Raw genomic sequence first — 230,686 nt, 5'->3', positions numbered from 1 at the left:
AAGTTCATGCGAAACATTAGCTAAAAATTCCTTACGCTTTACATCTTCTGTTTCTAAGGAATTTGCCATTTTATTAAAGGCTTTTCCCAATCGTCCAATTTCATCTTCTGAAGAAATTGTAATCCGCTCTGAGAAATCTCCAGTAGCCAAATGATTTGCAACTCGTTCCATTTGCGAAAGCGGTCTCGTAATGGCGATAATAATTTTTCTACCAATCCATATTGTAATTAAAATCATTGCAAGTGCTAACGGCGCTAAAATAAGACCCATATCAAATATTAAGTCTTTTATACTTTTTAAAGGAATATAAGAGTATACAATACCAACTAATTTTTTATTATCTAAAACAGGGATGACAACACCCATAATATTACGATCAAAATGTTCTTCATACCCTATCTTTGTCACAGTTTTCCCATCTAATAGTGCCTGTCTATCCCCTTCACTTATAAGAGAATGATGGTGAACATCAAAAGGCAAACATGCGCTTAAATCACGCGGATTGTATACGAAAAGGACATCTGAACTAGATATTTGATCATATGCCCTTACTTTCTCTTCAAAAGTGGATACTCCTTCACGTTTATCATATTGCGTGGCAAGACGTTTCCCTTCCATTACTAATGAATCTTTTAAATTATCAACGTATAACTTTTCATATGAGTATAAAGATACAAAATAAAGAAAGGAAACTGTTACACATACTGCACATACTACTGTAAGCCAAAGCTTTTGTACCATCGTAAACATACGTTACACCTCAAATTTATAACCTACACCCCAAACGGTTTGAATGTAGTTTCCACTTTCTCCTAGCTTTAGACGCATCGTTTTCACATGCGTATCTACCGTTCTTGTACTTCCTGCATAATCATATCCCCACACCTTTTCAAGCAATTGTTCCCGGCTAAATACTTGTCCATTATGTTGGCAAAGAAAATATAGTAAATCGAACTCTTTTACCGTAAGAGGAATCGTCTCACCATTCGTCTCGACCCTCCTACTTTTTTCATTAATAAGAATCGGTCCAAATTGAATCTCTTCTTGCTGTTCTTGCTTTGTATATCGTCTTAAAACAGCTTCCATACGAGCAATTAGTTCCCCGGGACTAAATGGCTTTACAATATAATCATCTGCTCCCATACGTAAGCCGTTCACCCTATTCCACTCTTCACCTTTTGCTGTTAAAAATATAATAGGTACATCCGACGTTTTTCGAATCTCTTTACAAACTGAAAGCCCATCCATCTCAGGCATCATAATATCTAGTACAACGAAATCGTAATGATCCGTCTCTAATTTTCGAAGTGCCTCTTTTCCATTTTCAGCTTCTCCCCACTCGTATCCGAAGTTATCTAAGTACATTCCGACAAGTTGCCTCATATCACTTTCATCATCTACGACTAGCACGTTATATTTACTCATTGTCCTTCCCCTTCTCTCTCTATGAGTTGAAACGGTCCTTTTCCGACTTTAATTGTTTGTTTTATTTTCATATTCTTCATATCCATTACGCATACTTCATCGCTATCATAACTAGCTACATATCCTTCTGCCCCGCTTTTCAAAAATGCAAATGGATTAGATCCTACTTCTGCAAACCCTACCTCTTGATACGTACTTGCATCAAACTTTCTAAGCGTATTTGAACCGTGACTTAGCGCATATACATACTTATCATCCTTTGTTATATTCACAGGCATAAACGGAGCATGTAAAGAACGCATCATCTCTCCGCTTTGTAAAGAATACACTAATACTTTCTCATTCACTTGACTTCCATCACCATGTCCACCAATCCATATTTCTTTCCCATCAGCGCTAACCGTTGCTCCTGTTGATGCTGGTGGAATCATAAAGGACTGTATCACTTCTTTTTTCTTTGTATCAATGGTCGTTAGTTTCGTATCATAAAAGTTGAGTACTGATAACTGGTTATGATGCTCTACCATCGTTATCGGCCCTTTTCCTGTTGAAACACTCCCTGTCTCTTTTCCTTTTATCGTAAAGAACCTTACCTTTTGTTCATTTTGATCGGCAGCAAATAATTGTTTTCCATCATCTGATGCGATAACATTAGCAATTCCTTTTCCAGTCTTATATTTGTCCACTTGTCTTCCTTCTGCTAGTGAATATACATACATATATTCTAATTGCTTACCATAAACAAGTATTTCTTCGCCATTTGGAAGTAGCGTAACCCCCGCAATCGGCTCATTTAATTCCCATGTTGTTAATAGCTTCTTTGTTTTTTTATCAATAAAACTAATACTACCTTCCTTTATATTCGTTGTTATAATAACACTTTTATCTTTAGCAATCGGTGTATACGAACTTCCTTGACACCCTACTAATAGAAATAAAAAACAGAGAAGAAAAACATACTTTCTCAAAAGATTCCCTCCATCTTCAGATGATTTCGTTATAATTGTAAAATAACAAATAAATGTGTGGAAAATGTGAAATCTTCCTTTATTAATAAACTTACATATATAATGTACAACAAATAGAATTTGAGGTGTGTAAATTATGCTTTTTCCTGATTTAGCGAATAAAATTGTACGTGAAGTACGCAGATTAATTACTGAAAACATTATTATTATTAATATACAAGGCATTATTATCGCAAGTACAGATGCGGAAAGAATCGGTCAATTTCATGAAGGTGCACTCCGCTGTGCGAAACAAAAGAAAACTGTCATTATTACAAAAGATGATGAACGACGACTGCAAGGTGTAAAAGCTGGTATGAATCTTCCTTTACTATTCCATGACGAAGTAATCGGCGTGATTGGAATTACAGGAGAACCTGAAAATATTTCACAATACGGAGAAATATTACGTAAGATGACCGAATTATTAATTCATGAAAACTACTTTTTAGAACAACTAGAACTTGAGCACCGTTCTTATGAAGCATTTGTCTTTGATTGGCTTCAAAATACAGACTGGTCTCCAAGTTTTCTCGATCGTGCAAAAACGCTTGGCATTGATTTATATAAGAAGAAACAACTTATTTTATTATCAATCGCCCAAGATAATACGATGCTCCAGCGTAAAATTTGGCAACATATGCGCAACATTTTAGCAAAAGAAAATTTATTTGTTCGCTGGGGAAATGATCGGTTTATTTTGTTTACAACAATCCAATCCAAAGAGCAAACCTTTCAATTTTTAAAACGGTTAAAGCAAGACTGTGAAACTTTATTTTCTATTACTTTATATATCGGGATTGGACAAACAGTTACGCCAAGCAATATGAACTTATCGTACGAACAAGCATTACGCGCCCTTTCAGTATCACTTGAAACGAAAAAAATTGTATTTAATGAAGATTTACGTTTAGAAATGTGCTTACAAGATATTTCTACTGAAACTCGAGAACAGTTTCTAGAGCGTACCATTGAAAACTTAGTATCATCTCCTGAGCTTATGCACACTTTACGTTTATTTATCGATTATAACCAATCTTATAAGCAGACAGCTGAGCAATTACATATACACATTAACACATTGCATTACAGGCTAAAAAAGATTGAAGAGCATACAGGACTTGACCCGAAACAATTCAAAGATTTAAATGTTTTATACTTCGCACTCCTCTTATTAGATAATCATATAAAAAATAATGATAAAATAGATTAATCTTTAGATGATTGTACATAGAAAGAATCCCCCAACTTTTTTATCATTATAACGAAAGCACTGTTACAACGTTTTTTATTATGACGAAATACGTTAACAGTTTGAGGGGGATTTCCAATGTTAGAAAAGCAAATTATTGATTCATTCGTATCTATTGTTGGCGAAGATAATGTAGATACATCCAATATGGGGCGTTTAACTTATAGTTATGATGCCACTCCAAACTTCCAAGCGATGCCTGATGCAGTCATTGCTCCTCGTAATACAAATGAAGTAGCTGAAGTGTTAAAAGTATGTAACGCTCACAAAATCCCTGTGTATGTTCGTGGTTCTGGAACAAACCTTTGTGCAGGAACTTGTCCACTAGAAGGCGGTATCGTCCTTATTTTCCGCCATATGAACAATATTTTAGAAATTGATGAAGAGAATTTAACAATTACCGTACAAGCTGGTGTCATTACACTTGATATTATTAAAGCAGTAGAAGAAAAAGGTTTATTTTATCCACCAGATCCAAGCTCTATGAAAATTTCTACAATCGGCGGTAACATTAATGAAAACTCCGGCGGATTACGTGGTTTAAAATATGGCGTAACACGTGATTATGTAATGGGGCTTAAAATTGTTTTACCGAACGGCGATATCATTCGCACTGGCGGTAAATTAGCAAAAGATGTAGCTGGTTATGATTTAACTCGTTTATTTATTGGTTCTGAAGGAACACTTGGTGTTGTTACAGAAGCTATATTAAAACTTGTCCCTATGCCTGAAACGAAGAAAACGATGCTTGCGCTATATGAAGATATTAACGAAGCTGCTCGAGCTGTTTCTGCTATTATTGCAAATAAAATCATTCCTGCGACACTTGAGTTTTTAGATCAACCGACAATTGAAGTTGTAGAAGAGTTTGCACAAATCGGTTTACCAACTGATGTCAAAGCAATTTTATTAATTGAACAAGATGGCCCGCCCGAGGTTGTCAATCGAGATATTGAAAAAATGGCTAACGTTTGCCGTGCTATGAATGCGGTCGATGTTCGCATTGCAAAAGATGAAGCCGAAGCAGATGCGCTTCGTACAGCACGCCGTAGTGCACTATCAGCACTTGCAAGACTAAAACCGACAACAATATTAGAAGATGCAACTGTACCACGTTCACAAATCGCTCCAATGGTTGAAGCAATTAATGCAATTGCAAAGAAATATAATATTCCTATTTGTACTTTTGGTCATGCTGGTGATGGCAATTTGCATCCAACTTGTATGACAGATGCCCGTAATGAAGAAGAAATGCATCGTGCCGAACAAGCTTTTGCTGAAATATTTGCGAAAGCGATTGAGCTTGGTGGTACGATTACTGGTGAACATGGTGTTGGCGCAATGAAAGCTCCGTATTTAGAAATGAAATTAGGTAAAGAAGGTATCGCTGCTATGCAAGGGATTAAACAAGCCTTCGACCCAAACAACATTATGAATCCTGGAAAGATGTTCGCGAAAGACTCTCGTAAAAGAGTGGTGGTTGAGCGATGACCACATTAAATAAAGAAAACATTCAAAAGGAATTTAAAGAACGATTAAGTGAAGATGAACTACTAAACTGTATGCGATGCGGCTTTTGTTTACCAACTTGCCCTACTTACATTCAATCTGGGTATAAAGAATCACATTCCCCACGCGGACGTATCGCCTTAATGAAAGCCGTCGCTGATGGTTTAATTGAGCCGGATGAAGATGTTGAAGATACATTAAATGTTTGCCTTGGCTGCCGCGCTTGTGAACCTGTTTGTCCATCTGGTGTGAATTATGGACATTTATTAGAAGAAGCTCGTGATATTATTAATCAAAATAAAAAGTTCTCCATGCCCGTGAGAGCTGTTCGTAAAGTTGTTTTTGAAGGACTATTCCCGCATCAAAACCGAATGCGAACATTAACAGGACTAATCGGATTTTACCAGCGTTCTGGTTTACAAACGCTAACACATAAAACAGGTATTATGAAGTTATTCCCTGAAACACTTGCAACGATGGACCTCGTTTTGCCAAAAGTCCCTAAAATGAAAGCAATGAAAGATCGTCCTGAATTTTTACCTGCTGAGGTGGCAAAGAAGAAACAAGTTGCATTCTTCACAGGCTGTTTAATGGATACGATGTTTTTAGAAACAAATAACGCAACGATGAAACTTCTTCAGTTAGCTGGTTGTGATATCGTTATTCCGAAAACACAAAGTTGCTGCGGGGCATTACACGGACATGCTGGTGAAAAAAGTGGAGCAAAAGAATTAGCGAAGCGAAATATAGAAGCATTCGAAGATTTAAACATCGACTATATTATTACGAATGCAGGTGGTTGCGGAGCTTACCTCGTAGATTATGATTATTTACTAAAGGATGATCCAGAGTGGGCAGAACGCGCAAAGCAGTTTGTTTCTAAAATTAAAGATATTACTGCTATATTAGTAGAACTAGATTTCCATAAACGTAATGACTTACGACTCACGCCGCAAATCATTACGTATCAAGACTCTTGTCATTTACGCAATGTTATGCGAACATCTTCTGAACCTCGTATGTTACTAGAGGCCATCAAAGGTGCAATCTATCGTGAAATGAAAGATGCAGACCGCTGCTGTGGTTCTGCTGGTATTTATAATATTGTTCATTCAGAGTTATCAATGGAGTTTCTAGATTACAAAATGGACCGTGTGCATGAAACAGATGCAGCGACAATTGTTACTGCAAATCCTGGATGTCTATTACAAATGAAACTAGGTATTGAACGAGAAGATCTTTCTCATAAAATGAGAGGAATTCACATTGTAGATCTATTATTAGAAGCAATTGAAACCAACTCGTAATAACTCGTAACATACGTAATAATAGGAAAACGGCTATCTCCTTCGTCTATGTAAAGAGATAGCCGCTTTTTTGTCTGCTACAACATTAAAAATATGTTACTTTATTATAAAAAAGAACAACAGAAACATTACAGTTTTGTAAAAATACATCCAGTATATTCCTCGAAAAAATGCTCAAATCATTGATACAATAGGATTCTTTATTTTTAATATAGGTACATTTATCCAAAAACCCCCTCTTAAAACCAAGTATAAAAATGCTAAAAATTCCTTTTATACTCTATGTTTCTCTTATTTCATCCCTTTCCTCCTCTTAGGATAAATTAGGAAAATTTAAAGTCTATGAATTTTTTTCCATCTTTTTTCTCGCAAATTGTATGCTACGATGAATTGGTCAGTCAGACAGGCTGTCAAAAACAAATCGTGTGAAAACAAATTAAAACTTTATATAGGGGGACACACATCATGAAAAAGCGTGTTTTATTATCTGTAGCTGCTGCAACAGCTCTTACTTTAGGAGTATCTTCTTTAGATGCACAAGCTGCAACAGTACAACCATCTAACATAAAGGTTCAAAATATTCAGCATTCAAAAATGATGATGAAGCAAATGAGCCAACAAGAATTACAAGCATTCTTACAATCTATGGGAGTTGAATCATTAGCACAATGGAATCAAGGTCAATTCCAACAAGATTGCTTCATTCCTGGTCAACAGCCTACTGAAAATGTTGTTACTGAACAACCAACAGCTAAGCCAGAAGCTCAAAAGCCTGCTGAACAAAAGCCTGCTGAAGAAGTTCAAAAACCAGAAGCTCAAAAACCTGCTGAAAATAACAATACTCAAACTGAAACACAAAAACCTGCTGAGCAAAAGCCTGCTGAAGAAGCAAAATCTTTAAGCGAATTCGAACAACGTGTTGTTGAATTAACAAACGCAGAGCGTACAAAACAAGGCTTATCAGCATTACAAATCGATACTGAATTAAGCAAAGTAGCACGCATTAAGTCTGAAGATATGCAAAAAAACAACTACTTTGATCATAACAGCCCTACATACGGGTCTCCGTTTGACATGATGAAGAAATTTGGTATTTCTTATAAATCTGCAGGTGAAAACATCGCCCAAGGTCAACGTACACCAGAAGAAGTTGTACAAGCTTGGATGAACAGTGCTGGACACCGTGCAAACATCTTAAATAGTGGCTTCACTCATATCGGTGTTGGCTATGTAGAAAGCGGAAACTACTGGACACAACAATTTATTACGAAGTAAATAGAAAAAAGAGTCTTCTCCTAGAAGACTCTTTTTTTATGTTTCATAGCTTTCTAATATGTATGCGTATAAAATGTAGAACATAAACAAAATAGACCCGCAGCTTATTACACTAATTAACAAGTAAAATCCCCACTTCAGGCTCAAAAGCAACGAAAATAATATGCTGCATGCCATCACTTGAAAGATTCGCCTACTAACTAAACGGATTTTTTGTAATTTGATCGGTTCTTTCTCTCTATCCTTCACCTTTTTAAACACTTTACTAAACATAAAAAGAAACATACTAATTCCAATCGTTAGTCCTGTCTGAAAGGATATAATACTTCCCAAATTAATAAAGAGAATTAGTATATGGACAAACATCATAAATAAAGTAATACTCTTTATAAATCCATTTATAATGAAGTACTCCCCTTCATTAAACTTATATATATTATGTAAAATAACATATACTAATCCATGTAAAATAATAATAAGGACAGGGATAAATAATACGACAACTTGTTTACTCATAAACTCGTTCGCTCCACCATTCTCGTTCCAATGCACTGCCATACGAGTTGGTAAATATGGATAAATACATAGAGTAAGTAAAAGACAAGCGAAAAATATCCCTAGCATATATTTATATTTGATCAAGTAATTCTCACCTCTCTTTTCTCTTAACGGCTTCGCCTCTTTTAGAGAAATCCCTGCAAAAATCTACCTTTTTCAACTTTAAATTTACACTTTACCCATTTTCTCTTTCAAATTTTTTCATTGTATCGTTTAAATTTGTAGGGAAAGGTACGTCAACAACGATCTCTTCTTTCGTAATCGGATGCAAAAAATTAATCTTCATCGCATGTAACGCTTGCCCGGACATATATGTTGTTTGCCCACCATATAATACATCCCCAACTAATGGATTTCCATTATAGCTCATATGAACGCGAATTTGATGCGTTCTACCGGTTTCTAACTGTAACGTTACGAGCGTCGCATTTTGTTTTTTAAAATATTTCTCTACTTTATAATACGTTATAGCTTGGTCTCCCTTTGGAGAAACACGACGCCTTGTAGCATGATGTCGATCTCTTCCGATAGCTGCATCAATTGTCCCCTGCTTCTTTTTTACTTTTCCTTCAACAAGTGCCATATACGTTCTTTTGATTTTCCGTTCCATTAATAAACGATCCATAATTGCACCCGCAATTCTATGTTTTGCGAATACAACACCACCTGTCGTATCTTTATCTAATCTATGGATATGCCGAACCTTCGTCTCTAAACCTTGCATTTGAAAATGAAAAGCAACAAGATTGGCAAGTGTTCCCGTCCCATTTTTTTCAGAAGGATGTGTATCCATTTGCCCCTGCTTATTTACAATGAGTACGTGATCGTCTTCAAACACTACATTTAATTCACCATATTCCGGCTCTACGCCGTACTCCTCCTCCATAAACATATGAACTTGTAACTTATCTCCTTCTTTTAAAAGTTCATTCCATCTCCTTTGTTCTCCGTTAACCGTAACACCTTTTTCCATACGAAGTTGATGTAATAACTTTTTTGGTACTTCCCATTCCATTTTTAACAACGACTCAATACTTATACCATTCCACGTCGCTGGAACCGTAATTTCGCACCATTCGCCCTTTTTCTTTGTTTCCATACTATAATCACCTTATTTCTATTGATTCTCTCATTGTAACGGAAAACATACTTTGATGCACCGTCAAAAATAGAGGACAGTCTTATAATCGACTGTCCCCTCACGCTCTAAGCCTTTTCATCTCCTGCAACACTTCTTCAGCTTTTTGTTCATACAACAAATCTTTAAAGAAATCCGCCAATCGTTTATAGTCGTTGTACGTATCTAATAAGTCGTCTATTTTCTCTCCTTTCATAACTTGCTGCTTTTGCTTCATTTTTACTGGATAACGATACCCCGATACTTCTTGTATTTTATAATACTCATCCTCTACTTGAATAACTTTTACAATTTCCTCTTCTTCCGCATCCATCGTATACCCGTCAAATTCTCTAAGTAGTTCATAAATAATATGAGTCCATTCATCTTTTGGGTAAAACCCTTTTTCTAACCGATAACCGACAATGCGATACATATGCCCATCGTTTTCAGCAAACTGTACTGTATCATTTAGCTTAAACTTAAAATAACGAAACATTGCCTTCACCTACTTGTATGTAATCTTCTTATCACATACTATGCGCAAAATATAGGCCCTGCTATTCATAAAAAAAACTCATCTTATAGATGAGTTTTTTTATGATGATTTTTCTCTTTTCTTTCGAAATGGTAGCCACCAGTTCCAATCCCCAAACAATTTCATTAAACTTGGTACGAGCATAAGACGGATAATTGTTGCATCAAGAAATATTGCTAATGCAACCCCAAGCCCCATCTGCTTTACTGGTAAAATATCAGTAAAGGCGAACGCACCGGTAACAACAATCATAATTAAAGCAGCTGACGTAATGATTCTACTTGTCGATACAAGTCCTTCTAACGTTGCTTGATCGTTATCTCCTGTTTCTTCATAGAGCTCATGAATACGTGAAATAAGAAATACTTCATAATCCATGCTAAGCCCAAATACGAGGCCGAAAATAAAGATTGGTAATACAAATAAAACTGAACTCTCTTCTAATCCGAAATGGCCACCTTCAAATAACCAAATAACAATTCCAATTGTTGCACTTAAACTAAGTACGTTCATAATAATAGCTTTAATTGGAATGAGTATAGAGCGGAATGCGAATAATAAAATGACAAAGGTTGATCCAAATATAACAGACATACCAATTGCAACTTTATCTTTAATTTCATCTTCTAACTCTTGCTGGAACGTTGTCATACCGCCCAAATAATAAGTAACATCATTTTCTTTATAATTCTTTTTGAAATCACGAACCCATTGTTTTGCAGTTTCTGTACTTGGCTTCGTATCCAAAAAGACTTCCATTGTTGTTTTATTTCCTTTCGTATACGCTTCAAATACAGGAGCTATTTTCGCAGCTTCTGGCGACTGCAATATTCCAGCAACTTGATCTGCCTTCATTCCATTTAGCCCGTCATATACACTTTTCACCTTATATACTTGCTTATCATCTTTTAACTTTTGAACAACAGCTTCTATCTTTTGTAAACTTTCTTTTTCTGTTATGTTTTTCTTCGTCTCTACTACTAATGTAACATCAGCGTGTGTTTGGACAGTTTTATTAAAGGCTTCTTCATACTTCTCAAATGCAACTCTCGTATCACTCTTTTCAGGTAACGCTTCAACACCAGGAAACTGCAAGTTAGCTGTACGTAGCGGTAATAAACAAATAACAATAAATGTTGTAACAACAATAATCATGACGATTGGATGTTTCATTACAAACTGTGCAAATTTACGCCATACATTTGATGGGGTAGGCGCCGCCTGATTCTTTTTTAATATCCTTTTACCAATTAAAGATAATAACGCTGGAAGAAGTGTGAGCGAAAACAAAATGCTCATAATAACGACAATCATCCCGCTAATAGCAACAGACTGAATATAATCTATCTTAAAGAAAAATAAGCCTGATAAACCGACGAATACACATAACCCTGAAAATACGATAGCACGCCCTGCCGTTTGATACGTAATCGCTATCGCTTCTTTCACTGTTCTCCTCGCAACTTCCTCTCGAAAACGATTTACAAATAACAGTGCAAAATCAATTGATAATGCGAGCCCAATCATCGGCGCAACATTTAACACGAAAATAGATAGCTCTTTATCACTACCTATAAAATATAAAATCCCCATCGTACTAATTACACTAAGCGCACCATTTACAATCGGTAAAATAGAAGCAATCAGACTACCAAATGAGAATAATAGTACGAGAAAAGCAATAGGTAATCCAATCATCTCTGCTACTTTTAAATCATTTTGCGTTCTTTCATTAATCTCTTGATTAATTTTCGGATATCCTGTCGGTGTTACTTTTAATACGCTATTACTTTCCTTCTCGATTTTTCCGGCAAATTGTAATGTCTTTTCCATTCGTTCTTTATTTGTTTTCCCGGAAAATAAAATCGTCGCATAACCGATATCATCTTGTAGCATCACTTTATTTTCTATCGGATGATGGAAAGACTCATACGTTTCTTTCTCTTGAATATGTTTTATAATTCCCTCTATACCTTTTTGAAACTCCTCATGTGAAGCATTCTTGTTCTTCTCAAAAATGAGTAAAAGTGTATCCTGAGACTGCTTAAAATCTTTATCTAAAATTTCCTTCGTCTTTTGATAATCCCCTTCTGTTTGGAAACCATCACCGCCCAATACTCCTGGAAGTTTTGGAGCAAAAATACCGAGCACTATCGCAAGTAGTAGTAATGCTACAATTACTGTATAACGAAATTGATACAAAAAAGTTCCTAACTTCCCCCACTTATCAATTTTATGTACATTTGTCTTCACACATTTTCACCTACTTTATATAATTCACTTGTCATTTATACTGTATCACATCTCCCCGTAAACAAAAAACGTCTAGAAAAACTATAATACTAGTTTTTCTAGACGTTTTTCTATCTCTCGTTATTAAGTCCCAATCTCTCGGTAAGTAAACGATGACAATAAATTGCTATAATTAACAAAATACCACTTGCGCAGTAACCTGCTAAAATATCGGTTGGATAATGAACATTTAAAATGACTCTACTTAATCCAATCAATATAATTAATATGCCCATTGAAATCGTAATACCACATTTTCCAGCTACACTCTTCAAATTCGCAGCAATGATATAGGCAAGAAAACCAAATGTCATAATAGATAGCATTGCATGTCCACTCGGGAAGCTATATCCAAGTGCATCAAGTGCCTCGTTTAATGATGGACGGTCTCTTTTTACAATTTCTTTTATCCCTTTATTAACAAGATGTGTCGTTAATATAGCCATTGGATACACGATCATAGCAGCATAATAACGTTTTTTCCAAAAAACGAGCAAACTTATAATTAGTGTCGTTATAACTCCAATTGCAGATCCTAACTTTGTAAAATATGTGAAGAATGTAATTGAGCTTTCTGTTTGTAATCCTTTTACCATCTCTCGGGCATATGTATCCACTGCTGTAACTCCGCTTGCTTGTACTCTCCAAGCGATAATGCCGAATAAAGCAAGTAATAAAATCATACACATGAACTCATATCGATGTAACTTTTTCTTCAAACGATTTCCTCCTACTTATGAAAAAATGCGATTTCTACTTTAGAAACCGCATTTTCTTACTTATTTACCTTTTGTTTTCAGCTCTGTCCAGTAACGATCGTAATCTTTTAACTTATCGTCTACATCAACAAGCCATTCTGTACGATCTAATTCTTCTTTCGTTAAGAAAATCATGTGGTTTTCACGATATTCTTTACTATGAAGAGGACGAGCTTTTTCATTTGGATTACTGTAACCAATTGACTCATAGTTTTTCACACTTACTTTTTCATCTAATAAGTAATTCATAAACTTCTCTGCAAGTTCTTTATGTTTCGCACCTTTTGGAATCGCTAACGTGTCAGCCCAAATTGTGCCGCCTTCTTTTGGTACAACGTATCCTACATCTTTGTTATCTTTCGCGATAAATGCTGCGTCTCCAGACCATACAGTCCCGATCCACGCATCTTCTGTAATGAATTTTTGTTTAATATTATCTGTATCAAATGCTAATAAGTTTGGAAGTAGCTTCTGTAAATCATTAGACGCTGTCTTTAACTGTGCATCCTCTTTTGTACTATTAGAGAAACCATTTTTCTTAAGTCCCATTCCTAATACTTCACGAGAATCATTTAATAAAGTAACATGTCCTTTATATTTATCGTTCCATAAATCATTCCAGCTTGTAGGTGCTTCTTTCACATACTTTTTATTGTATGCAATGCCTGTTACACCCCAAGTATATACTAGAGAATACTTATTCTCTGGATCAAACGCAGGTGTTTTAAAGTTAGAAACAAGGTTCTCGATATTCGGGATGTTCTTCTTATCTAAAGGCGCTAATAAGTCCATCTTCGCCATCGTTTTCACCATGTAATCAGATGGCTGAATTAAATCATATGTCGCGCCACCAGCTTGTAATTTCGCAAGCATTTCTTCATTACTTGCATATTTATCATAGTTAATTTTCACGTTATATTTCTTTTCAAAATCTTTTAAAACTTGCTCATCAAAATTGTCAGCCCAGCTATAAATGTTTAATTCTTCTTTTTTCTCACCACAACCAGCAAGTACACCTGCAGCAAGACTGAAGCTAATTGCTATACCAGCTAATCTCTTCACTAATTTCATCGGTTTATTACCTCCTCGTTCTTTCTATATCATTCGTATTATAAAGGAAGGTGTCCTCCAGAGTTTTCTTCACCGTCTGCACCTTTATTACGGAAGATTTCCGATAGCACCATTAATCCTACAATTACAACAATTAATATTGTAGAAAGAGCATTAATTTCAGGTGATACTCCGCGCTTAACCATACTATAAATGTATAATGGCAATGTTGTTGATCCTGGTCCTGATACGAAGAAACTAATTACAAAATCATCAATCGATAATGTGAATGTTAATAATGCGGCTGAAATAACTCCTGGTGCAATTGCTGGAAACGTTACATAACGAAACGTTTGCCACGGCGTTGCTCCTAAATCGTTTGCAGCCTCTTCTAAATCACGTCCCATACCAGAAAGACGTGCCGCTAAAATAACAACAACAAATGAAATACTGAATGTAATGTGTGCAATAATAATTGTTGTTTTTCCAAGTTCTATACCTAATTGACTAAATAGGATAAGTAAAGATAATCCCATTAAAATATCAGGAATTAAAATTGGTAAATATACAAGACCGTTAATGGCCCCTTCAAAACGATATTTGTAACGGTGTATTGCAATAGCAAAAATCACACCAAGAACTGTCGTCACAATTGTCGTTATAAGAGCAATCGTAATACTATTTACAAACGCATCAATAACATCTTGTTTTTGAAATAAATCTGTATACCAATGGAGTGTAAAGCCCTCCCATTCCGCATTAATGCGAGAATCATTGAAGGAATATACCATTAAAACCATCATTGGAAAATACAAAAACAATAAGATTAACCAAGAATAAGAAACTAAAAACTTCTTCATTTTTGCCTATTCCCCTCCGTTTCCATCATATTTATATACTTTCGTTGCACGATAATATAAGTAAATTAACAGAACAGAGAATAGAACAACAATCATAGATAACGCGGAACCAAACGGCCAGTCACGTGAACCTAAGAATTGGTTTTGAATTACGTTTCCGATTAATGCTACTTTCGATCCACCCATAACGTCTGATACAACAAACATTCCGATAGACGAAACGAATACTAAAATAGAACCCGTAGTAATCCCTGACATCGTCATCGGTACTGTTACATTCCAAAATGCCTTTACTGGTGTTGCTCCTAAATCATAAGCTGCCTCTAGCTTACGCTTATCAAGCTGCTCAATTGCTGCATACACTGGTAAAATCATAAATGGTAATAAAGAATATACCATTCCGAGTATTACAGAAGGTGTATTGTATAACAGATTTAAAGGTTCACTAATAATACCTAGTTTCAATAGCAATGTGTTTACAAGTCCTTGCGAACGTAAAATAACAATCCATGCGTATGAACGAACAAGAAAGTTAATCCAGAACGGAATCGTTGCCAATAATAGAAGGATAGAACGATATTTACGATCAACAATTGTAATTGTATAGGCGAATGGATAACCGATTAATAAACATAGTACTGTCGTAATAACAGCTATCTTCACTGTTTCCCATAATGTCCCCATATATAATGGATCAAACACACGTGCTATGTTATCTAATGTAAATTTCATTTCCACTGTCCCGTATGCTCCGCGCTGCATGAAGGCAAATGCTAATACGAACAGAAGTGGAATTAGGAAGAAGAGTAACAGCCATACGACTGTAGGTAATGCGAGTAATTTCCCTTTCTTCAATTTAAGGTCACCTCGTCCTCTTGCTCCCAGCCTACATATACATTATCTCCAATGCTCCACTGCGTTGCTTCTTCAGCAGTTTGGTATGCCATTAGTAATTCCGCTGTTTTCTCCTCACGTACATATAGCTTTTCCATATTTCCAACAAATTCAATATCTTCAATATGTCCAAGATGGTATTCTTTTAAAATTGGCTCTTCAACCGAGCGAACTTTTACATGTTCAGGGCGAACTGCTACGTAGTTTTCCCCATTTTTCACGATATTATTTTCACCGATGAACGTCGCAACAAACAATGTTTTCGGCTTATTGTAAATTTCTTTAGGCGTGCCGACTTGTTCGATATGCCCTTTATTCATAACAACAATACGATCACTCATACTCATCGCTTCTTCTTGATCGTGCGTTACATATATGAATGTAATTCCTAAATTACGTTGTAAGTTTTTCAATTCACGTTGCAAATCTTTTCTTAACTTAAAGTCAAGCGCTCCAAGTGGCTCATCTAATAGTAATACACGTGGGTTGTTTACAATTGCTCTTGCAATTGCTACACGCTGCTGCTGTCCACCAGAAAGCTTCGAAGGTTTACGATTACGGAACTCAAGTAACTGCGTTAAACGCATTGCCTCTTCCGCACGTTCTTTCTGTTCTGCTGCTGATACTTTTTGCATTTTCATACCGAAACAAATATTTTTTTCAACATTCATATGTGGGAATAGTGCGTAATGTTGGAACACTAAATTCATATGACGCTTGTATGGCGGCAAATCGTTAATCTTTTCATCATCTAATAAAAGATTCCCTTTAGTTGGGGTTTCAAATCCTGCGATCATACGAAGTAAAGTCGTTTTCCCGCAACCACTCGGTCCTAAAATTGTTAAAAATTCTCCTTCTTTAATATCTAAAGAAAGAGGGGGGATAATCACTTGATTTCCAAAATGTTTTTCTACTGCTTCAACTTTAATAATCTTTTTCATTTTCCCGTCCTATCTACCTTAAATTTTAATTTTTATATTCATGAATAAATATTTATGTTCTATAGACTATTTTTTGTTTCGATCCAAACAAAAATGGTTGTTTAGCAGCGTTCTCTTCTATTCTTTATGTAGTATGTTTGATTCATTTTCGCATGATACATATGTCGAACAGAAAAACCCCTTCAGTTGCGAAGGGGTTTTTATCATACGGCTACGCCTACTGATAAACACCATCATCATTTTAACAACTTTCGTATGAATTTTAAAGCACTTTTTGTAGAAGAGTAACGAATTTTCATGTCGAATGCTGTAGATTGGGACAAAATGCTTTTATAATGGGAAAAAGTCCGAAAACTTTGTTCACCATGATAGCTGCCTAATCCACTACTTCCAACGCCCCCAAAAGGTAAATATGGCGTTGCAAGATGATATACGACATCATTTATACATCCTCCGCCATATGAAATATTACTCGTCACTTTCTCTTGCACTTTTCTATCTTCAGAAAATACATATAGTGCTAACGGCTTTGGATGGTGCTGAATCGTTTCAATTACCTCTTCTATTTTGTCATATTCTATAATTGGTAAAATCGGCCCAAAAATTTCATCTTCCATAACAGCACTTTGCCATGTAACATTCGTTAACACTGTCGGCTCGATGTGTAATGTTTCTTTCGTATAATTCCCGCCAATCACAGGTTTACCATCTTGCAAAAATGTACATAAGCGTTCAAAATGACGCTCACTCACAATTCGTACATAATTGTCATTTTGCAAAGCATCTTTTCCATATTGCTCTGCGATTTCATGTCTTAATGCCTCGATTAACTGCTCTTTCACTGAAGAATGAACGTACATATAATCAGGCGCTACACACGTCTGCCCAGCATTCAAAAACTTCCCCCAAACGATACGTCTTGCGGTTACATCTAGCTTTGCATCTTTATGTACAATACATGGGCTTTTCCCGCCAAGCTCTAACGTAAGAGGCGTTAATTTTTTCGCCGCTGCTTCCATCACAACTTTTCCAACACCAACACTACCTGTAAAGAAAATATAGTCAAACGGTTCCTTTAAAAGTGCAGTGCTTTCCTGAGCACCGCCTTCTACTACCGATACAAGCTCTTCTGGGAATAATTCACCTAACATTCTCGTAAGCACTTTTGATACGTTTGGCGTTAACTCTGATGGCTTTAAAACGACTGTATTGCCAGCTGCCAATGCTCCTACGAGTGGTGCAATTGCTAATTGAAACGGATAGTTCCACGGTGCGATAATAAGCGTCACACCATACGGTTCTGGCACCACTTTCCCCTTCGATCCAAAATGAGTAAGAGCTGTGCGAACACGCTTTGATTTACTCCAAGATGAAATATGCTTCATTTGAAAAGAAATCTCTTTTAGTACATATCCAATTTCTGTTGTAAATGATTCGTGAACTGATTTATTCAAATCTAATTTCAACGCTTGAAAAATCTCACCTTCAAAACGCTGAATTCCTTCATACAGCTTCTGCAAATTATTCTTTCTTGTCTCTACACTTCTCGTATGCCCTTTATAAAAATATTCCTTTTGTTTATTTACAATAGAGGAAATACTCATTCACTCACCTTCTCCCACTATTTTTATCCAATTCTTTCATTATTTATATAGACTTCATATGTAACAAATTTCTATTCTTAAAGTTACATTATATATAACTTTTCCCTTTATATAAAATTCATTGCTCACAAAAAACTACCGAAAGAAAATCTCCCGGTAGTTTTACTGTATTAACGGTATAAACGAACAGCACCTGCAGAATTATCATCAGCTTGTCCTACTACTTCAAACTTCAGACCAAGCTTCGGTAAAATACGTCCTGCATCTGGAATCTGCTCATTAATATACTTTTTAGAGTCATCGAACTTCGGTACCCCTGGTAATCCATCGTATACGAATGTTCCACGCGTTGGAGATACAACTTTCCAAGCTGGCGTTTTGTCGAATGAGAACGCCGCATCAGCAATTTGGAATCGCGTACTGCTTGTAAATGTTGGTTTGCCATTTAAAGTTCCTGCAATTGCTTCTGGATGAGAGTCAACTACACCAAGGAAACCATGTCCTGGATGTATGCCAACCCAGTTATCTGTGTAAGCTGAATCCGCATACCATACAACCATACCAGTGTTATATACTGGACCGCGAGCAAATTTCAATGCGTTATCTGAACCCGCATAGTTTCTCCACTCTACATAGTAGTTATGCTTTTTCTTATCCATTCCGTTAGATGCAACGAAACCGTCCAATTTGAATTGTGGTGTACCTTCTGCATCATCAGAGAATGCAACTTTACCATCTACTGTTAATGACGCATTATCAAGAGCAAATCCGTTTAACGCTAAACCACCATCCGTAATGTACTCAAATGTTAATTTCACTTTCTTACCTTTGAACTGACTTAAATCATATGATTTATCAACCCATTTTCCATTTGTCGTAGCTGCATTTCCACTATTTGCTTTCTCACCAATTCTTTCAATCAACGTTTTTTGTCCATCTTCTGTTACAGCGTGTACTTCAAGGAAATCGTACTCTGCTTCGATTTCATACAATGACTTATAATCGAATTTTGCAGTCGTTGCTTTCGTTAAATCGAATAGTGGCGTTTCCATCGTTGTATGAAGGTCATCACCTTTTGTGCTGTAGTAATACTGTTTACCAAATGCAGGCTGAATTCCTTTTACATCTTTATCTGGTAAGTTAACACGAATCAGACCTGGACGATCTGACTTCGTAACACTTTGGTCTAAGTATGTTGCAAGACCGATACCTTTATTTAATTTCTCGTAATCTACTTCTACGATATTCGCCCAGTTACCACCGATTGTTTTTTGGAAAAACTCTTTATTTTGTGGTGATAAACTCGTTGGCGTTGTTCCTGCGATTTTACCAGCCCAGCTTCCGCCACTCATAATAGACCAAGCTTCAACCGGTTCACCATCACCGCTATACTGTGTATCATACTCATCTGGAAGACCTAAATCATGGCCATATTCATGTGCGAATACACCAACTGCACCATCTTCTGGTTCAATTGTGTAATCATACGCAGCCATCTTTCCTTCCCAATACGGAACTTTCGACTTTGTTCCTTCAATCGGGAATGGCTTTGATCCAACTGTCCAACGATGTGACCAAATCGCATCATCACCTAATTTACCACCGCCTGCTTCTTGTCCAACGCCCGCATGAATAATCATTAAATGATCGATTAAACCATCAGGTTGATTTTTATTTCCATCTTCATTTACATCATATTGGTCAAATTGATCAAACTCTGATAAATCAAGTCCGCTATCTACAGCCGCTTTTAATGCATCTTTTACTAGATCACGTGGTCCTTTTGGTCCTTTATTATCATGACCTGTACCAGCATCTGCACCGTAATCAGCAGCTTTACCTGGAACTGTTAACCATTTTGTGACTGTTCCGTCCACTGTGTAACTACCACCTGATTGCTCTTCGTAATATTGTTTAAACGTTTCGATTTTGCTTCCATCCTCTAACGCGAATGGCTCATTACCGAATAACATTTTTTCATAATGTTCTTTGTTAAAATCGTTAGAATACATGTAGCCAGGCTCTTTATCAATATTGTTATGCTTGAAATCAGCGTACTCTACAAGTAAAACAAGTACTTTATCTTTACGAACTTCACCGTTATACTCTTTTTGCTTAGCAGGTGAAGTTGGTACTTTCCCATTTAAGCCTCCTCTAACTGGACCTGTTCCTGCTGTAGTCCCGTTTGCTGGCTGCTCTGATTTTTCTTTCGTATCTGCCTTTGCATCTTTCACTTTCTTTAAAAAGTCAGATGCATCTTTCGTAAGTTGGTCCCCACTTGCCGCTTCTTTCCCAGGATTTTCACCCTTCTTTTTCTCTACATACTTTTCGACAGCTTTCTTTGTTTCTGTCCCTGAAGCAGATGAATCAATTACCCCACGTTTTTTTAGCGCATTTGCTAATCTCTCTTCTGGGATTAAGTGATCATCAACTGGGCTTGTAGCTGTCTTGTTCTCCGGCGTTTCAGCATATACAGACTGGCTTCCAGCACCAAACGACAAGCCTAGAACAGCTGTCAAAGCAATTGATGATAACACTTTAAATGGTTTCTTTTTCATCCCTTATTGCCTCCCCTAATATAAAATATGTATTACATACTCTATATTATTAAAAATTCAATATATTTTCAATATTTAGTTATATTATGTAATTTTTTTAATATATTTGTAAAAATTTCATAGTTAGTATACGAATATATCACAATTCAACAATGTTTTCAGAAAATATTGAAAATATTTGTCAGAAACTTTATAATCGCCATAGAGGGAATTTAATGGGGATTTTATCTTTGTTTCATCTACAAAATATTTGATAATTCACTATATAAAATACAAAATCCGATTGCATTATCATATATTCTGTAGCAGCAATTATGACCACTAATTAGGGAGGAATTACATTTGTACAAAGATAAGGCTGACTCACTAGATCAAGAATGGATTGATTTAATACTTGAAGCTCTAGATGCTGGCATTGCCCTGCAAGATATTGAACACTTTTTTCAACGTATGAAGCATACGAGCCAGGCTCAATAGCCTCGTTCTTTTTAACGAAGTTTATGTTATAATAATCACATCATAAGACGACTACATATTGATAGAAAGGTGCGCAAATATGATAGGAGAACGTATAAAACGCCTTCGTTTACAAAAAGGCATTTCATTAACAGAACTCGCCGAAAAAGCTGGTGTCGCTAAATCTTACATTAGTTCTATAGAACGGAATTTACAAAAAAACCCTTCTATTCAGTTTCTTGAAAAAATTGCAGCTGTTCTACAAATTCCAGTTGATACTTTACTTCACGATGAAACAACAACGGAAAGTCATCTAGACTCCGAATGGACACAGCTCGTTAAAGATGCGATGAGCTCTGGTGTCTCAAAAGAACAGTTTCGTGAATTTCTCGAATTTACACAATGGAAGAAAAATCAACAATAATACATATGAAAGAGTGCTTAAAACGGGCACTTCTTTTTTTCTTTATAAAAAAAAGCGGGGAATCCCCCGCTTTTTTTATTTATTATTTTTCTTCGCCATCTGTTTGGTTAGCATTGAATGTCCATTCTAAGTTCAATGAATCGCCTTGGAATTTGTTTTGATCTTTACCATCATCTTCGAATACAAATTGTACCCATAGATAGTCTTCTGAATTTGGTGCTAGACCACCATTCTCTGCCCACTCTGGAGCAAAGATGTCTTTAGCTAAAACATCTGGATCCACATTTTGTAAATCTGCTAAAGTTGTTTCATATACAGGCTCACTTTGTTTATCCCAGTTCCAAAGGAATTTCACTTTAATGTGCTTACCAAAATCTTCACCAGCATTATCACCTTTTGCATCTTTAATAGTATACTTTGTCGCTAATTTAACGTCTTTAATCGCTAACGTACCGTCGTTCTTTAATAAGAACTCTTTCTTAACAGAATCCCCTGGTTTTAAATCTTTAATATCTACAAGCGTTTTAGGGTTTAATGTAAGATCTAACGTCCCAGCTGCAAATGTATTGTTCGATACTTCTTTATCGCTAAAGTAAGCGAATGTTCCTCCACCAATTAAAGATAACCCCAATGCTGCTGATGCAACTCCCATACCTAATTTCTTTTTCAGACTCACAATCAATTCCCCCTAGCTGTTTTTTGTATTTTTATCTCTTATTTCAAAATAAGAGGTGTAACTAAAACTATATTAGCTTAGCTAATATTTGTTCTTTTTTAAAAACCTTAAGTTCATTATAACGAACAAATCTATATAAGTACAATATATTTTTGATTATTTTTATTTCTCAATATTATTTTGACTTTTCAGAAATCAAAAAGAGATACTTTAATAATTTAACAATTATTCATTTTTAATACTATAAGAAAAAGAAAGTAAAACAAAGAGGTGAGGGCTGGCGTTCCCTCACACTCATATAAACATTAATATTTTTTATAACTATTTACAGCTAATGTATTCGCATTCTCTTGCACCACATTATTATTTTCCAGCCGTTTCATGATCCATTTGATCAGACTGTTTTTCTATTTATATTTTTTCTACTCTTCTAGCTTTTTTTGTTCTTCTGCTTTCTTCTGTTCTTCTACTTTCTTTTGTTCTTCTGCTTTCTTCTGTTCTTCTACTTTCTTTTGTTCTTCTGCTTTCTTCTGTTCTTCTGCTTTCTTTTGTTCTTCTACTTTCTTCTGTTCTTCTGCTTTCTTCTGTTCTTCTGCTTTCTTCTGTTCTTCTACTTTCTTCTGCTCTTCTGTTTTCTTTTGTTCTTCTAGCTTCTTCTGTTCTTCTACTTTTTTCTGCTCTTCTAGCTTCTTCTGTTCTTCTACTTTTTTCTGCTCTTCTAGCTTCTTCTGTGCTTCTGTTTCATTCTGCTTCTTTACTGTTTCATCTTTTAATAGTTGTTGTAACGCCTGAATTTGTTCATCAATGGCTTGCAAACTAGCCTCTTTATCAACATAATCACGCTTCTCTTTAATGCTATGAAAACCTTCGTTCACATACAAGGATACTTGCTGAATTGATTCACTTTTATTCACTTTCAATTCTTCTTGTATTTGATTGTAAGGCGTTTCTATTAAAGTATATACTTTTTGTAAAGACTCCTTCTCAGAAGCAATTTTCTCACGCCCTTGCTGCCATACAACAATTGCTTGTTCTATTTCTTCAATAGAAGTAACTTTCAATTTCGCTTTCATTTCTCCATACTCATGTCCAATAAGCTGTTTATGTTGCTCAGCTTGCTCTTTTAACGTATCAACTGTTTTCGGAAATATAATCGCTGTAGAAAGAGTGGTTTCTACTTTCGTTTCGTGAATAAATGAAGCTTCTGTATACGTCATCATTTGAGAGCCTAAATAAAACGTAATAGAGCACATACACGGCAATATAAGCATCCTTTTTAATTTGCGAGGTGTTTTCAGCATCTTAATCTCTCCCATCGAACAATGTGTTCTTTATACAGAACGTTACTTTCATTATAATAAAGACCTGTACAAAATGATAGCCATATCCTAGAAAATACATTCCAATCCACGCTATTTAAATGTAAAAGGGGCTATCAAGGTGATAGCCCCTTTTACATTATATTATCTTTCTGTACCATCTGTTTGTTGTGCATCAAACGTCCAAGTTAAATTTAGTTTATCGCCTTGGAATTCATTTTGGTCTTTTTTATTATCAACAAACTCGAATTTCACTGTAAATTTATCTGACTTACCTGCAGAAATACCTTTTTCATCCCAGAACCAAGCAGATAAATCATTGTCTACCGCTGTAAGTGTGTCACCCTTCAATTTATCTAGCGTTGTTTCTTTTACAATTGTTTCATGCTTATCTACATTCTTTAAGAATGTTACTTTAATATGTTTACCAAAATCATCTTTATTGTCGCCCTTCGCATCGCTTACTTTGTAATCTGTTTTTAGTAAAACTTTTTTAATGTCTAAAGAGCCTTTATTTTCTAGTTTAAAATCTCTTTTAATTGTATCGCCAGGCTTTAAATTCGATACATCAACAACTGTCGATGGGTTTGCCGCTAAATCAAGTGTACCAGCCGCAAATGTATTGTTTGACACTTCTTTGTCGCTAAAGAATGCAAATGTTCCTCCACCAACTAATGCTGCTCCTAGTACTGCTGATGCGATACCCATTCCTAATTTTTTCTTTAAAGTCATGTCCAAATCCCCCATAATATATATTTGTTAACTTCCTAATAGGAAGATATAACCAAACTAACTATACGGATTGTTCTACTTTTTTATCTTTCTTTTCTCCGTCGATGCTACGAATAGCGCCAAAAATAGAAATCGCGGAATAACCAAGTAAAAAGACTCCTGGAATAATAAGAAGTAATGCTGCTCCCGCTTTTGAACTCGCATAATTCAGTCCATAACCAAGGTATGGAACTGTAATATCTGCATATTTTCCGATTACATTCTCTGCAAGTACTGGTGCTAAATCTGGTCCGTTGTTGTTATCACCTTTTGTTTCATACATTACTTTTCCATTTGTATCTTTCACACCGATAATACGGTGAGTGATAATTTTGTTATCTTTCTCTTTAAACGTAATAACGTCACCTTTTTTATATTTAGATCCATCTTTCGTAGGCTCTATCGCAATGATGGATCCTGTTAAAAATGTTGGTTCCATCGACCCTGAAAGAACGCTCTTAAATTGATATCCCATAACAGTCGGATCCCCGCCACTCGCTTTTGACGAAATAACTACAAAAGCTAAAAAAACCATCAATGCAAATAAAACAAATGAGATAACGTTGCTAATAATCTTCCAAACGAATTTCATCATCTCTCTCCCTCTCTGTTGTTTTATATCATTTTGAAATTAATAACGCTCTAATTGTTCTTTAACAAGAACATAAACAAATAATATAACGAACAAATAAGAAATGCAAGGTGAAAATTTACAATTATTAGTTAAATCACTTTTGAAATGCATGCAAAAAAGACCGTGACAAAATCTCATCACGGTCTACTAGCAATTTATTTTTCTTCTGATTTCATCCCTTGGTTATTTCGGCGCAGCACTACATATAAAATCGCTCCAAATAATACAATCGCACCGATCCCAACACTTATCACTTTCACATTCGATACCTTTACTTCAGGTGCAACTGTATCTTTTTTAGGCATCGCAAAAGTAACATCTTCTTTTGAAAGAACATTTATCGTCGCAATTGTTTGATTATTCTTCGTAATATCAACTGCACCAACTATCTCACCACGATGGATTCCCTTATGATACAAAGAGTCTTTATCTAATGAAGCGGCTCGAAAAATAGTTTTCACATTTTTCCCTTCATCTTTCTTAAGCATAAGCTCAGCACTTTTTTCTAACTCAGAATCAACATCTTTATTTAAATATGTTGTCTTTTGATGCCAACTATGTTTATCTAGCACCGTTTGTTTCGTAAATTGCCCAAAAGAATATTCCGCCATCTGCTTTAAATCCTCATAGATTTCAGGTCTTTGAGAAGCCATTACTACATTTATAATACGATTTCCATCTTTCTCATTTAATAAAACGAGCGTATTGCGCGCTTCATTCGTAAATCCTGTCTTACCACCAATGCTATATGGATTTTCAAAATAAGTAGACTTATTAAAAATAGAAACTGTTTGCGTAGATGTCATAACCGTCGTTCTTTTCGTATTCATCGCTTGTAAAATTTCAGGATACTTTTGCACACCTCTCGTAATCATGGCCATATCATATGGCGTCGTATAATGATTTGGATCATGCAATCCATTTGGCGTTACAAAATGGCTATCTTTAGCCCCTAATTGCTTCGCCTTTTCATTCATCATATTAGCGAAATTTTCAACACTTCCTCCAATACGCTCCGCAATCTCATACGACACATCATTCGCACTTAGCACCATTAAAATCATAAGCGCAGTATTTCTATTCACCGTCTCACCAGGTTGAAACTCAATTTGATAATTACTCTTCTCCTGATCTAATGCTAATTGCGAAAATGTAAATTGATCCTCTGGCTTCGTATGCTCCATAAGTAAAATTGCCGTTAACACTTTCGTTATACTAGCCGGAAACGCACGATGATGTGCATTTTTGTCATACAACACATCCCCTGTTTTCGCATCAATCGTAGCTGCAAACTGACTAAAAACATTCGGCCCTTCCGCTGGTGGTGGTGCCACTTGCTCCGGATTCACTCCAACATTCGTCTCAGCATATAACGTCATAGGTGTCAAAAAAAATAAACAAATAACCATAATAAAAGCCGAAATTTTCTTAAAATTAACCATATGACTCTCCCTTTTCACTTTACTTTCACACTCTATAAAATGACTCTACCAATCTATATGTAATTTGTATTAAATTGGAAGAATATTCACTGTTTTTTACTATATCATATTTTTACGATAAATAACATAAATATACAATAAAAAATAAGAAGGAATTACTCTTTCTTATCCTTCTCATCAATCAACGAATCTATTAACTTTTGTCCAGCTTCCTCGGCCGTAATCTCATCCGTCATCCCCATAAATGACCACCCTTTAGAATCGACCCACTCAACGAACTCTTGCAAAAACTCATCATGCGTCACATCCACATCAAGAATCGAACCATCAATCGAAATCGTTCTATTTCTAGACACACGCATCTTGAACGTTTTTCTTACCATTACAATTATTCTCCCTCTACTCCTGAATATTTATAAATATCTTGTACTTCTTTTATACATGATTTCTTGAAAATTGTAAAAAGGATATATTGGCCAATTTGCATATTAAAAATGAAAATCTCTTATTATATAACCCTCACACTACATTCATTTAGTCATAAATTACGGAATACATCCATATAAAAAAACAAACCAACTTACATTATATCACACCAAACACACTTGACTTTAGTACAATGAAATCGAATATATTAGAAAATACCTTAAAATGAGGAGGAACTCCATGGCGCGTTGTACGTATTGTAAAACGAAGTGGAAAATAAAAGATGTATGGTCAATACTCGTGACATTTGAAAAAGATTGTCCGTATTGTTTCGGAAGACAATATCTATCAAAGAAAACATTGAACGCTATGCCAGAACTTATAAGCTTACCTTTACACTTCTTATTCCCTTTTCTTGTTGATTTAAGCGATAAAGGTCCTTTGGATTGGTATCGGAAATCATAATATAACCGGTTTATTCAAAATCCACTTTCAATTAAATGCTCTTCTTATATATTCCTTAATACACTACTAGCCTGATTCCAAATACTTTACCTTTAAAAGATTACCACAAAAATATTGTAAAATTTCAGTTAATTTTATATAATTGCTTTAGCATAATTATTAAAGATGCTATTAGATAAGCATTTTTAAAGATCCCGTAGCTCAGCAGGGAGAGCGCCACCTTGACAGGGTGGAGGTCGCTGGTTCGAGGCCAGTCGGGATCATATGAGAAACCCCTTGATAGTCAAGGGGTTTTCTTTATGTAGCAAATCAATATATTATTTTTATAATAAATTTTTTATATACTGTTCAAGATTTGATCAATAGCTCTCTTTTGGTTAACGATTAATTTTTCATATGAAAATAAACTTATGATTTTAAATCTCTTATTAGATTTGAGTCAATATTTTAGACAAAAAAATTCAATCTAAGCTAGCTTTATTTTATTTGATTTACTGCTATTTGTAATATCGTTCACCGTGATATAGCAAAGTGCGATTCTAAACTTGTAATATTATAAATATATTAAAAAATAAGTAAATATATCCTTTTCTTTCAACTTATATTCATCTCGATTGAAACATTGCGTAAGATTCTGTGAGACTTCCGGTTCATCAATCGCTAATATTATATTTCTACCATTTTCCCCTACTTCTTTTCCTCAATTCTTGAGAAAGACATAAATTATATCAATCATCACTCTGCGTTGTTCGCCAAAACTCAATTCTTCACTCTCTTCTTGGGAGCTTTTTAAAGTTTTCTTTGAAAAATAGCCTAATACAATAATTTTTATATTTATTTATATACATTTTACAACAACAAAGAACTACATAGATTAACCATGTAGTTCTTTGTTGTTGTAAAATGAATGGGCTAATCTTATTTCTTCCCTAACTTGATTGCCTTTTTTATATTACTGAATGCACCTTTACCATATAATAATACACCACCGCGGTAAACACGGCTCGTTAAACCAATCATCATACATATTGTTACTAATAGAATCGCTAATGTAAGCGCAATCTCCCATACTGGGATATTGAGGAATCCAATTCGTACGAGCATAACAATAGGAGTAAAGAAAGGTATATAGCTAGTAATGGTAACAACCGTGCTGCTTGGATTTGACATTCCATAAAGCGCGATATACAAAGCAGCAATTAACATAAACATCAGTGGCATAACAGCTTGAGAAGATTCCTCTATACGACTAATAATAGAGCCGAGTAGACAAGATAATGAGCCATATAATAAGAATCCTAATGTGAAGAATAGAATCCCATACACTACTAGAGTAGGAGCAACAGAATTTAAATCAATACTATTTAAAATATCATTTTTCGATTCATTAATTGCTGTTTTATACCCTACAGTTGCGACCAAGCCCCAAATTATTATTTGTGTAATACCTGCCAACAATGTTGAGAAGAGCTTCGCATATAAATGTTTTGTAGGCGAAATACTTGAAACAACTAACTCCATTACACGAGAAGATTTTTCTGTTGCAACATCTGTAGCTAATTGTGCAGCATACATTAATATCATTACATAATTTAGCATGATAAAGGTATTAATTAAAATTCCTACACCCTCTGTATGTTCTCCATCTTTAACCTTATCTGAAACAGTTTTGGTTTGTATTTCTACTGGCGTTGTTAACACCTTTAATTCATCTTGCGATAGATTCAATTGCTGAGCGAAATTAGAAGATTGTATTTGAGATAAAATAGTTTGAACCTTGCTAACATCTTGCTGATTTGTATCTGTCTCAGTTATATACGTAGCCTTTAGTTGTTTATTATCCAATTCCTCTACAACGATTGCATATGTATAATCACCATTTTTAACACCTGATTCTGCTTTTGGTTTATCCGTACTACGTTTAACATGCAATTTACTATCTACATTTTTAAACACTTGATGAATAGTTGTATATAATTCTTCTTTTTCTGTAACAATGACAACTTGCTCTTCCTCGTTACCTACAAAATAGTTATAAATTTTGTCAAAATTCATCAATCCTATAATTAACATAGAAATTATGATTGTAATAGCAATATATGATTTAGCTTTTACCTTAGATTTATAGTTTTGTAAAAAAATCGTCCAGAAACTATTCATGCTGTGTACCTACTTTCTCAATAAAGATGTCATTTAGTGTAGGCTCTTCTACTGCGAACTTTTTAACATACCCTAATTTCGTTATCTCTTTAAATAAAACATGCGAAACTTCTTCATATGAGATTTTAAGAGTAACTGCATTCTTACGTTTCTTCATACTTTCTACACCTTTTATTTCTTTCAAATGGTCAAAGTCATGATCGCCAACGATTACAACATTCTTTTTACCAAAGTCACTTTTAATTTTGGCAATGTCTCCTTGAACAACAGGTACTCCTTTGTGCATGATACAAATGTGTTGGCATAATTCTTCCACATGTTCCATACGATGTGAACTAAAAAGAATCGACGCCCCTTGTTTTTGCATATCAAGAACAGCTTCTTTTAACATTTCAACATTTACTGGATCTAAACCACTAAATGGTTCATCTAAAATTAAGAGTTCAGGCTTATGTATAATCGCTGTTATCAGCTGAATTTTTTGCTGATTCCCTTTTGAAAGTTCTCCTACCTTTTTGTTCAGATACTCAGTTATATTAAAACGCTCCAGCCAATAGTGAAGTTCTTTTTCTGCATCTTTACTTTTCATGTTCTTTAATTTTGCAAAAAAGTTAACCTGTTCTTTGACAGTCATTTTCGCATAAAGCCCACGTTCTTCTGGTAAATACCCAATCTTATCCGTAACATCATAATTTATAGGTTTACCATTCCATGAAATGGTTCCGCTTGATTTCGATAAAAGTCCAAGTATCATTCGAAATGTAGTCGTTTTACCTGCTCCATTCCCGCCCAAGAATCCAAATATTTCACCTTTTGGTATCTCGATATTCAAATTATTCACTGCAACATGTTCGTCAAATTTCTTTATTAAATCTTTAATTAGTAAACTCATTATCCACACCCTTAATTCCCAAGATGATTTATTTATACAATTGTATATCCATAGTCAACAACAATATTTTGACCTCTAATGGCATCGCTTTTATCAGACATTGAAAATAAGATGACGTTTGTAACATCTGAACTTCTAATAATTTCCCTATATGGTATTTTTTTCGACAACTTATTTCCTTCAAAAATCATTCATTACCAACAAATGTTATATTTTTCATTATAAGGTTAGCATAAGATTTAGAATAACCAATATGCAATTTTGCATATTTTAATATTTTTATAAGGTATTTCTTTGAAAAAATTTTCGTTATGTACTTTAAAACAGCTTATTATTGCGCCACCATTTAAGTTTTGTTCCTTAAACGTGTTTATAAGCTGCTCAACAGATGAGTCATTCGTTTTTATTTTTTTCAAAAGTTCCTGCTTTCCATCTCATAACGCTCACTACTCTCTATTAAAAATTTATTTTTTCATTATTATAGTACTTACTTTAACATCGGCCTTACTACTCTACATTCTTCACTATTAGGTTCTTTTGCGAGTATAGGCGGCCTTTCATCCTCTTCTTCTAAAATCATTTCAAATACTTCTGTTTTTTCTTGTAATATGTTGGATTCACTATCTTTAGTAGGCTGTTTGCTCGTTTCAGTTTTCTTTGTTACTTCACCAAGTCTTTGTCCGATTTCTTCTGCTTTGGCAGGTTCATTCGTAACGTAGTATTCTTGGTTCTCCCATACTAACATAGGTGGCACTTGTTCTCGTTTGTTACATATTATATAAGTAATACTAGCTACAAGTAGTAAACATGTTAATAAAAAGAAGATAGCTTTTTTATTCATATACTATTCTCCTTATCTATCATTTTATTGTATTATATAATAAAAGATATAGATAGAAAATGGATTTTATGGTAATTTTTAGTTTTATTTTCAAAAAGAAAAACCTTACAAAAGTAAGGTTCCATTTTTAAATTCTATAGTGACTGATTTATTAAAACGATCATTACGATAATCGCTATAAACATAACAACTAAACAGCCGATCATTTTATAAAATCCTCGTTTCGTTAACGTTCCGCCTTGAACGTCTTTACGAATAAATAAGAATACCGCTAAAAATAATACAAGCCCCATGCCAAAAGCGTACATCATTTGCATATGTTAATCTTCCTTTCTCTATTACATCTTAATATCTTTTCGATAAAACAACAAACGATATAAAAACTGTACTCATCGTGAGTGCCATAAGTATGTTCAATAGTTCAGTAGCAGATAGTGTAAGTATTTTTAAGTTTAAGCCGATAGAGAAAAGAAGATAATATGCGGTTAGTGCAAAAAAGGTCACGAACATCCCTTTATAACGAATAAGCTTCATTCGCTCGTCTTTTTCTTTAAATTGTGGGTGCAAGTAACTTAGGCAGAAACTCATAATCATCATCCCAAGCAATGGATAAGTTATAGCTGGCGGTGCAGAATGCGTCATTATACCTGTTAATATCATAAATCCACTCATAAATAGAAAAATAATCCCCATAATTACAAAGTACTTTTGTGAATAATTCATCCTTTCTCCTCCTCTTCTTTTCCCTCATAAATAAATACATGTTCTATCGTTGTCTGAAATGTTTTTGCAATTTCAAATGCTAACGGAAGTGACGGATCGTATTTCCCTTTTTCAATTGAGATAATGGTTTGTCTGGAAACTCCAAGTTTCTCAGCCAATTTTTCTTGAGATAGTCCAAGTTTTTTTCGATATTCGACCATTTTATTTTCCAAGGAAATTTCTCCCTCCTTCCTTATACCGAGTATATACGTAAAGGAAACTTTACGTCAAGGTTCCTTTACATTCATTTCGTTTATTTTTCATTCTATTTATATAGAAGAAACTTTTTCAAATTCAGCACGTCTATTTTGAAATGAAACATGGAACAATGTATATAGCCGTTACTATATCTCCTCCCCGTTTTTATGAAAATTTAATATCTCCATATTTGTTTTATCCTTTTAAAATGTTTCATTCTGCTCTTTATCGAGTGAAATGCGCTATTGTTTTTACGTTGTTTTTCGCCATATTTATAGAAACTAACGGTTTATGAAGCATTTTTTATGTATAGCCACTTTTTTTGTAGAAATCCTTCATTTTCCTTTCGATATTTAACACTATCGAGATGAAGTTTATGGTAAATTCATAATTTTTTATTTTTTATACTATATTCCGTTATATTGTTGTATAATATCAATGAAAGCGCTTATTATTCCAATATACATAATTCGAACTAAACTTTATCGAAACATTCTGATAGTTATACTTATATTTAAATGCAACAATTATAGGTATTAATGTAGGTATACCAAATATATCCACCCCGTTTTCCCGTGAAATTACTTTATAACATGAAAGATTAACTTGGGTGATAAGTTATTGTGAATGTTTTTTTACAAAACAGATAAGTAATAGTGTTTGGTATTATGTAAATTATTGTAATAACATAAGAGTAAAGAAAAACATTTACATTGATTATTGGTTCATCAATTATTGAAAAGAGCAAAATGCACCTTTTTGTATGGAAAAAGGATTATATGCATTGGGAGGTTTAAACAAATGACGAGGAAGAATACAACGACAAACCCTTGGGCCAAGTTCCATGGTCCGAACCTTGGTTATGTTATTGAACAGTATGATCTTTACGTAACTGGAGCAGGTTCTGTTGATCCGGAATTACAAGAGCTTTTTGAAATTTTTGGAGCTCCTTCGTTTCAAGATGATGTCGTAACAGGGGACAACACAGCAACACATTTTTCTCCTCAAAACACAGGGAACATTGAAAAGATTCTTAAAGTCGTTCAACTTGTTGAACAGATTCGTTCTTTCGGGCATACATTGGCTCACATTAATCCGATGGAAGATGCTGCAAACGGACAATCTCTTATCGAGAAAACAATGAACGAACTGAGCGATGCTGACTTGAAAGCGATTCCAGCAAAAACAGTATGGCAAGATGCACCAGAGGGTATTCACACTGCACTTGATGTAATTCATAGATTAAAAGACGTTTATACAAAATCTTTAGCTTATGAATTCTCACATATACAAGATAGTGAAGAACGCGCGTGGTTGCATCAAATGGTGGAATCAAATTCATTGCGTCAACCATTATCAAATAAAAAACGAACTGCTCTTTTAAAACGTTTAACTGCTGTTGAAGGTTTCGAGCAATTCTTGCATAAAACATTCGTTGGTCAAAAACGTTTCTCAATAGAGGGCGTTGATATGCTTGTACCTGTACTAGATGAAATTGTTTCTGAAGGTGCTAAAGACGGCGTAGAAGATGTCATGATTGGTATGGCTCACCGTGGTCGTCTAAGCGTACTCGCTCACGTATTAGAAAAGCCATATAATCACATGTTTGCAGAATTCAAACATGCAAAAATAGAAGGTGCAGTGGCAAATGCTGGCTGGACTGGCGACGTGAAATACCATTTAGGTAGAGAACAAGTCGTTGGTAATGAAGAAGTTAGCACTCGTGTTACATTAGCAAATAACCCGAGTCATCTTGAGTTCGTTAATCCTGTTGTTGAAGGTTTCGCACGTGCTGCTCAAGAGAATCGTAAAAAATCTGGTCTTCCAGAACAAGATACTACAAAATCATTCGTAATTTTAGTTCATGGTGATGCTGCATTCCCTGGTCAAGGTGTTGTGTCTGAGACACTCAACTTAAGTAGATTGAATGCGTACCAAACTGGCGGAACTATTCATGTTATCGCAAATAATGCAGTCGGCTTTACGACTGATAGCTATGATTCTCGTTCTACTAAATATTCAAGCGACCTTGCAAAAGGTTTCGATATTCCGATTGTTCACGTGAATGCTGATGATCCGGAAGCTTGTCTTGCTGCTGCAAACCTTGCGATCCAATATCGTACGCTGTTCAAAAAGGACTTCTTAATCGATTTAATCGGTTACCGCCGATATGGTCATAACGAAATGGATGATCCAGCAGTTACGCAACCACAAGTGTACAAAAAAATTAAAAATCACCCAACTGTAAGAGCAATTTATGCAGATCAATTACAATCTGCTGGCGTTCTGAATGCAGATGAGGTTGAAACAATTACTCAGTTTATACAAGAGGAATTAAAGGCTGAATACGCACAAGTGCCACCAGCTGATACGAGTGCTGCAACAATTCACGTTAAAGTTCCAGAGGTTGTTGCAAAAGGAATCCAGCCGATTGACACTGGTGTTTCAATTGAATCACTTCGTGCAATTAATGAAGGACTATTATCTTGGCCTGAAGGCTTTAACGTATATCCAAAAGTGAAGAAAATTCTTGAGCGCCGTAAAGATGCTCTTGAAGAGAACGGTAAAATTGAATGGGCACTTGCTGAATCGTTAGCATTCGCTTCAATTTTGCAAGAAGGTACGCCAATTCGTTTAACTGGTCAAGATTCACAGCGTGGTACATTCGCGCACCGTCATATCGTATTACACGATACTGATACAAACGAAACATATTCACCATTACACCGTTTACCGAACATTAACGCATCATTCTCTGTTCATAACAGTCCGTTATCAGAAGCTGCTGTTGTTGGTTACGAATATGGTTACAACGTATTTGCTCCAGAAACTCTTGTTATGTGGGAAGCTCAATACGGTGACTTCTCAAATACTGCGCAAGCATTATTTGATCAATATGTTTCAGCAGGAAGAGCAAAATGGGGTCAAAAATCTGGTTTAGTTCTTCTATTACCACACGGTTATGAAGGTCAAGGGCCAGAGCACTCTAGTGCACGTCCAGAGCGTTTCTTACAATTAGCTGCTGAGAACAACTGGACAGTTGCAAACTTAACGAGCGCGGCACAATACTTCCATATTTTACGTCGTCAAGCATCTATCTTAGGAACAGAAGCTGTTCGACCGTTAGTGCTTATGACGCCAAAGAGTTTATTACGTCATCCACTTACGCTTTCAACTGCTAGTCAGTTAAGCGAAGGACGTTTCCAATCTGCTTTAGAACAAGAAAACCTTGGTGCGAAACCAAACAAAGTAAAACGTCTTGTTTTAAGTACAGGTAAAATGGCAATTGACTTAGCAGCAGAAATCGAAAGTGGTAAGCATGAGTACAGCCTAGATGAAGTTCATATGGTTCGTATCGAGCAGTTGTACCCATTCCCTGCTGAAAAAGTTCAATCTATTATTAAACGCTTTAAAAACTTAGAAGAAATCATTTGGGTTCAAGAAGAACCTCGTAATATGGGCGCATGGCATTACATGGCTCCAATTCTGTTCGAACTAGCTGGGGATAAAGTGAAAACAGGTTACATTGGGCGCCCGGATCGTTCTAGCCCATCTGGTGGCGATCCATTCGCTCACAAAGCTGAGCAAGAATTAATCGTTGCACACGCTTTAGATGTGAAGTACAACTTCCGTCAAGATAAACAAGAAATTGAAGTTTTCAGCAACTGAAAGTAACAATGAGTTTTTCAGGCTTGGCTATGGCAGATAGTCTGCCACAGCCAGGCTAACAAATGGAGATTACCGAAGATTAAAGAAGACAAAACACACCGTTAGGCAAATAAGGGGAGGACATTTAAAATGATCGAAATTAAAGTACCTGAGCTTGCAGAATCTATTTCAGAAGGAACTATTTCACAATGGCTTATCAACGTAGGCGACAAAGTTGAGAAAGGTGGCAGCGTTGTTGAGCTTGAGACTGACAAAGTCAATGTAGAAATCATTGCAGAGGATTCAGGTATTGTATCGAAGTTACTAGGCGAACCTGGGGATACAGTTGAAGTTGGCGCTACTATCGCAATTTTAGATGCAAACGGCGCAGGAGTTGCAGTAAGTACACCAGCACCACCTGCTGAGCAACCAAAACAAGAAACTACTGAAGCACCTAAAGCAGCAGCTCCAAGTGCTGAACAAAATAAAGCGTTACAAGGTTTACCAAATACAAATCGTCCTATCGCATCACCAGCTGCTCGCAAAATGGCTCGTGAATTAGGAATCGACTTAAACGACGTACGCAGCACAGATCCACTTGGACGTGTGAGACCACATGATGTACAAGCTCACGCTGCAGCGCCAAAAGAAGCACCAGCTGCTCCAAAAAGTCCAGCTCCTGCTCCAGTTGCAAAAACTGAATTCGAAAAACCAGTTGAGCGTGTGAAAATGTCCCGCCGCCGTCAAACAATTGCTAAACGTCTTGTAGAAGTTCAACAAACATCTGCAATGTTAACTACATTTAACGAAGTTGATATGAGTGCAATCATGGAATTACGTAAAGAACGCAAAGATGCTTTCGAGAAAAAACATGATGTACGTCTTGGCTTTATGTCATTCTTCACAAAAGCAGTTGTTGCAGCATTAAAACAGTTCCCATTATTAAATGCTGAAATTCAAGGCGATGAGCTTATCATTAAAAAATTCTATGATATCGGTATTGCAGTAGCAGCTCCAGATGGATTAGTTGTTCCAGTTGTACGCGATGCTAATCAATTGAACTTCGCTGAAATTGAAAGCGAGATTCGTAATTTAGGTCTGAAAGCACGCGATAATAAACTTTCATTAAAAGAGCTACAAGGTGGTACATTTACAATTACAAACGGTGGTGTGTTCGGTTCTCTAATGTCTACACCAATCCTAAATAGTCCACAAGTAGGTATTCTAGGGATGCATAAAATCCAAGTACGTCCAGTTGCGATCGATAACGAGCGTATGGAAAACCGTCCAATGATGTACCTTGCACTATCTTACGATCACCGTATTGTTGATGGTAAAGAAGCGGTTAGCTTCCTTGTTGCTGTTAAAGATATGCTTGAAGATCCAAAATCATTATTATTAGAAGGTTGATAGATTATTAATCTATTAAAGGCTGTAGAATGAATCATTCTACAGCCTTTTTTCATTATGTTCATATGGGACAAATCACACTACATAGACTAACAATGTATGCCTAAAACGTAAGGGGGATAAACATGAATAACCTTCCAGTTCATGCAAAACTTAAAGCAAATAAGGATACTTTCTTCCTCCCCGATTCAAACGGGGGTGTTTACTTTCGAAATAACTCCAGTTCATTCCGTATGGATGGTGATGGAATTTATGACTGGATTGAGAAATTAATGCCTATGTTTAACGGTAATCATTCTTTGACAGAAATAACCGATGGTCTCCCTCTCCCCTATCAAAATCGTGTATTTGAAATTGGAGAGATTTTATATGAAAATGGTTTCATTCGTGATGTAAGCCAAGATGCTCCCCACGAATTAAACAGTGCATTACTCGACAGATATGCTTCGCAAATTGAGTTTTTAGAAGCTGATTCCCATTCAGGCGCTTTAAAATTCGAAACGTACCGCGCAGCAAATGTGCTTATAATTGGTTCTGGCGATATGCTTACTTCCCTAGTTTCTTCTTTATTAGAATCTGGTTTACCTACATTCCATTATCTTGTTACAGATCGTGCTGAAACAAACTACGATCGAATTCATGAACTAAGCGAACGTGCATATGCAAATGATGACAATGTACTTATTCAAGAAATAGATATTACAATTGATCGCCCTTTACATGAAGTATTCGAGCCTTTCGACTGGATTTTATACGTTTCCCAAAATGGAGATATTGAAAGTTTAAGAGCAATCCATACTATTTGTAGAGAGTTTAAGAAAAATTTCATACCAGCTATTTGCTTATCAAGAATTGGTTTAGCTGGACCCGTCGTAACCACAGACCGTGAGGAATGCTGGGAATCAGCTTGGCATCGTCTACACGAAAATACTTTACAAAGTGAAAATCCACCTGAACCTTTCTCACCAATTGCATCTGCAATGTTAGCAAATGTTATCGTTTTTGAGTTATTTAAACATGTCGCTGAAGATTCACATAGGCAGCATAATCCTCAATTCTTTTTATTAAACTTGGAAACACTTGAAGGAAAGTGGCACCCTTTCATAAAACATCTTCTCGCAACCGATGAAATCTTTACAATTGATACGGTGCAAAATCTTCAAGAAAACCTTGCCCAACGTTCCGGACAATATACTTCAACTGAACTTTTTCGTTTTTTTGATACGTTAACTTCTAAAGAAGCTGGCATATTCCACATGTGGGATGAACAAGATTTACACCAATTGCCTTTATCACAGTGCAATATTCAAGTTGCAAATCCATTATCAGACGGACCTACCTCTCCCCTTCCTACTATAACTTGCGGTGGATTAACTCATAATGAAGCACGCCGCGAAGCTGGTTTAACAGGAGTTGAAACATATGTAGCTGAAATGATTCATCGTCTTATCCCCGAACATACTGATATCGGTATTGGTGCTGGGGAAACGATGACAGAAGGTGTATACCGAGCACTCCAAAAACATTTAAATAATAAGCTATATGAACGCCAATCACATATGCTAGAAGAGATTACAGAGCTTTATTTAACCGAAATTCATGATAAACATTGTAGGTTTTACTACGATGCTCTCTCTACAATTCATGAAATACCTAAAGTAGGAATGAGTGAGGAGTTACTTGGTTTTCCTGTCGTTTGGATCGGTATTAATGATAGATGGTATGGTGCGGCAAATATTAATATAACACTCGCATTAAGAAATGCTCTGCAACAAGCACTCCTTCATATTCAAAATGAAGAGATTCCTTATAAAGCTAATATGTTACCGGAATCATCCATTGTTTTATATAGCACGGATTCTGTTAGAGTAGCAATACAAGAAGAGGAAGAAATTCCAGGCGTACAGTCTTTACAAGTTTCTTTGCAAAATTTAGCGGAAAACAACTTGTATCCATTCGTTTTTGATTTAGCTATTGAGTCATTTTTAAGAGACAGCTTAGACGGTGTATATGGAGTATTAATTGCAAAGGAGGATGACCAATGACTCAAAACATACTACTTATAGGAGATGGCCTACTCACAGACTATGTACATGAGCAATTGTGTAAGCAATATTCACTCATCCGCCAGCATACAATTACAGAAGCTCTCCCTGAAAACATTCATCTTGCTCTCGTTTTACATGACGGGTCTCCTTCTTCCGTACATCATGATGCTGAGCTTATCTTTCGCTCAAATAATATTCCGTGGCTTCGCGCGTTTACTTCGTTTGGTGAAGGTATTATCGGTCCTTACGTGAAGCCTCTTACAACTGGATGTTCCCACTGCGCTGATGGACGCCGGTTTATAGCTGGCTTTGATCAAAGAGAAATGTGGGAACTACAACGAAAATATGCATTAAAAGCAGAGAACGTGACGAGGCGTGATGTACGCGCCACCCAAAATGGAATGTTACAAATGTGCCAGCTCATTCATGCTGAAACAGAGAAAATATTAGCTCATGGATATTCTTCTTTAGAAAACGAACTCATTTTACTGGACTTACAAACGTTACAATGTACCCGGAATTCGTTTCTTCCAGACCCTCTCTGTCCGGTATGCAGCAATTTGCCTGACGATACAGCAGATGCAGCGCAAATTTCTTTACAACCAAGTTTGAAAACGAGTACTGAAACGTATCGCTGTCGTTCCATTCATGAGCTAAACACATTTTTAACGAGAGACTATTTAGATTACCGGACTGGTATTTTAAACGGCCAAATGCAACATTCTTTATTACCGTTTGCTGATGTCATTATAAACATGCCGTTACTGTTTGGAAATGAAGGTGTCGCGGGCCGGACTCATTCATTTGCACTTAGTGAAGCAACCGCTATTTTAGAAGGGTTAGAACGCTATTGCGGTATGTCGCCTCGTGGAAAAAAAACAAATGTACATGGCAGTTTTCGTGAGCTAGAAGATGTTGCACTGAATCCCCTCACACTTGGTGTACATACAAATGGACATTACAATCGTGATAGTTTTCCATTTAAGCCGTTTGATCCTGATTATGAGCAAAACTGGGTATGGGGATATTCTTTATTACAAAGCAGGCCCCTTCTAGTTCCAGAATCAATCGCTTATTATAGCCTTGGTCATAGAGATGCTTTCGTGTATGAAACATCAAATGGATGTGCCATTGGTGGTAGTTTAGAAGAAGCAATTTTTCACGGCATTTTAGAAATTGTAGAGCGTGACGCCTTTTTGCTCACTTGGTATGCCGAATTACCTCTTCCCCGTCTCGATCTTAGTTCAGCCAATGATACTGAATTGCAATTAATGATTGAACGCTTACGCACAATTACTGGATATGAATTATACGTTTTCAACGCGACGATGGAACATGGTATTCCGAGCATATGGGTCATTGCGAAAAATACAAGGCAAGATGGTATGAATCTCGTCTGTGCTGGCGGCGCACATATGGAGCCAATTCGAGCTGTAAAAAATGCAATTCATGAAATAGCGGGCATGTTACTTATAACAGATGAAGAGCTTGAACAAAAAAGAGAGAAATATGAAAACTGTTTACAAGATCCATATCTTGTTTCGCAAATGGAAGACCATAGTATGCTGTATGGATTGAAAGAAGCGGAAGAGCGTCTTCACTTCCTTTTACGTGATGATGCTCCGGTGCAAACGTTCCAAGAAATGAATGCATTACAATCATTTGATATGGATTTAACATCTGATCTTCATCAACTTTTAAACAGGTTACATCAATCTGGACTTGAAGTAATTGTTGTAGATCAAACGGTCCCCCTTATAGAAAAGAACGGCTTACATTGTGTAAAAGTAATTATTCCAGGCATGTTACCGATGACGTTCGGTCACCATCTCACTCGGGTTACAGGACTGGATAGAGTGTATACCGTACCGATGACACTTGGATATTGGGCTGAGCCTTTAACGAATGAAAGTTTAAATCCACATCCGCATCCGTTTCCATAATTCATAGTGAGGGGGAAATTTGATGCAACCTGATACTTTTTTACATCATCTCCATTTTTCTATTAATGAAATTATGTCGTCCGATAAAGAGATTAACTGGGAAGACGCACCACTTCCTTATAAATTATATCGAAATTTACCAGTCATCCCTCTCTCTTTAGAAATCCCATTAACTTTGCGAAATTCTTCTACTAAACCTAACTTAGAGGAAATCGGTCATTATCTTTGGTACTCATTTGGTTTAACACAATTATGTCAGCCTACTACTAACCTAGAAAATAATAAAACAACGACTCTATTCCGAAGATTCATCCCTTCTGGGGGTGCTTTATATCCAAATGAATTATATATGTATTTAAAAATTGATCATTATCCAGACGGCATTTACCATTACGACGCCGCGCACCACCGTCTTATCTTACTTCGTGAAGGAAATTTTGATTCTTATCTTGCAGAAGCACTCGGCAATCGTTGTAACATACATTCTTGTTTTGGTGCTGCATTTGTATCCACTATGTTTTGGAAAAACTTCTTTAAATACAATAACTTTTCGTATCGTCTGCAAGGATTAGATAGTGGTGTTCTAATCGGTCAATTACTTGAATGCGCAAAACAATTCGGCTATACAAATGGTGTATATTTTCAGTTTCTAGATCGGGCAATGAATCATTTACTTGGACTGTCAGAAGGTGAAGAAAGTGTGTATGCTGTTATTCCTTTAAGTACAGAACCGAATACAGATTGGTTTCACGATAATCATCACGAAAATAAAACTATTACTTCTCATGACTTGTTGCAACAAATCCCGCCGTTAGCACATGAGCATTTCGTTCGTTCAAAACATGTAGATGACTATCCGATGATAAAAAAAATAAACGCGTCATCTATGATTGAATCAACAGAACACTTCCAAACATTTACCTGTGAAGAACGACAACAATATAGTGCACACGCTATGCAGTTACCTAAAGTGGAACGTTTATCATATGATTTTTTACACCTTTGTAAAAAACGATATTCACCTGATTCTGACTTCATTTTAACGAAATGGGATGCAGCCGAGCTCGCTACTTTACTACAAGAAGCGAGCCTCTCCTTCCCTTATTACAACGACCTTGATGGCAAATATTTAAATGAAAACGCACGAGTCTCACTATATGGATGTTTTTATAACGTAAAAGACATAGAAAACGGCGCTTACGCTTATAACAGTAGGACACATTCCATACAGCCACTTCGGTACGGAAACCTTCGTTATTCTCTGCAATCTAGTATGACGATGGATAACGTAAACCTTTTTCAAGTACCACTTTGTCTACATGTAATCGGAAATAAAGATTACTATAAAAATAAATTAGGTTATAGAGGATATCGCATTCATCAAATGGAAGCTGGCATGCTCGTTCATAAACTCGTTTTAGCTGCGACCGCTATGGGGATGGGCGGGCATCCGTTACTAAGTTTTGATACAAATTCATGCGATCAATTGTACGGGATTGATGCCGGAAATGAAACTTCACTCATTCAAATTCCGGTTGGGGCGTATCGAGCGCGAAATTGGCTAAAAGGGTCCTTGCATAATTAGAAGCACGCCGATTAATGGCGTGCTTTTTTTAAAGGAGTTAAATTATTAAAAGCGAAATAAATACATATTCTTATATAAAAGGAGAGTTTGAATTGAGTATTTTACAAAGATTAATCGAGCAAGCGAAAAATCCTCGCGGGACAATTGGTTCCTCTATGCTTTGCATTATGAATGCTGCGCATACGAGACTAACAAATTGGGCTTTACAAAAAATACATATACGTGAAAATGCAGTTATTTTAGATATTGGTTGTGGGGGTGGTAAAACCATACAGACTCTTTCAAAACGAACTCCGCTTGGGAAAATATACGGGATCGACTACTCCAATCAAGCTGTTGAAAACTCAAAGAAAGCAAATATGAAGGATGTCAAAGCAGCGAAAGTAATTATTCATCAAGCAAGTGTTTCTTCTATTCCCTATCATACGAACTTCTTCGATCTCATAACCGCTTTTCAAACACACTACTTTTGGTCTGATGTAGAACAAGATATAAAAGAAATATTTCGCGTCCTACAACCGAACGGATCCTTTTTATTAGTGGCTGAAACTTTCAAAATTCAATATCATATGGAGAAATTTAAGACGACCGAAGAATTAGTAAACCTATTTTATAAAACAGGATTTACAAGCGTGAAATGTTATGAAGAAAGAGGATGCCTTTGTTTAATAGGAAATAAGTAAAAAAGCAGACCTTTCAAGGCCTGCTTTTTCACTAGATTACTTTAAAAATACTCTTAATTTGTCTAGCAAATAACCAATTTTTCGTACCGTAGTTATCATTTAAACTATCTAAATTGATAGATTGTCCGTTAGCAAACTGTAATTCTAACGTTGTATTTTTATCGTTTGTTTTTAAGTTGCTATTTGTAATATCATCATACTTTAATTTTTCAATCTTAATATACTCTTCCTTCTCTTCTCCGATAACGACGTGATCTTGGAAGAAGAAGAATACTTCTACTTTCTTACCGAAACAAAATACGTTTTTCGTATAAATTAATGTCGCGTTATCAAGTCCGACACATACTTCTTTCATCTCTTCAACAACGTTTCCTAAGTCTTCTTCGTGTCTTGCATTTGATTCAGCAATCCATTCTTCGATTGTATTCATGTTAATTGCCATACTGTGCCCCCTGGTTCGTTCATTGCTTTATTAAAAAATAAATACTATATGACAATATAAGCGATACGCACTATGTTTTCAAGGGTGAACGGTATATTCACAATAAAGTGAAACTTTATTTATTCCCCTTTCACAAAAAAAATAGCACTTTAAAAAGTGCTATTCCGCTCTCCTTGCTGCTTGTTGAATTGGATCCCAAACGCTGTTATATGGTGGTGCGTAACTTAAGTCGACATCTTCTAAATCGTGAATACTCATTTTATTGAAAAGTGCCATTGCGATAACATCAATACGTTTATCTACGCCCTCTTCTCCAATTACTTGTCCGCCTAACAATTGTTTCGTATCGGCGTGATATAGTAATTTCAAGTGAAGTGGCGAAGCACTCGGGTAATAGCCCGCCATATTTGTTGAATCTACTTTGACCGTCTTATACGGGATGTTTAGCCCTTTCGCTTCTTTTTCATTTAAGCCTGTTCTTGCGAGCGTCAGATCCATAAATTTAATAATGCCCGTACCTAACGTACCTTTAAATGCCCTTCGTTTATCAACCATATTGAGTCCGGCAAGTCGCCCTTGTTTATTCGCAGTCGTTCCAAGCGGGATATGATCATGCATTTCCTTTATAACATGGTAATGCGTTGCACAATCACCAGCAGCGTATACGTCTTTCACATTCGTTTGCATATAAGCATTTACTTCAATTGCACCTTTATGGTTTTTACGTATATTTGTCCCCTCAAGAAAATCAGTATTTGACTGTACACCGACAGATACTAAAACGAGATCAGTTTTATACGTCCCTTTATCCGTCTCCAGTTGTTCTACTCTTTCTTTTCCTTTAAACGCTTTTACATTTTCATTTGTTAAAATTTCAATATTATGTTTATCTGCTTCTTTATGTATATATTCCGCCATATCCGCATCATAAATTGTGCCAATATGATCGTTTCTCTCAATCATTCTTACTTTCTTTCCTAGTTCTACAAATGTTTCTGCCATCTCTAGACCAATTGCACCGCCGCCAATAATCGTTACGTGCTCAACACCATTTGTTTGTAGCGTGTCTACTATACGCTCAGCATCCGGAATTGTTTTTAAAAGATGAACACCTTGTAAATCTTTACCTTCCCAATCCGGCATAACAGGGCGTACACCAGTCGCAATTAATAAACGGTCATATGAAAATTCAAATACATCTTTCGTCTTCGTATGTACTGCATACACAATTTTCTTTTCCGTATCTACTTTCGTTACTTCATGACGCACTTTCGCATCAATCCCATATTTATCACGAAACGTCTTTACATCGCGTGCAATTAACTTTTCAGTAGAGGCGATAACACCACTAATCACATACGGTAATCCGCACTGAGCGTATGAATAAATTTCACCTTTTTCTAACGTTACAACATTTGCCGTTTCATCGTTTCTAACAATTTGCATCGCTGCACTCATACCAGCTGCATCTCCGCCAATAATGACATAGTTCACTTTACCACTCCTTCTTTTTTACATACTCTTTACGTTTTCCATATTTTGTAGAAATAACACCTACTTCTATTGTAAAGAAAGAGAATTTCATCTTCAAATTTGGTGCACAAACATGCTTTACTAGGTAAGTGTCGTGTCTTATAAACAACATGTTTAATATGCTATAACAGCAACTATTGAAAGTAGGTGAAATATACATGTGCGCCGGCCTTCTCGTCCAGCTTCCAGAGGAACCGATAGAACCGAGACCAGCCCTCCCGCTTGAACAAGAGTTTACCGTTAGTGTAACTTTATACAGTGCACGTGCTTGGTTATCTGATAATGACACTTTCTCACAAACTATTTGGAAATCGACTCGCTTTGCTTCTGCCTCACACGCTCGCAAATCCATCTTCCCAGTTGGTACTGTTAAAATTGTAAATTTTTCTGAGGATACAATAACAGTTACTATATCCTCAGAATCAGACGATGCTCTCAAAATAATCGTCCCTCCTCGTTCCGAAGCTGCTTTAACGTCTAGTTCTTTATCTGATGTGCAAGCAAGTACATCAGGAGGAGCAAGCAAAGTCACATTCCTCTTTCATATCTTTTTCTCAAGGGATCCTGGTCCAGCTAAATAATCATAAAATGAAACTTTAGTCAGTAGGGTTATTGCCCACACCAATCGGGCAGTTATCTCCCACCTACCTTCCTCTCATTCGGCGAATTTTGAAATGGGAGTCTTACTGCCCGCAAATAAAGGGATAAAAAAAGGTACAGTTATGCACTGTACCTTTTTCACACGCTCTATTCTCTTGATTTAATCAGTTCAACATTATAAGATTCCACACTCGTTAACGTTCCTGTAAAATACGGATTTTCTCTATACCAAGACTGTTTTGAAAAATACGCTTGCATATCTTTCGTTTGAAACATATGTCCATGTCTTGCGTATATTTCGTTTCTTGCTATTTTCAATTGTTCTTTCGATAAATATGTTAAGTCCGTACTTGTTAATTTTCGAATATCACTATCAGGGAAGATGAAACCATTATATACATAATGAGTCGTAGGCGGTGGAGTAACATTGTAAACAACTGTTTTTTCTATACCTTTCTTTTGGAATGGAAGATTATAAGCCGACAGTGCCGTTACCGTTTCTACCTTTGTCGTTTCCCTTCCGTTTTCTCCATTTCGTTCTAAATAAATCGCCGCACTTCCATCGGTCGCTACCGGTCCCCACTTAATTTCTTCTCCGGTCAACGCTGTAACTGGCTTTTGATTCACGTACAATGTTGCACCAGGCGCATTCGTTTGAACTGTAATATATTGCCCTTGCAACGTTAAATCTACCGTTACATTATTTTGATTTTGTTTTATAAGTACAGCCTTTTCCTCTCGTGATAGTTTTACATAGTCATTTTTATATTCCGCTTGAAACACTTGAGTTCCTGGAAGAAACGGTCCATATTGCTTCTCAAACTTTTTGTCATTTGTCTTATCAATTTCCTTTCCGTTCATTTTTAAAGATGTACCTTTTTCATTTGAAAGCAGCGTCGTATAATACGTCTTCGCTTTCAATTTATACCGATCAAATAAAAAGAAATACTTCCCGTCTTTCGTTAAAGAAAAATCTGCTCTTTCTATTCCATCCCCTTGTTTTTCACCTTGCCTCAAATATTCGTTCAATTCATTCACGTAAGATGGATTTTCTTTTATATATGAAAATAGAGGCGTTACACTCTCTCTTGTGACAATAACGGCTGGATCATCTGCCGTGGTGATCTCAGCTAATTTCTCCCCGTCCCTCTCTTGTAAAACAGTAATAATTCTCTCTACTTGCGATGATTGTGAGTAATATGAAGATCCATACGCATATAATCCGCCCAATACTATAATAAAAAATGTTAAAAGTGTAATTCCAATTATTGTCCCTTTGCTCATTTTCTGCTTCTTTACTACAGGATCCCGCCTCTTCGTCCCGCAGTTTTGACAAAATTGCACACTGTCTTCAAAATGAGTCCCGCACTTTGTGCATACATTCATCCGTTCAACCACCTTTTCGTTAGAAGCCTGTTAATCCCCCGATAAAGGTTTGGATTATCGTTTTAATGTAAGACCAAAACACGATAAACGTTGCAATTCCGATTAAAACATTTGCGATAATAAGTGTGTAAACAGGATCTACTCCGCCGTTGTCTAGTTTTAATATAGCTACAATTATACTAATTCCCATATACGTTGTAGCCAGCCCTAATAAGATTGGTAAAAAAAAGATCAATAGGAAACTAAATAGAAAAGAAAGAACTAGTATAGCAATAGCTGGCGTCGCTATCGTCCCCCATATACCGAATGCTTCAAGAAAAGAAAAAGATGATTTCATCATCTTACCACTTACAAAAATAATAAATCCGACAAATAAAGTTGAAATTAATAAAAAGAAAAAGACCATTACAGATTCTCCAAAGAAAGTAGGAGTAGCTATATCTGGCACTAATGTCCTCGTAACAGTCGCCGCTGCGCTCATCATTCTATAAAAAATACACGCTCCTAAAAAACAAATAAGCACAAGACTTACAATTCCATTTCGCACTTCAATATTTCCACTTTCCATAATGGCCGATGGTGATTTAAAAGCATTTTTAAAGAACTGAAAATAGCCACTTGCAAATTGTTTCGCTTGCTCTACCGTTTCATTCGGACGAGTTTCCTTTACTCGTGCCGGGCGCGATAGCTGCCCTTCTTCCTGCCCACCACTCGCTACCACTTCTTCCGTTAACGAATGTCCACAATTCCCACAAAACCTTGCTTCCGCTGCATTTTCAGTATGACATGCCGGACATTTCATTCTCTCATCCCTCCTTAAGCATATACCTTATAGGGTGTTACAAATTCAATATATGACTTTGTACATAAAACATGACTACAAGAAAAAGAATATGAAATCCTTCTTTTAAACGAAACTATGTATGCTAGTATTATAGAAAAATAATGGTATTATGAAACAGAGCAAATAAAGTGAAACTTTAAACAGATTGGATGAAGACAGTGGAATTTGTAAACTCGATTTTTCAAACACTCCTTACAAGCGTGATCCAATTATTTTCTTTAATTGGTGTCATCATTGTAATTGGATTTATATTAGGTTATTTAGAATCTCTCACACGAACGTATTGGTCGAGAGCTTTTGGTAGGAAGGGATTTCTTTTAACTGCATGGATCGGTGTTCCCGTTCATGAGCTTGGACATGCAATTATGTGTCTATTATTCCGCCATAAAATTGTAGCAACTCAGTTCTTCCCGACAGATACAAGTCAAGGAGCTTTAGGTTACGTCCAACATCAATACAATCAAAAAAGCGTATATCAACGGATCGGTAATTTCTTTATCGGCATCGGTCCTATTATTTCTGGTATTACTGCCTTAATACTTTTAATGCGCTATTTCGTACCAGAGTCATATTATTTATTTAATACGAATCTGGAAAAAACTGTTGCATCGACTTCTATTAACTTAGACATGATCCAAAACATGCTACTATCGACGTTTGTATTATTGAAAAGCTTATTTACATTTAACAATTTATTGAATCCTTCATTTTGGTTATTTTTATTTATCGCCATTTGTATTTCTGCACATATCGCTTTAAGTAAACCAGACATTAAAGGATCAATAGACGGTGTTATCGTCATGTTTATCATGTTATTTTTATTCAATATAATTGCAGGACTTTTTCAGTACGATAGTAACCAACTCATCGGAAAAATGATGAAGTATAATATGTATCTCATTGCGTTTTCTAGTGTGGCGCTTCTTTTCTCTTGTATTTCTACACTTGTGAGTTTTGTGTTTTATAAAATAAGAGGAGGGCGTTCATTGTGAACGCCCTCTTCCCATCAATTATTTCTCTTATAATCACAATGCTCAACCGGAACACGAGCATGCCCTTCTTCATCGGTACACCATGACTGTGACTGAAAGGCAAGAAAAATACCAATCCACTCTTCCTTCTTCTCAAAGTGAATCAATATCCCACCGTCTTGCCATTTGCCATCATCACCTTGCCATTTCTCTACATTCCCTTGATTCATATGAATATCGTGTATACCGTTTCCAGGTGTAAAGTGAAAATACGAATCCGGAACCTTTTCTTCCGGTCCCCACCTTTCACCAAACGCATAAATAATCGCCTTTTCTTCTATTGCTCGCTTTATATAACGCTCTATCTTTTCATTTAAATCATTATCAACTCCTGCTTTTTCAGCAGGTAAAGGAATCATTTGCTTGGAATCAAATAAATTACCTCTTACATAATCTAAAGCTACTTTCGGTTCATTATTTTTTATTTCTGTAAAACCGAACGGTAATGTCGGTAAAATATGAATCGCCTCTGATCGAATATCGTCGCTCGCAAAATATAAAACTTCCGATGGATAACTTTGCGATTTCACGTTAATTGCAATGCGATAATCTACTCCTGCTTCACCTTGTAAATGAACTTGATAATGAGGTGTTTTGCCTTTTCCAATCTTAGATTGTATAACTGTACCTTTTAATACACCGTAGTTTTTTAAGGGCATACCTTTCATCTCCTATTCATTTAGTAGAAGCTTTTCATATTTAAAACATTATCCAGTCATAAAGAAAATCCTCCTATGTTAGGAGGATTTTTAATTTCTCAATATATACCAAAAGAAAACTTCCACTACTACAAGTAACACCGCACCAAAAATCATTAACGTCGTCTTCTTTAATAGTTCATTTTCACGATACGGGATATTGCATAAATACGCGCCTAGTGTAATCCGTGATGGACAAGCGATTGTCGCTACTGATGATGCGGTGTTTTGGAGCGTCGTGACGTATTGCCACGGGAGTGCTACGTTTTGGGCTGTTTGCATTTGTAGCTTTATAAACATCGCATTTGATCCTGCGTTACTACCAGTTAAAAAACCGCCAATTCCGCCTATGAATGGAGCAACGAAAACGAAAAAGGTACCAAAGGTTTCACCAGCTGTTTTTGCGAGTAATGAATGCATACCAGATGCGCCCATTAGTTCTGAAATTGCAATAAACATCGTCGTTGTAATAGCGAAAGGAATCCATTGTTTTATCGTTTGCGAGAGTGATTGTTTAATAACATTAGATGGAATGCGGAAGAAAATAATTGTAAATAAACAAGTCATGGCGATCCAAAATCCTGGCGAATATAGTAACTCTAGTTTGTAAGAGTATGATTTTAAATCGAGAACTGCATATGACCTAAGAAAATCATGTAATGCTGGAACGAGGCGAGAAAGTAAAATACAAACTGTTAAGAATATATAAGGGCTAATAATTTTTATAATAGATACTTCTCTCTCTACAGCCGCAGCATGTTCTGTTATAAAGTCTTGCTCACTTTTGCCTTTTAATTTAATGATTAGAAAGCCAAATGTAATGGTAACGATAGAACTTAATATCCCTGCAAGTTCAACACTTACGTATGCGTTAGAAAGATAGATTCCGAGAGAAAATAATAGAAAGAATCCTACTCCTTCCTTACACTTTTCTATAACTGCCTGCCAGCCACCGACAACGTATAAAGAAAGGAAGATAAAATATGCGAAAATCGGGATGCTTAATAATGCTGTATTTGTACCAAGAGTTGTGAGCGGCATGTTAATAAGCTGAGAACCGATAATCGTACCCGTTGCCATCGCGCCCCATGAACTTGCAAGTAAACCGATAAACGATAGTAGCACAGCTTGAAACGGTTTATAACCGAGCGAAAGAAAAATAGGTGCTGCGACCATAAAACCAATTCCGAATCCACTTACTGATTCAATAAGTGGACAAATGCCAAAGCACATAAGAAGCATTTGTAGTAAGCGATCGTGCGTAACTTCTTCTAGAAAACGCGCTACTTGATCGATGTACCCCATTTTGTTCATGAGGTGAAATAAAAAAATACCGAAAAATAAAACGTATCCGACAATAAAACAAATTAACCAACCTTTAATCGTTGCGTGCACAGTTTCACTTATCCCTAATTGGAACGTTGGCGAAAGTAAAACGATTCCGACAGAAACGGCATAAGAAATTAATGAAGCCCTTAATGACGTTTGTTTAAACAAAAATAAACAAATAAAAATCATCATAATTGGGATAAGTGCCAACAATATGGCCATGCTATCATCTCTTTTCGTAAAAATTGCAATTTTTAACTATTATATAACAGATGTTATGATTTTCAATTATTTTTATAACAGATTTAAAAAAGGAGCCGCTTGGCTCCTTTTTTGAATAACTAATATTTTATCTTTTATCCTGAAAAACCGTCTGCTGTCCAATCATTTTTTCTAGTACAACAAACACAATATAAGCACATATTACTTGCAATACAATATTCCCAAGTTTTATTAATTCAAATGAATGGATCCATTGGAATAATTCACTTAATAATACAATCGAAACGATACTAAATAGTTCTATACTAACCGAAAATATACATACTTCTAAAATAGATTGCTCTTGTATTCGATTTAATTGGGAAAAGATGAATACATATCCTAAAAACAGAGCCATCAACTCTATTTTCGTCATGCTAATGAGCCAAGCGTATAATGGTACAGTTAAAAGAAGATATAATAGTTTACGTCTTAGCATGCCTTCTCACCCTCTAAGTTATAAGTATTTTCTGTATATTTTAACATTTATTACACAAAAGAAACAGAAGAGACTTAAGCCTCTTCTGTTTCTTTTACTGCATGTATTAACTCACAAATTTCTTCTCGCTTTTCATTTTCTAACAGCTCAATGACTTTACTTCCAACGACAACGCCGTCACATATTGTAATCATTTCTTCAATTTGCTCTCGTGTTGAAATACCGAATCCTGCGACTACTGGTAAGTGGACGTGTGCTTTTACTTTTTCTAAGTAACTACGAATCTCATCTTTAAAATTTTGACGTACTCCCGTTACACCCGCTACTGTAACGGCGTAGACGAATCCTTGTGATTCACTCGTAATTTTTTCGATTCGTTCAATAGGGCTCGTTACGGTAACGAGTGGAATTAAAGCGATATTCGCCACGCGAAGGAGCGGTGCAATAATGTCTTGTTCTTCATACGGTAAGTCTGGAACGATAATACCGTCCACCCCTGCTTCAAGACAGCTCTCAATGAAACGTTCCTTTCCGAATGCGAGTACTGGATTTAAATATGTCATAAGTACAAATGGAATTTGAACTTCTTGCCTCACCTCTATTAATGCTTGAAAAATACCTTTCAATGTTACACCGCTATCTAATGCTCTTTTTCCTGCCCTTTGAATAGTTGGACCGTCTGCGACTGGATCTGAAAATGGGATACCAATTTCAACGATGCTTGCTCCTGCTTCATCAAGAAAACGAATTCTTTCTTTTAACTTTTCAAGTCCACCATCTCCGCCCATTACATACGGAATAAATGCTTTCTTGCCATTTTCAAACGCTGCTATAATTTTTTCTACTCCCATTTTTTACACCTCTTCCATATAACGTTTTATACTCTCTACATCTTTATCACCGCGGCCGGATAAACAAATGACAAGTCCTTCGTCTTTCTTCATTTGCGGCGCTAGTTTTAAAGCGTATGCAACAGCATGTGAACTTTCTAATGCCGGGATAATCCCTTCTTTTTTCGTTAATAATTGAAATGCTTCTAACGCTTCTTCATCTGTAATGGAATGATAAGAAACGCGGCCAATATCTTTTAGCAAGCTATGTTCTGGCCCAACACCTGGGTAATCCAGCCCTGCCGAAATAGAGTGTGCTTCTTGAATTTGCCCTTCTTCATTTTGCAGAAGGTACATCATCGATCCGTGTAAAACACCGACACTTCCTTTCGTTAAAGTGGCTGCGTGCTTTTCTGTGTGAACACCTTTTCCAGCTGCTTCAACACCGTAAAGAGCAACTTCTTCATCGTGTACGAACGGATAAAACATTCCCATTGCATTACTACCACCGCCAATACAAGCAACGACTGCTTCTGGTAATTTCCCTTCTAACGCTTCGTATTGCTTTTTCGTTTCTTTCCCAATTACACTTTGGAAATCACGAACAATTTGCGGGAATGGATGTGGCCCGAGAACTGATCCCATAATGTAGTGCGTATCGTGTACATGTGAAACCCAGTAACGAAGCGCCTCGTTTACCGCATCTTTCAACGTGCCGCTACCTGCCGCTACGCTTTCTACTTTTGCTCCGAGTAATTCCATTCGAAACACGTTTAATTTTTGTCGTCTCACATCTTCTTCTCCCATGAAGATGACGCATTCTAAACCGAAAAGTGCACATACAGTAGCTGTTGCAACTCCGTGTTGTCCTGCTCCTGTTTCAGCGACAACTTTCTTCTTACCCATTCTTACCGCAAGAAGTGCTTGACCGATTGTATTGTTAATTTTATGAGCTCCCGTATGGTTCAAATCTTCACGTTTCAAATAAATCTTTGCTCCGCCGCAATACTTCGTCATATTTTCAGCGAAATAAAGCGGTGTTTCTCTTCCAACGTACGTTTGTAAATAATGATCTAATTCCTTTTGAAACGCTTCATCTTGCATCGCTTCTTTATATGCTTCTTCTAGTTCTAATACGGATTGCATTAACGTTTCTGGAACGTATCGTCCTCCGTATATACCGTAATGACCTTTTTCATCTGGATATGCGTAGTTCATTTTGAACACTCCTTCGCTTTTTTAATAAATTGTTTTATTTTCTTTAGATCTTTCTTTCCTTCTGTCTCTACTCCGCTGCTCACATCGATCATATATGGCTGAACGGTTCGAATTGCTTCTTCTATATTAAGGATGTTTAATCCGCCAGCTAATATCGTTTTCTCTCGCAACTCGTTTGGCATATGTGCGAGTAACTCCCATGAGAATGTCTTTCCGTTTCCTCCGTGGAACTTTTCTTTCGGGCTATCAAATAACAGATAATCTGTATCGTATTTTTTCGCACATTCAATATCTTTCTCTAAAGCTACTCCTACCGCTTTTATAGACGGAATATTCAATCTTGTAATTTGATGATTGTCTTCATCCCCATGTAGTTGCACATGCGTTAACCCGCACTCCTCTGCAATTTTCTGGATCACTTCGACTGATTCATTTACGAAAACACCTACCTTGAAAACGTGGGCTGGAATTTCCCCAATAATTTCTTTCGCTTGTCCTGGAGTGATTTTCCGTTTACTTTCTGCAAAAACAAATCCGATTGCATCTGCTCCGTATTCACACGCTCTTTTTGCTGTTTCCATATCAGTGATGCCGCAAATCTTCACTTTCATATACTCACCTTACAGTCTTCAAAAAAGGTACTAATAGAAGACGATGTCATAAGCGCTTCTCCGACTAACACGCCTTTTGCACCAGCTCGTTTGACGCGAATAATATCTTCTTTTGAATGAATACCACTTTCACTAATCCAAAGTAGGTTTTCCTCATTCAGTCGTTTTCCGAGCTTTTCAGTTTGGCTTAAATCTACTTCAAACGTTTTTAAATTACGGTTATTAATTCCGATAACGTGCGGATTTAATTCGATTGCAATTTCTAATTCCTGTTCATCATGAACTTCAACAATCGCTTCTAATCCCACTTCTAGTACGTAGTTATAAAGCTCTTTTAGCTTCTCTTTTGACAATGCTGCAACGATTAATAAAATTAAATCTGCACCAGCTTCATACGCCCTATCAATTTGAATCTTATCAATTATAAAATCTTTACATAAAAGCGGAATGTTACTTTCTGCTCTTGCCGTTTGTAAGTCGTGAAACGACCCTTTAAAAAATTGACCGTCTGTTAAAACCGAAACTGCTCCAGCACCGCATTCTTCATATGTTTTCACTTGTTTTGGCACATCAACGTGTAAATTAATATCGCCTTTTGATGGAGACGCTCGCTTTACCTCTGCTATTACAGTAAACTGCTCTAAAGCTTTTACAAGTGAGTGTGTTTTCCTTTTTTCTTTCACTGGTGAATATGTTTCATATAACTCCGCAACTTCTACTTTCTTTTGCTCTACAATTTTGTCTAAAATCGTCCCCATTTTAATTCACCCTTTCTAAATTTTCATGGCTTGCTGCAATTAATAAGTTTAGTTTGGCTAATGCTTTTCCAGAGTCAATGCTATGTGCCGCTAGTGTAATTCCTTCTTCAATCGTTTCTGCTCTTCCATTTGCGAAAAGGGCTAGACCTGCATTTAATAAAACAGTATCGCGATAGACACTCTTTTCTCCGCTTAATACTCCGAGCGTAATCTGTGCATTTTCTTTCGAATTCCCGCCCCTAATTTCTTCATTTTTCACTCTTGAAAAACCATACTTTTCTGGATCAATACTCATTTCTACTATTTCATTATCTTTTAAAACGACGACATGATTTTCTCCCTGTAATGATGCTTCATCTAAAAAGCCACTTCCGTTTACGACGAGCGCTTGTTTTCTGCCAAGTTTCTGCAATACTTCCGCTACTGGCAATAACATATCTCGCTTATAAATACCGACAAATTGTGTTTCTAAATTAACCGGATTCGTCAACGGTCCAATTAAGTTAAAAATCGTAGGAACGTTTAATTCTTTTCTTATTTTCATAATGCGTCTTAATGCTGGATGCATCGCTGGTGCGAATAAGAAGGCAATACCTACATTCTCTAATAAATAGTCAATCTCACCCGGCGTACAGCTTATGTTTACACCGAGTTCTTCTAATAAATCAGCACTTCCTGTTTTACTAGAAACAGCGCGGTTTCCATGTTTCGCAACCTTTACACCAGCTCCGGCAAGTACAAATGCCGATGTTGTACTAATATTGAATGTTTGCGCACCGTCACCACCCGTTCCGCAATTGTCCATCGCGCCTTTTATATGATTTGAAAACGGTAATGCCTTTTCGCGAAGAGCACGAACGAGACCGTATATTTCTTCTGCTGTTTCGCCTTTCGCTTTCAGCAATACTAAGAAAGCTGCAACTTCACTTTCCAATATGTTGTCACTTAATAAAAGAAGTCCCGCTTCATACATTTCTTCTTCTGTTAAATGTTGTCCCTCTACTAATTTTCGAAGATAACTGTTCATACTCTCTCCTCCTCTTTCACTTCTGCTAAAAAGGCACGTATTAACTTTCCGCCTTCTTCTGTTGCAATTGATTCTGGGTGAAACTGTAATCCGAAGAGCGGATAATAGTTGTGACGAACTGCCATGATTTCTCCGTCATCCATCGCTGTCGCAAGTATGTCAAAACACTGCGGCAAACTATTTTGCACTGCGACGAGTGAATGGTAACGCATCGCTGTTAACGGCTGCGTTACGTACGAAAAGATTGACATTCCGTTATGTTTCACACGCGATGTTTTTCCGTGTTTAATGCGCTCTGCTCTAACAATTTCTCCTCCAAATGCGGATATGATCGCTTGATGGCCAAGGCAAATCCCTAAGATGGGAACGTTCTTATAAAAATGACGAATAACATCGATACAAATTCCAGCATCTTCTGGTTTCCCAGGTCCTGGCGAGAGCACAATTCCTTTCGGCTTCATCTCCTCTAATTGTTCAATTGTTATTTGATCATTTCTTACGACAACAATTTCTTTCTCGTACTCGCCTAATAGTTGATACAAGTTATATGTGAACGAATCATAATTATCGATAAGTACAATCATTTCATAACCTCCAAAAGCGCTCTCGCTTTATTTAATGTTTCTTCATATTCAGCAACCGGGTCTGAATCGTAGACGATACCCGCTCCTGCCTGAACGTACGCTTTCTCGTCTTTTACAACCATCGTTCGAATTGCTAGCGCCATATCAAGGTTTCCTGAGAATGAAATATATCCAACCGCTCCGGCATATACATTTCTTTTTTCATGCTCTAACGTATTAATAATTTCCATCGCCCTTATTTTCGGAGCACCTGATACTGTACCAGCTGGTAAACAATACGCTAATGCATCAAATCCACTCGTTTGTTTTCGCAATGTTCCGTAAACTTCAGATACAATGTGCATAACGTGAGAGTATTTTTCTACTTTCATATATTTATCTATCGTCACAGAGCCAATTTCACTTACTCTGCCAATATCATTTCGTCCTAGGTCCACAAGCATCATATGCTCTGCTCGCTCTTTCTCATTTCCTAACAGTTCTTTTTCGATTTCCTCATCTTCCTGCTTCGTTTTCCCTCTCGGCCTCGTACCAGCAATTGGGTTTGTCATCACTTTATCCTCTCTTACTGATAACAAACTTTCCGGCGAAGAGCCAAGTACAACATAATCTTGAAAATCGATATAGAACATATATGGTGATGGATTTGCAATTCGAAGTTTCCGGTATAATGCAAATGGATCTCCAATACATTCACTTTGCAAACGCTGGGATAATACAACTTGGAAAATATCTCCGGCCCGAATGTATTCTTTCGCTGTTTCTACCATTTCACAAAATTCTTTTTCAGTTATTGAAGAAGTGAATGATAATATTGATTGTATTTCATTTACTTCCGCTTCTTCTCCCTTTAGCACTTCCTCTTTGTATACTTGCAATCTTTCGTATACTTCTTCATAAGAAGCTGAATCGTCTTCCCTGCATACATATACAAATGACAACTTTTGGCGTAAATGATCGTAAACGGTAAACTCACGATATAGTAAAAGGTGTACTTCTGGAATATTTAATGGATCGTGTAAATCTGCTCCAATGTTTTCATACTGCCGAATGACGTCATAGCCAATATATCCAACTGCTCCCCCGCAAAACGGAAATGGACTGTCTACTTGCGCTGGTGCGATTACCTCTTCTAGCATTTGCAGTACGTTACCCTGCAGCTTTTCTTTTTTCCCATACATCATTCGCTCTACTTCTATACCAACGCTTTTCACTTCTCCATAAGGATTACACCCTAAGTAAGAATAGCGCCCTTTATCTTGATGAAGCTGCGAACTTTCTAATAAAAACTTTTTCTTTCCCTTCATACGTCTATATAAAGAAATTGGCGTAATGCTATCTCCTTCTTCTTCAGCGATTACTAAAAATGTGTTTCTTTGTTCTTTTTGCTTCATAAATTCCTCTTTTGTCATCATGCCTTTCACCTCACTCTGAAAAATAAAAAAGTCCCCTACATATCGAAATATGTAGAGGACGATAAATTTACCGTGGTACCACCTCAGGTTGGACGCAAAAGCATCCCGCTTTATTCAGGTACAAAATATATACCTTATCCTTGTAACGGCGGAACCCGGGTTGCCTACTGAAAATAATTGTTCAGCATACCTCTCGTAAGCCCATTCCGTATATGGCACCGCACCGGGCTCCCACCTGTCCCCGGCTCTCTGAAACGTCTCCAATATACGTACTCTTCTTACTTAAACGATTTAACATATTTAATTTTTTGTACACAAAAAGGGAGTACTCATCCTATAGAAAGGACGGGTACTCCCGTGGTGCCACCTTAATTCGTTACGAATGTAACGCACTTTGCCGTATCAAAAAATAATACGTGTCTCTTGTATCGATGAGATCATGTCGCCAAAGCCTACTTCTTTCGTTTCGGTTTGGAAGCTCCGAAGCCCATTCCACATCAATCCCATACTGATTCGCACCAACCATCAGCTCTCTGACATGTTCATCATGTGTACTCTTCTTCATCAACGCTTGCATTTTTTTAAGTTGCACTCATTATAGACCTAACTTTTTTCACAAGTCAATACTTTTTTTAAAAAAATATTTCTCCCTTCTTTCAATATTATATTGACAAAACAACGTGTTTTTATGTAAATATAATAAATACTCTATTAAAATTAAGGTTTTTTCGTCTGAAATTTATATATTTAAAAAGTAAAACGATGTCAAAAAACGCTTACATTTCTGAAAATTCGTATTTCTGTATGGATTTTTCAGAATAATCATGATAGATTATAAATATGCATAACGCATCAAAAGACATGACAAAAGGAAGGGGAACTACATGAGTACGCAGATGTTAACTTTAACTTCTATCTCTATTTACATGCTCGGGATGTTAGTAATCGGCTATTTCGCCTACAAACGAACGTCCAACTTAACAGATTATATGCTTGGCGGGCGTACACTAGGCCCCGCAGTAACAGCATTAAGTGCTGGAGCATCTGATATGAGTGGTTGGCTTTTAATGGGATTACCCGGTGCAATGTTTAGCGTTGGATTAAGTAGTAGTTGGATTGCGATCGGCCTAACACTAGGCGCATACGCAAACTGGCTTTATGTCGCTCCTCGCTTACGTACCTACTCTGAAATTGCAAACAACTCTATTACTATTCCAGAATTTTTGGAACACCGTTTCCACGACAAATCTCACATGCTACGCTTAGTATCCGGACTTGTTATTATGATTTTCTTTACTTTCTATGTAGCTTCAGGATTAGTTTCAGGCGCTGTATTATTTGAAAATTCATTTGGTATGAACTATCATGTTGGATTACTCATTGTAGCAGGCGTTGTTGTAGCTTACACATTATTTGGTGGTTTCTTAGCAGTAAGTTGGACGGACTTCGTGCAAGGAATCATTATGGTAGTTGCCCTTATTCTTGTTCCTATCGTAACAATTATGAATACAAACGGACTTGGACCTGCATTTGATACAATTCGATCTGTAGATCCAACACGTCTAGATATTTTTAAAGGTGCCTCTACTTTAGGAATGATTTCTTTATTCGCATGGGGCCTTGGTTATGTTGGACAACCTCATATCATCGTACGCTTTATGGCAATTTCGTCTGTAAAAGAAATTAAAAGCGCGCGAAGAATTGGTATGAGCTGGATGATTTTCTCTGTTGTCGGAGCTATGTTTACTGGTCTTATCGGTATTGCTTACTATTCACAACAAGGTTTGACATTATCTAACCCAGAGACAATTTTCCTTGAACTTGGAAAAATTTTATTCCATCCACTTATTACTGGATTTTTATTAGCCGCTATTTTAGCAGCTATTATGAGCACAATCTCTTCTCAGTTGCTCGTTACTTCAAGTGCAGTAACAGAAGACTTATATCGTACATTCTTTAAGCGTTCTGCTTCTGATAAAGAACTTGTATTTGTCGGTCGTATGGCTGTTCTTGGTATCGCTTTAATTGGATGTGCATTAGCGCTTAAACAAAATGATACGATTTTAGCTCTTGTTGGATATGCTTGGGCTGGATTTGGTTCTTCATTTGGACCTGCTATTTTATTAAGCTTATATTGGAAACGTATGACGAAATGGGGCGCGCTTGCTGGTATGATTTCAGGTGCAACCACAGTAATTATTTGGACACAGTTTAAGTTTCTAAAAGATTTCTTATATGAAATGATTCCTGGTTTCGCTATTAGTTTAATAGTGATCATAATTGTTAGTTTACTAACTAAACCTTCAAAAGAAGTTGAAGAGCAATTTGAGAATTTTGAAAAACAACATATTCATAATCTATAAAAAGAAAGCTCTGCTGTTACGATAACAGCAGAGCTTTCTTTTAACCGCATTTCGACAATATTCTTCTCGAATTTAACAATTTCTTTATGTTTCGTTAAATTTACTATAACATTCTTCCTTTATATTATTAGTATCGACACCTATACAGAAAGGGGACTCCACAATGTTAGCATCTTTACAGCAACAACATATAAGAAAATTTTCACCTATCACAAACACTTCTACTTCTCGTTTAAACATACAACCTAATCCATCCAAAATTTCAATTGCTCCTTCTGTTATATCTGTAATTGGTATTCATATACAGAAAAATAAGCTTAAAATAAAAACCGGACAAAGTGCCGATTTATCAGCTTCCGTTTTGCCAATGCAGGCAAAGAATCAAGAGCTTATTTGGACAAATATGAACTCCGACGTCATCACCATCTATCCGAAAGGTGAGACAGTAACGATTACTGGAAAAAGTGCAGGAAGAGCAGTCGTAATTGTCACAACTGCCGAAGGAAAATTCCGCGACTTATGTGTCGTTCACGTGCAACCTTATATGACAAATCCAAAGTGACATAAAGAGAGTAGATATGAATCCACTCTCTTACTTTATTTCAATCCCAGGATTTTTTCTTTTTAACAACAAAATAAATTCTTCTTTATTTCTTGGAGAAATAAGTTCTGTTTCATATGATCCGTAAACAATTTCTAATCGATCGAATGATAGTGCATGAGCTGCGATTGGATTTTTTGTATTGGAAATTCGTTTTATGTCTCGTATAAATATACGTTTTTTAACGGGACCTGATGTAATTATAATTATTTCTTCCTTAACGATATATTTTGTTGAAAACCAACTCCAACTAAACAGTATAGCTAATGGAATTGTAAAAAATAAGAGAAAATATTCTCTCCCTGCAAATATTGGAGCGAAACAGGCGCCTAAAACAATGAAAAAGATTGGATATAACCATACATCTTTTTTTGATGGAAATTCCATTACGCTCTCTCCTCTCTTGATTTAAGTCAATGACTTCTCCTCCTTCCCTTATTAAAATAAAAGTAATATTGAAATAGGAGGACGACATATGAATGAACGAAAGTTTGCCTTATTTACTGGTGCTTCTCTTCTTATTATGGCATTTGCTGCATTTTTTTCTTACGGTTTTGTTCACGGAAATCTCGTTGTACAAGGAGATGCGAGCACGACACTCCATAATATTCAAACTTCAAGTTCACTTTTCAAAGCTGAAATTTTCGGATGGATTATCATTTTCATTACGGATATTATCGCCTCGTGGGCTCTTTATTTCTTTCTAAAACCTATCCATACTAGCCTCTCATTACTAGCTGCCTGTCTTCGTCTTATGTATACAGCTATACTTGGGATTGCTATATTCAATTTAATATTTGTATTACTTCTTTCAAAAAACACAGTTGCTAATTCAGAAGCATATACAATGTTATTTCTAGAAGCTTTTGAATACATTTGGTCTGTAGGATTAATCATTTTCGGCTTACATCTTCTCACCTTAGGATACGTAACCTTTCAATCTAAAAACATACCGAAAACTATTAGTATATTACTGCTCATTGCTGCAATCGGCTATATCATCATTAACGTAATGAATACGATTTTTTCACAATATGATGCGATTATTTCCATTCTTAACGTTGTCTTTCAACTACCGATGATCGCAGGTGAACTAGGATTTAGTATATGGCTATTGCTTAGAGGTGGAAAAAACTCTACTGTTTGAGTCGTTTCTTAATTCTGCTTAATGATTCTGGCGTAATACCCAGATAACTTGCCAATTGATATTGAGGAACACGATCGATTAAATGAGGTCGTTTTTGTAATAATGATTTGTAGCGCTCTTCTGGTGTCGATGTAATAAATAATGTAAGTTCTTCTTGTACTTCACCAAAATTGTATTCAATCATTTGGCGCGTCATTTCTTCTAACTGTGAATATTTCTTATACATGTCCTTTGCACTATACAGATCGCCAACTACAACTAGACAATCTTCTAGGCACGTTAACGTATGTGGGGATAATTTATCTTGTTTATGATGGTTGAAATTCGCGATTGCTTGTTCTTCTGTATAAAAATTTGATGTAACTTCTTTTCCAGATTCATCTATACAATGTTGCCTCACGCATCCTTTTAATACAAAATAACATTTAGACGGAACATCTCCTTGTCTTAAGAGCACTGTTCCTTTTTTATACTCTTCAATTTGTAATTCTTCTACGATCATGCGCTGCTGCTCTTCACTTAATGTTGTAAGATTTGTCATGTATTTCATTAAAATCTCTTTCATTTGGTCTCTCCTTCCCCCACTATATATTATCTTTTTTCATGCTACATGGTGGGAATTCCCCCTATTAATCTGTTTTATTTTCTGCATGGAACAAAAAAAAGAGAAGTTACCAATAACTTCTCTTTTCGCAAATTAGAATAAACTCGTTATAATTCCTGTGTATAAGCCGGTTCGTTCACCACATTTTTTGCTGTTCGCTTTTGTTGCTGTAGTAAGAAAACAGATACACCAAACAATACGAGCATGCTACCGATAATTTGCATTGCATTTAATTTTTCTCCAAGTAAGAAGAACGCTAGTATAGATGCCCCAACTGGTTCTCCTAAAATACTCATTGAAATTGTTGTTGCATTTACGTAGTTTAATAGCCAGTTATTAATGACATGTGACACTGTCGGCACAATCGCAAGTAAAAGAAAAATAGTCCAATCCCACTTCGTATAACCTGTAAAAGGTACTTGTAGCACGATATTATAAATCCCCATAAAAATACCTGCGAATGCAAAAACTGTAAAGCTATAAATCCAGTGTGATACTTTCTTTACTGTCGTTTGCCCGATAAATAAATAACCGACAACCGCTATTACACTTAAAAAGGATAATATATCTCCATAAATTGCTTGTTTACTTAAACCTAAATCTCCCCAACCAATACACATTACACCTAATATAGCGATACCCATCGTCGCAATGGCTGAATAGGTTGTTCTTTCTTTAAATAAGAAGAAACCTCCAACTAAAGATACGATCGGTTGAAGTGCTAAAATAATCGTTGAACTAGCAACTGTTGTATGCTTTAAAGATTCAAACCATAAAAGAAAATGAAGCGCTAAAAAGAATCCAGATCCAATTAAAAATCCCCAATCTTTTATTTGAATCTTATGGAACTCTTCCCGCTTTTTCCAAACGATTGGCAGCATAATAAGTACGATAATCCATAATCGGTACATACTTAAAATAGAAGATGGTGCTGAGGACATCTTTACAAAAACTGCTGCGAATGAAATTGCTATAATAGAAATTGCTAATGGTAGTGCGATTGATTTTTCTTGTTTCAAACCCTGTCTCCCCTCTCACCTGTAAAAATCCCACTTCATTATATCCGTTTTCTTTCATAACTTAAATACTAATTTTTTAGATTCTTCGTACCATTATGGTAAAATATAAATTGAGGCACCTATTAGTGAATATTTCTTTCCTTTTCACTACAAGCGTCGCTGTTACAATCATAGTAAATTTTTATTTAGGGGGATATACATGAATCAAACAATAGGGAGAATTGAAGAAATTTCATTTTTTAGTACATCACTTCAAGAGGAACTTACACTTCTTGTTTATTTACCAGTAAATTACACACCTCTCCATAAGCATACGGTTGTTATTGCACAAGATGGTAGAGATTATTTTCAGCTTGGTAAAGCGCACCGTGTAATTGAGCGCCTTCGCGAAACTGAAGAAATTGACCGCACAATTATTGTCGGTATTCCATATAAAAATGTACACGATCGTAAGGAAAAATATTTCCCAAATGATGTAAAGAATGCTGCTTACATTCGCTTCCTTGCTCACGAGCTTGCTCCATATATTGATGAAAATTATCCAACGTATCAAATGGGTAAAGGACGCGTTTTAATTGGAGATTCTCTTGGCGGTACAGTTTCTTTCATGACTTCACTTATGTATCCGCATACATTCGGTAAAGTCGTTATGCAATCACCATTTGTTGATGAAACAGTAATGAACTTAGCAAAAGACTTCAAAGATCCACAGGCGTTAGAACTTTATCACATCATTGGAACAGAAGAAACAGCTGTAAAGCGCACAGACGGACAAGTATCTGATTTCGTAGAACCAAATCGCGAGTTAAATAAACTTCTTACAGATAGAAATTTCATCACGCATTATGAAGAGTTTGAAGGGAATCACACTTGGAAGTATTGGCAAGCTGATTTACCGAGAGCTTTTTCTCATATTCTATCAATGAAATAATAGAGAGCGGTATTCAGAATAATTTGATATAATAGATAAAGAGATTTATTCTCAAAATCTAACTAGACTTGCAAAGGGAGGAATTGGAACATGAAATTAGGAATTGTAATTTTCCCATCAAAAATGATTCAAGATAAAGCGAACGGATTGCGTAAACGTTATGATCCGCACTACGCATTAGTTCCGCCACATGTTACATTGAAAACACCCTTTGAGACGCAAGATGATCAACTAGAATCGATTGTAAACGAGTTACATACAATCGCAAGTAAAACGAACCCTTTCACCCTTCATGTTGGAAAAGTCGGTTCATTCGCACCTGTTAATAATGTCCTTTATTTTAAAGTAGAAAAAACACCTGAACTAACTTTCTTAAATGAAGAAATGCATAATGGTTTCTTTACACAAGAGCGTGAATACTCTTTCGTACCTCATTTAACAATCGGTCAAGATTTATCAGATGCAGAGCATGCTGATGTATTAGGTCGATTACGTATGAAAGATTTCTATTATGAACAACCAATCGATCGTTTCCACCTTCTATACCAATTAGAAAATGGAACGTGGACTGTACATGAAACATTCCACCTTGGAAAGGAGAACAACTAATTTGCACGCACAAATCGTACAAACGGACGAACAACTAAGAGATGCATTCTCTGTACGTAAGCAAGTATTTGTGAATGAGCAACGTGTTTCTGCAGAAGAAGAGTATGATGAGTTTGAAGAAATTTCAACACACGTTGTTATATATGATAATGATGTTCCAGTTGGCGCTGGTCGCTTCCGCATCGTTGATGGAGTTGGAAAGATGGAACGCATTTGCGTACTAGCTTCCCATCGCAAAAAAGGCATTGGCAAAATCATTATGGATGCACTTGAAGCGTATGCGAAGGAAGAGTCTCTACCGAAATTGAAACTCCATGCTCAAACACATGCTGAATTTTTCTATAAAAAGCTAGGATACGTGACGGCTTCTGATGTGTTTATGGAAGCAAATATCCCGCACGTCGTAATGATAAAAGAATTATAAAGTGAAACTTTAATCAGTGGGGGTTTTGTTCATCCCCCACTGATTATTAGCCTTCACCAATCGGGCGTTTACGGACACCTGAATTTTGAGGTGAGAGTTTTACTGCCCGCAAATAGCGGGGTAATTTTGTAGCAGGAGGTAGCCCCTCCTGTTTTTTACATTGCTATTTTCTTTTTCTTCCGCTAAAGTTAAATGTTGATGCTATAGTTTTGAAGGTGAATATATGACACAAGAAAAATTTTCACAAAAATCGTTAACACACGCTGGTATTCCGCAAGCGACGTATCATATTCCGAAAACATCTACCCATTTAATTATGGAAGAAGATGCAGATGCGGCGTATTTCCGCGCTTTAGAACAGCAAGGTGTTTATTTAAATGAAAAACAGTTAGAAGCAGTGCAAACGACAGAAGGACCTGTCCTTACACTAGCTGGTGCTGGAAGTGGTAAAACATCTGTTTTAACAACTCGCGTTGGTTATTTAGTTAATGTAAAACATGTCCATCCGCGAAATATTTTGCTGCTGACGTTTACACAAAAAGCAGCTGAAGAAATTCGAAGCCGTGTAGCGAATTTACCTGGTATGAATCATGCCGCAAGTAGCTATGTCGTTGCTGGTACATTCCACTCTGTCTTTTTAAAATTGCTTCGTAGTCAAGGATATAATCAGCAAATTTTAGCAAATGAAAAACATAAACAAATTATGATAAAGAAAATTTTGAAAGAATTGCGCTTAAAAGACGATTATGATGCCGAAACGATACTCGCTATGATTTCACTTGAGAAAAACAAATTGAATCGTCCGAAAGATGTAAAAGCGAAAACACCGGTTGAACAAGAGTTCAAAGAAGTATACGAACGTTTCGAAGAGGTAAAACAACGACACAATTATATCGATTTTGACGACATCTTATTAGAAATGTATTATATGTTAGAAAATAACGCTCCCCTGCTTACTCAATTACAAGAGCGTTTTCATTACATTGAAGTAGATGAGTTTCAAGATACGTCGTATGCACAATATGAAATTGTAAAATTGTTAGCCACGCCGAGAAATAATTTATTTATCGCAGGTGATGACGATCAAGCGATTTACGGCTGGCGAGGGGCAAGTCACCAAATTATTTTATCTTTTCCAAAGGAATTTGATAATACAACGATTATCGCACTTAATACGAATTATCGATCTAATCCATTTATCGTCGGACTTGGAAATGAAGTTATTAAGCTAAATCAAGAACGTTTTGATAAAGAGCTATATTCTGTTCGTGAAGAAGGTGTACAACCATTTTACGCACGACCAGCTACAACTCTTGATGAAGCAAATCAAATTTTGCAACTCATTCAGGAAAAAGTAGATAGTGGTGAACGAAATTATAAAGATTTTTGTTTATTATATCGTACACATTCTGTAAGCCGTTCTTTACTTGATCAGCTTACAATTCATAAGATTCCATTTATTAAACATGGAGCGAGCCAATCGTTCTACGAACATTCTTTAATTAGGCCCGTATTAGATCACTTACGACTCGTGCTTGAACCGTTCCGCCTCGAATCACTTTCAAATATATTACCAACAATGTATATTGGCCGTGATGAGTGCATTTCATTTATTGAACGTGAACAATGGAAATATGGTGAGGGCCGTTTCCCTTCTCTTCTTCATTTTCTATTACTAAACCCGAGCTTGAAACCTTTTCAAGTTAAAAAAGTAAATGAGCGAATCGATTTTATTAAGTTTATAAAAGAACTTGAACCGAAAAAAGCATTGAAAGAAATTATTCATGGTAAAGGAAAGTATTTAGAGTACTTACAAAGTAATGATCGTTCTTCCTTTACGATGCATAAGGACATACAAGAAGAAATGTTAGAAGAATTAATGGAATCAGCAACTCGCTTTACGGATATTCCAGCTTACTTACAATTTATTAACGAGGCCATTCAAGGTCAAAAAGAAATGGAAGCATTAAAAACAATGCCGCAAAAAGATGCCGTATCGCTTATGTCAATTCATAACGCGAAAGGCCTTGAGTTTCCATGCGTCTTTTTACTCGGAGCAAGCGATGGTATATTGCCGCATACTTCTTCTTTAAAAGATGCAAATGACCGTGTAACTGAGACTTCTGAAGCATTAGAAGAAGAAAGACGATTACTCTATGTCGCCATTACACGCGCAAAAGAAGAACTTTACATTTCCTCCCCGCAATTTTTCAGAGGAAAAAAACTAGATATATCTCGTTTTTTATATACTGCGCGAAAAGATTTACCTGAAAAGACACCCATTAAATAAGGGTGTCTTTTTGCATATCACGTTATGTACATCCCCTCTATATAAATTCCCTGTTTCTATCCTGAGAATTAACGTAATATCAATCATATCCCGTTCATATTGTAATAGTGTATGTCAGAACTCACGATAAGGAGTGAACATAATGAGCTGCAATTGTAATGAAGATCATCATCACCATGATTGTAATTTCAACTGTGTATCAAATGTCGTTCGTTTTATACATGAACTACAAGAATGTGCAACCACAACCTGCGGATCTGGTTGCGAAGTTCCATTTTTAGGAGCACATAACACTGCATCAGTAGCGAATACACGTCCTTTTATTTTATACACAAAAGCTGGAACACCTTTTGAAGCATTTGCACCATCTTCAAGCCTTACTAGCTGCCAATCTCCAATTTTCCGTGTAGAGAGTATAGATGATGATGACTGTGCTGTATTGCGTGTATTAACTGTAGTTTTAGGTGATGGTACCTCTGTACCACCTGGTGACGATCCAATCTGTACATTTTTAGCTGTACCAAATGCAAGATTAGTATCAACCTCCTCTTGTATTACTGTTGATTTAAGTTGCTTCTGCGCTATTCAATGCTTACGCGATGTTTCTATATAAAACTGAATACTAATTTAAGCATGGATTGGGTGGCAGATGATTCTGCCACCCAATCCATGCTTAAAAGGTATTATTATGTATTTTTTATAAAATTGGGAACTTGTCTAGAACATAGAACCTGTCCTTTTCATTAACTAAAAGTAGAAACAGATAAAGGAGTGAAAAACATGTTCTCTTCTGATTGCGAATTTAATAACATTGATTGTGAGGCGAAACCAGCTAGTACACTACCTGCCTTCGGTTTTGCTTTCAACGCTTCTGCACCTCAGTTCGCTTCATTATTCACACCATTACTATTACCTAGCGTAAGTCCAAACCCAAATATTACTGTTCCTGTAATAAATAATACAGTAAGTGTCGGAGACGGTATTCGAATTCAAGTAGCTGGTATTTATCAAATCAGTTATACATTAACGATCAGTCTTGATAACGTTCCTACTGCACCAGAAGCTGGTCGTTTCTTCTTATCATTAGGTACACCAGCTAACATTATTCCTGGATCAGGTACAGCGGTTCGCTCTAACGTTATTGGTACTGGTGAAGTAGACGTATCCAGTGGTGTTATTCTTATTAACTTAAACCCTGGTGACTTAATTCAAATTGTACCAGTTGAACTGCTTGGAACTGTAGACATTCGTGCTGCAGCATTAACAGTTGCACAAATTAGCTAGTAAAAAGCGGTATTTCTTAATTGAAATACCGCTTTTTATTTTTACAATAAAAAACACTCACAGTAACATGAGTGTTTCATTCTTCATATTGTTTTATTTTATTTTTCTTTTTCCCACAGTTGCATCCCTTTTTTTTCACAAACCCTTGTTGCTGTAACTGTTCTTGATATGCCTGTTGGTGTGCTTGTTGCTGTTGCTGTATGTTATACCACTGCTGTAGATCATATGAATTTTGCCTTGGATTATTGCTCACAGCAAACATCTCCTCTACTGTCAATTCTGTCTATTTACTATATGAACAACTCCTTATTTCCGTTCCCGCATCCTCTTAAACTCCGCTTTTTCTAACATCATGAAGATTTATCACGATTGGTGCGGGCTAATAACAAGCGGGCAATGCCCCCACTGATTAAAGTTTCACTTTATTATTCTCCCATAAAATATCCTGTAATTGTTTCAATGATCGCTGCTGCACCTGCAATGGCTAATAATGCTAGTACAGGCTCTGCAACAATAGGAATCCATTTATATAAAACTAATAAAAAAGCACTAACCCACACACCTGTACACCAATAGCAGCTTAATAATTCTCCAATCCACTTTCTTAATCCTTTCCCTTTCACCTTTGTAAAAGTCGATACACTTCCATCAGGCTCTGTAATCTCTAACTCATCAATAAACGGTCTTCGCAAAAAAGCTGTAATTTTATCATAAACAATAAGACGAGTTAACCTAAATGCAGCTAGCGCAAAAATAAAAAATAAAAGCCAGCTTGTAAATAACATAATTCCACCTTCCCTATCCTCTTTAGCCTATTTAAAAAAAAAGGTCTTAAGATTGTGACCAAATCTCCCCCACTCCAATATCTTATTAATGTAAATACAAACAAGAAGATAAGGAGTGACATTAATGAGTTGTAACGAAAATAAACACCATAGCTCTTCTCACTGCGTAGTTGACGTCGTAAAATTCATCAATGAATTACAAGATTGCTCTAGTTCAACATGTGGTTCTGGTTGTGAAATTCCATTTTTAGGAGCACACAATACTGCAGCAGTAGCAAATACACGCCCTTTTATTTTATACACAAAAGCTGGAACGCCATTTGAAGCATTTGCACCATCTGCAAGCCTTACTAGCTGCCAATCTCCAATTTTCCGTGTAGAAAGCGTAGATGACGATAGCTGTGCTGTCCTACGTGTGTTAACTGTAGTATTAGGTGATGGGTCTCCTGTACCACCTGGCGACGATCCAATTTGTACGTTTTTAGCTGTACCAAATGCAAGATTAATCTCGACATCTACTTGCATTACTGTTGATTTAAGCTGCTTCTGTGCTATTCAGTGCTTACGCGACGTTTCTATAGTTAAGTAAACTAAAAAACTATTGGGGTGGTAGAAGCTTTCTACCACCTTTACATATTTAAAAACCGGCCATATCAATCGTTTTGATGTCTTCTATAGATAACCGAACATCTCTCATACTATTTGGTGGCATAATGGATACAATGCCATTACGATAAGATATAATCGATCCTATATATGAGACGGTAGTCGTTCTTATCCTACATCTTACTTTCGGAATGTAATGAGGACGATTTAATAAAAAATGAATTTTTTCTTCATTATTCATATCCTTAAAGGATTTATTGTAAGGGACCGTTCTCACTTGCTCTTCCTCTACTTTTTCTTCCACCTCCACTTGAGGCTCCTCTCGTGGTTCTTGTTTCTCTTGTTCTACCACTTCTTCCACAGCACTACTTACAATACTTACAATACTTTCATTTCTATTACTTTGCTCTTTTTGATCCTCATCTTCAAAATTCGTTAAAATAATTCTTTTTATTTTCGGTGCAGCGAGTTCTAAATTTACTTGTGCAATATATAACAACGGTTTTCCAACTGTTGAACTTTTATTTTTATTCTTCACACTCGTCCCTCCCACTTCCATACGTAGCTGGATAAATCGTGTACTATTATAGTTATATTCATAACGTGGCTAGAACTTTCGTTAAAAATCGTTCTTTCTGGGAACAATTAAAAAGGACAGTCTCAACGTTTAGAGACTGTCCTTTTTAAACTTTAATTCCTATTATATTTATCCTAAAATATGATATCCTGAATCAACATGAATGTTTTCACCTGTTACTCCGCGTGCTAAATCACTGAATAAGAATACTGCTGTATCTCCAACTTCTTCTGGAGTCGTCGCACGACGAAGTGGTGCGCGTTCCTCAATTTCTTTTAAGATTGAGTTAAAGTCGCCTACACCTTTCGCAGATAACGTACGAATTGGTCCTGCAGAAATAGCGTTAACGCGAATGCCATGTTGTCCTAAATCGTTCGCTAAATATTTCACGCTAGCTTCTAACGAAGCTTTCGCAACACCCATAACGTTATAGTTTTTCACAACGCGCTCGCCGCCAAGGTATGTTAAAGTTAAAATATTTCCGCCTTCTGTCATCACTTTCTTCGCTTCTCTTGCTACAGCTGTTAAAGAGAATGCACTAATATTTTGTGCAAGTAAAAATCCATCGCGAGAAGTATCTACAAATTCGCCTTTTAAATCATCACGATTTGCAAAAGCAATACAGTGTGCAACACCGTGAATTGTACCAACTTCTTGCTTAATAGTTTCAAAGCAAGCTGTAAGTTCTTCATCATTCGTTACATCACAAGGTAATACAAGTGATTCTTGTCCTTCTAATGTTTCCGCTAGTTCACGAACATTTCTTTCTAAACGCTCTCCTGCATATGTGAATATTAATTTTGCACCTGCATTATGCAAAGAGCGAGCAATTCCCCATGCAATACTTCTTTGGTTCGCAACGCCCATAACAACAAATGTTTTCCCTTGTAATAGTTCCATGATATATCCTCCCAGAAATACTTATACTTGTTATTAGTACCTGATACTATAATTATAGTACCATAAAACCTCTTAAAGGCAAACAAAAAAGTCACTAACATAAATTTGTTAATGACTTTTTGTTTCTATAAAAAACCTTTCTAATCCTTCTTCCCAAGTAGGCATTTGTAAAAAACCATTTAATTGTAGCATTTTATGCTGAAAGATCGAATATTTCGGTCTCACTGCCGCCGATCCAAATTCCTCAGTCGACACAGGTAACACATTCACTCTTATTTTTGTATGCGAAAATATTTTTTGAGCAAATTCAAACCAAGAACATGAACCGCGATTTGATACGTGATACGTACCGTATAAGGATGTATGAATGAGCTTATTAATCACAGTAATTAAATCCGCCACGTACGTAGGAGAACCAACTTGATCAGCTACAACAGATATGTTTTCTCTCTCTTTTCCTAATCGTAGCATCGTTTTCACAAAATTATTTCCATACTTACCATACAACCACGATGTACGAACTATAAAATATTTATTATGTAACTCTTTTACGAACTGCTCTCCTGCAAATTTAGAAGCTCCATATATATTTATCGGTGCTGGATTATGAAATTCATGATAGCCATCCGGTTTGTCACCTGGAAATACATAATCAGTACTGACATACACTAACTTAGCCCCTACTAATTGTGAAGCAACCGCTACATTTCGAGCTCCAATCGCATTTATTAAGTAAGCAAGATCCTGTTCTTTCTCAGCACCATCTACCTTCGTATACGCTGCACAATGAACAATTGTATGTGGCTTTATTTCTTGTACCACTTGCTTAATTCGGGATATATTTGTTACATCTAATAACTTTTTATCAAATGGATATATGTCATATTCCTCAGAATTCAACTCTTCTTGTAGTTGCTTCCCTAGCTGACCGTTCGCTCCCGTTATGATAATCCGTTCTTTCATCTACATGCCCCTTACTTTTCTTTTAGTGGTTTCCACCAGTCCACATTGTTTTTATACCATTCCACCGTTTCTTTTAATCCTTGTTCGAACGTATACTTCGGTTCCCATTCAAACTCATTCTTCATTTTTTGTGCATCAATCGCATAACGACGGTCGTGACCTAAACGGTCTGTTACAAATTCAATATCTTTTTTCGTTTTCCCTAAAATTTTTATAATTTGTTCCACAACATCTATATTTGTTTTTTCGTTATTTCCGCCGATATTATACACCTCTCCTACACATCCCTTATGCAAAACGGTGTCAATTGCACTACAATGATCCGTTACATGCAGCCAATCCCTTACATTCAATCCATCACCATATAATGGTAGTTTCTTTCCTTCAAGCGCATTCGTAACCATTAACGGAATTAATTTCTCAGGATATTGGTACGGTCCGTAGTTATTAGAACAACGCGTTATAATAACCGGTAATTGATACGTTTCATAATAAGATAAGGCTATCATGTCGCTACTCGCTTTACTTGAAGAATATGGACTATTAGGAGCTAGCGGGGTTTCCTCGGTAAACTTTCCTGTTTTCCCTAAAGAACCGTATACTTCATCTGTTGATACTTGCACGAGTTTAATATGTGAATATTTTTTCACTAACTCCAACAGCGTGACTGTACCTATTACATTCGTATCATAAAAAGGAATTGGGTTTTCAATACTACGATCCACATGTGATTCAGCTGCGAAATTTACAATTACTTGCACGTCACGTTCCTTAACAACATGTTCCAGCAGCTCTCCATTTTGGATTTTCCCTTTTACAAATGAGTAGTTAGGATTTTCTTGAATAGACTTTACATTATTTAAATTCCCGCTATATGTTAATGCATCGTAATTAATGATTTTATATGTTTCATAGTTTTTTAACATATAGTGAATGAAATTACTTCCAATAAATCCAGCTCCACCTGTAACTAATATATTCATAAACAACTCTCCTACTTAAAAACTATCTTCATATTCCTGAAGTAATGGTAATATTCGATCCTTATCGGACAAGATAGGATTTGTTACCGGCCATGGAATTGATAATTCTTTATCTTCCCAAAGCAAACCGGAATCGTGATCAGCACTATAATACTCATCTACTTTATACATAACAATTGTATGAGGTACAAGTGTACAAAAACCATGAGCAAATCCTTTCGGCACTAATAATTGCCTATGATTATCCGCACTTAAAATATAACCTCTCCACTTTTTAAATGTAGGTGAATCTTTTCGCAAATCAACGATAACATCATATATTGCACCTTGCATAACTTGAATGAGTTTCGTTTGTGCTTTCGGATTTTTTTGAAAGTGTAGCCCTCGAATCGTCCCCGAATGCGCTGAATAAGATACGTTATCTTGCACAAATGAATGCGTAATCCCTAACGATTCTAGCATCTTCTTATTATAACTTTCAGTAAAAAAACCTCGCTCGTCTTCAAACAATCTCGGTTCTAACAATTTCGCATCGGTAAAATTTGTTTCTACAACTTTCATATTTTCACCTATTCTCCATTAAACTGTTTCCCAAAGTTTATATCCCGCGCTAACGTATTCGCTCTTTGAAGAGAAGCATGCGTTCCCGCATCAGTCCACCAGCCACTCATTTCATTATAAGTAAGTACTCCTCGTTTTAAATACCAATTATTTATATCTGTAATTTCAAGTTCCCCTCTTGCGGAAGGTTTTAATTCTTTTATATAAGAAAAGACTTTCGAATCATACAAATAAATTCCCGTAACAGCATAAGAACTTTTCGGCTCATTCGGCTTTTCTTCAATTCCAATTATTTTTCGGCCTTGAATATGCGCTACACCAAATCGCTCGGGATCTTCTACAGATTGAAGCAGCACTTTAGCCCCTTCTTTTTGACTTGTAAACTCTTCAACATACGGGCAAATATCATCTGAAAAGATATTATCTCCTAATATAACTACCATCCGATCATTTCCTACGAAATCTTCACAAAGTCCTAGTGCCTGCGCAATCCCACCCGCCTTATCTTGCACACGATACGTAAAGGATACACCAAACTCTTGACCACTTCCTAGAAAGCTCACAACATCTCCCATATGCTCTTTACCGGTAATAATCATAATATCTGTAATTTCACATCGCTTCAGCTTATATACCGCATGATAAATCATCGGATACCGCCCAACGGGAAGTAAATGTTTATTCGTTACTTTCGTTATTGGATATAATCTCGATCCTGTCCCGCCTGCTAAAATAATCCCTTTCATCCTTCATCTCTCCCTTATGATGGAGATAGCACCTCTTTATAATGTTCCACAAAAATTCCCCGGTATTTCTCATATGTATCCGCATCAAACTCATCTCCGTTGTAATGAATACACCATAGATTTGCTTGATTAGGGATACCAATTAAATATCCAGCCTTTTGAAATTCTAAAGACTGTGACACATCATAGAAATGGAATCCTTGAAACAAATCCTCTCGCCACGGAATATCATACTGCGTTGCCATGAGTAAACCATCGATTGCTTGCACTGACATAAAAGATTGATTTCCATAAAACCCCTGATCCAAATTTAATAATTGATAATTCTGTCTTCTGTACTCAATCACTTTCCCTACTAAATTTTTTCCTTCCCACCATATCCCGTTACTCGGTAAAAACTGAGCACCAGCTACTCCAATTAAACCAAGCTTTTCATTTTCTTTAAAAAGCGAAATGAGGGTACAAAACATATCACGATTAATAAGGTAAGTATCTTGATGTATATATACTTTATATTTCGCCGGATATGAAAGTGCTCGATTGTACGCACTTGCCATACTTTTCGCATCTCGTATCGGAAAAATTTGCACTACATAGCCAGGGGGAACAACAATGTTTCTTATTTGCCTTTCGCATTGCTCGAAAAGCTCTTCATTATTTACACAAACAACGACTAATATTGTATGATCTTTCATTTTGTAGCCCTCTATTCTTCCTTATTCACATCTGACATATAGTTCTCTACAAATACTTTTCTATACTTTTCATAGTTCGTCATATTTACATCAAAATGATAATGAATACACCAAGCATCACGCTGCACAGGGACACCGACTGTATACCCAGCTTTTTTAAATTCAAAAGATTGGGATACATCATAAAAATCAAACCCATCAAATAAGTCCTCTCGCCACGGAATATCATATTGTGTCGCCATCAATAAACCGTCAATACATTCCACAGGAATAAACGTTTTCGATTCATGAAATGGTTGCTCTAAACTTGCCATATAAAACAAATCGTTCATATAACCAATGACTTTCCCGACAATCCCACGCCCTTCGTTCCATACACCATTTGGAGGAACATATTGGGATCCAACCATCCCAATCATCCCAAGATGTTCATGATCCTCAAATAATTGAATTAATCCGTATAGAAAGGCTCCATTTATAATAAAGACATCTTGGTGTAAATACACTTTATACTTCGCTGGATGTGAAATGGCTTGATTGTATCCGCTCGTCATACTTTTTGCATTTCGAATCGGCATAAATTGTATAGTATACCCAGGAGGTACTGCCAATTTCAATATATGTCGCGCACATTGTGCATACAATTTCCGATCATTTATACATGTAACAAATAGTATTGTTTTTTCTGCAGCACTCATAATTGTGATTTTTCTGCTTCAATAATATATTGAAATACAACTGTCTCAGCCATGAAGCCACTTCCAAGACGATACTTTTTACAAATTCCATATAACTCTTCAATAAGTGGCTCATATATTTTATGATCAACATATACACGATCTACTTTACTAATAGAATATCCTGCTTTTAAAAACATTCTTAGCATTTCATTAAAAGTAAAGAAACGAATATGCGTTTTATCTAATAAGCCATATTCTGTATACGTCCAATTTCCAGCGAGTAAGGGAGCTAATACTGAAATGTGCGCAACGTTTGGTATGCTAGCTAAAATCACACCATTTTCTTTTATATATGGCTTTACTTTCTTTATGACAGCCCACGGATCAAATAAATGCTCTAATACATCCCCGAATATGACACAATCAAATTGTTCCTTCTCATAAGGAAGATCCATTGTTTCTATATCACCTAAAATAACATGATCTAATTTTTCTTTCGCTTTTTCGGCAGCCTCTGGGAACGCCTCAATTCCTGATACACGTGCTCCATTTTCTTTTATAGCCGCCCCTAATGCACCGCTCGAGCAACCAATATCAAGAACTTCTTGCCATTCCATTTTTATATGCTTGAATAAATTAGGATTTATCGCATTATAATAATGTTCAGATTTTTCTTCGTATAAAGAACTTTTCTCCCGATTCATTTCACACACTCCTTATGCAAATTGAATTTGAAATAGAAACAAAAGATATTCTACAAAGGATGCCATCTCTATTGGTTGCATTACCGATACTCTAATATATAGCCATTCTACTATCATTAGAATAGCGACAAGTCATTTCCTAAAAATAGAACAAATTACATTTTATATTGTTTATCATAGACGCCTCTAAAATATTTACGGTTATATTCAATCGCAGCATTATTCGGAACATAAGAAGCTGCCAATTCATTATAATAATAAGCTTTATCTTGATCTCCTAATCTGCTATAACAAATACACATTTGTAAATATGGAATCCACGTATAACTAGCCGGACTGTGAAAAGGACTATCCTCTGCTAGCGGCACTTCAGTTGCTAGCTTAAACCAAAATATCGCTTCATTATACTTTTGTTGTTCCATATATATATATCCTATTCTTGTACAATTCTCTCCTCTAGGAATACCATAACGAAACGACTTCGTACAAGTTTCAACTGCCTTCTCCCAGTCTCCTAACTTCGCATAACAATCTCCTAACTTACCACATGCATAAATTTTCTCTTCATGCCATCCTTCCTCTTGATTAAGAAATGTTTCATACAGAAGAACCGCATCGTCGTATTTTTGATTATCCATAGATTCATTACCGTAATAAAATAAATCTCTCGGGCTTAATTCTTCTCCAGCTGCTACAGCATTTTGAAAAATTTTCAAATTACGATTCGTTATTTCTTTTTCTTTCTTATGTGTAATGGCGACATTACTATTGTAAATCTCACCAGAAACAGCTAAATACTCATGCACCTTTCCAAACCATTGAAATTGTTTTTCACGCTTTACAAGTCGATATCTTCTTGTGCAATATAAAGGTTTCCCATTAGAATCCATTACAAGATAATAAGGCATAGAAACAGCGTCAACTTTACCATTTAACTCTCGTTTTAATGTTTTCAGTGATTCTTGAGCTTCCTCTAATAACACATCATCAGCATCTAACCATAATATATATTCTTGCGTTGCTTTTGAAAACGCAAAATTTCTAGCTGCCGCAAAATCATCAACCCACGGAAAATCGTGTATGTTAGAAGTATATTTTGCTACAATTTCCTTCGTTCGATCAGTGGATCCTGTATCAACTACAATAATTTCATCAACAATTTTTTCTACCGCGTCCAAACATCGATCTATTGTATTTTCCTCATCGCGAACAATCATACATAGACTAATTGTAATTCCTTGCTTGTTCAACATAATCACCCTCTTCCAACTCAATCATATGTTATACATACAATAAACTTTCCATTTTTTTAACTTGTTCAAGCTATTTAAGATTTCTTTTTAATAATTCAAATGTCCGTGTCATTTTCTTACGATTTTGCATCTACTATATAATGAAAGCTTTATGGAGGTGAATTTATGTCAAATAATAATTATTCAGATGGCTTAAATCCTGATGAATTCTTATCAGCTAGTGCATTTGATCCTAATCTTGTAGGTCCAACTTTACCACCAATACCACCGTTTACACTTCCAACCGGGCCAACTGGGCCAACTGGGCCTACTGGGCCTACTGGACCGACTGGACCTACCGTACCTACTGGGCCTACTGGACCTACTGGGCCTACTGGACCTACTGGACCTACTGGGCCTACTGGAGACACTGGCGCAACTGGACCTACTGGGCCTACTGGAGACACTGGCGCAACTGGACCTACTGGGCCTACTGGAGACACTGGTGCAACTGGACCGACTGGACCGACTGGGCCTACTGGGCCATCTGGATTAGGACTTCCAGCAGGATTGTATGCATTTAACTCTGCTACAATTAGCGTAGCTCTTGGAGTTAATGAGCCAGTACCATTTAATACTGTTGGATCTCAGTTTGGTACAGCAATTTCTCAATTAGATGCCGATACTTTCATCATAAGTGAAACTGGATTCTACAAAATTACTGTTATCGCATATACTGCATTAGTAAGTGTATTAGGTAGCCTTGCAATTCAAGTGAACGGCGTTAATATACCTGGCGCTGGAACAAGTTTAATCTCACTTGGAGCGCCTCTCGTTATCCAGGCAATTACACAAATTACAATAACGCCATCAATGGTTGAAGCTGTTGTTACAGGACTTGGATTATCTCTAGCTCTTGGTACAAGTGCATCCATTATTATTGAAAAAATCGCTTAATTTTTTTACTTAGCAGTAAAACTGATATCAGTTTTACTGCTTTTTCAATTATGAATTCAATCATGAAACCTTCACTACCTACATAATCATATTGTTGTATGACATTTCGCAGGAGGCATCTATATGGAAAATAAATCTGCTGTCCGGCTTTATCTCGAGTTGTTAAAGAAAACAATTCTGTTTGAAATATGGCTAGAGTATGAGCCATATTTACCTGCTTCGTTACATATATCTAAGGAACTTCCATACGAACCCGTTACAGTTCCACTCCCTTTATTTATTAAACAATATGCAGAAAATCATAATTTAAAAATTATTAAACCTAATGTTTTAAAAAGCGAACGTCAAGACGGAATGGATTGGCCAAGAGCAGCACACAGTATGATCGGCCGGGAACGCATGAATCAATTACATGAAGCATTAGAAACAGTTGTCCGTGAAAATATAGAAGGTGATTTTATTGAAACAGGTGTGTGGCGCGGGGGATCGTGCATTTTTATGAATGGTTTTTTACAAGCAAACAACATTACTGATCGCAATGTATGGGTTGCCGATTCATTTGAGGGCCTCCCAACACCAAATATAGAACAATACCCGAGAGATTTCGGCGATTACTTACACAGCTTTGATTATTTACGTGTTTCTTTAGAACAAGTACAAGAAAACTTTAGAAAATACGATTTATTAAATGACCAGGTAAAGTTTTTAAAAGGTTGGTTTAAAGATACTTTACCGTCAGCACCGATAGAAAAAATTGCGATTGCTCGCCTTGACGGTGATATGTATGAATCAACGATGGATGGTCTCGTAAACTTATACGATAAAGTTTCTAAGGGCGGCTATATAATTATCGATGACTATGGGCTACCACCATGTGCTGAGGCTGTGACAGACTTTAGAAATCAAAGAAACTTAAAAGCTCCTATTACTAAAATTGATGTATTCGGGGTTTATTGGCGAAAAGAATAGGGCGAAACTTTATTCAGTTAGGGTTTCTCCATCTCACACTAATTATTAGCCTTCGCCAATAGCATGATAAATAAAAACAAAAGCTCCCATTACTATTTCCAGTTGTTCTAGGGAGCTTTTTACATATCACAACAGTTCTAATATCGTTTCCCCTCCCACTATAAAATGTTAGCTGCAGATTAAAAATGTTGGTTCCCTATTTACTACAAGGAAGGAGTGAAATTATGAGCGAGCTTAAAAAAAAAATCGCATTAATCCCACCTCCCGAACTCGTCCAATATGTAGGTGGCGACTTTCAAAAGGTTGGAAAAGAATTCATAAAGCATTTTATTCAAATTGGTAGTTTAAAATCCAATGAAACAGTGTTAGATGTAGGTTGTGGTGTCGGTCGAATGGCGGTTCCATTAATGAATTACTTAGGTGATGATGGAGCTTATTATGGATTTGATTTATTTAAAGATGGCATTACATGGTGCAAAAATAATATTTCAGCTGCCCGTAGCAATTTTCATTTTGAACACGTTGATATATATAATCAATTCTACAACCCAGAAGGAAAAGAAGATGCTTCTCAATACAAATTTCCATATGAAGACGATTCATTCGATTTTGTTTTTTTAACTTCTGTATTTACCCATCTCCTTCCGAAAGAATTAGAACATTACGTATCTGAGATTGTACGTGTTCTAAAAAAAGATGGGAGATGTTTTATTACCTTCTTTCTCATTAACCCTGAATCATCCTATTACTTAAATTCAGGGCTAAGTACATTAGGTTTTTATCATCAAATTGAAAATTGTTATGTTGTGAATAAAGATATTCCTAATTTTGCAGTTGCCTATCCTGAAGAAGATATCCGCATCTTATTAAATAAATATGGCTTAGAGGTAATTAATAAACCGCATTATGGTTTATGGTGCGGCAGAAATGAGTATACAAGTTATCAAGATATCGTTCTTACAAAAAAAGCTTCTGAAAGGTAGTTTCGTATGAATAATGAAAAAAAGCCACCTCTCGTTTCCATCCTTATTCCCACTTATAATCGACCACATTATTTCAAAATCGCTCTAGAAAGTGCATTAGCACAAACTTATCCAAACATTGAAATTATTATAGGAGACGATAGTACAAATGATGAAACAGAAATCTTAATAAATGAACAGTATTTACCTAATTATAAAAACATAACATACATTCGAAATACCACTACTTTAGGACAATTTCATAACGATCTTATGCTCTTAGAGAAATCTAATGGGGAGTATATAAATTTTTTAATGGACGATGATGTGTTTTATAATCATAAAATACAAAAAATGATGGCTTATTTTGAGCAAGACACAAATAAAAATCTCGCTCTTATAACTTCTTATCGAGTACGTATTGATGATCACGGAAATTTAATTGGAGATGCTCATCCAACACAAAGATTATATAGCGAAGACATTCAATTAAACGGAATATTTTTAGGCGACTGGATGTTAAAAGGTGGACATAACATTATCGGTGAGCCTACAACTATTCTGTTTAGAAAACAGTTACTCACTGAACCTTTCGGCACGCTAAAAGGAAGGCACTATTCTTGTAGTGTCGATATGGCATCATGGATTTCCTTACTTTCTAAAGGAAACGCAGTATACATATCCGAACCTTTAAGCCAATTTCGCTACCATACTGGGCAACAAATACACAGCAAGCTCCTTGAAGGATCTGAGGATTTTACGCACCTCGTTATAACTTCAAAAGAATACGGATTTTTACAAGATAATACAGATTATAGACTAGGTCTAATTAGCGCTTATAAATGGTGTAAAAATTCCTTAGAATATTATAGCCAGCTACCAAACCTCATTCCAGATACACATGTACGTCTTTCCCATTGTTTGGACATAATTATAAAAGAGCTACATCATTAGTCTATTCTGCGAAAATAAAATGTGTGAGCTTTACGTGAATAATGCGTATAGTTCATACATTCTTTTTAAACTATGTGATGCACCAACTAAAACCCACTAATATAGAGAGCAGTAGAAAGGAATTCATACAGTGAAAGATCCGAACACTCAATATCAAATAGACTACATATTAATATTCATTTTATTTGCCATTGGGATTGTTAGCTGCTTTGCTATCGCAAGTGCACAAGCTTCTTTACCACCATTTTTACAAAACGTAAATTTTGTATTAAAACAAATCCAATGGTATGCCATTGGATTTATCGCCATTGGTGTTATTATGGTTATTGATTTCGATCGCTATAAACAAATTGCTTGGTATTTATATAGCTTTGCACTCATACTTCTAATTGGCCTAGAACTTCAAGTTCCTGGCGCCGTTACAATTAAAGGGGCTACCGCGTGGTACAGACTTCCAGGCATCGGAAACTTTCAGCCTTCTGAAATTATGAAATTATTTTTGATTATCGTCGTTGGACGAATTATAGCGAATCATAATGAAAAATACCTTTTTCGGACAACTCGTGAAGATTTCATTTTACTTTTAAAAATATTTGCAGCTAGTTTACCTCCACTACTTCTAATCGCAAAAGAACCTGATTTAGGAAACACAATGGTCATTTCAGCGATGCTTGCAACAATGGTTTTAGTTTCTGGTATACGTTGGCGCTTTATCCTCGGATTAACCTCCGGTATTTTCGCCATAGGCTCTACCTTAACATATATTTATTTCACGCATCCAGAGTTCTTTAAAGAGCACATTCTAAAAGAATATCAATTAAATCGCTTCTATGGTTGGCTTGCACCTTATGAATATGACGCACAAGGATACCAATTAAGACAAGCATTTTTAGCTACTGGATCAGGAGAGATGCAAGGAAAAGGATGGGAAAATAGACAAGTATATTTTCCAGAGCCACATACAGATTTTATTTTTACAAATATCGCTGAACAATTCGGTTTTTTAGGAGCAAGTGTTATTATTTCATTTTTTTTCTTACTCATTTACCGAATGATCCATATTGCTTTAGAAAGCAATGAACCTTTCGGTAGTTATATTTGCGCTGGTACAATTGGAATGTTTACGTTCCAAGTATTCCAAAATATTGGGATGACAATTGGTTTACTCCCTATTACAGGAATAACGTTACCGCTTATGAGCTACGGCGGGAGTTCACTGCTCACATATATGGTTGCTATTGGATTTATTTTAAACGTACGCTCAAGAACTAAAATCTTTATGTTTAAATGAACCATATCGAAAAACGGTATGGTTTTTTTCTATGTCCATTTTAGATATACTAATGAAAAAATGAGCTGGAGGTTTAAATATGAAATATGACATTATAGGTGATATTCACGGATGCTTCCAAGAGTTTCAAGATTTAACAACGAAACTAGGGTATAGCTGGGATAGTGGTATCCCAATTCATAACGCAAAACGAAGGCTTGCATTCGTTGGTGATATTACAGACCGAGGTCCTCATTCATTACGGATGATTGAAATTGTATGGGAGCTCGTAATAAATAGAAAAGATGCTTACTATGCTCCAGGGAATCACTGTAATAAACTGTATCGTTTCTTCCTTGGACGTAATGTTACAATCGCTCATGGGCTCGAAACAACTGTTGCAGAATATGAAGCATTGTCTTCTAATAAGCAACAAATAATAAAAGAAAAATTCATTACTCTTTACGAACAATCACCGCTATATCACATACTGGATGAAAAAAAATTAACCGTCTGTCACGCTGGTATTCGGCAAGATTACATAGGAAGACAAGATAAAAAAGTACAAACCTTTGTACTATATGGTGATATTACAGGCGAAAAACACCCTGACGGCTCACCTGTCCGCCGAGATTGGGCGAAAGAGTATAAGGGTGAAACATGGATTGTTTATGGACATACACCTGTCAATGAACCTCGCTTTGTGAATCATACAGTCAATATTGATACTGGTGCTGTATTTGGTGGTAAACTAACTGGACTACGTTACCCTGAGTTGGAGACCGTTTCTGTCCCTTCTTCCCTACCTTTTGTCCCTGAAAAGTTCCGCCCAATTTCATAAAGTGAAACTTTAATCAGTGGGGGTTTTGTTCATCCCCCACTGATTATGAGCCCGCACCAATCGGGATAAATACCTCTACTTAATACAATTCACGATTTGCAGAGGATCATGGTGTTTTCTAGACATATTCCACACTAAAACTAGATAAAGCAATTAAAAAAAGATGCAATAAAGTGCATCTTTTTTTAATTGCACGGCATATACTGTCGCAGGAGGTGACGGAATGAAGAAAAAATCTTCTAAACAAAAAAGAAAATTCCACCCTTTATACCATCCCATGTATGGAATTAACAACTGGTGCAGTATTCGAGCTGCAGCTATAGAAGAAATAGAAGAACAAGAGTCATCAAAAAAAAGCAAACCGAGAGAAAAATATATCTCTTTAGAAAATGCTGTTATGAGGCGAATTATAGATAGCAGGAAAATAAAAGCAAAACAAAAAAAGAAGCTCGCTTCTAATAATGATGAACCTGTGCTTAATTCGGAAAAGATACAAGAAAATATAGAAGAAAACATTCCTGCAGCAATAAAGGAAAAAGTACAACCAGAAATTCCAGCTACTATTATAAATCAAGTAAAAAAAATAAAAGAAGCATTAATCTCGGGCAACGATGTACAAATAGAAGGATCCGCCCCTATTCAGGCTCCTGTACCTACACCTATAAAAAAAGAAAATAACAAAGGAGCTCGTCACGCATATAAAGAAGGACTTCACTCTAAAGCTGATGGAATCGCTTCACATGCAGAAGGGCTTCTTACACATGCAACGGGTCCCTTTTCTCATGCAGAAGGGACAAAAACAAAGGCAACTGGACATAGTTCGCATAGCGAAGGAAGTGAAACGACAGCAGGCGGCTCTTATTCTCATGCAGAAGGAAAACATGCAATTGCTTTGGGAGAAGCAGCACATGCAGAAGGAACCGCAACTATCGCTAACGGATTCTCATCTCATGCGGAAGGAAATCATACATCAACAGCTAATTTTGCAGGCAGCCATATTATGGGGAAATTTGGTACAGCAGAAGAAGCTTATTCCTGGTTTATCGCAAATGGGACAAATGACACTGATTATAATATAGGTGCCAAATGGCTTGCCCATAACGGAGAAATGTATATCGATGGTGCTTCTTACAATGCAGGTGGTACTGATTTTGCACAAATGTTTGAGGCAGCAGATCATAGCCCTATTGATATCGGCTATTTCATTACATTTAGTAGCGAAGAAAAAATTCGAAAAGCTACTTCAAATGATACATTCATATTAGGCATATCCAGCGCTACTCCTGCTCTCATAGGAAATAGCGGTGCTTTAAGTTGGCAAAAACGCTATGAAACAGACAGCTTCGGAAAACGTCAATATACACGTACTAACAAACAAGAAATACAACCCCTTTTAAATACAGAATGGGATCCAGCTTGTAAGTATATATCAAGAAGAGACCGTACTGAGTGGCTTCCTGTCGGATTAATTGGACAAATGTTAGTACGTGATGACGGCACTTGCGAAACACACGGATATTGTCGTCCAAATGATGACGGCATTGCCACAAAAGCTGAAAGTGGCTTTTTCGTTATAAAACGTACTGGTGAAAATCAAATTTTAATATTATTTCGCTAAAAAAAGGGAACAAAATTCTTTTTATGATAAGAATTTTGTTCCCTTTTAATTGTTATGTAAAGCGTATTGCATATCCTCTGGGATACTTACGGTAAAAGTCATTCCCTTTTCTAAAATAGGATGATAAAACGTCAAAGATGTACTATGCAGCGCTTGACGTTTTATCACATCTCTTCGGCCACCGTATAGATCATCCCCAAGTAGCGGATGTCCTATATATGCCATATGTACACGAATTTGATGTGTTCTTCCCGTCTCGAGCTCAAGCGCTACATGCGTCTTATCGGAAGAACTCTCCATCACTCTAAAATGAGTAACAGCTCTTTGACCATCTTCACAGACAGTTCGCTCGATAATACTATCCGATTTTCGTCCGATTGGCGCGTCAATCGTTCCTACTTCTTCTAAAATAGTCCCATGAACGATTGCCTCATACGTTCGTTTCACCCCTTTTTGTTGATGCTGCTTCGATAAAAGGTGGTGAACGAATCTATTTTTCGCAATTAACATAAGCCCTGAAGTATCACGGTCTAACCTCGTCACAATGTGCACCGTACTTGCAAGATTTTGTTTATCATAATGATATAAAAGAGCGTTTGCAATACTTCCTGACGGGTGCTCCCTAGACGGAATCGTCGACATATTTGCTTCTTTATTTATAACAAGAACCGCATCATCTTCATATACGATACACAAAGGGATCTCTTCCACTTCCATCCCTTCACTTCTTTCCTCCACTGGAAAAAAGATTTGTAACTCTTCACCAGCTTGTAACTTGTGACGAACACTTGTGTGTTGACCGTTTACTTCAATTGCTCCCCCGCGGAACTTTATATCCGTTAAAGCAGCTTTCGAAATCCCTTTTGTTTTCAAAAATTCTCTAACTAAAGTTCCCTCTTCAGCCAGCCCTATATCCCATTTCAATGTAAATCTGTTCAAATATATAAACCCTCTCTATTTATCTGCAACAAACGAGTCACGAACACGTTTCCAGAATGGGAACGGACGGAAACGAACAAATCGTACTTTCTCGTTTGCAACGCGATACTGAATTGATTTCACATCTTGATGAACCATCGTCAAATGATCCACGGTAATTTGCATGTTCATTCCTGCAGCCGGCTTTAAAACGCATGTATGATGCTTCGGCAGTACGAGCGGTGAACCTACCGTACGAAATACACGATTGTTGATAGATGCCATTTCTGCAATTTGAATCGCTTCAATAGAAGGGTGAATAATTGCTCCGCCAAGCGCCTTATTATAAGCGGTACTTCCTGAAGGAGTAGAAATACAAAGACCATCTCCGCGAAACGTTTCGAAATACTCTCCGCGTATTTCCACTTCTGTTACTAATGTACCTTCTGCACTTTTTACAGTCGCTTCATTCATCGCCAAATACTGCGACTCTTTACTACCATTCACATAGCGAATAATCACTTCTAAAAGTGGATATTCAACCACTTGGAACGGTGTTTTAGCGATTGCAATCACCAACTTCTCTACTTCCGTGGGTAACCAATCTGCATAGAAACCTAAATGCCCTGTATGTACACCAACAAATGCGGTTTCATCTAATCGATTATAGTAACGATGGAATGCATATAAAAGCGTTCCATCTCCCCCAACAGAAATTACAATATCAGGTTCCTTTTCATCCATTGTAAACCCAAAATCTAACAAGTATTCTTTCATCGTACTTGCTAGTGTATCTGATGATTGATCTCCCTTTGACATAATTGTAAATTTCATCGCCCAACACCCTTTAGTTTATGATTCAGAATCTTTCGTTTCCTGCTTTCGTGAAAAGACCTTTTGCGCTTCTTGAATTTCAAGACGAATGGAAGACATTTCTTCATCTAATAAAAACGCCGCTTCCGCTGCACGTTGTAAGCGTATTTTAATATCTTCAGGAAAACGTCCACTATATTTGTAATTTAAAGAATGCTCAATCGTTGCCCAAAAATTCATTGCTAACGTGCGAATTTGAATTTCAACTAACACTTTTTTCTCCCCCTGTATCGTTTGAACAGGATAACTAATGACAACGTGGTAAGAGCGATAGCCGCTATCTTTCTTTTGCGTTACATAATCACGTTCTTCTACAATGTCAAAATCATTTCGTTTTCGAAGATATTCTACAACAGGCTTAATCTCATCTACGAATTGACACATCATTCGAAGGCCCGCGATGTCCTGCATATCTTCTCTAATTCGGTCTAGCGGTACATTTCTCTTCTCCGCTTTATCAATAATACTTGCAACCGACTTTACCCTTCCTGTTACAAACTCAATTGGAGAATGCTCCGTTAACATTGCAAATTGAGTACGCATTCCTTTTAGTTTCACTTTCAGCTCCGCCACCGCTTGGTGATACGGTGCTAAAAATTCTTCCCAATTACGATTCATTTCAACCACCACCAAAATCAATCCATTTGCTTATAGAAACACTTTTTCTACAGCAGTTACTAGTTCTTCTCCGTAATTTGCATTACCTTCAATATTTTCAACTAAATATTCTACTTCTTCTTTTAATCCTTCTAATTCTATTTCAACATCATTCACGCGAATAAACATCGCTGTATCTTTATTCATCGCTTCATGCATTGCTTCCCAGCATGTATGCGGAATACTTACATAAATGAAAGATGATTCATTTTCTAAGATATATAAAAATGATAAATTGTCTGAGTCTACAAGTACGTGATTACGCGCACTTAACTCCTTTACCTCTATTTCAGTATTTTCCGCACAAAAAATAAGCGCATTCTCTCTCGTTTCTACGCTCTTAACTTGAATTTTATTTTGCATACTCGAACTCCTCCATCTCAACTTCCTGTCTTACTTAACAGTATTATTGTATCATAACATGGACGCAAACAAATAAAACATTGAACCAAATTTGCGAAAAAGCGATAATGTGGAAAGAATTATTTTTCAAAAGGAGCGCATACAATGACACAAGAAATTGAAATTGAATTTAAAAATATGGTTACAGAGGAAGAATTCCAAACATTATGCAAATCTTTTTCTATTGAAGCATTTACAAAACAAGTAAATCACTACTTTGAAACGCCTCACTTCTCTTTAAAAGATACGGGCTCTGCACTTCGTATTCGTCATAAAGATGGAACTTATACATTAACATTAAAACAACCTGCTGAAATTGGTTTATTAGAAACTCATCAGTCTGTAACAGAAAAAGAAGCACAACTTATGATGGAAACAAACACAATCATTCAAGGAACTGTAATGGATCAGCTACACAAATTACAAATTCCCGTTTCCTCTTTAACTTATATGGGTAGTTTAACAACAGAAAGAGCTGAAATATTATTTGAAGGCGGAACGCTTGTCTTTGATCATAGTTTCTATTACAATCACGATGATTATGAAATTGAATACGAAGTGCAAGATGAAAAGATCGGTAAAGTAGCATTTATAAGGTTATTAAAGCAACATAACGTACCAGTTCGTCATACAAACAACAAAGTAAAACGCTTTTTCCTTGCCAAACAAAACGAAGAGCGCTAAAGTAAAATTTCCATCAGTGAAGAAGAGCTGTACTTACGGCTACATTTCACCTTTTTGAAAAGCAAAAGATTTATTAGCAACATATAGAATAAGCAAAGAATGTTATGAAGGCTGTTTAGTTGCTCTTCATAACATTCCATTGCTACAATAGATATACATTTCATGGAAAAAGGAGTTTATAAAGGATGAGCAAGCAACCGATGACACCATTTGAAGCAATTGGCGGTGAACAATGCATTGCAACATTAGTGGATACATTTTATTCCTATGTCAGTGAACACCCTGACTTATCTCCGATCTTCCCGGATGATTTAACAGAAACTGCTAGGAAGCAGAAACAATTTTTAACGCAATATTTAGGTGGTCCTAATTTATACACTGAAGAACATGGGCATCCTATGCTAAGAGCACGCCATCTTCCGTTTGAGATTACTCCAAAACGCGCAGAAGCTTGGCTGTCATGTATGGAGCAAGCAATGGATGATACAGGAGTGCACGGTCATATAAGAGAGTTTGTTTTTGAACGTTTAGCATTAACTGCTCAACATATGGTCAATACTCCAAATGAAACAGGTGAAGCGTAATGGATAAGCAGGAAGCAAAGCATATAAATATGCCTTCTCCTTCCACATGCGAGCATAAATCTGTAGAAGCATATTTATTTATTGATCCACTTTGTAAAGATTGCTGGGATATCGAGCCATTTATTATTAAACTATGGCTTGAGTATGGGAAATACTTCTCTATTCGTCATATCGTAACAGGAAAAGTGGACGGAGCAAACGCTTCCTCACACAAATGGAATAAACCTGCTAATATTCGATTTGTGTGGGAAAAAACAACAAGTTTACAAGGTTTTTCATGTGATGGAAAAGTACATATGCAAGAGGCATCGTCAACACCATATTTAGTTTCGATGGCAATTAAGGCGGCGGAATTGCAAGGCCGAAAAGCAGGTTCGAAATTTTTGCGAAAACTCCAAGAATACATTCTTCTTGAAAATGTATCAAACCCTGACTGTGAATTATTGCTTACATGCGCTAAAGATAGTGGCATTGATGTAGAGGAATTTAAAAAAGACCTACACTCAGTTAGCGCAAAAAAAGCTTTCCAATGCGACCTAAAATTCACAAATGAGATGCATATTACAGAAATACCTTCCCTCCTATTTTTTCATGCAAATTCAGATGAGGAAGGTATTAAAATCGCGGGAATTTATTCCTATGATGTATACGTACAGTTATTAAAAGAACTTATAAAGTGCGAGATTGAGCCAGAACCATTACCTCCTTTAGAAGTATTACTAGAAGCAACACAATTTATTTCTTCAAAGGAAATCTCATTTATATATGACTGCCCTCAACAAGAAATAGAGCGTGAACTAAAGAAATTACAACTAAAACGAAAAGTACAAATGATTGAAGTGAAGTGCGAGCGTTATTGGAAATGGATAGCAAAAGAAAAAGACCCGGTGTAAACACCAGGTCTTTTTCTTTACGGCTTATAAAAATATTAAAGGGGATGGGAGAAATTTTCACGTTCAAACAAAGGGGTATATGTTTGTATGTGAATTCGTTCACGCTTATTATATTACAAGATTCGACGTCAGATGACAACCCCTTTTGTCGAATTTCACATTTTTGTCACATTCTAAACGTTTTCATTTTTGAATAAGCTATAAAAAGAACATTTAGGAGGTTTTATTAATGAAAAAGTCTCATATCGCTCTAATTTTTCTAGCTTTCATTGTTTCTTTTTTCTTGTACATCCTTTCTCTACTACAAGCTTTTCCTAAAATTATTGCCTTCCCTCTTTTATTCGGAGTTATCGTCATCGCTGTCTCTTATTTCAACTATAGAAAACGATTTAAAGGATTTTAACTATCAAAATAAGTCATGAAAATTCCTTCTAATATAGAAAAAGTAAAGAAAATCACCTTAACAATTCGACAAATATCGACATTATGTACTTTTGAGAAAATGTTTCAAACAAAAAAGACGAGGATAAAATCCCTCGTCTTTTCTCATTACTTCTCTTCAAACAATAGCGCTTCTAATTCATTTAACTTCTCTTCAAATACTTGTAGTGCTTCTTTTACAGGTTCTGGTGATGCCATATCTACTCCTGCTTTTTTCAACACTTCAATTGGGTAATCAGAGCTTCCAGCTTTTAAGAATTCGTTAATGTAACGTTCTACTGCTGGTTGTCCCTCTTCTAAAATTTGTTTTGACAAAGCTGTCGCTGCACTAAATCCTGTTGCGTATTGATATACGTAATAGTTGTAATAGAAGTGCGGAATACGAGACCATTCTAAACCGATTTCTTTATCGATTACTAAAGCGTCCCCGAAATATTTCTTATTTAAATCGTAGTAGATCTCCGTTAACATATCTGGCGTAACAGCATGTCCTTCTTGTACTTTCTTATGAATGATATGCTCGAACTCTGCAAACATTGTTTGACGGAATACAGTACCACGGAATCCTTCTAAATAATGATTTAATAAATATAGACGCTCTTTTTTATCTTCTGTCGTTTTTAATAAATAATCATTTAGAAGCGCTTCATTACAAGTTGATGCTACCTCTGCAACGAAGATTGAATAATCACCGTATACGTGTGGCTGTGTCTTTCTTGTGTAATAACTATGCACCGAATGACCAAACTCATGAGCAAGTGTATATAAATTATTTACATTATCATGCCAGTTCATTAAAATATACGGATTTGTTCCGTATGCACCAGATGAATACGCTCCGCTTCGTTTGCCTTTATTCTCGTACACATCTACCCAGCGATTTTCATATGCTTCTTTTAAAATTTCAACATATTCATCACCAAGTACGTTTAAAGATTTTAATAACAGGTCTTGCGCTTCTTCATACTTCACATTCATTTTCACTTCTTGTACAAGTGGTGTATATAAATCGTACATATGAAGCTCATCAAGTCCTAGTGCACGCTTACGAATATCAATGTATCGATGTAGTAAGTGTAAATTATCATTTACCGATTCAATAAGTTGATCATACACCGCCTCAGGAATATTATTATTACTTAATGCAGCTTGACGTGCAGAATCGTATTTACGAACGCGCGCATTGAAATTATTACGTTTCACAGCCCCGCTTAACGTACTTGCAAATGTGTTCTTATATTTTCCGTACGTTTCAAATACAGCTTTGAATGCATCTTCCCGTACACGACGATCATCACTTTCTAAAAACTGAATGTAACGACCATGCGTTATTTCTACCTCTTCTCCATCCTCACCTTTAATAGATGGGAATTTCAAATCCGCATTATTCAACATACCGAATGTATTACTTGATGCACTCATCACTTCAGATGCTTCTGCTAATAACGCTTCTTCTGCCTCAGATAATACGTGCGGACGTTGACGGGTAATTTCTTCTAATGCATGCTCATATACACTTAGTTCTCGATTTTCTTGTAAGAAAGTTTGCAATGTATCTTCTGAAATAGCTAAAATTTCAGGTACGATATACGCTGTACTACTAGATACTTGTGAGTATAAATTTGTTGCGCGATCATTCAGTGCTTGATACACAGAGTTTGTTGTATCTTGATCGTAACGCATATGTGCATATGTATATAGCTTACCTAATCGCATTGAAATTTCATCTTCATATTGCAATGCCTCAAGCAAATTGTCTGCAGAGTCGCCAAGCTTCCCTTTAAATTCAGTTAACTTTGGCAATAGCTCTTTAATAGCTTGGAATTCTTTTTCCCATTCTGCATCTGTTTGGAAAATATCTTCTAATCGCCATGTGCTTGCTTCTTCAATCTCATTGCGATCTGGTAATGTTTTTGCTTTATTTTGTTCAGACATTCTGTAAGCCCTCCTTTAAATATCTCTACTTAAGTACAATTCTGTTTTTCTTATGTAATTCCTTCACGTTCATTCTTTATTATATCCCCTTTTTCTTCTCTCATGTTGAACTTTGTCTCAAATAGAGATAGTGCGTGCGCTAAGCCAATTTCATCATATTTCATAATTTCTCCCTCTGTTTTTACCAACACAACATCTCTTATTTTTCGATACTTATTAATACCTATTTTTATTAATACACCTGCATAACATAAAAATGTCATATACTCCGCAACTGCTACCTTCCATATATGTTGTGCAAAATACGGAAGTAGACGCCTCTTCGTATATTTTGCTACATAGTTACATGCGTATTGCAGAGAAATATACTCCCCTACCTTAAGCATACCTATACACTTCATATAAAGAGAAGCTTGCCATATAAATGGATTTGTTTGAAAAGCAAACGCGGATGGGAGCGGAACACCGATTTCAGAAGGAAAACTCGCTGGGGTACATTTATATTGATATAAGAGGCGGAGTAGTGACTTATGATTATAATTCCAGATAGATAGAGCGTTTTGCCGAAAATGGTTCTTTTTTCTCTTCCATTCTTGTCCTAATACCTCTTTTTGGAAAGGAACGGGGGAAAAGAGCATGTCAACAGTAGTCGTATCAGTTGGTAAATAAATAGTATGTGAGAAAGAGACGTTTGTAGAAAACGGAGTGATAAAGGCGCATTTCATAAATGATTTTTGTTTCGGACAGAAGAAAATAAGAAATGGCTGAGGATAAGATTGTAAGGAGAAAGCCAGAAGTGAGGAAAATTTCATCCAATATGCAGATTGCTTTTTTAATTGATTTCCACCAATGATCCAGATGACCTGTATACCAGCTTGCCAATACGAGTATGTTCGTTTAGAAAGCTGTTCTATGGAGAGATTGGCGCATTGATATTCAATCGCAATTTCCCTACCTGCTCTCTCTACGAAAACATCTGGTCTTTGCTGGATTTTTGGAAGGTAATGCTCTATATCCACATGAAAATTTTGACGTTTCAACCATCTATATAACAATTCTTTACCGTGCATATGATACATAGATTCTGCTTCATAAAAGGTAAGACATGAATCCACTTTCTTATGAGCAAAATGCCAGCTCTTTTGTTTTCCTAATTTCATTTGCACTTCTTTTCCGCAAGCTGTACAAAAGAATTTTTCTCGTTTACGCATTTCGCGTAAACGTTCTTCATCCCGGTTATATAATAGATGAATTTTCTCTCCGTTTTCTCTCCTTGCAATAAACATCACCATCACACCCTTTCAACTTCTTGTATTCTACAATTTACTACAAATTCCTCTCAAAAAAAGAGATGTCCTAAATTAGGACATCTCTTTCTATAATAAAGGTGATAATAACCGGTACGTCGATTCAACAATCCGCCTATGAAGACGTCTCTTATGAAATCGGTCAACATGAATTTCACTGGATTCTTCTAAATCGTCTTTAAAATCTTGAACGAGCTTTCTAATGCTACCTGTATCATATAAAAAGGCATTTACTTCAAAGTTTAAATGAAAACTTCTCATATCCATATTAGCTGTCCCAATTGATGCGAGATCAGAATCCACGATGACAACTTTACTATGAAGAAACCCTTTTTCATATTCATATATTTTTACTCCTGCATCTAATAACTCCGGAAAGTACGATCTTGATGCATAAAAGACAGTCCGCTTATCTGGCTTACTTGGCATTAACAAACGAACATCGATACCAGCAAGTGCAGCTACTTTTAATGCAGATAAAATATCATCATCTGGAATAAAGTATGGTGTTGCAATCCAAATCGATTTCCTAGCTGAAGCAATCATTGCAAAATATAAATGTTTAATTGTTTCCCATTTATTATCCGGTCCACCTCCAACAAGTTGGACTCCGCCCCAATGATCACCCTCAACTGCTTCCGCTTGTAAATATTCAGGTGCTAATACCGCCTCACCAGTCATATAAAACCAGTCTTGAAGGAAAATTAGCTGTAAACTTTGAACTGCTTCACCGCGTAAATATAAATGCGTGTCTCGCCAAAAACCGAAATATTTATCCTTCCCTAAATACTCATCACCAATATTTAATCCACCTACAAACCCCTCATTTCCATCTATAATAACGATTTTTCGGTGGTTTCGATAATTAATTTTATCGTTTAAAATTGGAAAGCGCACAGGGAAAAATGGAATCATTTCTACTCCTGCATCATTCAATTCTGCAATATACGAATTTGATAATTTAAAGCTTCCAACCGCGTCGTATAAAAAACGAACGACAACGCCTTCTTTTGATTTTTTTATTAAAATATCTTTAATTTCTGTACCGAGCTTGTCATCACGTACAATGTAATACTCCATATGAATGTGGTGTTTCGCTCGATTTAACCCATCTAAAATTGCCTGAAACGTTTCGTCTCCATTTGTTAATGTCCTCGTTTCAGTTTGAAATGAAATATTTAAAGCACCCAATCGATCTGCTAAACGAAATAACAATTCTTGATGCTTATGATTTCGTAAAATCCGTTCTTCGTAATCTTCGTGTCCCTTATATTGTAAAAACGCCTGTTCATCGAGTAATGCCTTCTTTTGGAACATTCTTTTTCTGCGAAAGTTTTGTCCAAATAAAAGATAAGCAAAGAAACCGAACACTGGAAAAATACCTAGTACGATTAACCACGTAAGTGTTTTTGACGGATGGCGATTTTCTAAGAAAATGACACATCCAATTAAAAATGCGGAAACCGTAAATAAAATACTAATAATACCTAAAATCGAAACATCCTTTATCCCCATGACATCCGAATAAAATGCTACATCAATAAACATGCGTAATGAAACAAATAATGCGAACAGTAGTAGAAAAAAGAAAAGTAGTTTTAGTGTATTTTTCATCTCTTCCCCCCTAATAAGAAAGCCTTCCTATTCTTCATAAAAAAAGCCGATTTCATACTATAGAAATCGGCCTACGTTTTAGGAGGGAAATTGTTGCGAATTGTCTCAAGCGCACGCTCTTTCACAACCTGTTTCCCATACTCACTTACACGGTGAATCGTTAAAGTAGATTCTTCTCCATATTCTAAAACAATACTTAAAATACGATCAATCTCTTCTTCATCATGTAGCACTTCATCGAATTCCACATATACATAATAGCGGTCCTCAAATGAATGTAATTCATCTTTTATATCTTCAAAGATAAGACGATGACTTAATGAAATAACATCTTCAAAATCATTAAACTTAATTAAAAAGCCAAACGTACCATCTTCATTAAAGTTTGTTCCTACTTGTTCTTCTACCTCTTCCACTAATTCTTGCTGGAATAATGATTCGATGCCTTCATCTAGAGGAATGTCTATAATTTTGTCTACACCTATTGGTAATTCCAGCTTTTGTCCATCCTTTGAAAGCTCCGCTTTCGTTACAAGTACTTCAATCCCTTTATCGACTGCTTGCACTTGGATCCATAACGGCCCATCGATAAAGAAATCATCATGATCACGAGCTTCGTCCATCATCTCCCAAAAGAGCTCTTCACTTCGTTCGCGATCATACCAAATTTCTTCACGATTAAACCCTCTGTCCTCTATATCAATGTACGTAATAAAAAATTTCATCGTATGGTCATTAATTCTTTCAATATCCAAAATACAACGCTCCCTTCCTGCTTAGAATTGTTATGAAGGGATTCCCCACTCATATGACAAAACAATAGATTCTTGTACTCTCATTTTATGATAAGATTCTCCAGAAGGGAAATAAAATCGATTTATTTTACAAAAATAGTTATATACCTATCTGTATTCGACTTTTTACATAAAGTGAAACAATAATCAGTATTTTTTTCATCCTCCACTGATTATTAGCTCGCACCAATCGGAATAAATATACCATTATACCAATTCACTGCTCGCAAAAAATTTGGACATACATTCCCATATTCCCTCGTACACTGTAATAAAGTGAAACTTCTATTAGAGGTGATTATTTTTTCCCCAGGCGCGCGGGATCAAAACTAGACAAACTTTCTTCACCACATACATATATTTCGCTTATTAAAACATCATAAATGGAGGCAGACGAATGGACTTAGAGTTTTTAACATCTGTACTAATGATTGTCGGTATCGATGTTGTACTAGGTGGCGATAACGCAATTGTCATCGCACTAGCTAGCCGAAATTTACCTGAAGCAAAACGAAATAAAGCCATTTTGATTGGTACTATGTTAGCAATTGTGCTACGAATTCTCCTCACGATACTAGCTGTCTATTTACTTGATATCCCATTTTTACAACTCACCGGCGGAATTTTACTCACATTAATTGCGGTCAATTTACTCACTGATAATAACAACGACCTTTCTTCTATCAAAGGAAAAACGACTTTATTCCAAGCTGTGCGTACAATTGTATTCGCGGATCTCGTTATGGGGTTTGACAATGTTATTGCCATTGCAGGAGCAGCTCACGGAAGACTTTCACTCGTAATTATCGGTTTATTCATTTCTATCCCGATTATCATTTGGGGAAGCAAACTTATTTTAATACTCATGGAACGCTTTCCATTTCTCATTTATTGCGGAGCAGCAGTTCTCGCCTATACAGCAGGAAAAATGATTACACATGAAGACAGACTTGCAACGTTTTTTCATCATAATCCTAGTTTTGCCGCAAGTATCCCTTATTTGTTCATTTTCACCATTTTATGCATAGGCTTTATCGTTCAACAAGTGCGATTACGTAATGTTAAACAGTAAAAAAAAACCTTCTACTCTATAATAGGTAGAAGGTTTTCATATTATTATAATTAATTTACAAGACGCTGTGCTTCACGTAATTGGAACGTTCTTACTGTACGTGGTAAGAAACGACGGATTTCATCTTCGTTGTAACCTACTTGAAGGCGTTTTTCGTCAATCATAATTGGACGACGTAAAATACCTGGATAGTCACGAATCATCTTATATAAATCTTGAAGTGGTAAAGACTCTAAGTTCACATTCAATTCTTGGAAAACTTTTGAACGAGTAGAAATAATCTCATCCGTTCCGCTTTCTGTCATACGTAAAATCTCTTTAATCTCATCAATCGTTAATGGATCTGAGAAAATATTACGTTCTGTATAAGGAATATGATTTTCCTCTAGCCATAATTTCGCCTTTCTACAAGACGTACAGCTTGGAGAACTATATAATGTTACCATACAAAGCTCACTCTCCTTAAAGAGTACAAATTCTGTACTAATTACAGTTTAAATTTCTAACTTCCGCAATTTTTCGCGATAACTTGTCTTATAGCAAAGTAAAAAATCGCAATTCATGTAAGCAACAATAATTACTTTTAATAAGTAACTTCTATAATCATTATACAATAGTTTTTGCAAGAAATATACAGTGAATTTACTGCTAGTTGAGAAATTTTCTCCGTGTACTCCACTGCTATGCAACATGATTATACTCAGTAAAACTGTCCTTTAACAACGGTCCTCAACCCTCTTGATACTTACTTTCTACAATAACCTTCACTTGATATACAATTACAGTTTCATAATCTTCCCCATTAAAAAGAGAGCGTTTTCTTACCTTTTCCCGACAAAACAATTGAGAAATGTAAGACTCTAAAGGTTAGAAACAAAAAGGAACATTTGTTCTTGTTTTAACAAATCTCTCCGCTCATGTCTATATGCTTTCTAAAGTAAATCGAATATTTTTCTGACATTTCTTTCTTTTTTACCATTTATCTCATACAATAAAAATACAGACAGACAAAGGGGGAATTTGCATATGATCGCTTTTTTTACTGATTTTATCATTGTTGCTACCCTCATCATCGGAATAACAGCATTGATTGGTGTCATTACAAATAGCATCGGTGAAAAACTCTTTGGTGGGAAAGAAAAAATGAAGTTTGTTAACAAAAGTTTAGATGTACAATCTGGCTGGAACCAAGTTGGCGGGAAAGGCATTTATAAAAAACGTACGTATTAAAAAAAGCAGGCGATTAGCCTGCTTTTTTTATTTTTCTACAGATGCCCACTTAAAGCTTAATTCGCCGCCATATTTGTGGATATATACATCTTTAATTGTTTCTCTTTCTAATATAGATCTACCGCGTTGGAATACTGGTGCAATTGCTGCATCCTCAAATAAGATTTTTTCCGCTTTTAACAGGTCATTCCAACGTCCTTTTACATCTGAACCTTCTTGCTTTGCCTTTTTAATAAGGCCATCATACTGGGCATTAGAATAACTCATTTTATTTTGTGAACCATCTGTTATAAACATATCAAGGAATGTGATTGCATCAGGGAAATCAGGTCCCCATCCAGTAAATGAAATATCAAACTGTCCACTATCTTCAAGTTTTAATTTTTGTGCAAATGGTTGCATCTTAATCGTTACTGTTAGACCTGGTAAATTCTTTTCTAATTCTCCCTTTACATACTCACCAATTTTCTTAGATTCTTCATTATCAAAGTTTAAAAATTCTAGTTCTATTTTATCCTTACCTAATTCTTTCTTTCCTGCTTCCCAGAATTTTTTAGCCTCCTTCACATCTACTTTTGAAAGTTTTCCATTTTCTTTTCTGAAATCCTGCTTATCTGGTCCCTTAACAAAATCAGATGGTACTAAACCATAAGCTCCCTTAGAACCATTGTTTAAAATAACCTCACCAATACCATCTCGATCGTATGCACTAGAAATAGCCTTACGAATATTTTTGTTAGCTAACGCTGGATTTTTTTGATTAAAACGCAAGAAGAACACAGTTGGATCATTAATTGTTTTAAAATCTTTTTGCCCTTTATACTTATCAACTAATTCCGCTGATAAACCAACTCTGTCAATCGCATTTGTATTATACAAATTAACAGCTGCTCCTGTATCTTTTACAACATTAAAATTAACTTCTTCTAATTTCACTTCTTTTTGATCCCAATAGCTTGGATTTTTCTTTAATTGGAAACTTTGTTCATGTTTCCATTCATTTAATACAAATGGACCGTTATACAAAGTTGTATTTGCTTCCAAACCAAATTTTTCTCCTTGTTCTTTCATATACTTCTCATTTAATGGGAAAAATAGTGGATACACCGTTAAATCAAGAAAATATGGAACTGGATTATCCAATTCAACTTCTAATGTATAATCATCTATCGCTTTTACACCTAATTGATCCGGTGATAGCTCTCTTTTATTAATTTTCTCTGCATTTTTCACATCTAGCATGATATATCCTGATTTCGCTGCCGTATCCGGGTTAACAGCTCTTTGCCATGCATATACAAAATCTTTTGCTGTTACAGGATCACCATTCGACCATTTAGCATCTTCACGCAATTTAAATGTATATTTTTTACCATCTTCAGATTTCGTGTGGGATTTCGCTACACCTGGAACTAACTTATCGCCTTTCCCAAGTCGATATAGCCCTTCCATTGTATTATTCATAACTTTTGAAGAAGCAGCATCCGAGGCAAGTGTTGTATCCATTGTCGGAATTTCAGACACTTCTGTTAGATTAATAACTTGCTTCGCACCGCTTTTCCCGCTATCCCCTTTTGCGTTCGCTTGCGGTTCATCTTTTTGGTAGCCACATGCCCCTAAAATCATGCTCATTGCTACTGTTGATGCTACAAAAACTGGTATCTTTTTTTTCATACTTCCACCCTCCAAAAAAATGTTAGCCCTTTCATTTTCAAACAGAAAGAAATATATATATGTTCTAATAATTCATATTATACACACAAATATAATCTTTGTATATTTATATTTCTATCTTATTAAAATTCCCTGTGAACACTCAGTATATTTGTAAACGTTTCATACTGCGTTTTTATTGAACTAAAGTGTTAAAAATGACTATTTTTATACTTTTCTAAATTATCAGGGAAAAACAAATTTTATATTCTATAATATCTTAAGCATAATTATTCCTCCTTTTTTGTCATAAAATGAAGGTTTATTCATATTGAAAATATGTAGGCTAAAATGAGTGCAAAGGATATGAAAGTGTGTTACGATACACTTTGCTAAAAATAGATATCGGTAAAGAGGGGACGGACATGACAGCAATTCGCTCAAAAAACGGGCCAACAGAGAAATTGAGTTTATTCTTATTAACATGGCCTATTTTTCTAGAAGTTTTTCTTTTTATGCTGATGGGGATCGCTGATACTTTCATGTTAAGTGCATTATCAGACGATGCTGTATCTGGGGTTGGTGCAGCGAATCAATACCTTCATATCGCGATTTTAGTACTAGAAGTCATCGGGAATGGTGCAGCTATCGTTGTATCCCAATACCTCGGTTCTAAACGCTTTATGGAAGCATCAAAAATATCAGCATTAGCCGTCACATTAAATTTAGTGGTTGGACTCATTATAAGCGCTGGTTTTCTTTTATTTTCAAAACATATGATGACGGCAATGAATTTACAAGGCGATGTACTAACGTATGCACAAAGCTATCTATCCATCGTCGGAGGAGCTATTTTCCTTCAAGCTATTATTAACTCATTAGCTGCAATTATCCGCGTTCACGGCTTTACAAAGCAAGCGATGTTTGTTTCGCTTGGAATGAATATTATTCATATCGCCGGAAACTACGTACTTATTTTCGGGAAATTCGGTTTCCCTGAACTTGGTGTGCAAGGAGCCGCGATTTCTTCTGCTGTCAGCCGGTTAATCGCACTTATCGTTTTCTTCTGGTTACTGTACCGCGTTATGGAATACCGTGTGAAATTACAATATTACTTCACTTTATCAAAAGAATACGTTGGCAAAATTTTAAAGATTGGCATTCCATCTGCATTCGAACAAGTCATGTATCAAGCTTGTCAAATTGTCTTCTTATATTACGCAACATACTTAGGTACGGAATCGTTAGCTGCAAGACAATACGCTACTAACATTTCCATGTTCACTTATTTATTCGCCATTGCTATCGGTATGGGAACAGCTATTATCGTTGGACGCCTAGTTGGCGGAAATGAAAAGGATGAAGCTTACACACGCGTATGGAAAAGTGTACAATGGGCGATTGGTGTAACTCTATTTATGGTCATGCTCGTTGTTACATTCCGCACACAATTAATGGGACTATTTACGGATAATCCTCATATTATCGCTCTAGGGGCAAGCGTTCTTTTACTAAGTGTACTACTTGAAACAGGACGGACGATGAACATCGTCATCATTAATTCACTTCGTGCAGCTGGCGATGCAAAATATCCTGTTTTAATCGGCGCATTCTCCATGGTGTTAATGAGCTTACCACTCGGTTACTTTTTCGCCTTCCATTTAGACATGGGGCTCGTTGGTATTTGGCTAGCGATTGCTATCGACGAATGGACACGAGCAATTATTATGTTCTTCCGCTGGAGAAGTAGATCGTGGGAAAATTATGCACTTGTTAAACCAAATGAGCAAGATGAGAGTGTTTCTGTTCAAGCGCAGTAAAATAAAAGTGTTTCTAAATGAAGAAAAAGGCGGCTGGATTTCAGTCGCCTTTTCTTCATTCTTGGAAACTCTTAATTTGCTGTCTTTAAACAGAAAAAGAACTTGGATAAAATCTCTTTATACTAAATTAAGTTTAATTAGTATAAAAAAATAGAGCCATCCTTCTGTAATAGAAGAATGGCTCTACTTTATTATTGATAGATTTCTTTATATTTCTTATACTCTGCTTCAGAACATAATACAAAATGTCCTGGGCGAATTTCACGCATTGTTGGTGCTTCGCTACCATAATCATGCTGAGTTGGATCGTATACGATACGTTTACGATTGCGCTCATAATCTGGATCTGGAAGCGGAATTGCAGATAGTAGTGATTTTGTATATGGATGCATTGGATTCGCATATAACTCTTCACTTGTTGTCAACTCAACGATTTGACCACGGTACATTACACCAATGCGATCACTAATGTATTTTACCATTGATAAATCATGGGCGATGAATAAGTATGTTAAACCTTTTTCTCTTTGTAACTGTTTCAGTAGGTTTACAACTTGCGCCTGAATCGATACGTCAAGTGCTGAGATTGGTTCATCAGCAATGATAAATTCAGGTTCTACAGCTAGTGCACGAGCGATACCGATACGTTGACGTTGTCCGCCTGAGAATTCATGCGGGAAACGGTTTGCGTGCTCTTTATTTAAACCAACTGTATTTAATAATTCATGAACACGGTCCATACGCTCTTTTTTGCCTTTTGCTAGTCCGTGAATATCAATACCTTCTGCGATAATATCCCCTACTGTCATACGAGGATTTAATGATGCATATGGATCTTGGAAAATCATTTGCATTTTACGGTTGAACTTCTTCAGCTCTGCACGTGATTTTTTACCATGTACATTTTCACCATCGAACAACACTTCACCAGCAGTTGCATCATATAAACGAATAATCGTTCTTCCAGTTGTCGATTTACCACAACCTGATTCTCCTACAAGACCAAATGTTTCTCCGCGGTAAATATCAAATGAAATATCATTAACCGCTTTGACAACACCACCACTCACGTCGAAGTGCTGCTTTACATTTTTTACTTCAATTAATTTCTCACGTTGTTTAGTCATGTTGTTCACCTGCTTTCATTTGAAGAATGCGTTTTTCAACGACTGCCGGTGGTTTGACTTCTGGAGCTTGCTCGTGAAGTAACCAAGTTGCCGCATAGTGTGTATCACTTACTTTAAATAAAGGTGGGTCCATTTCAAAATCAATTTTCAATGCCTGCGGGTTACGTGGTGCAAAAGCATCACCCTTTGGCGGTTTTAATAAGTCTGGAGGCGTTCCTGGAATCGCATATAGCTCGTCCTCTGCACCATCTAAGCTTGGCATAGATGCGATTAAGCCCCATGTGTATGGATGTTTTGGATTGTAGAAAATTTCATCAACAGTTCCAATTTCAACAACTTTACCAGCGTACATAACCGCAACTCGGTCTGCAACGTTTGCCACTACACCTAAGTCATGCGTAATGAAAATGATTGCTGCTTCTGTTTTTTGCTGAATGTCCTTCATAAGTTCTAAAATTTGCGCCTGAATCGTAACGTCTAGCGCTGTTGTCGGCTCATCGGCAATTAATAATTTCGGGTTACAAGCTAACGCCATCGCAATAACTACACGCTGTCTCATACCACCTGAGAATTGGTGAGGATATTGTTTTAAGCGCGCTTCTGGATTCGGAATACCTACAAGGTCGATTAATTCTAACGCAACTTTACGTGCATCTGCTTTACTCATCCCTTGGTGCTTAATAAGACCTTCCATAATCTGATTACCAATAGTCATCGTTGGATTTAATGATGTCATTGGATCTTGGAAAATCATCGCAATATCTTTACCGCGTACTTGCTGCATTTCTTTTTCTGTTAGTTTCGTTAAGTCACGACCTTCAAATACGATTTCACCGTTTTTAATACGTCCTGGAGGATTCGGAATTAATCCCATTAACGCTTTAGAAGTAACTGATTTACCAGAACCAGATTCTCCTACAATCGCTAATGTTTCTCCTTTTTTCAAATCAAAAGTAACACCGCGTACAGCTTGTACTTCACCTGCATGTGTATCAAAGGAGACTTGCAAATCTTTTACCTCTAGCAATGTTTTCATTTTTACTTCTCCCCTCTTTTACTTACGCATTTTTGGATCTAACGCGTCGCGTAATCCGTCTGCAATTAAGTTGAATGCTAAGATTAACATACTGATGACAACCGCTGGGATGAACATCATATGTGGATACGTTTGAATTGATTTATAACCATCATTTACAAGAGAACCAAGTGATGCGAATGGTGGCTGAATACCTAGTCCGATGAAGCTTAAGAATGCTTCACCAAATACCGCTGTTGGAATTGTAAACATTGTCATTACGATAATTGGTCCCATTACGTTCGGAATTAAGTGCTTCACAATTAACTGTGTATTCGTTGCCCCTAATGTACGAGATGCTAATACATATTCTTGGTTTTTTAATTTTAGGATCTGTCCACGAACGATACGCGACATCCCTATCCAACCTGTAATTGCCATCGCAAGTGTAATTGACCAAATACCTGATCCCATAATGATTACCATTAAAATAACGATGATTAAGTATGGAATACCGTTAATGATCTCCATAATACGTTGCATAATATTATCTACTCTGCCGCCATAGAAGGCTGAAATACCTCCGTATGCAACCCCAATTACTAAGTCAATCGCTGCTGCTAAAAGAGCGATATATAATGATACTCGTGTACCTTCCCATGTTCTTGTCCATAAATCACGGCCAAGATCATCTGTACCAAACCAGAAGTACTCTTTAATATCACGTTTTTCATATTGGTCAACACCATATTGATCTGTACCGTCAAATGGTAGCCAATGAACATTTTCAATCACTGGAATTTTCGGTGGCATTTTCGCACGACCTAAATCCTGCTCTTTATAAGAATGCTTACTTACCATCGGTCCTAAAATTGCTAATAGTACAATAAGCATTAATAATACGAAACCAAACATTGCACCTTTATGTTGGAACAAACGTCTTCTTACATCTTGCCAAAACGTTAAGCTTGGACGGGCAATGACTTCATTATCAACATTACTCTGATTGGCTGGTTGAAATAAATCTGGAGATAATTTTTGTACATCTTTCATCATTTTTTCCCTCCCGCTAAACGAATACGAGGATCAATAATTCCGTATAAAATATCGACAATGAAAATAACTAAGATGAAGATCGCACTATAGAAAATTGTAGTTCCCATAATAACTGTATAGTCATTCACTGTAATCGATTTAACGAATTGTTCCCCAAGTCCAGGTACAGCGTAAATTTGCTCAATAACTAGTGTCCCTGTAATTAATCCTGCAACCATTGGTCCTAAAATTGTTACAACTGGAATTAATGCGTTACGCAGTGCGTGCTTGATAATGATAACGCCTTGGCTAATTCCTTTCGCTTTCGCTGTTAAAATGTAGTCTGCTTGCATAACCTCAATTAACTCTGCACGAGCGAAACGTGCGATTGTTGCGATAACTGCCATCGATAAGGCAATTGTAGGCATTACTGTAAACTCCGGTCCTTTCCAGAATGCTACTGGGAACCAACCAAGTTTTACCCCTACGAAATATTGTAGTAATGCGGCGAATACGAATGAGGGTACCGACATCCCGAGTACGGAAATAATTGTCGCCCCATAATCGACCCACGTATTGTTACGAAGCGCCGCAACGATTCCTAAAATTAAACCGATAAATGTTCCTAATATAATCGCTTGTAAACCAAGTTGTGCTGATGGTCCAATACGATCCACAATCATATCTGTTACTGGGCGGTTATCATATTGGAATGATACCCCTAAATCACCTTTTGCTAAGTTACCTAAGTAACGTGCATATTGAACTGGTACTGGATCATTTAATCCATATTTTTCAAGAATGATTTCTTTTTGTGCCGGTGATAGCTTCTCCTGGTTTTTAAGCGGAGAACCCGGTAGTAATTTCATCAAGAAGAAAGTCAGTGTAGTAATTAAAAATAATGTCAAAGCCATGTACACGAAACGTTTTAATACATAACGTCCCATAGTCAAGCACCTCCCCGTTTTTCTCAAAAGCAATAAGATAGTTTGAAATATTCTTACTTTTATTTTTTTAAAATAAGAGCACATGCCCATCATAGGCATATACCCTTATTCATGATGGAAACCATTTTTAGTTTTTGAGTTCAACCCACTTATAGCTAAATTCTCCGCCATATTTATGTTCTAATAGGCCTGTAATTGAACTACGTTGTAAATATGCCTTTCCAGGTTGATATACTGGAGCAATCGCTGCATCTTCAAGCAGTTGTTGTTCTGCTTTTAATAGAGCATCCCAACGAGCTTGTACATCTACTTCTGTTTTGGCTTTCTTAATTAGTTCATCATAAGCTGGGTTTGCGTAATTCACTTTATTTTGCGAATTACCTGTTGTATACATTTCAAGGAATGACATTGGATCCATATAATCTGGACTCCATCCCGCATATGACATCGCATAATCTCCACTTGCTTCAAGTTTTAACTTTTGTGCAAATGGCTGCATTTTTGTTGAAACTGTTAAGCCTGGTAAGTTCTTTTCGAATTGTCCCTTTAAATACTCTCCGATTTTTTTGGCATCATCAGTATCAAAGTTTAATAACTCTAACTCTACTTTGTCTACACCAAGTTCTCTTTTACCAGCTTCCCAATATTTTTGAGCTTCTTTAACATCCTCTTTTATAAGCTTTCCGTTCTCTTCACGGAAGTCTTTTCCGTTAGGTCCTTTTGCCAAACCTTTCGGAACAAAACCATACATTCCTTCTGAACCATCGTTTAAGATAACTTTCCCGATATTTTCACGTTCAAAGGACATCGCAATTGCTTTTCGGATATTTTTATTTGCTAAAAATTTATTTTTTTCATTTAAACGAATGAATTGTGTAGATGGTCTCTTAATTGTTTTAAAATCAGCATCTGATTTGTATTTATCTACAAATTCTGATGTTAATACTACACGATCAATCGCTTTCGTTTCATATAAGTTTATAGCAGTTGAACGATCCTTAACAATATTGAAGTTTATCTCCTCAAGCTTCACTTCTTTATTTTCCCAATACGTTGGATTTTTCTTAAGGTGGAAACTTTGTTCATGTTTCCATTCATTTAAAACGAATGGGCCATTATAAAGTGTCGTATTGGATTCTAATCCAAATTTTGTTCCTTGTTCTTTTACAAACTTCTCATTCAAAGGATAAAATGTTGGATAGACTGTTAGACTTACAAAATAAGGAACAGGATTATCTAATTCCACTTCAAGTGTGTGATCATCAATTGCTTTTACACCAAGTTCCTCAACTGGTAATTCTTTTTTATTAATTTTCTCTGCATTTTTCACATCAAATAGTATGTAAGCAAATTTGGCACCCGTATTTGAATCAACAGCTCTTCTCCAAGAATAAACGAAGTCTTTCGCTGTTACAGGTTCACCATTCGACCATTTCGCATCTTCACGTAATTTAAATACATACTTTTTACCATCTTCTGATTTCTCATAAGATTTAGCGACTCCTGGAACGAGGTTATCGTCTTTCCCCAGACGATACAATCCTTCCATTGTGTTATTCATGATGTTAGAAGATGCTGCATCCGTTGATAGCGTCGTATCCATTGTTGGTATTTCAGCAGTTTCTGTTAGATTCAATACTTGCTTATTTGAAGTACTGGATCCTTTCACGCTTGCCTTATTATCATCTTTTTGATAACTACAGGCTCCTAGCACACTTACTGTCAACGTCGATGCAAGCAATAGCGGTATCTTTTTCTTCATGCTGTATTGCCTCCCCTAATTGCACTTCCTGTACCCTCACTTGTAGAAAAACAGAATTGAAAGAATAATCTCCAAGTTTCTACAATTTTCATTATACATATAATATGACGATTGTGAATATAGTTTTTTGTTTTTTTGTTAAAATTTTTAATAAAATTTTTATATTTTTAATTTTTTGTAAAGGGATACGTTAACATTGCTACCATCATCTTGAAATTATAACCTCAATTGCGTATAATTTTCAAAAAATTATTTATATTACTTATTATAACTTTTATAGTATAATAATTCTAGTAATATTTTGACGGAGGGGAATATTTTGAATAAAGTTTTTTTTCATACTTGTATACTATTTTTGGTTGCGATAATCGCTTCTAGTGTGGGCGCATTCCTCGTTTCATCTCATTTTTTGTTGAATTTTGTCAACATCTCATTCTATATTGCATTGTTTTTTATTCTTATAGGTGGTTTTTTATTCATATTTCAAAACGGATTTTTTAACGTAACAATTTACGCATTCCAAAGAGTATTTGGTACGAATAAAAAAATTGACTCTTTAATTGAAGAAGCAGAGGAACCTATCGATAAGAAAGAACGTATTTATAAAACATATTCATTCAAATGGACGTATCCGATTTGTATTACCGGTATCGTACTTGGGTTGTTCTCGATCCTCATTAGCTTTACTATTTTGATGTAGTTTGCAAACACTATCCCATATGATATAATAATCAGCAAAACATTTTGTTATAAAACTTTAGTTCTTTCATATTAAAAGAGCTTAGGTAACAATAAATAAATTTACATGTATGCGATGATAAAGAAGAGTACATATTGAGGCAATTTCAGAGAGCTTGTGGCTGGTGTGAACAAGTAATTGCGCAGTATGGAATGGGCTTTTGAGCACCAAACCGAACCGAAAGTAGTAGGCTTTGGCGTTATATCCAAACGTTATTATGGATTAGAGAGATTTCACAGTAGTGAAATAATTAGGGTGGTACCGCGGTCCATTCGTCCCTATAGTTTTTTGGGATGAATGGGCTTTTTTGTTTGCCTTCTCTTCCCCATCACGCATTCAAATTTAGGAGGAATTACTTATGTCAGTTATCTTTTCTGGTATTCAGCCGAGTGGAACAATTACACTTGGAAACTATTTAGGAGCTATGAAGCAATTTACAGAGCTTCAAAATGAACACGACTGTTATTTCTGTATTGTAAACCAACATGCGATTACAGTACCTCAAGATCCCGTACAACTTCGTAAAAACATTCGCAGTCTTGCTGCACTTTATGTAGCATGCGGCATCGATCCTGAAAAAGCTACTTTATTTGTACAATCAGAAGTACCAGCACACGCTCAACTAGGATGGATTATGCAATCAGTTGCTTACGTTGGAGAATTAGAGCGTATGACGCAATATAAAGATAAATCTTCTGGTAGAGATTCAGTTCCAGCTGGATTACTAACGTATCCACCATTAATGGCTGCTGATATTTTACTTTACAACACTGAAATCGTACCTGTTGGTGATGATCAAAAACAACATATGGAATTAACACGCGACCTAGCAGAGCGTTTCAACAAACGCTTCCGTGAAGTGTTCACTGTTCCTGAAATTCGTATTCCAAAAGTAGGAGCTCGCGTTATGTCATTAACAGAACCTACGAAAAAAATGAGTAAATCTGATCCGAATCCAAAAGCAATGATCAGTATGCTTGATGAACCAAAAACAATTGAAAAGAAAATTAAAAGTGCTGTAACTGATTCTGAAGGTATCGTAAAATTTGATAAAGAAAACAAACCTGGAATCTCTAACTTATTAACAATCTACTCTTCATTCTCTGGAAAAACAGTTGAAGAAATTGAAGCAATGTACGAAGGAAAAGGATACGGAGACTTCAAAGGCGACCTAGCACAAGTAGTCGTAGAAGCAATTCGTCCAATCCAAGACAAATATAACGAACTAATCAACTCACCAGAACTAGACGAAATTCTAGACAAAGGTGCAGAAAAAGCAAACCGCGTTGCATTCAAACAACTACGCAAAGTAGAAAACGCAATGGGATTAAGTAGAAAACGTAGGTAACCTATAAAGCGGAAGCGGCTCGTTCAGCTCTGACTGGCTAAGGTTATTTCGCATAAAAGGCGCTTTTTGCCTTCTTATGCGGAAGGTTCTTAGACACGAAGAGCTTGCCGCTGGAGCTGGATTTCATATAAAGCGGAAGCGGCTCGTTCAGAATGTGAGGAGGATGCAGTTCCTGACGCAGAAGCGTTTTTTGCCTCGCAGGAAGGCGCGAAGCCACCGAATATTCTTGCCGCTGGAGCTGGATTTCATATAAAGCGGAAGCGGCTCGCTTAGAATGTGAGGAGGATGCAGTTCCTGACGCAGAGGCGTTTTTTGCCTCGCAGGAAGGCGCGAAGCCACCGAATATTCTTGCCGCTGGAGCTGGATTTCATATAAAGCGGAAGCGGCTCGTTCAGAATGTGAGGAGGATGCAGTTCCTGACGCAGAGGCGTTTTTTGCCTCGCAGGAAGGCGCGAAGCCACCGAACATTCTTGTCACCTCCATAAAAAAACCGCCAATTGGCGGTTTTTTTAATTTACCTTCTGCTCATTTTCCATTTCCCATAACTTTTCAAAAAACGGCTGTCCTTTTACAAGGCGCTCACATAATTGCTCGTGCTTCTCAGACCATCCAGTTTTCGCTTCATCATAAAGTTTAGCCCAAACATCTTCAAACTCCATATGTTGGACCATTCCGTACGCTGATGGATCCCACTCTGTGAACCAATAGCGAATTTCAGCTGGATTTTTCGTTGTATGTAATTGATCTAATGCCATAAATAATAATTGTTTTAACTGTCTTTCTTTACGAGTTAGGCCGTTCATAATGAAAGGTGACGGCGATAAAATATGATGTTCTTTTTCAATCTCTTCCACTTGGAACTCATACTTTTCTGCTTGCACATTCTCTACCATCTCATATACCATCTGTTCTTGACGCGGTATAAGCCTACTTTTTCTAATTGGCACATTATAGCCGATTGAATCAATCGCAATAATTCCTTTTCCATCTGTAACTACAAAACAATATTCTTGTTGCAAGCGTTCGTGATTTTTACGAATATAAGCCTTATGATATACGTCTTCCAATAATTTTTGCGGAAGCTCTAATAATTCGTTCTCGATGTAATGATATAATGTGGCATCTACTTTTAATAATGGCACTTGATCTAATAGCTCAATCGTATCATCTTTCCGCCATTCGTAAAAATGACAAACGTTATACCCATTCTCTTCACCTTCAAACCAATTTACCCATACATCATGTAGATATAACATTCACTACCCCTCACTTCACTACTGTTTGTACCAATCATTATGTTCATTTTTGCTTAACTTTATTCCACTTGAGGAAATATATTCTAATTATTATTTTTTCTTCTATAATATTAAAAAAACAGGAGATAGCTCCCCTGTTTTTCATGAAACATGAAATGTATTTGCTTTATTCAATATTTCTTTCGCATCTATAGATAATAAAGAAAGTGTATTTCCTCCTTCAAATGCTACACAATCTTTCACAATATGAAATCCAAGTGCATAGCCAAGCATTTTCGGATACGAGTGCAGTCCATTTAATAAAACATCATGCTCCCTCGTACCTCTCTTTACGCCTATTCGTTCTTGTATTGAATTCCTCCAATAATAAATAGCATCTTCTTTTGAAATGTAAGTAGTCCACGGTGCACATCTTTTTTCTGTATACCTTTCATACACAGCTTGCTCAGCTAACCCTTCCATAATCATCGTATCAAGTAATGTATACTCTGTTTCTTTCGTCTCAATTTGATGTAACCTACATATATGATGGTATTCATGCGTTAATAAAGCTTTTAGTTCCTCTACTGAATTACGTCCACATACGAATAAGAAAATAACGTGACGCATAGATAAGCCAGCCTTCCCGTTATATTCCTCTTGTACAGTTCGATTGTATGAATCTGATAATAAAATAAAGATAGGGACATCTGGACCTTTTAGCCAACCTTTCAATTTTTCATACTCCATGCTAAGTTCTTTCCAAATTTCTTTCTTCTCTAACTCTTTAATTTCCTGCTCCCCCCGCATTACTGGTCGATACATACCTTTAGAGATTAAAAAGCGATACAGCCTCTCTTTTGGCAATGGAATATACTTTGTAAATTTCTCACAAAGCTTCTCTGGACGTCCATAATACAGATGTAACCATTCTGCCGTTTCAACAACCCCCACCTTCATCCCTCCTTTTCTTATGTATATGCAAAAAAGAAAGGAACGTAAAGGTGATAAAAAATAAATAAGGTGTCTTTTCGGAATACTTTACGAAAAGACACCTTATTGTACATATTATTTATATGCTTTAAATACTAATACTGCGTTATGACCACCGAATCCTAATGAATTACTTAATACAGCTCGCACTTCTTGATGTCTCGCTGTATTTGGTACGTAATCTAAATCACATTCTGGATCTGGTGTTTCATAGTTAATCGTCGGAGGAATTACTCCGTCTGTAATTGATTTAATAGAGAAGATCGCTTCAACAGCACCAGCTGCTCCTAATAAATGACCTGTCATTGATTTCGTTGAGCTAATCGCTACTTTATATGCATGCTCACCGAAAGTTTCTTTAATTGCCATCGTTTCATACTTTTCATTTGCATCTGTACTTGTACCATGTGCATTAATGTAATCAATATCTTTTGGCTCTAGACCTGCATCAGCTAAAGCTTGACGCATCGCACGAACTCCGCCTTCACCGCCAGGAGCAGGCATTGTAATATGGAACGCATCACCAGTTGCACCATAACCAGCAATTTCCGCATAAATGTGAGCACCACGTGCTAATGCGTGCTCTAATTCTTCAAGAATAAGAATTCCTGATCCTTCACCCATTACGAAACCGCTACGATTTTTATCGAATGGGCGGCAAGCCGTTGCTGGATCTTCATTGAATGTTAATGCTTTCGCTGAGCTAAACCCAGCGAATGCCATACTTGTTAATGGCGCTTCTGCTCCGCCTGTTATCATCGCATCAGCATCACCGCGCTGGATTACTTTAAACGCATCACCAATTGAGTTTGCTCCAGATGCACAAGCTGTTACAGAGCAAGTATTAATTCCTTTCGCTCCTGTAGCGATTGACACTTGACCTGCTGCCATATCTGGAATCATCATTGGTACGAAGAATGGACTCACGCGGCGCGGACCTTTTTCAGTAAAAATCTTAAATTGTTCTTCGTATGTTTCCATACCACCAATACCAGAACCAACCCATACACCAATGCGTGGTGCATTTTCTTCTGTAATTTCAAGCTTCGCATCCGCAACTGCCATTTTCGCTGCTGCTACTGCATATTGCGTAAAGCGGTCCATACGGCGCGCTTCTTTTTTATCTATATATTTTTCGACTTCAAAGTCGTTAATTTCTGCTGCTACTTTTGCAGGAATTTGTTCTGAATCTATTCTTGTAAGTCGTCCGATTCCGGATACACCGTTTTTAATGTTTTCCCAAGCTGTTTCAACATCTGTTCCGATCGGTGTAACAGCTCCTAGCCCTGTAATTACGACCCTCTTTTTTTCCATACAAAATACACTCCTTTTTTTCTCTCAGTCCTTATTTACCCCAACGAAGAGCTACTGCTCCCCATGTTAACCCGCCGCCAAAACCGACTAGTATAATTAAATCACCATCTTGAATACGTCCATTTTGCAATTCCTCTACCATTGCAATTGGAATTGAAGAAGCCGATGTATTACCGAACTTTTCAATTGTCATACTCATTTTTTCTTTCGGTAAATTTAATCTTTCTCTTGCAGATTCCATAATACGAATATTCGCTTGATGTGGTACTAAGAAGTCCACATCCTCTTTCGTAAGTCCCGCTTTTTCTAACACGCGAAGACAGGAATCACCAAGTTGGCGAACAGCAAATTTAAAGACTTCTCTGCCGTTCATCATAACATACTCGTCTTGATAAAGATGCTTACCGCCACTTCCGTCCGCTCCTAATTCAAAGGAAAGTACACCTTTTCCTTCCGAAACAGCTCCCATTACGATAGCACCTGCTCCGTCCCCAAATAGTACTGCTGTATTTCGATCGTTCCAGTCTACAATTTTAGATAGTTTGTCACTACCAACTACTAATACATTTTTATAAGTTCCCGTTTGAATAAATTGCTGCGCTGTAATCATTCCGTACATAAAGCCAGCACATGCTGCACTTAAATCCATCGCGGCTGCGTGTTTTGCGCCAATTGCTTCTTGAATTACACAGGCTACTGCTGGGAATGCGCGATCTGGCGTTACTGTTGCCACTAGAATAAGATCGATATCCTCTCCGCTAATCCCGGCATCTTCAAGTGCTTTTTTAGAAGCCTCTACCGCCATATATGAAGTATCTATTGTATCATCGGCAATGCGTCTTTCTGCAATTCCCGTTCTCGTACGAATCCATTCATCAGATGTATCTACGATTTTCTCTAAATCGTGATTTGTGACTACTTTTTCTGGCACATACCTTCCGATCCCTAAAATGCCCACGTTCACATCGCAGCCCTCCGTTTTATATCAATTATTATGACTTGGTACTAATTTTAAAACATAAATGTACTTTTGTCTAGAATATATTTCAGCTAAAAAAATAAGACAGCGTATTACGAACTTTATTTTTCATTAAAAGAAACAGAAAAATTCCTATCCTTTCAAAAGATAAACTTCCCAATACTTTTGACCTTACTCCGCTCGAAACAAAAAAACCCTTACCGCTTCTATCCACAGCTCGAGCCTCTCTCCCATCAAAAAAGAAGGGGTTGGTTTTATTCTTTATCTGCTTTCCCTTCAAAACTAAGACCTTCTCCTCATAACCTTCCCCTTTAGCCTCATCATCTCTCTGGTTTCACTCCGCTCGAAACAAAAAAAGGCCCCAACCGCTTCTATCCACGGTTCGAGCCTCTCTCCCATCAAAAAAGAAGGGTTTTGTTTGGTTTTATTCTTTATCCGCTTTCCCAAGCTCATATGCTTCGCCCATTACTTTCATCAATAGCTCTAACACCGGCTGTGCTTTCTCCATATCAAGTGCAATTCCATTAGAATCTAAAATTGCCTTTGCTTCTGGTAAATGCTTCATTGCGATTTGTAAAAATTGCATACTTTTTTCGTTCATGTAATCTCTTCCTCTCCATTAAAGCTTTTCAATCAATTATCCATACAATAGTGTAACACGCGTGCTACCCTTCGTATAACTCTTTATATTTTTTCATATGTGCCAATTGTTTATTTAAACCGAATTCTACTGGTGTATTTTCTTGAATAGAAATGACCTCTACAGCTTCATCTCTTACTTCCACATTTTTGTTATTTACTTTATCATCTGCATGTAAAAGACTCATACCTTTTTCCCATAACTCTTCTTTTCCACTAAGTAAATTATATATACCGAGGTGTTTTACATTCATTCCATTTTCCCATAAATATTCACATACATCTTCAACGTAAAGTAAATCCCTTCCTTTTTCTCCATTTATACAACGGCACTCTTTTTCATCAAGTTCTGATAAAATAAGCTGATGATACATCATAAACGACGGTTGCCACGGCCCATATAATGTAGGAACTCGATATGCACTATATTGTAATTCGCCTTTTTTCAACCCTTCTTCCACTTTCGAAAATAGATGTTTGTTTTCGGATTCTTCAGTGCTTCCTATTTCAATAGAAGAAATTAGATTTAACTTTACTTTATTTTTTTCACACATCCTTACGATTCGTTTTAAATATTGTAATATGACCCTTTCATTCCGAAATCCACTTTGCTGATTCGGCTCATACAAGCAAAAATAAACTGTATCGAAACTCTCTTCCTCTACCGATCGCCATCCGTCTTCATCCCTTATAGAATAGTACGTAAATAACGCATTCCGCCCAATCAACAATAATTTCTCTTCATTAATTTTTGTCATACTATCAAATTCATCAAAATCAAGACCATATACTTCTACTTCTTCTGCAATCATTTTATTCACAAGGTGATAACCTACAAACGTAAGTGCACCTATAATCAGCACGCGTTTCATACCACCAGCCCTTTCCCCTTGAAACAAATAGCTCCTCATTTATGTATATGGGAGCTTCACAATTCTTCTTCATATTTTTTAAAGAAATCAGTCGTTTGTCTAACCATTTTATATTTCACATCTTGCAGATGGAATAAAACAGAAGTATCGCATTGATTGAATTGCCTCATTTTCTCGTATTTACGTAACAATTGTTTTCTTCCTCTTTTTTCCTGTGTTGAGACAAAAATTTTAACAGGTACACAAGACGGCAGAAGCGCAAATGATTTCTTATTTATTTTTGATTCTAATTCTTCTTCTTTGGAATCATACGCCAAACTTAATTCCTTCACTAATCTTTTGTAAAAAAACTTATGCTCTTTCTCAAAATCCACATATTCTGGTAAATCTAAACACGGATTTAACATAACGACAGAACGTATACATTCAGGGTATTTGTTCATCATCTCCAGCGCTACAAGCGCTCCCATACCATCTGCCATAATGTGCATTTTCGCATTCAATGTCTCTTTTCTTAGAACGACATCATACAAACGTTTTGCAAGACAAACAGCTCGGTCGTTCCCCCAATGCCTTCCATATAAGTTAGATGAAAAGACCGTATAGCCTTTTTCAATAAGGCCCTGTAAAAAATAAGCTCTCCCTGCATGCTGTGTCCATAAACTTGTACCATTCTCAATAAAATAGTTATAATCTCCTAGGAGCATAACAGAAAATCCATTTGGCTTTTCCGGTAAATAAATTACACATGGTTCTTTTTCTAAGTAAAAAAAACGTTCCGTAATACTCATTTTTCTCCCGCCTTATTTTCTAAACGTATAAAAGTACTCTTTTATAATGTATGAACAGAATGCAAATTTGCGTTGAAAAATCTACAAATATTTTTCTATATTCTTTTTTCAATTGTGTTACAATAAGGACAGATTGAACGAATAGAGGTGTAAAATATGCGTTTCATTTGGGCATTAATTTGGTCGTTCGCGCTTGTACATATGATGAGCTACGTAATCGGCTCTATGACTGGCGGTACATACGATTTTAACCAAGCGTCTATTTTCTCAGTTGTTCTTGCGGTATTAGTATTAGCGATTGCAGCTGCGATTCCAAACGAGCCAGTAGAACAACACTAAAAAGAGTCCGGATTTTATCCGAACTCTTTTTTTACTTTACATGAACGACTAATTCGTTATTTTCTACATCAACCACTACGTGACTATTGTCAGTAATCGTTCCTGCAATTAATTCTCTCGCTAATTTCGTCTCAACTTGACGCTGTACGTATCGTTTTAACGGACGAGCTCCGTACATCGGATCGAATCCAGCTTCTACAACAAATTCTTTTGCAGATTCCGTCAATTCTAATGATATGTGGCGATCTGCTAAACGCCCTTGTAATTCTTGTACAATCTTATCAACAATACCTTTAATTTCATTCCTTGTCAGAGGTTTGAATAAAATAATTTCATCGACACGGTTTAAGAATTCCGGTCGGAAATGTCCTCTTAATTGTCCCATTACAAGTTCTCTTGACTCTTCTTTAATAGAACCATCTTCTTCTAGCCCTTCTAATAAATGAGCAGATCCAATATTTGAAGTCATAATAATAACCGTATTTTTAAAGTCTACTGTACGTCCTTGTGAATCTGTAATGCGGCCATCGTCTAACATTTGTAATAAAATGTTGAATACTTCTGGATGTGCTTTTTCGATTTCATCTAACAAAATAATAGAATACGGTTTACGTCTTACTGCTTCTGTTAATTGTCCACCTTCTTCATATCCAACATATCCAGGAGGCGCACCAATTAAGCGTGACACTGCGTGTTTCTCCATATACTCAGACATATCGATACGAATCATTTGCTCTTCACTGTCAAATAATGTTTGCGCTAACGTTTTTGCAAGCTCAGTTTTACCAACACCTGTAGGGCCTAAGAAAATAAATGAACCAATTGGACGATTCGGATCTTTAATGCCAGCGCGCGCACGAAGAACTGCGTCTGATACAAGGCTTACCGCTTCCTCTTGACCGATAACACGCTCTGATAAAATTTGTTCAAGACGTAATAATTTCTCACGTTCACCTTCAACGAGTTTTGCGACAGGAATACCAGTCCATCTTGAAACAATGTCTGCAATTTCTTCTTCGCTTACTTCCTCGCGTAATAAACGATTTTCTTGTTTATTATGTGCACCCATCTCTTCCGCTTCTTTTAACTCTTTTTCGATAGCTGGAATTTTCCCGTGGCGAAGCTCAGCTGCTTTATTTAAATCGTAATTTCCTTCTGCTTCTTCTAACTCACGGCGTAAGCGCTCTAAATGCTCACGTAAGTCACGCACTTTGTGAATGTCTTCTTTTTCTTTCTCCCATTTCGCTCTCATACTACTTGCAACTTCTTTTAAATCCGATAATTCACGTTGCAATGTTTTTAGGCGCTCTTGACTACCTAAATCTTTTTCTTTCCCAAGAGCAGCTTCTTCAATTTCCAGCTGCATAATGCGACGCGTTACTTCATCTAATTCTGTTGGCATAGAATCAATTTCTGTTCGAATTGTTGCACAAGCTTCATCAACAAGATCAATTGCTTTATCGGGCAAGAAACGATCTGAAATATATCGATCTGATAAAACAGATGCCGCTACAATCGCGCGGTCATGAATATTTACACCGTGATAAATTTCAAAACGCTCTTTTAAACCACGTAAAATGGAAATTGTATCCTCAACAGTTGGCTCTTCTGCTAACACTTGTTGGAAACGTCTTTCTAACGCTGGATCTTTCTCAATATATTTACGGTATTCATCTAATGTCGTTGCCCCGATACAATGCAGTTCACCACGCGCTAGCATTGGTTTTAACATATTTCCCGCATCCATCGCTCCTTCTGTTTTACCAGCGCCGACGATTGTATGAAGTTCATCAATGAATAATAAAATACGGCCTTCACTCTTTTTAATTTCATTTAATACAGCTTGCAGACGTTCTTCAAACTCACCGCGGAATTTTGCTCCGGCCACAAGTGCACTCATATCTAAAGCGAAAATTGTTCTATCTTTTAATCCTTCTGGGACATCTTTTTTCACAATACGCTGCGCTAATCCTTCAACGATTGCTGTTTTACCAACACCTGGCTCTCCGATTAAAACGGGGTTATTTTTCGTTTTGCGTGAAAGAATGCGGATTACGCGGCGAATTTCACTATCTCTGCCAATTACAGGATCAATTTTCCCCGCTCTTACTTCAGCCACTAAATCACGGCCATATTTTTCTAACGCTTCATAAGTTGCTTCTGGATTTTGACTAGTCACTCTTTGATTCCCCCGAACTGTCATTAAAGACTGTAATAAGTTATCTTTCGTAATATAAAATTTTGCAAATAATTGATTTATATCGCCTTTCTCTTCAGAAAAAGCAAGTAATACATGTTCGATTGAAATGTAGTCATCTTGCAATTTCTCCGCTTCTTTTCCCGCTTTTACAAGCAGTTGTTGCAAAGCACCTGTTACATATAATTTCCCTGCCTCTGCCCCGCTTCCAGTTACAGAAGGCTTTTTCTTAATTAAACTTTCGGCGCCTTGCTTTAACGCTTCTATATCGACATTCATTTTTTGAAAAATACGTACTGTTAATCCGTCTTGCTGCTCTAATAACGTAAGCAATAGATGAACAGTATCTACTTCTTGATGATGATGAGATACCGCTAAAGATTGAGCACTCATAATCGCTTCCTGTGTTTTCGTTGTCATTTGATTTAAGTCCATCTTTACAGCCCTCCAAATGTTTGACTTTCTTTGACCTTTGATTTGATTATACGCCAACTGACTTTTTTATACAATAATTTTGCTTATGTAGTTCAAACTTATTATTGGAAAAAGAAAAAAGTAACATTCATTTTCCTAATCAAAAAAGCCGCAATAACGATTGCGGCTTCTGTTACGGTTTTCTTTTATATGTCCACTGACGGTTATGATTTGCGTTCTCTGGAAACTTTTCACCGGCAGTTAATTGTACCATTTGCGGATTTTTCACCATACTTCCCGTTTCACCAATTTCTACGTAAATGCCATCATTTGGCGCTTTTTGCCCTGAACGAAACCTGCGATTTTGTCCCATTTCCATTCTCCTTCCATGACGTCTTGCCTCATTAGTATATCCATTTTAAAAGAAAGCTTTTCTGTCATGTTTAGGAAACAAGTACTACCGTTTACCCATGTACATATATATAATTACACAACCTTAAGCAGGAATTATTGGCATATTTGTTGAAAAAAAAGAAACCAACCAAAGTTTAGGCCAGTTTCAAAGGAGAGTCAAACATATACGAGAAGATTACATGTTCATTATAAGTCGGATCATTCAAACAATGTAACCCTTTTCACAAATTGTACATAATGAAAGCAACATTGTTTGAACTTTCTAAAAATATATTGACTTTTCCTAATTTCCAACGAGAAATAGTAGACACCACAGCACTTCGCGACGTAAGATGGATATATAGTGAAACTTTCATCTACAGTAGTTTCACCCAGTCTAACCTCTTATTTCTGCATATTAAAAACGGAAATACAGATAGAATCAAAAAATTTATTATAAGAGGTGAAATTATGAACAAACAACATTTAATCGCATTAGACTTAGACGGAACTTTATTAACAGACAACAAAATAATTTCTCCAAGAACGAAAAACACAATTGCAAAAGCAAAAGAACAAGGACATATTGTCGTTATTTCAACAGGGCGTCCATTCCGCGCTAGTTACGATTATTATAAAGAACTTAGCCTTAACACACCAATCGTAAACTTTAATGGAGCTTACGTGCATCACCCTCTTGATTCAAGTTGGGGAACACATCACTCTCCTCTTGAACTTTCAACAGCGCAAGAAATAGTCCGAGCTTGCTTTGATTTCGGCGTGAAAAATGTCTATGCTGAAGTCATCGATGATGTGTATGTCCGTGAAATTGATGAAGATAAAAAACATATTTTTGAATTCGGTTCTCCAAAGATTTTCACAGGAGATTTATTAAATATTTTAAACGACCATCCAACTTGCTTATTAATCGATGCACATGACGAGCATTCTGCTGCAATTCGCCAACATTTAACAGATATGCATGCTGAAGTCATCGACCATAGAAAATGGGGTGCACCTTGGCCAATTATTGAAATTGTAAAAAGCGGATTAAATAAAGCTGTCGGATTACAAAAAATTTCAGGCCATTATAACATTCCTAAAGAGCGAATTATCGCTTTTGGTGATGAGGATAACGACTTTGAAATGATCGAATTTGCTGGTCATGGAATCGCAATGGGTAATGCAATTCCTGAATTAAAATCACTTGCAAATCATACGACATTAACGAATGAAGAAGATGGTATCGCTCTATATTTAGAAGAGGTTCTTGGATTGTAATCTAAAAATTCCCTGCTTATAGTTTCTCGCTAAACGCTCATACTATTATTAGACGCAAAAGTCAGCGCGTCAATTGTTTTCAGCTAAATAAAGGGGGTTTTTCGAATGGGTAAAAAGAACAAATCAAAACGTTTTATCCAGCAAGGAGCCGATGCTGTTATGAAGCATGATGCAAGATTCCCGTACAGAGGTACATTAGCTGAGGCAGAAAAAGCGAGAAGTAACTCTTCATTTGGAGGGGTTTAAATGGGGAACTTACTATTCCAACAAGCTAGAGACGCTGTTTCAAGTGCCGTTTCTTGTTCAAGTGGCGCTGAACAACAGGAACTCGTTTATAGAGCAAAAAACTCTTTGCACTCTGCTTATGCAAACTCTTCAACTGCTGAAAAAGTTCAGCTACGTGAAATGCAGGAGCAATTGCAAAACATTACGAATTCGCATTAAAAAAGGAGGACCAGCTTTGGTCCTCTTTAATCTTTTCTAAACAATCCAAACACACCGACCGTTTGCAGTATATTTGTAAATGCACCTGGGTCCACTTGTTTAATAACCCTCTCTAATTCGTACAACTCATAACGAGTAATAACAATCATTAACATTTCTTTATTTTCATTTGTATAAGCACCTGTTGCTGGTATAGTTGTAATCCCTCTCACTAAGCGAGAGTGAATCGCTTTTCGCACATCTGCCCCGTTCTTTGTAACAATTAATGCCGTAATCTTCACATGACGGGTATGAATCGCATCAATAATTCTCGTTGATACATACAAAGTGACTAAAGTATATAATGCCTTTTCCCATCCATATACGTAGCCAGCAGCGATAATGATAAGTGCATTAAAGAAGAAAAAATACGTGCCGACAGGCTTATCTTTTATTTTCGATAAAATCATAGCAATAATATCTAGACCACCTGTAGAAGCCCCCCACTTTAAAGCAACCCCTACCCCAATCGCTGAAATAATACCACCAAAAATCGCATTCAATATAATATCGTGCGAAACCGCTCTAACTGGGATAATTTCTAAAAACAAAGTCATAAATACAACACAAAGAAAACTAAAAAATGTAAAGGCCTTCCCAACCTTTTTCCACGCTAAAATAACGACAGGAATATTAAACAAACTAAACAATACCCCCGTAGATATATGAATAGATAAAAAGTCACCTAATATTTGTGACAATAATTGAGACAATCCAGCAAAACCACTCGCATACACTTTCGCTGGTGTTAAAAATAAATTCATCCCAATCGCATTTAATAAACCCGCAATAATTACAACGACTAACTTCTTAATAAGTTCAGTATAATTCAGCTTCAAATCCATTTCTAATCCACCTTTAGTATTCATGAATGCACCGCTATACATAGTCTTTACGAAAAAGGAAATGATAAACATACAACGTTTAGAAATGGAGTTGATACATATGCCACATACTAGCGATAACGACAAAAAAGCACGCGACAATAATGCAAAGCGCACTCAAAAAAATGAACAAGAGCAAAAAAATATTCAGCAAGGAAAACGTGCATATTCTAAGAAAACCGATCACCTTTGATTACATCGTACATCAACGTTAATGTTGATGTACTTTTTTTACATTTCACAGGAAAAAACATTAAAAATTCACTTCATGTTCACTTCTATATTCTACAATAGCGATAACATATTCGGATGAGGTGTTAGCATGAAAGGAAAAAGTACATTCATTATCACTGCACTAATAAGTATATTAATGCTATCTGCTTGCGGACAAAAAAATGACTCGGCCACAATCGCTACAACAACAAACTCAACCATTACGAAGAGCGATTTCGAAAAACAATTGAAAGATCGATACGGAAAAGACACGCTATACGAAATGGTAGCACAAGATGTTATTACTAAAAAATATAAAGTATCTGATGATGCAGTAGATAAAGAAGTAGAAAAAGCAAAAGATCAATACGGAGAACAATTCAAAGCAACACTAGAAAATAATCGTTTAAAAGATGAAGAAGATTTCAAAAATCAAATTAAATTCAAACTTGCATTGAATGAAGCGATTAAACAAAGCGTTACAGAAAAAGATGTGAAAGACCACTATAAACCAGAAATTAAAGCTAGTCACATTTTAGTAAGTAACGAAAATGAAGCGAAAGAGATAAAGAAGAAATTAGATACCGGCACTTCATTTGAAGAATTAGCAAAACAAGAATCTCAAGATTTAGCATCAAAAGATAATGGCGGAGACCTCGGATACTTCGGGGCAGGCAAAATGACACCTGAATTTGAAAAAGCTGCCTACAAATTAAAGCCCGGCCAAATTAGCAATCCCGTAAAATCACCAAACGGCTATCACATTATTAAACTAACTGATAAAAAAGATTTACAACCTTACGATAAAGTGAAAGACTCTATACGTAAAGACTTAGAAGAAGAACGTCTTGCCGACCCTTCCTTCGGTCAAAAATTATTACAAGATGAATTAAAAAAGGCGGATATTAAAATAAACGATAGTGACTTGAAAGATACATTTTCTCATCTTTTTGGGAAAGAGAACTAAAATAAAGCACGATCTTATTTTTTCAAATAAGGTCGTGCTTTTTATTCTTTCATTAATACTTTCAACTTTTTCTTCAAGCTTTTATAATGCCAATTGATGTGATCTAGTTCTATCTCCATTTTAATCCGGTGCTTATACCTCTTTCTTTAAAAGATTATATGCATTTCACAATTAACCACGGATACCACAATACCTCTTCTGCCTCAATTTCTCCATCATCAATTAAATGGATAATCTGCTTTGCATCTTCATACTTATCAACAAGTGATAATTCATTTAATTTCTTACCAAAATCCTCTTGTAAATTGTTATGAATAAAAGAATAAAAATCATTGTTACTAAAGCCACATATATCAAATCCTAATATTTCATCGTTTTCAACATCAACAGGTAATGAACTTTCGAGAAAGTCATATATAGAAACTTTAAAATCATTTTCTTCTCGCTCATTTATTAAAAAATCCGTCCGATACTCTTCTGAAAGATGCAAACTAATAATCTCTAAATTTTCTATCCCTTTTAAATAATTTCGCTTAAAGAATCTCGCATCTTCTAAATTTTTAAAAGCATTCGGCCACGAGAACTTTTCTTCTTCCATTAGTGTATCTAAAAAAGATTGCCCACTTTCATGTTCCTCTTTACTAATCTTCAACCTTCCATTTATCATCTGAGCAATAGGATCATTTTTATTTGAATTACACCAAGGGAAAAACCAATAATCCGGAAATGTAGGCCGAATCTCATTACATATCGTTAAAATCATTTGTGATAGTCCCTCAATATTGCATTCTTTATAGATAAGTTCCCTATCGTAGGAAATTATGAGGTATCCAGCGTTATAAAATTTCATATGCATATCTCCTTTTCAAAGGGTTACTAGACATTCATTACAAATGTGGAATTCTCATACTTCCGGTTAGCTATACAGTTTCTACTTTACGGATGCTCTCTAGTTTCTTTATACTCATCAATAATATATCCTGAATAAGCAGTAGCCTGCCTCTCATATCCAATTCTCGTTAGTTTTATATCATTAATCCATTGGAAATAATGCGTTAGCTCATGCGCAATAGTAACCAGATAGCACCCTAAAGCGTTATCTTTTCCATTTTTCTGCACCGTATCATAATAATCCCCTGTCGAAATACGAATATACGGCTCAACATTTCGATCAAACGGCCCAAAGAAAGTACCATAGACTAGCTCTCCATCCATTGCCTTTATTTTATATGAAGTTTTCACATAAATAGGTACTCTAATTGGGAAAAAGTATTCTTGGCGCAGCCATTTACAAAATTCCTTAATGGCTCTTCTTACTTCAGGATCAACATCTGTATCAAATTTCAATCGTAATCCAGTACGGTGACTCTCCTCTTCTAAATTATAATATTCTTCCCAATTCGTCAGCGTCCAAATATGCATATTATCAGCCTCATTACTTCATATTTCCTAAAGAAGGAAGGTTCATTTCGATTATTTGATTGGCTCCCCTAATTTTTCACCATTTTTAGTTTTAATACTAAAACTTTCCTACCTTCTAAAAAGTATAGAATAGTTAATCCTATAACTTTTTGATGTTATAACATACCTCTTCTATACTTTTTACATCCGCTTCAAATGATACTTCATACTCCCATTTTTCACTCCTTAAATCATTTTTAGAAAAAGTAAAGTATACGAAAAATCGATTTCTTTTGAGCTTCACTTTAAGCTCCATTTCCTCTTCATCGGCACTCAATACAACTTCCTTAATTTCTTTTCGTAGTAATGCTTCTAGTTTTTTACCAAATCCAATTATTTCACTCGTCAAAAACATTGGCCCTTTATACTCATAATGGACATTATTTGAGGATACAGCTAAGAAATTCAGTTGTAAATCACGTAAATACAACTCATCATCATTTGGATACAAATATCCAAATGATGCAATGGTTATCTGTTTTTCGCCCCCTAAAAATACCATCTCAAGTTCTTTTCTTCTTTCCACCATATGACCTTCTTCCATTGTTTATCCTTCTGCGAACAATACCTTAGAGTAATAGCCTCATATTCGTAACTTGCAATCACATTTCCTTCTCCATCTGTTTCGTATAGCGGATTACTTTGTATCAAAAAAGTGCATCCCAAAATTAAACTATTTGTTTAGATTTTGAGATACACCGAATCGACTTTACTTTTCTTTTTCAAAAATACCAGCTAAGAACAAACTAATTCCTAGAAAAATGAATATCAATATGTTAATTTTGCAACTCAAGAGCGACATATAGGAAGTAAAACTTATTAAAATGGCATATATTAGACTCACTACTAACACCGTTACCACTTTATATTGTCTTTTTTAACATAATCGCTAATACAACTGCAATTAAACCAACATTATATACACCCATATTTCCTACATTTTACAAACTTCTTCTACACTGTCATAGCATACATAATATGAAAATAACAGCTAAGACCATAAATAATAAGTGCAATCATTGTAATATACCACTTTCCCCCGCACTTCTTTACATACTGCATAAGCCCCCAAAGGCAAAGTAATATAACTGATTGAACTACTAAGATTTTTAATGTCCCCAATAGTGTAGCTATCATAGAATAGGTAATCCATATACTCAAAAATGAACGTATAACTATAACCGCAGCAGCGATTTTTTGATAATAAAATAGTTTTATACTACCCGCATAGTAATCTTGCAAAAGAATAACAGACGCTATTAAAATATTTAAAACAAGAATCACAATAAATTCCAAAACCGCTATCAATTCTTCAGTTCTCCTTCTTTAAATTTATTTACGCTTTCCTATCGCATTAGAAATACGCATTAACTTTGCTTTTGCAGAATTCTTCTTCGCTTTAGCTATACTCTCTAACCTCGCTCCTGGAAGCCTTCCAAAATGTTTTTTCGGATTTTTAGCCAATCGGGATACATTACGACCCACCTGTTTAAACGGGACAGTCACTCTTCCTTGGATAGTTTTCCCCAGAAGTCTTGCCCCCCTTTCATAGGAGTTATAAAACCTAAAACTCTCCCTACTCCTCCGAAAGCCAAATCACGTAAAGCACCTGTCCCTGTGGCTTTTAAAGCACCTTTCCAACTATATCCACTCTTCCTGTTTTTGTATAAATAAGAAGCTAATCCAAAACCAGCACCCATTGCTGCACTTGCAACCCACCATGGAGCATGCCCATCAGGATCCACCATCATCACCGGATTATTATCACCATACGTATACCCATTCATTGTAATCGGATCATCTTCATCACCTGGATCAGGATCCACCGATAAGAACACACCATGATCTGGATTATAATAACGTGCCATCAGATAATACGTGCCAATTTCTTTATCATACATGTATCCCGCATATCCAAATGGATTGTCTGCTGCGATACCTTTTACTTCACTCTTTAATACGTTACCCCACGAATCATATTCATACGTTGCGACAACTTCTCTATTTTGATCTGTCATCGCGACTACATCACCACGAGGGTTGTAGTGGTAGTATACTGTTTGTCCTTGCGATTTCATTGCTAGACGTGTACCACTTGTAGAATATACATATTGACGAAGTACAGTTCCACTTCCATCTGTTTCATACAATGGATTGATACTATCTCCATCATAGAAGTAGCGTGTTACTGTTCCACTTATATTCTTTTCAATACGACGATTATTTTCATCGTATTTATAAGTTGCAAATGGATTACTCTCATCCTGTTTCGTAATCGCTACAATCTGGTCATCTTCATTCCATGCATACTTGTACTTCCCGTCAGATGTACGATTGCCATTCGCATCATACGTTAACGATTCGTTTCCGAATTTCACAAGCTGATTTCCTTCATTAAACGTTGCGGCTATAGACTTTGCTTCTTTTCCATTCTCTACAACTTTCACACTCGTACGATTTCCAAATCAGTCATATGTGTAAGATTTACTTGTTCCGTTTGGTAATGTCTCGTTTAATAGTTGGTTAATCGGGTCATATATAAAGTTTGTTTCTGTTACTTTTCCGCCTGCACCTTCATGTTTAATCTTCGTACGGTTCCCCGCTTGATCATATTCATATCGTTCAGAAAGAAGAATACTGTTTGACGTACCTACTACTAAATCTTTAATTTTGTTCGTATGATCATAGTTGAAGGTAGAACCTGAACCATTTCCGGCTGTATACGTACGAATATTTCCTTGATCATCATAATCAAATCGATACGTTTGAGAACCGTCTGTCACACGGATGTTTTGATCTAACGTGTTGTAGTCATACGATACTTTATTTGTGTATCCACCTTGCGTTACTGTTTGTTCTTTTAATTTTTCTGTCTTACTGTTTGCTTTGTCGTGATATGCCCAGTCAACTTTTCCGCCTCGGCTATCCGTTGCACTTGTGGCGCGATCTGCCTTATCGTATGTTTTCGTACGTTCTACACCATTAACATGATCTTTTACTTTCGTAACTTGTCCATTCTCATCACGTTCGAATGTAAATGAATCTTTTCCATTTCGCTTTTCACCAATGAGGCGATCTGCTGAATCATAAACAGATTCTAAAATTGAGCCGTTTGGCATTTTTGTTTTAATCTTGTTTGCACTTTCATCATATGTGTGTTCAATACGACGATTTAACGCATCGACATACACTGTATTTTTATTATCTACATCATATTCATATTTGTGTGTTTGCGTTTTCCCACCAAACATGACAGATTTCTCTGTTGTATTTCCTTAAAAAAATAATCCCCTAACATTTTAAACATCAATAATAATAAATAATAACATGAATATTCAATTAATTTATCGTATTTTTTAGAAAATGGCAAAACAAAAAAGACCCATTCCCTAACAAACTAGAGAAAAATAGATCTTTTTCATTCACTTTATTTCTTAAAGTAAGTCCAACCTTCTTCTTGGTAAATCTTTTCTTCTTTCATCAGTTTACCAAGTGCACGCTTAAATGCAGCCTTACTCATATTGAAACGTTCTTTAATGTCTTCTGGGTTGCTCTTATCCCAAAATGGCATTGCTCCGCCTCGTTCTTCCATATATGCATAAAGTACTGCTGCATCATCTTCCATTCCTTCTTCTTTACGAGGAAGAAGTGAAATGTTGATTGTGCCGTCATCTTTCACGTCAATGATACGGCCTGTTACGCGCTCACCGATGCGGACTTGTTCTTTTCTTTCTGTATGGTGTAAGAAAGCACGGAAATGCTCGTCAGTTAGTATGAATGAACCAACTTGAAGTGAGCGATACACACGTCCATTTACGTTTTTATTACGCATAGATGGCGTTGCATCTACGATAATTTCTTGCATATCACTGTCTCTTGCCGGAAGAGCAATTAAACGATCACGATTCGTTAATTTTAACGTACAATATAATTCGTCGCCTTCCTCTGGCCATACTGGCATATAAATTGGGAACTCATCAAGTGGAATTAGTATATCTTTCGATACACCAATATCAACAAACACACCTAAACTAGGAATAACTTCTACAACCTTTACCCAATTCCAATCATGCGTTGTAATAAGTGGTTCCTTCATTGTTGCTGAAATACGATTTTGGTGATCAAGGTATAAGAATACATCAATCGTATCGCCTTCTGCAATTTCTCCAGCTAATTCGTTTTTATGTAGGAAGATTTCTTCCTCTTCGTTTCCAACCATATATCCGATTTCCGTTTCGCGTAAAACAGTTACCTGTTCAATCGATCCTAATTGCAAATACATATTTTTTAATTCCCTTCTATATATATAAAATTATCTTTTTTATCATTCCAAACAAAAGTTAATTATAACACGATTTTTCCTTTATTTGTCCAACTGCCCAAAATTCACTATAATTAAATAAAGACTGTATCTATAGGACTATATTCCCCTACGGATGATCCGTCAAAACACTTAAGTTGCAACACTCTATCTAATCGATGTATTTTCCGCTATACTTTAATATGTATATTACATAGCCTATTTAGGTGCATGAAAAGATAGAAATTTATTTGGAGGTGCTAACTATGGCAAAAGAGAGTTCTTTTGACATCGTTTCGAAAGTAGAATTACCTGAAGTAACAAACGCAATTAACATCGCATTAAAGGAAATCCAAAACCGATATGACTTTAAGGGTAGTAAAAGTGATATTAAATTAGAAAAAGAAGTACTTGTTTTAACTTCTGATGACGAGTTCAAATTAGACCAAGTAAAAGACGTTCTAATTTCTAAACTTGTAAAACGTAACGTTCCAATTAAAAACTTGGACTATGGAAAAGTTGAAACTGCATCTGGTAATACTGTTCGCCAACGTGCAACTCTGCAACAAGGTATCGATAAAGATAACGCGAAAAAAATCAACAACATCATTAAAGAAATGAAATTAAAAGTGAAAACACAAGTACAAGATGACCAAGTACGTGTAACAGCGAAAAGCCGTGATGACTTACAAGCAGTAATCGCAGCCGTTCGCAGCGTCGACTTACCAATCGACGTACAGTTCATTAACTACCGCTAAGAAAAAAAGATCCTCTATCTATACAGAGGATCTTTTCTTTTTAACCGCAATTAAAAAAGCAATAAATAATACGTTCACACCGACTATTAAGGAGATAAACAACCAATTCACACCTGTTTCTTCGCTAACTTTATACACATTCGACTCTTCGCGCTTTAAAACAAGATAAAACTTTCCGTTTTCTTCTCTTATAATTTCGTCTTCTAACAATCCTCTTAACTCTTGTTTTTCACCAATTGCACTTACAGGTAAGGAAATCTTTTTCGTCTCTTTCGTATTATTAATCGCTACTAGTGTTACTTCATCTTTATACTTTCGTTTTAATATACTCATTCCATCTTTATCATATAGAAGTTCAAACGTACCACGTCGTAAAGACGGTCTCGCTTGTCTAAGTTCACCTAGCTTCGTTATGTGCTGCATAAACTTTTCATCAGATTTGAAATCCATTAATCGTCTATTATCTGGAGCATCTCCCCCATCTAATGCGATTTCAGTTCCGTAATAAAAATTCGGTATCCCCGGGGATGTTAATAAGTAAGTGATCGCTAGTTTTAAACGAGACGGCGGGTAATACATATTTTCTTTTGCAATACGTGCAAATCGCTTTGTTTCTTGATTATCTAAAAACGTAGCGAATTCCTCTTCTTTTCCACTCACATCATATAAAGGTTTCACAGACATATCTGCTTTCGAAAATGACTCTACTATTTTTTTATAGTACTCATTATCTTCCTTTGTCATAATGTGAAAATCTTTCTTTACCTTCTGCAAATCCTTTTGCACTTCATCCCAAAAAGCACGCGGCTTTTTTTCACTATGTATCACATAACTTCCGTCTAAATCGACTTCTTTTATCCACCATTTCATCGAGTCTATTAATTGTTGTTCATTTTCTTCATACGGAAATTGAAAGACAACTTTCATTCCTTTTTTGTGAGCCTCATTTACAAGTTCTTTCACATCATTTTCTGTTCCGAAATGTTCATTTACTTTTTGAAAATTTCGAACGCTTAATCCGTCATACTTTTCACTTTCAAAAAGCGGCGAAAGCATAATAGTAGTAAATCCCATTTCTTTTATGTAGTCCAATCTTTTTATAATCCCACGTATATCTCCGCCCTGATACCCTTCTAAATTACCAACGTCTAACTGTTTGTCATTTTTCGATTCTCCGTTATTCAAGCGATCAATCATAATGGAATATATAACTTCATCTCGCCATTCCCTTTTTTCTTCCGCAAAAGTATGTACTGGTACAAACAAAATAACAGCTAAACAAAAACAAATGAATAGTTCCTTAGTCCATATTTTTTTCACACGCATCCCCCAAACTTCCAATTGTAAGAATATTATACCAATTTTTAGAGCAAATCGCATACGTTGATTTTATCCCCCAAAAATACATCATGTTAGGTTTTCTAACATCACCTAAAAAAATTTTCTGAATTTTTAGTTGATTTTTCTTTTTATTTCGAATATGATATGAAACATAACATATATATGTTATTTTTTCTAACATCATAGGAGGAGAGAGAATGAATACGGGAGATACAGTTTTTATTTTTGTAACGACAGTAATGGTCATGTTGATGACACCAGGATTGGCACTTTTTTATGGGGGTATGGTTCGCAGTAAAAACGTACTCAGCACGACAATGCACAGTTATAGCGCAATGGCTATCGTTTCGATTCAATGGATTGTTATCGGTTATTCTTTATCATTCGGGCCAGATTGGCACGGACTTATCGGCAATCTCGATTGGTTCGGTCTAAACGGAGTTACCTACGTACCAAACCCAGACTACTCATCTACTATTCCTCACAATTTATTTATGATGTTCCAACTCATGTTCGCTATTTTAACTCCCGCTTTAATTTCAGGGGCATTCGCCGAAAGAATGCGATTTTCTGCCTTTCTTATTTTTATCCTTCTTTGGACAACAATCGTTTACAATCCTGTCGCTCATTGGGTATGGGGCGTTGGCGGATGGCTGAGAGAACTCGGCGCGTTAGACTTCGCTGGTGGTAATGTCGTTCATATCACATCTGGCGTTGCTGGTCTTGTATTAGCTATTTTTCTTGGAAAACGAAAAAACATAAGCGGCACCTCCCCTCATCATTTACCATTTACAATGTTAGGCGCAGGCTTACTCTGGTTCGGCTGGTTCGGTTTCAACGTCGGTAGTGCATTATCTTTAAATGACGTAGCTTTAACTGCATTTATTAATACAAATATAGCCGCCGCTGCCTCAGCTCTAACTTGGATGCTTTCTGAATGGTTCTTCCAATCAAAACCGACTGCGATGGGAGCTGCTTCCGGGGTTGTTTCTGGTTTAGTCGCAATTACGCCGGCTTGTGGATTCGTTACACCTTTCTCCGCTCTTCTTATCGGAGCAATTGGCGGTATATTATGCTTCGGAGCTGTCTTCTTCTTAAAAAACAAATTCGGATACGACGATACACTCGATGCATTTGGATGCCACGGCATTGGAGGAACTTGGGGCGGTATTGCAACTGGACTATTTGCTACTACTACTATAAATAGCGATGGCGCTAACGGATTATTTTACGGAAACGCATCTCTCCTTTTCAAACAACTTGTAGCAATCGGCGCAACATATGCATTCACAATCATAATGACGTACGCCATCATTAAAGCCATTAACTTCTTCCTCCCTGTTCGCGTCGATGAGCACGAAGAACAAATGGGGCTTGATATTTCGATGCACGGGGAGAAAGCTTATGAGTATACTGAGCGAGTGAACTAAAAAAAGAGAGGCAATCTATTGGTAGTAGATTGCCTCTCTTTTTATTGTACAGGGCGGCAGCATACCCCACCCAGTATTTACGTGAATATATCAGCGATTCTTTCAATATATCGATTTACCAATAAATTTCGACATAACGAAACCGAAAAATACCCCTGCATAAGTTACGAATCACCGTATTTACTTTTATTCAAACTTAATATAATAAGAAACGCAATCGCTATTACAGCTAAAAAGCGAACTGGATTAAACGGTGTTCCTACCGTTTCATTAAAACGATGATAAATGAAAGGGATCATTTCAAGAACCATTAGCCCCATCGCAATTTTAAATGTCTCAGCCATCGCTTTATTTTTTATAAACGTAGCACGTTCATCACCTTGTTTTCCAATCGCTATAAACATTTTTATAATAGCAAACACTACAAATAAAAAGACACTTAATGCAATAATAAAAATCAAAACATCCATCAAAATACACCCCTTATATGTAAAATCCATTTGACAAGAGTATAACATTTTTTACATTTGGTGTAAAATATCTTTTACATAAAAAGACGACCGAAAATTCTTCCAGTCGTCTTTTCCTATTTACTTCGGAACATTCCCTACATACTGCGTAATATCAACATTTAACGCCCCTGCTAAACGCATTCCGTAGTCATGATCTGCGCGGAAGAAGTTGCAAATAGCTAGTAATTTCGTTTGCTCATTTACGCCTTTTAAGTCGTTTGTTAAGTTCGCAATTAAGTTGTCTTGCTCTTCTTTAGAGAATGAACGGTAACGCTCACCCGCTTGCTTGAAATCATTTGGTTTGTCAATTTTTCCACGAGATACGTAGCCTTCTACTTTCATAGTTGAATCGCGGTAAGTTGGGTCCTCAACTGGATTTTCAGTATGACGGCTCGGTTCGTAGTTTATTGTAGATGGGTTTTGATCCACTTGCATCGCACCATCACGTTGTTGATTACGAACAGCTGCGTATGGGCAGTTTACAGGAATTTGTAAATAGTTTGCACCAAGGCGATAACGCTGCGTATCTGGGTAAGAGAATAAACGACCTTGTAATAATTTATCTTCAGATGGTTCAATACCATTTACAGTTGCACTTGGAGTAAACGCCGCTTGTTCTACTTCCGCAAAGAAGTTTTTCGGGTTACGATTTAACGTCATTGTCCCTACTTCAATTAATGGGAAACGATCTTCTGGCCATACTTTCGTCGGATCTAGTGGATCGAAATCTAAAGAATCCGTTTCTTCTAGTTGCATCACTTGTACGTGTAAATCCCATTTCGGATAGTTTCCTTTTTCGATTGCATCGAACAAGTCACGAGTTGCATGATTGAAGTCTTTCCCTTGCACTTCTTGCACTTCTTTCGCACTTAAATTACGTACACCTTGCTGTGGCTTCCAATGATATTTAATGTAAACAATTTTACCTTCCGCATTAATCCATTTAAATGAATGTACGCCGAATCCTTCCATTTCACGGTAGTTTGCCGGTGTACCATAATCAGAAAATACCCACGTCATCATATGTGTAGATTCTGGAGTTAACGTCATGAAATCCCAGTAACGATCTGGCGTTTGAACATTTGTATCAGGTGCTGGCTTTAAAGAATGCACCATGTCAGGGAATTTAATTGCGTCACGAATGAAGAAAACTGGTAAGTGGTTACCTACGATATCGTAGTTTCCTTCTTCTGTATAAAATTTAACAGCGAACCCACGCGGATCACGAGCTGTCTCTGGAGAACCTTGACCATGAATAACCGTTGAGAAACGAACGAATACAGGTGTTTCAGTTCCTTCATTTTGTAAAAACGCTGCTTTCGTATATTGCTGCATGCTGTTTTTCGTTACGAATACACCGTGAGCACCTGCACCACGCGCATGCACAACACGCTCAGGAATACGTTCACGATCAAAGTGAGCAAGTTTTTCTACTAAATGATAGTCTTCTAACAATACCGGTCCACGGCGACCAGCTGTACGAGAGTTTTGGTTATCTCCAACTGGAGCACCTTGGTTTGTTGTTAAGCGCTTATTTGGATTCATCAAGGGTGATCCTCCTCTTTCTTTCATAGTAATTATTATTTATTTAAAATTATTATAAACTAATTATTATTCAAAATTAAATCCTTGTCAACTATTTCCTTCATTTTTTTGGAAACAATTTCAGCTAAACAATCAATAAATACAGATTGTGAATTGGGCATATTTAGTCTAAAATATGCGGTATTTAATTCACCAGTTACAACTTTACATTCATAATCGGTGTCATATAAAACTCCTAAATCGAGCAATGTGTTTTAAACCTAAGTAACAAACAAATTCATACTCTGTAAACATTTTATTCATTGAATCTGTTAATTTATGCGCCTGCTCTTTCATTATTTTCCCAAGCGGTGAAATTCCACCAATTGCTTTATACCGTCCGATTAAATTTTGGAGCGCTTCTTCAGATGGCTTACGGCCATGACGAATGTGAGTATAATAAGCTTCTACATCATCTAATGACTCCGGCGTTCCATATGCCATTACAAGCAAACCTATTTTCTTCTTCGTCATCTATATAGCACCTCAATTTTGGAAATGAGAATCTTTTTCAAGAACATTTGTTTCCAATTATAACAAGCAATAATAAGTACGTCAAAATAATAATTCTAAATAAGTATTGTTTCTAATATGATTTCGAATTTTATATGACAATTTATTTAAGAAAAAGAGCGGCTCACATAAATATAAGCCGCTCTTTCCCTATTCCTTAATATTTACCCCATACTCTTTAAACCAAACATGAATTTGTGCTAAATGAGCTAAAAGTTGAGGACCTGTCATTAATTGACCGAACCACGGTTTTTGAAATGCACTGCCGCCAGACTGGATCAATCCGCTCAATTGCTCCTTATCGAACAATTCATGCAAAATTGAGCCTTTATCCGTTAATAAATCTTGGAGCCATACTGTGACTGCTTTCGTATAGTGCGGGTTATGCGTTTTCGGATACGGACTTTTCTTTCTATACAATATATCATTTGGAAGTAATCCTTCTAAAGCCTTACGCAATAGACCTTTTTCGCGGTTTTTATACATTTTCATTTCCCAAGGAATATTCCACGCATATTCGACAAGTCGGTGGTCCGCAAATGGAACGCGTACTTCTAAGCTTGCCCCCATACTCATACGGTCTTTTCTGTCTAATAATGTTGTCATAAACCATACCATGTTTAAATAAAATAATTGTCGTCTCTTCGCTTCTAATGGGCTCTCTCCCTCTAAAATAGGAACTTCTTGAATGGATTCTTCATAGCGTTGTTGTACATATTGTTGTAAATTTAATTTATTTCTCCATTCTTTCTTCAGAAGTTGTTCACGCGCTTCTGTAGAACGCATCCACGGAAATGCACTTGATTGTAAATCATCTTCTCTATAAAACCACGGATAACCGCCGAATATTTCATCTGCACATTCTCCAGATAAACCGACGACAAAATCTTGTTTTATTTCACGGCAAAACCATAATAATGAAGAATCAATATCTGCCATACCAGGCAAATCGCGAACGAGTACTGCTTCTGTTAAATACTGTGCTAGTTGTTCATTAGAAATGACGCAGCGATGATGAATTGTTTGAAATGTCTCTGTCATTAAATTAATAAATGGTGCATCTGAATTCGGCTGAAACGCATTCGCTTTAAAATATTTGTCGTTATCTTCATAGTCAACAGAATACGTGTGCAATTGACCTTTCCCTGATCTTTCATACTCTTTCGCGGCAATTGCTGTGATAGCACTTGAATCTACACCTCCTGATAAAAAAGTGCATAGTGGTACGTCAGAAACTAATTGTCTCGTAATCGCATCTTGTAATAAAAAACGAGTTTTCTCTACTGTTTCTTCAAATGAATCTTCATGTTTTTTACTTTCTACATTCCAATATCTCCATATGCATAAACCGTCTTTTGAGAACGTCATTGCATGACCCGGACGCAGTTCTTGAATACCAGCATATATACCGTGACCAGGTGTTCTAGATGGTCCGAGGCCAAATATTTCTGACAACCCTTCTAACGTTACTTCCGCCTTCACATCTGGATGCGCTAGTATCGCTTTTAACTCTGAACCAAATAATAATCGTCCGCTATCATATTTATAAAAAAGCGGTTTTACACCTAATCGATCTCTGGCAATAAAGACTCTTTCATTTTTCTCATCCCATACTGCAAACGCATATATACCGTTTAAATGATCGACACATTCTTCTTTCCATTCAATATAAGATGCCAATAGTACTTCTGTATCGGAATGCCCTTTAAATGTATAACCTCTTCTTAATAACTCTTTGCGAATATCTTCTGTATTGTAGAGCTCTCCGTTATAGCAAATCGCATAACTCGTTTCGTCTTTTAAACAAGTCATGGGTTGTTTACCACCTTCAGGATCTACAACGATTAACCGTTTATGCCCAAATGCGACGTTCCCTTTAATCCAAACTTTATTATCATCTGGACCGCGTTTCGCTAGCGTTTCCGCCATCTTCGTCACGATGTCCCTTTCCCCTTCTAATGAGCGTTTATAATCCACCCATCCTGTAATCCCGCACATAAGAATCATCCTTCCTAATCTAATATCTGTTTCTGAACGTGCAGTAATCCCCACCCTATGAGTGCGGATACATAAAAACAACAAACTTGACGATAACTAACTATCCATATATGGAATAGCAGTTTCACAGTGTAAAGCGTGTTTTATTGTATGCCCATCTATCTTTAGGTGTGTCTAGTTATAAAGAACGTACGAACTGTCCATAACAAGAATAACTATTTCTATAAAAGGAGAAATGAACTATGATACAACGCAAACATATTTTGTATAACCAACCGCGCGCTCATACAGTCGGTAATGTAGAATATATAAACAAAGAATGGGTATTCTTTGATGATGAAAATGATGAGGCTTTTCTATTAGAAGATATTGCTGAAGATGGTTTTGAAATTTTATATAACAACAATTGGCTACCAGCTCGTTTTTATGAACAAGACATATTACAAATTGCAAATGAACAACATTCTCTCCAAAACGGGGAAATGATACGAATTCGAAAAAAATTACTTCTTAGCTATAATGAATGGCTTGAGGAATTACCTGACTCTGTCTTTACATTATTAACCGAATCATTGCAATCACTTAATTACTCTTTATATGATTGCATGTATTGTCATAATTATTTATCCTTCTTGCCAAAAGAGGAAGCATGCGAAGGAGTAAATATTCTTTTATTCGATAACGACGAAATGATTTGTACATTGCAGCATCATTTTGTACGCCACTCTTCCTCTAATAAAAATATTTTGCGATTTACGAAAGTAAACGGAGAAGAGTTGCATATTGATGCGACATAAAATAAAAACCACCTTATCTCCCAAATATTTGAGATCATAAGGTGGTTTTATTTTTATTTGAATACGTACCAGCCAAGCGGTAATTTTAGTCCTAAGTATAATACCGCTACTAGCGCGACAATAAATAAGCCCCAAACCGCCCCTGTTGGTTTGTTTTTGCTCATTTTCACAAGAACCATTTCCATTCCAGCGATTACTAATATACCAGCTAGCATTTTCATGCCGTACCACATGTGCATGCTACCTGTTGCCGTCTTCACAATACTCATGTACAACATGAAACCTGTCACAATAATGATGATATACATAAGGCGAAGCCCCATATGTACACCTTTACCTTTTCTTCCTGCTGAATAAAGTGAATACGCAACGAAGAATAAAATTAATCCTAACGCCCATGCTGTAATATGCATATGTACCATCGTATCCCTGCCTCCTCTTTTTCACACTTTTTCACTCTATATGATAACATGTTCATATATTTTCAGGAAATGTTTCGCTTTTTTATATTTAAATGCTATAATATTTAGAGTATTTACAAACTTCTTGTAATAACAAAAGGGGGAACAATCATGATTCAAACTAAGGATATTATCGAACTTACAGACACATACGGGGCAAATAACTACCATCCACTTCCAATCGTTATTTCTAAAGCAGAAGGCGTTTGGGTAGAAGATCCTGAAGGAAACCGCTATATGGACTTATTAAGTGCATATTCTGCAGTAAACCAAGGTCATCGTCATCCAAAAATCATTAACGCTTTAATTGACCAAGCTAATCGAGTGACGTTAACTTCTCGTGCTTTCCATAGCGATCAATTAGGTCCTTGGTACGAAAAAGTTGCGAAACTAACAAATAAAAATATGGTACTTCCTATGAATACAGGTGCAGAGGCTGTTGAAACTGCAATTAAAACAGCTCGTCGCTGGGCTTATGATGTGAAAAAGGTAGAAGCAAACCGTGCAGAAATCATCGTTTGTGAAGATAACTTCCACGGACGTACAATGGGTGCTGTTTCTATGTCATCAAACGAAGAGTACAAGCGCGGCTTCGGTCCAATGCTTCCTGGCATTATTGTAATTCCTTATGGTGATTTAGAAGCGTTAAAAGCTGCGATTACACCAAATACAGCTGCATTCATTTTAGAGCCAATCCAAGGTGAAGCAGGAATTAACATTCCACCAGCTGGTTTCTTACAAGAAGCTTTTGAAGTATGTAAAAAAGAAAACGTTTTATTCGTAGCAGATGAAATCCAAACAGGCTTAGGCCGTACGGGTAAAGTATTTGCTTGCGACTGGGACAATGTAACTCCTGACATGTACATACTTGGTAAAGCACTTGGCGGCGGCGTATTCCCAATCTCTTGTGTTGCAGCAAACAGCGACATTTTAGGTGTATTCGAGCCAGGTTCTCACGGTTCTACATTCGGTGGTAACCCACTTGCATGTGCTGTTTCTATTGCAGCTCTTGAAGTATTAGAAGAAGAAAAATTAACAGAGCGTTCTCTTCAATTAGGAGAAAAACTAGTTGGGCAATTAAAAGAAATTGATAATCCAATGATTACTGACATTCGCGGTAAAGGTTTATTCATCGGTATCGAATTAAACGAGCCAGCTCGTCCTTACTGTGAACAACTAAAAGCAGCTGGTCTATTATGTAAAGAAACACACGAAAACGTAATTCGTATTGCACCACCTCTAGTAATCTCTGAAGAAGATTTAGAGTGGGCGTTCCAAAAAATTAAAGCTGTACTATCTTAATCATAGTGAGGTTGTCCTAAATATAGGACAACCTCTTTCTTTTTTTAGTAGTTTATCGTAAAATAAAATTGAATATTCTGTTTTTCGTTAAAAAGGGGGTAACTGTATGCTATTGAAATACGGTAAACACATTAACAATTTAGCTACAATTTTTATTTCTATGACATTCATCGGCTTCATATTATCTACAACTTTACTCAGTCATTATTCAACTCCTAATACATTCACACTACTCAAAACATCATTTTGGGCTGCTGTTTTCCTTACAATTATCGGTTTTGGCCGTGAGAGAAGCGCACTTGCAGTTATGCTAATTGGAATTTGTACTTTAGCATTAATCGGATTGTATATTTTCGCCATCATAGATTACTCCGTTAATCCACGCCCATAGAAAAGAGCTATCTTTTCACAAGATAGCTCTTTTTTCATTTCACTATATTTCTTAACGTACCAATTCCCTCTACTGTAATAACAACTTCATCACCAGCATGTAAAAACTTCGGTGGTGTAAAACCTTTACCAACACCAGCTGGTGTCCCTGTTGCAATGATATCTCCTGGCTCTAATGTCATGCCTTTACTTATAGTTGAAATAATTTCTTCTACTGAAAAAATCATTTCTCTCGTATTTGAAGTTTGCCTTACTTCTCCATTTACCACTGTTTCAATGTGTAATGCATTCGGCGTTCTAACCATCGATTTATGAATTAAATACGGTCCCATCGGACAAAATGTATCGAAACTTTTCCCTAGGAAAAATTGTTTATGTTTTCTTTGAATATCCCGAGCAGTTACATCATTTATAACTGTATATCCAAAAACATGATCAAGAGCTTTTTCTATTTTTATTTGTTTCCCTCGCTTACCGATAACGATTGCTAGTTCACCTTCGTAATCAAGTTCATTCGTCGCGTGAGGGTGACCATTAATTTGCTCATCAATTCCAATCACTGTTGTTGGCGCCTTTGTAAAAATCATTATATTTTCAGGGATAGACTCTACTCCGCCCATTTCTACCGCATGCTCACGATAGTTCTTTCCAACACAAAGAATATTTTTTCTCGGCCTTGGAATCGGTGCTAATATTTTCACCTCTGCTAACGGATAATACGCCGATCCCGCATTTTCCTTCGCCCAATTTACAATATCGTACACTTTCTCAAGACATTCGCTTCCTCTTTCAATACACTCTAACATGGTAATTGGGATAGTAACCTTTTCCCCTTTTTGTCTTTGCGCTTCTCTTAAATGTAATACCTTTTCTTCCTCTTCATCCACAATACCTACAAATACTTTTTCTTCTTTCTTCGCCGTTACAAAACGCAACATTTCCACTCTCCATCCTAAAACTCATACCCTATAATTGTATTCGCATCCTTAAGAAAAAAACCTTCTTACACACGCTAATTTTTACAATATTCAACCATTCTTACATTTGTTCCTCATCCGTTATTTGACATAAAATGTAGAAATTATACTTTTTTTAGCGAAGATGTTTCTTTTTTATGGGATTTTTGTATAATATGTACTACATATATACATAAAATTTATTGAGAGATGGAGCCGATTTCAATGTTTGAGCAAGCTATCGAAAAAAAACGCGAAAAAATGATCTATTTTGCTGAACGCTACGGAATGACTTCTCAAAAAACAGTAGATTGTAGCCAGGAATTGGACAGGCTCTTAAATGTTGTTTGGCCTATACATACAGATTGCACACATACTCAAATGTTCGAAACACATACGCAATAACGTATGTGTTTCTTTTATTTCGAAAAAATACACATTTTATTGAAAACGCCCATACAATAGTAGAAAAGAAAATTTTAAAAACGAAAGGTGTTTTGTATGCCAGCTATGGTCGGACATATTCGTATCGTTAACATTGGATCAAGTGGTATTTTTCATATTGGAGATGTATTTGCGATTAGGCCTATTAGTTATTCACGCGCTTTTGCCGGAGCCGGTTCATTTAATGTTGGGGATAACGTCTCTGTCTACAATTATCAAAGCTCAACGACCGTCAATGATTCAGATGTAATTGATCAAGCAATAATTGGTTCGAACTAAAGGGGGCGATTGCATTGAATTTTTATGTGAACCAAAGTATCATCATTAACAGCATTAAAATCGATAGCATTACGACCTCTTCCGTTTTTCAAATTGGAACTGCAGGTAGTATTAAGGCTCTTTCTAAATTCTCAAATTCTGGCGGATTTACAGAACCGCTTCGCCCTTTACATGCGAAAGGACAAATTATTTCCATCAAACCATCAACTAGTTCTTCTTAAGGTATCCTTGTCATAAATATATAGCAGGAATATATTTCCCCTCCCTATTGAAAAGGAGGTTTCACAAATGAATCAAGATATATATACTTACCTACACCAACTTCAACAAGCTCTCCACATACAGCAGCAAACTATTCTAAACCTTGAAGAGCAAGTTCGCCTACTACAAGAAGAGCTTAATGAGTTAAAAAGTCGTCCCTCCTCTTCTATAGGAAAAGTGGAATATAAATTCGATCAATTAAAAGTAGAAAATTTAAACGGCACTTTAAATATTGGCTTGAATCCATTTTCAACAAAAGGGCAACAAATTGAAGATTTTCAAGTGGATACAGAAACATTAAAAGTAAATCCTGAAACAGAAACAAATCCAGACTTTTATCAAGGTATCCTCCAAGAAATGCATCGCTATTTAGATGAAGAAGCGTATAGTCGAATTCTCCATTTTGAACAAGAAGAGAGAACGCCGCTTGATGAGATGTATCGACAAATGATGGTGGATGACATAAAAAAACAGATGGAACATAGACTTCCATATTATTTATCACAAGTTCAATCGTATGAGGGTATTTCCACAGATCCCGATTATTTACGAGACATCATTATTCAAGCGATGAAACAAGATATTGACAAGGCGTTCCTTTCCTTTATTCAACACATACCGGGCAATTTCCGAAAGGAGTGAGTATGTATGAATTTAAATGTTGTAAACCGCGAGTTAAAAGTAGGCCAGATTAAAATGAACGGGGTTTCTTCTTCCGCATTATTTTTAATTGGAGATGCAAACCTTCTCATCCTTTCTTCTATTCTTGATACGCCATTCGAATCTGTTACAGAGGGACCATTTGTACCATTAGTAACAGATGTCCCTCCGACTCCAGGTTGAGGAGAGGAAAAATTATGCTCCGTCATACTTCAATTGTACAAAATGTTTCTATCATTTCTATGGGGGTTTCAGCCGTCTTCCAGGCCGGGGATTCTAATCAAATAGAATTAAAAAATAGAGCACTTATCGTTCATCGAGAAATCCCTTGTTATATAAAAGGTGAAGGTCGTTTTGATGCGTTTGAAATCTTTACAGATGAGTACATTACAATTCCAAAGCGAACAACAGATGTAAAAATGAATATTGTAAATGAGTGCCCTTTTATTGAAGTAAATGATGTTCACTTGCGAACCCTTTTAAATTCCGCGTGCTTCCAAATCGGCAATGTTGACTATGTTTTTAATAATTCTCGTACGCTACAAATCCGCCAATTTATTACTGATGAACCTTCCTCTAAATAATTCATATAGTAATTAAAAAGCTTAGTAAAGTAGGTGGATGGTATGCCTTCGGTTGTAGGAAATCTCGTCGTTCAAAACAGTAACGGCTCTTTCAACTTAGGAGATTTTTATAATGTGTCTCCGAAAGAAAATACGAAAGCTTATAACGGATCTGGGGCTTCCAATGTCGGATTTGTCGTCAATACTTTTAACGGCGTTAGCGCAACAAATACATTTGATTCTGATGTGGCAGATCAAGATCAGATTGGAACAGCGTAAAAAAGAAACAGCCTTAGCTCTATTTTGTGTAGAGCTAGGGCTGTTTCTTTTAATTTTAACATCTTACATATTTACGTTTGAATCCGAGTCTTCCTCTATCAAGTTCTTTATGAATACTTTCGTAAGCATTTAGAAAACTGCTTTTTTTGTTGTCCCGTTTTAGCTCCACTATGCCTACTTCCTTTGCAGTTTCAACTGCCTTTTCATGTAGCGGCACATATGAAATCCCCACAGTGTTTAGAAAATTATTCATAGCGGATTTCGTTCGTTCTGGCGCATCGTGAATTGTATTTTTCACAACTTCTAGCATACTGGTAATCTTACTTCCGGAAAATTCATGGTCTTTTCGATTCCCTAAAAGCCAGCAGTAGCAACTCCAGCCCGCGGACATTCTTAGTTCGTCACCACTTGCAATCCATTTATCAGCAACGTCTTGTGCAAAATCTGATTCTGATAAAGTTACTGCCACCACATAATCGGACAGCATATAAAAGTACGCCCCATCCATCCAACGATCAAAATCCGATTCATTCATAATTTTTGGGTCTGCAATAATGCCTGCAAAGTACATTGCATCGTAGTTGCCTGTGGCATACAGCTCTTCAGCTAAACTTTGATTTATTTTTATTTTCTTTGCGATTGGTTTCATAGCACCTGTAGCTACGCCAAAAAGTGGATCCTTTGCACCATTGGATATGTATATTTTTTTAGTTCGTTCCTTGCCGAGAGTTTCAAGCTCTTGCATTACTGTTTCAAAATCCATAGTGTTGCACTTCCTTCCTTAATATTATAATCAATTCGATTATATAAACTAATCATTAGTTTAAGATGCTACTCCTCACTAATGATTAGTTTTTCTTTATTGAAATGATAATCCCTTATCTTCTAAAGCCGCTCTCAATTTAGGTAAAGATGCTGGTCCTATACCGTGCAGTTTCAAAATTTCTTTTTCACTATACTTTGAAAGTTCTGCTTCAGTCTTTATTCCATGGTGCTCTAACGCTCGCCTTGCTGGTGCTGAAAGAAGAGAAAGAAAGCCTTCTTTTGGCTTTCTCTCTTTCTCACAGGTTGGGCAAGTTGGACAATCGCTACTTTTGTAGTACTCGTGTCCTTGATCACAAGTTCTTAACGTCGCCATAGTCCATAACCCCTTTCTAAGCTCTATTCGTCAATATTTACAACATGATTTCCATCAAAGAAATATAAACATTTCTCTTTCACAGGATGTTTTAAGCTTTTCTCGAGTGCTTTTGCATATAGTGAAAGCTGTACTTTGTATCGGTCTTCTAAAATTGGTTTCGCTTGATCAAATCCGCCTGGGAACTTTCCTTCAATCGTATCTGTTTTAAAGTCGATTAAAGTAATTCCGTCTTCCTCTTCGATCATGCAGTCGATAACCCCTTGGACAAGTATTGATTCGCCTTTCTTCCCTTGCCAATCTTGATACGCTTCTTCTGCTGAAAGCATCATCGTAAATGGTACTTCGCGCTCAACACTTTTTGCTGCTAATACCCTTTTACCTAAGTCACTGTCAAAGAATGAAATTACCTTTTCAATCGCTATTTCTTCAGCTTGTTCAAATGTTAATAGTTCTTTATTTACCATTCTTGCAATTTGTTCTTGAAGAACTTCAATCGTAATTGGTTTCTTCAAATCTACATGCTGCATAACGGCATGGACTGCTGTCCCTCGCTCTGCGTATGTTAGCCCTTTTTTCTCCATAAAGCGCGGACGTGTTTTAATTGGTGCACGAAGTTTTTTAATAAAGGCGTTATCGCTACCTTCTTCAGATTGATAATTTCTCTTTATTTCTGTAACAGACTGTTTCGCACGGTGAGATGTCGCGTCCGCATACCCGTATTCCCACATCAATCTGTCATACACTTCTTCTTTCCGTTCACTTTCTAACGGAACAGCTTTTTTATCGCGAAGCGCTTCTAATAACTCTTGTTTCTCTTCTTGAACTGGTTCTGGTGCAAGTAAATCTTTTCCTTCAACAACTTCCACTTTCCAGCTAGCACTATATTCATAAATTTCGCCTGGAATATTTCCTGGTCCTAATTCAAGAAGCATTTCACTATCACGGTGTCTATATAAGGAAGGTGCAATCCAGTCTAAGTAGCAAGACGCTCCGGCACGAATATGGTCTGGTAATAACCATTCACTATGCTCTCTTGCATCGAGCCATTTTTCCATTTCTTTATTGGCATCTTTAACTGTTCCAATTAAAATTAACTTCTCTTTTGCACGTGTTAACGCTACGTATAGTACGCGCATTTCTTCCGCAATTAATTCCATCTTCATTTTACGCTTAATCGCTAGTTGCGATAATGTCGTATATTTAATTCGTTTACGAGGATCGATAAATTGTGAACCGAAACCGAAATCTTTATGAAGTAAGAAACGCTTCATTAAATCTTGTGTATTAAAACGGCGACCAAGTCCAGCTACAAATACGACCGGGAACTCTAGCCCTTTACTTTTATGAATCGTCATAATGCGAACAACATCTTCTTGTTCACCTAAAGCTCTCGCCGTTCCCATATCATCTCCGCGTTCTAAAATACGCTCAATAAAGCGCAAGAAGCGGAATAATCCTCTAAACGATGTTGCTTCATATTGTCTTGCGCGATCATATAGTACGCGTAAGTTTGCTTGCCTTTGCTTTCCGGCTGGTAAACCGCCGACAAAGTCGTAATAGCCTGTCTCACCGTACACTTTCCAAATTAAATCAGAAAGAGATTGTTGACGCGCAAATTCACGCCACCCTTGCAGTAAGTTATAAAACCACTCTAATTTATCATGCAGTTCTTGTTCTTCTTCAAGCGGCGCTCCCTTTAAGAATGAGCTCATCACTTCATAAAACGAGCCTTTCTTTCCATGAGCACGAAGCGTCGCAAGTTCTTCGTCATTTAGTCCAACGATCGGTGAACGAAGTACAGCTGCAAGCGGAATATCTTGCATCGGGTTATCAATGACGCGGAATACGTTCATCATAATATTTACTTCTGTCGCTTCAAAGTAACCAGTCGCAAGGTCAGCATATACCGGAATTCCTTGTAGTTTTAACTCTTCCATAATTTGCGGCGCCCATGGCATGGAGCGAAGTAAAATAACGAAATCACGATATTGCACTGGGCGCATACTATCGGTTTTACGATCATACACTTCATAGCCTGAATCGACCATTGCTTTAATACGCTGCGCCATAAGACGAGCTTCAAGCTGCGCTTTTTCTACTTCGGCACCCTCTTCACCGTCTTGCACTTCTTCCTCAGTTTGCTGAATACATAATAGCTCTGCCGCTACATCTTCACCTTCTGGATAGCTAGCACCTAGCTTTAATTCAGCGTCAGCATCATAATCGATTTCGCCGACTTCTTCGCCCATAATTTGTTTGAAAATAAAGTTCGTACCTGCTAGCACTTCATGACGGCTACGGAAGTTTTTCGCTAAGTCAATCTTCATTCCGCCGCCCGATCCTTCTTGTGTGAAACGTTTATATTTTCCTAAGAATAAACCAGGCTCTGCTAGTCGGAAACGATAGATTGACTGTTTTACGTCACCAACCATGAACAAGTTTCCTTCACTCTCGGAATCTTTCGTTACAAATTTAATAATTGATTCCTGTACGAAATTCGTATCTTGATATTCATCGACTAGTACTTCAGCAAATTTATTACGATATTGAAGTGCTACTGCTGACGGCTTCATTTCACCGTCTTCACTTTGCTCGCTTAAAATTTGCAAACAGAAATGCTCTAAATCTGTGAAATCGACCATTCCTTTATCTCGCTTAATCGCTTGGAAACGCTCTGTAAATACTTTTACAAGCTTCACGAGTTTTTCTAATACAGGATGCATATCTTGAAAATCTCGTAAGAAACTTTCGGGTCTGCGGCTAAATAGCTCTTCTTGTAATTTCTTCACTTCATCTTTCGCTTTATTACGAAGAGAATCTACTTGTTTTACAACATCTTCGTTGTAATCACTTTTTTTAATACGCTTTAACGTTTGCCACGATACATTTTGCATCGCTTCATAAACGCTTGTCCACGATCCACGCGCTGCTGAGGATAACGTTCCAAGTAAAGCTAAATCCGCTTGTAAAGTTTCAACGCGAGGCGCTGGACCATCAGGAAGCATTGCGAGTTCAGTCGCCTTACGAATATGCTTTTCCGCTGTTTCAAGCTGAAACTTCACATCCTCTAATAAGTAAGAAGCGTACACTAAATCTTCAATCGTCTTTCCTTCAACGTCGTATGCTTCTACTAATTTATCAAGCCACTTCTCCGGGTTTGGATGCGCTCTTGATTCTGTATGAAGCGCTAAAATCATTCGTTGTAAGTCATCGTCACTACGGTCACTCGTATAACGATCAACTAGTTCAAAGAAAATACTATTATCTTCGATTCCATATTCTTCTTCTAATATGTCATCTAGCACTTCTTCTTTTAATAACTCATTTTCTGTTTGGTTCGCAATACGAAAACGAGGATCGACATCAAGCATGTAATAATATCCTCTAATAACTTGTAAACAAAATGAATGAATTGTAGAAATGGAAGCTTTATTTAATAAGCTAAGCTGCTTTCTTATATGCTGTGAACCTGGCCCATCAATTAATACTTTTTCTAACGCTTCCCCAATTCGATTTTTCATTTCTTGCGCTGCTGCATTCGTAAATGTTACAACGAGCAGGCGGTCGACATCGACTGGATTTTCCTCACTTATAATCTTTTTAATAATACGTTCAACTAATACCGCTGTTTTCCCTGATCCAGCTGCCGCTGCGACTAAAATATCACGTCCGTTCGCTACAACCGCTTTCCACTGGTCATCTGTCCATTGACTACCTTCTGGTTTCTGAGGCCAATTTTCTATCATTCTCCGCCAACCTCCTCTCTAATTTTCTCCATCGCTTCGCTATCTTTCATATCTTTTAACGTACGGAATTGGTTATCTTCAAGTGATTCATCAAATTGACAAACAGATTTGAAGTTACAGAACGTACATGCCGCTTTATTCCCCTTTTTGTAAGGAGCAATATCGATAACACCTTCTGTAATGTCTTTTCCGATATTTTCAAACGAGTGGTGTACATATTTTTGAAGTACGTTAAACTCTTGTTCACTTGCAATGCTAGAACGCGCACTAAAACTACCATCTTTTTTCAGACCAGCAGAAATAATATCAGAGCTTCCTGTTGAAAGTTTATTATCCATTAAACGCACAACGTCAGCATCTCCTAGTACGAGACCTTTCATTTTAAATTTCTTTAAAATTTCTTTCTCAATTTCTTCTTCAGATGCATCGCCTTTCATCTCAACAATCGGGTTATGAATATGGAAATACAATACACCCGCCGGTGATGCAGTACTGCCCTTTTTCATCCACGTATGTGCATTTGAAGTAACAACATCTAAATACGTTAACATTTGAAGTGCGAGTCCGTAATACACTTCTGTTAAATCTAACGCTTTCGAACTTGATTTATAATCAATAATACGAAGGAACGTACCACTCTCATCTTCCGCCTTATCAACACGGTCAATACGGCCAACTACTTCCATCTTCACACCATTTGGCAACGCAAATTCCATTGGTGGAAGAGATCCAGTCCCGCCCATACCGAACGGTACTTCTAAATCAACTGGTACAAATCCACTCGACTTCGCATGTTCACGAAGAATAAGTGACGTACGGAAAATGATTTGTTGTAGTTTTTGCTTTAAATAGAAATGACGGTTCGAACTTAATAAAATTTGTCTTTGTAATAACGGTGCAATTTCTTCTATTACTAAAGCAGAAAGGTGTTCACACTCTTTTATTGATAAATCCGCCCAAGTCCGATTTTCACGTAATAACTTGTCTGCAATTCTCTTCAGCGCTGCATGGAATAACTCACCGATATCTGGCGCATCAAGTTTGAAAATATCACGCTCTCTTAGCGATAAACCGTGCTGAGCAAAATGAGCGTACGCACAGCGATTAAATAGCTCCATACGAGAAACGCTTCCCTTAATTGTATCTCCATATAAATCCCTACTTACATCTGTACTTAGTTTCTGTGCACGATTTCGGTAGAATAAACTTGATAACACACGGCTACTTTTTTGCTTCCATTCATCTGAAGTAACGTAGAAGTTATATACGTCCCACCAAAAGTCTAAATTGCCTTCAAATCCGTAACGCTTCCACGTTTGCAATTGCTGCATGACATACGACAACGTTACTTCTGGCGTTGCTACATATGAGATTTGTTCCGAACGCGATAAGTCATTTACATCATTCGTAATAAACGATTCTTTCATATCAGGGAACATTCTTTTTATTTTTTTAATAAAACTAGAAGCAAGTAACGTCTTTCCTTCTTCATCCGCAAGCGGACAGGAAATGTATAACTTCTCAGATGCTCTCGTCACCATTTGATACATAACGAACTGTTCTTCTAATAAAGTTTGTCTCGTCGTTGGTGCTAATTCGATACCTGCAGCGGTGAGAACATTTCTTTCCTCATCAGAAAGCATACCTTCATCCATAGGCGCTGCTGGAATCACTCCTTCATTTACTCCAATAATGAACGTCGCTTTAATATCTGATAATCTAGAATGATCAATATTAGCAACTAACACTTGATCTAGTGACGGCGGAATGTTCGCAAATTGAAGTGCCTCAAGACCTGTCGACATAACCTCCGTAAACATTGAAAGGGACATCTTCTCTTCGCCAAGCATCTCAACGAACGTATCAAGAAGATTCATCACTTCTTCCCATACTTGCTCATGGTCTGTCGCAAATAAGAAATCTCCATTTTCTTCTGCACGAACACGTAATTCTTCTAGTTTTTTCGGAACGTCAAGCTCCTCTAAAAATAAATATACCGCTTCGCACATTTGCATAACTGTTCCAGCACGCTTCAGTCTTTTTTGCATACGAATAACTGGCGTTCTTACAACGTCGCGAAGTCGATTTATTTTCTCTTCCATTTCACGCTCACTGTCTGTTATCATTTCGCTCGCATCATCAAGAGAACGATAACGACGATACATCCACGGATCTTCAGAAGTCCATCTCTTCCCTTGTACACCGTACGCTAAACAGTAGTTTTCAAACTCATCCATCTCTTCGCGCATCGCTTCTTTTCTTACATCTAATGGATATAAAAGCTCTGTTTTCACGCAGCGAAATACTGCATCATAACGCCAATTCCCGCTAATAATCTCGAGTGCAGAACGAATACATTCTACTAGCGGATGATGTGACATTGGGCGTTTTTCATCGATGAAATGCGGGATATTATAATCCGTAAATAACGTTCGCATTACGTCGTAATAACTTTCTCCGTTACGAAGAAGGACTGCGATATCTCGGTAACGATAGTCTTCATCCGCCACAAGTCTTCTAATTTCACGAGCTACACCTTCTACTTCAGCTCGTAAATTAGCTGCTGTACTAATTGTCACACTCGCTTCACCATGATACTTTTCATTCGGACGCGCTTCATAATGCGTTTCTAAATGAGCTAATGCTGGAGAATGAAAACGCGGTTGTTCCATAAGTGGAATTGTTTTTTCAATTTCTATTTTCTCTTCACGCGCTACTTGTTTTATTTTTTCATACGTTAACGTCGTTTCATAAAATAAATCTAGTTCATTCACTGGCTGCGCTAACGTTTTTTCATCTATCGTTAATGTTATTGTTACTCTTGTTCCTAATCTCATTAGCCCTCTAACGATTTCTAGCTCTTGAGGAGAAAATGAATGGAATCCATCTATATAAATTTCCGCGTCTTTTACATACTCAGAGTCTGAAAGCTTCTCAATTAATAATTGTAAGTAGTCTTCTGAATCTAAATACTTTCCGATTAAAGCACGTTCAAAATCATCATATAGTAACTGTAAATCATACACTTTATTCGCTAGTAGCTTTTGCTCTGCACTACTACTATGTGTGTCTAATTGTTGCCACATTTCATATACGTTAGACGGCGTCACATTGTAACGTTTAAACTCAGCAATCATACTACCAAGATGTTCAAAGAAACCGTTTTGCTCCGCTGCTTTTTGAAACACAGATAGTCCATCTTTACGAGATTCTACAATTTTACGAAGCAACATATGTACACCAGCTTCATCAATATGAAGACGACTCGCTCCGCCAACTTCTTGCAGCACCTTCCACGCTAATCGCGAAAAACTAAAAACTTGTGCCCGAATAGAACCTCTTACATCTTCACTCCCAATTAACGCCTGCTGCGTTTGGAATGTCATCTGTTCTGGCACAAGATATAATATTGTTTTCCCTCTTGGGCGCTGTTTTAACTCTTCTTGCACTTCGTGTAAACAAAGTGTACTTTTTCCACTTCCAGCTCTACCAATCACAAATCGAAGTGACATGTAACCCCACCTTTCACTTACATAACGAACGTTAGTTTGCTATCACAATTGTATTATAGGACGATAAAAAAGACAAACATACTCGTTTGTCTTTTCCTTATACTTCATTTTATTATATCAGCCTTTTGAAAAATTCGTTTGTACCTCTTGAATCGGCCAATATCGTAAATCAACTTTACCGACAACTGTATCAGCTTTCACAAAGCCGAAGTGCCTACTATCCCAACTACCAAGGCGGTTGTCACCAACTACAAAAATAGAACCGGGTGGTACAAACTTTTCTTTCGTTAATTCTTCTAATTTAAAATCACCTGTTAATTGCCGTCCATTCGTCTCTTTCTTATACGTCTCTAAATAAGGTTCCTCCACGAATTGTCCGTTTATATATAATTTATCATGCTTATATTCGATATGATCCCCAGGTAAACCAATAATTCGCTTTACATAGTCCTCTTTTTTATTCGCATGAAAAACGACGACATCAAATCGATTCAAGTCCCCTACTTGATAACTCACCTTATTCACAACGAGCATATTTCCATCTTGCAATGTCGGCATCATTGACTTCCCCTCTACAACGTACGTTGAAAAGAAAAACGTTCGAAAAAATACAGCTAATAGTACACCAATTAAAATTGTTCTTATCCACTCTAGCCCTTCTTTTTTCAAAGTTTTCTTCATTCGCTTCTCCCCTCGCCCTTTAATAATTAAGCTTGCATTTATAAAGTGAAACTTAATCGGTGGGGGTTTTGTTCATCCCCCACCGATTATTAGCCCGCACCAATCGGGCATTTACGGGCAGTTTGATCTCCCACCTAACTTCTTTGCTTCAGTCGAATTTTTTGGTGGGAGTTTTATTGCCCTCAAATAGCGGGACAAAGAAGACTTTTCCTACTGTAGTTCTAACTTTACTTCAATTTTTTTACCGACATACCATAAAATAAAAATAACAACGCCCACAATAACCGATTTCACCGGCTTATGAATAAATGACACTAAATCATGACCGATATACGTTAAAATAAAGATCATAACAAGCTTTCCAAATGCTAATGCTAGTCCAAACTGTTTTACGCTAATGCGAGATAAACCAGCTACAACGTTTATAAGCGCAGATGGTGTGAACGGAAAACAAAATATAACAAAGATTGGCGCGAACCCTTTTCTTTCAATCCATCCCATCGCTTTTCGCACTCTCTCATGCTTATTTACAAAAGAAAAGAAACGACTTCTTCCAAAGCTACGAATAATGAAAAATACAAGCATTGCACCAATTACTGACCCAATCCATGAATAAAGAAAACCGAACCAAAAACCAAATGCAACAGCATTCGCCAACACAAACACAATGAGTGGCAATGCCGGAATAAGCGCCTCTATCATCGGTAAGCCAATACCGAGAAGCGGTCCGAACGCACGATAACTTTCAACAATATGATCCATATTTTCTGGTGAAAAATACTCTTTGATCGTTTGAAAATCCATTCTACACTTTACCCCTTTACTCTAATTACTACCTCTACTGTATCATCGCTTAAATGAAAGAGGAAATGGTAGATACGACATATGGAGATGTATTTATTAAAGTTTCCATATCATTCGCTAGAATTCCTTCATTATTATGCTATGATAATCTTTCAATATTCGACAAGGTTTGTTGTATGTTTGGCTGTTTGAGGAACAATATTTTTTGATGATTTTTTCGGTAAATGAAATTACACCGGTGATTTTCTTAATACATCAATCACAATTTGATTTTTATCGACTTTCCGACAAAAACAGACAAATAAAAAGGATGAGTCTCCCCATCCTTTCCCTCTCACACTTCGCCTTCCTTCACAAAATACACTTTCTCATATGCTGGTGTTAATTTAGATTCTTCATTTTTATCAATCTCTTTAAAGCAAGGATTTCCTTGTTTTTTCTTACGATCTTCATACTCTGTCCGTAATTTCGCTGTACGATTTTGCTGATTTTCAAAGCTACTTTTTGACATTTCTAGTTTCACAGCGAAACCATTTATAAATCTAATAATAAGATTTCCATCTTTTAATTCTTTATTATCTTCAATATGAAAATGAGATAACCACGCACACTCTTTTCGAGAATAAGAATACGTAGGGAAAAAATAAAGTTGATCTGTCGGGCTAATTGCGATAGGAGCTTTATGTGTAATACGAGTTAACTCCTTCGTTCCTTCTTTTCTTCCAAAGAAACTAGAACCATGCTTCCGGCAACTTCTCTCTATAATATCAAGAGGCTTTTGAAATACGAAAAAAGAATCTTCCATTTCAACAATTCGCGTAACAACTTTCTTTTCTCCTAGAACAACAGGAAGTAAGGCCATTGTATTTTTGCTTACAACATAGTTTTCGACATAACGTTCTACTTTACTTTCCATAGTCTACTATCTCCTTTTTTCCATTTATATTAGCAGCTGCATATATAATTTTAGCACCTATGAAAAGGAAATGGTTTACAGATTACGCTTTTTTACAATCTTTTATCATTTATCAAACATTTTATAAATCTCAGAATAATAATATGAAAATAAACACGTTAATGACTATATAAAAATTATTTATAATCGCCCCCTCTTTTCACATCATTACAACAATCAACTTTGCTATAATTAAAATATAAATCAAATATACGGAGGTCTCTCATGGAAGAAAATCAAGATCATCCAACAATTCAAATGAAAAATAGTAGCATTGTTATCGTAAAAAATTCAGCGAGTATTATATTCGGTTTATTTTTTATTTTACTGTTCTTCGCGAAGCCTTTTCGTAAATCTAAATGTCCAGAATGCAAGAAACGTGAAAAGAAAAAAGCTGTGAAAGAACACTAAAAGGCCTTCCTTTACGGGAAAGCCTTTTTACATACTGATTACCATTTCCTTCATTCTTCTTCATCCTCAAAAAAACCTACTATTTTTTCTTCCAAGATTCTCTGTATCTCTTTCAACCTGTACTATGATTATATATGGTTCTTGATCTAAATAACGAGAATGAGACTTCCTCAAATCAATTACCGTCACTTTATCATTTTCATAAGTTTTCGAGTACGCCTTTATTTCTTCAATCGTACTTTTTAGGCTGTCTTTATTACTAATATAAATATCGTATATCTCAACAACAAAAAAAAGGATGGCATAAGCCATCCTTTTTTCTATAATAAACTATAAAATTATAGTTTGATTACGTTTTTAGCTTGAGGTCCACGGTTGCCATCTTCGATTTCGAAGCTAACTTTTTGGCCTTCTTCTAAAGATTTGAAACCATCAGTTTCGATTGCAGAGAAATGTACGAATACATCGTTTTCGCCTGGAACTTCGATGAAACCGAAGCCTTTTTCGTTGTTAAACCATTTTACTTGTCCTGTAACTGTCATAATTATTTCCTCCTAAGAAAATACATTTTATTATTTAGTCTTCATGTATAAAAAAAGAATCCACACATTATCAAATTCGAAACATAAACTAGTTCTCACATACTTTTCCCCGTTTGTTTTCGGCACTTGATAATATATGGATTGCTTAATTTAATTATTCAACTGGTATTATCATAGCATACTTAAAATAGAATGTACAATCCTTTTTAAAAATAAAGTTTCTAAATTTTAGTATTTTTTATAAAATATAACCACACCTATTCTAATAAGGAGGCGTGTATGACAGAAATAATCCCTAAAAAAACATTAAAGAGAATTGAAAAAGATATTGAAAATAACAACCTTGGAAAAGCAAGAGATAGATTACACGGATTAATCGCTACTTATCCGAATGAATTAGAAATTAGGAAAAAACTCGGTGACATTTACTTTACATTACAATACCCAGAAATGGCTGGACGGTATTGGTATCTTGAAAAAGAGAAAACAGATGTTATGCACGCGGCATGTCTACAATTTGAAAAATCGATGGGAAACGACTCTTATCATATTGTACGTGCTTTAAAATTCAAAGGAGATCGTAACATTATTACAGGACTACACACCGAACGTCCCTTACAGCCATTGCAGAAAAAAGTGATAGAGAAACTAATTGATGATTATGAAGAAACATGGAAAGACAAACTATTTACATGGGGCTGTCTATCATTATTCGCATTCCTTCTTTTCACTGCTATTATTGGTATATTCACTATATTGGATTGGATATTTTAAATAGAAGTGAACGTCCCACAATACGACGACAAATAAAATCACATCCACTTTCCGACAAAGTTTAACAATGTCAGCGACGTAATAATAAATAAGAAAAGTGCCCCCAAATTTTTTTGGGGGGCACCTACTTATACCTTTATTTCGTAAACTGTTCTTCTTCTGTGGATCCTTTTAGAGCAGTCGTTGATGAAGTACCGCCTGTAATCACTTGTGCTACTTCATCAAAGTATCCTGTTCCTACTTCGCGTTGATGGCGCGTTGCTGAGTAACCGTATTTCTCTGCTGCGAACTCTGCTTGTTGTAATTCAGAGTACGCTGCCATGCCGCGCTCTTTATAACCACGCGCTAATTCAAACATGCCGTAATTTAACGAATGGAATCCAGCAAGCGTTACGAACTGGAATTTATAACCGTACGATGCAATTTCTTTTTGGAAGCTTGCAATCGTTTTTTCATCTAATTTTTGTTTCCAGTTAAAAGAAGGGGAACAGTTGTAAGCAAGTAGCTTCCCTGGATATTTCTTATGAATTGCGTCCGCAAAGCGTTTTGCATCTTCTAAATTTGGCTCCGACGTTTCACACCAAACGAGATCTGCATACGGCGCATACGCTAAACCACGTGCAATTGCTTGATCAAGACCTGCTTTCGTATGATAAAACCCTTCTGGCGTTCTTTCACCTGTAATAAACTCTTGATCAACTGGATCGATATCGCTCGTAATTAAATCTGCTGCATCTGCATCTGTTCTTGCAACGATAATTGTTGGTACACCCATTACATCCGCAGCAAGACGTGCCGAAATTAAATTACGCACCGCTGTTTGCGTCGGTAATAATACTTTTCCGCCTAAATGCCCGCATTTTTTCTCTGAAGATAATTGGTCTTCAAAGTGCACGCCAGATGCACCCGCTTCAATCATCCCTTTCATTAATTCAAATACGTTTAACTGTCCACCAAACCCAGCTTCAGCATCCGCCACAATTGGGACGAAATAATCTGTATCACCGCTACCTTCCATATGCTGAATTTGATCAGCACGTTGAAGTGTTTGGTTAATTCGTTTTACAACAGCTGGCACACTGTTCGCCGGGTATAAGCTTTGGTCAGGATACATATGTCCAGAAAGATTCGCATCTGCCGCTACTTGCCAACCGCTTAAATAAATTGCTTTTAATCCAGCCTTCACTTGTTGCATCGCTTGGTTTCCTGTTAATGCCCCAAGTGCATTAATATAATCTTCTGTATGAAGTGATTTCCAAAGCTTCTCTGCACCGCAGCGCGCTAACGTATGTTCAATATCAATCGATCCGCGCAGACGAATTACATCTTCAGCTGTATATGGACGTGTTATCCCTTTCCAGCGCGTATCTAATTCCCAGCTTTCCTGCAATTTATCAATTCTTTCGTTTTTCATATGTTCCATCCCCTTTTCTTGTTTCTTATAAAATTTCATAACCCGGTAATGTTAAAAACGGCATGAACTCGTTATTACGAACAAGGTTTGTAAACAGTTTTGTAGCCTCTTCAAATCTCCCCTTATTAAATGCTTCCTTACCAATCTCTCTTTCTATTTTTGCTAGTTCTTCTTCTTTCAATTCTTCCATCAATTTAAAAGTGATATTACGGCCATCACTTAGCTTTCCACCCTCATGACGAATCCACTGCCATACTTGTGCTCTTGATATTTCCGCTGTTGCCGCATCTTCCATTAAGTTATAAATTGGAGCTGCTCCTCTCCCGCTTAACCAAGATGCAATATATTGAATACCGACGTTAATATTCGTGCGAAGACCACCTTCTGTAATCGTTCCTATCGGTACTTCTAATAAATCCTTTTCTGTTACACGTATTTCTTCACGCTTTCTAAAAATTTGATTTGACGTTTTCATTATGTGATTAAATACTTCCATTGCAACCGGTACAAGTCCCGGGTGGGCAACCCAAGTCCCATCATGACCGTCTAAAGCTTCGCGCTCCTTATCAGCACGCACTTTCTCGAAAGCTGCCTCATTTGCTTCTGGATCATTTTTAATTGGGATTTGCGCCGCCATCCCTCCGATTGCTGGCGCGTTACGACGATGACACGTTTGAATAACTTTCAAAGAATACGCGCGCATAAACGGCGCTGTCATCGTGACTTGCGCTCTATCCGGAAGTAAAAATTCATTATGATTACGGAAGCTCTTTAAGAAACTAAATATATAATCCCATCGTCCGCAGTTTAAACCAGCAGAATGATCTCTTAGTTCATACAAAATTTCATCCATTTCAAATGAAGCGTGAATCGTTTCTATTAACACAGTCGCTTTAATCGTTCCATTCGGAATACCGATATACTTTTGAGCGAATATGAAAACGTCATTCCATAATCTTGCCTCTAAGTAACTTTCCATTTTCGGTAAGTAAAAGTACGGGCCACTTCCTTTTGCTAAAAGCGTCTTCGCATTATGGAAAAAGTACAATCCAAAATCTACTAAACTGCCAGACATGTTCTTACCGTCAACTTGCATATGCTTTTCTTCTAAATGCCACCCTCTCGGACGCACAATTAATACAGCTGTTTTACTATTTAAACGATATTCTTTTCCGTTTTCATTTTTATGTGAGATCGTTCTCACAGCAGCATCTCGTAAGTTAATTTGACCTTCGACAGCATTTCTCCAAGTTGGTGCATTCGAATCTTCAAAGTCTGCCATAAAAAGATGTGCTCCTGAATTTAAAGCGTTAATGACCATCTTTCTATCCACCGGACCAGTAATCTCCACGCGGCGATCCTCTAAATCTTTCGGAAGCTGGGCGATTGTCCAATCCCCTTCACGTATATGCTTTGTCTCTTCTAAAAACGTAGGAAACTCCCCCGCATCAATTCTTTTTTGTTTCTCCACACGCTTTTGTAAAAGTTCCGTGCGGCGTTCATTGAAATTTTCATGCAGTTCCTTTAAAAAACTAAGCGCCTCAGGTGTCAATATTTCGTTGTACGCTGGTAACATTTCTCCGGCCAGTGTAACCCGTGAAGTTTGCGTCGACATATTAGCATCCCCTTTTTAAGCTGTCTTATAACAGATTTGATTTTATGTTTTATATTATATAACAAATCTTCAGAAAAGGAAGTTTTTTTTGAAAATTTAATGGTTTTTTTACAAAACTGTGTTTATCCATTATGATTTCAAGCAAAAAAAGAGTCAGTGTTATATAACACTGACTCTTTTTTATTATTTATTCAAAAATTGTTTTAAATAAGAACTGCGCATATTGTTCACGTGTTACTTTCATGTTTGGAGCAAAGTTTCCAGTTCCATCTCCTACAGAAATACCATTTGAACCTACTGCATTAATCGCATTGTATGCCCAATGTCCTTTCGGTACATCTTTAAATCCTTGTGTTCCTTTTACTTCTAATTCATATGCTACTGTAAGCACTTGAGCCATTTCTGCACGTGTTAGTGTATCTTTCGGTCTAAAGTTTCCAGTTCCATCACCGTTAAAGATACCTACCTCTGTTAATACTAAAATTTCTTCTAAGAACATTGTTGATTTTTCATTAATATCTTTGTATGGATTCTCAAGGATATCGCCTTCCTCGAATACTTCACTGAAATCGATAGTACGATAAATTAAAGCAGCTACTTGTTCACGAGTTATGTTATGTCCAAAACCGAACACGCCATTTCCATAACCAAGCATAATTTCTTCTTGTGCTAAAGTTTGAATTGCTTCGTAAGACCAATGTCCTGCTGGTACATCTTTAAAGATAGCCTGACTTGCTTGTTGTGGCTTAGGCTTAGCAGCTACTTCAGCATTCGCTGTAGCGCCTTCAGCACTAAATGCAACTCCACCCATAATTGTTAAAGCTGTTGCTACTTTTAAAATCTTTTTCTTCACTGTATTCTCTCCCTAAAAAAACATATTTTTTTCTAATATAAAGAATTTATGGAAAAGTAACAATACACTTATCCATATAATGTTTGTCTAATTTGTGAACCGTATTTCACATACTTATCTTTATACTTAATTAACAATAAAGTTACTAAATCGTACTTTTTTTCAATAAAAAGTAACTATAATTAACCTGTTTTTTCCATAAATACTAACCACGGAACTATGAACAGCAGAATAAATATACAGATAAACAATTTAAAATAAGAAAAAAGCGCGTAATTTCCGCGCTTTTTTTAAAGAAATATGATATATTAATATAATTTTATTTTTCTTGTACTATTTTTTTAAAAACTTCCGTTTCATGTTATTCATCTTTCAAATGAAAATTAATAATAGCTTTATATAAAAATGTTGCATATTGCTCACGTGTTACAACTTTATTCGGTTCAAACTTTCCATTTCCTGTCCCTACTATGACATTATTTGATTGCAGAGCACTAATTGAATTTTTTGCCCAGTAATTATTCGGTACATCTTTAAATGTATGCTGTTGCTTCACTTCAAATGAAAATGCCTGTGTAAGAACTTGCGCTACTTCTGCACGTGTAATTGTTTCCCTAGGTCTAAAGTTCCCCTTCTCATCACCTTTAAAAATACCGCGCTCTGTTAATGCTAAAATTTCATTTGGAAACATTGTTGATCTTTCAGAAATATCCTTATAAGGATTTTTTAATGGGCCTTCATGTTTTATATTAAGTGCGCGATACAGTACTGCCGCCACTTGTTCACGTGTTACGTTATCACCTACACCAAACTTTCCATTTCCATAACCTAGCATAATTTTATTATATGCCGCATCTAGAATATAATCATATGCCCAATGGTTTACTGGGACATCGTCAAATACAATCATTTCAGGATATTCTTCTGCTTTTATGTTAGGAACATTTGCACTTACCAATAATCCACCCATAATAGTCGCTGCCGCCATTATACGGAACATTTTTTTCTTCATAGTCCTCGCTCCTTCATTTCCACTTTATTAAAAGTGGAACATAATAGACTAAATTCTTTCCCCATATTACATATGCTGTATTTGCAAGCCCTATGTAATATATTGCATTTTTAACATCTATTATTTTGAAGATTACTAGGAGAGCCAATTCGCTCTCAATTCCAATTGGTATTCTGAATTGCATGCAAATCATTTGAAGAAATACTCTTATCTTTGCGCTCTAGTTTCTCTGTTTGATTTTCAAAAAGGATAAACAAAAGCTTTTGCAAAGATGTTATATATACAATATTCTACTATCTACTAATCAAGTCCTTCACTTATAAAAATTTCACTTTATAGACAAAAAAAGCGCAAATATCATATTTGCGCTTTTTTCGATCTTCATAGATTAATCGTTTGCTTAGAATCTTTGAATTGTATTATTTAAGAACTTCGCATACTGTTCACGGGTTACAAGTTTTTCTGGTTCAAATAAACCATTACCCGTTCCAACTATAGCTTTATTTGCTGAAACAATATCACCGCTAACAAATATCCACCCTATTAAACTTAATGATGTAGCTACCTTTAATAACTTTTTCATCCTTCTCATCCGCATCTTCCTTTATTTTCCTACTCTTATATTGTATAAAAAATAAGGGGATTCTCAATACGATAGGAGGTAATTTTTCACACTTCATAATACGTATTTTCTTTTACCACCACTTTTTCATCCTTCGTTTTTCGAAAAGTAAATGCCATTCCTACAAATATAAGAATAATCCCTACAATTTGCATACTAGTCGGTCTAAAACCGGTAAAAATCGTATCTAACAAAATTGCAACAGCAGGATCTAAAAACACTAATACAGAAATAAGTCTCGTCGGTAAATCCCTTAAACTGTCAAAAAACAAGTAATATACAAACCCAGTATGTATAAGTCCTGTCGCAGTAATCATCATCCAGTTCATCTCTGTTAATCCTTGAAAATGTCCGAAATCTACGAATGGCAGCAATAAAAATATGCCTAAAAACGTTTGTAAAAAGGTCATCGCATATGCGCTCGTATGCTGAATCCCCTTTCCTAGTAACGTGGTAAAAGCATAAAATAAAGCCGCAAGAAGTGCCCATACCATTCCAGATGACATTAATTTCTCAAGTGACATACTACCGTCCACTCCAGCTACTAACACTGTGCCGATAAAACAAATAACAATGGACATAACAGCAAATACTGTAAGTCTCTCTTTAAATACGATACTACCGATCATTAATACGATAATTGGCGCGAGATGATACACTGAAATCGCAATTGTAATCGACATGAGTTCAAACGCTTTAAATAAAAACACCCAGTTAAAAACGAGAAATACGCCACACGCTAATATTTGCACAATTTCTTTTTTATTCCATTTCTCATTTTTATATTGTCCTGTTGCAAACCAACATAGCGTTAAAAATAAAGTCGCACAAATACAACGAATAAATACTAATTCAAAAGATGGTAAACCCGTTTGGACAGAAAAAAATCCAATCGATCCGAAAATAGACATCGAAAGGATCATTTTTATAGTCGGCATTGATTTTGAATGAAACAATTTTCTCCTCCCCCTACAATCATCTTTTTATAAACTAAAAATTCTAAAAACATTACATATCATTATATATCACAATTGAAAAACTGTAAAAAAATAGAATGTAAAAAGTAGAATTCACACCAAATCTTCATAATAAAAAAATCATCCTTTATTTCTTATAAAGGATGATTTTTTTGCTATTTATTCAGAGGAATTTCACTATATATAAACTTAAATATACTATTTTTGAAGAGTAAATTGTGAAACAATCTGCTTTAATCCTCCTGCTACGCTATGCAGATGCTCAATTGAAACTGAGATTTCTTGAACTGATTTTTCTTGCTGTTGAATAGACTCTTTTACCCTATCAGTTCGATCAGATGACCTTTGAGAAATTTGCGCCATGTCTTCTGTAGAAGCAGAAATCTCCTCACTACTCGCTGCAATTTCATCTGTAGACATAGATACCGTTTGAATTTGCTCAGATACTTGCTGCACTTTTTTTGTAATTGTTCCAAATACTTTTTCTGTATGCATTACTACTTGAGTACCTGCCTGCACCTCATTATCTACTTTCCCCATCATATGTACCGTATGGTTCGTTGTTCCCATAACTTGAATAATAAGTTTCTCAATTTGTTTTGCAGAATCACTAGATTGTTCTGCTAATTTTCTTACTTCATCTGCCACAATTGCAAATCCTCTACCACTTTCTCCAGCACGTGCAGCCTCAATTGCGGCATTTAATGCTAATAAGTTAATCTGAGAGGTAATACCTTGCATAACATCAATAATTTTAACAATTTCTTCTGATTGTTCTTTCATAGTCTCTACTTGTTTCACACCACTATGTACTGAATTTTGGATTGTATCCATCTGTTGAATCATTTGTTTCATTAATTTGTTACCACTCTCTGCATCTAATGCTGATTGAGCAGACAATTCATTTACAGAGGATGATGTATTCACTATGCTCTGCATTCCTTGTGTCAACTCTTCCATCGCACCCGCAGTTTGTTCCATTGCTTGCATTTGGCTCTCTGCGCCATTGGCAACTTCTTCAATATCTATAGTGATTTTCTTTGCTGCACCGCTAGATACTTCTGATGCAGATACTACTCCGTCTGCATGTTGGAATAAAAGCTGAATATTATTCTCTACTTCTTGCATATTTGTTCTTAGCCCTGCAATCATCTCGTTAAAATCACTTACTAATATACCTAATTCATCTTTAGCATTATAATCACCATGTACAGTTAAATCTCCCTCTTTTGCTCTTTCCATCATACGACTAACCGTTTGTAAAGGAGCAACTATAAGTTTGCTAATAATATAACTTACTATACATATAATGATTGTAGTAACTACTGCAAGAATGATAAAGGTAATAACGGACCGATCTATCATTTTTTGAGAATCTTTAAATACTTGGTCAGCTAAATTTGAAACATACTCTTCTAAATCTACAGCATAACCAGCTAACTCTACTCCCTTCGGTTTTAAGTCCTTTTGAAATTCGTTTACCATTTGAGATTCATTTGTTCCCTTTGCTTTGTCAAACAACTTCTTATATGTCTCCATATAACTTGGCAAAGATTTCTTCATCTTCTGAAACAGCTCATCCTCTTGCTTACTTAAATCAACGCCATCATCATATTCTTTTAATAAAGAATCATATTTTTTAAGATCCTTTTCAACATTACCAATAATCCCTTCTTTATTTGTCCCCTCATTTTGTGACGTTGTAATTAATTCTAGTAAGTTATATTCTAGTGAATTTTGTGTACGAAGCATTCCTTCTAATAAAACTGCAGAATTTTGATAATCATCTACTACAACCTCTGTATCGTGCTTAATCTTATTAATAGAATTAATTGCTACACAACTCATAATTGCCATGCCCAAAACTGCTAATGAGATAAGTAAGAATAATTTATGTTTCACTTTTAAATTTTGTAAAAAATACATATTTCCACCTTTATTCCTTTATATATAGATTTTTAGAATTTTATAGCTTATTATTTACAAAATCACAATAAAAAGCAATGATAAATATTCCCAATACCAAACTTATATTTCTATAAAAAAAAAGTAGCATAATCGCTACTTCTTGTTTTTTTGTTTTTCATATTGTTCAAACGTATGAATTCTTTCGAAAATTGGTGGATGTGTATATAAGAAAAACTTCACTAACGCAGGCGGATTCACTTGGCTTAAACTTGTTTTTGATAAATATTGAAAAGTTTTCACACCTGATTTTCCATCTTTCGTCATGTCTAGAGCGTATTGATCTGCCGCCCGTTCCTCTATACGAGAAACGTAGTTTGTTGCTGGTTGTGCTGCAAAAGATAATAAAGAGGAAATTAAGAAAAATAAAGGTAAAATTGAGAAACATGCTAATTTTGGAATTTGCAGTGTATCTCCCCATTTTCGAATACACATATTTATAATACGACTAATTAAATACATACCTATAAACGATAGCAACACATAGCTCGCAACGCCCCAATATATATGTTTCATTACGTAATGTCCCATTTCATGAGCCATTATAAATAAAATCTCTTTATCTTTTAATTGCTTAAGCGTCGTATCCCACATTACAATGCGTGAGTTAAGGCCAATTCCCGTTACGTACGCATTTAACGAATTCGTTTTTTCCGACATATTTACTTCATATACGTGCTTAGCTGGAATATCAGCTTTATCTGCCATTGTCAAAATTTTCGTTTCTAATTCTTTATTTTTTAGCGTCGAGAAATCATTGTAAAGTGGATCAATAATAACAGGTTGCACGAACGTTAAAAAGATTGTAAATGGTACAGAGAGCGCCCACCCTGCTAGCCACCATCTCTTTGGAAATTTACGGATGAGCCATAACAGAACCGAAACAATGAGTAACATAGTCGCATAATTCACCCAAAAATCGATAACATGATCTTTTATCCAGCTTTGTGTACTTTGCGTGGAAATACCGTAAGCAACGGATACTTTACGCCCGATCCACTGCATCGGTAATGCAAGAACTGTTGTTAGTAGTGATAAATAAAAGAAATAAATCGCAACTTGTAAGACATTTATTTTGGTCGTTTCCTTCGACCATTTCTCAAACTTTTTTGAAATACCGAGCACGAGTACAAATAATAAAATAATCCATTCAAGAGGCGTCGCTAAAAAGAACAGTAAATTTTTCACACGCGAATAATCTTGACTTAGCGTAAGCTCCCTCGCATTCATAAAAGTTTCTGGATCTGCACTCGTTCCTTTATACATGTCCGGAATGAGTTCATGATTCCATCCAAATAAATACCAATATATAAGTAACGCAAACCCAACGTACAAAAAAAGCGACCACCCAATAACTTTCCTCACGCTATTCCCTCCTCTATGCTGCCTGTCTATTATTATTGTAAGTTCGTACATGCTAAATTAGAACAAGCTTATTACGCGAATTGCTCGAGATCCTTTTATTTACATAAAAAAACTCTTCTACAAAAAGAAGAGTTTTACCTACCTTTAGACCCTTTCTTCGGTTCATAATCTGGAATAAGAAACGTACTTACACCCCAACATATTAAACCAGCGCCTTTTATATAGCGTATATATTCATAGTCTTGAAATATGACGCGCCCCCTTAAGGAAGTACATCCACTAATAAACTAAAATCTTGCAGAGAAAAAGAACTATATTTCATAATACCTTGCACAGCTAAAAGTAAAATAAGACCGGTCACACACATATAATTAACGCTTTCTTCACTCTTTTTTTCAGCAACTATTCCGCCGCTTATACATAATATTCCTAACAAATGGAGTGCTAAATACATAAAGAAATACGCTTCCTCCCAGCGAAGAATAACATTGACTGTCGTTATCAGCACTATACTAAGCACAATCAAATAAAAAAACTTATTTGATGATATTGTTTCATTCATATAATTTTATACATCCCTTTCAAATTTCGAATTAATGATGTTTCAAAGCTATAAAGTAAATGATTGTTTTCATGCCATAAAACAAAAGGAAAGCCACCATTACTTTCTCGAATACTTTATGAACCCACATATACTTCTCTTCATTTTTTTTGAAGATGCGCTTCATCATTTCTTCTACAATTAGACCAAATATTAGTAAAACCCCTAACACAATAAGAAGAGAAATAATATTTTCTTTTACATGAGTACTAGAAAATAAGTAATACTCTGGAAACACAATTGTATCTACTACAGGTTGCACCCAATGACAAACGCTTTTATCACACATATCTGTAAGAGACGTAGACTCTATAATGTCTTTCAATATTTTTTCAAACGTTTTCTTCATCTTACTTATCCCCCACTACATCTGAAAAACTCTTTCCCTGCTCTACATATATAGCTGGCATTTCTTTATTCCAATATTTGCGGTTAACAAATAAAAAGATGAGTACTAAGTTTAATCCCGTTATAAAAATAATAAGTCCTGGAAAGAACGTCGTATAATTTGAGAAATCTGCAAAACTCATTATCTCTTCTTTATTTATTAGAAAAGAAACGCCGATTACAAGCGCATTGTTTAACATATGAATAGCAATTGGCATGAGCAAGCTTTTCGTACGAATATATACGATTGATAGTACGACGCTAAACACAACTGCACCAAGGAAATCAACATGTAAGCAAGCAAATAAAAGTGCTACAACGACCATTGCTATACTAGTACCCCATTTTGCTGCAAAACGCTGCAGTAAAAACCCTCGAAAAACAAACTCTCCGACAATAGGCGCGATAAATACAACCCTAATAAATTGAAATACATATCCCCCGGTACTATCTATAATCGGTTCATGCAAGGCATTCATAATAAAATCTGGTGTAATCCATGCAAAGCTGTACATATATAAAATAAGATAGCCGTAACTAAACATACAAAGCATAATCGCGATGTACAAAACTTGCACTAGGTTAAATGTTTCGTTTCTATTAATAAATAATGAAAATGAAACACGATGCTTTCTATATCCGTAAAAAATCCATATTATTGGAAGGATATAAAATATAAGCATATTTATAAAAGATGAATTTTGTATATGAAATGTACTTTCTAGCAATTCATTACTGCTTCGTGCTATTAAAATTAATAGTGCAAATACAATTAAAAAATATCTAGCTCGCATCGTTTGAAACGGATTCACATTCATCTCCTCCCCATGTTACTTTTATCATATCATTTGAATCTTAATTTTTTGTGAAAGAAAACCTTAAAATTTCCTTAAAAATTCCATAAGTTACAAAAAGATGATATGATATTCGAGGAAATTAGGAGGGATTCATATGTATCAAGCAAATATATTACTCATCGATGATGAAACAGCAATTTTACAACTACTAACTACCATTCTTGAAAAAGAAGGTTTTTCTCATATTACAACTGCAACATCAGCTGAATTAGCTTTATCTCTCACCGAAAAAAACAATTACGATTTAATTATTTTAGATGTCATGCTTCCTGGACAATCTGGTTTTGATATTTGTCCGATTATTCGCCAACAAACAGATTGTCCGATTTTCTTCCTATCAGCGAAGGCATCTGATTTAGATAAAATATCTGGATTTTCATACGGTGCAGATGATTATATTACGAAGCCATTTAATCCATTAGAAGTCGTAGCTCGTATGAAAGCACAACTTCGAAGACATATGAAACAAACAGTACTACACGAACAAAACGCACACTCCATTTCATTTGGGAGATTTGAAATTGATCAACATTCTGCGGAACTAACAGTAGATGGAAACGTTGTCGAATGTTCCGCTCAACTCTTTCAACTACTACTATTCTTTTGTGAGAATCCGAACTACGTATTTTCGAAGGAAGAATTATATGAAAAAGTTTGGGGAGCACCTGCCTATAATGGAGATGATAATACTGTTATGGTTCACATTCGAAAACTACGTGAAAAAATTGAACAAGATCCAAGTAAACCAGAATACATAAAAACAGTTCGTGGACTTGGCTATAAGTTCATTACAAAGTAGGTTAAAGATATGAATTTTAATAAACGACTTATAATCCAGTTTATTTTACAACACGTTTTTGTCTTAGTTACGTTACTTATCGCAGTAATTGCTTCTTTTTCTTATTTAATTTTTCTTCTTAATAGTACTTTATATGAACCTAATATTTCTGATTATGATACCTTTACAATCTCCGAATATATTTCTTCTGAAGACAATAACATTACTTTAAAATCTGAGGTAAAAGATTTAATAACAGAAAAGAGTGATTGGCTTCAAATTGTAGATGAAGATGGAAAGGTCCTTTACAACTTTAATACGCCTAACGATGTTCCGACCTCTTACACAAAGACATCCTTACTTACGTATTTACAGAATAGTAACAACAATATTTATAAATTTAACTATTGGGAAATTAAATTAGAAAAGAAACCAGTGATCGTTATTTACGGTGCCAAACTAAAAAGTAATGCATTACTAAAAACGATACAACAAGGACACCCTTCTTTATCATTAAGTGAATTTGCATTAACTGAACAAGAAAAACAATTACTTTCTAAAGAAAAAGCAACACTGCAAATATTTAATAACAATGGCGAAGAAGTTTTTTCCTATCCAACTGGGAAGAAAAAAACATTTTCGGCTATAAAAACGGCTCTTAATGAAAAAGAACCGTGGAATTATAAAGAAAATACATCTAGTTTTTACGATTCAAATAGCGGTCATCTCGTCGTTGTATCCGCCCCAAACGCTCATTATTATCCAGATGATGAATTAGATGATATATTTACCAAGAAACTTCTAATCGGATGCAGCTTAATCCTCCTTATTGTGTTTGTTTATTTAGTCATTCTTTCAATTTGGTATGGAAATAAGTTTGGAAAGCCTTTATTACACACGATGCGCTGGCTTAAAAACATAGCCGGAGGAAAATATGAAGAACCTGTTAGTAAAAAAGGCAAACCTGTTCGGTTTCGGCGCTCCGGTAAAGAAAAATGGTCGTTCCGCATATTTAAAGATGTTACAAACTCACTAGAGCACCTTTCTATTACTTTGAAAAAGAACGATGCAATGAGAAAAGTACTGCAACAAACACGTGAAGAGTGGATTACCGGCCTGACGCATGATCTAAAAACACCGCTTAGCTCTATATACGGCTATGCATTATTACTAGAATCGAAGCAATATAATTGGACGGATCAAGACATTCAACAATTTGGCCATGTAATGAAAGAAAAATCTCAATATATGACTACATTAATTGACGACTTAAGCTTAACATATCAATTAAAAAATGATACTCTTCCTGCGCAACACGTAAATGTTGAAATTAATCAGTTCGTCCGAAAAGTACTATTACAATTTATTAATAACCCGACACTCCAAAATCAAAACATTGAATTCGTGCCAAGTTCAAGCAAAATCCAATATTTTATTGAAGAAAAATGGTTCCAACGTATTATCGAAAACCTACTCGCAAACGCTGTAAAACATAATAATGAAACGACAAACGTAATCGTAAAACTTTCGCAAAATACAAATTCATTTACACTATCTATTTTAGATAATGGAAAAGGTATGGATGATAAAACGAAAGAACTTCTATTCGAGCGATATTACAGAGGAACGAATACAGAAGAAAGCAACATCGGAACTGGACTTGGTCTCGCCATTACAAAACAGCTCGTTCATGCCCATAACGGAACGATTTTCATTGATAGTGAACTTGGAAAAGGAACGACGATTATACTTGTGTTTCCGTTTAGTTCGTAGAAAAGGCGCTATATGGCGCCTTTTCTTTTTTGGATCATTATTTCGTGAAGGAAATTTTGTTGAGTATCTTTTATTTTTTCTTTTCTGGGGAAGTTTTTCGGTAAATGAAATTATATCGATGATTTTCTAAATATATCAACCGTAACTCGAATTATATCAGCGATTTTCAAGATATATCGATTTACCGACAAAAATCGTCAAATATAGCAACCTATATTATAAGAGCAGCTGTTTCATATTTCTTACAAACAACGATTCAACAATCAGGTTTTTACGAAATAAAAAAGCGAACCACTCAGTGGCTCGCTTTTCCTCCTATTACTTCTTCTTCACTGGTATCCAAAGCTCAACTTGAGCAAATTCACTCTTATCTGCATGGCAACGCTCATCGTATTGTTCAAACTCTGTAACTCCGCAATGTTCATATCCTGAATGCGGGAACCATTCTGAGAATACAGCATTCCACGTTTGGTGAATAGACGATACCATTTCTTCATGAGGAACTTTCGGCGTTGTAAATACTGCATATGTTGCGGATGGGAATGTACGCTTTGCAACTTCATTTGGTACATTTTCAAAGTCTGTAACTTCCATTCCAATAATATAAGTGAAGTCCCCTGTTTCTAAATTAAAATCAGTACATAATCCTAGCTCTACCCATTGGCTCGTATCTTTACGATTCGGAATCGTCGTTCCAAGATCTTTTTGTAAATATTCTTCCCAAAATGCTGGGATATCTTGATGGTTTTTTCCTTCTTTACTTGTCGTCTTCAGCTCATAACCCGCCATTAAAAATTCTGGTTTATTTACAATACGATATTCCATTTGTATGCCCCCTAAATATGGATTTAATTTTCTTTGTTTCACATTCACTCTATAATACATTGGTGTTTCAATTTCTTGTTTTCGATATTCACTTGGTGTCATTTGAAATAATTTTTTAAAGGCTCTCGTGAACGTTTCGTGAGATTGAAAGCCATGCTCAAATGCGATATCAATAACTTTTTCATCCGTATGAGAAAGTTGATAAGCTGCCCGGGCTAACCTCCTCTTTCGAACATACTCCATTACTGTATCGCCTACTAACGCCTGGAATACACGATGAAAATGCGACTCAGAAAAACCTGCAACACGTGCTAAATTACGCAGCGTTTGTTTTTCCATTACATCTTCCTCAATATAATCAATTGACCTTTGAATTTGTGTTTCATAGCTTTCCATCTCTGTTCACCCGCCTTATATGTATTATGATAAAAGAGAATCCTATCCAATTCTTGACGTTTTTTACTATAATTTCGTAAAAATTGTAACTTTTTTATATGTATTTCGTTGTTATGTATGAAGGGAGGGAAATGTAGTGAAACGTAAACAATCATTAGAAGAAATTTACTCAGAGCATATGCAAGATTTATTTCGCTATCTTCTCTCCCTAACCGGAGATTCTCATAGTGCTGAAGATCTCATGCAAGAAACATTTTATCGAATGCTCGTCCATATTGACTATTATAAAGGAGAAGAAATTAGGCCGTGGTTATTTACAATCGCCTACAACGCCTTTATCGATTGGTACCGAAAAGAAAAGAAGTATAAAACAACGCAAATTGAAGAATTCCATTTACCAAACGTGCCAAGTACAGAACACTCTTATTTCGTAAAACATGAGATTGCTAGTTGGTTACAAAGTATATCCTCTCTTCCGCTCGAAAGACGAAATGTGTTACTACTACGAGATTACTACGGATTCTCTTATAAGGAAATAGCAGAAATGACTGGTCTCTCGTTAGCAAAAGTAAAAATTGAATTACACAGAGGACGAAAAGAAACGAAAAGCATAAAGGAGTGATACAGATGGGTTGTGAAAAATTCAAAAAACTGTGGGAGAAGTACGAAAAAGGAACGCTCACACATGATGAACAAGAGCAGCTAGAAAGTCATATTGAGACTTGCGAAGAGTGTGAAGTGCATTTGGATGAGTTGCTTGCGAAGACCGAACCCGTTAAGAAAAGGTTACCGCCAAAAGATCTTAAAGTTCCTTTTTGGAGGATTAAGTGGAAACATCGGTTACAAACGGTTGGTTTTATACTAGCAATTTGTATCGTTATATATATGATTGGCGGGGTATTATCTGCCTTTTACTTTCAAGCTGATAATGATAAAAGGCTAAAAGAAATAAGAGATGTTCCTTCTCTTGCGCTTGAAGCAACTATCCCAAATAGCCGCGTCATGGGGGGCGGAACAAGTGTAGAAGCTTTCTTTCGAACTAACAGCCAATTTGATTTAGTCAAAACGATTGGTAAAAAAGAAATGCCTCTCGGTACAATAGAAACGAGCAGCTTCTTATCTTCTTTAAATATCACACATAAATCTTGGGTGAACATGCACTATCAACCGAACATCCACTTTGTTCATCCAAAAATAAAACAAGGTGATTATTTGAAAGAAGCATCTAAAAAGGTTTGGGATACACTTGCAAAGGTACATGAGGGAACCGTTGCAGAAGTAGCAATTTCTTTTGATAAAACTTACACTTTAAAAGAATTAGAACCGCTTTTATATAGCATATTCGAAGCACAAGAACTCCCTCCAACTCCTGTATGGTACGCTTTAGATACAGGACAAGAAAGAAAAAATGTAGATGACTATATCTTACATGGCGGAGAAGCTATAGGATTTCCAGAACATGTAAGATTTCTAGGTAGTAACGCAGACAAGTACAAAACGCCAGAAGATCAAGTAATCGAAATGATGCGCGTCCTTTCTATCCATAAAAAAACGGTAAGTAAAATAGCAGCACTTCCTGAGAAAGAACTAAACTTAGATAAACGTTATAAATATGTAAAAGATAACGGCGTAAAAGTATACGGCATTGTCATTACTGGGCCGTCGAAAGAATTATTAAAATTACAAAACTCCCCGCACGTACGTTATGCGACTCTTGGAGATATTGAGGTTTGGAATTGGTTTGATTAGTGAAAATGAAAAAGTTGTGTAGAAAATAGCTGCTATTTTCTACACAACCTTTTTAATAATTTAAAACCTATATTTCACTAACAGAATCCGTGAATAAAGCGTGGAATACGTTAACTTCCCCCATACGTAAACATTCCGTTTCTATATCAGGAATTGTAGTTCTAGCAACCTCTCGTTCTACTCTTACAAATCCTTTTGTATTCATTAGTTTTTCAAATTTACAAATGGTATCCATTTCTATATCAATGATTTCAAAAGCCCACTCTCTTAACTCTTCATCATATGTTGTTTTTAATACGTAGTAATAATAATATTTATCAAGTAAGCTAACAAAAACCCCTAAATCAAGGCGCTCGCCTCTTGATTTTCTTATCCAATCAATATCATCATTTAACATCGGTTCTTTTCCGTTTAGTAACACATTATATTCTAGACAATTATATAGGTTTAAATCTGTATAGTCTGACACGTGATAATCACAAAATGTTGACTCGATTAAAGACAAAATTTCCTTTTGAGAGCTTTCGTTTTTTATAAAACTCTCTTTTAAGGCTACAAACTTTTTATGCTCTTTTGACTCCTCGTACAATCCTTCTTCTTTCACGATATTTTTCGGAAAGAATTTGTAAACTGTTTCTTTTAATTCATTCATCATTTCAGGTTTTGCCGTTTTAACCATTCTGTAAATCCTCCTATGTTAAAAAGAATTCTCACCGCAATAAAGAATCACACCCTAAATATGTTATTAATTAACAAATAAATTATATTAAAATAAGCAATATGATTCAATTCTGTTTTTTTAAAATTTTTCTGTTATAATGGCTGATTCCGAACATTTTCTTTATCATAATATGAAAATTACAACAAAAAACGACAAAAAACTTTAAATTACCTTAAAAAATATAACAATCCCTATATAAAGAACGAAAGATCCTAAAGCGATTATTGAAAAATATATTATTTTTGTCACATTAAAAATTAGTGCTTTTTTCACAAATTATTTTTGGTGGAAAACTTTATAAAATTTATTTTTCACTATAAAAGGTATTTCTCTGGTAAAATATTATAGTCTCGTAAAAATGTAACACATTTCCATACGAACAACCCTTTAAAGCGAAAAGGTGTCATCATAATTGATGACACCTTTTCCTATTACAAATAAACTAATTAGAAATCACTTTCACATACATCCCTCTTATCGCCTTTTCATAAGCGATATCGCTCATCTGTCTTATTTTTTCCGATATAACAGACGATCGAACAACTTCACCTTCACGAAGTAATGGAGGATCAATAAGACGCACTTTATTTTTCTGATGTAGATCATACTCATCTCTATCTTCTTTTACTTCTATACTTGGATGAACTTTTCTTAATAAAGCATCTACTTCATGATCTTTACATAGCTGTAATTTCGTAATAAGCTCATGATCTTCAAGAAGAAAATCATCTGGATGGATTATCTTTTTATGAAGAGCTAATTTTAACGTTTTAGCTAACATATCGTTTCCATAAATATTCATTGGTTTCATAAAGAAATCAATTACTTCTTTGTAATACGTCTTCGTAAACCACTCTGCCATTTCGATACTTTGAAGAACCATTTTCCCATCTACTTCGATTAAGTCCTCTAAAAAACTATGAACTTCTTCTAAAGAAATATATCCATATGTAAACATATCCCGTAATGTGTAATCCACTCGGTCTGCACATAATTCTGGCGCAGATCTTTCAAGTAATGTCCACTTCGAATCATCTAACAAAATATCTTCATAGTTATAACCATGTTTTGAAAGAATCGCCGGAATTTCCGAGTTTTTCACGACAGCACTAAATATTTCTTCATGATAACTTTCATTTTCGTTATCAAAAACATAATCAATCACATGAGAAAAAGCAGTATGCGATACGTCATGCAGTAAACCAGCAATCTGTTCTTCTACTGAACCACCAAGCTTTTTAATTAACAACATAGCACCAACTGAATGATCAAAACGTGTTACATTCCATTTCTCATTCATTAAGTAACTTGCCCCGGCTTGATGAACCCCTTTCAGCCTTTGCACAGGTTTACTTAAAATTAATTCTTCTAACACTTTATCTACTTTAAACTCACCGTATATGACATCTGATATGATCACTTAAAATCCCCCTTTTTAAGCAGCGTCTTCTATTTGTTTTAATTCATTTGTTTTTATTGAGCGCTCCTTATATGGAGCCTTTTTTTATTGAAAAATGTGGGGACTTTCATTTCTATCAAGCTAAGATATTAAAGTATCCCAAAAAGAAAATTTTATCTCTTCATAGTTGTCCATGGGAATTCAGTTCGTTTTTTTATTTCGCGAAACAATGTACTTCTTAACTTGATGGCGATGTGGCGAGTTCCTTTTCTTCCTCCACTCCGATTATACCTATTGAATTTTCTTCTCTCTTATCTCATGCCAGCCACACTCTCTCCAAATAATTTTTAAATAAAAACATGGATAAACTAATAAATATAAATTAGGAATCCACCAAGAAATATCGAAATCTAAACGGATTGTCCAAAATGCTAGAGCTTGTAATCCTGAACAAAAAGTTAAAATTAATGATACGAACGCAAAATGGCTCCAAATAGGATTTTGTTTAAAGTGCAAATACAAACTTAAGAATCCCGTCAACGAGATTAATAAATCTAAAGGTAGAAAAGACCAATTCCATGCCACTAAAATAGGATTTTGATAATCTTTAAACAAATATTCTTGTGGAATCATATGAAAAATTGTTATGAACCAATACATAACGAACCCAATATCAGTAATAAGGAAAAAATATTTTAAACGGTTCAATGTACATGCTCCTCCACCACTTCTTTTTTCTTCTCTTCATGTGCTGCACTATTAAAATTTAAGATTACAACTCCAATTAAAATAAAAAGAATCGCTAGTATCTTAATTACATTGATACTTTCTCCAAAATAAACAAAACCAATTATTGTAATCGTTACAATTCCCATACCTGACCAAACTGCATATGCAACGGACATCTCCATCCCCTTTAATGTAAATGACAGAAATGAAAAACTTACTACATAAAATACAAAAATAAGAATACTTGGGACAAGTTTCGTTAATCCATCAGATAGTTTCATCGCAGTTGTACCAGCTACTTCAAATAAAATTGCGAAGCATAAATAAATCCACTGCATTATTCTCCCACCTTCTATTTCGAATTGGAAATTCCATACAACAACATGTCCATAATTGATTCAAGCATACTTCCTAATGTATATTCACTCTTTTCAATAAACATAGGATCATATATGCGATTCAGTGCTCCTAAATATACTTCAATAAAAAACGGAACTTGAATTTGTCTAATACTCCCTTCCCTCATTCCCTCCTCTATTAACCGTATTACAGTAGACCAACCTTCACGTAAAAATTGATCTAATTTCAACCATTGATTATAATGGTTCTTTTTTAGTTCTACTAATAAACGTGCATCCATGAATTTAAATTGTTGTGGAGTGCAAATTAAAATGCTTCTTATTTTTTCAACTGTTTGTAACGTATCATCTTCAGCGATATTTTTTTCCTTTTCTTGAATACTTTCTATAACATTGAGAATAACTTCATCTACTATCTCATCTTTTGAAGAGTAGTGCTCATAGATTGTCCTCTTACTCACAGCTAATTGTTTTGCTAAGTCACTAATTGTAAATGTAAATCCCTTCGTTTGAATTTGATAAATTGTTTCTGTTAATATTCTTTGTTTCATAATCCGCCCCCTAAACCCTTGGTACCCATTCAGTTTTATTGGTACCATTTTATTTTACAATATTTAACACTACCTACACAACTAGTATTTCACAAACTCTCTTTTATTTAACGAATTAAAATCGCGTCTGTTAGTTCTCCTAGTTCAGCTATTTAATATCTCAATCGTTGTTTCAGCAAACCAAAAACTGGTAAAATATAAGATTACTGAGGACGATAAAGGTGCATTTATAGTATCTTGATCACATAAATTTAAGAAATTAGATGCGGAAAGTAAAAAACTACATGCACAGTTACAATTTGTTTATGCAGAGGTTTATGAAAAATAAGGGGCCATACCTGACTGTTCAACAATCGGGTTAATTTGCAGGGTAATACTGATACATGAAGCTCTAGATAAAGTTAAACGCAACTCTATAGTTTTTAGGAATTACGTCGCATACTGTTAGAAATTTGATAACATAAGTATATTATTGAATTTCATCAAAAAATATTACCTAAATAATGATAGGTACAATGCAGCGAACGAAGCCACTTGGAAACTAATTTATAATTATAGTATGAAAGGTCGGATAACTATGAGTAGTTATTTTCCAAAAGCGGGGAAGTTAATTGGTGGGATAATTATGCTTATTATTTTTCTTTCATCTCTTTGGCTTATATGGACTGGAGAAACAAACATTCGTTATAGTGGAGATCATAAGGGCACGATGCCTTTTTGGAACAAGTGGATCCCTGTTATTGTCGGTATACTCCTTGTCCGTTTCTTACCATTTCATCATAAAAACTATAATCCCCTTCAACAGTCTGAACCAAGGCGCATCATGATTCAAGCTATTGTCTTATTCTTGAGTGGATCCCTCTTCACGATTAGTCTTCTCACCACGAACTTTGAAGAGATGGCATTACAATTGTGGTTTATGATATTTAAAATTATTTTATTATTATTCACCCCATTAATGCTTCTTTTGTTTTATAAAAGTAACCCTAAAAAAGAGCGACCAAGATCTGTAAAATCAATAGAGAATAATAGATGGTATCGTTTTACACCACTTATTGTCATTATAATCTGGGGTTACTTCAACTTCTTTTCTACATTCTCTACACCATTTGTTTCAGCGAGAATGGAACCCACGGTTTTAATCTTAATTTTACTCGTAGGGTTTCTTATAAATAGTGTACTTGAAGAGCTTTTTTATAGGGTTTGGTTGCAAACACGTTTGGAATTATTACTAGGTATTTGGCCGGCTATTCTTCTTACTTCATTGTTATGGGCGAGCTGGCATATCGCATTACACGGCTCTGGTCATTGGGATGTTGATACAGCTACGGTCATTGCAAACCATGGTATCGTAGGTCTATTCTTAGGATGTTTGTGGGCACGTTATCGCAAGGTATGGGCAATTATTATTGTCCATGGACTAATTAATGCACATCCACAACAACTAATTGAGATTATATTCAAGTAAAGGGCGCGATTGCGAAATAAAAACTAAAATGGGCTATACATATTAATCATGTATAGTCCCTTTTATATATAACCCTATGCAAAAGTAACCTCCACCTGTACAATTTCCGACCTACTTCCAAGTCTTAATGGTGGTCCCCAGAATCCAAACCCAGAAGAAACAATCGCGTGGAATGCACCTTTTTGTGCGTATCCCCAGTCTAGTTCGTACATTCTTCTCGTTACAATATGATTCGGTGCCATTTGTCCGCGGTGCGTGTGACCGGATAGTAGTAAATCAACGCCAGCATCCGCTGCTTGTTTTAATTCAAATGGTTGGTGATCCATTGCGATAACAGGAAGCGATTTATCTACCGTACTCATTAGATTTTCAAAGCTTTGACGATCACGCTCTGTTTTATCCCTTCTTCCGACGAGATAAAAATCATCTTCAATTGTAATGACTTCATCTAAAAGAATACGAATATCAATCTTATCCATCTCTTGTAAAAACTCAGGAACAGCTCGGCCGTAATATTCATGGTTTCCTAACACACCATATACGCCTAATGGAGCTTTCATCTGTTTCATGATTGGTCCCATATTTTTTTGAATGAACACACCTGGATGATCATCGATAATATCACCCGGCAGTAAAATAATATCGGGTTTCATTTCATTTACATGACGAACGAGTCTCTTTAAATGAGCAACTCCAGACAGTTTACCGAAATGCATATCAGAGGCCATCGCAATGCGTAAACTTTTACGCCCTTCTACTTTTTTCGGTATGTGCACTTCGTACTTTCTTACTACTGGACTATATGCGTTGAATACTCCATACGCAAAAATAAAGATGAACGCAAGTAACACGGCCAATCCTGTCCAAACAATTGCCGTCTCTTTCTCCATTGAAAACTGTAGAAGGAAAACTGTAATATCGGCTAACGGCAATAACATAAGCGCGTATTGTATAACCGCAAACCAAATTGAACCGACCGTTCGCAGGAAAGGAAGGAATTTAAACACTTGTACGAGAATGTACGCATATGAAATAAATCCGACTATGAAAGCGTAATATCCCCAAGATTCCCAGCCGAACACCGTACTGAGCCAAATCCATCCGTTCCAGCCGATGTAAAACATGAGTAGTGTGTATACAATTAAAATAGTGAATATATTGAGATAACGAAAATTTTTCACTGCTAGCCTCCTTATTGATTTCTTCTATTATATCTTGTTATGTACCAATAACGTAAATATTAAGCATTCCAAACGGACCGTAATAAGCTGCTTTATCTGCTACAGCACAAAGTTATTTTTACAGGTTTTCTTTATAGTAACCTGCTATTTGTGATCCTCTGGCATTAAATCGGACATTTTTTTGTAACTGATATATTAAAACCACCTTTTCTTAGAATTAGTTTTTTTCGGTCTATAATCCGTATATCCTTTTTTATACACCTTATAATATCCATCTACAAAAACCGCCACGTCCGGAATCAGTCCTATCCCTCCACCAGCTTTACTACCAGTGAATAGCGCTCCTTTGACCGCTGATTTCGCTATATTTTCACTTAATTATAAGAGCTACTTTTCTTTTTTTAAATCCCACTGGCTATCCCAACACACATACATAGAAAACAGTCTGCAAGAACGATAAGTTGTGAGTAGTTCACTGACGAGAAGATTCATAGTCAAATATAATACATGATAGTATTACCAAAAATACTACACCACTATATTGTATAGCAAGGGGAATACCATTTAAAACAGACGCTAATATGTCTGTAAATGTAACAATAAAAAGTAGTGTAAGTATCGTTAACATAAGTGCGGCTGAAAATAAGAAACCTTGTTTGATACATTTAAAAATCCAGCCGATTCCAATACATATTAAAATTATACGTACTGGATACTTTAAAAGTATCAAAAATAAATTGTCTATACTATTAAAATTCATCATCAAATTCACCAAGATCACTTTCTGGATTTTTTATTATTTTAACGCTAGTTTTTATATGTTTGTTTATGTCCTTTGTATACTGCCTATCCAAAACATAAGCATTTTCTATTAATCTAACGCCCACAAATGCTTTGAGACTTAATTTTAACCTGCTTTTCTAGCAGCTTTATTCACATATTCCTTGTTATAGGCTGGCCTATTTTGCTGTTTATAATTATGTTTACCTGTAGAATACCAAAGATAAAACCCTGCGTATAAAGACAATCCTTTCTCTTAACATTGCAATTCTCTTTAATCGTTCGTTCATATTTATCATCCTCATATATTAAGTAACTCAACATAATATAGCGTATCATCCGTCTGAAAATACATAACAGATCCGCGGCTATAATAAGTAACAAATTGAATCGGTTCTCCTAGTTCATTACGAAGATTCATATCATGCACATGATTATTATTTAAATCATAAACAACCAACTTTTTGTCTAGAGTAATGAATACTACTTTATCTTGAGCGACCGCAAAACTTTCCGACCATATTTCCCTAATTAAATTTATTTCATTCCATGACATATGAATTTTTTTATCTTTCATTTGAACTAAAGGAAATTCTGAATAATAATAGAGCCAAACGTCTCCATCTATAACGTTCATTGCATAACAATCATCTATATAAGGTATATTATATTTTTCTACATATTGATCATAACTATCAAAAATAAATTGACCTTTAGAATCAAAAGCAACTATACCATTTACTCCAATTGGGCACTCTCCGAAAACCCCTTCATCACAATAACTAACCCATATATCTTCATTCACATCAACCTGACAATCTTGAATCCCTTCTCCGGCATAAAACTTACAATGTTCACTTCCGTCCGAATTATAAATAACCGCATTATCTTCTTCATAATTAAATATAAGTAACCATCTCTCTCCAATTCGTTGCATACATTGGACAGATTCAACATCGATATCTACGTTTAAATTGAATTTACTTATATTCACATTATTTTTATCCAAATAAATAATACAAGGTCGATTCTGCTTGTCTTGTACTAGTAACATTACATTTTGTTTATAATCCAAACTCATTTTTTTAAACTGATAGGCTTCAACAATAGACTTAAAACTTATTAACTCTTTACACACAATATCTTTCATATACATCAAAACCCTCTCATTTATTCTGAACATAAAAAAATAAGCATTAAACCTCCTGAATCTTAATAAGTTTGACGCTTTCGCCTCTTTCACTTGTTTTTCTAATAGTAAAAGATCTTCTTCCTTCCCAATTACTAAACTAATAGCCTCTAAAAGCAAACCGAATATACAAGTAAGTACCAACACCATAAATACCAAAAGTAATTACAAATCATTTCCCTATTTATTCTCTATCTTTTTAAATTCCATGTTGCTCCCAACAATATACGCTGTTCTCTTTAACAGCATATATTGTTTGATCCCTTGAAAAAATATACTCAAATTGAATAGGATTTCCATCACTATCTACTATTAATAAAGTTGATATTTTTTTATTTGCAAGTGAATATGCATGTATTTGATTAGTATCTACATCAAAGATAATAGTATTTTTTATTTTTAAACATAGTGATGTATGATTCAATGCTGTTTCATACAGAATAACTTGTTCATATCGTTCTTTATTAATTTGTGTGAATGTATGTGTTCCTTGCTCGTTATAGTAAGACATTAAAATATTCCCTGTCTTCTGTATATGTATTGCTGTACAATCACAGACAGATCTCCTTATTGAATTATTGAATTCATTAGTAATTAAATCGCCATTTTTAGAGAAAATAGCTAGTCCGCTCTTTTCCAATTTATTAGTATCATATATATTTTCCCAATCTATCGAATCGAACTCTTCATCTGAAATAAACAATTCATCTACAGAAGTAAATATACCTTCTTCACTATAGCCAACCAATAAATGTTCTTCTTCATCAACTTGAAAATATTTTATTCCATTTCCCAAATAATATGAAGTAATGATATTTCCTTTTTTATCAAAAATTGTAGCCGTTGTATCTTCCTTTTTCTCAACGAAACTTTTAACCAAAATCCAATTTTCTCCTAAAGGTTGAATGAAGTTAAAATATTGATTATTTTCTATAGTATATTGTTTCAAAACGCCAGATTTCAACGAGTGTATAATTTTATAATAATAAATGTCTGTAACCTTTTTATCCAATACTAAAATTATAATATCTTGTTTATTTCCCGTTGCAATACAGAGAATTTCCCCTTCTACACATGAAAAATCCATCCGCTGATTAAATACAAGTTTTTCCACAATTAACAAACCTCCAATGAATCAGTAATAATCTAATTCCCCTCACTCCTGAAAACCTTCTTTATATTTATACTTTTACAATCGATACAAGCTGATTTCCATCACTGAATGTTGCTGTTACAGACTTTATTTCTTTTCCACTCTCTACAACTTTAACACTTGTACGGTTTCTAAAACTATCATATATGCAAGATTTACTTCTTCCATTTTGTAATGTCGCGTTTAAAACGTTAGCGCAAATGAATTAAAATATTTTCTTATACGAATAAACATCAAACAAGGTGTACTATCTATCTTATTTGCGATGAATGAATAATGGAAACACAAGAAATTAAACCCATAAAATAACTTTCCTTCATTACCTATTCCCCTTAATATACCAATCAGTAGCATCAATTTTTTCTAAAAATCCTTATCCCAAAAACAAAAAAATGCAGCCCCTATACGTACTCATATAGGGACTGCACCTTATTATTAAATAACAAAATCCTCCGGAATAAACACTTTCACTTCTCTCGGATGTACGTATACAAACTCACCTGTTTGAATGCCTAGCTGTCTAAACTGCTCTTTACTAATTTCTGCTTCTAGATACTCATCTGTTCCGTCGCGCTTCAATTCTACATATACGACAGGGCCAACTGCGTGAGAGTATGTTACTTTCGCCGGGATGGCATCTATACTTTGTTTCGTACGATCGATTGATAGGTGATGTGGTCTTACGTATCCCACTCCGTCTACGTTTGAAACGTGCTTATGCTCTGGTGCTTCTAGCTCCACCGATCCTACATTTAGTTTACCTTTATGAACGCGGCCGTGAAATAAATTCACGTTTCCTAAAAAGTCGTATACGAACGGACTTGCTGGTTTTTCATATACTTCTTCCGGCGTTCCCATTTGTTCAATGCGTCCTTCATTCATTACAACGATGCGGTCCGCAACGTCTAACGCTTCTTCTTGGTCATGCGTTACGAATACGCTTGTAATTTGAAATTCGTCATGTAGTTTCCGGAGCCATCTTCGCAATTCTTTCCGCACTTTTGCATCAAGTGCACCAAACGGTTCATCTAGCAATAAAATTTTCGGTTCGACTGCAAGTGCCCGGGCTAGTGCGATACGTTGGCGTTGTCCGCCAGATAATTGCGCTGGATAACGTTTTGCGAAACCATCCATTTTTACTAGTTTCAATAGTTCTGTTACTTTTTCTTTTATTACTTCAGCTGAAGGTCGTAAGTTTTTCTTTCTTACTTTTAAACCGAAAGCGACATTTTCAAATACATTCATATGTTTAAAAAGTGCATAGTGCTGGAAGACGAAACCGACTTGCCGGTTTTTCACGTGAATATCAGTTAAATCTTCCCCATCAAAAGAAATCGAACCTCCATCCGCTTCTTCTAGGCCTGCAATAATTCGTAATAACGTCGTTTTCCCAGAACCTGATGGGCCTAATAAAGCGACCAGTTCTCCTTTTGGAATATCTAAATGAATGTCTGTCAGCGCTTGAAATGTACCATATTGTTTTGATACATTTTGAATTTGAATACTCACCGCACTCACTCCTTATTGTCGTTTTTCCATTCTCCATTCAATCCAGTTTTTTATAACGAGCGTAAAAACTGCGATGAGTGACATTAAAGTCGCCACAGCGAACGCTGCTGAAAATTGATATTCATTGTACAAAATTTCAATATGAAGCGGCATCGTATTTGTCATGCCGCGCACGTGACCAGATACAACGGAAACGGCGCCGAATTCACCAATGGCCCGGGCATTACATAAAATCATGCCGTATAAAAGGCCCCATTTTATATTAGGTAATGTAACGCGCCAAAACATTTTCCATCCGCTTGCGCCAAGTGATAGAGCCGCTTCTTCTTCACTTTTCCCTTGCGCCTGCATAACCGGGATTAATTCACGCGCAACGAATGGAAACGTAACAAAGATCGTCGCAATGATAATACCAGGGACAGAGAAGATGAGCTTTATCCCGTGTTCCATTAACCATCCGCCAAGATTCGCACGAGGTGTGAAAAGTAAAACGAATACTAATCCTGCAATGACTGGTGATACAGCAAACGGCAGTTCAATAAGAGATAATAATACTTGCTTTCCTTTAAACTGAAACTTCGTAATAAGCCAAGCTGCTGCTATTCCGAATATCGTATTCAGCGGTACAACAATTAATGCAACGAGAAGTGTTAACCTGATTGCCAAAAATGCTTCTTGATCTGTTACAGCGGCAATATATACATCAATTCCTCGTTCGAATGCTTTCATAAAAATTGTCACGAGCGGCAGTAATAGAAAGAGAGATAAAAATAAAATTGTTATCGTAATGAATAAAATTGGTACAAACTTAAAGTCTTTTTTAGCTGATACGCTTTTTACTATTTTCTTTTCTAATAATGTTGGTTCCATTTTCTCCCCTCCTATTCGCTTTTCAGTTCATGCCTTCTGCTCCAAGTTTGAATCATATTAATAAATAGTAGGAAAAAGAGAGAAATAATAAGCATCACAGCCGCTACAGCTGTTGCGCCTGCATAATCATATTGTTCTAGTTTCGTCATAATCATAAGCGGTGCAATTTCTGTTTTCATCGGCATATTACCTGCAATGAACACGACAGATCCATATTCCCCTAACGCCCGAGCAAAGGCGAGTGAAAAACCAGCAAGCAAGGCCGGGAATATTTCTGGCAAAACGATTTTCACAAATATTTGAAAGCGTGATGCCCCTAAACTAGAAGCTGCTTCTTCTACTTCTTTATCAATACTTTGCAGCACTGGTTGCACCATTCGAACGACAAAGGGTAAGCCAATAAACGTAAGCGCCACAATAATGCCGAGCTGGGTAAAAGCTACTTTTATATGAAACACACTAAATATTTTTCCAATAAAGCCATTTTCCGCATAAAGCATCGTAAGTGTAATACCAGCTACAGCAGTCGGAAGAGCGAATGGTAAATCGATTAGTCCGTCTAATAACCGCTTCCCTGGAAATGTGTAGCGAACGAGTACCCAAGCAATTAATAAACCAAAAATGGCATTTACGATTGCCGCTGCAAGTGAAGTTGTGAAACTTACTTGATAGGAATGCAACACGCGCTCACTCGTTATAACCCCAGCAAACTTCTTCCAGCCTAGCTGCGAAGTTTGAATAAATACGATAGAAAGTGGTATAAGTACGAATAAGCTCATATACAGCATTGTAAATCCAAGAGATAATCCAAACCCTGGTAAGACACGCTTCTTCCTCATATAACGTCACCTCATCCCCCCTTATTTTTTATACATTTGATCGAATACGCCGCCATCATTAAAATGCTTTTCTTGTGCTTTTTTCCAGCCTCCAAATAGTTCATCAACTGTAAATAATTGAACTTTCGGAAATTGTGATGCGTACTTTTCTGCTACTTTTTCATTACGAGGGCGATAAAAGTTTTTCGCCGCAATTTCTTGCCCTTTTTCTGAATACAAATATTCAAGATATCCTTCTGCTACTTTTTTCGTTCCTTTTTTATCAACGACTTTGTCTACAACTGCTACTGGCGGCTCGGCAAGTATACTAATCGAAGGTGTTACAATTTCGAATTTATCTTTTCCAAGTTCTTTTTGTGATAATAACGCTTCATTTTCCCAAGCGATTAACACATCACCAATTCCTTTTTCAACGAAAGTCGTCGTTGCCCCGCGTGCTCCTGAATCTAGTACTTCCACGTTTTTATAAATTTGACCGACAAACTCTTTCGCTTTATCTTCACTATTGTTATATTTCTTCAGTGCATATCCCCACGCCCCTAAATAGTTCCACCGTGCTCCCCCAGATGTTTTCGGGTTTGGTGTAATGACAGACACACCTTTTTTCGTTAAATCATCCCAATCTTTAATTCCTTTCGGGTTTCCCTTTCTAACAAGAAATACAATCGTTGATGTATACGGAGTAGAATTATCCGCAAGTCGCTTCTGCCAATCTTCTGCTAGTTGTTTCTTCTTACTAATCGCGTCAATATCATAAGCGAGCGCTAGTGTTACAACGTCTGCTTCTAAGCCGTCAATAACGGAGCGTGCCTGACTTCCAGATCCCCCGTGTGATTGCTTTACATTTACTGTTTGACCATGCTTCTCTTTCCAATACTTCGCAAAGTCTTTATTGAAATCTTGATATAACTCACGCGTTGGATCATATGAAACATTTAAAAGTTCGACTGTCTTCTTATCTGCACTTCCTTCAGAATTGTTAGTGGATGTTGCCGAATCACACCCTGACAAAAGGACAAATGCTGATAATAAAACACCTGTACTTTTCATTAATGCTGTCTTACTCCACTGTTTCATATATAAAGCCCCCTTAGTTTGTACAATAGAAAAAGGCACACAATCTATTCACAAAAGTGAACGTTGTGCGCCTTCAGTTTCTCTGATGAGCTTCTATTGTATTCTGTTTGATTTCTTTCCATTTTAATTCCGTAATTCACATGTGTCAACTTGGAATTTAGAATTATTATATAAGAAACTTCATACAAGCTAAAAATCAGCGGGAATGGAATCCCACTGATTTTAGTTTCGATTTATTTCTTTAACTTATCTGTCTTCGCAATAAATTGAGCTGCTTCTGCGCGGCTTACCGATTTATCTGGAGCCCAACCATTATCTGTTCCAACTGAAATATTTTCTTGGATTAAAATATTGGCATACTTCGCGCCCCAATGATTTTTTAAGTCCGCAAATTCTTTTGGTAATTTAATATTTTCATTTCTTTCTAATTTATATGCATTTACTAGCATAGTAGCCATTGATGCACGGTTAATTAGTCCACTCGGATTGAAGTTACCCTGCTCATCACCTTTTACAATACCAGCTTTTTCAACTGCTGCGATGTATGGTGTAGCCCAATGATTTTGAGCATCGCGGAATGATGGCTTCTCATCTTTATTAATTTCTAACCCTAAAACAGTAGCTAATATTTTTGCTGCTGAACCACGATCGATATTTTCGGCTGGTGCAAATGTACCATCTGGCTTACCGTGTACTGCCTCTTTGTCTACTAAATATTGAACTGACTCTTGTGCCCAAGTCGGTACATCTGAGAACTTAGATTTCTTTTCAATTGCACTCGCATCGATTTCAAACTGCACTTGATATTTATGATCATATTTAATTGCTGGAATTAATATGTGCATTTGCATATTATATTTTTTCGAGAACTCATCGATTTCAAATTGAACAACTTTCGTACCATTATTTGTTTTATCTTCAGAGATCACTTTTACATCATGGAATGTCCCTAATTTATTAGTATCTTCTACTTTAAGATACTGGAAATAGCTACTATCTTGCACTGTTAACGTAACGATTTTTTTGTCACCTTGAATTGTTACTTTTGCATTTTTTAAATATGTAGAAGCAACAGATGTTTCATTCGTTTGATCTTTATACGTTTTTAAAATAACGTCATATGTACCATCTGCAAGTTTACTAGCTGCCTTCATTTCAATCACATCTGCTTTTGCAATTGGCGCCATAATACCGCTAAATGGAACTGCTAAAGTTGCGGCTATAACGAATGCATTAATATATTTTTTCTTAATCATTATCAATACGACATCTCCCTTTATATGAATATACCCAACATAACTATCATATTGATAATGATTATCAATGTCAAATAAAAATTTAAACGAATACTACCTATTTATTACATAAATATGCTTTCCGATCATTTTTAAACAATAAATAATGAGCCGTATGCACTTTTCTCTCTAAATAGTCTAATGAATACGTACCCGATGGATCCACTAAATCCCCAATCGCCCCTGAAAGGTGATCAATTACCTTTTGCAATGTTTCTAAGTTCTTCTTTTCACTCTCCATATTCATTTCATCCATAATGTCACAAATAAGATATTGTACTTTCCTTAAGCGTAATTCCTTCTGCTCCACGTATATCTCCTCCTTATTAGCAATATTACGTTTTAAATATATGGGCTTATAGCTTAACCAATTCTAAAAAATAACGTGAAACTTTAATCAGTAGGAATTTTGTCCATCCAAACTAATCCAGCTTTTACAGGACAAAAAGATATCCATCTCTAAACATGCAGTCATAGAGATGGATATCTTTATTTTTACACTTGCAATGCCTTCTCTCTCAAAGCTCTTCGTAACAACTTACCAGTTGTATTCTTCGGCAATTCTGTTAAAAACTCAATGCTCTTTGGCACTTTATATTTTGCTAAATGTAACGCGCAATAATGCATAAGCTCCTCTTCTGTTACGTTCGTTTGTTTCAGAACGACGTAAGCTCGCACTGCTTCTCCTAAGTTTTCATCAGGAACACCGATTACGACAACTTCAGCTACCGAATCATGAGTATATAATACTTCCTCTACTTCACGAGGATATACGTTATAACCGCCAACTAAAACAATATCTTTTTTGCGATCGACGATATAGAAGTAACCCTCTTCATCCATTTTCGCTAAGTCTCCTGTATATAGCCAGCCATCTTTAATTGTCGCCGTAGTATCTTCTGGCGCATTATAGTAACCCTTCATAACGTTAGGTCCGCGAACAATTAATTCCCCAACTGCGCCTATAGGTACTTCTTCCCCAAGTTCGTTCACAATTTTATTTTCTACGTGCCAAATATTTGTACCGATTGATCCTGGTTTACGAGGACGGTCTAACGGGTTAAAACAAGTAACTGGTGATGCTTCTGATAAACCGTATCCTTCTGAAACGATAACGTCAAAACGTTTTTCAAAGTTTTGCAGAAGGGCAACAGGCATTGACGCACCACCTGAAATACAAAGGCGAAGCGTCTTCACATCTTCTGCGCTTGCTTCTTCGAATAAATATAAATAATTGTACATTGTCGGTACACCAGCAAAAATCGTTGGTTCGTACGTGCGACAAATACGGAATACTTCTTTCGGACTAAATTTCGGTAACATTAAAATAGTCGCCCCGTTCACAATCGGCGCATTGACCGCCACTGTTAAGCAAAATACATGGAACATCGGCAGTGCCGCAACGACGCGATCGTCCGCAGTATATTGTAAATACGACGCCACATCGCTTGCATTACTATATAAATTTTTATGTGTTAACATAGCGCCTTTTGGCTTTCCAGTTGTACCTGAAGTGTATAAAATAACAGCTACATCTTCTTCATCTAGTTCAGGACCTTCGTAAGTTACATCTCCAGTTCCTACAAAACTAGTAAACGTTTTCATTTTTTCAGTTTCTGTATGGTTAAAATCTGATGAGGTTTCGCATATGATGATATTTTCAAGTGAAGGAAGTCTTGTTGTAAGAGATTGTATAACAGGTAGAAGGACGTCGAGTACAATGATTGTTTTTACATCTCCATTTTGTAATATGTAATGTATTTCGTCTGCTGTATAAATTGGATTAATCGGAATGACAGTTGCTCCGGCTTTCATCGTTCCGTATAAACCTACTAAAAAATGTGGTGAATTGCCTACAGCTAATGCGACATTGTCCCCTTTTCCAACACCCATTTTTGCTAAATTACTAGAAAACCTAGTGACCACTTTGTTTAATTGGTCATAAGAGACCGACTGATCCATAAATATGTACGCCGGTTTATCCCCCTTCTTTTTTGCCGTTTCAGCCAAAGATTGAACGAGATTCACACAAACCCCACCTTTATAAAATTTAGAATATTTAAAAATTCTAAATTAATTATATTAAAAGAAAATTAAAGTAGCAAGTGATATTCTATTAATCGAATATACATCGACCACTTTCTTCCAGAACACTTTAGTAAGATACGAGAATTATATGTGAAAGAAACAGGTACAAACATATAGTTAAACTATAGCTAAAATCATTGTAGGATAATATGCACTCATCTTTCCCCTAAGTTTTTCAACTTCCTCTTTATTTAAAGCCGTATACTCTCCATACAAATTGAGAGCGTCCGCTCCATTTTTATGCAAGTAGACTGTAACATATAGTGTCGGTAATCCTTTATTGTCCTCATCTATCGACAAGACAACATCTGGCGTTTTACCAACGCTACTAAACGTTTCATTTCTTTTCCATTTCTTATTTTGAAACATAGTTTGTATATCATTTATTTTTTGTTTGTTATTTGTATGCGTAAAATATATGACATTATCCTTCGCAGGCTTTCCAATAGATAAAAGTGTGCGACTTGAGGACGTTTCATCGTTACAAGCTGTCATTCCGATGACGAAGCTGAGCAATAATACGACGTACATTACCCTTTTCATTTCGATCCGCCTCCTTTTGAATATATATATTCCTTTACGAGGGGCCAATGTCCTGTGATTTTATGGTGAATGAAATTATATAAGCAATTTTTCGAATTTATCGACCGCAACTCGAAATATATCAGTGATTTTTAAAATATATCGACTTACCGACAAAACGCGACAATCTACGCAAAAAAAAGAGGCTACCCGTTACGGCAGCCTCCCTCATTTTTAGAAGAATAAATGCAAGAAATCTTCTGTTGTAATATTACCGAAGTAGCGTGCGATATCTACGCCTTCTAAAGCTACGGTGAATGCATCTTTATCAAATTGTACGCCTGTTAGACGCTCTTCAATGTCATGAACATCTAGTGATCCGAAGAAATCACCGTAAATTTTACATTCTGTTACTGTTCCTTTTTTCACTTCAAGACGAACGTCAACTTGTCCAACTGGGAAGCGGTGTGAATGTTGTAAGTTGAACTTCGGAGATTTTCCGTAGTTCCAATCCCAATTTTGGTAGCGCTCTTCAGAAAGTTTATGGATTTCTTTCCAATCATTTTCTGTTAATTCGTACGTTGGAATTTCTGTTTCTCCTTCGAAAATTGTTTCTAGAAGAAGTTGTCTAAACTCTTCTGTCGTCATTTTTTCGTTTAAGAACTCTGTAATATTCGCAACGCGGCTACGGATTGATTTAATGCCTTTTGATTGAATTTTATCCATTTTCACTTTAAGTGCTGATACAACGTGATCGATTTCAGAGTCAAATAGTAACGTACCGTGACTAAACATACGACCTTTCGTTGAGAACTGCGCGTTACCTGAAATTTTTCTACCTTCAGCTAAAATATCGTTACGACCACTTAGTTCTGCATTTACGCCTAATTTACCAAGCGCTTTCGTTACAGGCTCTGTGAACTTTTTGAAGTTGCTGAAACTATCTCCATCATCTTTCGTAATAAAGCTGAAGTTTAAGTTTCCTAAATCATGATATACTGCGCCTCCGCCTGATAGACGACGAACAACATGAATACCTTGTTCTTTTACGTAATCTGCATTAATTTCTTCTACTGTGTTTTGGTTTTTACCAATGATAATTGAAGGTTCGTTAATGTAGAACAATAAATATGTTTCGTTAATATCTAAATTCTTCACACAATATTCTTCAATTGCTAAGTTTATTCTAGGATCTGTAATCCCTTTATTATCAATAAATAACATCGTATCACCTCATGAATTCCATACGTAGCCACTATGCGCTAGCGTAATATGGCCACTGAAAATTTGTTTTGCTTCTGTTACTAAATCAGATGGGTTTCCTGTATGCGGTAAGTGCGTTAATAAAAGTTCTTTTACATTTGCATCTTTCGCAATACTTGCTACTTCTGTACTATTCATATGCCCTGCTTTTGCAGCCTCTTGATGTGCATACATATTACACTCACAAATGAAAAGATTAGCATCTTTTGTGAACGGAATAAACTCAGGAATATAACTTGAATCAGCGCTATATACTACAGCGTCACTACCAGCTGTAATACGCATCGCAAAGCATGTAACAGGATGAACAGTTTTTAAGAATGAAATGGAGAACGGTCCAACTTGAAGTGTTTCTTCTGGGTTGTACGCGATTCCTTTCGTATGCGGTTCATGTGTTAAAGAATGGAATCCATTCTCATCAAACGTATGACCGTATATTGGTAATTCCGGTAGTTGTCCCTTCGCCCCGCTCATAATTAATCTCGCATATTGCAATACCCCAATGTCTGCAACATGATCGTGATGATAGTGCGACAGTACAACTGCATCTATATGAGATGGTGTTATATATTTTTGAAGCTGTGCTAGTACACCACTGCCACAGTCTACAAGTAAACGAAAACCATCGTGTTCAAACAAATACCCCGACGTTGCTTCTCCCGCTTCTGGAAAGCCGCCCCAAAAGCCGACAACAGTCATCTTCATATGTATCCATCCTTTCTAAAACCGCGTAGGAATGCCGTTTTTCTCCGTACTTGAGAAAGTTTTTTACTTACATCCTACATTGTTAACTATAATCCATTTCCTAAACTTTTTCATTAATTTTCATTTTGTTATAAAACAGTTGTTGACTTTTGTTTTTTGTACTAATACAATGATAGTAAGAAATGGAAATGGAGGGATTGACATGATCGATCAACCAATGGAGTTTTTCCGAAATTTACCGACGAAAACTTGTGCTCATTGCGGGAAGGAAATTGATGAGCAGCACGAAGCATACCATAACAAATGTGACGATTGCGTTCACGAAGAATAGTAGTTTGTGAACATAAAAAAACCTAGCAGACATAGTCTACTAGGCTAATAACATCTTATCTTTCATCGTTGAACCTTTCACCAAGAGCTCCAGTTCAAACTCATACAATTCTTTTTGTCGATAATTTTTCGTATGGATTTTATCCATCATCAGGTCGACAACTTTTCGGGCCATCTCGTCGATTGGTTGTTCAATTGTCGTAATACCTGGCTCCGTAATCTGCGCTAAAATTTGATTATCAAAACCGATCACAGCGAGATCTTCTGGAATACTCCAACCATGGCGTTTCGCCTCTGAGATAATTCCAGCTGCAACCTCGTCGCCTCCTGCCAAAATCGCGGTAGGATTTTTTTTGTCCTTTAATACTTCATTGAATATTCGTTTTCCATCATCCCAAGAGAAAGCGTTTTCAAGAAAATCGATCGCTTCCACTTCTCTACTCTTTTCAGTAATAGCGCGTAAAAAGCCCATTTTTCGCTGTTGGCTCACTACTTTCGTTTCGTTACCACGGCAAAATATCAGATTACGATATCCTTGTTCTAATACATGATTGGCAGCTATGTATGCACCCTGTGCATGATCGAACTTCACTGTTGGAACATTTGCTTCCTCAATATATTCATTACATAACACGATTGGACCGTGTTGCAAGTATGGCTCCACATTCTCCCATGGATTTTCTAGTGAACATAGAATAATCCCATCTACTTGTTTCGTAGATAATAATTGTAAATACTCCATCTCTTTTTCCGGTAAATATCTTGTTTGACAAATAATCAGTTTATATTTATGTTCAGAAGCAGCAATCTCGATTGCTTCAATAAATCTACTAAAAAAAGGATTTGTAATCCTTGGAACAAGCACCGCAATTGTTTCTGTTTTTTGTTTACGAAGCCTTCTCGCCGCAGAATTAGGAACGAAGCCTAAATGCTTCATTGCTAATTGAACCCTTTTCTTCTTCTCATCTGAAACATATGGATGATTATTGATCACCCTAGAAACCGTTGTCCTTGATAACCCCGCTAATTTCGCCACGTCCTCGATAGTCGACACGAAATTTCCCCCTTTGCATGAAAACGTTTTCTTACCCTGATTATATAGTATATTATTGGAAACTGCAATATAGGTTCTTATGATTTTACTATATTAATATTATACATAGGGAAAAGTCTGTTAATGGCAGGGAATTACACACTACTTTTAGAATTTCACAATATGCATATGAAAAAAGATGTACATACCATAACGCATATACACCTTCTTAATTAATAAGAATTCTATTCAATATAAAAACCCATCAATACGTCGTCTCCATATGATCCATCTTCATATTTAATTTGCTTTCTTTGTCTTCCTTCTTCTACAAAGCCAATACGTTTGTACACTTGAATTGCCCTATCATTAATAGAAACTACACCTAAGCAAATTTTCTCTAAACCTTTCTGCCCTTTAGCCCAACTAATAAGAAATTCAATTAGCTTCGTACCAATGCCTTGATTACAGTACGCCTCTCTAATCCCCATTCCCATTGTACCTGCATGTCGTAAGCGTTCTAGTTCATATCGTTTGAAAACCAGAAAGCCAACCACCTTACTATCTACCTCGTAAACTATATAAAGGTTGCCTTTTTCACTACTTGTCTGTATCTTTTCTCTTTCTAAATCAATATCATTTGGTACTTTATTTGGAGATACTATAAAAAACTTTGTAGTAGTTTCTGATAATATAATTTCTTTTCTAATATCCATAATTGATTCCGCATCAACCTCTTTTGCTAATCGTATCACCGAATCACCTCGTACCTTTTTCTTTTAAAAATAATATTGGAACTATCAAACTAAGAATCTCTAAAACGCTCAATATGCAACATTACATATTGAGAATCTTTTCACTTTTGATACAACATCCTTACATCTATATAAAAGGAATGCATAAAATGAATCCAATTTTAACAGCTGCAAAACAACTATTACATAAAGACGAAGTTATTATATCTACTTTAAATTGTTCACTTACTGGCTATATTATTACGCATAAAGTTCCGTATCCGGGCATGCTACTTGCTACTAATAGAAGAATTCTCTTTTTTAGCCAATATAAAAATACATTAATTTCCGAATTTGAGTATGAAAAAATTGTATCTATAGAAACGAAGAGAAGAATTTTTGACAAAAAAATAATATTTTATTATGAAGATGAATATATAACGGTGGGATACATTAAAAGTTCAAATATTGAAGAGTTCATAGACTTACTACAAAGAAAAATACAAGACTAGCGCGTGCTACTAATCGGGCATTTACGGGCTGTTGATCTCCCACCTAGCTTCTTTGCTCCAGCCGCATTTTGGGGCGGAAGTTTTGCTGCCCAGCAAATAGCGGGATAAAAGGTGGTTTGTCCATATCCAAACCACCTTTTTCATACAAGCTTATAATTATACTTCCCACCTATCCTTACGCTTTAGATATTTCCTGCATAAACCCAGCCATGCTCGCTAATAAACTAGTGAAAACGAAAAGTACAATAATAAGAGGAATAAGTTTGTCTTTATTTAAATTCGTAATCGTTTTTAAACCTATTCCTAATAAAACGTAATACCAAATATTAAATATATCTATTCTTTGAGCGATTGTATGCAAGATCATATTATCTGTCGCTATTGCACCTAAACCTGTATAAGATATCTCATACCCACTTAGAGAAAATGCAATTAATCCGTTTAAAATCATCCCTATCCTTAATACAAACGAAGCATAAATGATTATCGGGAATGTTTCTTTATAGTTAATATCAACTCCAAAGAAAATCATAATGTTCTTATAGAATATAGGTGCAAAAAGTATAGCTACGATTCCACTGACTGCTGAAAATCCAAATGTAGTAAAGAAATTTATGTATTTCGGAACAGTAAATCCCGTTTTATCATGAAACATACTGAGTGCAGGATTATTTAAAGAATTCCAAGACATTAAGGCACTTGAAATTATAATAAGCACAATTAAAAGGACTAGTGGAAAGAATATATTTCTTTGATTTTTCATCCTTTTGAATTGTAATGTTGGCGAAGTGAATATCCCAAAAATCGATGGTTTTTCCGAAAGTTCTTCATGCATAAGACTACTAGCTTGCAAGAAAATCCCCCTTCCTCATTACATTTATAACTCTTCCCACTTCGTCCATACTTCTCTCCCATTTATATGGTACATATTATCCTCTCGATCCATAAATCCGTGCACAATAAACTCGCGTCTAATTGTACAAAAATCATCATGATATTGTTTTATAAATGCATTAATTTCTTTTTCTGTATATTGATTTTCAGCGTTTAACTTGCTAATTAAATGCTCCAACAATACTAGTTTTTTCTTCTTTTGACCTGGAATCGATTTTAGGCGGTCCTCTTTATCGAAAAAGTTACGAATCGTCGTATCCCTGAATTTCATTTCACTTTCAGTCATTTTGTTGTCCTCCATCGGTTTTTATGCAATAAAATTTATCGTTTGTCTTTACTATTCTTCTTCATTCTTTTACTTATAACATCCATAAGGTAATACCCGCTAATTAGCACATAGTAGAATAAAAGTATTCCTAGTGCATCTTTCATATTTATATATTTTTCTTTTTGAAACAAGATAGGTGAAAGGGCGTAAACAAGAAAGATGATTAGCGGATTTACGATAAAATAATAAGTAAGATTTCCTTTCATCATATCAACTCCCATGTAATATACTTCTATTCAAATTGTTGCAATTCCTGTTCTTTCATTTAGCCTAAACATGAGATATGGTAAAATTAAGGAGAAGATACTCTTTGGAAAGTAAGAACAATTCTGAGTAATATTCAAAAGACCATACACCAAATATGCAATGAATCAAATTTTAAAGGATGCAAAACAACTATTACATCATGAAGAAAATATTTTATCCATTTTAAGATGTTCACTTATTGGCTATATTATTACACATAATGTCCCTCGTTCCGGAGTGTTACTTGCCACTAATAGGAGGGTTATTTTTTATGGACAATCATTCAAATGTTGTAAAAATGCATTGATTGTGGAATTTGAATATAAAAAAATTCTATCCATAGAGACGAAAAGAACATTCTTTGATAAAAAACTAATATTTTACTATGAAGACGAATATATAACGGTGGGACAAATTTTAAGCTCAAATATTGAGGGTTTTTTAAATGTAATACAGAGAAAAAGAATTCAATAAAGTGAAACTTTAATCAGTGGTTGATTTTGTTCATCCCCCACTGATTATTAGCCTACACCAATCGGGATTTTACGGAATAAAATACTTTTCATCTAAAAGAGAAGTACAGTTCACCTTTCTTACAACTGTATTTCTCTCTCATCCACACTTCTCTTAATTTACTTATCACCCCCATTCTCATAACCTATTATTAAAATTAATAAATTCCATATGGAAAATTATGTTACAATTAACTTATACATACTTTGGAGGGTACATAGTGAAAAAAGCTATTATAGTATTAAGCATCCTATATCTTATTTTAACCGTACATACGGGAGCTGTTCTTTTAGGAAAAGAAGATTATAGAGGTGCTATCAATACATTAAAAGAAACGAAGGAAGTCTCTTCATTTCAATCTGCACAAGACGGTGTGATTTTATTAAAAGGAACATTAACTACCGCGCAACCTATTACAGAGGAAAAACTTCAAAATAAAGAATTTGCACTTCTTGAAATTAATACATATAAACGACGAAAGGCAAATTGGAAAAACATTGATACCGAGCAGCATATTGCAAAGCAGCTCTTACTAAACAATGAGGCTCTTCCTGCATTAAAAGAAATCCGCTTCTCAATGGAACCAATTACACTGTCAGGAAAAGATATTTCCGCCGAAGACTACACACTAAAAAAAGATGATACTCAATTAACAATTAAAGGTAAAGGATACCGATACACAGGAATAGAAAACAAATCAGACACTCTTATTTTTGGTATAAAAAAAGGAGATACACTTGAAGGTTATAGTGGCTCTGAAATTCTAATAGGAAAAACAAAAGAGGACATTTCCAGCAACATGAAACTATATACTTTTGCTGAAAGATATGGTCCATTTGTTTGGATTGTAGCAACAATTATTCTTATAAGTATTGTTATATACTTGTTCCGTAAAAATAGAAAAACAAATGAACTTTCTCAACCAATAAAACAAGACCAATAAAAAAGGCACCATTTCGGTGCCTTTTTTTATTGGTCTTATTTAAGCTTCAATCGATTGATTCTCAGCAATATTTTTAAACTGTCGCTTATGCATCCAAGTTAATGAAGCAATTGTTCCAAGTGATAATAAAACGATAAAGATCATGAGTATCCCTATATTTTGCCACATGAAGTTAAAGTCTCCGCTTGATACGACTGCTTTCAATCCTGATACAGAATATGTCATCGGTAACCAAGCATTGAATGGTTGTAAATACTTCGGAATCAACTCTAGCGGGAATGTTCCAGCACTTGTTGTAAGCTGAATAATTAATGTGATGATGGCGATGAAACGCCCTGCATCACCGAATGCTGTTACTAAACATTGAATTAATGAAATAAACGCTAAGCTCGTAACAATACTAAAGAGTATAAAGTATGGAATACTTTGTACTTCTACACCTAACCAGAACAGTAATATGACATCTGCTACTATTGCTTGAATAATACCGACTGATAGTAAAACACCAAACTTACTAATAAACCAACTAAATCCTGATTTGGGAACGCCGACTGTATCGCGTAATGGGTATACGATAGATAATAGTAATGCCCCAACGAATAAACCGAGTGATAAGAAATACGGTGTAAACCCAGTTCCGTAGTTTGGAACTTCCGCTAGTTTCTCTGTCTTCACTTTTACAGGGCTTGCAAACATATCATACGTTTTATCCGTTCCTTTTACTTCTCCCGTTTTTTCTGCGCCTTCACCAAGCTTCTCAGCAAGTTCACCTGAACCGTCGTTTACTTTTACGAGTCCGTCAGTCACTTTTCCAGAGCCGTCTGCTAGTTTATTTACTCCGTCGATTAGCTGGGTTGAGCCAGTTGACATTTTATTTAGGCCACCATTTAGAGTACCTAAGCCAGTTGTTACTTGACCCGAGCCATCTGCTAATTGCGTTATTCCGCCTGTCATTTGACTTGCTCCTACAGATAATGTGCCTAAACCGCCTGTTACTTGGTTTGATCCATCTGCCAATTGATTTATTCCGCCTGCCATTTGATTTGCTCCTGCAGATAATGTGTCTAAGCCACCTGTTACTTGACCCGAGCCATCTGCTAATTGATTTATCGCATCAATTAATTGACCGGATTCGTTTTTAAATTTATTTGCGCCTTCTTTTGCTGCATTTAAATTCTTACCAAATCCTTGGAAATTTTCAACAAATCCTTTTTGTCCACTGGCTAATTTCTCAATACCATCCGTTAAAGATTTCAATCCCGCTGTATTCGGTAATTTGTTTTGCGCATCACTTGTTGTTTGATGTATTTCGCCTTTTAATTGTTTTACTTCTTCATTTAATTTATTTGTTCCACCTGCTACTCCGGCAGCTTTCTGCTGAACCGTCGCTGTACTTTTTGCCGCATTTGTTATATATGGTTGTAACTGCTCTTGATATTCTTTTGGTAAACTCTCGATTTGTTTTTGTAAATTTGCAACATCTTGCGCTGCAGTTTTTGCATCCCCTGCTGTTGATTGAGCGACTTCATTTAACTGACTTATATTTTCTCCAGCACCATCTATTTTCTGATTTACCGTATTTAATATAGTAGGAACTTTCGACTGCATTTCCTCTAAGCCTGCAACAGAATTTTTCACTGTACTATTTAACTCTTGCAAACCCTTTTCAATGTTTTGAGAAACTCCCTCTAATTCACTTTGTCCTTCGGCAAGTTTTTCCATGCCAGTTGATAATTCATTCGTTCCTGTTTTTAATTCACCTGTTTTACTTACTAATGTATTCAAACCTGCCGTTACTTTCTGAGATCCATCTTGTAATTTCCCTATACCTGTCTGCATCTCACCTGTTTTACTATTTAACGTATTTAAGCCTGCTGTTACTTTCTCGGATCCATCTTGTAATTTCCCTATACCTATCTGCATCTCACCCGTTTTGCTATTTAATGTATTTAAACCTGCTGTCACTTTTCCGGATCCATCTTGTAATTTATTAGATCCATCTGCTAATTTCTGAACTCCATCTTTCATCTCTCCAGACTTCCCTTGAAGTGTATGAAGGCCATCCGTCACTTTACTTGAACCATCATGTAACTCACTTGATCCGTCGTGTAGTTTATTTGCCCCTTCTGCTCCATCTGCTAATCCTTTTGAGACGTCTTTAATGGAATCCAACATTTTCTCTGCATATGTTTTCGTTAACGTACTTGATACTTCACCTTTAATTTTTTCAATGGCTGTTCCGCCAATTTGTGAAGATAAGAAGTTCAAGCTTTCGTTTGGAATGTATTCTAAGTTTAATGGTTTTGGATCATCTTTTAATAACGTTGTAGCATTACTTGAGAAGTCATCTGGAATGCGTACTAACATGTAATACTTTCTACCTTCCATTCCTTTTTTCGCTTCTTTTTCACTTACAAATTCCCATTTGAAACTTGTATTATCTTTTAAGTTATCAACGAGCCGATACGATAAACTTAACTAAATCTATACAATTCAATCAAATTTACACAAGTTAGTGCTTCATCGTGTTCTCGCAACCCCGAAGGGACGAGGGGTATAACACTCCACACGAGGCAGTATCGTTACCTCCTATTATCAAGCATTTATTTTACCCATCTTGATAAATTTATCGCAGCATTTACATCCCTATCGTGATGGCTATTGCATGAAACACAACACCACTCACGTATTTTTAAACTCCACTGTCCTTCTGGTTGAACTGAATGGTCGTATTTAACTCCGCAACATGAACAAATCTTGCTTGAGGCGAACCATTTATCAGCTTTTACATACTCAATGCCATACTTCTCGCACTTGTATGACAAACATTGAAAGAAGAAGTTTAATTTTTGAAATGAAAATGCTTTCGATAGTTTTTTGTTTTTTAACAGGTTTGAGATAGGTAAGTCTTCCACAACAATTTTCATTGGTTTGGTTTTCACCAATTTTGCTGTTGCTTGATGGATATGGTTATTTCGGATATTCGTAATTTTCCTAGATAACCGCAGGTGCTCCGCTTTAGCTTTTTCATATCCGGCAGATTGAATTTTTACACCTTTTTTAAATCTCCTAGACATATCTCTTTGCGCTGACTTTTTCCTTTTCAAAAGTTTTTTAACCTTAGCATCTTTATTTATATTTCGTTCTTTCATACCATTAGAAGCCACAAACAGCTCTTTTAAACCAACATCCACACCAATCGACTCATTGGTTAGCTCTTGTAATTCAAAGTCTTCTTTGAACCCTACACTAATCCACCAGTGACGACCATCAAATGTAACTCTTGGATTGGATGGCTTTTTGTTTCTTGGTAGTTGTTGGCTTGTTTTCACTTCTCCAATAGACTGAATATGAACTACTTTCTTTCCTATAATCAGTCTTTCATAATTGGCATAAAATCCTTGGATTAAATCTTTTTTGGATTTATAAGAAGTGTGATAACCATTTTGGTACTTTTCGAACGAATTTTTTCGCGCCTTGTCAAAATCTTTTGAAGCCTGTTTGGGAACTTGTGCGTTGATATTTTTTAACCACTCATATTGCTTTCGCTTCTTGATCTTTGTAAATCGTTTCTGTAAAGCTAACTGTGAAACAGATTTTCCAAATAGCTTATAGTATCTATCACTCATTCTTTTACAATAGTTATAAGCAAATCTTGCAGCTCCAGCATGGTTTCTAAGCACTTTTTCTTGTTCAGGCGTTGGAATCAGTCTGACTTTCTTCGCTAATATCATCAGAATTTAACTTCTTTAATGAAAGATTTGTTCTTCTGAATAGTAGCGTGTTCCACCAGCATTCTCCTGAGACTACCAGGATACAAACCTGTTAATTCCGATACTTGACTAACTCGTGAAAATTTCATTATTATTCTCACCTCATCGAACCAAACATAGCACGTACGTTCGATAAATTCAATAAAGTTTGATAGATTCAATAAAATTCATCTTGTTCAACTAAGGGCGCAATTCCTTAGCCAGTTCTCTTATGAACTTCTCATGTTTTCACATGAGCGCAGACTATATGTTTATCTACTTAGAGATAGAGGATTTTTCCACCACCATAGGCTTGTGATGTACTCTCGTCAGTTATACGAGATAGTCGTTGAACGTTCATCTTATCCATTTTGACTTAGATGATTCGAGGCGGAAGACCCATTGTTCTAGTGTTTAGGATTTAACCTTGCACCATCTGATTGATTTTTTCTGCTTTCGCGACATTCACGCTCGCCATTTCTAGCCACGTTGTAGTTCAATCAGCTTTAGGGATTGCCCGCAGTTAACCCTCACTACTAGCCAATCACTTGACTAGCAGGGCTTACTGATATATTTAATTAACTTTAGTTTTAATTGGTTAAATAAATCGTAACAGTTAATTACCCTTTTCCGACCTCAATTGGTTTCCCATCAAATACTGCACCTTTATCTAAATTGACTACCGCCACTGGCAAGTCATCTAGCTGTTCATACGGATCCCAAAAGGCCCATAAAAACATACCCGCATATAAAATCGGTACAAATAAAACCGCAATGATTGGGATTAATATTTTTTTACTTTTTATAATCTCTGCAAATTCTTTACTAAGCAACTTATGCCATTTCATAATTTATCCCCCTTTTCAAAAATGACCAAAATGTATTTTTAGTCATTTTTACCCAAATAAAAAGGCTATATCTGTTCATACATATGCCTTATCCCCGAATTTATACTATGCACATTTTCATCTACATGATTATATTTAACCATCCTCCTTATACGATTGACCAATTTGTTCAATTGGTCATTTTTTATAATATTAAAAGGATTATCTTAATTTGACAATCCTTTTAGTAAATAAAGTTCGAATAATTCCGATATTTTTTCTTTTTCTAACGGTTCATGATTTTTTTCCCAATCAAAAATAAGCGATACGTATAAGCGAAGCATAATAAATGCTGTAATTTCTGGATCACATTTGCTAATTTCACCTTTTTCAATCGCAATCTTTAAATACGATTGAATGACAGAAACGATTTCCACATCTACTTGTTGCATCACTTCTTGTACTTCTTTCGTTCCCATATCACGCTCTTCTTGAATTAACTTAATCATGAGCTGATGTTCTTTTCTGAATTCTAATATGCTATATAATGCTCTATGTACATTTTCAAAAAATGAAATATCTGAACGAATTGCATTTTCTGCAACTTGCTTCATCTCTGTAATTAAATTAGAAATAATTTCACCAAATAGCTCTTCTTTATTTTTGAAAAAAGTATAAATCGTTCCTTTTCCTACATTCGCTAACTTCGCAACTTGATCCATCGTCGTCGCCTTATAACCGAACGCTGAAAAAGACTTTGTTGCAGCTTCAATAATAGAACGTTTTCGATCTATCGCCACATCGTCACCTCCAAAAATGACCAATTGGATAATATAGTCAATCAGTACATCTTTGATATTACCACACGCTTACATTCTATACAAGTTCTCTTTTTTATTATTCCCAGTATAAAAAAATTCCAGTCAAGTTATATCATACTGTCCATAGTGTATCAAAAAGTATACTTGTATGGAAAGCAAGAATATATTCATAATAATTGCTGGCTAAATCACACTAGAAATCTAATTAAATAGACAGTGTTCTTAAAACCAAAAGTTTAAGAACACTGTCTTTTATTTTGACATAGAAAGTAATATTTTCTCCATCTCTTTCTTAGTTAGCTCATCATCGATTATCTCTTCGTATATCTTTGTACTTCTTGTAAAAATATCATTCACTATAACAATTTGATACTCACTATTCTTACCTTGTGCTGGTACAAACATTTTGACACCTTTTAACTTACCCTCTCCATGAGAAGATTTATTATAGACCATTCCTTTCCCGTCTAAACTATAACTTTCTAGATTATCTTCTCCAGGCATCATGTAGTGTAGTGGATCCTTATTACCACCTACATACATTCTTGACTGATAAATTGTAAAACCATATTTCCCTTTTGTATATTCTGATTTAATAACTAATTCTACATCTCTTCCAAAATATGAATCAGCCCATTCTCTTTTTAACTCATAACCTTCAGTCATATAAGTCGGCTGCTTAATTTGAAATGGTACATGATCTTTCGCTTCTTCTATAGTATATGTTAAAGACTTCTCCAGCTTATCTCCAAGCGGTTTTAATGTCTTCTCAATAGTAGCTAGTCTTTCTTGATCAGCTTTCTTCAAGCGTTCAGGTTTATATTCCATTGTATCTCCATCATAATTCTCAGGCACATTTTTCTTAACCATTGCTTTTTTATGAATTTCTTGCGCTTCCTTAAATAATTGAACATACTGCTCAAATTCTTCTTTTGTAAAATTCTTTTCTGCCAAATACAAAAAATCTGTATTCCTTTTATATGACTTTATTGACATCCCCCATTCTCTACTTGCATTCTCCGGTGTACCTAATACTGTTTCTATCGCTTTTTCAAAAGCCGCTTTAGATTGCTTTTTTTCTACAACTTTTTCTTTCTGTCTTTCATCCCCCTCAGTTATCCTTGCATTTAATAAGAATCCGCCTGCTATAGCTGCTATAGCAATGATTCCAAGTAAAGAAAGACGATACGATTTTTTTTGGAACTTTTTAATCATAACGATTCTCCTTTTTAATGTTCGTTTATTTCTACTTAAATTTGCTAGGCTTGGTGCTTGATAGGAATAATGTTCTAAAAGCGTAATAATTGTATGACCGTATGCAATTTGCTCCTCTTTATCTATAAAAGTAAGCGCATATGCATCACAGGCTAATTCTTGATCTTCTCGCATACAGAAATAGGCATACCAAAGAATCGGATTGAACCAATTTAATAGGAGCAAACTGTACATAATCCAATTTACAGCTACGTCGTTTCTCTTAATATGAGCTAACTCATGGTAAAAGACATATTGTAATTGTTGCTCATTTAATACTTTCATATGTTTTTTTGATAGTAATACTTTCGGACGAAAGAAACTGAAAACAGTTGGGCTCGCAATCTTTCCTGCTAGACGTAATGAAACTGCCTTCTTCATTTTCATAGACTGCTTACAGCGATTAAACACTGTAACGACCTGTTCATCCGTAATATCTGATTGTTTCTTTATGTAAGAATATAACCGTCTATTTGTAATAAACGTTATGACTGCTAATACGATTACCCCAGCTAGCCAAACATATAGAGCAAGTTTGTATAAAGAAAATGTAGTCTGTTGTTCCGCACTCGCGTTTACTTCAGGTTCACCATTTTTTGTCACAGTTTCAGAATTTGATTCCAATTCCACTGTATGATTAGTTTCTATGTTCACTATACTCTCAGTAGACGGCATATTTTTTGGAAAAACTTCCGATACACTAGAACTATAGGAAAGTAATGAATAAATACTATAAGAGCTATCTGGTGACCATGGTAAAAGAAGTCTTATCATTAATACGATCCACAGCATATATTGCCATCGGGGCGTTAATTTATTTCTAAATAGTACTTTTATACATAAAATAAATCCAACTAATATGCTAGCCATAAGTGACGTTTCTATAAGCCAATCAAAAAAATGAGGAAGGTATACATTTATAAGCGTGTCTATCATTGTTATCTATCCTTCCTCTTGTTCTCCTCTGTCTTCTCATCTAAAATGCGTTTCAGTTCGTTAATATCTTCTGAAGACAATTTTTCCTCTTTTAAAAAATTAACAAGTAATGGCTTAAACGCTGCGCCGCAAAAACGCTTTAGCAAAGATTTTGTTTCAACTTGCAAATAATTATCTTGTGATACTAACGGATAATAAGCATACATACGCCCTTTATCTTGATGATAAGAAACGGCTTCCTTTTGTACTAACCGATTAATTAATGTACGGATTGTTTTCGGTTTCCAGTCCATTTCATCTTCTAGTACTTCTATAATTTCATTCGCTGTTTGTGGAGAGTTAGACCAAAGTACTTTCATAATTTCTAATTCCGCTTCAGATATTTTAGGTAATTGATTTGTCATAGTATATTTCACTCCTTAGTATTACATTTGTAATCTACAATTAAGATTACAAATGTAATACTTAATTGTCAACCATATTTTAGAAAAATATAATTTCAGTTAAACCTTACCTAACAACAACAAAATTCCTCTTTTTCTAATAAACAAATAAAAAAGCAAGAAAATCCTTACAATTAATAGTAATATAGACAGTAGACAGATTTATAAAAATAGTGGAGGCTTTTTCAGTCATGATGCGTGCACTTCGTTTAAATATAAGGCAAGCTTTTTGTAATCGTGTTTCTTTAATTATTATGTTTAGTGGATTAGCTCTTATTTCTATTTATCATTATTATTATGTAATTCGTTATTTAGGAGACGCAACGAATGGGGCTATAGCAACTGCTTTTAAATGGATCGGGTTTCGTAATAATGAAATGGATATTTATTTATTATTAATGCCTGTTATTGCAAGTTTACCATTTAGTACGAGTTATAATTCCGATAAATCCGATGGTTTCAAAACTTTTATAAGTAAGGAAATTTCCCTATTCTCGTATTCCTTTACAAAGTATATCGTTACATTTTTCTGCGGTGGATTTCTTTATACTTTACCGTTCATTCTTTCTTTATTACTTTGCAAATTAACAATTCCAAATGGAGAGCCGACCGTCGGTACTAGCATGATAAATGGCAACGGAATGTTCGCAGAGTTATATTTCTCTTCTCCCATCACTTATATTTATCTATATATTGGGATTAATTTTTTATTCGCTGGTTTAATGGCCCTCTTAGGCTTAGCAGCGTCCACATGGTCACAAAAGGATTACATGGCACTTCTATTCCCATTGGCAGTTACTTCCATTCCCTTCGTCCTGCTAAATACAATATTCCCTACAATAGGCGGAGCACCTATTCACTTATATGATCCAAAACAACCATTACACGGGATGTCACCATACATTTTACAATGTACATTTTTCTTCCTTGTCAGCTTATTTATGTACATAAAAGGATTACAACGGGACAAAAAAAGATATATGAGAAGACTTCAAAAACGAGATCGATGTAGAAAAGCTTTTCAGCCATTGTAAAAACCTAATTTCCTCACGTTATCTTGGAAATTAGGTTTTTTTATTCATTTACGGCGTACCAGCCAATCCCCACAAAATAACAACAGCCGCAAAATAAATTGCTTTAATAGCTACCACTAAACATAATGCAATAATTGCATATTTACTTAATTCTCTTCTTGCACCGATTAAAGTAAAAATAACCGCCAAACTAAACGTTATATAGGAAGATGCTGTATGTATTAAGTTATACGTAATGTCTAAACTTTGAGTAAGCCCTGTTACATCAGCTACAAATTGGAGCATCACGATCGTACTAAAAAAAATTGCAAGCCGATTCATTAACTTTCCATTTAACCATGCTTGCATCTTTAACCTCCTCATTATAAAAACTGAATTTTTAATCAATTTTAACATGATTTTTACAGAAAAAGAACGCTTAGTATGTTTCTAAGCGTTCCCCTACTTTAAGAAGCCTTCTTCAAATCAATTTGAACAAGTACTGGATCGTGGTCACTTACACGTCCATGTTCTTTCATAATGTTTGAGTTTAAGTGTACAGGGTCTACAATTGTGTGCGGTGCGATGTTATTCGTTACTAAAATATGATCTAACACTTGTGCGTTACCTTCATGAATGTACGTGTAGCGATTCTCTTTCGGCACTGTGTTTAACATATCTTTTAATATCGTTCCCTCTAGTGCTTCTAGTGGTTTAGAGAACTCGAAATCGTTCATATCACCTAATACAACAACTGGCGCATTCGTATTCTTTTTCTGAATACCTTGTACGACTTGATTCACTTCTTGTGCTAATTGAACTCGTTTTTCTTCACTCTTTAATACGAGCGGCTGCACTTTTCCAAATGGCGTTGCATCTCCTAGTTTTGAGTTTAAGTGATTTGAAATGACAACAACATTTTGTCCTTGGAACGTAAATTCTGCCGCTAACGGTTTACGTGTACTTTCAAATAAAGGATTTTCTTCTCCAATACGAACTACATTTTTATCTAGTAACTTCGGTACTGTCGCTAATTTCACACGAGATGGGTTATAGAAGAAACCGACGCGAATATTCGCTCCAGGTGCCCCGCCGTCTTGATTGTTTTTCGGCGCAATTTCTACATACTCATACTTCGGTCCACGAATTTCTAATACAGCATCAATGATACGTTTTGCGCTTAAAGATGCATCAGTCGTACCGTCATTGATTGCTCCATTATTATCTTGCATCTCTTGTACACCGATAATATCAGGCATTTTTAAATTATATTTAATAGAATAAGCTAACGCTTTTACTTTTTCATCTGTTGTTTCTTTTTTGTTCGCTGAGAAGTTTTCAATGTTATATGTAGCAACTGTTAACTTATCAAGACGCGGCTGAATATTTGCCCCTACTTGCTTAAATCCGCCGTCCACTACAGATGGTAATTCCGTTACTGGCGAAATGCGGAACGAACCGTAGTCATATCCTACTACGCCTGTTATATCTCCAGTGAACGTATCGCCTACTTTCGCGACATAATCACGAGGTACTTTTACAGAAAGGCGCTCTGGATTTAATTGCTCTTTATCTAATAAAGGTGTACCATACTTCGTTACTACTTTATCTCCGCCATTTTTTACTGTTACATATAAATTACCGTTTTTCTGCGGAGCGATAATTTTTGGCGTTGGCATCGTAACGCGCATGCCTTCTACACTTTCATAAAAGTCGATTGCATCTTCATTTGGATCAAATAGACTGAATGCATCATTATCGATAATTTGATCAGGGATTTTTACACCGTTTTCTCCTAATACAATCGGCGCTGGTAAAGGTTGATCTTTTGCGATTACTGCAACGCGACTCGCCTTAATTTCCGTCGTCGTTAAGTCTGTTTCAAATCGCTCTGCATATCCAGGCCCAACATATTCTTCTACTTCTCCATCAACTTGGACAAGATCTCCTATTGCTACATTCGTATCTTTTTTGTATACGTAAATACCTTCAGAAGTAGCTGGATCATTATCCGGCTGATTATCTTCTATATAAAAACCATTTTTATCAAGCGCTGTGACAACGCCTTCCACATTGTTTACTTTCTTCCCATTGTAAGGAGAAATATGTGATTTCCCTTGAATATCATGAATACGAACTGGTTCATTTGTTACGATTATAAATGAAAATGTCGAAACTGCTGAAGAAGTAAGCCCTTCTTTTTCAGCGATTGCTTTCACTACACTATTTTCATTCACTACAATTTGTCCGTTATAACGAACACTTTTATTTGTAGGATTAGAGCCATCTAACGTATAGTAGATTGTTGCTCCTTCTGTATTCGTTGTTAATGTTACTGCTGTTCCTTTTGCAACTTCCCCACCATTTGGTGATGCCACTACATCGCTAACGCGGTTTTGTTCTTCTCCTTGAAACTTATGAGCTGTTACTGATTTTAAACCTGGGCTACCGAAATATAACTCAAGCGTCCCTGTCAACCTAACTTTCTTCCCGATATTTTCAGGATGGTCTTTCACATTTACTGCCGATCTCACATCGCCTTTTGGCAATTGAACAGGCATGATTTTGTCTGGATTCGTTTCGTTTGGCGAATCGGCAATTGCCACGTTTGTGTCGTCAAACTTAGCCGGATCTTTCGTGTATTTAGAAGGACTTTGCGTATACCCAACGATATATCCTTCCACTATCCCCTTCGTTTTCCCTTGCTGCTTAAATACTTGAATTGCTTTTTCTACTGACATAGAAGTAGTTTCTTCCGCCTGCGCTAAAGTTCCAGTAAATGAAAGCAATAACATCAATGATAAAAAGACACTTAATAATTTCTTCACAGCCATTTCCCTCTCCCTATTTCATATTTTCTCAACATTTCTATCATATCAAATGATTCGTTATATAGAACTATATTTCGACAAGTTTTACACAAAATTTATTTAATTTACAAGTTTTCAAACTATAATACAAAATAACTTATATAGCTTTATTGACTAAAGGTATGTTATCCAATAAACAAAACGCCTTCAATATAATTGAAGGCGTTTTGTTTGAAATATTTTAATGTGCGACTAATTCAGTCTCCATTACTTTCTCTAAATGAGTTAGCACACACTTTGCAGCTCTCTCACCTTGCTCAATACAAGCTGGAAGACCAGAACCAGCGTAAGAACTACCTGCCAAATACACACCTGGCAATTCTTCCTCCATAAATGTTGTGAGCTTTTTCATTCGCTCTTTATGGCCTACTGTATATTGAGGCATCGCTTCTTTCCAGCGGCTTACAATTGTAAACTCTGGATCCTCTGTAATATCCATTGTCTTTTGTAAGTCTTCGAGTACGAGCTGCACAATTTCTTCGTCAGTTTGTTCAACAATCGCTTCATCACCTGGGCGTCCGACGTAACAGCGAAGAAGCGTTTTTCCTTCTGGCGTTGTATGTGGCCATTTTTTGTGTGTCCACGTACACGCTGTAATCGTGTAATCACTATTTCTTGATACGACAAATCCGGTACCTTCAATATCACGCTGAATTGCAGACTTTGGGAAAGCAAGTGCCACGTTTGCAACTGATGTAGACGGAATGTTACGGAAGAAACGAAACTGCTTATACTGCGCAAACATAGATGGCAATACTTTATGCGGCGTCGCAACTACAATCGCGTCTGCTTCCATTTCTTTTCCGTTACTAAGCGTAATCGTATAACTATCACCAAGTTTTGCAACCTTTTCGATACGAGTTCCCTTCATTACCATATCATTAGGAATCTTCGCTTCAAGAGATTCTACTATAGATTCTAAACCGGTTTTCACAGTTTTAAAGATTCCTTTTTTCAATTCAGCCTTCTCTTGCTTTGGAGCGAGCGTACGCATACCGAGTGAAATACTACGGTGCTCCTGTTCAATTTGATAAATTTGAGGGAATGTTGACATTAAACTCATTTCATCAATATCCCCTGCATAAATACCAGATAATAATGGCTCAATTAAATTTTCAACGACTTCATTTCCAAGGCGATGCCTGAAAAACTGCCCGAGTGATTGATCAGAAACTGGTTTTGATCTAGGCATTAATAAGTCAAAACCAGCTCTTAGTTTACCAATTGGGGAGAACAATCCGGAAAATAGAAACGGCGTAATTTGCGTTGGAATTCCCATCATTGAACCGCTCGGCATTTTATGTAACCGATTGTTTACGAGAACGAACGATTGACCGGCCTTATTATTTACAAGTTCAGCATCAAGTCCTAATTCTTTCACTAACTTAGCTGCGCTCTCTTTTCTTGCTAAGAAAGAATCAGGGCCACGTTCAATTGTAAATCCATCTTTTTGAACGGTTTGAATTTTCCCGCCAAGTTTACCAGACGCTTCTATAAGCAATGCATCTATCGGCAAGTTTTTTTCACGAATTTCTTTTTGTAAGTTATACATTGTTGTCAATCCTGTGATGCCACCGCCGATGATCACAACTTTTTTCCTCAAGTAAGCTCCCCCTTTCTACTTACATTACAGATTCTTTTTTCTTTAATACAACATCTGCTAAACAGTCGATAAATGCGTCCGATGCGTTTGGCATTTCTGGACGATAATATTTCGCGCCAATTTCATCCGTTACCACTTTACACTCAAAGTCATTGTCATATAAAACTTCTAAATGTTCCGCAACAAATCCAACTGGTGCATATACGAATGAATTGTAGCCGTGCTTTTCATTTAATTCTCTCGTTAAATCTTGTACATCTGGACCAATCCAAGGATCTGGTGTATTTCCGGCACTTTGCCAGCCAACTGCATAATTTGCTACTTCAGCACCACGTGCAATATAGTCAGCTGTTTCGTTTAATTGATCTGGATATGGATCGCCAAGTGCGATAATTTTTTCTGGTAAGCTATGTGCAGATACGATTAACACTGCTTTTTCACGTTCTGCTTCTGACATACCGTTATATATACCTTTCACTGCATCGACCCAATACTGAATAAATTTCGGTTCTTTGTACCAGCTATCGATGCCGTGAATTGTTAAGTTCCCAAGTTTTCCTGCTTCTTCTTGCGCTCGTCCTACATACGACTTCACGCTAAAAGTAGAATAGTGAGGGGCAAGAACGAGTGCAATTGCATCTTCTATTCCATCTTTATGCATAGCTTGTACTGCATCTTCAATGAACGGTTCAATATGTTTTAAACCAAGATACATGTGGTACTCTACTTCATCTTGAACTTCATTTAAACGCGTTTCTAACTTTTTAGCTTGCTCTAATGTAATAGTAGCTAAAGGAGAAATACCACCAATTGCACGGTAACGCTCTGTTAAATCTTCTAGCATTTCAGGACTTGGCTTTCTTCCTCTGCGAATATGTGTATAGTAACGTTCAATATCTTCTTCTTTATATGGCGTTCCGTATGCCATTACAAGCAAACCAATTTTCTTTTTCATACAGACAATCTCCTTTACTTCGCTAACTGTTCTTTAGAGTACTCATGAATAAATGTAGTTAAGCGTTTTAATGTATCTGGATTTACTTCTGGGAATACGCCGTGCCCTAAGTTAAAGATATAACCTGGCTGCTTCATCCCTTGATCTAAAATACCTTTTACATATTCTTCAATAACAGGCCAAGGTGCTAATAAGAATGAAGGATCCATATTTCCTTGTACCGCCTTGTGAACACCACGTGCGCGTGCTTCTTCGATCGGTAAGCGCCAATCTAAACCTACTACATCAAGCGGTAAGTCGTGCCATTCATTCACTAAATGTGCAGCACCTACGCCGTGCATAATCATTGGAACACCCATCGGGCGAACTTCTGCAAAAATACGCTCCATCGCTGGTTTAATAAATATGCGGTAATCCGCTACATTTACTGCTCCAACCCAAGAATCGAAAATTTGAACCGCTTTTGCTCCTGCATTAATTTGCGCTTTTAAATATGTAATAACCATATCTGCAAGCTTATCCATTAAAGCGAACCAAGCTTTCGGCTCTGCATACATAAACGCTTTCGTATTATGATAATTACGAGAAGGACCGCCTTCAATCATATAGCTCGCTAACGTAAATGGAGCTCCTGAAAAACCAATTAACGGTACATCTAACATTTCTGTCGTTAATAAACGAATTGTATCTAGTATGTAAGGTACGTCATCTTCTGGATTGATTTCCCCTAATTTTTCTACGTCTTGTAAAGAACGGATTGGATTATCGATAACTGGACCAATGCCAGATTTAATTTCCACATCAACACCAATTGCAGGTAGTGGTGACATAATATCTTTATAAAGAATTGCTGCGTCTACGTTATATTGATCAACTGGCAACTTTGTAACGTAAGCGCACAACTCTGGATTATGTGTAATTTCAAATAAAGAATAGTTCTCTTTTATCTTTCTATATTCCGGCTGTGAACGACCTGCTTGACGCATATACCATGCTGGTACATACTCTGTACGTTCCCCCCTACATGCTTTTAAAAATGTCTCATTTATAGTTCTTACCAAGACCCTAGCTCCCTTCCTTACCAATGCTTTTTCTTTAAATATGCTCTATTCCGATATTTATCTTTTTTTACTATACAGCTTGTAAAAACAAAATGCATAACATTATGTACGTTGTTCATTAAATTGACACAAACGTTCGTAAAAACGTTTACTATTTTCACAACATTCTTATTATAGCACAGAGAAAAACTACGGTTTAGCTACTTTTGACTTTTCTCCTTCACGGTTCGTTTGTGTGTTATATGGCACAACGTAAAAACTTGGTTTTGAGAATATATTAATAAACTTTTCCTCATATTTCCCTGTTCCTTTTGCCGTTCCAACGTGAGTATGAATTCCTTTTTCAACTTTATAAATCCGGTACATAATTCTCTCATCAGGAAGCGGCGTCCAGCTTAGTTTCATTGCAAATAAACCGAAAGGACTAAATGCTAGTTTTGCTTCCACGTTTTGAATCTTATCTAAACGAATTGGCAGTCCAATTGTTTCAACACCTTTTGGCCTATGAAAACTCGCTTTATCTTGTATATTTGCTTTCGTTAAAATCTTTTTAAATAACATCGTTGCAGATGTATTTCCATCTTGTAATTGATGCTCTTTATCGGTGCGGTCATAGCCAATCCAAACTGCACCTACTAAATTCGGTGTATATCCAACGAACCACATATCACGCGCACCATTGTCATCATTCGGCAGTGAAGTTGTGCCTGTTTTTCCAGCTAAAGCTCCATTATATACGCCAGCTTTCGCCGTACCTTCTTTCACAACTCCTTCAAGCATCTTTGTCATATACCATGCCGTTTGCTTCGAAAAGACTTTCGTTTCAGCTTTTGATGATTCTCCAATGACTGCTCCGTGTCTATTTAACACTTTATCGATAACGTGCGGTTCGATAATATTCCCGTTTGCTAAAAAAGATCGGTACATTTTGACAAGATCAAATGGAGACACACCATTTTTCAGCCCGCCAAGTGCTGTGCTTAAACCTGAGTCCGCAATATGAACATTCCCTTTCTCTAAATATTGCTTTCCCTCATCTACCCCTAATTCATTTAATAAAGATACAGCTGGTACATTTGCTGATTCTAATACCGCATCGTACATCGTCATCTCTTTCGTATACTCATGATTATAATTTCGAGGTTCATAACCTTCAAACGAACTTTTTTCATTCGTTAATAAAGAATATGGATTATATTTCTTCGTCTCAAGTGCAGGTCCATATACGATAAGCGGCTTTAAAACAGAACCAGGCTGCCGCTTTGCAAAAACGCGATTAAGCCCTCTCGGAACATACTCTCTTCCGCCAATCGCGGCTTTAATTCCGCCAGTCTGATTATCCATTAATAAAAATGCACCTTGCGCCCCGTTTTCTTTACCAGGGAAATTTCTCGCATCTTGAAACTGGTTATATGCTACCTTTTGAACTTTTTCATCCATCGGTACGACAAACGTATATCCTCCGCGCAGTACTTCTTGATGCGATAAACCATATAAACGCGCCGCTTCATCTATAACCATATCGATATACGGCATATATGCGAGTTCACGTTCATCTGAATTTTTATAAAGAGCGATTGTTTTCCCTTGGTAACGAACACTATCTTCCGCTGTTAAATAGCCTTGTTTATGCATAAGTGACAAAACAAGATCACGGCGCCCTTTACTCTTTTCTAGGGATAAGTACGGTGAATAGCCATTTGGTGCTTTCGGAAGCCCTGCAAGCATAGCTCCCTCTTCCACTGTTAAATCTTCTACATTTTTATTAAAATACAACTTTGCTGCCGCTTGAATACCATATGCCCCATGACCGAAATAAATATGGTTCATATACATTTCAAGAATTTGCTGCTTCGTATATTTTTGCTCTAATTGAAGAGAAATTGCGACCTCTTTCAATTTACGCGTAAATGTTTTTTCGCGAGTTAAAAAGACATTTTTAGCTAGTTGCTGCGTAATCGTACTACCGCCTTCTACCTTCTCTCCAGCTAACGCGTCTTTATAAAGCGCCCGAAATATAGAAGGGTAATCAATTCCTTGATGCTCATAAAAACGAGAATCTTCCACAGCAATAAATGCTTGCTGCACGTACTTTGGAATTTCTTCAATCGGCACGAGCTCTCTATTTTCTACATATAACTTCGTAATTTCTTTTCCTTTCTGGTCAACGATACGTGATGAAGAGTGGAAAACAAGCTGCTTTTCATCCATCATATAGCCACCAGTTAACACAATAAGTTTATAGAGTACAATCGCTACTACGAACGTTGCTATCCCGCCTAATAAAGTCCACTTTGCTTTCTTCATACATCGGCCTTCTTTCCAAATGATGGTACATTTATTATTTGAAAAAGAAGTATCTTTATGTATATAATCTTCGAAGTTTTTTAAGAGAATTGATATAATAGAGACAAACCATAAAGGGGGCATTAAAATGAAGGCTATTATTTCATACGAAACACCTCTAGAACAAGCACATTTCACTGCAAAAAATAACGAAAAAGATATGTTTTATAAAGAAAATACTGAAGAATCTGTGGAATCCACACTTCAGTATGACGTATTAGACGCTGTTGGAGAATTTAAAGGACAACCTGGCTACATCGTTTGTAACAACATTTCTGTAACAGACGAAGGTCGCCCTGTATTTGAAAACCGTTTTAAAAACCGTGCTGGTCTAATCGAAAACGAACCTGGTTTCCAAGCAATCCGCGTTCTTCGTCCATTAAGTAATGATACATATGTCATCTTAACGATGTGGGAAACTGAGCAAAACTTTAAAGACTGGACAGAATCACGTTCATTCGAAAACGCTCATAAAAAACGTCCTGCACAAGCAGAGGGACAAGCTCAGGCTCAGGCGCATCCACATGCAGAACAGCAAAAAAGTATTTTCTCTCGCCCGTCGTTCGTGACTACTTTTGATGTTTTAGTTTAATTTTCAGAGTTCGGAGTCGGCGGTATATGAAATTATATCGGCGATTTTTCGAATATATCGACTTATCGACAAATGACGACACAAATAAAGGAAACACCATTACACGGTGTTTCCTTTTTCTTTGTACCAATTATATATGCGAAGCGCGTCTTCTTTTCGCATATGCTTCACTTCATAACCATGTCCCGCCACCGCTACAGCAGCTGTACATGACTCGTCTTTCTTTTGAAAATAAGATTGATTGTATCCGACCACTTGAATATGCCTTCTTCGCATGATCCCTGTATATTTCGCGAGACCTCGGTGCACCATTACTAACTGATTGTCTCGTATCATATATCCACCACTTTTATATCTAGCGTATGCAAGTATTGTAAATACAATAAATAGCGGTATAAGAACGAACAACGCAGTATGTTGTTTAAAATATATACTCGCACCAGCGATTGGCACAGCGAGCACAGCGCTTGTAATCCAGCCCATTACGACGTAACGGCGTAATGCAGCCTTCGGTAAATGAACGATTTCCTCTTCTATTTCATATGGCAACTGTAAATAGGCAAGTAGCTGCTGTACATCTTTTTTCTTCATAAAAGGATGTAACATCACTTCATTCCCTGCCGCTTCTATACTTTGAATGACTTCCACTTCGACAGAGCAATAACCGAAAGGCTGGCGGAGAATTCCTTCTTTTACAGTAATCGCTTGAATGCGGTGGAGCTTTAAGACAAACTCTTTCTTATCAAATAACCCTTGCACAATACGAATTTCATTTCCGTTTCGCTCTATTTTAAAGTTCGCATATTTTAGCGCATAACCAGCTGTCGAAACGACCCACGAAACCGCCATTAAAATCGCGGCCATAACGATTAATTCATATACACCGTTATCCATCACATACGCTTCCACTTTATTTATGAGCCATTTTGGAAGGAATTCATTAAACTCTGTGTAAAGGATTACTAACATAGAAAACACTAATCCAAATCTGCCAGATGTAATAGATGCGAATAAAATTTCTTTCGCTGTTAACCGATAAACCGTCTTACTTTCTTCTTCTGCGGGCGCCTCTTCACTCAAAACGCTTCTCTCTTTATGTAATAAAGCAATCAGTTCTTTCGCTTTATCTTCTCTAATACCAGCTAACATCACTTCTGGCTCACTACCGCCGCCCGCTACTTCTATATTTAATTTCGTAAGTCCAAGCATTTGATAAATGACATTAGAAGATGTACTAATATTTTGCACACGGTCTTTATTTAAATAACTTTCCTTCTTCACAAAAACACCGTGTTTTATATGTAAAATATTACTCTCAATCCAGTACACTTTGAAATACCATTTTATAGCTGAAAATATCGCCATAATGGATATAATAAACAAGATGAAAAGATAAAATAAATACCAGGGTTTCACTTGTTCTTCAGGTTTAAACATAACAAGGATAATAAGTGGAAATAAACTAGAAATCCTAATACCTAATAATATCGTGATTGGATGTTGCCTCTTATACATCCTCATCACTCACTTTCGCAAGCTCTCCAATTTGTCTTTTCAACTGCTCTGCTTCTTCCTTCGTTAAGCCTGGAATACTATGAGAAGTTGCCGCTGTTGAAATATGTAATTCTGCTAAATTATACTTTCTCATAATTGGCCCTTGCTCAATCGTTACGTGCTGCACGCGAATCATCGGAATAAGTACGCGCCTCACAACGAACATTCCCTTTTGAATCTCAATCTCTTCTTCATTTAATCTGTAACTATAATAACGTTGACGTAAATTTGGAAATACAAAATAGTCAAGTGGTATGTATATAACTGCTCCTGTCACTAACAATCCAAACAACCAGCCCCACCAGTTAAAGTTAATCATAAAAAAGAAATACGCAATTACGACTGCTAGTATAACTGCCGCCCCAATTAAAGCATGAATTCTCCACACTTTTAGCATATTAGAATGAATCTCCCTCTCTAACGGCTGCATCTCATCACTCCAATTATATGAATTTATTAATTATATATTAGCAGAAAATAAGGCTTTATATACAATTTTGTAAAATTATAGTTATCACGTCATATCGAGCATTTCTTCAAAATTCCCTTCATTAATCGAATAAACATAAAGAAAGAAGAAGCACTAGCATCTCTTCTTTCTACAAATCATTTCTTCTATAATAGCTTTATTATTAAATATAAATTTCTTCTTTCCAACTACTAGATTTTGATTTGACCACAATTAAATTTTCACTTTCCCATTTTAATGTGCCTAGAAATCTTGAATACACCATTTCGTTACCTACCTCTTCCACCAATAATTGATCGCGAATCTTTAAACCCTTTTCATCGTACACCTCACATCGTAGTTGGAAACCTTTAACACGATGAATTCCTTTTAATATCGCTATCTTCTTACGGCTTGGGCTTTTTTTAGGTGTCTTTCCTACTAAAAATATCCCTTCATAGTTTCGTTTCACAATTTCTCCCAAAGACTCTTCGACATACTTTCTAACAATAGATGGTGAGAGAGTAGAGTTTTCTTCAAGTCCGGGGATAACATATTGATGTACTAATTTACAAAACTCATTGTATTTCTCTTCAACTGAATCAAGTGTTAAAAATTTCATAAAATCGTAAGGAACATATACACAAATTTCACCTAAATCTCTATTCACTTTATATGAAATATCAGTATTTTCATTAGCTAAACAATAGACAGTAACTTGCTCAATCTCTCCCAATCCCATTTCAAACTCGTTAATTTTCTTTGAGAAAATTAACTCAAAAATCCTAATTTCATGCACACGCAAATAATGTTTTTTAGGACGTTGTTTTTTCCAATCATAAAATTTTACTCCGAGCACTATAATTCACTCCTTTTAATAAAAAACACTACGAAAATAGTGTAATCTTTTACTTTCATAGCTTCACACATTCATTATATTAAAAATAAAGCTAGTTTTTTATAATTTTTTTGATATAATTACTTACGGGAAAAGGGAAGACATTTATCTTCCCTTGTGTTTTTATTTGCATCTAGTACTTTTGCTAGATGCTTTTTTTATATCATTTTACATAACTTCTATAGTAAGAGGATGATTCTATTGAAAAAATTCATAATTAGTTATTTAACATGCTTACTAGTTTTTTCTTTCATTGTAAATGTTTTACAGTATACACGAGTTCCCAATTTTGCAGATTCATGGGGACCAATTTGGATATCAATCATTATGTATATTATTCTTGGCAGTATCCCCGCTCTTATCGGTTGTTTATTAGGTGAATTTTGTTATAAAAAAATAAAAAGAAGTCATGAATTACAAATCGGCATTCCTTTATTTATACTGCTAGGTATTTCCTACAATCATTTATTCTTTACGTGGTTTAACGACAGAGATTTTCTATCCTTTAATTTAAATGCCTTTCTGGATACTGGCCTTCCTATTACTGTATCATCTTTATTGTTTTATCTTATAAGACGTCGTTAATTCTTTCATCATTGCATAAAAAAATGTTATTACTCTTATTAAATTGAGTAATAACATTTTCATTTAAAAACTACTTAACAAACTGGCTTCCAACTAGCATCCTTTATATCTTCGTTAGTCGGTTTTCTAACTGATTCAACAAAGCATTCCTCGCAAGCACCAAATACAATGAAATTTCTCTGTGCTTGTCTTAACGAAACTTCATTTGCTCCGCCTTCAAAGTCATGATCGTTAAACTGAACAGGATCATCTTCCCAATAACATATGTTACAAATTTCATATGTACCTGGTGGTTCTTCTTCTAACGTTTTATATCCGCAACATGGACAAGTGTATTTCATTTTGTCACTCCATTATTAACTGATTTTTTCTCCCATATATTTCGGTCCACAAAGAATGTAACAGCGCAAATCATAGTTATTCCCATGAAAAAGGTATTAGAATCTTCGTATGTAGTTGGAATTCCTACCGTTACGAAAACAATACTAAAAGCTAAAAGCAAATATAATAATAAAGATATAATATAGCTTAGTTTAAAACGTAAAATGATACCTCTAAACAATAGCTCACCAAGAAGACAGCCACCTAAAATAATAGGTACTCCGAAATACAATGTAAGGACTCCCATTTGCGAAGTAGCTTGAATTACCTTTCCAAGTATAGTCGGTGAAATCATCTCATTATTTTTTCCCATCCTATCATATAAATCAAGTACCGTTACTGAAATAAAAAAACTTAATATAGAAAATGAATACGGAATTAAAAATTTGCTCAATCTCATTCACCTCACTTTTCCCTTCACATATATTATTCATTATTTTCTATCATTTTTACATAAAAAAATAACCCTCTATGATAAAACATAGAGGGAAGAGCTTTGAAGTGAACCCGAAAACAGAACACATATCAAAACACCTAAACCGTCTGTTCCCTATATTCTTTAGGGGACAAGTGGTTTAGGTGGTTTATTAGAAGGTAGTACCTTCTTTTTTGTAATATTCTTTTGAAATCTCTTCATAAAATGCTGCCGATGTCGCGTAGAAATAAGGTGCAGACCATAAGAAACCGATTCCTAAGGTAAGAATACTTAAAAGGAACCAGCCAAGGAAGCTTAAGCATAGTAAAAAGTAATCCATTTTATGTCCATTCATCATATGGCGACTTTCAGTAATCGCTTGATTCGCTGTGTATTCTGGACGATCATTCAAAATAAAATACGTCATAGAATAAGAAAATGATTTAATAATACCCGGAATAATAAGAAGTAATGTCCATAGCATCAAGTATACATACATTAGTAAATATGTTAAAAACGACTTCATAATCTTACTTCCATCGCTAAACCATCTAAATAAATCACCAATGCGAGCACTAGTCTCACGGATTACATTTAAAACAAGATAGTAGGCGCCTATTGTTAACGGACCGATAACAAGCATTGCAATAATACTTACTGTAAGCGAATCACTTGCTTCTTCCCAACCCCAAAACATCGAGAAAACACCTGTAATTAGAAGTTCAACAGCTCCAATAAGGATTCCGACTAATAAGGTTGCCCCTACCGCTAATCCCCATTTTCCTTTTAATGCATCAAGTGCTTCTCTTTTTAACTGACTTATCATATATAGCCTCCTAATACTTTTTCTATATTAGTATACCATTTATATCAAAAATCCCACAGATTTTCCTGAAATAGAAGTATACTACCTTTTTTTCTGATACGTATTGAGAAATGTGAGCTGTATTTGCACCCATATATGAATCAAACTACTCATTTCTCCATAATAAAAAAGCCTGCCTTTCATACTAGGCAAGCCATTTCATTTAATCCTCACATATTCTCTTCTTATACCAATCCTGCATTCTCTCCGCATCTTCTACTCTCGTATGCTCTAGTTTATAATTCGATGATGCACTAGAAAACGTATACGTACATAAATCCGCTCGGCGCTGGAAATATGATTGTGTTTTTTCAATTGATTGGACGTGTCTTCTTCTTACAAGTCCTGTATGTTTCCCAATACTACGATGTATAATCGTAATTTGTTCTCCGTTTACACCGTAACCATTTGTTTTAAATGTTGCGTATCCAAGTGTAAAGATGAGGATAGCTAGCGGTAACAACGCCCACATGATGAAATACTTTTCAAAGTATATGCTTATCCCAGTAAGCGGGATTGCTAGCATTGCGAAGAAAATGAAACTATCAATTAAATAACGGCGCAAGGCTGCTTTTGGTAATGCAGTAATATTTGTATTCAGTTCATATGGCAATTGTAAATGAGTGAGTAACTCTTGCACACGATCTTTTCGAATAATCGGATGCAGCGTAACTTTGTCTTTCTCTTCTCCCAATCCCTTACTTTGAATAACTTCGACTTGCACAGCACAATAACCGAACATCTGACGGAAAATACCTTCTTTTATCGTAATCCCTTGAATGCGGTGTAACTTTAGTACAAGTTCTTTCCTTTCAAGTAATCCTTGAGAAATACGCACTTCATCGTTTTTTCGATTTACTGTGAAATTACCATGTTTTAACGCGTAACCAATTGTAGATATAATCCACGAAAGAACGAGTAAAATAGCTACCATGTAAATCCAGCCGTATATATCATGATCCATTACATACGACTCTACGCTATTTTTTATCCATTTCGGAATGTACTCATCTACTTGGTGATACACGAAAAAGATTAATGAGAATAATAGTCCAAACTGACCAGATGTAACAGATGCTAATAAAATTTCTTTCAAAGTTAATTTGTACTCTGTCGCTTGCTTTTCCTCTGTCATAACTTCTTTTTCTACTACTTCTTCTGATGTTTCTTCTGCTTTTACTTCTGGAGTTGGCTCATTTAGTAAGGAAATAAGCTCCTTCGCCTCATCTTCTGTAATACCAGCTAGGCTTACTTCGGCATCATCGCCTCCGCCAGCTGTTTCGATTTGAATTTTCTTTAAACCGAGCATTTGATATAACACGTTTGAACTTGTATTAATCGTTTGGACACGTTCTTTATTTAAGTAGCTCTCCTTCTTCACAAAGAGCCCTTGTTTAACATGTAATACGTTATTTTCAACCCAGTATGTTGTGTAATACCATTTCTCAAACGCTGAAAAAACGGTGAGTAAACCGAATCCAGCGGGAATTAAATACCAAAATGGAAACTTTCCATTTAAACTAAACATGAAAATAAGTAATGGTATAAAGTCTGTTATTTTTAATTCTAATAACATCGTAATGGGATGCTGCCTCTTATACATCCTCATCACTCACTTTCGCTAATTCTGCAATTCTCGTTTTTAACATTTCCGCTTCATACATCGTTAAGCCTGGAATGCTATGAGAAGTTGCCGCTGTTGAAATATGTAATTCTGCTAATCCATGTTTTCTCATAATTGGCCCTTGTTCAATCGTAACGTGCTGTACACGAATCATCGGTACTAATACGCGCTTTACGACGAAAAGACCGTGCTGAATTTCAAGCTCTTCTTCATTTAATTGATAGCTATAATAACGCTGACGCAGTTTCGGGAATAGGAAGTACTCAAATGGTGCTAGTGCAACTGTTAACCCGATCAGCACATACAAAATCCATGCCCACCAATCAAACTTTATCATAAGGAACAGGTAAGCTAAAATGACGAGAATACCGATCCCTTCTTCAATTACAGCACGAACTTTCCACACCTTGATCATGTCAGGATGAATTTCATTTTTCAATGGATCCATGTAACCACTCCAAATCTATTAATCTAATATATGAATTGTCTCAATCTATATTTTACATAACTTTACATAAAATTGAAAATTTATTATTTATCCTCTTTTTTCTCAGGAATAAAATATCCGAACCAAAGCAGCCAAACTAAACTAATTAACGCGAACCAACCTTTATCCGCTTGGAAAGCTTCAATCATACCTGGGATTTTATAAATTCCAATTAACCCCAGAAAACCGAGCCACCAGTTTTTCTGCATTTTCATTTTTATTCCCCCTCCTTCATTACGTTTTTCACATTTCGAATCCAAATTTCTTTATACTTTAACTGGAATCCTATTAATATGTAATTACTCATATTATCAATAACGAGCGCTAACGTATGCGCGTTTTCTTCAGTTGCATGTCGTGACACAACACCAAGTTCCACACCTTTCTTTAATAAATCGTGGAATCCATTTAAAAACTCTTCTTGTATTTCAAATAAGCGTTTCTGGTACTTTTCATTTCGCGTCGCAGTTACGATGAATTCATTTATAACGCGTAATATGCCTTCTTGACCTCTATACTCCGATAACATATGTAAACCATCTGCGATTAACTTTTCTGCAAAGTTTTCTTTCGTATATTGTTCTTTATCGAAGTAACCCACGAAATAATATCCAGAAAAAATCTCTTCAAATAAAAAATCAACTAGCGCTTCTTTAGACGGAAAATGATAATAAATAGCTGGCTTTGATATACCTACTTCTTTCGCAATCATTGAAAGACTCATCTTCTCAATGCCATGCTCTGCCATTAGTTTAAATGATGCCTCTACAATGTGCTGCGATGTTTGTAAATTCTTTGTCATACTGTACCTCACTTATTTTTACTTACCGGTCGGTAAGTAAATTGTAAAATGAAAATGAATGATTTGCAAGTTAATTAGAGTTTTAAAAGGAACTTCTTGATGAACCTAGAAAAATATAAAGTAAAAACAATGTATAACGATAAGGAGGGTTTTCATATGGGATCTGGCGGTAAAGGTGGTAGCGGCGGCGGTGAAGCTGGACAAGATGGTAAGGGCGTTAGTAGCAGTTATATATTACTCATTGTGCTCTTTATCATATTAATCGTAGTTGGAGTCAGCTATAGTGGACTTGGTCTTTAACTTCCACCAGTAAGGGCACACAAAATAGAAAGCTCCGGTTATATTTAACAGCCAGCACTTTCTATTTTCAGTACTCTTATAATGTTTCAGCTATATTTCGCGCTCTGCCGCACACGTAAATCATTATTGATCATCCACAATAATATACGCTGTTCTAATTGGCCCATGTACACCTACGACAAGGTTCATTTCAATATCCGCACTATTTGACGGACCCGAAACGAAGTTCACACAAGCCGGCAAGTTTTCTCCCGCTTTATTTTGATTATGGATCAGTTTTGTAGCTTGGGTTAACCTTGGTACAATCGTACTTTTAGGAACGATTGCAATATATGACTCCGGAAGAAGACTCACATGTCTTCCTTTTAACCCGTCATTAAATAGTACAACGGTTCCTGATTCTGCCAAAGTCATATCACTGAACGTAATGCCAAGGTCAGCAGCTTTCGCAAATTTTATGTCCTCTTCTTTATGATCTAATCCCCATGTACGAAAATGTGTTGTTCCTTCATTGCTGAAACATGGTGTAAGACCATACTCATTAAAGCGCTCATCATTCGAACATATAACAGATTCGATATTCCAATCTTTTATAAAAGACCCCAATGTTTCAACAAGATTTTCCTTTGTTGTTCGCTTTACTTCTGTATGAATGACTTCGCAGTGCTCTATTAACTTTAGTACAAGTTCGTCTTGCGCCAGTCCGTCAAAAACAGTCCACTGCGGGGAAAAAGACCAGTTCGGTTTTTCCACTGCTTCTGGACGTTTCCTACCAAGCTTTTCTGATAACTGGAGTAAAAATTCCTCACGATTTTGGATGGCCATCATTGTTCTCCTTTTCGTGTTTTTCAAACCACTCTCGAAACGGTTGTTTTTTCGGAACTGGAAAATCTCTCGCATCCGTCCAAGCTTTTAACGGCCCAATTCCACGCTCGATCTTATCCCCTTTTGCAAGAGGTTTTAATGCATACGGAGCGCTCTTCGCTGCAAAAGAAAATAGTCTAGGACTCTTCACCGCTTTTTCAAAACCTTTCATAGCCACGTTCCAAGCTACAGGTGATCGTTTTTCTTCTACAATGCGGCTGCGATGTTTAATTAATAAGTCATGTAACGGGATTTTCACTGGACACGCTTCTGTACAAGCACCACAAAGGCTAGATGCGTAAGGTAAATCCTTATATTCATCATATCCCCCTAAAAGCGGTGTCAACACAGCTCCAATTGGTCCTGGATAAATAGAGCCATATGCATGTCCACCAATATGCCTGTATACAGGACACACATTAATACATGCCGCGCAACGAATGCACTGGAGGACACTTTGGAATTCCGTTCCTACAATATCGGAACGACCATTATCAACAATGACTAAATGAAATTCCTCAGGTCCATCTTCCCCGCCAGGCTCAGTTAACCCTGTAATATAACTTGTTAACTTTTGTCCTACAGAACTTCGGCATAGAAGTGTTACTAAAACATCAAGCTCTTCCCATGTCGGAACAATACGCTCCATCCCCATAACTGTAATCAACGTTTTCGGAAGTGTCGTAGTAAGTCTTGCATTTCCTTCGTTTGCTACGATAGAAATTGATCCAGACTCTGCAACAGCAAAGTTACATCCAGTCACTCCTATATCCGCAGCAAAAAAATCATCACGTAAATAATCTCTTACAAACCTCGCCATTTCCGTAGGATCAGATGTTCCAGTGTAATTTAACTTTGTTTTAAATATTTCACAAATGTGTTCTTTATCTTTGTGAAGGCATGGAACAACAATATGCGAGGGAGGATCGTGGTCGTTCACTTGTAGAATAAATTCAGCAAGATCTGTTTCTAACACTTCTGCTCCAGCTTCTTCAATCGCTTCATTTAAACTAATCTCTTCTGTTACCATCGATTTTGATTTCACAATTTTTTTCGCATTTTTCTTTTTTACAATCTCTTTTACATATTCCCTTGCGTCTTCTGCAGTCTTTGCGAAATAAACGAAACCACCGTTTTTCTCAATATTTTCACTCAGCTCATATAAATAATAATCAAGGTTTTCTAATGTATGCTTTCGAATTTCTTCTCCTAAAGCTCGCCATTCTTCCCAGTTTCCAAGACTCTCAGTAGCTTTTAATTTCTTGACTCTCAGACCATCTTGCGCTTTCCTGACAGCCTGTCGCATAAATTGATCCCCAATACCTGTTTTAGTACGCTTATGAAAGGGATCGTTCCCAATTTTCATCCCCATCTCTATATCCCCCCTTGTTTTCGATCTTCATTTAATACTTGAGCAATATGTTTTACATCAATCTGATAACCATTGCGTGTTAAACGTCCTTTTATATTCATTAAGCAGCTACAATCCATCCCAATTAACAATTCCGCACCGGTTTCCATAATATGCTTTACTTTTTCTTCAACCATTTGCTCAGAGATTTCTGGCATTTTCACCGAGAATGTCCCTCCAAATCCGCAGCAATCATAATTATGCGGTAGTGAAACAACTTCCAGTCCCTTTACACACTTTAATAGTTTTTGCGGTGGTTCCTTAATCCCCATTAATCGGCTCATATGACAAGATGTATGAACCGTTGCTTTTTTATGAAGCTCTGCACCTAAGTCTTCTTTCCCTAATACTTCCACAAGAAATTGTGTGAATTCGTATGTTTTATTTCCAAGTTCAGTAGCTTTTTTCTTCCACTCCGCTTCACTTTCAGAAAATAAGCTAGAAAACTCGT

The 230,686-nt window shown here is 36.1% G+C and carries 233 protein-coding genes, 1 tRNA gene, 6 pseudogenes and 3 other annotated features (2 of these 243 only partly in view); of the genes and pseudogenes, 75 read left to right on the top strand and 165 right to left on the bottom strand.

Features of this window, described 5'->3' with window-relative positions:
- The 3 genes in view from ABH957_RS14450 to ABH957_RS14440 are tightly spaced (at most 3 nt apart) and all read right to left on the bottom strand, a layout consistent with a single transcriptional unit that may run on beyond the window.
- A protein-coding gene (locus ABH957_RS14450) for a sensor histidine kinase (RefSeq protein WP_078421964.1) crosses the window boundary here: on the bottom strand, positions 1–750 show its 5' portion. 651 nt of this gene lie to the left of the window's left edge; the window shows 750 of its 1,401 coding nt (coding positions 1–750); its start codon is at positions 748–750; its stop codon lies off the left edge, out of view.
- 3 nt (positions 751–753) lie between these two features.
- Positions 754–1,425, bottom strand: a complete 672-nt coding sequence (locus tag ABH957_RS14445) for a response regulator transcription factor (protein ID WP_002126137.1) — start codon at positions 1,423–1,425, stop codon at positions 754–756.
- Positions 1,422–2,393, bottom strand: coding sequence for a YncE family protein (locus tag ABH957_RS14440; RefSeq protein WP_341307344.1), 972 nt, complete (start codon positions 2,391–2,393; stop codon positions 1,422–1,424). Before ABH957_RS14440 ends, ABH957_RS14445 begins: the two co-directional genes overlap by 4 nt.
- Positions 2,394–2,529: 136 nt before the next feature.
- Here ABH957_RS14440 and ABH957_RS14435 point away from each other — a divergent pair, with 136 nt between their 5' ends.
- From ABH957_RS14435 to ABH957_RS14420, 4 genes are all read left to right on the top strand, one after another.
- A complete protein-coding gene (locus tag ABH957_RS14435; RefSeq protein WP_404457273.1) occupies positions 2,530–3,645 on the top strand; it encodes a CdaR family transcriptional regulator in 1,116 nt (371 codons plus the stop codon).
- Between the two features lie 117 nt (positions 3,646–3,762).
- Positions 3,763–5,175 (top strand): glycolate oxidase subunit GlcD, encoded by a 1,413-nt coding sequence (glcD, locus tag ABH957_RS14430; protein WP_404445718.1) that lies wholly within the window; start codon positions 3,763–3,765, stop codon positions 5,173–5,175.
- The gene (locus tag ABH957_RS14425; RefSeq protein ID WP_404491158.1) at positions 5,172–6,500 is read left to right on the top strand and encodes a (Fe-S)-binding protein; all 1,329 of its coding nucleotides are present in this window, start codon (positions 5,172–5,174) and stop codon (positions 6,498–6,500) included. Before glcD ends, ABH957_RS14425 begins: the two co-directional genes overlap by 4 nt.
- Before the next feature lie 465 nt (positions 6,501–6,965).
- Positions 6,966–7,775 carry a CAP domain-containing protein gene (locus tag ABH957_RS14420; protein WP_404457270.1) on the top strand — a complete coding sequence of 270 codons (810 nt, stop codon included), beginning with the start codon at positions 6,966–6,968 and terminating at the stop codon, positions 7,773–7,775.
- Between the two features lie 36 nt (positions 7,776–7,811).
- On the opposite strand, the gene ABH957_RS14415 is transcribed toward ABH957_RS14420, so the two are convergent.
- The 11 genes from ABH957_RS14415 to inhA1 all read right to left on the bottom strand — a co-directional run bounded on the left by ABH957_RS14415 (position 7,812) and on the right by inhA1 (position 20,945).
- Positions 7,812–8,417: a DUF1648 domain-containing protein gene (locus ABH957_RS14415; RefSeq protein WP_002126129.1), complete on the bottom strand. Its 606-nt coding sequence runs from the start codon at positions 8,415–8,417 to the stop codon at positions 7,812–7,814.
- Positions 8,418–8,508: 91 nt separating this feature from the next.
- Positions 8,509–9,432: an RluA family pseudouridine synthase gene (locus ABH957_RS14410; protein ID WP_201038524.1), complete on the bottom strand. Its 924-nt coding sequence runs from the start codon at positions 9,430–9,432 to the stop codon at positions 8,509–8,511.
- A 100-nt stretch (positions 9,433–9,532) separates the two neighbouring features.
- Positions 9,533–9,949: a hypothetical protein gene (locus ABH957_RS14405; protein WP_002011605.1), complete on the bottom strand. Its 417-nt coding sequence runs from the start codon at positions 9,947–9,949 to the stop codon at positions 9,533–9,535.
- Between the two features lie 99 nt (positions 9,950–10,048).
- Positions 10,049–12,241, bottom strand: coding sequence for an MMPL family transporter (locus ABH957_RS14400; RefSeq protein WP_242309965.1), 2,193 nt, complete (start codon positions 12,239–12,241; stop codon positions 10,049–10,051).
- Positions 12,242–12,351: 110 nt separating this feature from the next.
- A complete protein-coding gene (locus tag ABH957_RS14395) occupies positions 12,352–12,999 on the bottom strand; it encodes a phosphatase PAP2 family protein (protein WP_404457265.1) in 648 nt (215 codons plus the stop codon).
- Between the two features lie 60 nt (positions 13,000–13,059).
- On the bottom strand, positions 13,060–14,109 hold the full coding sequence (gene potD / locus ABH957_RS14390) for a spermidine/putrescine ABC transporter substrate-binding protein PotD (protein WP_016093032.1): 1,050 nt from the start codon (positions 14,107–14,109) through the stop codon (positions 13,060–13,062).
- Between the two features lie 38 nt (positions 14,110–14,147).
- On the bottom strand, positions 14,148–14,948 hold the full coding sequence (gene potC / locus ABH957_RS14385) for a spermidine/putrescine ABC transporter permease PotC (RefSeq protein WP_002135065.1): 801 nt from the start codon (positions 14,946–14,948) through the stop codon (positions 14,148–14,150).
- Between the two features lie 6 nt (positions 14,949–14,954).
- Positions 14,955–15,803, bottom strand: coding sequence for a spermidine/putrescine ABC transporter permease PotB (gene potB, locus ABH957_RS14380; protein WP_002126118.1), 849 nt, complete (start codon positions 15,801–15,803; stop codon positions 14,955–14,957).
- Entirely contained in the window at positions 15,800–16,783 is a 984-nt protein-coding gene (gene potA / locus ABH957_RS14375) for a spermidine/putrescine ABC transporter ATP-binding protein PotA (RefSeq protein ID WP_113937745.1), read from the bottom strand. The genes potB and potA overlap by 4 nt, the downstream gene beginning before the upstream one ends.
- Before the next feature lie 236 nt (positions 16,784–17,019).
- Positions 17,020–18,387 (bottom strand): aldehyde dehydrogenase, encoded by a 1,368-nt coding sequence (locus ABH957_RS14370; RefSeq protein WP_088038168.1) that lies wholly within the window; start codon positions 18,385–18,387, stop codon positions 17,020–17,022.
- A gap of 170 nt (positions 18,388–18,557) precedes the next feature.
- Positions 18,558–20,945, bottom strand: coding sequence for a M6 family metalloprotease immune inhibitor InhA1 (gene inhA1 / locus ABH957_RS14365; RefSeq protein WP_113937744.1), 2,388 nt, complete (start codon positions 20,943–20,945; stop codon positions 18,558–18,560).
- A gap of 342 nt (positions 20,946–21,287) precedes the next feature.
- Between inhA1 and ABH957_RS14360 the strand changes: the two genes are divergently transcribed.
- Both ABH957_RS14360 and ABH957_RS14355 read left to right on the top strand, forming a co-directional pair.
- A complete protein-coding gene (locus ABH957_RS14360; protein WP_002011474.1) occupies positions 21,288–21,422 on the top strand; it encodes an anti-repressor SinI family protein in 135 nt (44 codons plus the stop codon).
- A 79-nt stretch (positions 21,423–21,501) separates the two neighbouring features.
- On the top strand, positions 21,502–21,825 hold the full coding sequence (locus ABH957_RS14355; RefSeq protein ID WP_002011473.1) for a helix-turn-helix domain-containing protein: 324 nt from the start codon (positions 21,502–21,504) through the stop codon (positions 21,823–21,825).
- A gap of 82 nt (positions 21,826–21,907) precedes the next feature.
- On the opposite strand, the gene calY is transcribed toward ABH957_RS14355, so the two are convergent.
- The 6 genes from calY to ABH957_RS14325 all read right to left on the bottom strand — a co-directional run bounded on the left by calY (position 21,908) and on the right by ABH957_RS14325 (position 27,050).
- A complete protein-coding gene (gene calY / locus ABH957_RS14350) occupies positions 21,908–22,501 on the bottom strand; it encodes a biofilm matrix protein CalY (RefSeq protein WP_002135058.1) in 594 nt (197 codons plus the stop codon).
- A 422-nt stretch (positions 22,502–22,923) separates the two neighbouring features.
- The gene (locus ABH957_RS14345; RefSeq protein ID WP_404511486.1) at positions 22,924–23,802 is read right to left on the bottom strand and encodes a DUF4047 domain-containing protein; all 879 of its coding nucleotides are present in this window, start codon (positions 23,800–23,802) and stop codon (positions 22,924–22,926) included.
- A gap of 162 nt (positions 23,803–23,964) precedes the next feature.
- Entirely contained in the window at positions 23,965–24,552 is a 588-nt protein-coding gene (locus tag ABH957_RS14340; RefSeq protein ID WP_002064335.1) for a CalY family protein, read from the bottom strand.
- A gap of 61 nt (positions 24,553–24,613) precedes the next feature.
- Positions 24,614–25,183, bottom strand: coding sequence for a signal peptidase I SipW (gene sipW / locus ABH957_RS14335; RefSeq protein WP_113937741.1), 570 nt, complete (start codon positions 25,181–25,183; stop codon positions 24,614–24,616).
- Between the two features lie 197 nt (positions 25,184–25,380).
- On the bottom strand, positions 25,381–26,667 hold the full coding sequence (locus ABH957_RS14330; protein WP_404457260.1) for a D-alanyl-D-alanine carboxypeptidase family protein: 1,287 nt from the start codon (positions 26,665–26,667) through the stop codon (positions 25,381–25,383).
- Positions 26,668–26,822: 155 nt separating this feature from the next.
- Positions 26,823–27,050, bottom strand: a complete 228-nt coding sequence (locus ABH957_RS14325; RefSeq protein WP_002064332.1) for a hypothetical protein — start codon at positions 27,048–27,050, stop codon at positions 26,823–26,825.
- 283 nt (positions 27,051–27,333) lie between these two features.
- Here ABH957_RS14325 and ABH957_RS14320 point away from each other — a divergent pair, with 283 nt between their 5' ends.
- Both ABH957_RS14320 and ABH957_RS14315 read left to right on the top strand, forming a co-directional pair.
- Positions 27,334–27,558, top strand: a complete 225-nt coding sequence (locus tag ABH957_RS14320) for a hypothetical protein (RefSeq protein ID WP_113937739.1) — start codon at positions 27,334–27,336, stop codon at positions 27,556–27,558.
- Positions 27,559–27,748: 190 nt separating this feature from the next.
- Positions 27,749–27,821 (top strand) — tRNA-Val (locus ABH957_RS14315).
- A gap of 655 nt (positions 27,822–28,476) precedes the next feature.
- Here ABH957_RS14315 and ABH957_RS14310 read toward each other — a convergent pair.
- From ABH957_RS14310 to ABH957_RS14280, 7 genes are all read right to left on the bottom strand, one after another.
- On the bottom strand, positions 28,477–29,718 hold the full coding sequence (locus ABH957_RS14310; RefSeq protein WP_002135049.1) for an ABC transporter permease: 1,242 nt from the start codon (positions 29,716–29,718) through the stop codon (positions 28,477–28,479).
- Entirely contained in the window at positions 29,711–30,610 is a 900-nt protein-coding gene (locus ABH957_RS14305) for an ABC transporter ATP-binding protein (RefSeq protein WP_098635429.1), read from the bottom strand. The genes ABH957_RS14310 and ABH957_RS14305 overlap by 8 nt, the downstream gene beginning before the upstream one ends.
- 32 nt (positions 30,611–30,642) lie before the next feature.
- The gene (locus tag ABH957_RS14300; RefSeq protein WP_404457255.1) at positions 30,643–30,801 is read right to left on the bottom strand and encodes an SDR family oxidoreductase; all 159 of its coding nucleotides are present in this window, start codon (positions 30,799–30,801) and stop codon (positions 30,643–30,645) included.
- Positions 30,802–31,097: 296 nt separating this feature from the next.
- Positions 31,098–31,451 carry a hypothetical protein gene (locus ABH957_RS14295; RefSeq protein WP_404457253.1) on the bottom strand — a complete coding sequence of 118 codons (354 nt, stop codon included), beginning with the start codon at positions 31,449–31,451 and terminating at the stop codon, positions 31,098–31,100.
- 134 nt (positions 31,452–31,585) lie between these two features.
- Entirely contained in the window at positions 31,586–31,768 is a 183-nt protein-coding gene (locus ABH957_RS14290) for a DUF3976 domain-containing protein (RefSeq protein ID WP_002086895.1), read from the bottom strand.
- 28 nt (positions 31,769–31,796) lie between these two features.
- Complete coding sequence (locus ABH957_RS14285) at positions 31,797–32,174, bottom strand: hypothetical protein (protein WP_001109902.1); 378 nt, start codon at positions 32,172–32,174, stop codon at positions 31,797–31,799.
- Positions 32,171–32,386 (bottom strand): helix-turn-helix transcriptional regulator, encoded by a 216-nt coding sequence (locus ABH957_RS14280; protein WP_002135046.1) that lies wholly within the window; start codon positions 32,384–32,386, stop codon positions 32,171–32,173. The genes ABH957_RS14285 and ABH957_RS14280 overlap by 4 nt, the downstream gene beginning before the upstream one ends.
- Before the next feature lie 826 nt (positions 32,387–33,212).
- Between ABH957_RS14280 and odhA the strand changes: the two genes are divergently transcribed.
- From odhA to ABH957_RS14250, 6 genes are all read left to right on the top strand, one after another.
- Positions 33,213–36,080: a 2-oxoglutarate dehydrogenase E1 component gene (gene odhA, locus ABH957_RS14275; protein WP_404457251.1), complete on the top strand. Its 2,868-nt coding sequence runs from the start codon at positions 33,213–33,215 to the stop codon at positions 36,078–36,080.
- Positions 36,081–36,209: 129 nt separating this feature from the next.
- A complete protein-coding gene (gene odhB, locus ABH957_RS14270; protein ID WP_404457249.1) occupies positions 36,210–37,469 on the top strand; it encodes a 2-oxoglutarate dehydrogenase complex dihydrolipoyllysine-residue succinyltransferase in 1,260 nt (419 codons plus the stop codon).
- Between the two features lie 125 nt (positions 37,470–37,594).
- Positions 37,595–39,514, top strand: coding sequence for a putative thiazole-containing bacteriocin maturation protein (locus ABH957_RS14265; RefSeq protein WP_404511484.1), 1,920 nt, complete (start codon positions 37,595–37,597; stop codon positions 39,512–39,514).
- Positions 39,511–41,460 (top strand): TOMM precursor leader peptide-binding protein, encoded by a 1,950-nt coding sequence (locus tag ABH957_RS14260; protein ID WP_404457245.1) that lies wholly within the window; start codon positions 39,511–39,513, stop codon positions 41,458–41,460. Before ABH957_RS14265 ends, ABH957_RS14260 begins: the two co-directional genes overlap by 4 nt.
- A gap of 22 nt (positions 41,461–41,482) precedes the next feature.
- The gene (locus tag ABH957_RS14255) at positions 41,483–43,045 is read left to right on the top strand and encodes a SagB family peptide dehydrogenase (protein ID WP_404511482.1); all 1,563 of its coding nucleotides are present in this window, start codon (positions 41,483–41,485) and stop codon (positions 43,043–43,045) included.
- Positions 43,046–43,137: 92 nt separating this feature from the next.
- Positions 43,138–43,728 (top strand): class I SAM-dependent methyltransferase, encoded by a 591-nt coding sequence (locus ABH957_RS14250; protein WP_404457241.1) that lies wholly within the window; start codon positions 43,138–43,140, stop codon positions 43,726–43,728.
- Positions 43,729–43,759: 31 nt separating this feature from the next.
- Here the strand turns inward: ABH957_RS14250 and ABH957_RS14245 are convergent, their stop codons facing one another.
- Both ABH957_RS14245 and ABH957_RS14240 read right to left on the bottom strand, forming a co-directional pair.
- Positions 43,760–44,170: a DUF3908 family protein gene (locus tag ABH957_RS14245; protein WP_404457239.1), complete on the bottom strand. Its 411-nt coding sequence runs from the start codon at positions 44,168–44,170 to the stop codon at positions 43,760–43,762.
- A 159-nt stretch (positions 44,171–44,329) separates the two neighbouring features.
- Positions 44,330–45,664, bottom strand: coding sequence for an FAD-dependent oxidoreductase (locus ABH957_RS14240; protein WP_404445785.1), 1,335 nt, complete (start codon positions 45,662–45,664; stop codon positions 44,330–44,332).
- 197 nt (positions 45,665–45,861) lie between these two features.
- Here ABH957_RS14240 and ABH957_RS14235 point away from each other — a divergent pair, with 197 nt between their 5' ends.
- Entirely contained in the window at positions 45,862–46,284 is a 423-nt protein-coding gene (locus ABH957_RS14235; RefSeq protein ID WP_404445788.1) for a hypothetical protein, read from the top strand.
- Between the two features lie 166 nt (positions 46,285–46,450).
- Here the strand turns inward: ABH957_RS14235 and ABH957_RS14230 are convergent, their stop codons facing one another.
- Complete coding sequence (locus ABH957_RS14230) at positions 46,451–47,689, bottom strand: TcaA 3rd/4th domain-containing protein (RefSeq protein WP_404445791.1); 1,239 nt, start codon at positions 47,687–47,689, stop codon at positions 46,451–46,453.
- Positions 47,690–47,708: 19 nt separating this feature from the next.
- Positions 47,709–48,491, bottom strand: a complete 783-nt coding sequence (locus ABH957_RS14225) for a zinc ribbon domain-containing protein (protein ID WP_404511480.1) — start codon at positions 48,489–48,491, stop codon at positions 47,709–47,711.
- Between the two features lie 200 nt (positions 48,492–48,691).
- On the opposite strand from ABH957_RS14225, the gene ABH957_RS14220 reads away from it, so the two are divergent.
- On the top strand, positions 48,692–49,525 hold the full coding sequence (locus ABH957_RS14220; protein WP_219301739.1) for a hypothetical protein: 834 nt from the start codon (positions 48,692–48,694) through the stop codon (positions 49,523–49,525).
- A gap of 14 nt (positions 49,526–49,539) precedes the next feature.
- On the opposite strand, the gene ABH957_RS14215 is transcribed toward ABH957_RS14220, so the two are convergent.
- The 10 genes from ABH957_RS14215 to trpE all read right to left on the bottom strand — a co-directional run bounded on the left by ABH957_RS14215 (position 49,540) and on the right by trpE (position 58,734).
- On the bottom strand, positions 49,540–50,223 hold the full coding sequence (locus ABH957_RS14215) for a DUF2278 family protein (protein WP_219301738.1): 684 nt from the start codon (positions 50,221–50,223) through the stop codon (positions 49,540–49,542).
- A gap of 90 nt (positions 50,224–50,313) precedes the next feature.
- Positions 50,314–51,813 (bottom strand): L-lactate permease, encoded by a 1,500-nt coding sequence (locus ABH957_RS14210; RefSeq protein ID WP_404511478.1) that lies wholly within the window; start codon positions 51,811–51,813, stop codon positions 50,314–50,316.
- 127 nt (positions 51,814–51,940) lie between these two features.
- On the bottom strand, positions 51,941–52,291 hold the full coding sequence (locus ABH957_RS14205; protein WP_002086916.1) for a DUF4029 domain-containing protein: 351 nt from the start codon (positions 52,289–52,291) through the stop codon (positions 51,941–51,943).
- Between the two features lie 74 nt (positions 52,292–52,365).
- On the bottom strand, positions 52,366–53,142 hold the full coding sequence (trpA, locus tag ABH957_RS14200) for a tryptophan synthase subunit alpha (RefSeq protein ID WP_002011422.1): 777 nt from the start codon (positions 53,140–53,142) through the stop codon (positions 52,366–52,368).
- Between the two features lie 3 nt (positions 53,143–53,145).
- Positions 53,146–54,339 (bottom strand): tryptophan synthase subunit beta, encoded by a 1,194-nt coding sequence (gene trpB / locus ABH957_RS14195; protein WP_002086917.1) that lies wholly within the window; start codon positions 54,337–54,339, stop codon positions 53,146–53,148.
- Positions 54,336–54,950: a phosphoribosylanthranilate isomerase gene (locus ABH957_RS14190; protein ID WP_404457228.1), complete on the bottom strand. Its 615-nt coding sequence runs from the start codon at positions 54,948–54,950 to the stop codon at positions 54,336–54,338. Before ABH957_RS14190 ends, trpB begins: the two co-directional genes overlap by 4 nt.
- Entirely contained in the window at positions 54,947–55,708 is a 762-nt protein-coding gene (gene trpC, locus ABH957_RS14185; RefSeq protein ID WP_269480919.1) for an indole-3-glycerol phosphate synthase TrpC, read from the bottom strand. The genes ABH957_RS14190 and trpC overlap by 4 nt, the downstream gene beginning before the upstream one ends.
- Before the next feature lies 1 nt (position 55,709).
- On the bottom strand, positions 55,710–56,735 hold the full coding sequence (gene trpD, locus ABH957_RS14180) for an anthranilate phosphoribosyltransferase (RefSeq protein WP_269480918.1): 1,026 nt from the start codon (positions 56,733–56,735) through the stop codon (positions 55,710–55,712).
- A complete protein-coding gene (locus ABH957_RS14175; protein ID WP_269480917.1) occupies positions 56,732–57,319 on the bottom strand; it encodes an anthranilate synthase component II in 588 nt (195 codons plus the stop codon). The genes trpD and ABH957_RS14175 overlap by 4 nt, the downstream gene beginning before the upstream one ends.
- Complete coding sequence (trpE, locus tag ABH957_RS14170) at positions 57,316–58,734, bottom strand: anthranilate synthase component I (protein ID WP_002086925.1); 1,419 nt, start codon at positions 58,732–58,734, stop codon at positions 57,316–57,318. The genes ABH957_RS14175 and trpE overlap by 4 nt, the downstream gene beginning before the upstream one ends.
- Positions 58,735–58,785: 51 nt before the next feature.
- Positions 58,786–59,030: a binding site (T-box leader), on the bottom strand.
- Positions 59,031–59,072: 42 nt separating this feature from the next.
- Positions 59,073–59,311 (bottom strand) — a binding site (T-box leader).
- 307 nt (positions 59,312–59,618) lie between these two features.
- On the opposite strand from trpE, the gene putP reads away from it, so the two are divergent.
- Positions 59,619–61,097: a sodium/proline symporter PutP gene (gene putP / locus ABH957_RS14165; protein ID WP_269480915.1), complete on the top strand. Its 1,479-nt coding sequence runs from the start codon at positions 59,619–59,621 to the stop codon at positions 61,095–61,097.
- 163 nt (positions 61,098–61,260) lie between these two features.
- Positions 61,261–61,659, top strand: a complete 399-nt coding sequence (locus ABH957_RS14160; RefSeq protein ID WP_002064293.1) for an Ig-like domain-containing protein — start codon at positions 61,261–61,263, stop codon at positions 61,657–61,659.
- 30 nt (positions 61,660–61,689) lie between these two features.
- On the opposite strand, the gene ABH957_RS14155 is transcribed toward ABH957_RS14160, so the two are convergent.
- Complete coding sequence (locus ABH957_RS14155) at positions 61,690–62,085, bottom strand: PH domain-containing protein (RefSeq protein ID WP_269480914.1); 396 nt, start codon at positions 62,083–62,085, stop codon at positions 61,690–61,692.
- An 88-nt stretch (positions 62,086–62,173) separates the two neighbouring features.
- Here ABH957_RS14155 and ABH957_RS14150 point away from each other — a divergent pair, with 88 nt between their 5' ends.
- A complete protein-coding gene (locus tag ABH957_RS14150) occupies positions 62,174–62,845 on the top strand; it encodes a DUF4386 domain-containing protein (protein ID WP_404511476.1) in 672 nt (223 codons plus the stop codon).
- Here the strand turns inward: ABH957_RS14150 and ABH957_RS14145 are convergent.
- Positions 62,835–63,410 (bottom strand): Crp/Fnr family transcriptional regulator, encoded by a 576-nt coding sequence (locus ABH957_RS14145; RefSeq protein WP_002135010.1) that lies wholly within the window; start codon positions 63,408–63,410, stop codon positions 62,835–62,837. The genes ABH957_RS14150 and ABH957_RS14145 overlap by 11 nt on opposite strands.
- A 146-nt stretch (positions 63,411–63,556) precedes the next feature.
- The gene (locus tag ABH957_RS14140) at positions 63,557–64,468 is read right to left on the bottom strand and encodes a DMT family transporter (RefSeq protein ID WP_000806933.1); all 912 of its coding nucleotides are present in this window, start codon (positions 64,466–64,468) and stop codon (positions 63,557–63,559) included.
- 199 nt (positions 64,469–64,667) lie between these two features.
- Between ABH957_RS14140 and ABH957_RS14135 the strand changes: the two genes are divergently transcribed.
- The 6 genes from ABH957_RS14135 to exsF all read left to right on the top strand — a co-directional run bounded on the left by ABH957_RS14135 (position 64,668) and on the right by exsF (position 70,006).
- Positions 64,668–65,399 carry an alpha/beta hydrolase gene (locus tag ABH957_RS14135; protein WP_002135007.1) on the top strand — a complete coding sequence of 244 codons (732 nt, stop codon included), beginning with the start codon at positions 64,668–64,670 and terminating at the stop codon, positions 65,397–65,399.
- A 90-nt stretch (positions 65,400–65,489) separates the two neighbouring features.
- Entirely contained in the window at positions 65,490–66,008 is a 519-nt protein-coding gene (locus ABH957_RS14130) for a YjcG family protein (protein ID WP_113733636.1), read from the top strand.
- Position 66,009: 1 nt separating this feature from the next.
- On the top strand, positions 66,010–66,432 hold the full coding sequence (locus ABH957_RS14125; RefSeq protein ID WP_044437812.1) for a GNAT family N-acetyltransferase: 423 nt from the start codon (positions 66,010–66,012) through the stop codon (positions 66,430–66,432).
- Between the two features lie 223 nt (positions 66,433–66,655).
- Positions 66,656–68,722, top strand: a complete 2,067-nt coding sequence (locus ABH957_RS14120) for an ATP-dependent helicase (RefSeq protein ID WP_002135005.1) — start codon at positions 66,656–66,658, stop codon at positions 68,720–68,722.
- A 142-nt stretch (positions 68,723–68,864) separates the two neighbouring features.
- Positions 68,865–69,335 carry a spore coat protein CotY gene (gene cotY, locus ABH957_RS14115; protein WP_404511474.1) on the top strand — a complete coding sequence of 157 codons (471 nt, stop codon included), beginning with the start codon at positions 68,865–68,867 and terminating at the stop codon, positions 69,333–69,335.
- Positions 69,336–69,502: 167 nt separating this feature from the next.
- Positions 69,503–70,006, top strand: coding sequence for an exosporium protein ExsF (gene exsF, locus ABH957_RS14110; protein ID WP_002011391.1), 504 nt, complete (start codon positions 69,503–69,505; stop codon positions 70,004–70,006).
- A 76-nt stretch (positions 70,007–70,082) separates the two neighbouring features.
- On the opposite strand, the gene ABH957_RS14105 is transcribed toward exsF, so the two are convergent.
- Both ABH957_RS14105 and ABH957_RS14100 read right to left on the bottom strand, forming a co-directional pair.
- Complete coding sequence (locus ABH957_RS14105; RefSeq protein ID WP_002064286.1) at positions 70,083–70,268, bottom strand: hypothetical protein; 186 nt, start codon at positions 70,266–70,268, stop codon at positions 70,083–70,085.
- Between the two features lie 163 nt (positions 70,269–70,431).
- Positions 70,432–70,791 (bottom strand): DUF1360 domain-containing protein, encoded by a 360-nt coding sequence (locus ABH957_RS14100; protein WP_000899658.1) that lies wholly within the window; start codon positions 70,789–70,791, stop codon positions 70,432–70,434.
- Between the two features lie 124 nt (positions 70,792–70,915).
- On the opposite strand from ABH957_RS14100, the gene exsY reads away from it, so the two are divergent.
- Positions 70,916–71,380 carry an exosporium assembly protein ExsY gene (gene exsY / locus ABH957_RS14095; protein ID WP_002135000.1) on the top strand — a complete coding sequence of 155 codons (465 nt, stop codon included), beginning with the start codon at positions 70,916–70,918 and terminating at the stop codon, positions 71,378–71,380.
- Between the two features lie 48 nt (positions 71,381–71,428).
- Here exsY and ABH957_RS14090 read toward each other — a convergent pair whose 3' ends face one another.
- From ABH957_RS14090 to ABH957_RS14045, 10 genes are all read right to left on the bottom strand, one after another.
- Positions 71,429–71,956 carry a CotO family spore coat protein gene (locus ABH957_RS14090; protein WP_181777941.1) on the bottom strand — a complete coding sequence of 176 codons (528 nt, stop codon included), beginning with the start codon at positions 71,954–71,956 and terminating at the stop codon, positions 71,429–71,431.
- A gap of 147 nt (positions 71,957–72,103) precedes the next feature.
- Positions 72,104–72,874 (bottom strand): enoyl-ACP reductase FabI, encoded by a 771-nt coding sequence (gene fabI, locus ABH957_RS14085; RefSeq protein WP_002011384.1) that lies wholly within the window; start codon positions 72,872–72,874, stop codon positions 72,104–72,106.
- Positions 72,875–72,982: 108 nt separating this feature from the next.
- Positions 72,983–73,837: a dTDP-4-dehydrorhamnose reductase gene (rfbD, locus tag ABH957_RS14080; protein ID WP_012260557.1), complete on the bottom strand. Its 855-nt coding sequence runs from the start codon at positions 73,835–73,837 to the stop codon at positions 72,983–72,985.
- A gap of 11 nt (positions 73,838–73,848) precedes the next feature.
- Positions 73,849–74,820: a dTDP-glucose 4,6-dehydratase gene (gene rfbB / locus ABH957_RS14075; protein ID WP_201066422.1), complete on the bottom strand. Its 972-nt coding sequence runs from the start codon at positions 74,818–74,820 to the stop codon at positions 73,849–73,851.
- A gap of 15 nt (positions 74,821–74,835) precedes the next feature.
- Positions 74,836–75,381, bottom strand: coding sequence for a dTDP-4-dehydrorhamnose 3,5-epimerase (rfbC, locus tag ABH957_RS14070; protein WP_269480913.1), 546 nt, complete (start codon positions 75,379–75,381; stop codon positions 74,836–74,838).
- Positions 75,382–75,389: 8 nt separating this feature from the next.
- Positions 75,390–76,127 (bottom strand): sugar phosphate nucleotidyltransferase, encoded by a 738-nt coding sequence (locus ABH957_RS14065; protein ID WP_002030415.1) that lies wholly within the window; start codon positions 76,125–76,127, stop codon positions 75,390–75,392.
- A 14-nt stretch (positions 76,128–76,141) separates the two neighbouring features.
- The gene (locus tag ABH957_RS14060; protein WP_002030417.1) at positions 76,142–76,822 is read right to left on the bottom strand and encodes a glycosyltransferase family protein; all 681 of its coding nucleotides are present in this window, start codon (positions 76,820–76,822) and stop codon (positions 76,142–76,144) included.
- Positions 76,823–76,833: 11 nt separating this feature from the next.
- On the bottom strand, positions 76,834–77,520 hold the full coding sequence (locus ABH957_RS14055; RefSeq protein WP_088292256.1) for a glycosyltransferase family protein: 687 nt from the start codon (positions 77,518–77,520) through the stop codon (positions 76,834–76,836).
- Entirely contained in the window at positions 77,517–78,206 is a 690-nt protein-coding gene (locus ABH957_RS14050; protein WP_269480911.1) for a class I SAM-dependent methyltransferase, read from the bottom strand. The genes ABH957_RS14055 and ABH957_RS14050 overlap by 4 nt, the downstream gene beginning before the upstream one ends.
- Before the next feature lie 155 nt (positions 78,207–78,361).
- Complete coding sequence (locus tag ABH957_RS14045; protein WP_269480910.1) at positions 78,362–79,459, bottom strand: tetratricopeptide repeat-containing glycosyltransferase family 2 protein; 1,098 nt, start codon at positions 79,457–79,459, stop codon at positions 78,362–78,364.
- Between the two features lie 165 nt (positions 79,460–79,624).
- On the opposite strand from ABH957_RS14045, the gene ABH957_RS14040 reads away from it, so the two are divergent.
- The 7 genes from ABH957_RS14040 to ABH957_RS14010 all read left to right on the top strand — a co-directional run bounded on the left by ABH957_RS14040 (position 79,625) and on the right by ABH957_RS14010 (position 87,009).
- On the top strand, positions 79,625–80,395 hold the full coding sequence (locus tag ABH957_RS14040; protein WP_404511471.1) for a BclA C-terminal domain-containing protein: 771 nt from the start codon (positions 79,625–79,627) through the stop codon (positions 80,393–80,395).
- 123 nt (positions 80,396–80,518) lie between these two features.
- Positions 80,519–81,364 (top strand): TylF/MycF family methyltransferase, encoded by an 846-nt coding sequence (locus ABH957_RS14035; RefSeq protein ID WP_113937689.1) that lies wholly within the window; start codon positions 80,519–80,521, stop codon positions 81,362–81,364.
- A 224-nt stretch (positions 81,365–81,588) separates the two neighbouring features.
- Positions 81,589–82,347: a class I SAM-dependent methyltransferase gene (locus ABH957_RS14030; RefSeq protein ID WP_404511469.1), complete on the top strand. Its 759-nt coding sequence runs from the start codon at positions 81,589–81,591 to the stop codon at positions 82,345–82,347.
- A gap of 6 nt (positions 82,348–82,353) precedes the next feature.
- Positions 82,354–83,280 (top strand): glycosyltransferase family 2 protein, encoded by a 927-nt coding sequence (locus tag ABH957_RS14025; RefSeq protein WP_002134977.1) that lies wholly within the window; start codon positions 82,354–82,356, stop codon positions 83,278–83,280.
- Between the two features lie 130 nt (positions 83,281–83,410).
- Entirely contained in the window at positions 83,411–84,571 is a 1,161-nt protein-coding gene (locus tag ABH957_RS14020; RefSeq protein ID WP_404455938.1) for an FtsW/RodA/SpoVE family cell cycle protein, read from the top strand.
- 79 nt (positions 84,572–84,650) lie between these two features.
- Complete coding sequence (prpE, locus tag ABH957_RS14015) at positions 84,651–85,391, top strand: bis(5'-nucleosyl)-tetraphosphatase PrpE (protein ID WP_404455935.1); 741 nt, start codon at positions 84,651–84,653, stop codon at positions 85,389–85,391.
- A 223-nt stretch (positions 85,392–85,614) separates the two neighbouring features.
- Positions 85,615–87,009: a peptidase G2 autoproteolytic cleavage domain-containing protein gene (locus ABH957_RS14010; protein WP_404455932.1), complete on the top strand. Its 1,395-nt coding sequence runs from the start codon at positions 85,615–85,617 to the stop codon at positions 87,007–87,009.
- A 45-nt stretch (positions 87,010–87,054) separates the two neighbouring features.
- Here ABH957_RS14010 and ABH957_RS14005 read toward each other — a convergent pair whose 3' ends face one another.
- From ABH957_RS14005 to ABH957_RS13990, 4 genes are read right to left on the bottom strand one after another with little or no spacing between them, the layout of a single operon-like run.
- Positions 87,055–87,948 carry an RluA family pseudouridine synthase gene (locus ABH957_RS14005; protein ID WP_219301718.1) on the bottom strand — a complete coding sequence of 298 codons (894 nt, stop codon included), beginning with the start codon at positions 87,946–87,948 and terminating at the stop codon, positions 87,055–87,057.
- A gap of 15 nt (positions 87,949–87,963) precedes the next feature.
- The gene (locus tag ABH957_RS14000) at positions 87,964–88,761 is read right to left on the bottom strand and encodes an NAD kinase (protein ID WP_002011365.1); all 798 of its coding nucleotides are present in this window, start codon (positions 88,759–88,761) and stop codon (positions 87,964–87,966) included.
- 18 nt (positions 88,762–88,779) lie between these two features.
- Positions 88,780–89,418: a GTP diphosphokinase gene (yjbM, locus tag ABH957_RS13995; protein WP_002125951.1), complete on the bottom strand. Its 639-nt coding sequence runs from the start codon at positions 89,416–89,418 to the stop codon at positions 88,780–88,782.
- A 30-nt stretch (positions 89,419–89,448) separates the two neighbouring features.
- Entirely contained in the window at positions 89,449–89,820 is a 372-nt protein-coding gene (locus ABH957_RS13990; protein ID WP_002011362.1) for a UPF0738 family protein, read from the bottom strand.
- Positions 89,821–89,964: 144 nt separating this feature from the next.
- Between ABH957_RS13990 and ABH957_RS13985 the strand changes: the two genes are divergently transcribed.
- From ABH957_RS13985 to ABH957_RS13970, 4 genes are all read left to right on the top strand, one after another.
- Positions 89,965–90,543 carry a CYTH domain-containing protein gene (locus ABH957_RS13985; protein ID WP_404455927.1) on the top strand — a complete coding sequence of 193 codons (579 nt, stop codon included), beginning with the start codon at positions 89,965–89,967 and terminating at the stop codon, positions 90,541–90,543.
- Positions 90,544–90,728: 185 nt separating this feature from the next.
- Positions 90,729–91,127 (top strand): globin domain-containing protein, encoded by a 399-nt coding sequence (locus tag ABH957_RS13980; protein WP_219917488.1) that lies wholly within the window; start codon positions 90,729–90,731, stop codon positions 91,125–91,127.
- On the top strand, positions 91,127–92,020 hold the full coding sequence (locus ABH957_RS13975) for a ClpXP adapter SpxH family protein (protein ID WP_113937683.1): 894 nt from the start codon (positions 91,127–91,129) through the stop codon (positions 92,018–92,020). The genes ABH957_RS13980 and ABH957_RS13975 overlap by 1 nt, the downstream gene beginning before the upstream one ends.
- A 229-nt stretch (positions 92,021–92,249) precedes the next feature.
- Positions 92,250–92,423, top strand: a complete 174-nt coding sequence (locus tag ABH957_RS13970) for a hypothetical protein (RefSeq protein ID WP_002086970.1) — start codon at positions 92,250–92,252, stop codon at positions 92,421–92,423.
- A gap of 146 nt (positions 92,424–92,569) precedes the next feature.
- Here the strand turns inward: ABH957_RS13970 and pepF are convergent, their stop codons facing one another.
- The 4 genes from pepF to mecA all read right to left on the bottom strand — a co-directional run bounded on the left by pepF (position 92,570) and on the right by mecA (position 98,072).
- Positions 92,570–94,396 carry an oligoendopeptidase F gene (gene pepF, locus ABH957_RS13965; protein ID WP_404491189.1) on the bottom strand — a complete coding sequence of 609 codons (1,827 nt, stop codon included), beginning with the start codon at positions 94,394–94,396 and terminating at the stop codon, positions 92,570–92,572.
- 50 nt (positions 94,397–94,446) lie between these two features.
- On the bottom strand, positions 94,447–95,682 hold the full coding sequence (locus tag ABH957_RS13960) for a competence protein CoiA (RefSeq protein ID WP_404511467.1): 1,236 nt from the start codon (positions 95,680–95,682) through the stop codon (positions 94,447–94,449).
- Between the two features lie 90 nt (positions 95,683–95,772).
- Entirely contained in the window at positions 95,773–97,317 is a 1,545-nt protein-coding gene (locus ABH957_RS13955; RefSeq protein ID WP_113937681.1) for a cardiolipin synthase, read from the bottom strand.
- A gap of 71 nt (positions 97,318–97,388) precedes the next feature.
- Positions 97,389–98,072, bottom strand: coding sequence for an adaptor protein MecA (gene mecA, locus ABH957_RS13950; protein WP_002149820.1), 684 nt, complete (start codon positions 98,070–98,072; stop codon positions 97,389–97,391).
- Between the two features lie 436 nt (positions 98,073–98,508).
- On the opposite strand from mecA, the gene ABH957_RS13945 reads away from it, so the two are divergent.
- Positions 98,509–99,183: a TerC family protein gene (locus ABH957_RS13945; RefSeq protein WP_002134963.1), complete on the top strand. Its 675-nt coding sequence runs from the start codon at positions 98,509–98,511 to the stop codon at positions 99,181–99,183.
- 50 nt (positions 99,184–99,233) lie between these two features.
- Here ABH957_RS13945 and spx read toward each other — a convergent pair whose 3' ends face one another.
- A complete protein-coding gene (spx, locus tag ABH957_RS13940; protein ID WP_002011348.1) occupies positions 99,234–99,629 on the bottom strand; it encodes a transcriptional regulator Spx in 396 nt (131 codons plus the stop codon).
- A 580-nt stretch (positions 99,630–100,209) separates the two neighbouring features.
- On the opposite strand from spx, the gene ABH957_RS13935 reads away from it, so the two are divergent.
- Entirely contained in the window at positions 100,210–100,413 is a 204-nt protein-coding gene (locus ABH957_RS13935) for a hypothetical protein (RefSeq protein ID WP_000559981.1), read from the top strand.
- 27 nt (positions 100,414–100,440) lie between these two features.
- On the opposite strand, the gene ABH957_RS13930 is transcribed toward ABH957_RS13935, so the two are convergent.
- The gene (locus ABH957_RS13930; protein ID WP_016093076.1) at positions 100,441–102,087 is read right to left on the bottom strand and encodes a peptide ABC transporter substrate-binding protein; all 1,647 of its coding nucleotides are present in this window, start codon (positions 102,085–102,087) and stop codon (positions 100,441–100,443) included.
- 353 nt (positions 102,088–102,440) lie between these two features.
- Here ABH957_RS13930 and ABH957_RS13925 point away from each other — a divergent pair, with 353 nt between their 5' ends.
- Complete coding sequence (locus ABH957_RS13925; RefSeq protein WP_016093077.1) at positions 102,441–103,886, top strand: MATE family efflux transporter; 1,446 nt, start codon at positions 102,441–102,443, stop codon at positions 103,884–103,886.
- Between the two features lie 191 nt (positions 103,887–104,077).
- Here ABH957_RS13925 and ABH957_RS13920 read toward each other — a convergent pair whose 3' ends face one another.
- The 5 genes from ABH957_RS13920 to ABH957_RS13900 form a co-directional block, all read right to left on the bottom strand.
- Positions 104,078–105,013 carry an ABC transporter ATP-binding protein gene (locus ABH957_RS13920; protein ID WP_002134960.1) on the bottom strand — a complete coding sequence of 312 codons (936 nt, stop codon included), beginning with the start codon at positions 105,011–105,013 and terminating at the stop codon, positions 104,078–104,080.
- Complete coding sequence (locus tag ABH957_RS13915; protein WP_002011337.1) at positions 105,006–106,049, bottom strand: ABC transporter ATP-binding protein; 1,044 nt, start codon at positions 106,047–106,049, stop codon at positions 105,006–105,008. The genes ABH957_RS13920 and ABH957_RS13915 overlap by 8 nt, the downstream gene beginning before the upstream one ends.
- 18 nt (positions 106,050–106,067) lie before the next feature.
- Positions 106,068–107,084, bottom strand: coding sequence for an oligopeptide ABC transporter permease (opp3C, locus tag ABH957_RS13910; RefSeq protein ID WP_002086981.1), 1,017 nt, complete (start codon positions 107,082–107,084; stop codon positions 106,068–106,070).
- The gene (opp3b, locus tag ABH957_RS13905; protein WP_000534165.1) at positions 107,081–108,010 is read right to left on the bottom strand and encodes an oligopeptide ABC transporter permease; all 930 of its coding nucleotides are present in this window, start codon (positions 108,008–108,010) and stop codon (positions 107,081–107,083) included. Before opp3b ends, opp3C begins: the two co-directional genes overlap by 4 nt.
- A 127-nt stretch (positions 108,011–108,137) precedes the next feature.
- Complete coding sequence (locus ABH957_RS13900; RefSeq protein WP_404455915.1) at positions 108,138–109,772, bottom strand: peptide ABC transporter substrate-binding protein; 1,635 nt, start codon at positions 109,770–109,772, stop codon at positions 108,138–108,140.
- A 319-nt stretch (positions 109,773–110,091) separates the two neighbouring features.
- Here ABH957_RS13900 and ABH957_RS13895 point away from each other — a divergent pair, with 319 nt between their 5' ends.
- Both ABH957_RS13895 and trpS read left to right on the top strand, forming a co-directional pair.
- Positions 110,092–110,472 (top strand): DUF3899 domain-containing protein, encoded by a 381-nt coding sequence (locus ABH957_RS13895; RefSeq protein ID WP_002125921.1) that lies wholly within the window; start codon positions 110,092–110,094, stop codon positions 110,470–110,472.
- 105 nt (positions 110,473–110,577) lie between these two features.
- Positions 110,578–110,794: a binding site (T-box leader), on the top strand.
- Between the two features lie 75 nt (positions 110,795–110,869).
- Positions 110,870–111,859 (top strand): tryptophan--tRNA ligase, encoded by a 990-nt coding sequence (gene trpS / locus ABH957_RS13890; RefSeq protein WP_000110999.1) that lies wholly within the window; start codon positions 110,870–110,872, stop codon positions 111,857–111,859.
- A 509-nt stretch (positions 111,860–112,368) separates the two neighbouring features.
- On the opposite strand, the gene ABH957_RS13885 is transcribed toward trpS, so the two are convergent.
- The 7 genes from ABH957_RS13885 to ABH957_RS13855 form a co-directional block, all read right to left on the bottom strand.
- The gene (locus tag ABH957_RS13885; protein WP_002030367.1) at positions 112,369–113,115 is read right to left on the bottom strand and encodes a YjbA family protein; all 747 of its coding nucleotides are present in this window, start codon (positions 113,113–113,115) and stop codon (positions 112,369–112,371) included.
- 141 nt (positions 113,116–113,256) lie between these two features.
- Positions 113,257–114,048 (bottom strand): DUF2268 domain-containing putative Zn-dependent protease, encoded by a 792-nt coding sequence (locus ABH957_RS13880; RefSeq protein ID WP_404455912.1) that lies wholly within the window; start codon positions 114,046–114,048, stop codon positions 113,257–113,259.
- 114 nt (positions 114,049–114,162) lie between these two features.
- Positions 114,163–115,401: a beta-ketoacyl-ACP synthase II gene (gene fabF / locus ABH957_RS13875; protein ID WP_002030364.1), complete on the bottom strand. Its 1,239-nt coding sequence runs from the start codon at positions 115,399–115,401 to the stop codon at positions 114,163–114,165.
- A 31-nt stretch (positions 115,402–115,432) separates the two neighbouring features.
- Positions 115,433–116,365: a beta-ketoacyl-ACP synthase III gene (fabH, locus tag ABH957_RS13870; protein WP_001100550.1), complete on the bottom strand. Its 933-nt coding sequence runs from the start codon at positions 116,363–116,365 to the stop codon at positions 115,433–115,435.
- Between the two features lie 439 nt (positions 116,366–116,804).
- Positions 116,805–116,981 carry a ComZ family protein gene (locus ABH957_RS13865; RefSeq protein WP_002011319.1) on the bottom strand — a complete coding sequence of 59 codons (177 nt, stop codon included), beginning with the start codon at positions 116,979–116,981 and terminating at the stop codon, positions 116,805–116,807.
- 64 nt (positions 116,982–117,045) lie between these two features.
- Complete coding sequence (locus ABH957_RS13860) at positions 117,046–117,918, bottom strand: NAD-dependent epimerase/dehydratase family protein (RefSeq protein WP_404511465.1); 873 nt, start codon at positions 117,916–117,918, stop codon at positions 117,046–117,048.
- 29 nt (positions 117,919–117,947) lie between these two features.
- Positions 117,948–118,682: a lipase family protein gene (locus ABH957_RS13855; RefSeq protein ID WP_404445910.1), complete on the bottom strand. Its 735-nt coding sequence runs from the start codon at positions 118,680–118,682 to the stop codon at positions 117,948–117,950.
- A gap of 156 nt (positions 118,683–118,838) precedes the next feature.
- Here ABH957_RS13855 and ABH957_RS13850 point away from each other — a divergent pair, with 156 nt between their 5' ends.
- Positions 118,839–119,021 (top strand): YjzD family protein, encoded by a 183-nt coding sequence (locus tag ABH957_RS13850; protein WP_001211111.1) that lies wholly within the window; start codon positions 118,839–118,841, stop codon positions 119,019–119,021.
- A gap of 31 nt (positions 119,022–119,052) precedes the next feature.
- On the opposite strand, the gene clpB is transcribed toward ABH957_RS13850, so the two are convergent.
- Complete coding sequence (gene clpB, locus ABH957_RS13845; protein ID WP_404511463.1) at positions 119,053–121,653, bottom strand: ATP-dependent chaperone ClpB; 2,601 nt, start codon at positions 121,651–121,653, stop codon at positions 119,053–119,055.
- Positions 121,654–121,825: 172 nt separating this feature from the next.
- Positions 121,826–122,005: a YjzC family protein gene (locus ABH957_RS13840; RefSeq protein ID WP_002086997.1), complete on the bottom strand. Its 180-nt coding sequence runs from the start codon at positions 122,003–122,005 to the stop codon at positions 121,826–121,828.
- Positions 122,006–122,496: 491 nt separating this feature from the next.
- Here ABH957_RS13840 and ABH957_RS13835 point away from each other — a divergent pair, with 491 nt between their 5' ends.
- The 3 genes from ABH957_RS13835 (at position 122,497) to ABH957_RS13825 (ending at position 123,750) form a co-directional block, all read left to right on the top strand.
- Positions 122,497–123,306: a Cof-type HAD-IIB family hydrolase gene (locus ABH957_RS13835; RefSeq protein ID WP_002030271.1), complete on the top strand. Its 810-nt coding sequence runs from the start codon at positions 122,497–122,499 to the stop codon at positions 123,304–123,306.
- Positions 123,307–123,411: 105 nt separating this feature from the next.
- Positions 123,412–123,552 (top strand): hypothetical protein, encoded by a 141-nt coding sequence (locus tag ABH957_RS13830; RefSeq protein ID WP_000516816.1) that lies wholly within the window; start codon positions 123,412–123,414, stop codon positions 123,550–123,552.
- Positions 123,553–123,750, top strand: a complete 198-nt coding sequence (locus ABH957_RS13825; RefSeq protein ID WP_002011309.1) for a DUF3813 domain-containing protein — start codon at positions 123,553–123,555, stop codon at positions 123,748–123,750.
- Positions 123,751–123,776: 26 nt separating this feature from the next.
- Here the strand turns inward: ABH957_RS13825 and ABH957_RS13820 are convergent, their stop codons facing one another.
- The gene (locus ABH957_RS13820) at positions 123,777–124,634 is read right to left on the bottom strand and encodes a YitT family protein (protein WP_002125914.1); all 858 of its coding nucleotides are present in this window, start codon (positions 124,632–124,634) and stop codon (positions 123,777–123,779) included.
- Between the two features lie 100 nt (positions 124,635–124,734).
- Here ABH957_RS13820 and ABH957_RS13815 point away from each other — a divergent pair, with 100 nt between their 5' ends.
- Both ABH957_RS13815 and prsA read left to right on the top strand, forming a co-directional pair.
- Entirely contained in the window at positions 124,735–124,866 is a 132-nt protein-coding gene (locus ABH957_RS13815) for a DUF3941 domain-containing protein (protein ID WP_001120851.1), read from the top strand.
- Between the two features lie 129 nt (positions 124,867–124,995).
- On the top strand, positions 124,996–125,853 hold the full coding sequence (prsA, locus tag ABH957_RS13810) for a peptidylprolyl isomerase PrsA (RefSeq protein WP_002011303.1): 858 nt from the start codon (positions 124,996–124,998) through the stop codon (positions 125,851–125,853).
- Between the two features lie 154 nt (positions 125,854–126,007).
- Here prsA and ABH957_RS13805 read toward each other — a convergent pair whose 3' ends face one another.
- The 7 genes and pseudogenes from ABH957_RS13805 to ABH957_RS13775 all read right to left on the bottom strand — a co-directional run bounded on the left by ABH957_RS13805 (position 126,008) and on the right by ABH957_RS13775 (position 131,596).
- Positions 126,008–126,703 carry a hypothetical protein gene (locus ABH957_RS13805; protein ID WP_404511461.1) on the bottom strand — a complete coding sequence of 232 codons (696 nt, stop codon included), beginning with the start codon at positions 126,701–126,703 and terminating at the stop codon, positions 126,008–126,010.
- 86 nt (positions 126,704–126,789) lie between these two features.
- The gene (locus ABH957_RS13800; RefSeq protein WP_113937666.1) at positions 126,790–127,275 is read right to left on the bottom strand and encodes a hypothetical protein; all 486 of its coding nucleotides are present in this window, start codon (positions 127,273–127,275) and stop codon (positions 126,790–126,792) included.
- 139 nt (positions 127,276–127,414) lie between these two features.
- A complete protein-coding gene (locus ABH957_RS13795) occupies positions 127,415–127,858 on the bottom strand; it encodes a WapI family immunity protein (protein ID WP_404511459.1) in 444 nt (147 codons plus the stop codon).
- Positions 127,859–128,268: 410 nt separating this feature from the next.
- A complete protein-coding gene (locus ABH957_RS13790) occupies positions 128,269–128,622 on the bottom strand; it encodes a hypothetical protein (RefSeq protein ID WP_078184084.1) in 354 nt (117 codons plus the stop codon).
- Positions 128,623–128,646: 24 nt separating this feature from the next.
- Positions 128,647–128,799, bottom strand: coding sequence for a hypothetical protein (locus tag ABH957_RS13785; RefSeq protein ID WP_404511457.1), 153 nt, complete (start codon positions 128,797–128,799; stop codon positions 128,647–128,649).
- Positions 128,800–128,816: 17 nt separating this feature from the next.
- Positions 128,817–130,589 (bottom strand): annotated as a pseudogene (locus ABH957_RS13780) (RHS repeat domain-containing protein); the annotation flags it as partial.
- Between the two features lie 152 nt (positions 130,590–130,741).
- Positions 130,742–131,596 (bottom strand): CvfB family protein, encoded by an 855-nt coding sequence (locus ABH957_RS13775; RefSeq protein ID WP_002149869.1) that lies wholly within the window; start codon positions 131,594–131,596, stop codon positions 130,742–130,744.
- Positions 131,597–131,880: 284 nt separating this feature from the next.
- Here ABH957_RS13775 and ABH957_RS13770 point away from each other — a divergent pair, with 284 nt between their 5' ends.
- Positions 131,881–132,372, top strand: coding sequence for a YajQ family cyclic di-GMP-binding protein (locus ABH957_RS13770; protein ID WP_002030284.1), 492 nt, complete (start codon positions 131,881–131,883; stop codon positions 132,370–132,372).
- An 18-nt stretch (positions 132,373–132,390) separates the two neighbouring features.
- On the opposite strand, the gene ABH957_RS13765 is transcribed toward ABH957_RS13770, so the two are convergent.
- The gene (locus ABH957_RS13765) at positions 132,391–133,752 is read right to left on the bottom strand and encodes an alpha-amylase family glycosyl hydrolase (protein ID WP_404511455.1); all 1,362 of its coding nucleotides are present in this window, start codon (positions 133,750–133,752) and stop codon (positions 132,391–132,393) included.
- A gap of 158 nt (positions 133,753–133,910) precedes the next feature.
- Between ABH957_RS13765 and ABH957_RS13760 the strand changes: the two genes are divergently transcribed.
- Positions 133,911–135,143, top strand: a complete 1,233-nt coding sequence (locus tag ABH957_RS13760) for an ammonium transporter (RefSeq protein WP_404491206.1) — start codon at positions 133,911–133,913, stop codon at positions 135,141–135,143.
- A gap of 164 nt (positions 135,144–135,307) precedes the next feature.
- Here the strand turns inward: ABH957_RS13760 and ABH957_RS13755 are convergent, their stop codons facing one another.
- The 4 genes and pseudogenes from ABH957_RS13755 to asnB all read right to left on the bottom strand — a co-directional run bounded on the left by ABH957_RS13755 (position 135,308) and on the right by asnB (position 139,750).
- Positions 135,308–135,613, bottom strand: a complete 306-nt coding sequence (locus tag ABH957_RS13755) for a hypothetical protein (RefSeq protein ID WP_000382767.1) — start codon at positions 135,611–135,613, stop codon at positions 135,308–135,310.
- 120 nt (positions 135,614–135,733) lie between these two features.
- Positions 135,734–137,200 (bottom strand): catalase KatB, encoded by a 1,467-nt coding sequence (gene katB / locus ABH957_RS13750; RefSeq protein ID WP_404511453.1) that lies wholly within the window; start codon positions 137,198–137,200, stop codon positions 135,734–135,736.
- Between the two features lie 59 nt (positions 137,201–137,259).
- Positions 137,260–137,713 (bottom strand): annotated as a pseudogene (locus ABH957_RS13745) (ferrochelatase).
- A 189-nt stretch (positions 137,714–137,902) separates the two neighbouring features.
- Entirely contained in the window at positions 137,903–139,750 is a 1,848-nt protein-coding gene (gene asnB, locus ABH957_RS13740) for an asparagine synthase (glutamine-hydrolyzing) (RefSeq protein ID WP_016119809.1), read from the bottom strand.
- Positions 139,751–139,992: 242 nt separating this feature from the next.
- On the opposite strand from asnB, the gene ABH957_RS13735 reads away from it, so the two are divergent.
- Entirely contained in the window at positions 139,993–140,547 is a 555-nt protein-coding gene (locus ABH957_RS13735) for a DUF2777 domain-containing protein (protein WP_002140810.1), read from the top strand.
- Between the two features lie 53 nt (positions 140,548–140,600).
- Here ABH957_RS13735 and ABH957_RS13730 read toward each other — a convergent pair whose 3' ends face one another.
- On the bottom strand, positions 140,601–140,969 hold the full coding sequence (locus ABH957_RS13730; RefSeq protein WP_002011256.1) for a YisL family protein: 369 nt from the start codon (positions 140,967–140,969) through the stop codon (positions 140,601–140,603).
- A 150-nt stretch (positions 140,970–141,119) separates the two neighbouring features.
- Here ABH957_RS13730 and rocD point away from each other — a divergent pair, with 150 nt between their 5' ends.
- Positions 141,120–142,310 carry an ornithine aminotransferase gene (gene rocD, locus ABH957_RS13725; RefSeq protein WP_000616665.1) on the top strand — a complete coding sequence of 397 codons (1,191 nt, stop codon included), beginning with the start codon at positions 141,120–141,122 and terminating at the stop codon, positions 142,308–142,310.
- A 106-nt stretch (positions 142,311–142,416) separates the two neighbouring features.
- Positions 142,417–142,701, top strand: coding sequence for a hypothetical protein (locus tag ABH957_RS13720; RefSeq protein WP_000925332.1), 285 nt, complete (start codon positions 142,417–142,419; stop codon positions 142,699–142,701).
- A gap of 34 nt (positions 142,702–142,735) precedes the next feature.
- On the opposite strand, the gene ABH957_RS13715 is transcribed toward ABH957_RS13720, so the two are convergent.
- Positions 142,736–143,638 carry a fumarylacetoacetate hydrolase family protein gene (locus tag ABH957_RS13715; RefSeq protein WP_002125896.1) on the bottom strand — a complete coding sequence of 301 codons (903 nt, stop codon included), beginning with the start codon at positions 143,636–143,638 and terminating at the stop codon, positions 142,736–142,738.
- Between the two features lie 243 nt (positions 143,639–143,881).
- On the opposite strand from ABH957_RS13715, the gene ABH957_RS13710 reads away from it, so the two are divergent.
- The 7 genes from ABH957_RS13710 to gerPF all read left to right on the top strand — a co-directional run bounded on the left by ABH957_RS13710 (position 143,882) and on the right by gerPF (position 146,142).
- Entirely contained in the window at positions 143,882–144,061 is a 180-nt protein-coding gene (locus ABH957_RS13710) for an aspartyl-phosphate phosphatase Spo0E family protein (RefSeq protein WP_002087032.1), read from the top strand.
- A gap of 96 nt (positions 144,062–144,157) precedes the next feature.
- Positions 144,158–144,379: a spore germination protein GerPA gene (gene gerPA / locus ABH957_RS13705; RefSeq protein WP_001111190.1), complete on the top strand. Its 222-nt coding sequence runs from the start codon at positions 144,158–144,160 to the stop codon at positions 144,377–144,379.
- A 14-nt stretch (positions 144,380–144,393) separates the two neighbouring features.
- Positions 144,394–144,600, top strand: coding sequence for a spore germination protein GerPB (gene gerPB / locus ABH957_RS13700; protein WP_001012505.1), 207 nt, complete (start codon positions 144,394–144,396; stop codon positions 144,598–144,600).
- 67 nt (positions 144,601–144,667) lie between these two features.
- The gene (gerPC, locus tag ABH957_RS13695) at positions 144,668–145,282 is read left to right on the top strand and encodes a spore germination protein GerPC (protein ID WP_113937654.1); all 615 of its coding nucleotides are present in this window, start codon (positions 144,668–144,670) and stop codon (positions 145,280–145,282) included.
- 6 nt (positions 145,283–145,288) lie between these two features.
- Complete coding sequence (gene gerPD, locus ABH957_RS13690) at positions 145,289–145,483, top strand: spore germination protein GerPD (protein WP_001052805.1); 195 nt, start codon at positions 145,289–145,291, stop codon at positions 145,481–145,483.
- Positions 145,484–145,497: 14 nt separating this feature from the next.
- Positions 145,498–145,884 carry a spore germination protein GerPE gene (locus ABH957_RS13685; RefSeq protein ID WP_113937653.1) on the top strand — a complete coding sequence of 129 codons (387 nt, stop codon included), beginning with the start codon at positions 145,498–145,500 and terminating at the stop codon, positions 145,882–145,884.
- Positions 145,885–145,926: 42 nt separating this feature from the next.
- Positions 145,927–146,142 (top strand): spore germination protein GerPF, encoded by a 216-nt coding sequence (gerPF, locus tag ABH957_RS13680; protein WP_001141566.1) that lies wholly within the window; start codon positions 145,927–145,929, stop codon positions 146,140–146,142.
- A gap of 55 nt (positions 146,143–146,197) precedes the next feature.
- Here the strand turns inward: gerPF and ABH957_RS13675 are convergent, their stop codons facing one another.
- From ABH957_RS13675 to ABH957_RS13645, 7 genes are all read right to left on the bottom strand, one after another.
- A complete protein-coding gene (locus tag ABH957_RS13675) occupies positions 146,198–146,905 on the bottom strand; it encodes a DNA alkylation repair protein (protein WP_404511451.1) in 708 nt (235 codons plus the stop codon).
- Positions 146,906–147,001: 96 nt separating this feature from the next.
- Positions 147,002–147,280, bottom strand: a complete 279-nt coding sequence (locus ABH957_RS13670; protein ID WP_404445957.1) for an RNA polymerase alpha subunit C-terminal domain-containing protein — start codon at positions 147,278–147,280, stop codon at positions 147,002–147,004.
- Positions 147,281–147,303: 23 nt separating this feature from the next.
- Positions 147,304–151,029 (bottom strand): helicase-exonuclease AddAB subunit AddA, encoded by a 3,726-nt coding sequence (addA, locus tag ABH957_RS13665; RefSeq protein ID WP_404511449.1) that lies wholly within the window; start codon positions 151,027–151,029, stop codon positions 147,304–147,306.
- Positions 151,026–154,541, bottom strand: a complete 3,516-nt coding sequence (gene addB / locus ABH957_RS13660) for a helicase-exonuclease AddAB subunit AddB (RefSeq protein WP_404511447.1) — start codon at positions 154,539–154,541, stop codon at positions 151,026–151,028. Before addB ends, addA begins: the two co-directional genes overlap by 4 nt.
- A 117-nt stretch (positions 154,542–154,658) precedes the next feature.
- Entirely contained in the window at positions 154,659–155,222 is a 564-nt protein-coding gene (gene lepB / locus ABH957_RS13655; protein WP_113937649.1) for a signal peptidase I, read from the bottom strand.
- A gap of 210 nt (positions 155,223–155,432) precedes the next feature.
- Complete coding sequence (locus ABH957_RS13650) at positions 155,433–156,026, bottom strand: TVP38/TMEM64 family protein (RefSeq protein WP_002030302.1); 594 nt, start codon at positions 156,024–156,026, stop codon at positions 155,433–155,435.
- A gap of 334 nt (positions 156,027–156,360) precedes the next feature.
- Entirely contained in the window at positions 156,361–156,942 is a 582-nt protein-coding gene (locus ABH957_RS13645) for a competence protein ComK (protein WP_002011279.1), read from the bottom strand.
- 264 nt (positions 156,943–157,206) lie between these two features.
- Here ABH957_RS13645 and ABH957_RS13640 point away from each other — a divergent pair, with 264 nt between their 5' ends.
- The gene (locus ABH957_RS13640; protein WP_219301615.1) at positions 157,207–157,392 is read left to right on the top strand and encodes a hypothetical protein; all 186 of its coding nucleotides are present in this window, start codon (positions 157,207–157,209) and stop codon (positions 157,390–157,392) included.
- Between the two features lie 50 nt (positions 157,393–157,442).
- On the opposite strand, the pseudogene ABH957_RS13635 reads toward ABH957_RS13640, so the two are convergent.
- Positions 157,443–157,704 (bottom strand): annotated as a pseudogene (locus ABH957_RS13635) (hypothetical protein).
- A 26-nt stretch (positions 157,705–157,730) separates the two neighbouring features.
- Positions 157,731–157,934, bottom strand: a complete 204-nt coding sequence (cspA, locus tag ABH957_RS13630; protein ID WP_002011282.1) for an RNA chaperone/antiterminator CspA — start codon at positions 157,932–157,934, stop codon at positions 157,731–157,733.
- Positions 157,935–158,213: 279 nt separating this feature from the next.
- On the opposite strand from cspA, the gene ABH957_RS13625 reads away from it, so the two are divergent.
- Positions 158,214–158,708, top strand: a complete 495-nt coding sequence (locus ABH957_RS13625) for a DUF6584 family protein (RefSeq protein WP_113937645.1) — start codon at positions 158,214–158,216, stop codon at positions 158,706–158,708.
- 136 nt (positions 158,709–158,844) lie between these two features.
- Here ABH957_RS13625 and aceA read toward each other — a convergent pair whose 3' ends face one another.
- The 12 genes and pseudogenes from aceA to ABH957_RS13570 form a co-directional block, all read right to left on the bottom strand.
- The gene (gene aceA, locus ABH957_RS13620; protein ID WP_002125874.1) at positions 158,845–160,122 is read right to left on the bottom strand and encodes an isocitrate lyase; all 1,278 of its coding nucleotides are present in this window, start codon (positions 160,120–160,122) and stop codon (positions 158,845–158,847) included.
- A 25-nt stretch (positions 160,123–160,147) separates the two neighbouring features.
- A complete protein-coding gene (gene aceB / locus ABH957_RS13615; protein WP_404491213.1) occupies positions 160,148–161,737 on the bottom strand; it encodes a malate synthase A in 1,590 nt (529 codons plus the stop codon).
- Between the two features lie 187 nt (positions 161,738–161,924).
- Positions 161,925–162,590: an S-layer homology domain-containing protein gene (locus ABH957_RS13610; RefSeq protein ID WP_000727132.1), complete on the bottom strand. Its 666-nt coding sequence runs from the start codon at positions 162,588–162,590 to the stop codon at positions 161,925–161,927.
- A 361-nt stretch (positions 162,591–162,951) separates the two neighbouring features.
- Positions 162,952–163,602 (bottom strand): S-layer homology domain-containing protein, encoded by a 651-nt coding sequence (locus ABH957_RS13605; protein WP_404445976.1) that lies wholly within the window; start codon positions 163,600–163,602, stop codon positions 162,952–162,954.
- Between the two features lie 400 nt (positions 163,603–164,002).
- On the bottom strand, positions 164,003–164,185 hold the full coding sequence (locus ABH957_RS13600; RefSeq protein WP_404511445.1) for an S-layer homology domain-containing protein: 183 nt from the start codon (positions 164,183–164,185) through the stop codon (positions 164,003–164,005).
- Between the two features lie 86 nt (positions 164,186–164,271).
- Complete coding sequence (locus tag ABH957_RS13595) at positions 164,272–165,180, bottom strand: DMT family transporter (protein ID WP_113937640.1); 909 nt, start codon at positions 165,178–165,180, stop codon at positions 164,272–164,274.
- Positions 165,181–165,399: 219 nt separating this feature from the next.
- A complete protein-coding gene (locus tag ABH957_RS29465) occupies positions 165,400–166,191 on the bottom strand; it encodes a methyl-accepting chemotaxis protein (protein WP_483862340.1) in 792 nt (263 codons plus the stop codon).
- A gap of 156 nt (positions 166,192–166,347) precedes the next feature.
- Positions 166,348–167,127, bottom strand: a pseudogene (locus ABH957_RS29460) (MCP four helix bundle domain-containing protein); the annotation flags it as partial.
- A 135-nt stretch (positions 167,128–167,262) separates the two neighbouring features.
- Positions 167,263–168,531 (bottom strand): M48 family metallopeptidase, encoded by a 1,269-nt coding sequence (locus ABH957_RS13585; RefSeq protein ID WP_404491217.1) that lies wholly within the window; start codon positions 168,529–168,531, stop codon positions 167,263–167,265.
- A gap of 262 nt (positions 168,532–168,793) precedes the next feature.
- A complete protein-coding gene (locus ABH957_RS13580) occupies positions 168,794–169,093 on the bottom strand; it encodes a hypothetical protein (protein ID WP_061676514.1) in 300 nt (99 codons plus the stop codon).
- Positions 169,094–169,124: 31 nt separating this feature from the next.
- The gene (locus tag ABH957_RS13575) at positions 169,125–169,481 is read right to left on the bottom strand and encodes a hypothetical protein (protein WP_002064186.1); all 357 of its coding nucleotides are present in this window, start codon (positions 169,479–169,481) and stop codon (positions 169,125–169,127) included.
- 1 nt (position 169,482) lies between these two features.
- On the bottom strand, positions 169,483–170,331 hold the full coding sequence (locus tag ABH957_RS13570; protein ID WP_404491218.1) for a CPBP family intramembrane glutamic endopeptidase: 849 nt from the start codon (positions 170,329–170,331) through the stop codon (positions 169,483–169,485).
- A gap of 139 nt (positions 170,332–170,470) precedes the next feature.
- Between ABH957_RS13570 and ABH957_RS13565 the strand changes: the two genes are divergently transcribed.
- Together ABH957_RS13565 and ABH957_RS13560 are read left to right on the top strand one after the other, a co-directional pair.
- Entirely contained in the window at positions 170,471–171,175 is a 705-nt protein-coding gene (locus ABH957_RS13565; RefSeq protein WP_404491219.1) for a response regulator transcription factor, read from the top strand.
- Between the two features lie 9 nt (positions 171,176–171,184).
- Entirely contained in the window at positions 171,185–172,927 is a 1,743-nt protein-coding gene (locus ABH957_RS13560) for an ATP-binding response regulator (RefSeq protein ID WP_404511443.1), read from the top strand.
- Between the two features lie 318 nt (positions 172,928–173,245).
- On the opposite strand, the gene ABH957_RS13555 is transcribed toward ABH957_RS13560, so the two are convergent.
- Positions 173,246–174,148 carry an AraC family transcriptional regulator gene (locus ABH957_RS13555; RefSeq protein ID WP_404491221.1) on the bottom strand — a complete coding sequence of 301 codons (903 nt, stop codon included), beginning with the start codon at positions 174,146–174,148 and terminating at the stop codon, positions 173,246–173,248.
- A 136-nt stretch (positions 174,149–174,284) separates the two neighbouring features.
- On the opposite strand from ABH957_RS13555, the gene ABH957_RS13550 reads away from it, so the two are divergent.
- The gene (locus ABH957_RS13550) at positions 174,285–174,770 is read left to right on the top strand and encodes an RNA polymerase sigma factor (protein WP_002125854.1); all 486 of its coding nucleotides are present in this window, start codon (positions 174,285–174,287) and stop codon (positions 174,768–174,770) included.
- A 5-nt stretch (positions 174,771–174,775) separates the two neighbouring features.
- Positions 174,776–175,897 (top strand): anti-sigma factor, encoded by a 1,122-nt coding sequence (locus ABH957_RS13545; RefSeq protein ID WP_404491222.1) that lies wholly within the window; start codon positions 174,776–174,778, stop codon positions 175,895–175,897.
- 67 nt (positions 175,898–175,964) lie between these two features.
- Here ABH957_RS13545 and ABH957_RS13540 read toward each other — a convergent pair whose 3' ends face one another.
- The 5 genes from ABH957_RS13540 to ABH957_RS13520 all read right to left on the bottom strand — a co-directional run bounded on the left by ABH957_RS13540 (position 175,965) and on the right by ABH957_RS13520 (position 179,656).
- Positions 175,965–176,576, bottom strand: coding sequence for a hypothetical protein (locus ABH957_RS13540; protein ID WP_113937630.1), 612 nt, complete (start codon positions 176,574–176,576; stop codon positions 175,965–175,967).
- A 484-nt stretch (positions 176,577–177,060) separates the two neighbouring features.
- Positions 177,061–178,038 carry an HD domain-containing protein gene (locus ABH957_RS13535; RefSeq protein WP_113937629.1) on the bottom strand — a complete coding sequence of 326 codons (978 nt, stop codon included), beginning with the start codon at positions 178,036–178,038 and terminating at the stop codon, positions 177,061–177,063.
- A 270-nt stretch (positions 178,039–178,308) separates the two neighbouring features.
- Positions 178,309–178,725: a YvaD family protein gene (locus ABH957_RS13530; protein ID WP_016093106.1), complete on the bottom strand. Its 417-nt coding sequence runs from the start codon at positions 178,723–178,725 to the stop codon at positions 178,309–178,311.
- Complete coding sequence (locus tag ABH957_RS13525) at positions 178,722–179,084, bottom strand: DMT family transporter (RefSeq protein WP_016093107.1); 363 nt, start codon at positions 179,082–179,084, stop codon at positions 178,722–178,724. The genes ABH957_RS13530 and ABH957_RS13525 overlap by 4 nt, the downstream gene beginning before the upstream one ends.
- Before the next feature lie 14 nt (positions 179,085–179,098).
- Positions 179,099–179,656, bottom strand: a complete 558-nt coding sequence (locus ABH957_RS13520) for a TetR/AcrR family transcriptional regulator (RefSeq protein ID WP_002087086.1) — start codon at positions 179,654–179,656, stop codon at positions 179,099–179,101.
- Positions 179,657–180,233: 577 nt separating this feature from the next.
- On the opposite strand from ABH957_RS13520, the gene ABH957_RS13515 reads away from it, so the two are divergent.
- Complete coding sequence (locus tag ABH957_RS13515; protein ID WP_016093109.1) at positions 180,234–181,124, top strand: CPBP family intramembrane glutamic endopeptidase; 891 nt, start codon at positions 180,234–180,236, stop codon at positions 181,122–181,124.
- Positions 181,125–181,198: 74 nt separating this feature from the next.
- Here ABH957_RS13515 and ABH957_RS13510 read toward each other — a convergent pair whose 3' ends face one another.
- From ABH957_RS13510 to ABH957_RS13445, 13 genes are all read right to left on the bottom strand, one after another.
- Positions 181,199–182,305 (bottom strand): metallophosphoesterase, encoded by a 1,107-nt coding sequence (locus ABH957_RS13510; RefSeq protein ID WP_113936559.1) that lies wholly within the window; start codon positions 182,303–182,305, stop codon positions 181,199–181,201.
- 1,081 nt (positions 182,306–183,386) lie between these two features.
- On the bottom strand, positions 183,387–184,235 hold the full coding sequence (locus tag ABH957_RS13505) for a hypothetical protein (protein WP_404511509.1): 849 nt from the start codon (positions 184,233–184,235) through the stop codon (positions 183,387–183,389).
- Positions 184,236–184,473: 238 nt separating this feature from the next.
- Complete coding sequence (locus ABH957_RS13500) at positions 184,474–185,388, bottom strand: hypothetical protein (protein ID WP_404511440.1); 915 nt, start codon at positions 185,386–185,388, stop codon at positions 184,474–184,476.
- A gap of 474 nt (positions 185,389–185,862) precedes the next feature.
- Complete coding sequence (locus ABH957_RS13490; protein WP_002125843.1) at positions 185,863–186,936, bottom strand: sulfate/molybdate ABC transporter ATP-binding protein; 1,074 nt, start codon at positions 186,934–186,936, stop codon at positions 185,863–185,865.
- A gap of 12 nt (positions 186,937–186,948) precedes the next feature.
- The gene (gene cysW, locus ABH957_RS13485) at positions 186,949–187,806 is read right to left on the bottom strand and encodes a sulfate ABC transporter permease subunit CysW (RefSeq protein WP_215598961.1); all 858 of its coding nucleotides are present in this window, start codon (positions 187,804–187,806) and stop codon (positions 186,949–186,951) included.
- A gap of 11 nt (positions 187,807–187,817) precedes the next feature.
- Entirely contained in the window at positions 187,818–188,645 is an 828-nt protein-coding gene (cysT, locus tag ABH957_RS13480) for a sulfate ABC transporter permease subunit CysT (protein ID WP_404511438.1), read from the bottom strand.
- Positions 188,646–188,666: 21 nt separating this feature from the next.
- Positions 188,667–189,722 carry a sulfate ABC transporter substrate-binding protein gene (locus ABH957_RS13475; protein ID WP_404511436.1) on the bottom strand — a complete coding sequence of 352 codons (1,056 nt, stop codon included), beginning with the start codon at positions 189,720–189,722 and terminating at the stop codon, positions 188,667–188,669.
- A 233-nt stretch (positions 189,723–189,955) separates the two neighbouring features.
- A complete protein-coding gene (locus tag ABH957_RS13470; RefSeq protein WP_404511434.1) occupies positions 189,956–190,978 on the bottom strand; it encodes an S-layer homology domain-containing protein in 1,023 nt (340 codons plus the stop codon).
- Between the two features lie 97 nt (positions 190,979–191,075).
- Positions 191,076–191,327 carry a hypothetical protein gene (locus ABH957_RS13465; protein ID WP_000435463.1) on the bottom strand — a complete coding sequence of 84 codons (252 nt, stop codon included), beginning with the start codon at positions 191,325–191,327 and terminating at the stop codon, positions 191,076–191,078.
- 185 nt (positions 191,328–191,512) lie between these two features.
- On the bottom strand, positions 191,513–193,045 hold the full coding sequence (locus ABH957_RS13460) for a fatty acid--CoA ligase family protein (protein ID WP_404455832.1): 1,533 nt from the start codon (positions 193,043–193,045) through the stop codon (positions 191,513–191,515).
- 177 nt (positions 193,046–193,222) lie between these two features.
- Complete coding sequence (locus ABH957_RS13455; RefSeq protein ID WP_404511432.1) at positions 193,223–193,648, bottom strand: hypothetical protein; 426 nt, start codon at positions 193,646–193,648, stop codon at positions 193,223–193,225.
- A gap of 213 nt (positions 193,649–193,861) precedes the next feature.
- Positions 193,862–194,851 carry a lipoate--protein ligase gene (gene lplA, locus ABH957_RS13450; RefSeq protein WP_098763220.1) on the bottom strand — a complete coding sequence of 330 codons (990 nt, stop codon included), beginning with the start codon at positions 194,849–194,851 and terminating at the stop codon, positions 193,862–193,864.
- Between the two features lie 9 nt (positions 194,852–194,860).
- Positions 194,861–195,595 carry an MBL fold metallo-hydrolase gene (locus tag ABH957_RS13445; protein WP_404511428.1) on the bottom strand — a complete coding sequence of 245 codons (735 nt, stop codon included), beginning with the start codon at positions 195,593–195,595 and terminating at the stop codon, positions 194,861–194,863.
- A gap of 202 nt (positions 195,596–195,797) precedes the next feature.
- On the opposite strand from ABH957_RS13445, the gene yhfH reads away from it, so the two are divergent.
- Complete coding sequence (gene yhfH / locus ABH957_RS13440; protein ID WP_000567010.1) at positions 195,798–195,926, top strand: protein YhfH; 129 nt, start codon at positions 195,798–195,800, stop codon at positions 195,924–195,926.
- A 39-nt stretch (positions 195,927–195,965) separates the two neighbouring features.
- Here the strand turns inward: yhfH and ABH957_RS13435 are convergent, their stop codons facing one another.
- Positions 195,966–196,979: a LacI family DNA-binding transcriptional regulator gene (locus ABH957_RS13435; protein WP_098167236.1), complete on the bottom strand. Its 1,014-nt coding sequence runs from the start codon at positions 196,977–196,979 to the stop codon at positions 195,966–195,968.
- Between the two features lie 224 nt (positions 196,980–197,203).
- Entirely contained in the window at positions 197,204–197,713 is a 510-nt protein-coding gene (locus ABH957_RS13430) for a GNAT family N-acetyltransferase (protein ID WP_404511426.1), read from the bottom strand.
- Between the two features lie 140 nt (positions 197,714–197,853).
- Between ABH957_RS13430 and ABH957_RS13425 the strand changes: the two genes are divergently transcribed.
- On the top strand, positions 197,854–198,204 hold the full coding sequence (locus tag ABH957_RS13425) for a PH domain-containing protein (protein WP_404511507.1): 351 nt from the start codon (positions 197,854–197,856) through the stop codon (positions 198,202–198,204).
- Between the two features lie 175 nt (positions 198,205–198,379).
- Here the strand turns inward: ABH957_RS13425 and yknW are convergent, their stop codons facing one another.
- Genes yknW through ABH957_RS13410 form a run of 3 tightly spaced genes read right to left on the bottom strand, consistent with a single transcriptional unit; the run spans position 198,380 to position 199,635 of the window.
- Positions 198,380–199,057, bottom strand: coding sequence for a YknW family membrane protein (yknW, locus tag ABH957_RS13420; protein ID WP_404511424.1), 678 nt, complete (start codon positions 199,055–199,057; stop codon positions 198,380–198,382).
- Between the two features lie 24 nt (positions 199,058–199,081).
- On the bottom strand, positions 199,082–199,384 hold the full coding sequence (locus ABH957_RS13415) for a DUF2087 domain-containing protein (RefSeq protein ID WP_002087121.1): 303 nt from the start codon (positions 199,382–199,384) through the stop codon (positions 199,082–199,084).
- Positions 199,385–199,419: 35 nt separating this feature from the next.
- Positions 199,420–199,635 (bottom strand): hypothetical protein, encoded by a 216-nt coding sequence (locus tag ABH957_RS13410; protein WP_404511505.1) that lies wholly within the window; start codon positions 199,633–199,635, stop codon positions 199,420–199,422.
- A gap of 157 nt (positions 199,636–199,792) precedes the next feature.
- Here ABH957_RS13410 and ABH957_RS13405 point away from each other — a divergent pair, with 157 nt between their 5' ends.
- Positions 199,793–200,146, top strand: a complete 354-nt coding sequence (locus tag ABH957_RS13405; protein ID WP_002134852.1) for a PH domain-containing protein — start codon at positions 199,793–199,795, stop codon at positions 200,144–200,146.
- Positions 200,147–200,366: 220 nt separating this feature from the next.
- The gene (locus ABH957_RS13400) at positions 200,367–201,128 is read left to right on the top strand and encodes a hypothetical protein (protein ID WP_404511422.1); all 762 of its coding nucleotides are present in this window, start codon (positions 200,367–200,369) and stop codon (positions 201,126–201,128) included.
- 39 nt (positions 201,129–201,167) lie between these two features.
- Here the strand turns inward: ABH957_RS13400 and ABH957_RS13395 are convergent.
- The 6 genes and pseudogenes from ABH957_RS13395 to ABH957_RS13370 form a co-directional block, all read right to left on the bottom strand.
- Positions 201,168–203,588 (bottom strand): annotated as a pseudogene (locus ABH957_RS13395) (YhgE/Pip family protein); the annotation flags it as partial.
- A 143-nt stretch (positions 203,589–203,731) separates the two neighbouring features.
- A complete protein-coding gene (locus ABH957_RS13390; protein WP_404511420.1) occupies positions 203,732–204,862 on the bottom strand; it encodes an RNA-guided endonuclease InsQ/TnpB family protein in 1,131 nt (376 codons plus the stop codon).
- Positions 204,863–205,503: 641 nt separating this feature from the next.
- Positions 205,504–205,728, bottom strand: a pseudogene (locus ABH957_RS13385) (YhgE/Pip domain-containing protein); the annotation flags it as partial.
- Between the two features lie 206 nt (positions 205,729–205,934).
- Positions 205,935–206,507, bottom strand: coding sequence for a TetR/AcrR family transcriptional regulator (locus tag ABH957_RS13380; protein WP_061688996.1), 573 nt, complete (start codon positions 206,505–206,507; stop codon positions 205,935–205,937).
- Positions 206,508–206,780: 273 nt separating this feature from the next.
- Positions 206,781–208,718 (bottom strand): M56 family metallopeptidase, encoded by a 1,938-nt coding sequence (locus ABH957_RS13375; protein ID WP_404511418.1) that lies wholly within the window; start codon positions 208,716–208,718, stop codon positions 206,781–206,783.
- A gap of 2 nt (positions 208,719–208,720) precedes the next feature.
- Positions 208,721–209,122 carry a BlaI/MecI/CopY family transcriptional regulator gene (locus ABH957_RS13370; protein WP_064476877.1) on the bottom strand — a complete coding sequence of 134 codons (402 nt, stop codon included), beginning with the start codon at positions 209,120–209,122 and terminating at the stop codon, positions 208,721–208,723.
- Positions 209,123–209,352: 230 nt separating this feature from the next.
- Between ABH957_RS13370 and ABH957_RS13365 the strand changes: the two genes are divergently transcribed.
- Entirely contained in the window at positions 209,353–210,195 is an 843-nt protein-coding gene (locus ABH957_RS13365) for a hypothetical protein (protein ID WP_404455802.1), read from the top strand.
- Between the two features lie 48 nt (positions 210,196–210,243).
- Here the strand turns inward: ABH957_RS13365 and ABH957_RS13360 are convergent, their stop codons facing one another.
- The 6 genes from ABH957_RS13360 to ABH957_RS13335 all read right to left on the bottom strand — a co-directional run bounded on the left by ABH957_RS13360 (position 210,244) and on the right by ABH957_RS13335 (position 218,970).
- On the bottom strand, positions 210,244–210,543 hold the full coding sequence (locus tag ABH957_RS13360; protein ID WP_113936580.1) for a hypothetical protein: 300 nt from the start codon (positions 210,541–210,543) through the stop codon (positions 210,244–210,246).
- A 98-nt stretch (positions 210,544–210,641) separates the two neighbouring features.
- Positions 210,642–213,008 (bottom strand): DUF6359 domain-containing protein, encoded by a 2,367-nt coding sequence (locus ABH957_RS13355; RefSeq protein WP_404511416.1) that lies wholly within the window; start codon positions 213,006–213,008, stop codon positions 210,642–210,644.
- A 217-nt stretch (positions 213,009–213,225) separates the two neighbouring features.
- A complete protein-coding gene (gene hemY, locus ABH957_RS13350) occupies positions 213,226–214,647 on the bottom strand; it encodes a protoporphyrinogen oxidase (RefSeq protein ID WP_404511414.1) in 1,422 nt (473 codons plus the stop codon).
- 19 nt (positions 214,648–214,666) lie between these two features.
- On the bottom strand, positions 214,667–215,602 hold the full coding sequence (gene hemH, locus ABH957_RS13345) for a ferrochelatase (RefSeq protein WP_113936582.1): 936 nt from the start codon (positions 215,600–215,602) through the stop codon (positions 214,667–214,669).
- Between the two features lie 14 nt (positions 215,603–215,616).
- Positions 215,617–216,663: a uroporphyrinogen decarboxylase gene (gene hemE / locus ABH957_RS13340; protein WP_404511412.1), complete on the bottom strand. Its 1,047-nt coding sequence runs from the start codon at positions 216,661–216,663 to the stop codon at positions 215,617–215,619.
- A gap of 189 nt (positions 216,664–216,852) precedes the next feature.
- Positions 216,853–218,970, bottom strand: a complete 2,118-nt coding sequence (locus ABH957_RS13335; RefSeq protein WP_404511410.1) for a transglycosylase domain-containing protein — start codon at positions 218,968–218,970, stop codon at positions 216,853–216,855.
- Positions 218,971–219,097: 127 nt separating this feature from the next.
- On the opposite strand from ABH957_RS13335, the gene hmoB reads away from it, so the two are divergent.
- Positions 219,098–219,601, top strand: a complete 504-nt coding sequence (hmoB, locus tag ABH957_RS13330; protein WP_002087141.1) for a heme-degrading monooxygenase HmoB — start codon at positions 219,098–219,100, stop codon at positions 219,599–219,601.
- A gap of 99 nt (positions 219,602–219,700) precedes the next feature.
- On the opposite strand, the gene ABH957_RS13325 is transcribed toward hmoB, so the two are convergent.
- From ABH957_RS13325 to ABH957_RS13315, 3 genes are all read right to left on the bottom strand, one after another.
- On the bottom strand, positions 219,701–221,116 hold the full coding sequence (locus ABH957_RS13325; RefSeq protein WP_404511408.1) for a PH domain-containing protein: 1,416 nt from the start codon (positions 221,114–221,116) through the stop codon (positions 219,701–219,703).
- A complete protein-coding gene (locus ABH957_RS13320; protein ID WP_113936586.1) occupies positions 221,109–221,585 on the bottom strand; it encodes a PH domain-containing protein in 477 nt (158 codons plus the stop codon). Before ABH957_RS13320 ends, ABH957_RS13325 begins: the two co-directional genes overlap by 8 nt.
- 202 nt (positions 221,586–221,787) lie before the next feature.
- Positions 221,788–222,462 carry a hypothetical protein gene (locus tag ABH957_RS13315; RefSeq protein ID WP_404448260.1) on the bottom strand — a complete coding sequence of 225 codons (675 nt, stop codon included), beginning with the start codon at positions 222,460–222,462 and terminating at the stop codon, positions 221,788–221,790.
- A gap of 240 nt (positions 222,463–222,702) precedes the next feature.
- Between ABH957_RS13315 and ABH957_RS13310 the strand changes: the two genes are divergently transcribed.
- A complete protein-coding gene (locus ABH957_RS13310; protein ID WP_404491238.1) occupies positions 222,703–223,086 on the top strand; it encodes a hypothetical protein in 384 nt (127 codons plus the stop codon).
- 74 nt (positions 223,087–223,160) lie between these two features.
- Here ABH957_RS13310 and ABH957_RS13305 read toward each other — a convergent pair whose 3' ends face one another.
- The 7 genes from ABH957_RS13305 to ABH957_RS13275 form a co-directional block, all read right to left on the bottom strand.
- The gene (locus tag ABH957_RS13305; protein ID WP_078176854.1) at positions 223,161–223,427 is read right to left on the bottom strand and encodes a CPCC family cysteine-rich protein; all 267 of its coding nucleotides are present in this window, start codon (positions 223,425–223,427) and stop codon (positions 223,161–223,163) included.
- Positions 223,424–223,861 carry a hypothetical protein gene (locus tag ABH957_RS13300; RefSeq protein ID WP_404455776.1) on the bottom strand — a complete coding sequence of 146 codons (438 nt, stop codon included), beginning with the start codon at positions 223,859–223,861 and terminating at the stop codon, positions 223,424–223,426. Before ABH957_RS13300 ends, ABH957_RS13305 begins: the two co-directional genes overlap by 4 nt.
- A gap of 193 nt (positions 223,862–224,054) precedes the next feature.
- The gene (locus ABH957_RS13295) at positions 224,055–224,708 is read right to left on the bottom strand and encodes a DUF975 family protein (RefSeq protein ID WP_404455773.1); all 654 of its coding nucleotides are present in this window, start codon (positions 224,706–224,708) and stop codon (positions 224,055–224,057) included.
- 202 nt (positions 224,709–224,910) lie between these two features.
- Complete coding sequence (locus ABH957_RS13290; RefSeq protein ID WP_404511406.1) at positions 224,911–226,350, bottom strand: PH domain-containing protein; 1,440 nt, start codon at positions 226,348–226,350, stop codon at positions 224,911–224,913.
- On the bottom strand, positions 226,343–226,819 hold the full coding sequence (locus ABH957_RS13285; RefSeq protein WP_404491240.1) for a PH domain-containing protein: 477 nt from the start codon (positions 226,817–226,819) through the stop codon (positions 226,343–226,345). The genes ABH957_RS13290 and ABH957_RS13285 overlap by 8 nt, the downstream gene beginning before the upstream one ends.
- 83 nt (positions 226,820–226,902) lie before the next feature.
- Positions 226,903–227,073, bottom strand: a complete 171-nt coding sequence (locus ABH957_RS13280) for a hypothetical protein (protein ID WP_002188645.1) — start codon at positions 227,071–227,073, stop codon at positions 226,903–226,905.
- A gap of 2 nt (positions 227,074–227,075) precedes the next feature.
- A complete protein-coding gene (locus tag ABH957_RS13275; protein WP_404491242.1) occupies positions 227,076–227,660 on the bottom strand; it encodes a TetR/AcrR family transcriptional regulator in 585 nt (194 codons plus the stop codon).
- 156 nt (positions 227,661–227,816) lie between these two features.
- Between ABH957_RS13275 and ABH957_RS13270 the strand changes: the two genes are divergently transcribed.
- On the top strand, positions 227,817–227,960 hold the full coding sequence (locus ABH957_RS13270) for a YjcZ family sporulation protein (protein WP_106408435.1): 144 nt from the start codon (positions 227,817–227,819) through the stop codon (positions 227,958–227,960).
- A 123-nt stretch (positions 227,961–228,083) separates the two neighbouring features.
- Here the strand turns inward: ABH957_RS13270 and ABH957_RS13265 are convergent, their stop codons facing one another.
- The 3 genes in view from ABH957_RS13265 to ABH957_RS13255 are tightly spaced (at most 2 nt apart) and all read right to left on the bottom strand, a layout consistent with a single transcriptional unit that may run on beyond the window.
- The gene (locus tag ABH957_RS13265) at positions 228,084–228,785 is read right to left on the bottom strand and encodes a LutC/YkgG family protein (RefSeq protein ID WP_404455764.1); all 702 of its coding nucleotides are present in this window, start codon (positions 228,783–228,785) and stop codon (positions 228,084–228,086) included.
- Positions 228,766–230,196 (bottom strand): LutB/LldF family L-lactate oxidation iron-sulfur protein, encoded by a 1,431-nt coding sequence (locus ABH957_RS13260; RefSeq protein WP_404511404.1) that lies wholly within the window; start codon positions 230,194–230,196, stop codon positions 228,766–228,768. Before ABH957_RS13260 ends, ABH957_RS13265 begins: the two co-directional genes overlap by 20 nt.
- Before the next feature lie 2 nt (positions 230,197–230,198).
- Positions 230,199–230,686 carry the 3' portion of a (Fe-S)-binding protein gene (locus ABH957_RS13255; protein WP_404511402.1) on the bottom strand. 250 nt of this gene lie beyond the right edge of the window, so 488 of the gene's 738 nt are visible here — the last part of the coding sequence; its start codon lies beyond the right edge, outside the window — the gene reads right to left on this strand; its stop codon occupies positions 230,199–230,201.

It is taken from the genome of Bacillus sp. RC242, assembly GCF_044908245.1.
Taxonomy (GTDB): domain Bacteria; phylum Bacillota; class Bacilli; order Bacillales; family Bacillaceae_G; genus Bacillus_A; species Bacillus_A mycoides.
This window is presented reverse-complemented; position numbering and strand designations above follow the sequence as displayed.

Bases quoted from the DNA above. Each gene is read 5' to 3' on its own strand.
- ABH957_RS14445 (WP_002126137.1), bottom strand. From the start codon at position 1,425: ATGAGTAAATATAACGTGCTAGTCGTAGATGATGAAAGTGATATGAGG.
- ABH957_RS14435 (WP_404457273.1), top strand. From the start codon at position 2,530: ATGCTTTTTCCTGATTTAGCGAATAAAATTGTACGTGAAGTACGCAGA.
- glcD (WP_404445718.1), top strand. From the start codon at position 3,763: ATGTTAGAAAAGCAAATTATTGATTCATTCGTATCTATTGTTGGCGAA.
- ABH957_RS14425 (WP_404491158.1), top strand. From the start codon at position 5,172: ATGACCACATTAAATAAAGAAAACATTCAAAAGGAATTTAAAGAACGA.
- ABH957_RS14420 (WP_404457270.1), top strand. From the start codon at position 6,966: ATGAAAAAGCGTGTTTTATTATCTGTAGCTGCTGCAACAGCTCTTACT.
- ABH957_RS14410 (WP_201038524.1), bottom strand. From the start codon at position 9,432: ATGGAAACAAAGAAAAAGGGCGAATGGTGCGAAATTACGGTTCCAGCG.
- ABH957_RS14405 (WP_002011605.1), bottom strand. From the start codon at position 9,949: ATGTTTCGTTATTTTAAGTTTAAGCTAAATGATACAGTACAGTTTGCT.
- potD (WP_016093032.1), bottom strand. From the start codon at position 14,109: ATGAAATTAGTGAAGAGATTAGCTGGTATAGCAATTAGCTTCAGTCTT.
- potC (WP_002135065.1), bottom strand. From the start codon at position 14,948: ATGAAGAAGTTTTTAGTTTCTTATTCTTGGTTAATCTTATTGTTTTTG.
- potA (WP_113937745.1), bottom strand. From the start codon at position 16,783: ATGAAAAAGATTATTAAAGTTGAAGCAGTAGAAAAACATTTTGGAAAT.
- ABH957_RS14370 (WP_088038168.1), bottom strand. From the start codon at position 18,387: ATGAGTATTTCCTCTATTGTAAATAAACAAAAGGAATATTTTTATAAA.
- inhA1 (WP_113937744.1), bottom strand. From the start codon at position 20,945: ATGAAAAAGAAACCATTTAAAGTGTTATCATCAATTGCTTTGACAGCT.
- ABH957_RS14355 (WP_002011473.1), top strand. From the start codon at position 21,502: ATGATAGGAGAACGTATAAAACGCCTTCGTTTACAAAAAGGCATTTCA.
- ABH957_RS14345 (WP_404511486.1), bottom strand. From the start codon at position 23,802: ATGCTGAAAACACCTCGCAAATTAAAAAGGATGCTTATATTGCCGTGT.
- ABH957_RS14340 (WP_002064335.1), bottom strand. From the start codon at position 24,552: ATGACTTTAAAGAAAAAATTAGGAATGGGTATCGCATCAGCAGTACTA.
- sipW (WP_113937741.1), bottom strand. From the start codon at position 25,183: ATGAAATTCGTTTGGAAGATTATTAGCAACGTTATCTCATTTGTTTTA.
- ABH957_RS14330 (WP_404457260.1), bottom strand. From the start codon at position 26,667: ATGGTTAATTTTAAGAAAATTTCGGCTTTTATTATGGTTATTTGTTTA.
- ABH957_RS14325 (WP_002064332.1), bottom strand. From the start codon at position 27,050: ATGGTAAGAAAAACGTTCAAGATGCGTGTGTCTAGAAATAGAACGATT.
- ABH957_RS14320 (WP_113937739.1), top strand. From the start codon at position 27,334: ATGGCGCGTTGTACGTATTGTAAAACGAAGTGGAAAATAAAAGATGTA.
- ABH957_RS14310 (WP_002135049.1), bottom strand. From the start codon at position 29,718: ATGAATAGTTTCTGGACGATTTTTTTACAAAACTATAAATCTAAGGTA.
- ABH957_RS14305 (WP_098635429.1), bottom strand. From the start codon at position 30,610: ATGAGTTTACTAATTAAAGATTTAATAAAGAAATTTGACGAACATGTT.
- ABH957_RS14300 (WP_404457255.1), bottom strand. From the start codon at position 30,801: ATGATTTTTGAAGGAAATAAGTTGTCGAAAAAAATACCATATAGGGAA.
- ABH957_RS14295 (WP_404457253.1), bottom strand. From the start codon at position 31,451: ATGAATAAAAAAGCTATCTTCTTTTTATTAACATGTTTACTACTTGTA.
- ABH957_RS14290 (WP_002086895.1), bottom strand. From the start codon at position 31,768: ATGCAAATGATGTACGCTTTTGGCATGGGGCTTGTATTATTTTTAGCG.
- ABH957_RS14285 (WP_001109902.1), bottom strand. From the start codon at position 32,174: ATGAATTATTCACAAAAGTACTTTGTAATTATGGGGATTATTTTTCTA.
- odhA (WP_404457251.1), top strand. From the start codon at position 33,213: ATGACGAGGAAGAATACAACGACAAACCCTTGGGCCAAGTTCCATGGT.
- odhB (WP_404457249.1), top strand. From the start codon at position 36,210: ATGATCGAAATTAAAGTACCTGAGCTTGCAGAATCTATTTCAGAAGGA.
- ABH957_RS14265 (WP_404511484.1), top strand. From the start codon at position 37,595: ATGAATAACCTTCCAGTTCATGCAAAACTTAAAGCAAATAAGGATACT.
- ABH957_RS14260 (WP_404457245.1), top strand. From the start codon at position 39,511: ATGACTCAAAACATACTACTTATAGGAGATGGCCTACTCACAGACTAT.
- ABH957_RS14255 (WP_404511482.1), top strand. From the start codon at position 41,483: ATGCAACCTGATACTTTTTTACATCATCTCCATTTTTCTATTAATGAA.
- ABH957_RS14245 (WP_404457239.1), bottom strand. From the start codon at position 44,170: ATGGCAATTAACATGAATACAATCGAAGAATGGATTGCTGAATCAAAT.
- ABH957_RS14235 (WP_404445788.1), top strand. From the start codon at position 45,862: ATGTGCGCCGGCCTTCTCGTCCAGCTTCCAGAGGAACCGATAGAACCG.
- ABH957_RS14230 (WP_404445791.1), bottom strand. From the start codon at position 47,689: ATGAATGTATGCACAAAGTGCGGGACTCATTTTGAAGACAGTGTGCAA.
- ABH957_RS14225 (WP_404511480.1), bottom strand. From the start codon at position 48,491: ATGAAATGTCCGGCATGTCATACTGAAAATGCAGCGGAAGCAAGGTTT.
- ABH957_RS14215 (WP_219301738.1), bottom strand. From the start codon at position 50,223: ATGCCCTTAAAAAACTACGGTGTATTAAAAGGTACAGTTATACAATCT.
- ABH957_RS14210 (WP_404511478.1), bottom strand. From the start codon at position 51,813: ATGGCCATATTGTTGGCACTTATCCCAATTATGATGATTTTTATTTGT.
- ABH957_RS14205 (WP_002086916.1), bottom strand. From the start codon at position 52,291: ATGCTAAGACGTAAACTATTATATCTTCTTTTAACTGTACCATTATAC.
- trpA (WP_002011422.1), bottom strand. From the start codon at position 53,142: ATGGGAGTAGAAAAAATTATAGCAGCGTTTGAAAATGGCAAGAAAGCA.
- trpB (WP_002086917.1), bottom strand. From the start codon at position 54,339: ATGAACTACGCATATCCAGATGAAAAAGGTCATTACGGTATATACGGA.
- ABH957_RS14190 (WP_404457228.1), bottom strand. From the start codon at position 54,950: ATGAAAGTGAAGATTTGCGGCATCACTGATATGGAAACAGCAAAAAGA.
- trpC (WP_269480919.1), bottom strand. From the start codon at position 55,708: ATGGGGACGATTTTAGACAAAATTGTAGAGCAAAAGAAAGTAGAAGTT.
- trpD (WP_269480918.1), bottom strand. From the start codon at position 56,735: ATGAACAGTTATCTTCGAAAATTAGTAGAGGGACAACATTTAACAGAA.
- ABH957_RS14175 (WP_269480917.1), bottom strand. From the start codon at position 57,319: ATGATTGTACTTATCGATAATTATGATTCGTTCACATATAACTTGTAT.
- trpE (WP_002086925.1), bottom strand. From the start codon at position 58,734: ATGATGACAAAAGAGGAATTTATGAAGCAAAAAGAACAAAGAAACACA.
- putP (WP_269480915.1), top strand. From the start codon at position 59,619: ATGAGTACGCAGATGTTAACTTTAACTTCTATCTCTATTTACATGCTC.
- ABH957_RS14160 (WP_002064293.1), top strand. From the start codon at position 61,261: ATGTTAGCATCTTTACAGCAACAACATATAAGAAAATTTTCACCTATC.
- ABH957_RS14155 (WP_269480914.1), bottom strand. From the start codon at position 62,085: ATGGAATTTCCATCAAAAAAAGATGTATGGTTATATCCAATCTTTTTC.
- ABH957_RS14150 (WP_404511476.1), top strand. From the start codon at position 62,174: ATGAATGAACGAAAGTTTGCCTTATTTACTGGTGCTTCTCTTCTTATT.
- ABH957_RS14145 (WP_002135010.1), bottom strand. From the start codon at position 63,410: ATGAAAGAGATTTTAATGAAATACATGACAAATCTTACAACATTAAGT.
- ABH957_RS14135 (WP_002135007.1), top strand. From the start codon at position 64,668: ATGAATCAAACAATAGGGAGAATTGAAGAAATTTCATTTTTTAGTACA.
- ABH957_RS14130 (WP_113733636.1), top strand. From the start codon at position 65,490: ATGAAATTAGGAATTGTAATTTTCCCATCAAAAATGATTCAAGATAAA.
- ABH957_RS14120 (WP_002135005.1), top strand. From the start codon at position 66,656: ATGACACAAGAAAAATTTTCACAAAAATCGTTAACACACGCTGGTATT.
- cotY (WP_404511474.1), top strand. From the start codon at position 68,865: ATGAGCTGCAATTGTAATGAAGATCATCATCACCATGATTGTAATTTC.
- exsF (WP_002011391.1), top strand. From the start codon at position 69,503: ATGTTCTCTTCTGATTGCGAATTTAATAACATTGATTGTGAGGCGAAA.
- ABH957_RS14105 (WP_002064286.1), bottom strand. From the start codon at position 70,268: ATGTTTGCTGTGAGCAATAATCCAAGGCAAAATTCATATGATCTACAG.
- ABH957_RS14100 (WP_000899658.1), bottom strand. From the start codon at position 70,791: ATGTTATTTACAAGCTGGCTTTTATTTTTTATTTTTGCGCTAGCTGCA.
- exsY (WP_002135000.1), top strand. From the start codon at position 70,916: ATGAGTTGTAACGAAAATAAACACCATAGCTCTTCTCACTGCGTAGTT.
- ABH957_RS14090 (WP_181777941.1), bottom strand. From the start codon at position 71,956: ATGGAAGTGGGAGGGACGAGTGTGAAGAATAAAAATAAAAGTTCAACA.
- fabI (WP_002011384.1), bottom strand. From the start codon at position 72,874: ATGGAACTATTACAAGGGAAAACATTTGTTGTTATGGGCGTTGCGAAC.
- rfbD (WP_012260557.1), bottom strand. From the start codon at position 73,837: ATGAAAGAACGGATTATCATAACGGGAGCGAACGGTCAGCTAGGGAAG.
- rfbB (WP_201066422.1), bottom strand. From the start codon at position 74,820: ATGAATATATTAGTTACAGGTGGAGCTGGATTTATTGGAAGTAATTTC.
- rfbC (WP_269480913.1), bottom strand. From the start codon at position 75,381: ATGAAAGTTGTAGAAACAAATTTTACCGATGCGAAATTGTTAGAACCG.
- ABH957_RS14065 (WP_002030415.1), bottom strand. From the start codon at position 76,127: ATGAAAGGGATTATTTTAGCAGGCGGGACAGGATCGAGATTATATCCA.
- ABH957_RS14060 (WP_002030417.1), bottom strand. From the start codon at position 76,822: ATGAAAGATCATACAATATTAGTCGTTGTTTGTGTAAATAATGAAGAG.
- ABH957_RS14055 (WP_088292256.1), bottom strand. From the start codon at position 77,520: ATGAGTGCTGCAGAAAAAACAATACTATTTGTTACATGTATAAATGAT.
- ABH957_RS14050 (WP_269480911.1), bottom strand. From the start codon at position 78,206: ATGAATCGGGAGAAAAGTTCTTTATACGAAGAAAAATCTGAACATTAT.
- ABH957_RS14045 (WP_269480910.1), bottom strand. From the start codon at position 79,459: ATGTTGAACAAGCAAGGAATTACAATTAGTCTATGTATGATTGTTCGC.
- ABH957_RS14040 (WP_404511471.1), top strand. From the start codon at position 79,625: ATGTCAAATAATAATTATTCAGATGGCTTAAATCCTGATGAATTCTTA.
- ABH957_RS14035 (WP_113937689.1), top strand. From the start codon at position 80,519: ATGGAAAATAAATCTGCTGTCCGGCTTTATCTCGAGTTGTTAAAGAAA.
- ABH957_RS14030 (WP_404511469.1), top strand. From the start codon at position 81,589: ATGAGCGAGCTTAAAAAAAAAATCGCATTAATCCCACCTCCCGAACTC.
- ABH957_RS14025 (WP_002134977.1), top strand. From the start codon at position 82,354: ATGAATAATGAAAAAAAGCCACCTCTCGTTTCCATCCTTATTCCCACT.
- prpE (WP_404455935.1), top strand. From the start codon at position 84,651: ATGAAATATGACATTATAGGTGATATTCACGGATGCTTCCAAGAGTTT.
- ABH957_RS14010 (WP_404455932.1), top strand. From the start codon at position 85,615: ATGAAGAAAAAATCTTCTAAACAAAAAAGAAAATTCCACCCTTTATAC.
- ABH957_RS14000 (WP_002011365.1), bottom strand. From the start codon at position 88,761: ATGAAATTTACAATTATGTCAAAGGGAGATCAATCATCAGATACACTA.
- yjbM (WP_002125951.1), bottom strand. From the start codon at position 89,418: ATGAATCGTAATTGGGAAGAATTTTTAGCACCGTATCACCAAGCGGTG.
- ABH957_RS13990 (WP_002011362.1), bottom strand. From the start codon at position 89,820: ATGCAAAATAAAATTCAAGTTAAGAGCGTAGAAACGAGAGAGAATGCG.
- ABH957_RS13985 (WP_404455927.1), top strand. From the start codon at position 89,965: ATGACACAAGAAATTGAAATTGAATTTAAAAATATGGTTACAGAGGAA.
- ABH957_RS13980 (WP_219917488.1), top strand. From the start codon at position 90,729: ATGAGCAAGCAACCGATGACACCATTTGAAGCAATTGGCGGTGAACAA.
- ABH957_RS13975 (WP_113937683.1), top strand. From the start codon at position 91,127: ATGGATAAGCAGGAAGCAAAGCATATAAATATGCCTTCTCCTTCCACA.
- ABH957_RS13970 (WP_002086970.1), top strand. From the start codon at position 92,250: ATGAAAAAGTCTCATATCGCTCTAATTTTTCTAGCTTTCATTGTTTCT.
- pepF (WP_404491189.1), bottom strand. From the start codon at position 94,396: ATGTCTGAACAAAATAAAGCAAAAACATTACCAGATCGCAATGAGATT.
- ABH957_RS13960 (WP_404511467.1), bottom strand. From the start codon at position 95,682: ATGTTTATTGCAAGGAGAGAAAACGGAGAGAAAATTCATCTATTATAT.
- ABH957_RS13955 (WP_113937681.1), bottom strand. From the start codon at position 97,317: ATGAAAAATACACTAAAACTACTTTTCTTTTTTCTACTACTGTTCGCA.
- ABH957_RS13945 (WP_002134963.1), top strand. From the start codon at position 98,509: ATGGACTTAGAGTTTTTAACATCTGTACTAATGATTGTCGGTATCGAT.
- spx (WP_002011348.1), bottom strand. From the start codon at position 99,629: ATGGTAACATTATATAGTTCTCCAAGCTGTACGTCTTGTAGAAAGGCG.
- ABH957_RS13935 (WP_000559981.1), top strand. From the start codon at position 100,210: ATGATCGCTTTTTTTACTGATTTTATCATTGTTGCTACCCTCATCATC.
- ABH957_RS13930 (WP_016093076.1), bottom strand. From the start codon at position 102,087: ATGAAAAAAAAGATACCAGTTTTTGTAGCATCAACAGTAGCAATGAGC.
- ABH957_RS13920 (WP_002134960.1), bottom strand. From the start codon at position 105,013: ATGACTAAACAACGTGAGAAATTAATTGAAGTAAAAAATGTAAAGCAG.
- ABH957_RS13915 (WP_002011337.1), bottom strand. From the start codon at position 106,049: ATGAAAACATTGCTAGAGGTAAAAGATTTGCAAGTCTCCTTTGATACA.
- opp3C (WP_002086981.1), bottom strand. From the start codon at position 107,084: ATGATGAAAGATGTACAAAAATTATCTCCAGATTTATTTCAACCAGCC.
- opp3b (WP_000534165.1), bottom strand. From the start codon at position 108,010: ATGGGACGTTATGTATTAAAACGTTTCGTGTACATGGCTTTGACATTA.
- ABH957_RS13900 (WP_404455915.1), bottom strand. From the start codon at position 109,772: ATGAAGAAAAAGATACCGCTATTGCTTGCATCGACGTTGACAGTAAGT.
- trpS (WP_000110999.1), top strand. From the start codon at position 110,870: ATGTCAGTTATCTTTTCTGGTATTCAGCCGAGTGGAACAATTACACTT.
- ABH957_RS13885 (WP_002030367.1), bottom strand. From the start codon at position 113,115: ATGTTATATCTACATGATGTATGGGTAAATTGGTTTGAAGGTGAAGAG.
- fabF (WP_002030364.1), bottom strand. From the start codon at position 115,401: ATGGAAAAAAAGAGGGTCGTAATTACAGGGCTAGGAGCTGTTACACCG.
- ABH957_RS13865 (WP_002011319.1), bottom strand. From the start codon at position 116,981: ATGAACGAAAAAAGTATGCAATTTTTACAAATCGCAATGAAGCATTTA.
- ABH957_RS13855 (WP_404445910.1), bottom strand. From the start codon at position 118,682: ATGAGTATTACGGAACGTTTTTTTTACTTAGAAAAAGAACCATGTGTA.
- ABH957_RS13850 (WP_001211111.1), top strand. From the start codon at position 118,839: ATGCGTTTCATTTGGGCATTAATTTGGTCGTTCGCGCTTGTACATATG.
- clpB (WP_404511463.1), bottom strand. From the start codon at position 121,653: ATGGACTTAAATCAAATGACAACGAAAACACAGGAAGCGATTATGAGT.
- ABH957_RS13840 (WP_002086997.1), bottom strand. From the start codon at position 122,005: ATGGGACAAAATCGCAGGTTTCGTTCAGGGCAAAAAGCGCCAAATGAT.
- ABH957_RS13835 (WP_002030271.1), top strand. From the start codon at position 122,497: ATGAACAAACAACATTTAATCGCATTAGACTTAGACGGAACTTTATTA.
- ABH957_RS13830 (WP_000516816.1), top strand. From the start codon at position 123,412: ATGGGTAAAAAGAACAAATCAAAACGTTTTATCCAGCAAGGAGCCGAT.
- ABH957_RS13825 (WP_002011309.1), top strand. From the start codon at position 123,553: ATGGGGAACTTACTATTCCAACAAGCTAGAGACGCTGTTTCAAGTGCC.
- ABH957_RS13820 (WP_002125914.1), bottom strand. From the start codon at position 124,634: ATGGATTTGAAGCTGAATTATACTGAACTTATTAAGAAGTTAGTCGTT.
- ABH957_RS13815 (WP_001120851.1), top strand. From the start codon at position 124,735: ATGCCACATACTAGCGATAACGACAAAAAAGCACGCGACAATAATGCA.
- prsA (WP_002011303.1), top strand. From the start codon at position 124,996: ATGAAAGGAAAAAGTACATTCATTATCACTGCACTAATAAGTATATTA.
- ABH957_RS13805 (WP_404511461.1), bottom strand. From the start codon at position 126,703: ATGAAATTTTATAACGCTGGATACCTCATAATTTCCTACGATAGGGAA.
- ABH957_RS13800 (WP_113937666.1), bottom strand. From the start codon at position 127,275: ATGCATATTTGGACGCTGACGAATTGGGAAGAATATTATAATTTAGAA.
- ABH957_RS13795 (WP_404511459.1), bottom strand. From the start codon at position 127,858: ATGGAAGAAGGTCATATGGTGGAAAGAAGAAAAGAACTTGAGATGGTA.
- ABH957_RS13775 (WP_002149869.1), bottom strand. From the start codon at position 131,596: ATGTATTTGCAATTAGGATCGATTGAACAGGTAACTGTTTTACGCGAA.
- ABH957_RS13770 (WP_002030284.1), top strand. From the start codon at position 131,881: ATGGCAAAAGAGAGTTCTTTTGACATCGTTTCGAAAGTAGAATTACCT.
- ABH957_RS13765 (WP_404511455.1), bottom strand. From the start codon at position 133,752: ATGCGATTTGCTCTAAAAATTGGTATAATATTCTTACAATTGGAAGTT.
- ABH957_RS13760 (WP_404491206.1), top strand. From the start codon at position 133,911: ATGAATACGGGAGATACAGTTTTTATTTTTGTAACGACAGTAATGGTC.
- ABH957_RS13755 (WP_000382767.1), bottom strand. From the start codon at position 135,613: ATGGATGTTTTGATTTTTATTATTGCATTAAGTGTCTTTTTATTTGTA.
- katB (WP_404511453.1), bottom strand. From the start codon at position 137,200: ATGAATCCAAATAAGCGCTTAACAACAAACCAAGGTGCTCCAGTTGGA.
- asnB (WP_016119809.1), bottom strand. From the start codon at position 139,750: ATGTGCGGGATTACAGGATGGGTGGATTATAAACGCTCATTAGAAGGG.
- ABH957_RS13735 (WP_002140810.1), top strand. From the start codon at position 139,993: ATGATACAACGCAAACATATTTTGTATAACCAACCGCGCGCTCATACA.
- ABH957_RS13730 (WP_002011256.1), bottom strand. From the start codon at position 140,969: ATGGTACATATGCATATTACAGCATGGGCGTTAGGATTAATTTTATTC.
- rocD (WP_000616665.1), top strand. From the start codon at position 141,120: ATGATTCAAACTAAGGATATTATCGAACTTACAGACACATACGGGGCA.
- ABH957_RS13720 (WP_000925332.1), top strand. From the start codon at position 142,417: ATGCTATTGAAATACGGTAAACACATTAACAATTTAGCTACAATTTTT.
- ABH957_RS13715 (WP_002125896.1), bottom strand. From the start codon at position 143,638: ATGTTGCGTTTTGTAACGGCGAAGAAAGAAGAAAAAGTATTTGTAGGT.
- ABH957_RS13710 (WP_002087032.1), top strand. From the start codon at position 143,882: ATGTTTGAGCAAGCTATCGAAAAAAAACGCGAAAAAATGATCTATTTT.
- gerPA (WP_001111190.1), top strand. From the start codon at position 144,158: ATGCCAGCTATGGTCGGACATATTCGTATCGTTAACATTGGATCAAGT.
- gerPC (WP_113937654.1), top strand. From the start codon at position 144,668: ATGAATCAAGATATATATACTTACCTACACCAACTTCAACAAGCTCTC.
- gerPD (WP_001052805.1), top strand. From the start codon at position 145,289: ATGAATTTAAATGTTGTAAACCGCGAGTTAAAAGTAGGCCAGATTAAA.
- ABH957_RS13685 (WP_113937653.1), top strand. From the start codon at position 145,498: ATGCTCCGTCATACTTCAATTGTACAAAATGTTTCTATCATTTCTATG.
- gerPF (WP_001141566.1), top strand. From the start codon at position 145,927: ATGCCTTCGGTTGTAGGAAATCTCGTCGTTCAAAACAGTAACGGCTCT.
- ABH957_RS13675 (WP_404511451.1), bottom strand. From the start codon at position 146,905: ATGGATTTTGAAACAGTAATGCAAGAGCTTGAAACTCTCGGCAAGGAA.
- ABH957_RS13670 (WP_404445957.1), bottom strand. From the start codon at position 147,280: ATGGCGACGTTAAGAACTTGTGATCAAGGACACGAGTACTACAAAAGT.
- addA (WP_404511449.1), bottom strand. From the start codon at position 151,029: ATGATAGAAAATTGGCCTCAGAAACCAGAAGGTAGTCAATGGACAGAT.
- addB (WP_404511447.1), bottom strand. From the start codon at position 154,541: ATGTCACTTCGATTTGTGATTGGTAGAGCTGGAAGTGGAAAAAGTACA.
- lepB (WP_113937649.1), bottom strand. From the start codon at position 155,222: ATGAAGAAAACTTTGAAAAAAGAAGGGCTAGAGTGGATAAGAACAATT.
- ABH957_RS13650 (WP_002030302.1), bottom strand. From the start codon at position 156,026: ATGGATTTTCAAACGATCAAAGAGTATTTTTCACCAGAAAATATGGAT.
- ABH957_RS13645 (WP_002011279.1), bottom strand. From the start codon at position 156,942: ATGGAAAGTAAAGTAGAACGTTATGTCGAAAACTATGTTGTAAGCAAA.
- ABH957_RS13640 (WP_219301615.1), top strand. From the start codon at position 157,207: ATGGAAGAAAATCAAGATCATCCAACAATTCAAATGAAAAATAGTAGC.
- cspA (WP_002011282.1), bottom strand. From the start codon at position 157,934: ATGACAGTTACAGGACAAGTAAAATGGTTTAACAACGAAAAAGGCTTC.
- ABH957_RS13625 (WP_113937645.1), top strand. From the start codon at position 158,214: ATGACAGAAATAATCCCTAAAAAAACATTAAAGAGAATTGAAAAAGAT.
- aceA (WP_002125874.1), bottom strand. From the start codon at position 160,122: ATGAAAAACGAAAGAATTGATAAATTGCAGGAAAGCTGGGAATTAGAT.
- aceB (WP_404491213.1), bottom strand. From the start codon at position 161,737: ATGTCGACGCAAACTTCACGGGTTACACTGGCCGGAGAAATGTTACCA.
- ABH957_RS13605 (WP_404445976.1), bottom strand. From the start codon at position 163,602: ATGAAGAAAAAAATGTTCCGTATAATGGCGGCAGCGACTATTATGGGT.
- ABH957_RS13600 (WP_404511445.1), bottom strand. From the start codon at position 164,185: ATGAAAAAGTTATTAAAGGTAGCTACATCATTAAGTTTAATAGGGTGG.
- ABH957_RS29465 (WP_483862340.1), bottom strand. From the start codon at position 166,191: ATGCAAGCAATGGAACAAACTGCGGGTGCGATGGAAGAGTTGACACAA.
- ABH957_RS13580 (WP_061676514.1), bottom strand. From the start codon at position 169,093: ATGAATGAAACAATATCATCAAATAAGTTTTTTTATTTGATTGTGCTT.
- ABH957_RS13575 (WP_002064186.1), bottom strand. From the start codon at position 169,481: ATGAAGAAAACGTTTGAAAAAATATTGAAAGACATTATAGAGTCTACG.
- ABH957_RS13565 (WP_404491219.1), top strand. From the start codon at position 170,471: ATGTATCAAGCAAATATATTACTCATCGATGATGAAACAGCAATTTTA.
- ABH957_RS13560 (WP_404511443.1), top strand. From the start codon at position 171,185: ATGAATTTTAATAAACGACTTATAATCCAGTTTATTTTACAACACGTT.
- ABH957_RS13555 (WP_404491221.1), bottom strand. From the start codon at position 174,148: ATGGAAAGCTATGAAACACAAATTCAAAGGTCAATTGATTATATTGAG.
- ABH957_RS13545 (WP_404491222.1), top strand. From the start codon at position 174,776: ATGGGTTGTGAAAAATTCAAAAAACTGTGGGAGAAGTACGAAAAAGGA.
- ABH957_RS13540 (WP_113937630.1), bottom strand. From the start codon at position 176,576: ATGGTTAAAACGGCAAAACCTGAAATGATGAATGAATTAAAAGAAACA.
- ABH957_RS13525 (WP_016093107.1), bottom strand. From the start codon at position 179,084: ATGCAGTGGATTTATTTATGCTTCGCAATTTTATTTGAAGTAGCTGGT.
- ABH957_RS13520 (WP_002087086.1), bottom strand. From the start codon at position 179,656: ATGAAACAAAGAATATTAACAGAAACAATTTATCAAATTCAAACGAAG.
- ABH957_RS13515 (WP_016093109.1), top strand. From the start codon at position 180,234: ATGAGTAGTTATTTTCCAAAAGCGGGGAAGTTAATTGGTGGGATAATT.
- ABH957_RS13505 (WP_404511509.1), bottom strand. From the start codon at position 184,235: ATGAAAGATATTGTGTGTAAAGAGTTAATAAGTTTTAAGTCTATTGTT.
- cysW (WP_215598961.1), bottom strand. From the start codon at position 187,806: ATGGAACCAACATTATTAGAAAAGAAAATAGTAAAAAGCGTATCAGCT.
- cysT (WP_404511438.1), bottom strand. From the start codon at position 188,645: ATGAGGAAGAAGCGTGTCTTACCAGGGTTTGGATTATCTCTTGGATTT.
- ABH957_RS13475 (WP_404511436.1), bottom strand. From the start codon at position 189,722: ATGAAACAGTGGAGTAAGACAGCATTAATGAAAAGTACAGGTGTTTTA.
- ABH957_RS13470 (WP_404511434.1), bottom strand. From the start codon at position 190,978: ATGATTAAGAAAAAATATATTAATGCATTCGTTATAGCCGCAACTTTA.
- ABH957_RS13455 (WP_404511432.1), bottom strand. From the start codon at position 193,648: ATGAAAAGGGTAATGTACGTCGTATTATTGCTCAGCTTCGTCATCGGA.
- lplA (WP_098763220.1), bottom strand. From the start codon at position 194,851: ATGTTATTTATTGATAATAAAGGGATTACAGATCCTAGAATAAACTTA.
- ABH957_RS13445 (WP_404511428.1), bottom strand. From the start codon at position 195,595: ATGAAGATGACTGTTGTCGGCTTTTGGGGCGGCTTTCCAGAAGCGGGA.
- yhfH (WP_000567010.1), top strand. From the start codon at position 195,798: ATGATCGATCAACCAATGGAGTTTTTCCGAAATTTACCGACGAAAACT.
- ABH957_RS13425 (WP_404511507.1), top strand. From the start codon at position 197,854: ATGCATAAAATGAATCCAATTTTAACAGCTGCAAAACAACTATTACAT.
- ABH957_RS13415 (WP_002087121.1), bottom strand. From the start codon at position 199,384: ATGACTGAAAGTGAAATGAAATTCAGGGATACGACGATTCGTAACTTT.
- ABH957_RS13410 (WP_404511505.1), bottom strand. From the start codon at position 199,635: ATGATGAAAGGAAATCTTACTTATTATTTTATCGTAAATCCGCTAATC.
- ABH957_RS13405 (WP_002134852.1), top strand. From the start codon at position 199,793: ATGAATCAAATTTTAAAGGATGCAAAACAACTATTACATCATGAAGAA.
- ABH957_RS13400 (WP_404511422.1), top strand. From the start codon at position 200,367: ATGTTACAATTAACTTATACATACTTTGGAGGGTACATAGTGAAAAAA.
- ABH957_RS13390 (WP_404511420.1), bottom strand. From the start codon at position 204,862: ATGATATTAGCGAAGAAAGTCAGACTGATTCCAACGCCTGAACAAGAA.
- ABH957_RS13375 (WP_404511418.1), bottom strand. From the start codon at position 208,718: ATGATAGACACGCTTATAAATGTATACCTTCCTCATTTTTTTGATTGG.
- ABH957_RS13370 (WP_064476877.1), bottom strand. From the start codon at position 209,122: ATGACAAATCAATTACCTAAAATATCTGAAGCGGAATTAGAAATTATG.
- ABH957_RS13365 (WP_404455802.1), top strand. From the start codon at position 209,353: ATGATGCGTGCACTTCGTTTAAATATAAGGCAAGCTTTTTGTAATCGT.
- ABH957_RS13360 (WP_113936580.1), bottom strand. From the start codon at position 210,543: ATGCAAGCATGGTTAAATGGAAAGTTAATGAATCGGCTTGCAATTTTT.
- ABH957_RS13355 (WP_404511416.1), bottom strand. From the start codon at position 213,008: ATGGCTGTGAAGAAATTATTAAGTGTCTTTTTATCATTGATGTTATTG.
- hemH (WP_113936582.1), bottom strand. From the start codon at position 215,602: ATGAAAAAGAAAATTGGTTTGCTTGTAATGGCATACGGAACGCCATAT.
- ABH957_RS13335 (WP_404511410.1), bottom strand. From the start codon at position 218,970: ATGAAGAAAGCAAAGTGGACTTTATTAGGCGGGATAGCAACGTTCGTA.
- hmoB (WP_002087141.1), top strand. From the start codon at position 219,098: ATGAAGGCTATTATTTCATACGAAACACCTCTAGAACAAGCACATTTC.
- ABH957_RS13325 (WP_404511408.1), bottom strand. From the start codon at position 221,116: ATGTATAAGAGGCAACATCCAATCACGATATTATTAGGTATTAGGATT.
- ABH957_RS13320 (WP_113936586.1), bottom strand. From the start codon at position 221,585: ATGCAGCCGTTAGAGAGGGAGATTCATTCTAATATGCTAAAAGTGTGG.
- ABH957_RS13305 (WP_078176854.1), bottom strand. From the start codon at position 223,427: ATGAAATACACTTGTCCATGTTGCGGATATAAAACGTTAGAAGAAGAA.
- ABH957_RS13295 (WP_404455773.1), bottom strand. From the start codon at position 224,708: ATGATAAGTCAGTTAAAAAGAGAAGCACTTGATGCATTAAAAGGAAAA.
- ABH957_RS13290 (WP_404511406.1), bottom strand. From the start codon at position 226,350: ATGTATAAGAGGCAGCATCCCATTACGATGTTATTAGAATTAAAAATA.
- ABH957_RS13285 (WP_404491240.1), bottom strand. From the start codon at position 226,819: ATGGATCCATTGAAAAATGAAATTCATCCTGACATGATCAAGGTGTGG.
- ABH957_RS13280 (WP_002188645.1), bottom strand. From the start codon at position 227,073: ATGAAAATGCAGAAAAACTGGTGGCTCGGTTTTCTGGGGTTAATTGGA.
- ABH957_RS13275 (WP_404491242.1), bottom strand. From the start codon at position 227,660: ATGACAAAGAATTTACAAACATCGCAGCACATTGTAGAGGCATCATTT.
- ABH957_RS13270 (WP_106408435.1), top strand. From the start codon at position 227,817: ATGGGATCTGGCGGTAAAGGTGGTAGCGGCGGCGGTGAAGCTGGACAA.
- ABH957_RS13265 (WP_404455764.1), bottom strand. From the start codon at position 228,785: ATGGCCATCCAAAATCGTGAGGAATTTTTACTCCAGTTATCAGAAAAG.
- ABH957_RS13260 (WP_404511404.1), bottom strand. From the start codon at position 230,196: ATGGGGATGAAAATTGGGAACGATCCCTTTCATAAGCGTACTAAAACA.